The sequence below is a fragment of the Prosthecochloris marina genome (assembly GCF_003182595.1).
In the GTDB taxonomy this organism is placed as follows: domain Bacteria; phylum Bacteroidota; class Chlorobiia; order Chlorobiales; family Chlorobiaceae; genus Prosthecochloris; species Prosthecochloris marina.
This window is the reverse complement of the sequence record NZ_PDNZ01000003.1, coordinates 56,891-287,576: the sequence shown is the minus strand read 5'-3', so window position 1 is coordinate 287,576 and position 230,686 is coordinate 56,891. Positions and strand designations below refer to the sequence as shown.

Genomic DNA, 230,686 nt, shown 5'->3' with positions numbered 1-230,686 from the left:
TGTTTCCAAGAAATTAGAGAAATAATGACTGATAAGCAAAGCTTTTATTTTGCCTTTCCATGAAATCCGTCGGTAGCTGTAAACAGTCTCACGGCTTTGTCGACAGTCCATGTTGCAGTGATGTTAACCGTTGCAGAAAACATGATGTACCAGGTCCACGCAACTCCCATGTATTCCATTATGACAACAGCCAAAATGCCGGTAAGAAAGCCGAGGGTAAGGCTGAGAGGATGAAAATGTCTATTGCTGCCGGAGAGGAGAAACAAGCCGATCAGTCCTCCATAGGTGTACGAGGCAATTTTGAGTCCCAGCACTATAATGGCATTGTCGCTTTCATCAAAAACCAGTGCGATGCCGATAAGCACTGTTGCCCATCCAAGGCTTATCAGCCTCGAACGGTTCAGTGAAGCGTTACCGCCAAGCAGGTCGGTGACTGTCGATGAGGCGAGGGAGTTGATCGAGGAGCTGAGCGTGGACATCGCGGCTGAAAGAACCCCCGCCAGCAACAGGCCTTTAAGCCCGACAGGAAGGTGGTTGACAATGAAGAACGCAAACTCCCGGTCTTTTTCAACCTGCATATCTCCGATGAAGAGATAGATCAGTGAACCGGCGAGGAGGAATACCGTGAATTGCAGGAAAACGAAAATACCGCTTCCGATCATGGCTTTTCTTGCAGCGTTCAGGTTTTTGCAACCAAGAACGCGCTGTACCAGCATGTAATCCACTCCGTGTGAACCGAGTGACAGCAGAATACCGCCGGTAAAAGCACTGAAAAATGCCCAGGGTTCCGAAAAAATGTGCCAGTCGAAGTTGATGATTTGTAGCTTTTGCTCATTGGCAAGATGTACCAATGCTTCCGGAAACCCGACAGAGAGGTTTGCCGTGATGAATACGATCGTCATGATACCCCCGAAAAGATAGAGGATAAACTGGATGCTGTCGATCCATACGATTGTTCGTATACCGCCGGCAAGCGTATAGACCAGTGTGACGATACCGATAATCAGCACCGAGACACTGAGAGGCCATCCGGTAATCACTTCTACTACGACCGCTGTAGCAAGAAACCTCACACCATCGGCGAGGATTCTGGTTACAAGGAAAACCACTGATGCGAGTTTCTGCATATTTTGGCCGAAACGTTTGCCGATTACCTCGTAAATGGAGTCCACCCCTTCACGGAAATAGACGGGTAGAAGAACGGCACTGACCAGCATTCGGCCGAAAATATAGCCAAGTGCAAGCTGTAGAAAGGCCCAGTCACCACGGAAGGCTATACCGGGGACACTTACAAACGTGAGTACCGATGTTTCGGTAGCTACGATGGAGAACATTGCAACTATCCATGGCAAGTTACGCCCTCCGAGAAAGTAGTCATCTTTTGTTTGGTTGCTTTGACCCTGCCATATGCCGTAGCCTGCCATGGCCAGAAGGAAGCAAATAATAATAGTCAGGTCAAGAGTGTGCACGGTTATTCATTTAGCTCGGTGGAAGGAATACATAAGGGCACCTCTATTAATTTGCTACGCATCATGATTACTTCGTCGATCGGTGCTCGAAATCCTCATGTACCCTATGTACATTCCGGTATCTGTGCTCCGTTCGCCTCGTACTCATGCTGCTCGCGACAATTTATAGAGGTGCCCATGATTCAGCGGTTTATTCATAAAGGTGATAGGCCTGTTTGTGGGTGATAAACTTCCTTTCGTCCTCTTGCCACGATGTTTTGATTTTTTCGATGGATTGACCGTCTTCGATCATTGTTCTGATGCTGCTGCTGCCGCATAGCAGGTCGAATGCCGGGTGAAGGTCGTTGAATTCGTAAACCTCCCGGATAAAACGAAGTTTTTCAGCATACAGGTCGTGGATCACTTTTGTGAGGGCTACTCCTGTCAGAAATGGTCGGAAGAGTTCTTTGTCGGTCACATGGAGGAACAATCCTCCTACAATACCGTTTTGGTACTTGTGAAATGATGGCTTGAAGTAGGTTGGGCGGAAAAGTACTCCTTCAAGTTCGAGGTTCATGATATTTTCCGCAACGGCTTCAGGTTCGATGAAAGGTGCGCCGAAATGGAGGAATGGTGTTGTCGTGCCTCGTCCTTCCGAGACGTTCAGGCCTTCGAACAGACACATTCCAGGGTAAACCAGAGCGGTTTCCCATGTTGGCATGTTCGGTGAAGGGACTATCCATGGGTATCCGGTTTGCGAGAAATGCGATGAGCGTTTCCAGCCATGGATCGGGATGACGTCAAGGTTCAAGTCGAGTTTTTTGTGATCGAAATACAGCCTGGCGAGTTCTCCTGCTGTCATCCCGTGACGGGGGGGAACCGGTAGTATGCCGACGAATGAACGATAATCGCCGGATGGCAGTGGGCCTTCGATGTTTTGTCCTCCCAGAGGATTCGGCCGGTCGAGAACGAGAATTTCAATGTCACGGCCGTTTACGCTTTCCATGAAAAGTGCGAGAGTATTGATGTAGGTGTAATAACGCGAACCGATATCCTGAATATCGAAAATAACCAGATCGATATTCTGCAAAACACTTTCATCCGGTAAAAGTGTCTCTGCGGAATCACCGTAGAGACTGATTATCTCAGAGCCGGTATCAGGCTGCGTGGTGACGGCTATCTGATCCTGTTCCGTCGAGAAGAGACCGTGTTCGGGAGAAAAGATTTTTTTCGGGGGGAAGCCCTTTTTTTGCAACTCATGCCATGAGTAGTGCAGATCATGGGTAACCGATGTCTGGTTTGTGATCAGGCCGATGTTGCGGTTTTTCAGACGGCTGGTGTCCTGGAGGAGTATGTCGAGACCTGTTTGTATCATCTAAGGAACGGCATAGTGTTTTGTTGAACTGTCAGGCCATATGTTCATGATTGTCGGATAATCGGAATGCAAGAATAGCTGAAGAACAAGAAGTCCAGTATGTATCCTGTCCAGTCGGTAGTATAGGTAAAATTACTCACTCCAGAGAAAGCATACCTTGTGGAAAAGCTATTACCCGATCAAGCTTGGCATTTTTCGGGATGGTTGTCCCTGGGAGGATTACGGAATCTTTTACCGTCGCGCCGTCTTCAATATGGCAATTTCTGCCGATTATCGATTCATGAACCGTTGCATTATCTGCAATGACAGCCTGTGAAGAGAGCATATGCGGTTCGATACCAATTTGCCGGCCTATTCGTTGAGCGATCCCAAGAATGTTGCTCCGGTTTTTGATATTGGCCTGCCAGAAGCTTTGCGGTGTTCCTATGTCCTGCCAAAATCCTTCATGGCGAAAGTAGCCGAGGCTTTCGCGTTCGATAAGGCCGGTGAAACCCGTATCGACGATACTTGAAAATTCCATGGTAAGGTGGTGGAATATCGACGGATCGAGAATGGCCGCTCCTGCGTAGATGCAATCGGAGCGTAGGCCGGTTTTTCGCATGTTTCTGAAATCCCTGATTTGTTCTTCATTTATGCCGACGTCACCGATTGTTTTTGCTTCGGTGGTTTCGAACAGCATGAGCGTTCCTGCGTTGCCCGAAGATGCATGGGCGTCGATTAACGAGCGCAGGCTGAAATCAGCAATGATGTCGCTGTTGATTAAAACAAAGGGTTCATCATCAAGCAGCGTTTCACATCGTTTTAGCCCCCCTCCGGTTCCGAGAATGGTAGTTTCCTCCGAAATATGCATGTCTATCCCGAAATTATTGTTATCGGAAAAGAAGCGGCGGATATGTTCTGCATGATGATGGACGTTACAGATTACCGTTTCGATTTCGGCTTCTTTCAAAAGGGTGAGAGTATAACAAATGGCGGGAAGGTTAAGAATCGGGATGAGGGGCTTGGGGATGGAGTTTGTAATGGGGTGGAGGCGTGAGCCGAACCCTGCAGCCAGTATAAACGCTTTCATGGTTACGGTTGCATCAGTGTATTTAAAATTATCTCACCGGCCGTTGCTAATTCGGGTTGTCTGCTGATATAACCGGGGAGGTAAGCGAGCGTAGGGGTTATGTACTGCTCGAATTCTTTTTTTTCGAGAACGTATGCCTGATGGAAAAATGTGCCGAGCGCTTTTACGTTTCTTTGAAATGCCATCAGATCGAATAAATAAAGATATTCATCGTAATCCATGGCAGTAAGCCTGTTTGCCCGGAGTAGTCGATAGTGGTAGTGCTGCATATCGGAAACAAATTGTTCGTCAAGCGTAACATAAGAATCTTTTAACAGCGATACTGCATCGTATTGTGGCAGGCCCATTCTTGCATCCTGAAAATCGATAAGCACAAGATTGTCTTTTGAGACAAGGATGTTTCTGCTGTGGTAGTCCCGGTGGTTGAGCACGAAATGTTCTTTCCTGAACAGTGTTTCAGAGATTTTCCTGAATTCCTTTCGCAGCGTTGAGAGCTCCAGGGTTTGAAGTCTGGTGAAACGAGGTTTTTCGATAGCATATGTGATGAAAAAATCAAATTCGAACATCAGTTTTTCCGGATCGAACGACCGATTGAAGGGCAGCTTGTCCTGCTTTCCCTTGATTGACTGCAGGCGAGTCATGCAATCGATGCTTTTTGTGTAAAGCTGAGCGTTTCGGAACGGGTCTGCAGATATCATGTCCTGGAGCAGGATATTGCCGCAATCTTCGATCAGGATTGATGAGTCTGATTTACGGCTTCCGATAACCTTCGGTACGGGCACGGAATTTCTTGTGAGCAAGCGCTGTATTTCCAGAAACGGATAGTGAGCCGAGGGAAAAGAACCGAAGTCGGGGTCAATACAGAGTATCCAGGTTTTCTCGGGGGAGAAAACCCTGAAATACTCCCGGCTTGATGCGTCACCGGCAACTTGCTCAATCCGGAGTTTCCTGAGCTCCAGGTCAGAAAAATATAGTTCAAGGTGATGTTTTTCAGGAGGCATGATCGCTCTGCCGTTGCTATAAAAAAAAGCACCTTATACAAAATTGCATAAGGTGCTGGACAAAAAGTAATGGAAAAAAGCTCTTACTTCGATCCGCCACCGATGGTTGAAGAGACATTCTGCAATACCTGATTAAGGGTACTGGCCATGTTGCCTACCATATCTGTCATGGTCTTGCCAAGAGGGCCTACCATATCAGATACGCTCTTGAGTCCGTTGTTGAGGACTTCAATCTGCTGCTGGCCGAGTTTTGCTACAGTGTCTACAAGACCGGAAATTGCACCTGCTAAATCATTGCTTGATCCGTTTGACATAATGTGTGATGTTTTGAGTTGAATAAGAAGAAACGCGAAAAAATTGTTTGCCTTCATTCTCTTGCCAGTAACCTGCAAGAAGAACGACAGGATGACCGGCAACGGATTATTTTTTTGAAAATTAAAACATTTTCAAGAGCTACGCAAATACAAAATCACAGCTTTTTTCCTGTTTCAATTATTGCTGTCCTGCGTTTTTTGTTTTCCGATGAACTTGTTGAGAAGCATGACAATAAAGATGCCACCAACGAAGAATATTGCGGGTGCAATAATCGTGGTATATTCGGTAATGAATTCCATTGTAGAGAGTTTCTTTAGTAAAGATTTAGTTTGTTAGAACGTTTGAGTCCATGTTCGCTTTCAAAAGTTTCCAAGAGTTCATGAAGGTTTTTTCTGAACGCAAAACTGGTGACAAAACCCATGAGTGGGTGAGGGTTGTGTGTAATTCTGTTGATGATGTTTTTCCACGAATAGGCTTTATAATAGGTCTGCATAAACCGGTACTGAAATTCAACCGAGTTGTAATGAGGTGAGCGGATCACGACGTTTATTGCATTGTATTTTTCCCAGTCTTCATCGGTAATCAGTCCCTTTTCTTTGTATTCTTTATACATGCTTGTGCCAGGATATGGCGTGATGATCTGCATGATCGGCATGAATATATTGTTCCTGCTGATAAAGTCTACAAGATCGTTCATGTCATCATAATTGTCGAGGCTAGGATTGATGAGGAAATTACCCTGCACGTTAAGTCCTGCTTTCCGGCATTGATCGATGATTTCGATAATTTTCTCAGGTGTGTTGACATGAGACTTGTTGTAAGCTTCGAGATTGCTCTGTTTGATCGATTCTATCCCCACCAGTGCCATGAAACAACCTGCATCGACAAGTTTTTTTACTGTTTCTTCATCTTCGAGAAAGTTCATGCTTAAGAAAACACTGAACATGATATTGCATTCCTTGATCATGTCAAGGGCCTGCCAGAGTCGTTTTTTATTGATACCCAGGTTTTCATCGCACAACATGAACCAGGGTTTCGATGAAGTTCCGTTTTTCTTGAAAAAAGCTTCTTTGGCATCTTCTATCTGCGCTTTGAGGTCTTCGGGCTTCTGTCTTCGGTAGAGTTTTCCCGTAAAATTCGGAGTAACACAGAATGAACAGTTATAGGGGCATCCTCTGGTGATGTAGATAGGAATGGATTTTGTCGTATCGACTTTTTCCCGGAGTGATGCTTTGGCTATTCTTTTGTAGTCGAGAGGAACGATTTCTTTGACAGGTGGAAAATCCTTTGCGTTGTAGTAAGGTTTCAAGCGATGATGTTCGAGATCGTTCAGTATAGTGCCCCACATGTTCTCGGCTTCGCCGCAGACAATGGTATCTGCGTGCTGGCTGGCCTCATCAGGATTGAATGAAGTATGAATACCGCCCAGGATTACTGTCTTGCCTTTCTTTCTGAAGTTGTCGGCTATTTCATATGCTCTGGTAGCATCTATTGTACGTGCTGTAATGCCAACAAGATCATAGTCAGCATCATAGTCGACTGTATCACCAAAATGCTCATCGATGATGTCGATTTCATGTTTTGGTGGCGTGATGCTGACGAGGACCCCGAGGGCCATATGAAAAAGTGGTTTCTGATTTGACTTGGAGTCCTTTTTGCCTTTTGGCGCCACCAACAGGATTTTGAAGGATTTTACTGATGTATCCGAAGAACCTGTTGAAATAAACATTCGCTTGAAAAAACAGAATTTTGGTCTGGTGTAGTTCCTCTGTATAAGTGCTTGCCGGTTGCACTTGGACGCATGCTGAATAGAAGCCTGCTCGGTCGAATACAGACTTGCTTAATCTTTATATAGCAAAAATGAAAGGATAAAAACAATGTTCGAGGGGCGATTTGCGGGAGAAAATGAGCAGAATAAAAGTATGGAGAACCCTAAAGGCGCAGGTAATTTGAAACAATCGATTTAGGTTAATATATTCATGGCTCATAGATGGAACTGATTTTTGCGATGTTTTCCCAAGCTTCTTAACGGCCTTCAAGATTTACCTACTATGCCTCGTTACACTCCGGAACAACTTGAAAAGCGCAATGCTTCCGTATGGACGGATATACAGCTCATTTTAGCGCCGATCCAGTTTTTTGTGTTTTTGATCGGTGTGATTTTGACTTTTCTTTATGCACAGAATGATCAGATTTTCAGTTTTTACTGGGTAAGCATCGCGATTCTTTTCAAGACGCTCCTTTTCGGGCTTTTGCTCGTCACCGGTGCGTATTTTGAAAAAGAAATTTTTGATACCTGGATTTATGGTAAGGAATTTTTGTGGGAAGACGTTGGCAGTACTGTAGCTGCATTTTTCCATCTCTTGTATTTTGTTATGGCTTATATGGGATATTCGGAAAACGTTCTCATCTGGGAAGCATTTCTTGCTTATTTCACCTATGTGGTCAATGCTTTACAGTATCTTGTCAGAATTATTCTTGAAAAGCTCAACGAAAGGCGTTTAAAGGCGGGCGGTATGATTTAGCCGTTGGCCGGGACCTTGTGTTTGTGCGCGTATAACCTGTTTAAAACCTGTGATCATCATGTTGAATGGTAGTTTTAAGGGCTTGTGGAACAAAGCCATGTTTTTAATGGGGGGATTGTGGGCAGTTCTGGTTTTTCTGATATGGAATTCCAATCAGCTGCCAACGACGATTGATCGTCAGATATTTCTTGTGGTTATTGTCTGCGGTTATTTTTTGGTTTATTTCTCTGGATTTTTTATCGAGGCTCGCCACAGAAAAAAGCTATCTTGACCTTCCTTCTGCAGCAATAGCTGCATCGATACAGCAAATATCGGATTGCACCCTGCATAGCATGCTTTCCGTTGCTTGTTGCATGATTTGCGACATGACGGTCTCGGTCAGAAACTTGAGCACTACTTCAGGCATCATGTTTAACGGGAACGGTACTTTGAAGTCCAAAGTGATACTGGTGTCATAATGAACAGATGTTTTGTGATCTGTATGGTGCAGTAAGCATATTTCAGCGCCGGCGGTTCCGATGAACGTATTGCTTTCGGCAATGTTTACTTCGGGAATATCTTCAGCGGCGCTCCATCGGATGAGCTTTCCGCCCCTTTCTTTATCTATCACCACGTTTGCGGAATTGACGTATTGCTCCAAGAGCTTGCTTTCAGGAGTAAGGTGTTCTAAGTCTTGCTTGACAAAAAAAAGAGCTGTAATTGGATGGTTTCGGGGATCATTTGCCGTGAATGTCCATTGATATATGTCTCTTTCGGGGAGGTATTCGATGTTTTTACAGTAGGGATTGCATTTGAGAATCCGTATGTGGTCCGAGAAATAGGCGGCAGACTCTGGTAGGCAGGAATCCAGCATAACGTGCGCCTTACTTTTTCCGATAACTTCCATGGTGGTACAAAAATCTAATCTGTGAACTTGTATTACTGTTGCGGCTTGGTACAGTTGTCGACGGTACAAGCCTCAAAAAGCTGCTCGTAGTTGTTTTGCAAACAAGCTGCTCGTGTCGGGCAAGCAGCTGAACTCGGGCAGATCCATGTGAACTGTGCGTTCTTTATAGTTTAAAAAACTGATTAACGTTCTGACTTCTTCAACAGTTCCGCGATGGTGTCAACCATTTGACAGGTTCTTCCTGCTTTCCGGCAATGCCGCTGATTTTTCTGTTTGTGAAAGAGAGAAAAAATATGCACTATATACCCATACCCCGTATAGGTATATGGCGCACTCATGAAAAATTAAGGTTGGAGCAGATGGACAATATAATCTTGAGGTTGAAAAAGGTCGATGGGCAGATTCAGGGGCTTGTCAGGATGATAGAGCAACGGGAACAGTGTGAAAAGGTTATCGTGCAGTTTCAGGCTGCAAAGGCTGCGTTGGATAAAACCTACTCTCTCATGTTGAATAGCAGCTTGAAAGAATGCTTGAACGAGCATGATTCAGAGAATATGGAGAGAATACTGAAACTTATATCCAAGAAATGACATGATAAATCAAAGACGGTAAGTAAAGGCATGACTATGAGAAAAAATCTCGGGGCGGAGTACTCTCCTTTGTATTTTCTCGCTTCTCTCGGAAGCGGTGGGATCGCAGTGAGCTTTTTCATGTTCCTGATGTTCATGGTCAACCATGAAGGCCGTCCGATTCCGGTATTCGAAGATATTCAGGCTGCTTTGGTTGCGGGCGGTCCTGCGGTTGTTACACTTATTGCTGTAAGTTGTGCGGGTATCCTTTGGTATGCTTTTCAACACTATCGTCTTTTGTTGTGGAATATCAAGGAGTACAACATGTTCAGGGGAAACGAAGCTTTTGATAGACTCAAAAGCTCGGATGCCGAGGTACAGCTTATGGCTATTCCCTTGACATACGCTATGGCGATTAACGTCATGTTCATTCTCGGCGCAGTGTTTGTCCCCGGGCTTTGGAGTGTGGTCGAGTATCTTTTTCCGTTTGCCATGTTGGGGTTTTTACTGGTCGGGGGGTATGCCGGAGTGATTTTTCTTGTATTTTTCTCGAGGGTCATCGCTTATGGTAATTTTGATTGCGAACGAAACAACAGCTTGAGCCAGATGTTGTCGGTATTTGCTTTCTCGATGGTAGGAGTGGGGATGTCAGCTGCTGCGGCAATGAGCCATAATGTGATCTCTTCCGGACTCGGAATCATTCTTGCATCGTTTTTTGCTGCGATAGCCGTTACTTTCGGTGTGATAAAGATTGTGCTGGGGTTTCGTTCCATGCTTTCCAATGGAGTCAACTACGAGGCTTCGGTATCTCTCTGGATTGTCATACCTATTCTGACTATTCTCGGTATTACTGTGAACAGAGTTTCCATGGGGCTGGTTCATAACTTCGGTATGGAGATTCATCCATGGTTTCATGTTATTGTTTTCAGTGTGCTTATCGCTGTTCAGGTCTTGTTCGGCATGCTCGGTTACACCGTTATGAAGCAACTGGGGTATTTCAAGGAGTTTATCGGTGGTGGAGGTAAAAGCGTTGTGACCTATGCGGCCATATGTCCGGGGGTCGCTTTTTTCGTGTTAGGCAATTTCCTCATCAATAAGGGTTTGGTTGCCGCTGATTTCATCGACAAGTTTTCTATCGGTTACTTTCTCCTTTATATACCTTTGCTTGTCATACAGGTTCAGACTATCAGGGTGCTGCTGAAACTCAACAGGAAGTTGCTGAGCGTCTGAAACCTGCATGGTAACTGTAAGAAGATTTTAAATCAACGATCATGAAAGGCTTGAAAGTTGTGGGGTACATTGCGGTGGTTCTTCTTGCGCTGCCGGGAGCTGCTATTGCGGCTGAAACCGTGAAGTTGTCGCTTGATCAATCTCTGAAGCTTGCCAGAGAGAGCAACTATGCATTAAAAGCGGCGAAAGCAAGGGTTGACCAGGCTGAGGCGAGATATGTGCAGAGCAGGAAAGCCTTTCTGCCGAAAGTTACGCTGTCCGAAACGTTTATCGCAACGGATGATCCTGCATCGGTCTTTACCTACAAACTTCGGCAGGGAATCATCAACCCTGAAACGGATTTCAGTGCAGGTGCACTGAACGACCCCGACGATATCTCGAATTTTCATCTAGGGGTCGAAGTCAGACAGCCTCTTTTCAACCGCGATGCCACTATCGGAAGGTCGGCAGCTTCAATGTCGAAAAAGTCGCAGGAACACATGCTCAGGAGAGCGGAGGAGACTATAGTCCTGGAAGTGAAAAAGGCCTATTACGGGCTTGTGCTTGCAAGGAAAAACCTCGATGCGGTCAAGAGTTCCATCCGGGCAATGCAGCTTCATGACCGTGAAGCTGCCAAAGCTTACAGTGAAGGACTGATTACGAAATCCGACAAGTTGTCGACCGCAGTACGCCTTGCGGAACTGGCGGAGCAAAAGATGATGATCGAGGATGAGATCCGGTCGGCAAAGGATGGATTGCGGTTTCTTCTTCGCCTCGATAGCGATATGGATATAGTGCCGGTAAACGGACTTGAAACCGATGATATCGTTATTCCTGCAAATGAGCCTCTTATGTCAGAGAGCAGGGCTGATCTCAAGGCTCTTGAAGCTTATGCTGATGCTGCAGGATACCAGTACGATATGGCAAAAGCCAAGGGGTTGCCACGTTTGAACGCCTTTTTTCAGAAAAACTGGAATGACGATGATTTTCCGGGTTTTGAGCAAAACAGCTGGACCCTGGGGGTTGCCATGGAATGGACTGTTTTTGACGGATACTCCAACATCGGTAAGGCTAAGGAGGCTCGGGCTGGCGAAATGGAGGCTCGTTATAGTTATGAAGAAGCAAAAGACAAGGGCCTCTATGAAATTCGTAAGGCGTATCGACTGTTGCGGACGGCAAAATCAAGGATACGGGTTGCGGAGCAATCGCTGAAAGAGGCTAAAGTCAGTCTTGATTTTATCGGCAAGCGGTATCGTTCCGGGCTTGCTATGACTTTTGAGCTGTTGGGTAGGGAACAGGCATATACCTATGCTCGTATGCGTCTGAACCAGGCAAAATACGATCTTATCATTGCGAAGAGTGAGCTGGATTATTATACCGGTGGTTAACAGAACGACCAAAAAGCATATCGAATCATGAAGCATACAATATTTTTCGCATGTATCGGACTTTTTGTCTTGTTTACCGGTTGCGGAGGTAAGAAGACCGAGTCATCGAACGTCGGCGGAGAGAGCCGTACAGTAGTGGTGGAAAGTATCGCAACGGTTCAATTGGGAACGGCGGGCGACGGGCGACCGATGCTTCTCGTTCCTTCAGGCGCTCTCTTCATGCGGGGGCAGCTCGAGGGCGTTCAGGTTGTTGGTGATGATGATATCGTTTCAATCAGATGGATAAGAGCCGGAAAGGCTTTTGGTGATTATACCGAGGTGCTCAGCGGGCTTGGAACGGGTGAAGCCGTGGTTGTGCCGTATGTCAAGGGTGTTCGGGAAGGGGATAACGTAACCGTCAAGCCGTAACGAAGGAGGGATGTGCCGATGAGAGAGGGTATTGCTGGGGTTCTTGCGAAGCTGTTCATCAACTCCAAGCTGACACCGTTGCTGATGATCACGGCTTTGCTTGTGGGCATTCTGGCAACATTTATGACTCCCCGTGAGGAGGAACCCCAGATTTCCGTACCGCTGGTGGATCTGTATTTCAGTTATCCGGGAGGGAGCGCCAAGGAGGTCGAGGAACGGGTTGCAAAACCCGTGGAAAAGTACCTGACGGAAATCGAAGGTGTCGACTACGTGTACTCGACTTCGCGGAAAGATTTCGCTCTGGTTACCGTTCGATACAATGTCGGGGATGATACCGAAGAGAGCATGGTGAAGCTCTGGGCAACCATTATGAAAAATATGGATAGTATGCCCGCCGGCATGCAGATGCCTCTTGTCAAGAAGGTGACGATCGATGATGTGCCGGTCTTGGCCCTGACCTTCTGGAGTGACAGCTATGGTCCCTACCAGCTTAGAAAAGTGGCCGGTCAAGTTGCCGATGAACTCAAGAAAATCGAGAATATCGGTGATGTCAACCTCAATGGGGGCTTGAAGCGTCAGCTTAGAATCCTTCTCGACAAGAACAAACTTGCCCGATATCGGATTACCCCGCTGCAGATAGCCCGGCAGATCGAGGCTTCCAACAGTCAGGTGACTGCCGGAACGTTCCAGCAGATGAACAGGGAGTTCACGGTTAAGACCGGTGAGTTTCTCAAGACGGCCGAGGATGTAAGAAATGTCGTTGTAGGCATATACAATTCAGAAGCAGTATATCTCAAGGATGTAGCCGAGGTTATCGACGGGCCGGAAGAGGTTGAGAATTACTCGTTTTTCGGTTATGGTGCTGCATCGCATGATACTGTTATGCAGGGTGAATATCCGGCTGTAACGCTCACGGTTGCAAAGCGGAAAGGTACTGACGCAACGGCTCTTGCAAGCAAGGTTCTGGAAAAGGTCGAATCACTGAAAGGGTCGATCATCACTTCAGGGATCGATGTGACTGAAACCAGGAATTACGGTGAAACAGCTTCAGAAAAGGTGTTTACTCTTCTCGAACATCTTATTGGTGCGGTCGTTGCGGTTACTATTGTTGTCGGGCTTTTCCTCGGCTGGCGGGGTGGCTTGGTGGTGTTTGCGTCCGTGCCTATAACGTTTGCGCTTACATTGCTTGTCTACTACCTTTTTGATTATACGCTGAACAGGGTGACTCTTTTCGCCCTGATTTTTGTGACCGGTATCGTTGTCGATGACTCGATTATCATTGCGGAAAACATTCACCGGCATTTTTCAATGCGGAGAATGCCCAAGCTCCAGGCGGCTATCGCTGCGATAAACGAGGTAGGAAACCCCACTATTCTTGCCACGTTTACGGTAATAGCATCAGTGTTGCCGATGGTGTTTGTTTCAGGTTTGATGGGCCCGTATATGAGCCCTATGCCGATCGGTGCGTCTCTTGCGATGATTTTTTCTCTTTTCGTGGCGCTTATCGGGACCCCATGGCTTGCGTTTCGTCTGCTCAAGGCCGAGGAGGGGCATTCAGAGCAATATGATATCAGAAAATCGATCTATTACAAAGTGTACGACAAGACTCTTGCCCCGCTGCTTACCAGTTGGTGGAAGGCAACCATCGCCTTTGTCTTTGTCGGATTACTGCTGCTGGGTTCAATCAGCATGATTCCGCTGAAAATGGTTCAGCTTAAAATGCTGCCTTTCGATAACAAGAGTGAGTTTCAGGTCATTATCGATATGCCGGAAGGCACGACCCTCGAGCAAACAGCAAGGGTTGGCAAAGACATCGTGTCATATCTCAGGACTGTACCGGAAGTTGAAAACTACCAATATTATGTCGGTACACATGCGCCGATCAATTTCAATGGTCTTGTGCGGCATTACTATCTTCGTCAGGGCCACAATATGGCTGACATACAGGTAAACCTCGTGCACAAAGGTGAACGGAATGATCAGAGTCATGCCATTGCGAAACGGGTGAGACCGAAGGTACAGGAAATCGCCGCGAAATACGGCGCAAACGCAAAGGTTGTGGAAGTGCCGCCAGGGCCTCCGGTGCTTTCGACAATTGTTGCCGAAATTTATGGTCCGGACATGCAACAGCAGATTGCTCTTGCCCGCCAGATCAAAGCGGTCATGGAAGATACGCCAGGAGTTGTGGATGTTGACTGGGTGGTCGAGGATGATGAGAAGGTTTATACGATGGTGATCGACAAGCAAAAAGCGGCATTCAGAGGTATAACCACGGAACAGATCACCCATACGCTTCGTATGGCACTCGATGGGGTTGATGTCGGACTGTTGCATACCGAAACCGAACTTGAACCTGTAGGCCTCGAACTGCGTCTTCCGATTTCCGAAAGGGCATCGATACTCGATCTGTCCGGAATTTTCGTGAAATCTCAAGGGATGAATTCGTTGACAACACGACTGCCGGCTGGTGAAATGATTTCTTTGGCAGAGCTTGTTTCCATTGAAGAGGCCATAGAGGATAAAAGCATCCATCGCAAGGACCTTAAAAATGTGGTTTATGTGACTGCCGATGTTGCCGGAGTCACTGAAAGTCCGGTCTATGCCATGCTGGAGATGGATGACCGGATAAAGCAGCTTTCGACACCGGGAGGATACTCGATATCTCCTCTCTATACAGCTCCTCCGTTCAATGAAGAAAAACTTGCGATGAAGTGGGACGGTGAGTGGCAGATCACCTTCGAGGTGTTCAGAGATCTTGGGGCGGCGTTTGCGGTCGTGCTTGTGATCATCTATCTTCTGATTGTAGGCTGGTTCCAGTCGTTTCGAACCCCTTTGGTGATGATGGTTGCCATTCCGCTCAGCCTGGTGGGGATCATACCCGGTCACTTCATTCATGGAGCATTCTTCACGGCAACAAGCATGATCGGCATGATCGCTCTGGCGGGTATCATGGTCAGAAATTCCGTGCTGATTATCGATTTTATCCAGTTGCGCGTTCAGGAGGGGATAGAGCTGAAAGAAGCCGTTATAGAGTCAGCAGCCGTTCGTACACGACCGATTTTGCTGACGGCGGGTACGGTGGTTATCGGTGCGATTGTGATTCTGTTCGACCCGATTTTCCAGGGTCTTGCAATATCGTTGATGTGGGGTGCTCTGCTTTCGACCATATTGACGCTAGGCGTGGTTCCGCTTACGTATTATCTCGTCGAAAAAAAGTGACTCTGGTGGTGAACACTGCAAAAAGAACGCTGAATGTGAGTAAAGATGTATTCACTAAAACTATTCTGAGAGACAATGAAATTTCTTGCGATAATGGGTCATGAGGAAACCCGTCCCCAGATACGTGATCTTTTCAAGAGGTTTGAAGTGTTGATGTTCAGCAACATGTCGATCAAAGGCTGCTATTGCGACAAGGGCATCTCCGATCAGGTATGGTGGCCGGCCGATAAAGGGGTTGGTTCTTATTCCTCACTTTGTTTTGCTATTCTCGAGGATGAAAAGGCTGTGCAGATCATCGAGGAACTTGAAAGCAAACCCATAGCCATCGAACCGGACTTTCCGGCGAGAGCGTTTTTAATGAATGTAGAAAAAATGGTTTGACCATGTACCTCAAACAGTTCCGAACAGGAGGAGACCGGAATTTCGGGTATCTGGTCGCCGATGAAATGTGTATGCAGGCATTCGTTGTCGATCCATCGAACAATCCTGCGATGATTGTCGATGATGCGCACGAGCAGGGATTCACTATCCTGTATATCTTTTGTACGCACGGTCATTATGATCATGTCAACGGTAATGAGGAAATCTCCCGGCTGACAGGTCTTACCCCTTTGCTCTATGGCTCGGTTTGTCCAAAAACAGGTCTGAAGGTTGAAGATGGCGCTTTGTTTCCTCTCGGGGATCTGAAGGTTCGAGTTATCCATACTCCGGGTCACACTGAGGACTCCATGTGTCTCTGTGCCGGTGACGCCCTGTTTACCGGTGATACCTTGTTTGTCGGCAAAGTGGGTGGTACCGGTTTCGGGGCGGATGCCGAAGAGGAGTATCGCTCTCTCCATGAAAAACTCATGGCTCTCCCCGATCATACAAGGGTGTTTCCAGGCCATGATTACGGAAGCGCTCCACACTCGACCATAGGCAACGAAAAAAAGACAAATCCGTTTCTCATTCAGCCCGATATCGATGCGTTTATCGATTTGAAAAAGAACTGGGCTGCCTACAAGAAGGCGCATGGGATAGCATGAGGGGAAAATCAGCCCGATAACTGGTTTGCTGGCTATCAGGCCGACAAATCATCTTGCCTCTTTTCTTTCACCAGATTGTGATGAGTTAGATTTTTTTTGTAACTTAATAACTCGTGCCCGTTAGCGGGAAGAGGATTTTCTGTCTTTTTATAGTATTCATGTATAAGTATATGCTTATACATTCTGACCGATAATTTGAGGGTCATATATCCTTATTAACCAGAGACTTATCGATATGGATCAGCTTGTAAAATTACGCACACAGCCTGTTTCTGCACTGATGCAGAAGGACTTTCATACTATTAAAGGCAGTTGCACTGTTGCTGAAGCGATTCAGTTAATGAAAAAGGACAACCAGAGCGGACTTATTGTCGAGCCCAGAAATGAAGATGACTGTTACGGTGTCGTGACCGAGAAAGACATTCTGGAGAAAGTTATCGATCCGGGAGAAGATGTTCATCGTGATCCGTGGAACACGCCTGTTTTCCAGATTATGAGCAAACCTGTCATCAGCATCAACCCCAGTCTGAGGATCAAGTATGCTCTGCGCCTTATGAAACGGACAAATGTTCGCCGTTTGACTGTCATGGATCATGACAAAGTGGTTGGTGTACTCAACATGAGTGATGTCCTCCATGCTGTAGAGGAGTTGCCGGCCCATGACAACAACGTTGCTTTATAGCCTACCGTCGTTACTGGATTTCGCTTCTTTTTAACGTATTTGTGATTCATAGAAAACGGGCCTGGCCGATGCCGGCCCGCATAACCACTGAAGCTGCGGGTGCAGTTCACAGAAGGAGATTTTAACTGTATGAAGCCATTCGATATAGTTGTGGTGGGTGGCGGTGGAGCCGGGTTGTATGCAGCCATGGAAGCCATGAAGGTCAACCCTTCGCTCAATATAGCCGTGCTGTCCAAAGTCTATCCTAACCGTTCGCATACATCAGCTGCACAAGGAGGCGCAAATGCGGCTCTGGCTAACAAGGCAAAGGATGACACTGTTGACATGCACATTTTCGATACTATCAAAGGCAGTGACTACCTTGCTGACCAAGATGCCGTCGAGGTGCTTTGTTCGGAAGCCCCAAAGATTATCAGGGAGCTTGACAATATCGGCACGCCCTGGTCGAGAATGGACGATAAAACCATTGCACAGAGGCCTTTCGGCGGTGCTGGCAGACCTCGTTGCTGTTACTGTGCCGATAAAACGGGGCACACTATTCTACAAAGCCTCTATGAGCAGTGCCTCAAAAAAGGGGTTTTCTTTTTCAATGAATACTTTGTCTTGAGCATTGCGACCAACGGTAGCAAATCGAAAGGATTGATTGCGATGAACATGCGTACCGGTAAGGTCGAGGCTTTTCGGGCAAGGACGGTGATTCTCGCTACCGGTGGTTATGCGAAAATGTACTGGAACCGCTCCAGCAATGCAGCGGGCAATACCGGGGATGGTCAGGCAATCGCCTATCGCGCTGGGATTCCTCTCAAGGATATGGAGTTTGTCCAGTTTCATCCGACAGGATTGAGAAAAAGTGGTTTGTTGGTAACGGAAGGGGCCCGAGGTGAAGGCGGTTACCTGGTCAACAACAACGGTGATCGTTTCATGAGCAATTATGCTCCCGAGAAGATGGAGCTTGGTCCGCGTGACCTTGTTTCACGTTCCATTGAAACCGAAATCCTGGAAGGAAGAGGGTTCGACAGTCCTGCAGGACCCTACATGCATCTTGACCTGAGGCATCTCGGTGCCGATCTTATCAAGTCAAGGCTTCCCCAGATTCGGGAAATGTCCATGTATTTTGAAGGGGTCGATCCGATCGATGAACCGATTCCTATCAGACCTACTGCGCATTATTCCATGGGAGGGATCGACACCGATATTGCAGGACGAACAGTGATGGAGGGTGTCTATGCAGCCGGTGAGGCTGCCTGTGTGTCGGTACATGGGGCAAATCGCCTTGGAGGTAACTCTTTGCTGGATATCCTTGTTTTTGGAAGAATTACCGGTCGTACGGTGGCCGAAGAAGCTAAACAGTTCGATCCGGCCGAGATTTCCCAGTCAGAGCTGCAATCGACAGAGGATGAGCTCAGGGAGTATATGAAACCGTCAGGTCACTATGAACGTTACGGGGCTCTTCGCGAAGAACTCGGTTACACGCTTGGACAAAATGTCGGTATTTTCCGTGAAGCACCCAAAATACAGAAAGGTATCGCTGATGTGGAAGAGTTGAAAGAGCGCTTCAAGCATGTGAGGGTTTTTGATACCAGCGAGGTGTTCAATACAAACCTGCTGCAGGTGCTTGAGCTGAAAAACATGCTTGACCTTGCAGAAACTGTTGCGGCCGGAGCCTATGCTCGCGAAGAGAGCCGTGGTTCTCATACCAGAACCGATTTCCCGAAACGCGATGATGAGATATGGCATAAGCATACAACGTATACAAGGGTAAACGGTAAACCGCAGATCGGTGAAAAACCGGTAACCATGGGTAAGCATGAGTTGCAGGAAAGAACTTATTAAAATCTTCGAGGAATGGGCGACGGCTTCGCAAGAAGGGCTGCTCAACCTGGATAACATTCAGCAGGACGGAAGTTATGGCAGAGCATAAAGAAGAAATGAGGGATATAACCTTCAGGATCAACAGGTTCAACCCTCACGTGGACAACAAGCCCTACTTTGATGATTATACCATTCCGGTTGAAAAAGGGATTACCGTTCTCAGGGCTTTGAATTATATCAAGGAACATGTTGATGCGACCGTGAGTTTCCGGGCGTTCTGCCAAGCTGGCATTTGCGGTTCCTGTGGCATGAGGATCAATGGTATCTCGAAACTCGCCTGTACCACTCAGGTGTGGGATGAGCTTGCAAGGTGCAAAGTTGACAATGTTGTCAAGGTAGAGCCGTTGCGTAACATGCCGTTGATCAAAGACCTCATTGTCGACATGGACCCGCTGGTTGATAAAATGAAGAAGTACTCCAACTGGGTCGATTCGATCATGCCGGAAGAACGGATGGGGGAAAAAGAGTTTCTGATTGCCGAAGAGGAGTTCCAGGAGTATGATAAGGCTACTGACTGTATTCTTTGTGCGTCGTGTATGTCCGAGTGCTCAATTTTACGGGCAAATAAAGAGTATGTTGGACCTGCCGTGTTGTTGAAGTCCCACAGAATGAATGTTGACAGCCGGGATGGAGCGCATGATCTGCGGATTACCGAGCTTGTCAAGGATCATGGTGTCTGGGATTGTACCCATTGCTACCGATGTCAGGAAACCTGTGTGAAAAGCATTCCTATAATGGATGGTATTCACGGTGTGCGTGAAGATGCACTCGCTTCCCGCGGAGTCAAGGATACAAGTGGAGCTAAGCATGCCGAGGCCTTTATGGAAGATATTCAGAAAAAAGGAAAGCTTGTCGAGGCAACCTTGCCGATCAGGACCAACGGTATGGGATGGACATTGAAAAATCTGCTGCCGATGGCTTTTAAAATGATCTTGAAGCGCAGAACCCCTCCGCCGCCACCTCTTGTCAAACCAGCTAAAGGAATCAAGAAATTCCGTGAGGAGTTCCAGGAAATGTCGGATCATATCGAGCGGGACCAGAAAGATCATAAAAAATAAACAGGGGGAACAGCGGTATGAAGCGCTATGCATATTATCTCAGCTGCATCAATGAGTCCATGACCAAAGAGCTGGATAAATCTATCGATCTCTGGCAGAAAGACCTTGATATTGATTTTGTAAAGCTGCATGAAAGCACTTGCTGTGGGGGAAGTAACCTTGATTATGTCAGCCCGAAGCATTTTGCGCTGGTAAACGGGAGAAATATTGCGTTGGCTGAGAAGCTTGGTCTTGACCTGGTGACCTCCTGCAACACCTGCCTTCTGACAATCAGGAGCGCAAAGCAGAAGCTTGATGAGTCGGAAGCGCTTCGCGACGAGGTAAACGGTATCCTGAAAAAAGAAGGACTCGAGTACAAGGGGACGGCTGAAGTACGGCATCTGCTCTGGGTACTCAACGAGGATGTCGGTCTCGACACGATCAGTAAAAAGGTCAAGGTTCCCTTGACCAACTATAAAGTTGCTCCTTTTTACGGATGTCATATTCTTCGTCCTTCAACGATACTCGGTAAGGATAACCCGCTTGAACCGTCTTCTTTGGACATGCTTATCGAGGCTCTTGGCGGAAAGGTTGTCCCTTATGAGCACAAGAACAAGTGTTGTGGTTTTCACACGCTGCTTGTTGCCGAGGAAGAATCATTGAGCCTTGCAGCCGAAGCTCTCGGTGAAGCAATTGAATCGAAAGCAGATTTTATCGTAACTCCTTGTCCGCTTTGTCATACCGTGCTTGACAGCTATCAGGGAAAAGCCCTGAAACAGTCGAATATCAAGAAGTCCATTCCGGTTTTTCATCTTTCTGAAATGGTTGGGCTTGCGCTGGGGTATACGTCACGTCAGTTGGGGATAAAGCGTCATATCGTGACATGAAAAGGCTTGATAGCCGGATCGCTCGATGGCTGGATAGCAGGATAATCCGTTTGGCCGCCCGGCTATTTTAAAAACGTGCAAAAAAGCTTAGCTTAGCACTTTCTTTGATTGCTCTCACCCTGGGGAAAGATTATGGTAGGTGAGCAGCGTTTTTCATAACTTTTTTAAATTTTGCATTGCAGCATGCTCAAAAATGATCTTTTTCTGCGGGCACTAAAGCGGCAGCCGGTACCAAGAACGCCAATCTGGGTGATGCGTCAGGCTGGTCGTTATTTGCCGGAATACCGTGCAGTCAGGGAAAAAACCGATTTCCTGACCCTTTGTAAAACCCCTGAACTTGCAACGGAAGTTACGATCCAGCCCGTTGATATCATCGGTGTAGATGCAGCCATTATCTTTTCGGATATTCTTGTCGTCAACGAGGCTATGGGCATGAATGTTGAAATCATTGAGTCCAAAGGTATCCGGCTTACCCCTCCTATTCGCTCCCAGGTAGATATCGATAGGCTTATCATACCGGATATCAATGAGAAACTTGGTTATGTAATGGATGCTATCCGCCTGACCAAGAAAGAACTTGACAATCGGGTGCCTCTGATCGGGTTTTCCGGTGCGGCGTGGACTCTGTTTACCTATGCTGTCGAAGGCGGCGGCTCGAAAAACTATGCGTTTGCCAAGAAAATGATGTATCGTGAGCCGAAGATGGCGCACATGCTGCTCAGTAAGATTTCTCGTGTTATTACCGAATATCTGTTGATGCAGATCGATGCAGGGGCGGACGCCGTTCAGATTTTCGATTCCTGGGCAAGTGCTCTTTCCGAGGACGATTATCGTGAGTTCGCTTTGCCTTATATCAAGGAAAGCGTCCAGGCGGTAAAGACCAAGTATCCTGATACTCCGGTCATTGTGTTTTCAAAGGACTGCAACACCATTCTTTCCGATATTGCCGACACCGGCTGTGACGCCATGGGGCTTGGGTGGAACATGGACATTGCCAAAGCTCGCGCAGAGCTAAATGACAGAGTGACGATTCAGGGCAACATGGATCCGACCGTGCTTTATGGTACTCATGATAAAATCAGAGCGGAAGCCGCAAAAATCCTCGAGCGTTTCGGCAAGCATACCGATACATCGGGTCATGTGTTCAATCTCGGCCACGGTATTCTTCCTGATGTTGATCCGGAAAACCTCAAATGTCTCGTTGATTTTGTCAAGGAAGAAAGTACCAAGTACCACTGAACGTATCATTTTTCTTTCTCTCTCGACTCCGCTTTACTTTTCGGTAAAGCGGAGTTTTTTTTGTAATCCTCATACAAGTTGCCCGTTTAGTATATTTGTAAGTGATCTGTAGAGAATCACAGCCCGATTGCTATGAACGTCAAAAGCTAATCGCTATGGTCCCATCGAAAACGTTCAAAGAAAAGCTTGCACATATCATTTTCGAGTATGACACCATTCCGGCACGATTATTCGATCTTTTCCTGATAGCGGCGATCATTGTGAGCGTGTTTGTTGTCATGCTGGACAGTGTATCGGGCATTCACGCTGTTTACGGAGGTTTTTTTTATGCTCTTGAATGGTTTTTTACCATCCTTTTCACCGTTGAGTACGGCATGCGCCTGTATGTCGCAAGCAACAGGCCCCGTTATATCAGAAGTTTTTTCGGGATTATCGACCTTCTTTCTATCCTGCCAACCTATTTCAGTATTTTTTTTCCGGGCACACAATATCTGCTTGTTATCAGGTTTTTCAGGGTACTGAGAATTTTCAGGCTGCTCAAGCTTGTGAAGTTTGTCAAAGAGGGGGAGTATGTCAAGACCGCAATGGTTGCCTCGAGCCGCAAAATTCTGTTTTTTCTTTTTTTTGTACTCGTCACGGTCAGCATCATTGGAGCGCTCATGTATCTGATCGAGGGTGAGGAGCATGGTTTCCACAGCATTCCGGAAGGCGTTTACTGGGCGATTGTAACCATAACGACCGTGGGGTATGGTGACATATCACCCCAGACCGTTCCAGGAAGAGCCCTTGCGGCGATGTTGATGATTATCGGGTACAGCATCATCGCTGTTCCGACGGGGATCGTATCGGCTGAAATGGCATCCATGAACGAGCAGATACATGCCGATCTTTCAAAGATGGATAAATGCTGTAAAACTGTTGGCCATGACGATGATGCCAAATTCTGCAAAGTGTGTGGCAAACCTCTCGATTGAATAATTGTGTTTCAAGGGTTACCCAACGCATAGCCTATCACGTCGCGGAAGAGGTTATTGGAGAGGGTTCTGTTTATTTTCGGAAAGGACCAATGACACCGAATTTGATTTTCGGCGGTTTGATTTTATAGGTTAAAACCGGACGGTAGGCATGTTCTGAAACGCTTTCAGCGATACTGCCACTGATAAGATGAGCAAGGCCTGTTTTGCCATGTGTCGGAATGCAGATCAGATCGGCTTGCATATCCCTTGCAAAATGCAGAATCCCTTCTTCCTCGCTGTCATCGTTGTAAATGTTGATGGTGTAGTTGCTGAGTTTCTGCTCTTCGGCAAAGGTTTCCATGAGTTGCCTGCTATACCTCGAAGTCTCAAAATGTGATCTTGTATTGATCTTGAGCAGATGCAGCGTAGCGTCATAAAGTGCTGCAAAATCCTGCAAAGTGCCGAATCCTTCAGCGATTTCTCCGTAGAAATTCGAGCCGAACACAATGTTTGAAGGGGAAAACCAGGAAACAGGTTCTTTGATCGTAAGGACAAGGCAGTTGGCATGCTGGATAACTTTTTCTGTCGTCGAACCGATAAGAAACCTGTTGATGCCTTGTCTGCCATGAGAGCCGATAACGATAAGATCAAATTGCCCATTGGTCGCTTTGCGTGAGATTTTTTCATACGGTGTGTCGAAATCCACTGAATAGGTTACCTCGATATCTTTACACAGTTCGGATTCGGCGGTTTGCTCGAGCTTTTTCTCGATTTCTTCAAGAACGTTTGTGCTGCCAAGGGTCCGATATGCAATGATGTCCGTGATTTCCGGGTAGTCGGGCACTTCTATGACATGGAAAAGGTGCACTTGCGCACTTCCGCTTTTACGTGCTATGCTGATGGCTGCCTCGAAAGCATAGGAGGCCTGGTCGGAAAAGTCCGTCGGAACAAGGATCTTTTTCATGGCATGCAATACTTGGTTGATGCGCTTGCACTTTTTTAAAGGTAAGAAAAAGTGACGTGTATATAGTAGTGACAAGTGACAAGTGACAAGTGACAAGTGACAAGTGACAAGTGACAAGTGACAAGTGACAAGTGACAAGTGACAAGTGACAAGTGACAAGTGACAAGTGACAAGTGACAAGTGAGGCAACTTTGCCAACAGGATGGAAGGTTGAAATTCCTGTTTGCAGGGGTTTTACTATATTATTGCTCGGTAAGTATCTATTATCGGAATAGACGGTATTGTACATGAAGGGAAAATCCCAGGAGTTCGGCGGTTGTTGTGTTTCGGATAAATCAATGGAGGATCTTGCACGTTCATCCCTGTTAGTCAGTGCAAGTCTCAAGCAAAAGGTTGCCGAAACGCAGAGTTCAGCGATTGTGGCCATGTCTCGTGTTATTTCCGATTCTTTCAAAAATGGCGGCAAGCTCTTGCTTTGCGGAAATGGAGGAAGTGCTGCCGATGCGCAACATCTCGCAACCGAGCTGACCATCCGTTACAGAAGCAGTGTTTCCAGAAAGGCTTTGCCGGCAATCGCCCTTTCAACGGATACATCAGCCCTTACCGCAGGAGCGAACGACCTTGGTTACGATCAGGTTTTTGCACGCCTGGTTGAGGCATACGGTGAGGAAGGGGATGTAATCATCGGAATTTCTACCAGTGGCAACAGCAGGAATGTGTACAATGCACTTGAGCGAGGACGTTCATATGGACTTCATACTCTAGCCTTGCTCGGCGGAAATGGGGGATGCATCAAAAATATTGCCGACCTTGCAGTTATTGTGCCTTATGCAGAAGCGGCAGACCGGATACAGGAATGCCATATTGCTATCGGGCACGTTATTGTCGACTGTATTGAACGAATCATGGGGTATTGTGGATAAAATGGCTTTTTAATTCCTAAACATTCAAGTAGATGACCATTAAAACAATAGAGGGAACGCTCGATGCAAAAAATACCAGCTTCGCGTTGGTGGTTTCCCGCTTTAACGACTTTATCGGCCAGAAACTTGTAGAAGGTGCGGTCGACTGCATTCTCCGCCATGGAGGTGCTGAAGAAAATATTGAGATATACAAATGCCCCGGAGCCTTCGAGCTGCCAGCAGCAGCTAAAAAAGCAGCTGTGTCTGGCCGATACGATGCCGTTATAACCCTTGGTGCGATTATCAGGGGAGCAACTTCTCATTATGATGTGATTGCGGCCGAGGCAACGAAAGGTATTGCTCAGGCAGGTCTTGAAACCATGATTCCTATCACATTCGGTGTTTTAACTACCGACAATCTTGAACAGGCGATCGAACGGGCAGGAACCAAGGCAGGTAACAAGGGGTTTGATGCTGCGCTTGCGGCAATTGAAATGGTGAACCTCTACCGGCAGGTGTAACTGTTTGTTTCGGCGTGCCTGCGGTGTGTGTAAATCGTTGAAAAATGTTCTCGATCATAGATCATACCGAACCGGATTTCAGCCGTGCAGCTTTATTGACCATAGACGTTCAGCGTGATTTTGTTTTGCCTGGTGCTCAAGCTGAGATTGTCGGGTCGGAGGATGTTGTGCCAGGTATCATGAAACTTCTCGGAGCGTTCCGTGAGGCTGGCAAGCCTGTTATCCATATCGTTCGACTGTACCAGCCCGACGGTTCCAATGTCGATCTCTGCCGTCGGGAGCTGGTCAGGAGTGGGAAGAGCATTGTGTTGCCCGGATCGGAAGGAGCTGAACTTCTCACTGAATTGCTTCCCGAGCCTGATGTGAAGCTCGACTGTTCATTATTGCTGGCTGGCGGAATTCAAGAGATTGGCAGCGATGAAGTGGTTATCTATAAGCCACGATGGGGAGCTTTTTTTCAGACGTCTCTGGAACAACATCTTGCAGGTTTGGAAGTGAATACGGTAGTTATCAGTGGCTGCAACTTTCCTAACTGTCCTTGAACGACAATATATGAGGCGAGTGAGCGGGATTTCAAGGTGGTTCTTGCCGATGATGCGGTCTCCGGTTTTTATCGACAAGCTGGACAGGAGCTTCTGGACATCGGTGTTCAGCTCTATTCGACCCGTACACTGGTCAGGATGCTCAATGAATGACGGTCCGCGCAAGGCTTGAGAGATACATGTGTGTTCACTTTTCTTTTGAGGCCTTTTTCGACAGCCAACGCTGTAATGGAGCGGAAAGGGTTTCGGACGAGAGGGGTTTGCTTATAAAGTCGTTCATACCGGCTTTGAAACACATATCTCGATCTTCTTGGAGGGTATGAGCGGTCATGGCTACGATCGGGATACATGGATCCACACGATCGAGCGATGAGGATCTGATGATTCGGGTGGCCTCAAGTCCGTCCATTTCAGGCATCTGGATATCCATGAAGATCAGATTATAGTCTTTCAGCTCCAGGGCTTTTATGGCTTCGGCACCGTTGTTTGCAATATCCGCCGAATATCCCATTTTTTTTAGCAGTTCGATGACTACTCGCTGGTTGATGAGATTATCTTCTACAACGAGTATCACTGGTTCTGTTTCGGCACTTGACTCGTGAGCAATTGACTGTTCTGTTTTTTCGGAAAAGAACGATAAACCAGAGTGAAATTTTGCCGTCGATGATAAGGGGTGGCTTTCATTGTCGGAAAACGGGATGGTAAACCAGAATTCGGATCCTTTTTCCGGCATACTTCTAAGGCCTATTTCTCCACCCATAAGGTCTACCAGCCGTTTTGATATTGTCAGGCCAAGGCCTATACCCCCATATTTCCGGGTGAAGGATGAGTCGGCCTGAGTGAATTCTTTGAAGATCGAGTCCTGCATCTCTTCGGTAATACCTATGCCGGTGTCCTGAAAAGAAAAATAAAGCAAGGGGTTTCTGTTTGTTCTTCCCGAAACTTTAGCTGCTGTGAAATAGATGCTGCCTTTCGGTGTGAACTTCACTGCGTTGTTACCAAGATTGACAAGGATTTGTTTGAGATATTCCGGGTCACCGGTGATACGCTCGGGGACGTCGTGGCTGATGCGTTTGCTGAAATGCAGTTTTTTGTCTTGTGCCTTGAGTTTAATGATTTCGGTAATTCTCAGGAGAAGATCTTTAAGATTAAATACCACAGTGCTTGCTTTTACCCGGCTTGTTTCAAGGCTTGTGTACTCGAGTACTTTGTTGATGATGTCAAGCAGTATATCGGAGCTTTGCTGGAGTGTATCGGCATATTCTTGCTGTTTGGAGGTCAAGCCGGTGTCGAGCAGCAGGCTGACCATACCGGTTATGCCATTGAGAGGGGTGCGGATTTCGTGACTCATATTGGCGAGGAACTCTGATTTTGCGATGTTCGCGGTTTCTGCTTCTATTGCCATTCTGTTGGCAAAAGCAATTTCTTCCTCGAGGTTGGTGTTGAGTTTTTTCAGCTTGGAATACATCCTTTTCAGTTGAGTCTGCTGCCGTTTTTGCTCTGAAATATCGACAAAACTTTCAAGCAGGTACTCTTGGCCTTCGATTGTGATGTACTTTACCGTTTTGAGGATGGTTAACTTTTTGCCTCCTGCTTGAATGAGTTGTTGTTCTGAATCGGTCATTAATTCTTCATTGTCGGCAGGTGGAATCATATCTATAAAAGGGCAGCTGTCATGTTCGTAGGAGCAGATGAACTTGCAACAGGTTTTTCCTGCTATCTCTTCATGTGAAAGACCGATGATCTTGCATGCGGCTGGATTGACATCGAGTATCCGGTGTGATTTTGCATCAACAAGCACGATACCGGATTGAACTGCCTTGAAAATGGCTTCGATGCGCTCTTTGTGCTCACGAAGCTTTTCACGACTCTGTTTTTGTTCGCTTATATCGATACTCAACAACCCGAATAACTCATCTTTTTCTGCGGAAAGGGGGATAGAAAACAGAATCAGTCGGTAATAGCGTTTTTTCCCTGTAGAAGGAGTGTATTCCTCGATAGTGATGTTTTTCTTGTTTTTGGAAACACTTTCGAAACCCTTTTTCAGCAGTAGTGCTTCTCTTCGGGGCATTATCTCCCACACTGTTTTTCCGACAAGCATTTTTCTGGGAATCGACAAAAGGTCAGCGAATGCATTGTTTGCTGATAGTAAGCGGCCCTCACTGTCAAAAGTGCTTAATGGCAAGGGCATATGCTCTACGAGTCTGTGCATCGGACAACTTGTTTTCAGTTATGGCTCACAATAGGGTATAAACGTCATTGCCAACTTCTTCGCTTCCGTGCTGACTTGCGGGGTGTGGCAGCGATGTGAGAGGGGAAAAACTGCCGTTACAGTGAAATTTTACAAAAATTTACTTCAAAAATGAAACGAAAAGTATTCTTTATAGCTATATGCTTGAGGAGGAGATTTCGGGCTGTATAGGGGGAAAAAAGAGGGCTGAATGCTATGCTGCAGTTTTGTGGCGTTTCATGGCGCTGGTAATGGTTGTATAGGTTATGTCTTGTAGTTCCTGAGCGTTTTTTTCTTTGGTTTCAATAGGCTTACCGATAATGAGCTGTATTTTGGCTTTGCTTATTCTGAGGCTTTTTTTCGGTGTAATACGGTTACTGCCGATAATCGTTACCGGAAGAATGGGGGCATTGGCTTTTTGGGCGATCATGAAGGCACCTCGCTTGAAAGGCTTGATTTCTCCTGTTTCCGATCTGGTGCCCTCAGGGAAGATATGCACAGAGCGTCCGCTTTTCAGAACTTCTGAAGCCTTCAACAGGCTTTTCAAGGCTTCCTTGTTTTGTCCTCGCTTGATCAGGACGTAGCCTGCCTGTTTAAGTACCCAGCCGAACACCGGAATTTTGCCCAGTTCCTCCTTGGCTACAAACCGCATGTTGAGATGTATGGAGCCAAGTATGAGAGGGATGTCGGCCATACCTGCATGATTGCTTACGATCAAATAGTTTGCGTTTGGGTCATAATGCTTCTCTCCGGTTATCTCGATACTGATTCCCATGAGCCGGGCACAGAAGCGGCCCCACCATGCAGCCATCCGGTGGAACCGGTCGCCGGACGGGTCGATCAGGTTGACGGCAAGCGCGATCAATAATCCGAAAAACATTACCGGTATAACGACCAGGAAAAAAAGCAGTGTCTGGAGAGTCATGAATGAATACTGTTGAGTTGTTTATTTGTTGAGCTGTTTAGGTGTTTCTTTTCTTGTTTCGTGCAAAATTCAACGATTCAACAAATCAACAGTTCAACAATTGCCTCTTCACTGTTTCAAAGCTTCATAAGAAATGCAGCGAGGTCTCTGTAGTTCGTGCTCATAGGAATTGAAACTTTCCGCCTGTCGAGAACCTCCTGAAGCCGGTCGGGAATGGTGATCTCCATATCTAGGGCTTTTTTTATCGCTTCGATGAATTTTGCCGGATGTGCGGTTGACATGACAGCAGCGGGATCATCGAAAATCTCGTTGGTGGCCCTGAACTTTTCCAGTGCCCTGAACCCGACGGCCGTGTGCGGATCCATGATATAGCCGAAACGGTCATAGACTGCACCGATCGTTTCAATCGTTTCATTATCGGTGACAGCGTAACCGGAAATGTCGGCAGCCATTGCCCGGTAGTCATCCCCGTAAAAATGCCTCAGCCGGGCGAAATTGCTCGGATTACCTACATCCATTGCCGATGAAAGAGTTGCTACGGTCGGATTTGGTTCATACCGTCCCTCTTCAAGATAGCGGGTTACGCTATCGTTGGCATTGGAGCCCGCGATAAAATGGTTTATAGGGAAACCCATCATTTTTGCGAGAACCCCACCGGTAAGGTTACCGTAATTGCCGCTCGGAACGGAAAAAACGGCTTTTTTACCCGGATGCCTGGCTGCAAGCTGTAACGATCCCCAGGCATAGTAAAATGTCTGAGGGATAAGGCGGGAAATATTGATGGAATTGGCTGATGTCAATGCAAGGCGTTGTTTCAGTTCAGCGTCCATGAACGCTTGTTTGACGAGCCGCTGGCAATCGTCGAAATCACCACTTACTTCGAGTGCCGTTACATTGCCCCCAACGGTTGTGAGCTGCTGTTCCTGTAGTCTGCTGACTTTGCCCGACGGATAAAGCAGCACCACCCGGGTATTCGGTACCCCTTTGAATCCGTATGCTACGGCGCTGCCGGTATCACCCGATGTGGCAACCAGGACAGTGATGAGCGTATGGTCTTCCTTTGCGAAATAGCCGGTGAGATGGGCGAGGAAGCGTGCGCCGTAATCCTTGAATGCTAATGTGGGGCCGTGAAAAAGTTCTTCGACGTAGGTGCTTTTTTCCAGTCCTACGAGTGGAGTTTTAAACGTAAAGCAGTTCTCGACCACTTCCCACAGACTGTCATCGGAAATTTCTCCTTCGTTGAACTTTTTCGCTATGGCGAATGCAATGTGATTGAACGGTGCTTCTTTGAGCAACTCAATTTCATCTGTTGAAAACCGGGGGATATCCGAGGGGACATAGAGCCCGCCGTCGGTTGCAAGACCCTCGAGAGTAGCTTTTTTAAGGGATGCGGGCGTTGATTTTTTATTTGTACTATAGAAAATCATGAGAGTGTGCTTAAATGATTTTTGCGCCTTCTTTGCAGACAGGTGAAACCCATATATCGGATTGCAGTTTTTCGCGTATGTTCGAAAATGCTTGCTTCATTGCTTCACCTACTTCGCAAGCTGCTTCGTATGAGGAGGAGAATGCAAAGATTGACGGGCCGGAACCGGCAATACTGCATCCAAGTGCACCGGCTTCGAGAGCTGCATTTTTGACGCTGTAAAAACCAGGAATCAATGGCGCTCTTTTGGGCTCGGCTATAGCATCGACAAGCGACCGTCCTATCAGTTCGTAATCGGACGTTAGCAAACCGGAAATGAGAGCTCCTACATTACCCCACTGCTCAGTCGCGGTTTTAAGGGAAATCGTGCGGGGCAGAACAGAACGTGCATACGCTGTCCTCAGCTCGATGTGCGGGTGAGCGAGTGTGCAAAAAAGATTGTCGGGTGGCGGAATCGTAATCAGGTCGATCGGGTTATAGCTGCGTATCAGTACGAAATTGCCAAGCATGGCAGGCGCAGCATTATCTGCATGTGCGGACCCGCAGGCCACGCGTTCCCCTTCAATGGCAAAGTGTACAAGCTCCATTTTGCTGCAAGGGTTTCCCATCAGCTCATTTGCAGCAACCAGCGCTGCTGCTGCACTGGCCGCGCTGCTGCCCATGCCGCTGCTGAGGGGGAGGTTTTTTTTAAGCTGAAGCTCGATATGGCCCTCGAAATCGATTCCTTTATTGGTTCTGATGTATTCAAGGAATTTGAGAACGACAAAGCTGGAGGTGTTTTTCTTTGGATCTCTCGGCAAGGCTCCGCCGTCTCCGGTGATCGATGTTATCGATACTGGGAGGAGATCTGTCCTTTTTTCCCGTTGGGTCAGAATTACCTCGTCACCCGGCTCCGTAATGGCAAACCCGAGGACATCAAAACCACAGGCGACATTTCCGATGGTTGCCGAAGCAAATCCAGTGACAGTTTTCATATGAGTTTACAGTTGCAGTATTCCCTTGCTAATATATAATGATGAGTTAATTCGAAGGTGCTCCAGGTTGTCGACGGCAATACATTGTACCCAATCCGGTTTGATTTTGCCCGAATTGCCTCGAGTCTGTTGGATTGAGCCAATAATAGCTCAAGTTGGATTTGAATTACTAACAGCTTTTCCTTAAATTCACAATTCAAGGTTTTTGGAAAGGAATTGATGACGGAGTCTGATTTCTAAAAGAAAGTATAATAAATAAACTTTCTTCATTCTTAACAAATAACAAAGCTAATTACGATATGTCTACAACAGTCAGGCCTGATGAGGTTTCAGCCATACTCCGCAAGCACCTGGCGGGGTTTGAGTCGGAAGCGGATGTCTATGATGTTGGAACCGTGCTCCAGGTGGGTGATGGTATTGCGCGTATTTATGGGTTATCAAAAGTGGCTGCCGGTGAATTGCTTGAGTTTCCAGGCGATGTCATGGGTATGGCGTTGAACCTTGAAGAAGATAATGTCGGCGCCGTTTTGTTTGGCGAGTCAGACTCCGTAAAAGAAGGGGATACCGTAAAACGTACCGGTATTCTCGCTTCGATTCCTGTTGGTGAGGCTATGCTCGGCAGAGTTATCAATCCTCTCGGAGAGCCGGTTGACGGCAAAGGGCCGATCGAGACTAAGATACGTCTTCCTCTCGAGCGCAAGGCTCCAGGAGTGATTTTCCGTAAATCGGTACACGAACCGCTTCAGACCGGTCTGAAGGCGATCGATTCCATGATCCCGATTGGGCGCGGTCAGCGCGAGTTGATTATCGGTGACCGTCAGACAGGTAAAACGGCTGTTGCGATCGATACCATTATCAACCAGAAAGGCAAGGACGTTTACTGTATTTATGTTGCTGTCGGTCAGAAAGGTTCGACGATTGCCCAGGTTGTCAATACGCTCGAGAAATTCGGTGCTATGGAATACACGACGGTGATTGCATCCTCGGCCTCCGATCCGGCTCCGATGCAGTTTATCGCTCCCTACGCCGGGGCAGCTATCGGTGAGTTTTTCCGTGATACCGGCCGTCATGCTCTGGTTGTGTATGATGATCTTTCCAAACAGGCTGTTGCTTATCGTCAGCTTTCCCTGCTTCTCCGCCGTCCACCAGGACGTGAAGCATATCCTGGTGATGTGTTTTATCTGCATTCTCGTCTTCTCGAGCGTGCTGCGAAGATAACCGATGATCAGGAAGTTGTTAAAAACATGAATGACCTGCCTGAACCGTTAATGCCAATGGTAAAAGGCGGGGGGAGTCTCACTGCTCTGCCGGTTATCGAAACGCAGGCGGGTGACGTATCGGCATACATCCCGACAAACGTTATTTCGATTACCGATGGTCAGATATTCCTCGAGCCGAACCTCTTCAACGCGGGTCAGAGACCGGCGATCAATGTCGGTATCTCGGTTTCCCGCGTCGGTGGCAGCGCCCAGATCAAGGCTATGAAGAAAATTGCCGGAACGCTCCGCCTCGACCTTGCTCAGTTCCGTGAGCTTGAAGCGTTCTCGAAGTTCGGTTCCGATCTTGACAAGGCAACAAAGGCCCAGCTTGACCGCGGTGCGCGTTTGGTTGAAATACTCAAACAAGGGCAGTATGTTCCAATGGCGGTTGAAAAACAGGTTGCCATTATCTATCTCGGTACTCAGGGGCTTCTCGATCAGCTCGACGTTCAGTACATTCGGAAGTTTGAAGAGGAATTTCTCAGTCTTCTCGAGCACAAACATGATGATCTGCTGAAGTCGATTTCGGAGACAGGTCAAATGGATGCAGATGTTGCGAGCAGGTTGAAAGAGGTTGCCGAGCAGTTTCTTGGTTCGTTCAAGGCAAAGGTAAAAGCGTAGAACGCTTGATGATTTTCAGCAATTCAACAACCAAAGAATATTCATGGCAACCTTAAAGGATATACGAACACGAATCTCGAGTATCAAGTCGACGCAGCAGGTCACCAAGGCAATGAAGATGGTGTCCGCAGCTAAACTTCGCAGGGCACAGGATGCTGCTATCCAGGCTCGACCTTATGCTGCAAAGCTGAAAGAAATGCTCGGTTCGCTTTCAACCAGGGTTGATACTTCGCTCAATCCGCTTCTTTCCGCCCGTGACGATGTGAGAAATGTCCTGGTTGTGCTCATTACATCCGACAGGGGATTGTGCGGAGCGTTTAATGCCAATATCATCAAACTGGCGAATAAAGTCATTACGGAAGAGTACGGTGATCTGCATCGTGATGGAAGGGTGGAGTTACTTTGTGCAGGAACGAAAGGATATGATTATTTCCGCAAGCGTGGTTTTGCTGTTGAGAAGTCGTATCCTGGCGTGTTTCAGAATCTACACTTCGGTGTTGCGAAAGAGATAGTCGAATATGCTTCGGAAAAGTATCTCAATGGCGAGGTGGACAGGGTGATTGTTGTGTACAACGAATTCAAGTCGGTTCTTGCTCCAACACTCAAAAAAGAAGTTCTTTTGCCAATTTCGCCTGAACAGGATGAGGGGCAGGAAAAGAGCAGCGGGAGTTCGAGCGATTATATTTACGAGCCGTCACCGTCATCCATCATCGATGTTCTCGTTCCCAAAAATCTCAATACTCAGCTTTGGGGGATGATGCTTGAATCCAACGCTGCAGATCACGCAGCAAGGATGACTGCAATGGATTCGGCAACGGAAAACGCAAAGGAATTGCTTCGAGTGCTGAACATCAGCTACAACCGCGCGCGTCAGGCTGCTATTACAACAGAACTCAGCGAGATTGTCGCGGGTGCCGAAGCGTTGCAGGCTGAATAAAACGCTTTGCGTTCGATATCATCGAGGCGCCCCGACTTTTCGGGGCGCTTTTTTTTTGCTGCGGTATTATGGTTGGACCCTCAAGTTTGACCGTTTGTATAAATGATTTGTATCTTTGACTCTGCTTTTATCACAGTGTCAAGAGTTTACACCACATAAATAGCGCGATGAGCATGAAGGTTTTGAAATTTGGCGGTACGTCTATACAGGATGGTGACAGGATCAGGAACGTTCTCGGGATAATTCGCAGAACTATGCAGGATACGCCTGTGATCGTTGTGGTTTCCGCTATCAGGAAAGTGACAGATTTGCTTCTGGAGGCCGCGGTTATGGCCAGTGACGGGGATGTCGGTTACAGCAAAAAGCTTGGAGAGATAGAAACTCTTCACAGGGAGCTTGTTGAAGATCTTATTGAAACAGCCGGGAGAAAAGATGTGGAGGAGTATCTGCAGGCTGAACTGTCCGAGCTTGGTGATGTGTTGCACGGCGTATGCCTGCTTCATGAGTTGTCCGATAAGAGCAGTGCGCTGATCATGAGTTTCGGCGAAAGGTTTTCGGCCTGGATTATAAGCAGTTTTCTCCGTCAGGAAGGGATTGAAGCATCATATGTCGATGCAAGAAATATGATAGTGACCGATAGCAACCATTGCGATGCGAGGGTTGACATGAAAGCCTCGAGAAAGCTTATCAGGGCCTGGTTCAAGGGAGCCAGCGGTGTTCCTGTGGTCACCGGCTATATCGGTGCTGCGCCGGACGGGACTGCAACAACACTCGGGCGCGGAGGATCGGATTATACTGCCACGATTATCGGGGCGTCGGTAGGTGTGGATAAAATAGAGATATGGACCGATGTCGACGGTTTTTTCAGTGCTGATCCAAAACGGGTCAGAGATGCATATGCACTGCCGTTTATCAGTTACAGCGAAGCAATGGAGCTTTCACATTCGGGGGCCAAGGTTTTGCATCCCTACTCGGTACATCCTGCCATGAAGGCAGGGATTCCCATAAGTATCAGGAACTCGTATAACCCGGATGCCGAAGGAACACGGATCGGGATGCCGGAAAAAAGTGAAACCGTTCCTGAAAGGCCGGTGACAGGTCTCAGTTCGATTAACAATGTTGTACTGCTCAATCTTTCCGGTAGCGGGATGGTCGGTGTGCCGGGGATTGCTTCGAGGCTTTTCAGCTGTCTGGCAGGCCATATGATAAATATTATTTTTATATCACAGGCATCGTCCGAGCAGTCCATCAGTCTGGTTATCAATCTTGCCCAGGCGGAAAAAGCTCGCCGGATTCTCGAAGAAGAGTTTGCTGTGGAGATTGCCGCCCGCCAGATAGAGTCTCTGACACTCAGAAGGCATATTGCCATTATTGCGGTTGTCGGTAACGATATGTCAGGGCACCCCGGGGTGTCGGCACATCTTTTCGAAACCCTCGGCAAAAACGGTATCAATGTCATTGCTGTTGCACAGGGGGCTAATGAGATGAATATCTCGTTTGTTGTTGACAGCCGTGATGAAGACAAGGCTTTGAACTGTGTGCACGAATCATTCCTGCTCTCTCGTCGTACCGTACATGTTTTTATTGCCGGAACCGGGACAATAGCGAAAAGTTTGATCGGGCAACTTCGCGATCACACGTATACGCTAAGAAAAGAGATGGAACTTGACGTTGTCGTCAGCGGTATGGCGAATACACGGATGATGGTTGTCAAAGATGGTGGAATCGATCTCCGGAACTGGGAAAAAGCACTCAAGCCAAGGGAAGACGGTAAAACAATAAAGAACTATATCGAACGGATCAAGGCAAGGAACCTGCATAATTCCATTTTCGTGGATTGTACGGCAAGTAGTGACGTTGCAGAGAGTTATCCTGATCTTCTGGCATCGAATATTTCCATTGTCACGGCAAACAAGCTGGGTATGGCCGGTTCATGGGCTTTGTATGAAACCATTCGTGATGCTCAGCATTCATCGAATGCGCGTTTTCTCTACGAAACCAACGTGGGAGCGGGTCTTCCGATTATCAATACCCTCAATGATTTGCGAAACAGCGGTGACAAGATCATTAAAATAGAGGGTGTGCTCTCTGGAACATTAAGCTATATTTTCAATGAACTCCGAAAAGGAGAGAAGTTCAGCGATATTGTCAGGCAGGCCAAAGAGGCGGGTTACACCGAGCCGGACCCACGTGAAGACCTTTCAGGAGCGGATTTCGCAAGGAAATTTCTCATACTTGGCAGGGAACTCGGTTACCGACTGGATTATGAAGATATCGAGTGCGAGAGCCTTGTGCCTGAACACTTGAGAACCGACATGAGTGTCGATACATTTATGGAAAAACTGCGTTCTGCCGATGCGGGGTATGATGAGAAGATCAGGAAAGCTGCTGAAAACGACATGACCATCGCTTATGCGGGTGAGATCAGTGAAGGCAAAGCACGCATCAGCGTGAAAATGCTACCGCTTTCGAACCCTGTTGCGGGTTTGAACGGTACGGAAAACATGGTAGTGTTCACTACTGACCGTTATCTCGACACGCCACTTGTGGTCAAGGGACCAGGAGCAGGAGGTGAGGTGACTGCCGGTGGAGTGTTTGCCGATATTCTGCGAATCGCAAGCTATTTGATTTAAAAGAAGATGATTGCCGAGATCATATCTATCGGTGATGAACTGCTTACAGGGCAAAAGGTCAATACCAATGCCGGGTTTATCTGTTCTGCTCTTGTCGGTGCCGGGATCGGTGTAAAAAGGATCATAGCCTGTGCCGACAGCGAGGATGCCATTGTCGATCAGTTTACGGATTCGTTGCGGCGTTCAGACATAGCCATTGTTACTGGCGGGCTTGGACCAACCCGGGACGACAGGACGAAGCAGTCGGCACAACGCTTTTTAAAAAGGTCGCTTGTGCTCGACGAGGAAGTCTATACCCGAACGGTCGAGCACTATCGCAGTCGCGGACGGGAGCCCTCAGCATATCTGAAGCACAATGCAATGATAATCGATGGGGCCACGGTGATTCCGAATGAAAAGGGGCTCGCACCAGGCATGATCATTTCGTGTGAAGAAGGGGGCCAGGAACGCTACATTGTTTTAATGCCAGGTGTTCCGCAAGAAATGAAGGCTATGATGCGGAGCACGGTTGTGCCCTTCTTTTCAGGCAAATCGAGTGATCATATTGTTCATTCGCATATCAAAACGACAGGTGTCGGTGAAACAGCTCTTGCGGAGATCATTCGTGAAATCGAGGATGATCTTCCGGATGGAACATCGCTGGCCTATCTTCCTCATACAGCCGGTGTTGATCTTCGGGTTAGCTCGATAGGGAGTGATAAAGAGGTTGTTGAAAGCGATAACCGGATAACCGTCGATGCCATCGCTCGTAGAGCTAAAGCATTTGTCTATGCCACGACCGATATCTCTCTGGAAGAGTGTATCGGTAGGTTATTGGTGTCGGCCGGGATGAGGATTACAACCGCTGAATCTTGTACCGGAGGCCTTATTGCAACGAGATTGACCGATGTTTCCGGTTCTTCACAGTATTTTGAACAGGGTTATGTTGTCTACAGCAATAATGCCAAGGAGGAGACTCTTGGCGTAAGAACTCAAACCCTTGTACTCCATGGTGCAGTAAGCGAAGAGGTTGCCGCTGAAATGGCCAAAAGTTCTCTTTTGAAAACCGGTGCGGATATAGCGGTTTCTGCTACAGGGATTGCTGGCCCGGGAGGGGGAACAGAGAAAAAACCAGTCGGAATGGTGTGTCTGGGCTTGGCAAGCCGGAAAAAGAACGGTGACATAGAGGTCGAAACAACGACCTTTTATACACACGGTGACCGTTTGCGCAATAAAATCCGGTTCAGCGAAGCCGCTTTGCGTATAGTGTGGAAAAAGCTCAGAAATTTACCAGCGCAAGATTGAAGGTGTATCGTATGCCATCCTGATACTTGAAGGCTTCGACATGAAGAGTATCGCGATCAGCAATGCGGTAACTCCCGGTTATGGTGCTGCCTTTCTTGTCCTTTTTTTTCTTTTTTTCATTGACGATGATGGTTCCTTCGCCTATGGTCAGGGTGAGTATTTTATCCTGTATTTCAATATCTCCCTTACCAAGATAACCGTAATTACTGCCGAAAAAGGAACCGTTAGCCTCGATTGTGTATGTATGTTCACTGGTTACGGCCCCGACAGCTTCAAACGTGTTTATTGGAATCGGCACATTGAGAAATTCCGGAGTGACAGAAGCTTTGACAAGTTTCCATGTTCCGACGAGTTTTTCCTGACCGGTAGCAGTATTCATTTCGGTTGTAGTGGCATCATCGGATTGAGCCGGGCCGGAGCCGGTTTGATATTGGAAAGAGGCTATACCGACAGCTCCGGACAGTGCTAAAAGCAACAGTATAATCCAGATTGTTCTTTTCCTGGTCATAATGGCGGTTCTCCGTAGAAAGGGCGTAATTGAGTACTCATAAGGGTCAAAAAAATAATTTAGAGGTTTTTTCACAAAAAGGGGGTTTTGGGTTGAAGTTTTTTTATCTATTTGAAATGTCTTGTTTCCTCAGGAAGGGTGGCGGGTTTTAAACGCAAGAGGGTGAAATTTCAATACGATAAACGAGAAAAGCTTCATGCCGAGAATTAACAGGTTACCTGATATCGTTGCGAACAAAATATCAGCCGGTGAGGTTGTCCAGCGTCCGGCTTCAGTAGTGAAGGAGCTACTGGAAAATGCAGTAGATGCCGGTGCGACAAGGATTACCGTTTCTGTTAAAGAGGCTGGTAAACAGCTTGTTCAGGTCATCGATAACGGTGAGGGAATGGATGAGGAGGATGCGGCGAGGTGTGTCGAACGTTTTGCGACAAGCAAAATTTCCTCTGCCGAAGAACTCGATGCCCTCGGGACTCTCGGGTTCAGGGGAGAAGCTCTGGCCAGCATATCGGCAGTTTCACATTTCGAAATCAGAACCCGGCGTGAGAGTGACAGCGTTGGGATTCAACTGCGCTATGAAGGAGGGGAACCTGTTGAAAAAGGCATGGCGGCATGTGATCCAGGTACGATGGTAAGTGTCAGAAACCTCTTTTATAACGTTCCTGCCCGTCGGAAATTTCTTAAAACAAACGCTACGGAATTCAAGCACATTTTTGAAAGTGTGAAAGCACAGGTGCTTGCATACCCTGAGATCCAGTGGCAGATGTTCAATGATGAGCAGGAACTGTTCGATTTTAAAAGCACCGATATTTTCGAGCGTATCAACTTTTTTTTCGGTGAAGACTTTGCCGAAAGCCTGATAGAGGTACATGAGGATAACGACTTTCTTTCTCTTCACGGTTATGTCGGGAAACCGGCGATGCAGAAACGCCAGAAAAGCGAGCAGTTTATTTATGTAAACCGGCGCGTGATACAAAACAGGATGCTTTCTCAGGCATTGCAGCAGGCTTACGGAGAACTCCTTATAGAGCGCCACACTCCTTTCGCGCTTCTTTTTCTCCGACTCGATACACAACAGATCGATGTTAACGTTCATCCGTCGAAACTTGAAGTCAAATTCGAAGATGAACGAAGTGTCCGTACGATGTTTTATACGATTATAAAGAAAGCCGTTCGGTCGCAGGACTTTTCACCTGACGTCGGCGGTGTATGTTTTCAGGAAGGAAATCAGGATTTTTCCCGCAGACGTTCAGAAGTTAATGAAGCAAGGCTTGAATATCACAAGATTCCTTCGGCGACATCGACAACAGGGGCACTCTACAGCGAGTACAGGGATGGTGATCGATATGAAGAGGCTCCTGGTAAAACTATTGTCAGTGAGCAAAAGGAAATGTTTGCACAAGAGGAGATGTTTGTAGCAGAACGTGACCACTTCGTCGAACCCCAAAGAGAGCTGCGCAGAAGTGATTTCGTGCAAGCTTCCGGAGGAATTGCGGATGAGGATCTTCAGGGAGAACAGGTGTCCGATCCCAAAATCTGGCAGTTGCATAACAAGTACATTGTCTGCCAGATTAAAACCGGACTGATGGTCATCGATCAGCATGTTGCCCATGAAAGGGTTTTGTATGAGCGGGCTGTGGATATTATGGATAATAATGTGCCGAACTCACAGCAACTGTTGTTTCCTCAGAAAGTGGATTTGAAATCGTGGGAGTTTGAAATTTTCGAGGAAATATGTGGTGATCTTGAGAGACTTGGTTTCAATCTCAGTACACTTGGAGCAAGGACTGTCATGATAGAAGGTGTTCCCCAGGATGTGCGTAGCGGTTCGGAGGCCTATATCCTCCAGGATATGATTCAGGAGTATCAGCACAACGCTGAAAAGCTCAAGCTTGAGAAACGTGAAAATCTTGCGAAGTCATACTCCTGCCGTAATGCAATAATGACCGGTCAAAAATTGAGTATCGATGATATGCGCTCGTTGATCGACAGACTTTTTGCAACGAAAATGCCCTATGTCTGTCCTCATGGTCGTCCTGTTATTATCAGGATATCCCTCGAGCAGCTCGACAGAATGTTCGGGCGCAAGTAGATTTGGGGTGGATAGGGAAAAGTATTACATTGAATCCCATACCCTTGTAGCTCAGTGGATAGAGCAACAGTTTCCTAAACTGTGGGTCGGCAGTTCGAGTCTGCCCAAGGGTACATACTTCTTTTCTCTCCCGCCTGGAACATCTGTGTTTACTTCTATTTTTTCTCAGTAAAGGTGCTTGCCATTAACGGTAATAACCCCTTTGTTTGTCGTAAGTGGGGTCGTACTGGTCCCAGAGCCAGCCGGCGACTTTTTCCAATTCTTCATCCGGCAAGGACATCGCCGGCATCAAACCGAAACGTTCTATGACTCGAGGCATGAGAACGGATTTGCTTGCATCGGGAGTCTTCATGAATGAAACCATTGCGTTTACGGCATCTTCCTTGTTACCATACAGCATTCTGTAGCGCGAGGCAAGTCTGACAATGGGAGGTGCTGTTTTTGCAGGAGGATGCATGGAATGGCATACTTCGCAGTTTCTCTGATAAAGCTGCTCGCCGCTCAATTGATCAGCTACCGTGTTTTCAGCAGCAGTTGCGGATCGGAGAAAAGCGTTGTGAAAGAAAGAAGGCACGGTTGAAAAAACTGCTGTAGCGGCAATGACAAGTGAAAAAAAGCGTTTCATGTTCATGGATATCTGGTTCTTTGAAAACTACCAACAAAAGGAACGCATAAATACAAGATATTCGGTTCGGGTGTCATTATAAAACAGCACAAAAAAGAGGCTGATTCATTGGTCCTGCAATTTTTCTTCATGTAGTCATCCTCGGGCTTGACCCGAGGATCCATTTTGCAAAGAAAGTCAGTATGGATGCCGCATCAAGTGCGGCATGACTCTCTGCCTGAAACGTATGCATGGTGACCGATTGTCGTGGATCAGCCTCTTTTTTCATGCGCGGTATACATACGGTTTTCTACTGGCAGTCGCCGCCACCTTGAAAATTAGGATCGTATTGGTCCCAGAGCCAGCCGGCGACTTTTTCCAGTTCTTCATCCGGCAAGGATATCGCCGGCATCAAACCGAAGCGTTCAAACGTTGAAGAGCCAAGGATGGATTTGCCTACCGATGGCTCTTTCATGAACGATACCATATCGGCGACCGCTCCAGCTTTTTTGCTGTAGCGGGCTCGGTACTGCCCGGCAAGAGCGACGATCGGGGGGGCGCTTATTGCCGGTGGTGTCATCGAGTGACACGATTGACAGTTGTTTTGATAGATTGTTTCCGCTTCTTGCCGGGCAGCTTCGGCTGCTTCTTTTTGTGCAATGATTTCAGGGTTACTTTCTGGAACGGACCCGGTGTTTGTTTCGGCAGGAATTTTCGGTGCTTCAGCTGCTTCAGGCTGTTTTTCGGCAACAGGATCGGTTTGCTGCTGACATGCGGAGAAAGTTGTTGTTGAAACGATCAATAATGCTCCGAGCACAAGAGGTGAAAAAAAGCGTTTCATGTTTATCTTTGATTGGTTCAGTGATACATAGTAATGGCATATAAGTAATCTGGATCGAAAAGCCATTGTGGAAATATAGTTTCCGTTTGCCACGAGGAATGACCGGCAAAAAAAGTCACGTAAAAGATTATGATAAAAAACTCATGACCGGGATGCAATGCCGGACTGTTTTTTTGCAAAATCCCCAACTCCGATGAAACTGATTACGCAAATAATAGGGCTTTTTCTGCTCCTGGTGCTCTTCGATATAGGCAGATACTGGTTTGTTCCGGATGTTAAAGAGCTTCAGGAGAACAACCCTGAAAAAACCGCCTTTATGCAGTATCGAGAACGGCAGTGGGAAATTGAAGGGGATGAAAAAACAATCAGTAAGGATTGGGTGCCGCTTACACGCATTTCCCGTTATGTGCAAGATGCTGTGCTGATATCGGAAGATGACAAGTTCTGGGAGCATGACGGTTTTGATTATGGGGCAATTGAGCTTGCGATTGAAAAAAACATCGAAAAGAGGCGATTTGCTTTCGGTGCCAGTACAATTACCCAGCAGCTTGCCAAGAATCTTTATCTTTCACCTTCAAAAAACCCGGTTCGAAAGATCAAAGAAGCGATACTTACATGGCGCCTCGAACGTAGCTTGTCCAAAAAGAGAATCCTGGAGCTTTACCTCAACGTTGTCGAATGGGGCGATGGAATTTTCGGTATCGAAAAAGCAGCGTTGTATTACTACGGGAAAAGAGCCCGGTCGCTTACTGCACGGCAAGCGGCGAGGCTTGCTGCGGTGCTACCCAATCCACGCAAGTACACGCCTGAGAGTGCTTCGCCATATGTTCGGCGAAAGGCGGAACGTATTTACAGGATTATGCGCAAGAGGGGAGTTGTTTCTTTCGTTAAGCCCGGGTCATGAAGTTTATAACGGTATGGTAAGAGTTTCCTTAAATCTCCCTTGCGACAGCGTGTGCCTGGAAGTGCAAGGAATTGCGTAATTTTTGCTTCTGAATGGTTTGCCAACAAATGACGCTCCAGGAGGTAACAATGAACTTCGAGGACAAATTACACGAGGAGATTTTGCAAACGCTCGAAAGGCGTTCAAGGATCGATATGACAAAGCTAACGTTTCTGACAACACTTTTTGGTATCGGAACGATTGGAAAAATTGATATCATCGGTTCACAGGGGGTTTCGGATATCACTTTGTTCGGAACGGTCTATATAGCGCCGTTTGTCGCGCTGGTCTGCGACTGTTTCATCCTTCGTGAACTTTGGTCGGTGCGCAGGATCGGTCATTTTCTCAGTCGACACGGTTGTCATGATGAACAAACGTTCGAATGCTTTGTCAAAAGCATGCGTAATCCTTTCTACCAGTATGGTTTTAAAGGATTAAGCATCTTGACCATTATCATTGCCGCCTGGATGCTTGTTGTCCAGAAAGGTGGGATAGCACTCTTGAATATCAGTGATTACGCATGGGTTACATTGTCATTGCTGGGGTGGTTTTTTGTCGATCATCGGGGATATGACATACTGAAAAAACAGTTCGATCAGGATACAGGTGTGCGCAAATGGTTTTGGAAGCCACTGAGGAGATCGGAGCTCGATGTACTTTGAATCTGCCCTGTGTCGATGGGGCGTTGCTATGAACTTCTTCTGGGAAGCCTGGTATCATGGTGACTTTCTGAGCCAGTGAGGGAGGTGGGTAACCTATTATTAATAAAGGCGATGTCGAAAACGCGCATAAAAGTTTCAGGACTCAGGAAATCATTCGGAGATGTGGTGGCCGTTGACGGGATATCCTTCGACGTCATGGATGGTGAGCTTTTCGGATTTCTCGGGCCCAATGGGGCAGGAAAAACCACTACAATCAACATGTTGACAGGATTGGCGCGTCCCGATGCCGGAACGATTACGGTCGGGGGTATCGATTGTGCAAAAAAACCGAAATCGGCACAACACCTTATCGGTGTGGTACCTGATGAAAGCAATCTTTATCCCGAGCTCAGCGGGTATGACAATCTCTGTTTCTGCGGAGGGCTGTATGGCATGCGGTTGACAGAGCGGAAGGCAAGGGCAGGCGAACTGCTGGAACTGTTTGGCCTTGCCGGGGTGGCGGAAAGACGGTTTTCAGGGTATTCAAGAGGTATGAAACGGCGGTTGACCATCGCTGCCGGGATAATGCACTCTCCTCCGATACTTTTCCTTGATGAGCCTACAACAGGGATCGATGTGCAGAGTGCCCGTCTGACCCGGGAAGTTCTGCAAGAACTGCATCGTTCAGGTACCACCATTTTTTTGACGACACATTATATCGAAGAAGCTGAAAGAATGTGTGATCGTATCGCCTTTATGGTGAATGGATTGATTGTCAGGGTTGATTCCGTGAATAATCTTTTAAAGCCTGTGGAGGATCGGGAAGTGGTGCAGGTTTCGGTTTTGGGGCCGGAGGTTCCGAATCTGAAGGTGCTTGGCAATCTTTTTCCTGACTACAGCATTGATCGAGCGGCCAATGGAGGGATTCGCATCGAATCAACCGGAAAGATCAATGTAGGAGCAGTTGTGCGGTTGTTTGAGGATCAAGGATTTGAAGTCGCAGAGGTCAAAAGGACGGCGTTGTCGCTCGAGGATGTTTTTGTGAGGGTTACCGGTCTCAAGGCGGGGGTAATGGATAAATAGAGTAATGGTCGTTCGCGGAGAAAATGATAGGAAAGGAAAGCTGCTTACAGCGTTCATGAGTATCCTTATGAAGGATATGCGGGCATATTACCTCAAGCCGCCGAATATCAGCTGGGGGTTGCTTTTTCCCCTCGTATGGACAGGGATGTTTTTCGTGAAATCGGGCATGGGTTCGGAGAATATTCTCTCTTTACTTCCGGGTATGGTTTCGATTTCCATTTTGTTCGGAACAACTTCCATGTTGGCTGTAACAGTAACATTTGAACGCAAGGCAAAAGCTTTTGAGCGTTTGCTGCTTGCTCCGATTCCTCTTGGACTTTTGATGCTCTCCAAGACAAGCGGAGCGATACTTTTCGGAATCCTCAATGCTTTTGTTCCTTTTATTATCGGTTTTGTTCTTGTAACGGATTTTTCCGCATTTGTTTGGGGGGCGATTGTCCCTGCAGTAATTCTGATTGCCGTGGTCTCGACATTTCTGGCCATGTTCATTGCTGTATCGGTCAGTGAGGTTTTCGAGGCACAGACATTTTCCAATTTTTTTCGATTTCCAATGATGTTTCTCTGTGGGCTGTTTTTTCCAATCAGTGAACTGCCCGATTTTCTGCAACCTCTTTCATTTCTGCTTCCTCTGACATATGGTGCGGACATTTTGCACGGGGCTATTGCCGGAAACAATATGATGCCGCTTTCATTCGATTTTCTGATGATGTTCCTTTTTATACTGCTTCTTTTCGTTTTGGCACTCAGGAACATTCATCGAAGATGGGTCATGTAAACACATCGAAAAAAGCTACCGAACCATAGCCAACGACAGTTTCCCTGTCGCCAAAAGACTTGTTGCCACTGTTTGCATAGCAAAGCACCTCTGTTGTCCAGCCGAAACGTTTGGCGAGCTGCAGAAGGGTTTTAATAGTATCCGGTCCGCAGAAAAGCGTTTCTTCCCGGGGAATGTTTTGCATCAACGTTCTTTGAACGTGTTTCTCGAGGCCATTGATATCCTTTCTTGCAATGTATTCAAGGGTTCTACTGTCAACGACGTTGGCGTTGTGAAAGGACGGGTAATGAGAAAGGTCCGTGCTTGCTATGACAAGGTCGCCGGTTTGTAGAACTGATGAAAGGATTGTCGCGCAGGTATCATAGATTTCCGGTGGATTGTTGCCGAAAAGCAACGGAACAATGCTAAAACCAGGTTCCAGGGAATGCTGAAGAAAAGGAAGCTGCACTTCAAGAATATGATCCGACTGGTGTGCTCTCTTTGAAAGCTGAACAAATTCAGGATAACGTTCATGTAATTTTCTCACGAGAGCTGTGTTTACCGGAACGTTTCCCAAAGGAGAGGTCCAGGTCTCGTTTTCATCGAGTGCGATTCCTTCGAACAGTGCGCTATGGGCGTTTCCGATCAGAAAAATCGTTTGAACGGTGCAGTTCGATAGTGCATTGTAGGCTACGGCAGCGACATCACCGCTGTAGCTGTAGCCGGCATGGGGAACCATGATTGCCCTGATTTTTCTTTTTTCGGGCTTTTTTTCAGGCCGGCTCTCCAGGAGAGCTGCAATGAGAGCCGTGAGTTCATTTGGATCGGAAGGGTAGAATGAGCCTGAAAAAGCAGGATGTCGAGTCGATGGTGCCATGTCTTTTTCCATCAGCGTTGTGTGACGATGGGATAACCGCATCCAGGGCAACTGCCTGCTTTGTCATGACGTATCGTTGTATAGCGGTGCCGTTCCACAATGGTTGTCCCACATTTTGGGCAGAGAGTGCTCGTGTGATGGTGCTGGTCGTAAACATAGGCGAGTCCCGCTTTTTTGCCAATCGCATGAGCCGTTTCGGTGCCCTCTGCTGTCGTAGCCGGAATGTCATGTGATTTCCATGAAATCCAGGGAACGAAAGATGAAAGATGCCATGGCGTTTCAGGCCCGAGTTCCACTGCAATGAAATCGGCAAGGCGCCGGAGCATTTCGGGAGAGTCGGATAAACCGGGAAGTAACAGGGTTGTTATCTCCAGGTGTATGTCCGAGCGGGCAAGGCGTTTAAGGTTTTGCAAAACGGGGCGCTGGAGAGCGCTGCATGTTCGCCTGTAAAACGCATCATCCATTGACTTCAGATCAATGTTTACCGCGTCAAGCAATGGTGCCACCGTATCCAGACAGTAATCCGACATATAGCCGTTACTCACCCAGATATTTTTCAGACCGGCTGATCGGGCGGGCTTCATGATGTCCAGTGCGTATTCTGCGAATATCGTCGGTTCGTTATAGGTGAAGGAAATGGATGGGCATCCTCTTGCAAGAGCAGCCTGGACAACAGAGACTGCGGTTCGGAACGGTGGTTGTCTATCGTGACCCGACTTTTGGCTGATTTCCCAGTTTTGACAGTTGTCGCACCTGAAGTTGCAGCCATAGGTTCCAAGGGAAAAAGTCAGGCTGCCCGGTAGAAAATGATAAAGAGGCTTTTTTTCAACAGGATCTGTTCCTATCGCAGCAGGGTGCCCGTAATTCAGGGTGAAAAGTTTTCCTCCCCGGTTTACCCGGGTTCGGCAAAAGCCGTAACGGCCATCGCGTATCTTGCAAAAATGATGACACAGATCACATTGTGCTACATGAGCCTGGAGTGCATGATAAAATTTCGCTTTTTCCGGCATCACAATGTCAAGGGTAATATTCTGTCAAACCATCAAACGTTCACGGTGCCCGTATAGACTACTTTCGCAGGTCCGGAAAGAAAAACCTCTTTCATATCGTCTGAAAAATCGACGTGTAAAGTATCGCCGCTTCTTACAGTTACTCTGATGCTGGTCGATGATACTTTTTCCAGTTTGTAGCTCATTAACGCAGCGGCGACAGCTCCGGTTCCGCATGCAAGTGTTTCGGCTTCCACACCGCGTTCGAATGTTCTGACGGAAAGCGTATCGGGTCCGGTAACTTCAAGAAAATTCACATTGGTGCCTTCCGGGAACAGTGTACTGTTGTTGCGGATAGCACTCCCTGCATTTTCGACATTGAAGGTATCGAGTTCCTCGGTATAAATAATTGTATGAGGTGATCCGGTGTTGACGAAATGGCAGGAGAAGCCGTTAGCATAAAAATTACTTCTGAAATCGTCGGGTACCGTCATTTTCAGTTTCACACATTCAATATCGGTTATCCATGCGTTATAGTGGTCTCCATTTGCCTGGAAAGAGGCGGTTTTGCCGGAGATCCCTGTTGTATAAGCAAAATAAGCTGCACATCTACCGCCATTGCCGCACATTGAACCCGGCTTTCCATCTGCGTTGTAATATCGCATGCTGAAATCGAGTGTTTCGGAAGATTCTACGAGAATAAGTCCATCGGCTCCTATGCCTGTTCTTCTTGTGCAGAGAGAGAGAATTTGAGGTTCCGTCAAGTTGACCGGTTGCTGCATGGTATCTATGACGATGAAATCGTTGCCGGCGCCCGACATTTTCGCAAAATTGATTTGCATGATAGACTGTTTTGGTTGTATGATGATTTCGGCCGGGCTCCGCAGGAGGGAATGTTTGGGCAGAGCCGGTATCTTCAGTTATTATAACAGATCCGGTTGCCATACCTTCTGGAGAACCACCCCAAAAAAATTTATTATTAAATAAATTTTCTTATCTTAATCGCTACAATAGCTGGGATTTTTTTTAGTAAATTAATTGTCGATATCGCTTCATTGAAGGTTTTTCCCGATCTGTTTAGAACTGCAGCACATGGTAATGATCCGGTCAGTAACACCCCGATACAAAGCTGAGCTTAGCGAAATGGTTGCGCACATGAACTCTCTGATTTGCATGCAGTTATAAGACGAGCTTCATATTTCTTTACGGTTTTTTCAACCAGTTAATATGTCCAAATAAAGGAGAGAATACAATGGCTGATCAAGCGAATCCAACTGGAGTCAAGCCAAAGGGGAAGGTGCCCCCTCCTAAAGGGAAGGTTCCGCCTCCAAAGGGGAATGGAGCGCCTGCCGGGGCATCCGTGATCAAGGAGAAGGATGCTGCGCAAATGAGGCGTTTCCTGTTTCAGCGAACAGAAACCCGGTCAACAAAGTGGTATCAGGTGTTTGATACCGAAAAGCTTGACGATGAACAGGTGGTTGGCGGCCATCTGGCATTGCTTGGTGTGCTCGGGTTTGTTATGGGGATATACTATTTGTCGGGGATGCAGGTTTTGCCGTGGAATGGAGCGCCTGCATTTCATGACAACTGGTTTTATCTGACAATCAAGCCTCGAATGGTTTCGTTGGGTATCGATACCTATAGTGCAAAGACCGAAGACTTGATGGCGGCTTCCTGGAAGCTCGTTGGATGGGCGGTGTTGCATTTTATTTCGGGTTCCATTCTTATTTTTGGTGGCTGGCGTCACTGGACGCACAATCTCACCAACCCTTTTACAGGGCGTGCCGGTAATTTCCGCGAGTTCAGATTCCTGGGTAAATTCGGTGATCTTGTTTTTCAAGGTACCAGTGCCAAGACCTATAAAGATGCTCTTGGACCTCACGCCGTTTACATGTCACTGCTCTTTCTCGGTTGGGGATTGCTCATGTGGTTTGTGCTTGGTTTTGCGCCGATCCCTGATTTCCAGACAATAAACTCCGAAACCTTCATGTCGTTCATTTGGTTTATTGTCTTTTTTGCACTTGGCCTATACTGGTGGAAGAATCCGCCAAATGCAGCAATTCATCTCAATGATGACATGAAAGCTGCATTTTCAGTGCATCTCACCGCTATCGGCTATATCAACATCGCTCTTGGTGTCATTGCTTTTGTGGCTTTCCAACAGGACTCGTTCGCTCCTTTCTATGCCGAGCTGGACAAGTTGGTTTTCTATATTTACGGTGAACCCTTCAACCGTGTCAGTTTTGATTTTGTACAGGAAGGTGGACAGATTATTTCCGGGTCCAAAGAGTTTGAAGAGTTTCCTGCCTTTGCGATTCTGCCCAAAAACGGTGAATCGTTCGGTATGGCCAGGACTGTCATCAACCTGATTGTTTTCAACCATATCATCTGCGGCGTTCTCTATGTGTTTGCAGGTGTTTATCATGGCGGGCAGTACCTGCTCAAAGTTCAAATCAATGGCCTGTACAGCCAGATCAAGTCCATCTGGGTTGCCAAAGGTCGCGACCAGGAAGCACAGGTCAAGATTCTCGGTACCATCATGGCGCTTTGTTTCGCTACGATGCTTTCGGTCTATGCGGTTATTGTGTGGAACACTATCTGTGAGCTGAACTTTTTCGGCACCAATATCATGATGTCGTTTTACTGGCTCAAACCTTTGCCGTTTTTGCACTGGATGTTCGAGGATCCAAGTATTAACGACTGGGTCATGGCTCATGTGATCGTAGCCGGTTCACTTTTCTCGCTTATCGCTCTTGCTCGTATTGCATTTTTCTCACATACTTCACCGTTGTGGGATGACCTCGGTCTCAAGAAAAACTCTTATTCCTTCCCGTGCCTCGGTCCTGTATATGGTGGTACCTGCGGTGTATCCATTCAGGATCAGCTCTGGTTTGCGATGTTGTGGGGTGTTAAGGGTCTTTCCGCCGTTTGCTGGTATATCGATGGCGCATGGATTGCTTCCATGATGTATGGTGTGCCTGCAGGAGACGCGAAAGCATGGGACGCTGTCGCCGGATTGTCACATCACTATTCCGCCGGTATTTTCTATTACTTCTGGACGGAAACCGTGACGATCTTCTCGAGCTCTCATCTGTCGGTCATTCTGATGATCGGTCACCTTGTCTGGTTCATAAGTTTTGCTGTCTGGTTTGAAGATAGAGGGTCTCGTCTCGAGGGTGCTGACATTCAGACCCGTACAGTCAGATGGCTTGGCAAGAAGTTCCTTAATCGTGACGTGAATTTCAGGTTCCCTGTACTGACGATTTCGGATTCGAAGCTTGCCGGTACATTCCTGTATTTTGGCGGTACATTTATGCTGGTCTTCCTGTTCATTGCCAACGGTTTTTATCAAACCGATACTCCGGCTTTGCCACCTGTTGGTGATGCTGCGGGTGCAGGACAGCAACTGTTGACTCAGGTGGTCGACTTTTTTATGAAGCTGATTGCCTGATGATGATGTAAAGGAGCCGTTATTCGGCTCCTTTAATTCTCGTTCGTCCTTGGTAAAAAGAAAAATTGTTATTTAACAAAGATAGGAGGGTTTATGGCCGATCCTGTAAAACAACAGGGTACAGCGCCTGCTAAGGAAGCGGTAAAGCCGAAGCCGTCGGCACCTAAAGCCCCGGCTCCCAAAGCGAAAGCGGTTGCTCCTGAGGTGAAGCCGACGCCAGAAGCGGCTGCGAAACAGGCTGCCGTACCGAAAGGAGCCGGGGCTTCGCCGGTATCCAAAAAACGTATGGTAACTCTTGATGTTAATCTAGGGCGTACAGGCCGCAGAATGGAATCGGCACTCCCGATTGTCAAGCCAAAACCAAAACCTGTTGCAAAGCCTAAACCAGCAGCACCTAAAGCAAAAGGGGGACCTCCATCAGCGAAAGGTGGGGTTCCTGCTCCGAAAGGAGCGGCTCCAGCAGCCAAGGGTGTTCCGAAACCCGGGGCAAAACCTGTTGCCAAGAAGAAAGCTCCTCGCCCGAAGAAACATTATTTTATTCTTGAAAACCTTTGTGTCGGTTGTGGACTCTGTCTCGACAAATGCCCGCCCAAGGTAAACGCAATAGGCTACAAGTTCTACGGTGATGTACAGGAAAACGGTTTTCGCTGTTATATCGATCAGGATGCCTGTATATCTTGCTCAGCATGTTTCTCATCGGACGAATGTCCTACAGGAGCTCTCATCGAAATTCTTCCTGATGGCGAGATTCTGGATTTTACATATACACCGCCAGAGCGTTTGGATTTCGACTTGCGCTTTTTGCACCGTTTCCACAAGGAGAACAGGTAGGAGCTGTTTTGCGTAAAAAAGTCGTTGATAAAGCATTGTCCGTGTCCTTGGGCAATGCTTTTTTTATTGTGTTAACCTACTGATATGTGATGATAGAGAGCAGAGTGCCTACCGAAAAAACACTGGTAATTATTCCTACCTATAACGAGTCTGAAAATATAGGAGAGCTGCTGGATGATATTTTCTCACGTTATCCGGAAATGCTCGATATTTTGATTATAGACGATAGTTCTCCAGATGGGACTGCAGGCTTGGTCAAAGAGAAGCAGTTGCGGAACAAGCGCCTGTACTTGAAGGAGAGGCCAGAGAAAATGGGGCTTGGGACGGCTTACATCGATGGTTTCCGATATGCGTTGGAGCATGACTATTGCCGAGTTATAGAAATGGATGCGGATTATTCCCATGACCCTGAGGTTATCGGGGTCATGCTTGAAAAATCATTGACGACGGATCTTGTTATCGGTTCGCGATATATCAACAACACGGTAAATGTCATTAACTGGCCACTCGGCCGGCTGGTGCTGTCGAAAATGGCGAGTATCTATACAAGGCTTATTACCGGTATGCCGGTATCAGATCCAACAAGTGGATACAAATGTTTCCAGGTCCGTGTTCTAAAAGAGATCGACCTCGACAGGGTGAAATCACAGGGGTACTCTTTTCAGATAGAAATGAATTTCAAGGTATGGAAGAAAGGATTTACAATTGATGAGGTTCCGATCATTTTTATCGACCGTGCTGTCGGAAAATCGAAAATGACTAAAAGAAATATTGTCGAGGCCGTCTGGGTTGTTTGGTGGTTGCCGATATTATCATTCTTTCGCCGGTTGTAAGTCGGCAGACTGCCGACAATGGGCGGCACTTTTCCTACTGCCGCCCATTTCAGTTGAACGATTATGCACTTTCCTTTTCTTCTTTTGACGTTACTATCTGGTTCGCAACGTCCTGCGGCATTTCTTCATAGTGACTGAATGAGCAGCTATAACGTGCTCTTCCCTGTGTCAGGCGAACAAGCTGCATATGAAAATCTCGCAATGAAGATTGGGGTATATGAGCTTTAACGATCTGAAAACGGGAATCTGCATCCATACCGATGATTTTCCCTCTCTTGCTGGATATTTCCCCTACAATTTCTCCAGTGTACTGCTCCGGGCTCTGAACGCTGAGCGTATAGTAAGGCTCAAGCAAAAGGGGTTTGGCTTTGTCGAATGCAGCCTTGAAAGCCATGCTGGCCGCGATTTTAAATGCAAACTCTGAGCTATCTACAGGGTGGTGGGAACCATCGTACACTACAGTTTTCAGGTCAACAACCGGATAGCCGCAAAGAACGCCTGTAGCTACTGTTTCTCGAAGACCTTTTTCTACAGCTGGAAGATAGCGGGTAGGTACCACGCCGCCGACAACCTCGCTCGAAAAAGAAAAACCTGAATTTCTCTCGGTCGGCTCGATGCGTACCCAGACATCGCCATATTGACCTCTGCCGCCGGATTGTTTTTTGTACTTACCCTGTGCGTTTGCGGTTATCCGGATTGTTTCGCGGTATGGGATCTTTACCGGTGAGGTTTTAACCGAAACACTGAATTTTTTTTCAAGGCGATTGAGAATCGCATCGAGGTGTGTTTCGCCAAGTGTTTTGAGGATTGTCTGGTTGAATTCTGTATCGTGTTCGATGCTGAAACTCGGGTCTTCTTCGTGCAGGTGAAAAAGACCTGAAGATATCTTTTCCTCATCACCCTGTGCAACGGGCTCTATTGCCGTTGCCAAGAGAGGTTCCGGAAAAATGATCGGACTTATTCTGCAATCGGTTCCCTTGTCGGCAAGAGTATCGTTTGTATGGGAGTCTTTAAGTTTGACAACCATGCCGATATCACCCGCAAGCAGCTTTTCGACCGGGATCTTTTTTTGACCTTCCATGGTATAGACCTGCCCGATCTTTTCAAGCTGTCCTGTCTGGGCATCGATCAGTTCGTGGCCCGTTTCAATATGTCCTGAATAAACCCGAAGATAGGAAACTTCACCTACTCTTGGCTCTGACATTGTTTTGAAGATAAATGCGATTGTCGGGCCTTCTGGGTTGGGGTCGAGAAGCTTTTCATTGTTTTGGTTGCTGCAGTAAGCATGTTCGGGTCCACGTTCTATGGGTGACGGGCAGAGATTGACTATAGCGTTCAGGAGGCGTTCCGAACCGATAAGGTGAAGTGGCGAGGTACAGAAAACAGGGAAGAATGTCCTGGTGAGGAGAGCTGATTTTATGCCGGCACGAAGTTCGTCTTCCGTTAGGTTGCCGACTTCGAAATACCGGTTCATGAGTTCTTCATCAGTTTCGGCAACGGCTTCAACAAGTTTGAAATGCAGGTCCTCAGCGCGTTTTTTATACAGGTCGGGTATTTCGGAAACAGTCATACTGCCCGGCTTGTCAGGACTGAATACAAGCTGTTTCATCAGTAGTACATCGATAATGATATGATGTCCCAAACCCTCTTCTGCAGGGAACTGTATAGGGGTCACTACTTGTCCGAAATGATCTTGAAGTTCCTCAACGGTTTTCGTGTAGTTTGTCCTGTCCGCATCCAGTTTCGTCAGTACGAATACGGTTGGTTTATAGTATTCCCTGGTGTAGTCCCAGATAAGGTCCGTGCCGACTTCTACACCGATGGAGGTGTTGACTGTCAGGAAAACGGTATCGGCTACGCGCATGGATGACTTGACATCTCCATGAAAATCCGGAAGACCAGGTGTGTCTATGAAATTTATCTTGTGTCCTTTCCATGTGCCGTGAACGAGGCTTGAGTTGAGGCTGTGCTGCCTTGTTATTTCATCCTCGGCATAATCGGAGATTGTTGTGCCGTCTTCGATAGTGCCGAGGCGGTTGGTGACATTCATGGAAAGCGCGAGTGATTCGGTAAGGATTGTTTTGCCGGAACCGGCATGGCCTGCGATAACGATGTTGCGAAGTTGATCAGATTGGACTGCGTGCATGAGTAGGACTCCTTGTTATTGAATTGCTGGTGCCCGGGAGTACCGGACGAACAATTTGCGGAGCTGTTTGTTGTCGAGAGGAAACAGCCGATAAAAAAGAAAAGTAAAAAAAAGTTTCTTAAGCTCAGGGGGCATTGATGAAAAGCTGGCGAATAGGTGATAAATTCTTATGTTTAGCGGAGGAATTGTACCCATTGCGTCTCGTATTTTTTTACCGGCTTTTTGAACATAAAAACCAATCGTTATCATGCCATTAATCACCAATGTAGTCGCCCGGCAGATTCTTGATTCTCGTGGAAATCCAACCGTTGAGGTAGATGTCCTGACCGAAACTTCCTATGGCCGTGCGGCAGTGCCCAGCGGAGCATCGACAGGTATTCATGAGGCTGTTGAATTACGTGATGGGGATGGGGATGTTTACCTGGGAAAAAGTGTGATGAAGGCCGTGGACAATGTCAATACGGTTATCAATGATCGTTTGAGGGGTATGCATGTTACCGAGCAGACCGAAATAGACAACACTTTGATAGCCCTCGACGGAACACCGAACAAATCCAATCTTGGAGCCAATGCTATTCTGGGTGTTTCTCTTGCATGCGCCAAGGCTGCTGCTGAATACTCAGGTCTGGCTCTTTTCCGTTATATAGGGGGAACCCTCGCCAATACACTGCCTGTTCCGATGATGAATGTGTTGAACGGCGGTGCCCATGCTGACAATACGGTTGATTTCCAGGAATTCATGATCATGCCCATCGGCTTTACGGCCTATTCGGATGCACTGCGTTGCGGAGTGGAGGTTTTCCACGCGCTCAAGGCTCTGCTCAAAAGCAAGGGACTCAGTACGGCAGTTGGCGACGAAGGTGGTTTTGCACCTAATCTCGGTTCAAACGAAGAAGCGATAGAGGTCGTTATCGAAGCTGTCGGAAAAGCAGGCTATAAGGTCGGTTCCCCGACAAATGCGGGTGGTCTGGGTGAAGCTCAGGTGATGATAGCTCTTGATCCGGCAAGCTCTGAGTTTTATGATGTCGAGCGAAAAAAATACGTTTTCAAAAAATCGTCCGGTAAAGAGCTTGAGTCCGGGGAGATGGCTGAATATTGGGAGAAATGGTGTGGAGACTATCCCATCATTTCCATAGAAGACGGGATGGCTGAGGATGACTGGGATGGCTGGAAAGTTCTCACCGAGAAGATAGGGGCACGTGTTCAGCTTGTGGGGGACGATCTTTTCGTTACCAACACCAGCAGGCTCTCTGACGGCATCGGCAGGCGGGTTGGGAATTCGATTCTTATCAAGGTCAACCAGATCGGAACTCTCACGGAGACACTACAGGCTATAGATTTAGCGAAACGTAACGGTTATACTTCGGTGATCAGTCACAGAAGCGGGGAAACTGAAGATACGACAATAGCGCAAATTGCCGTTGCGACCAATGCCGGACAGATTAAAACAGGCAGTTTATCCCGTTCTGATCGCATGGCAAAATATAACGAGTTGCTGAGGATCGAGGAGGAGCTTGGAGTCGAAGCATACTATCCGGGTGCGAGGGCATTCAGAGTATAGGTGTTCTGATTGGATAGAGTGAACGGTGATCCTCTTAAGAGGGATGGCCGTTGGCTTTTGACGAGAAAAAAAGTTGAGCATCGGGGTCGTTGTCAGGTCTTGGGGTCGAAATGAGATTACGTTGATTATAATTTCGGTGCCGAGGTCTATAACGGCCCCGAACCCCGTAGGAGAAGGGATGTTGCAGGTGGTAAAAATGACAGACAAACGGATGCGAGGTTGAAACAGGTCTTATCTGACATATGGGCTTATGTTCTGTCCCACCCGAAGAAAATATTTTTGCTTGCGCTTGCAGGCGTTCTGGTGCTATGGGTGATTTTTGGGAATTACGGGGTGGTCGCGAGGTTTCGTATGGAAGCGGAGAATCGTATGCTCAGAGAGCTTCAGGAGCAAGAAGAATTGAAGATCATTGAAAACACCCGAAAGATCCGCAGTGCAGACAATCCGGAGACGATAGAGAAGATAGCCAGGGAGAAATATAATTTTTCAAAAGATGATGAGACTCTGTTTATTATCGAGGATAAAAAAAAATAACGCATGGTACCGATATAACCTGTTTGACGACGGTATCTTCCCGATATCAAGCTAAAATAATATAAATAAGTAGTATGCAGCATTTTCCGATAGCAATGTACCATTACAGCAGAAGACTGACACACGAGGTTGGTTTTGGCCCCCTATCGCTTGGAGGTTACCAACCCATACGAGTCGAGTCGATGACAACAACGCATACGATGGATACAACTGCATCTGTAGAGCAGTGCAGGCGGCTCTATGAGGCGGGTTGCGAGATTATCCGCCTGACGGTGCCGACTGAAAAAGACGCCAATAACCTTAAAGTTATTCGGGACCAACTTCGTCGGGATGGTATAACGACGCCACTGGTGGCTGATATTCACTTTTCGAGGAAAGCGGCCTTGAAGGCGGTGGAGTTTGTCGAAAATGTCCGCATAAATCCTGGGAATTTCGCCAATACGAAGAAGTTTTCCAACGAGGAGTATTCCGATGAAGCTTTCAGGGCTGAATACGAAAATGTAAGGAATGAGTTTCTGCCTTTAATTGCGAAAGCGAAAGAGTTCGGGGTGTCGATGAGGATCGGGACCAATCATGGATCGCTTTCGGATCGCATTGTCAGTCGTTACGGAAATACCCCCGACGGGATGGTCGAGGCGGCGCTTGAATTTGCAAGGATTTGTGAAGATGAAGGGTATTATGATATTCTCTTCTCGATGAAGTCATCCAATGTTCGAGTGATGATACAGGCTTACAGGTTGCTGGTGATGAAGGCCGATGACGAGTTGCGTTATGCATATCCGTTGCATCTGGGAGTTACCGAGGCCGGTGATGGTGATGAAGGGAGAGTAAAATCAGCAATGGGTATCGGAGCGCTTCTCGAGGAAGGGCTTGGTGATACCATACGGGTTTCATTGACCGAGGATCCTGTTAACGAGGTGCCTGTGGGATTCGCGCTGGTTAAAAAGTATAACGATTACCAGAAAGTGATGGGTGACAAGGGGCATATGCCGGTCAAGCAGCTTATCGAGTCTCAGGTTGCAACGCCGGTCTTTGACGTGCCGCCCTTCGATCCTGTCGGCTATAGCAGACGGAAAGCAATGGTAATCGATACTGGTGCCGGGGGTCTCGGGGGAGAGAATGTCCCGATGGTTGAAACCTCTGCCACGCAGGTGCCTGCGAACGCGGATCTGCTGCTTGCGGAACTCAAAAGCCGGCTTGCCGTTGAGAGGCAGGATTCGGTATTGCGCTCGGAGTTTGTCACTGTTCCGGTCTCATCGCTGGAGGACGTGGCTCTGCTGGATACGGTACTCGGCAAACTTGGTGCATACCGGGATCGTGTCGGTGTTTCTGTAAAGGATATAGCGCTTGCCCCGGCGTTTATGAATATTGCCGCCAAGGTGCGTATCGGGATTGTCGAGGGACAGATGATCGATAAGGAAGTGCTCGATGGTCTCGACGACAGGGGTGCTGTAATAGAGTTTTGTTTCATACATGAAAACTCCTCAGCCAGGGTTTCAGCTGATATTCTCAAAAGAATTGCGTTGAGAGTGAACGCTATGGGGTTGCGGCGTGTGTTGTTTTCTATTGATTCTCCTGATGCTGTCTATGCGTACCGCTACCTTGTTCGGAGTTTCAATCAGGATGGGATCGATTATCCGCTTGCAGTTCGGTATAGCAAGGGGAAGAAAGATCGTCTTGAAACGCTTATTGATTGTGCGATTCAAGTCGGAACCCTCTTTTGTGATGGCATAGGGGACCTGTTTGCTCTGGAAAGCGGGCTTCCTGAAGATGAGGAGATAGGGCTTGCTTTCAACATTCTGCAGGCGGCGAGGGTGCGTATGTCGAAAACGGAGTTTATCTCCTGCCCTGGTTGTGGGAGAACCTATTTTGATCTTGAAAAAACTGCTGGCATTATCAAGACCAGAATGTCACATCTGAAAGGCTTGAAAATCGGCATCATGGGGTGTATCGTCAATGGGCCAGGTGAAATGGCTGACGCCGATTTCGGTTATGTGGGCTCCGGTAAGAACGGGGTAAGCTTGTATGTCGGTAAAGAATGTGTCAGGTCGAACATTCCTGAAGAGGATGCTGTTGAAAAACTGGTCGAACTGATCAAATCGCATGGGCGATGGGTTGACCCTGTGGAATAGCGGGGAAAGAGAGTTTGCGAGTATTTGCTGGAAACGGTGATCGGCACCAAAAAGCGGTGCTGAAAAAGAGTACCGATGCCGATGTCTCTGAGGTATTGTGGGGAATCCGGAGTAAGCTGTGTGCCCTGGCAGTGTAGCGTGAAAAAAACGGGTGACTATGTTTTATACGTTGATAACCGGCGCTTCAACCGGGATTGGTCAGGAGTTTGTGCATGAGTTTGCACGACGGAAGTGTGATATGGTTCTTGTTGCCCGTTCTGAAAGGCGATTACAGGAACTCAGTGAGGAGGTGAATCCTTCAGGCAATCTTGATATTCACATATGTGCTGAAGATTTGGGAGATCCGGACAGCCCAAGGAGAATTTATGAATATTGTGCTCGAAAAGAGCTAAGAGTAGGGTTGATTGTCAACTGTGCGGGTTTCGGTTTTGCGGGTGATTACGCATCTATGCCTTTGACGGAGCTACAGGAAATGGTGCAGGTGAACGTGGCGGCTATGGCATTGCTTGTGCGGCTTTTCATTCCCGATATGATAGCGGAAAAGAAAGGGGGAATTATAAATATATCGTCGGTGGGTGGATTTCAGGGCGTTCCTTTTTTAGGGCTTTATTCGGCAACAAAGTCATTTATCATAACGCTGAGTGAATCACTCCACAAGGAATTAGGGGACAAGGGAATAAAGGTTGTCGTTGTCTGTCCTGGATACATTGATACGGGTTTTCACGCCAGAGCGCATCAATATCCCGAGCACAGCATACTGCCTGTCTCGGAGCCTTCCGTGGTTGTCAAAGCTGCGATCAAAGGGCTTTATAAAAACAGGTTACATGTTTTTCCAACGTTTCTTGACTTTTTACTGGTTTTTCTTCAGCGTTTTCTGCCGAGGCGCACAGTATTGAGGACGGCATCTTTTTTGGCTCCTCTCAAGTTATAACGGTGGCTCATAGACATTCAAAAATGTTTTTTTAATACCAGCCAGGTAAGAATAGCGTTTTTTTTTGGATTTTGATTTAATAGGATTATATTACCTGCCCTGTTTTTTTGAAGCTGTGCTGGTGTAGCTCAATTGGTAGAGCAGCTGATTTGTAATCAGCAGGTTGCGGGTTCGAGTCCCATCACCAGCTCGGAGTAAGACAGTAAAGCGGGTAGGTAGCGAAGCGGTCAAACGCAACAGACTGTAAATCTGTCGACATATGTCTTCGGAGGTTCGAATCCTTCCCTACCCACTGTGGTTTTCTGGTAGCCAGGCTGATGTAGCTCAGTCGGTAGAGCACTTCCTTGGTAAGGAAGAGGTCACCGGTTCAAGTCCGGTCATCAGCTCTCATACTCGTGTGGTTATGCAGACGTCAGTAGCTTAATTGGTAGAGCAGCGGTCTCCAAAACCGCAGGTTGGGGGTTCGAGTCCCTCCTGACGTGCCGGTATAGGGGGTAAAGCACAAAAAAGATATTCTATTGTGAAAGGCGGCATATGAAGAAATATCTCGATAAGGTAGTCCGGTACTACCATGATGTTGTCAATGAGATGAAGAAGGTTGCCTGGCCAAGTCCTGAGGATACCCGCGATTTGACTATTGTTGTCTTGACCGTTTCCGGGTTGCTTGCTTTGTTTACGTTTGTGGTGGACTGGGTTATAAACTCGTTTATCGGAAAATTGTTGTAAGAAAAGAAAGGTTAAGGTAGGATGAGCGAAACGACAAGGGAGAAAGAGGCTCAGGGACTTCCTAAACCTCGCTGGTATGCTTTGAGGATCTATTCCGGCCATGAGCGAAAGGTAAAGGAAGGTATTGAGCTTGAAGTGGAGCGCCAGGCCTTGGGGGATAAAATCCTGCAGGTTTATGTTCCTTATGAAAAGTTTGTCGAAGTCAAAAACGGCAAGAAGAGGAGTCTCACCAAAAATGCATTTCCTGGTTATGTCCTTATCGAAGCTGTGCTTGATAAGCAGACCAAGAATCTGATTATGGATATTCCTTCGGTTATGGGGTTTCTGGGTGTTAATGACATCCCGACACCCCTGAGACCCGATGAGGTGGAAAAAATTCTTGAGCCCGGAGGTACTGTCGAGCAGCGCTCTGTTGTTGAGGCTCCCTTCCGTGTCGGTGATTCCGTCAAGGTAATAGATGGTCCTTTCAGTTCGTTGATCGGGGTGGTTCATGAAGTGTGCACCGAAAGAATGAAAGTCAAGGTGATGATTAACTTTTTCGGACGAAGCACTCCTACAGAGCTTGATTTTTCACAGGTTAAGTCAATTTCTCAATAACACGGCTTGAGTATTATTCAGCTGTTGAAACAGTGATTTTGTATGGCAAAAAAGGTAGTTGGGTTTATTAAGCTGCAGATTCCGGCAGGCGGTGCCAATCCTGCGCCACCCGTTGGACCGGCCCTCGGTCAGAAGGGTGTGAATATCATGGAGTTCTGTAAGCAATTCAATGCGAAAACCCAGTCGCAGGCAGGAACCATTATTCCGGTTGTTATTACGGTGTTTTCCGATAAATCGTTCACGTTTATCACCAAGACACCTCCTGCCGCTGTGCTGTTGCTCAAGGAGGCCAAGTTGCAGAAAGGTTCGGGAGAGCCGAACAAGAACAAGGTTGGAACGGTCACGGAAGAGCAGGTTCGCAAAATCGCGGAACTGAAAATGCCGGACCTGAATGCCTTTGATGTTGAAGGCGCTATGCAGATGGTTCGGGGTACGGCAAGAAGTATGGGAATCGTTGTGGAGGGCTGAGTTTATTCAGTGTTGATGTGTGATTGTGGGAGACCGTCAGGTCGTTTTTTTAACCACTTGCAAGAAAGAAACAATGTCAGGAAAAAAATACAAGAACGCTTTAGAAAAAGTTGCTGCACAGGGTGAGTGCGATTTGCAGCAGGCGGTAGAGCTTCTCAAGGAGATTAGTGACGTCAAGTTCGATGCATCGGTTGATGTTGCAATGAGGTTGGGGGTTGACCCGCGTCATGCGGACCAGGTTGTTCGTGGTACCGTTATGCTACCTCACGGGACAGGTAAAACCGTGTCGGTTCTCGTGATTTGCAACGAAGCAAAAGCGGCCGAAGCTCAGGAAGCCGGTGCCGATATGGTTGGGTTTGAGGACTATATCGAGAAAATCCAGAACGGCTGGACAGATGTCGATGTCATCATCGCAACTCCGGATGTTATGGGTAAGCTGGGCCGGGTTGGTAAAATTCTTGGTCCTCGCGGGCTCATGCCCAACCCGAAATCTGGTACGGTTACGATGGATATTGCAAAAGCGGTAAAAGAAGTTAAAGCAGGTAAAATTGAGTTCAGGGTCGATAAGGCTGGTAATGTTCATGCTCCTGTGGGTAAAATATCGTTTGGAGCCGAGCAGCTTGTCGATAATGCTGCCAGCTTTATCAAAGAGGTTATCAGACTCAAACCTTCCGCTGCAAAAGGACAGTATGTCAGGAACATTTCCGTTTCCAGTACGATGTCCCCTGGGGTAAGGGTGAAAAAAGAGAAGTATGTCGCCTAACATAAACGGTTTATACGATGAAACGCGAGAAAAAAGAGCAGATTGTTAAAGAGGTTTCTGAGAAACTTCAGAGGGCTCAGGGAATTTATCTGACTGAATTTCAAGGGCTTGATGTCGCAAAAATGGCTGAATTGAGAAATCAGTTCCGTCAGGCGGGTGTCGAGTACAAAGTGGCGAAAAACACACTGGTGAAAAAGGCTCTTGAAAGTGTTGAAGGCGGGGACCGCCTGGCTGATGGTCTGGTAAACACTACCGGTGTGGCTCTCGGGTATGATGATCCTGTCGTTCCGGCGAAAATCATAGAGAAGTTCGGTAAGGATAATGAGCAGTTGAAGTTCAAGATGGCAGCCATCGACGGTTCCGTGTTCGAGGCTGATAAGCTGAAAGAGCTCTCCAAGATGCTCAGTAAAACCGAAAATATCGGCCGTATGGCCGGTCTGGTGAATAACGTCATCAGTTCCGTGCCCATGGTGATCAATGCAGTCATGCGCGATCTTGTTTCCGTTATCGATCAGGTAGCGAAACAAAAGCAGGATGCATGATTGAATGAAAGTCTATTACGCACTCAAAAGAATTGTATACATAAAATAAAAACAAGAGAGGAAGATAATGGCATCTATTGACACACTTGTAGAGGAAATTGGTAAGCTGTCGCTTACCGAAGCTTCCGAGCTGGTCAAAGCCCTGGAAGAGAAGTTCGGTGTGAGTGCTGCTCCGGCTGTTGTTGCTGGCGGTGTAGCGGCAGCTCCCGCAGGTGAAGCGGCAGCTCAGGAAGAAAAAACCGAGTTTGACGTCGAACTCAAAGCGATCGGCGGTAACAAAATCAACGTTATCAAGGTTGTTCGTTCCATTACCGGTCTTGGCCTCAAAGAGGCAAAAGAAATGGTTGACGGTGCACCGAAAGTCGTTAAAGAGGCTGTGAGTAAGGAAGAAGCCGAAAAAATCGCTAAAGAACTCAAGGACGCAGGCGCGGAAGTTGAGCTCAAGTGACATTTTTTCGGGCGTCGATTATGATCATAAGCTCCGTTTCAGCATGAGGCGGAGCTTTGCCTGTTTGTAAGAGTTTAGATGTTTCGTTCCGCAAATACGGTGTTCATTACCATTAAAGCGTATCTGCTGGGAACGGCTGTTGTGTTTTGATTCAATGAAGAGAAAGAGAAGTACTTCCTGCAATCGATAAAAGTGAGGTGCAAGTGAAAGTGGCTGATAAAACACAGAAAGAGTGTATTGCCTTTTCAAAGATCCAGAGTATAGTTAATCCTCCTGATTTATTACAAGTTCAGTTAGATTCATTCAAGAGGTTTATTCAGGACAGTGTTCCCCTTGCCAAACGTAAAGATCAAGGTCTTGAGAAGGTCCTTCGCAGCGCTTTTCCGATCACGGATACCCGTGGCCTGTATTTACTTGAATATATATCATATACATTTGACAAACCGAAATATACAGTAGAGGAGTGTATTGAAAGAGGGTTGACCTATGATGTTTCGCTCAAGGTCAAGCTCAAGCTCTCGTATAAAGACGAGCCTGATGAATCGGACTGGAAAGAAACTATCCAGCAGGAGGTGTATCTTGGTCGAATACCTTATATGACCGACCGAGGTACATTTATTGTCAACGGTGCGGAGCGTGTTGTCGTCGCCCAGTTGCACCGCTCTCCTGGTGTTGTGTTCAGCGAAGCTGTACATCCGAACGGCAAAAAGATGTACTCGGCCAAAATTGTGCCGACCAGAGGGTCGTGGATAGAGTTTCAGACCGATATCAATAATCAGATATACGTCTATATAGACCAGAAAAAGAATTTCCTGGTCAGTGCTTTGCTCAGGGCGATAGGATTTACGAAAGATGAGGATATCCTAAGCCTCTTCGATCTCGTTGAGGAGGTTCCGGTCAAGGCAAGCAAGAAGGATTATCTCATCGGTAAAAACCTTGCATCGGATATTATCGATATGCAGACTGGTGAAGTGGTCAGTGCACGGACAGCCATCACCGAGGATATTCTTGATCAGATCACCGCGGCTGGATACAAGACCGTCAGGATCATGAAAGCCGGTGCTGGTGAAAAAGGACTGGATAAATCGGTAGTCACCAACACCATTCTCAACGACAGTTCAGCAACCGAAGAAGAAGCTCTTGAAATTGTTTATGAAGAGCTGCGGGCAAACGAAGCACCGGATATCGATGCGGCCAGGAGCTTTCTCGAAAGAACATTTTTCAATCAGAAAAAATATGATCTGGGAGATGTCGGGCGTTACAGGATCGATAAAAAGCTCGGCAAAGAACATGATGCGTTCAAGACATTTCTTGATGAGAATTCTGAGCTGAAAGCTCTTTCGGATGGTATCTACGAAAAAATCCTCCAGACGATCCAGTCATATTCGGATGAGCCGATAGGTGATGAGATCATGGTGTTGACACATTATGACATTATTGCGGTTATCAACTATCTGATCAAGCTTGTCAATGGCCAGGCCGAGGTTGACGATGTCGACCATCTCGCAAACAGAAGGGTTCGGACCGTTGGTGAACAGCTTGCCGCCCAGTTTGTTGTCGGACTCGCCAGGATGGGAAAAAACGTCCGTGAAAAACTCAACTCGAGGGATACCGACAAGATTGCGCCGGCGGATTTGATCAATGCCCGTACAGTATCGAGCGTGGTTTCGAGCTTTTTTGCTACAAGCCAGCTTTCTCAGTTTATGGATCAGACAAATCCGCTGGCTGAGATGACCAACAAGAGAAGGGTGTCCGCTCTCGGCCCTGGTGGTCTTACAAGAGAGCGTGCAGGTTTTGAGGTTCGTGACGTACACTATACGCACTATGGCCGCCTCTGTCCGATCGAAACCCCTGAAGGTCCGAACATCGGCTTGATCTCCTCGTTGTCGGTCTATGCCGAGATCAATGATAAAGGGTTCATCCAGACGCCTTACCGTGTTGTGAAGGATGGGGTCGTTACTGATGAGGTGTTGATGCTTTCAGCCGAGGATGAAGAGAACAAGATTACCGTTCCGGTGAATGTTCCGCTGGATGAAAAAAGAAAAATAGAATCTGAAACCGTTCAGGCACGGACAAAAGGTGACTATCCGGTCGTTACAGCCGAAGAGGTTGATTACATGGATGTCTCTCCGATTCAGATCGTCAGTGCGGCAGCGGCTCTTATTCCGTTCCTTGAGCACGATGATGGTAACCGCGCTCTCATGGGGGCCAACATGCAGCGCCAGGCTGTTCCCCTTCTCGTGGCAGATGCCCCTGTGGTTGGAACCGGCATGGAGGCAAAAGTTGCTCGTGATTCCCGCGCCGTTGTTCTTGCCGAAGGCGCCGGTGTTGTCGAGTCGGTTACTTCGGAAAGTATCCGTGTGCGCTACGAGATGGATGGTGATGATGAAAATCGAATGATCATGCTTGACCCTGACGAAGGTGTCAAAACCTATGAGTTGATCAAATTCAAGCGGTCGAACCAGGATACTTGTATTACCCAAAAGCCTGTTGTGAAGAATGGTCAGGCTGTCGAAAAAGGGGATGTTTTGGCCGACGGGCCTTCCACTGAAAATGGTGAACTGGCGTTGGGTAAAAACGTGCTTGTCGCGTTTATGCCTTGGAGAGGGTATAACTTTGAGGATGCTATTGTTCTAAGCGAGCGGTTGGTCTATGATGATGTCTTTACTTCGATTCACATTCATGAGTTCGAAGCGAACGTTCGGGATACGAAGCGCGGCGAGGAGCAGTTTACCCGCGACATCTACAATGTCAGCGAAGAGGCGCTGCGTAATCTCGATGAGAACGGCATCATTCGTATCGGTGCCGAGGTCAAGGAACGTGATATTCTTGTCGGAAAAATAACACCGAAAGGAGAAAGCGATCCGACACCCGAGGAAAAACTTCTTCGTGCGATTTTTGGTGACAAGTCCAGCGATGTAAAGGATGCGTCGATGCATGTCCCGGCGGGGATGAAGGGCATTGTGATCAAAACAAAGCTGTTCAGCCGCAAGAAAAAGGTCGGGTTGGATATCAGGGAGCAGCAGGAAGCGATCGATGCCCTGTATGATCGTAAGGAATCCGATCTTCGAAGCCGTTTCAAAAAGTGGATGAAAGAGCTTTTCGAGGGTAAGAAAAGCACCGGTGTATACAATGAAAAAGGCAAAGAGTTGGTTGCTGCCGGGACCGTTCTTGATGAAGAATTGCTCGGTAAGTTTGCCGGTCTCGGCTTCCTGGAGTCTCTGGACCTTTCAAAAGGTGTTGTAAAAGAGGCAAAAGCAAACGAAAGTTTACTTCGATTGTGCAGGGAGTATCGCCTCATGCTCAAGGATCTGTCGGATGAACGCGAGAACGAGAAGTACAAGCTCAATATCGGAGACGAGCTTCCTCCGGGTATCGAGGAGCTTGCCAAAGTGTATATCGCTCAGAAAAGAAAGATTCAGGTGGGCGATAAAATGGCAGGACGACATGGTAACAAGGGTGTTGTCGGGAAAATATTGCCGATCGAGGACATGCCGTTCATGGCCGACGGAACGCCGGTTGATATTGTGTTGAACCCTCTAGGTGTTCCCAGCCGTATGAATATCGGGCAGCTCTATGAAACGTCACTCGGATGGGCTGGAAAGCAGCTTGGTGTGCAGTTCAAAACCCCTATTTTCGATGGCGCAACCTACGAAGAGGTTGAGCAGCAGCTTGAAAGGGCAGGACTGCCGAAGCATGGAAAAGTCAGGTTGTATGATGGCAGGACAGGTGAGCCTTTCGACGATGAAGTGACGGTTGGTTACATCTATATGCTGAAACTCAGCCATCTTGTCGATGATAAGATCCATGCACGTTCCACGGGTCCATACTCGCTTATAACACAGCAGCCTCTTGGCGGTAAAGCTCAGTTTGGCGGTCAGCGGTTTGGTGAGATGGAGGTCTGGGCACTTGAAGCATATGGGGCGGCCAACATTCTCAGAGAGATGCTTACGGTCAAATCGGATGATGTTGTAGGACGAAATAAAACGTATGAATCGATTGTGAAGGGCCAGAACCTGCCCGATCCCGGAACGCCGGAATCGTTCAATGTGCTGGTTCGGGAGTTACAGGGTCTTGGACTTGAGATACGTATTGACAACAAGGTGCCTTAGGGCGAGAGTTGTGTGACGTGGTACTTTCCGAGATTTCTAAACGGTTGTTTTAACAGGGACATTTACTATGATTTTTTCACAGGGAGCTTCACCGATAAAGGGTGATTTTTCAAAGATAAAATTCAGCATCGCATCTCCTGAAAGCATTCTCGCACATTCAAGAGGTGAGGTACTCAAACCCGAAACAATAAACTATCGCACGTTCAAGCCGGAAAGAGACGGACTGATGTGTGAGAAAATTTTCGGTCCGACAAAAGACTGGGAATGCTATTGCGGTAAGTATAAACGTGTCAGGTACAAAGGTATTATCTGTGACCGTTGCGGTGTGGAAGTAACCATGAAAAGCGTTCGTCGCGAACGCATGGGGCATATTTCTCTGGCGGTTCCAGTTGTGCACACCTGGTTTTTCCGTTCTGTCCCCAGCAAGATAGGTGCATTGCTCGACCTTTCCACCAAGGAGCTCGAGCGTATTATTTACTATGAAGTTTATGTTGTTATCAACCCTGGGGAGCCGGGAGAAAAGCAAGGGATCAAAAAGCTCGATCGTCTGACGGAAGAGCAGTATTTCCAGATTATAACCGAATACGAGGATAATCAGGATCTTGACGATAATGATCCTGCAAAGTTCGTCGCCAAGATGGGCGGTGAAGCGATTCACACGCTGCTCAAAGGGCTCGACCTGGATTCTCAGGCTGTCGAGCTGCGCAAAATTCTCCGGGAAAGTGGTTCGGAGCAGAAAAAAGCCGATGCGCTCAAACGTTTAAAGGTTGTCGAGGCGTTCAGGAAAAGTTATGAGCCGGTTAAGAAATCGAGGAAAAAGTCTACAGGGTTGTTTCCCGAAGATGAGGCGCCGGAACCATATGTTTATGAGGGTAACAAACCCGAGTACATGGTTATGGAGGTTATTCCGGTCATTCCACCTGAGCTGCGTCCTCTTGTGCCGCTGGAAGGCGGACGGTTTGCCACATCCGATCTCAACGATCTTTACCGCAGGGTCATCATCCGCAACAACCGTCTGAAGAAATTGATCGACATTCGTGCTCCGGAAGTCATTCTGCGTAACGAGAAAAGAATGTTGCAGGAAGCCGTTGATGCGCTGTTCGATAACTCGCGCAAGGCCAACGCTGTTAAAACCGGTGAATCCAACCGGCCGCTGAAATCCCTTTCCGATGCCTTGAAAGGAAAGCAAGGGCGTTTTCGTCAAAACCTGCTCGGTAAGCGTGTCGACTACTCCGGCAGGTCGGTTATCGTTGTAGGGCCTGAGCTGAAACTACATGAGTGCGGATTACCGAAAAGCATGGCGATCGAACTGTTCCAGCCGTTTGTCATCAGGCGTCTGGTCGAGCGGGGTATTGCAAAGTCGGTAAAATCGGCCAAGAAGTTGATCGATAAAAAAGATCCGGTTGTCTGGGACGTTCTGGAAAAAGTCATCGACGGTCGGCCAGTGCTCCTTAACCGTGCACCGACACTGCATCGCCTTGGTATTCAGGCTTTTCAGCCGGTCCTGATCGAGGGCAAGGCAATACAGATACATCCTTTGGTTTGTACTGCGTTCAACGCTGACTTCGACGGTGACCAGATGGCGGTACACGTACCCCTGTCACAGGAAGCACAGCTCGAGGCGACTCTTTTGATGCTTTCGTCGCATAACCTCATCCTTCCGCAGTCGGGTAAGCCGGTTACCGTTCCTTCACAGGATATGGTTCTTGGCATGTACTACCTCACGAAATCCAGGCTTGGAGAGAAAGGTCAGGGACAACTGTTTTACGGTACCGAGGAGGTCATGATTGCCTATAATGAGCAACGTATCGGTCTTCATGCACTTGTCTTTGTTAAATACAGCGGTAAAATAGAGCAGAAGTTCGATCCTTTACGAATGCTCGATATCATTCCGGAAGAGAACGTTGAGCAGAAAGAATGGCTGAAAAAGGAAATCGAAGAAAGCAGAATCCTTGTAACGACCGTTGGCCGTGTGATCTTCAACCAGTATGTTCCGGAAAAGATCGGCTTCATCAACAAGGTTATCGATAAAAAAGGCGCAAAGGAGCTTATCTCCAAACTTTCAGGAGAAGTGGGCAATGTTGCGGCAGCAGAGTTTCTCGATAACATCAAGGAGGTTGGTTTCCATTACGCCATGAAAGGCGGTCTTTCTATCGGCCTTGCCGATGCAATCATTCCCGAAGCCAAGATCCAGCATATCAAGAAAGCTACAAGGGAAAGTAACAAGATTGTCAGAGAGTATAACCGAGGTACGCTGACGGAAAACGAACGGTATAACCAGATTGTCGATGTTTGGCAGAAAGTGACGAACCTTGTCGCCGAGGAGTCATATCAAAAGCTTCGTAAAGACCGTGCAGGCTTCAATCCGTTGTTCATGATGCTTGATTCCGGTGCTCGCGGCTCGAGAGAGCAGGTTCGGCAGCTAACCGGTATGAGAGGGCTTATTGCCCGCCCGCAGAAGTCCATGTCAGGGCAGCCCGGCGAGATTATCGAGAATCCTATTATTTCGAACCTTAAAGAAGGGTTGACCGTTCTCGAATATTTTGTCTCGACGCATGGTGCCCGTAAAGGTTTGTCCGATACATCGCTTAAAACTGCTGATGCCGGTTACTTGACGAGGCGACTGCACGATGTTGCGCAGGATGTCATCGTTACCGAGGAGGATTGCGGTACGACAAGGGGGATTCATGTTGAGCGTGGCATTGAAGAAGAAACAGGTGGCCAAATCAAGTTCAGTGAAAAAATTCGGGGCCGTGTTGCTTCCCGAGACATTATCGACACGCTTGCCGATGAAATCATTGTTCCGGCAGGAGGAATCATCACGGATGAAATTGCCGATGCCATTCAGAAAAATGTAGGTGTTATAGAGGCTGATATCCGGTCGGTGTTGACCTGTGAAGCCAAACAGGGGATATGCTCCAAATGTTACGGTACCAACCTCGCGGTACACAAGCTTGTCGAAATCGGTGAGGCTGTCGGTGTCATTGCCGCACAATCCATTGGCGAACCGGGTACCCAGCTCACCCTTCGTACTTTCCATCAGGGGGGAACGGCACAGGGTGGTATTGCAGAAACGGAAACCAAGTCTTCCTGCGAAGGCCAGGTAGAGTTTGAGAGCATCAGAAGCGTTGAGCAGGAAGCCATCAATGAAGATGGTGTGCCAGAAATCCAGATCTTGGTTATTCAGAAAAACGGAAAAATCAACATTGTCGATCCTGATTCAGGAAAAATACTGAAACGTTATGAGGTGCCTCACGGTGCACATCTCGCATCCAAAAACGGCGACCTTGTCAAAAAGGACGATGTTCTTTTCAGCAGCGAGCCTAACAGTACGCAGATTATCGCCGAAATCGAGGGGCAGGTAAAGTTCGTCGATATTGAAAAAGGGGTTACCTACAAGGAAGAGGTTGATCCTCAGACCGGTTATGTACAGCATGTGATTATCAACTGGCGTACCAAGTTACGGGCTTCTGAAACAAGAGAGCCAAGGATTTTGATTGTAAGCGACGCAGGAGAGATTCTCAAAACCTATCCTGTTCCAATCAAGTCGAACCTCTTTGTCGAGGACGGCAGAAGGGTTAAGGTTGGTGATGTCATGGCTAAAGTACCGAGAAACCTTGACCGGGTCGGCGGTGATATTACCGCGGGTCTTCCGAAAGTTACCGAACTTTTCGAGGCTCGTATTCCTTCGGATCCGGCGATTGTATCCGAGATTGACGGTTACGTCGGTTTTGGCCCACAACGCAGGAGTAGTAAGGAGATCAAGGTTAAAAACGAATTTGGAGAGGAAAAGAATTATTATGTACAGGTTGGTAAACATGTTCTTGCCAATGAAGGCGACGAAGTCAACGCGGGAGAACCCCTTACCGATGGTGCTGTATCTCCGCAGGATATTCTGAGAATTCAGGGACCGAATGCTGTACAGCAGTATTTGGTGAATGAAATTCAGAAGGTATACCAGATCAACGCCGGTGTTGAAATCAATGACAAACATCTTGAAGTGATCGTTCGCCAGATGTTGCAGAAGGTGAGGGTTGAAGAACCGGGAGATACCGAACTGTTGTCGGGTGATCTCATCGATAGAACCGTGTTCATCGAAGCTAACAGGGATGTCGCCGAAAAGGTACGGGTGACAGAGCGGGGAGATGCTCCGCCGAGAATTCAGGAAGGTCAGTTGTACAAAATGCGGGATATAACCAAACTCAACAGGGAGCTTCGCAGAAACAGCAAAAAATTGATTGCTATCGAGCCCGCGCTGCAAGCGACATCTCATCCGGTTCTGCTTGGTATCACAAGTGCTGCCCTGCAGACTGAAAGCGTTATTTCCGCTGCATCCTTCCAGGAAACCACAAAGGTTCTTACCGATGCGGCAGTAGCCGGTAAAATCGACAATCTGGCCGGGTTGAAAGAAAACGTCATTGTCGGTAAGCTCATTCCTGCCGGTACCGGATTGAAAAAGTATCGTAAGCTGAACCTTGCGTTTCCTGAAAACGGTGAAGGCAGTACCGCTGCTTTTGAGAGTGAAGACGCTGATCTGGATGGATCGGTTATTGAAGAAGAGACTGAATAGTTCTATGCCAGTGTATGAGTAATAGAACGGGAAGTGCTCTCCAAAATCTACAATAAAAGAGGCTGCCTTTAAAGGGCAGCCTTTTTTATTTTTAGCTGGTGATATTCAGTCAGTAGTTCAGATACATGGACCGGTACGACTACGAAACCGTAAATCCGGAGTTTTCGAGAAATCCGGTATCGAATTCGCCGCTCTTGAATGCGCTTGTCATGAGGAGTTGCTTGTGAAATGGAATCGTTGTCTTGATGCCGGTAACGATAAATTCATCGAGTGCACGCTGCATTCTTTCAATGGCTTCTTCTCTTGTGTCTGCATGGACTACGAGCTTGGCGATCAGCGAGTCATAGTGCGGTGGGACTTTGTAACTTGCATAACCATGAGTATCGACGCGTACGCCGTGACCGCCAGGGGTATGGAATACCTGTAGTTCTCCGGGAGAGGGACGAAAGCCGTGTTTAGGATCTTCGGCGTTGATACGGCATTCAATGGAATGTCCTTTAGGGGTGTACGAGCGGTTTGCGATGTTTTCACCTGAAGCAATGAGAATCTGCTGCCTTACCAGATCGACATCGTATCGCTCTTCAGTGACGGGATGCTCGACCTGAATGCGGGTATTCATTTCCATGAAGTAGAAATTCCGGTCACTGTCCAGGAGAAACTCAATGGTGCCGGCCCCTTCGTAGTTGATTGCAGCTGCAGCTGCAACGGCGGCATTACCCATTTTTGTCCGAAGCTCGTCATCGACAACCGGTGAGGGTGTTTCTTCGATAAGTTTCTGATGGCGACGTTGTATGGTACAGTCACGTTCACCGAGGTGTATGGTGTTGCCATACTGATCGGCAAGCACCTGTATCTCTACGTGGCGGGGATTTTCAACGAACTTTTCGATGTAGACACCGCTGTTTCCGAAAGCCTGTTGTGCTTCGTTCTGGGCAGTGGCAAGTGCATTTTCAAGCTGTGAGGTTTCACTCACGACTCTCATCCCTTTCCCTCCACCTCCGGCAGTAGGTTTGATGATAACCGGATATCCTATTTTTTCTGCAATGTCCACTGCTTCCTTGACGTTGGATATCAACCCGTCGCTGCCCGGAACAACAGGCACACCGGCAGCAACAACAGTTTCTCTGGCCGTGTTCTTGTCGCCCATTTTACGGATCATTTCAGCATGCGGACCGATGAATTTGAAGCCGGAGGAGCTGCATACTTCAGCAAAGTCTGCATTTTCTGCCAAAAAACCGTACCCTGGATGTATCGCATCGGCATTGGTTATTTCAGCTGCCGCTAAAATACGAGAGATATTCAAATAACTGTCTTTCCCAAGAGGTGGGCCTATGCAAACGGCTTCATCGGCATATCTGACGTGAAGTGAGTCCTTATCGGCTGTAGAATATACTCCGACGGTGCTGATTCCCAATTCGCGGCAGGTTTGCATGACCCGTAACGCGATTTCTCCACGATTAGCAATAAGTATTTTTTTAAACAATGCTCTGTTTTATTTGTACTTGATAATGATCGATCGTTCGGTTATTCTTGACAGTGGCGAGTGACGGGAGCCACTGTCAGCAACCTTGTTGACTTTGCTTTTCTCTCTTGTTGTATGGGTCTGAAACAATGTGATTGATTATCCGGTAAAGTTTTTTCAAGGCTTGATGAGGAAAAGCACTTGGTCGTATTCTACGGGCTGGCCATTTTCTACCAGAATTTCAACAATGGCTCCTGAAAAATCGGACTCGATTTCGTTCATGAGTTTCATTGCCTCGATGATACAAAGCACCTGGCCATTTTCAATACGGTCATTGACGTTGACAAAAGCATCGGCTTCCGGAGATGGTGCTCTGTAAAAGGTTCCGACGATAGGTGAACGAATTTCAACCAAACCTTCATTCATCGGTTTTGATGGCTCGGAATCTTTTACCTGAGGCTGTATGACTGGCTGGGGTGCGGAAACTGCTTGAGGAACAGCATGCGTCGAAGCTGGCTGGCTGTTGTTGGTAACAGGGTTCGCAGAAGATCTTTTGAGGGTGATCTTAAAATCACCTTCTTCGATAGTAGCCTCATCGAGATCCGAGTTATTGATCATATCGATAAGCTGCTGAATTTCTTTCAGGTTCATAATTTCATGCTTTAAGTTTGGTGCAGATCGTATAGGGGAGGGGTTATTTTTTTACCCTTTCCATGTATTCTCCGCTACGAGTATCGACACGGATAACACTGCCGGTCTGGATGAACATGGGGACGTTGACTTCCGTTCCGGTTTCAAGAATTGCAGGCTTTGTTCCGCTCGTGGCCCGGTCATCTTTTGTTGCAGGACTTGTTTCGGTTACTTCGAGCTCAACAAATATGGGCAGTTCTGCTTCGATGATTGAGTTGTCGTCCGCAAAGACGATGTCGACAAGCATTCCTTCCGTGAGAAAACTTGCCGGGGTACCGATGATTTCCTTCGCAATGTTTATCTGGTCAAAGGTTTCGGTATCCATCATCACAAAATCTTCCCCGTCCCGATAAAGGTACTGATACTGTTTCCGTTCAGTCTGAACAACATCGACTGATTCACTTGCGCTGAAGCGGTATTCGACATTGCGTCCGGTATTGAGGTTTTTCATCCCGGCCTGGTAAAATGCTCTCAAATTACCAGGTGTCCGGTGTACCAGGCTTTCGATACGATGTGGTTCACCCCGAAAACGGATGATCGAGCCTTTCGATACGTTACTGATTGATGTCATATGAAGCGAAAATAAACAAATGTTCTGTGCCTTACGGCTTGCTGTTCGGCGAAGAGTTTAATATAATACAGCGCAATGTGATTAACAATCTCCTAAGTTGAGCGTTTTTAATTGCCACAGTCGATATTCGAGCAATTGTTCACGGCAGGGAGCTGTGAAAACGGTGCTCTGATGCCGGCGGAAAAACCGATTGCAAGTTTGTAACAGACTGGTTACATTAATTTTAATGCAGTTTACAGTTAATTTGGTGGTTATTGACTCCAACAACAAAAAAATTATCCTATGTCTAAAGCTGAGTTAGTTGAAAAGATCGCATCCCAGGCAGGGTTAACCAAAGCCGACGCGGAAAGGGCTGTGAACGCCTTTGTGAATGTTGTGACAGCTGGTCTTAAAGCAGGTGATGATATCACGCTTGTTGGTTTCGGGACTTTTTCCACAGGTGAAAGAGCCGAACGGCAGGGACGAAACCCTCAGACAGGCGAGACAATTACCATCGCAGCGAAAAAAGTTGTGAAGTTCAAGCCTGGCAAGGCATTGAAAGAAGAGGTGGCCTGAACGGTCCTTTTTTCTATGTATCCTTTCTTTTTTTCTGTTTCTTCAAGTCCATCCGGCGAGTGCTCGATGGGCTTTTTTTATAAAAAAGGTGTCTGATTTTATGGCAACAAAAGTAGTTCTTGATTTTGAGAAGCCGCTGTTCGAGCTCGAAGAGAAGCTTCACGAGATGCGAGTGTGTTTGAAAAAAAGTTCAGGTGAGCATAATCTTGTTGAGACGGAAGGGCTGAATCGTGAGATAGAGATTCTTGAATCGAAAGTTGATGCCCTCAGGCTTTCGATCTACCAGAATCTTACAAGGTGGCAGAAGGTGCAGCTGGCGCGTCATCCGGAACGGCCATACACCTTGGATTACATCTATATGATGACACAGGACTTTGTAGAGCTCGCCGGTGACAGGCATTACCGCGATGACAAAGCGATTGTCGGAGGTTTTGCCAGGATAGAAGAGGAAGAGTCAGGCTTCAAGCAGACGGTTATGGTTATCGGGCATCAGAAGGGCCGGGATACAAAGTCAAATCTGTTCAGGAATTTCGGCATGGCTCAGCCAGAAGGGTATCGTAAAGCTCTCCGTCTCATGAAGCTCGCGGAAAAGTTCGGTAAACCGGTCGTTACCCTGATCGATACTCCCGGGGCATATCCTGGTATCGAAGCTGAAGAAATGGGGCAGGCGGAGGCGATTGCCCGCAATTTGTTTGAGATGGCCGGACTGCGTGTCCCAATTATCTGCGTTGTCATAGGTGAAGGGGCGAGCGGTGGTGCAATAGGCATTGGTGTGGGAGATCGTATACTGATGGCTGAAAACGCATGGTATTCGGTTATTTCACCTGAAAGCTGTTCATCTATTCTGTGGAGGAGCTGGAAGTTCAAAGAGCAGGCTGCTGAAGCACTGAAGCTGACAGCCGACGACCTTCTCGAACAAAAGATCATTGACAGAATTATACCCGAGCCGCTTGGGGGAGCGCATCATAATCCGGAAAAAATGGCGGAAACAGTGAAGTCGGTGCTTATTGATGAATTACGGCTTCTGAAAGGGAGAAAACCTGAAGATCTTGTCGATGAAAGAATCGACAAGTTTGCCGGGATGGGGGTATGGAATGAAGAGGGGTGATTGTTGTTGAACTGTTGAATTGTTGAATCGTCTAGGGAAGGAGCTTGAGTTTGCAGTTTCATTGACCTATGTATTTGTCGGGCAGACAATAGAGTGGTAACGACGTTCGCGAGATAAAAGCAGAAGAGGCTGTCTCAAAAGGGCAAACCAAAGCAAAATCGGGCTATCTGTAAAGGTAGCCCATTGCGTTTGTGGGTTTAGCTAAGATATTATTGTAAAAACACTAAAAGGATTTAAGCCATAATACACAGGATCTCCGTAAAAACAAGAAAGCTGCCTCATAATTGACTTATGAGACAGCCTCTTCTTTTTTTCTGTGCTTCCCTGAGGAGCATTAGTTGATCGTCCAGGTGCTTGGGCCTGAGAGAAGTTCTTCGAGAGTGCCTTCTCCAGCTGATTGCAGCTGGGCTATCTGATCGTCGAGAGCATCTTCGTAAGTGAAACGGTCCTCAACATAAAAGATGCCGATAGGCCTGGGAAGATAATCTTCCTTGGTATCAGGATCATCAAAGAAGTCAGCGAGAATATTTGCTTTCAGCTTGTCATTCTCGTCGTGAACCCATAAATCGTCTTTGGAAACCGAGGAGTCGCCGAGGTCAACGACAAGCGGTGTAAAACCATCGAGCATGATTCCCTTGTTACTCTCTTTGCCGAAAACAAGCGGCTTACCCTGTTCAAGATAGACTATCGTATCAGCTTTCCTTTCCCTGTCGGTAAATACCGAGAACGCACCATCGTTATATATCGGACAGTTCTGGTAGATCTCGACAACAGATGTTCCTCTGTGCTGTGCTGAACGCTTGAACACTTCGCGCATGAATTTGCCGTCACGATCAAGGACTCTTGCCACAAAGGTTCCACCGGAGCCAAGCGTCAGGGCAAGGGTGTTCATCGGGTAGTCAACTACTCCGTTGGGAGAGGTGACGGTCTTCAGTCCAACTTTTGATGTTGGAGAATACTGTCCTTTTGTAAGACCATAGATCTCATTGTTGAACAGTATAATATTCATGTCGAGGTTTCTTCTAATGGTATGGATATAGTGATTGCCGCCGATTGACAGTGCATCACCGTCACCGGTGGCGACCCACACGCTGAGATCGGGTCGGGCAGCTTTTAACCCGGAACCCATGGCCATTGCCCTTCCATGAATGCCGTGAACGCCATAGGTTGCGACATAGTACGGCAGTCGTGAAGAACAGCCGATACCTGAGACAAAAACAACCTCTTCAGTTTTGAGATTGAGATCTGCCATGGCGTTTTTCAGCTGTTGAAGCACAGCATGATCACCGCAGCCCGGACACCATTTCGGTTCCTGGCTCGACGTAAAATCTTTAGCTGTCAATTGAGTATTTGTATCGCTCATAGTTTAAAGCTCCTTTAAAGTGTCTGTGATTTTTGCTTCAATTTCCATCTCGTTGAATGGAAGACCCTGTACCTTGCTGTAGCCAACAGGCTCAATCTGGTACTTGTCCCTTATAATGCGTATAAGCTGGCCATAGTTGTTTTCCGGTATCAGCACTTTCTTGTAGTTACTGAGAATCTCTCCGAGATTTTTCGGGAACGGATTCAGATAGCGGAGATGGGCGTGAGCAACATTGCAGCCACCTGCAAGCGCTTGTTCGACAGCGATTTTAATTGCTCCGTAGGTTGAACCCCAGCCGAGGACAAGAAGGTCGCCTTGTTCAGGACCATTGTCAATGGTTTGATCCGGCACAAGATCGATGACACGTTCGATCTTTTCCGCACGAAGTTTTGTCATAAGAGCATGGTTTTCAGGATCGTGTGACACATGACCGGTTTCGTGCTGTTTTTCAAGACCACCGATGCGGTGTTCGAGACCTTTTGTACCAGGGATGGCCCATTCTCTTACACCTTTCTCATCACGTTTGTACGGGAGATAGGGCGGATCTTCGGGTTTTCTTTCCTTGACGTATTTTGGGGTGATATCAGCAAGATCATCAGGAGCAGGAATCAGCATTGGCTCCGAACTCAGGCCAAGGTAACCGTCGGTAAGACAAATAACCGGAGTCATGTATTCCACGGCTATTTTTGCTGCTTCGTATGCGGTGTAGAAACAGTCAACAGGAGATGTTGCGGCGATAATCGGTACCGGTGCGTCACCATGACGTCCGAACATGGATATAAACAGGTCTGACTGTTCAGGTTTCGTCGGAAGACCGGTCGAAGGACCGCCACGCTGAACATTCACGACAACAAGTGGAATCTCAAGCATTACAGCCAAGCCAAGGCCTTCTGCTTTTAGCGCGAGCCCCGGACCGGAGGTGTTGGTTGCAGCAAGAGCTCCTCCATAGGATGCGCCGATGCTGGTCAGAACACCCGCTATTTCATCTTCTGCTTGGAATGTTTTAACTCCCCATTTTTTCAGCCCGGAAAGCGTCTGCAGGATTTCTGACGCAGGCGTGATCGGGTATGAGCCGAGAAAGAGCTCCAGACCGGCTTTTTTCGCAGCAGCAGTCAAACCGATAGCTGAAGCTTCGTTGCCGGTGACACGGCGGTAGACACCTGGCTTTTTATTGGCCGGATCGACTGAAAAACGGCCATGCTGAGAAAACATTTCCGTTTCATCACCGAAATTGTAGCCTGCTTTGACCGCCTTGATGTTCGCTTCGGCAACATCGGCTTTTTTCTTGAACTTTGTTTTAAGCGTTTCAATCGTGGTATCGATAGGAAGGCTGTAGAGCCAGTAAAGGGTGCCCAGCACAAACATGTTTTTACAGCGGTCGATGTTTTTTGTGCTGAGTCCTGTGTCGACAAGCGCTTTTCGGGTGAGGGTTACGACCGGTATCTCGAATACGGTATAGTCGTTGAGCGTGCCATCTTCAAGCGGATTGTTTTCTTCACCGTACCCTGCAAGCTTGAGGTTTTTTGCATCAAATCCGTCGGTGTTCGCAAGAATGATGCCTCCATGGTGAAGGTTTTTCAGGTTTGCTTTCAAAGCTGCTGCATTCATCGCAACCATGACATCAAACTTTGCGCCGGGTGTATACACCGCTTTGCTTCCAAACTGAAGCTGGAAACCTGAAACACCTGAAATTGTTCCGGCAGGAGCGCGTATTTCAGACGGAAAGTTCGGGAACGTATTGAGGTCAGAACCGTAAACAGCTACTGTATTTGCGAACTGGGTACCAGTGAGCTGCATGCCGTCACCGGAGTCTCCGGCAAAAAGAACCGACACACTAGTTTTAGATGTTACCATATTTTCATTGTTTAGGATTATTTGGTCACTCATTGTTGGTGTTCTTGCTTGTAAAAAATAAAAATACGATTCACCCCCTGCCAATGAAGTAGTCATTTCATTTCAGAGCTTGATATCGGCGAGTGGTGAAAAAAACTAACGGAGGGTTGAAAACCTGCTCTTCAGGTTTTCAGCAAAGCTAAAAATATAGCCCTAAAAAAAAGATCAAACAAGTTTTTCAGTGATTGTTATCACTGTTTTTCTCAATGATAATGTTGTTTGCTTCGCAATACTCCTGCCATAATTTTTCGAGTTTACCAGGGCAGTCATTGTCGAGATCGCAAATATCGCATCGCTGAATACCGTACATCTGATCCATCCAGCAGCCGTTGGAGCTTTTTTTTACCTCATTGACATAGTTGGGGTTTTCCATCATTTTCTTTGTGGATAACTCCATCAGGTAGAGGATGTCCTCTCTTTTTTTCGGGTCTTCCATTCCCCAGCTCATAACAGTGCTCCCTTTGCATTGAACGAATTTGAAAAAATCACTCACCCTGCGGTAAGAATCAATATACATCTTTTCATTAAAGAACATACATGTTCCTGCTTCAATGGTGACTTCAATTGCTAAACTACCTGTCGGTAGAGCCTTGCTTTGACGAGAAATATCAATCTTTGGCGAGGTAGCTCTAAGGCCATGATTGTCACAGCCGCTGAGGGAATAAGAAAGAAGGGATGCTATTGTTTGAGGGTATAAAAAAAGTTTATAATGATTTTTTATATATTTTTTTGTTGATTTTCTAACTATTTATTTGCTGTTGTGTTGATTGATTTTCTGGCGACAATAACATATTCTCTATGTTCTTTACAATCTTTTGTTATATTATTTCCATAAGCACTCCATTCGACTTCAATATAGTGATTGTTTGCACTTTTGAATCTGCTCGATAGTTCACATTTTGAATTTTCTTCTTTTTCAATAAAAACATAGTTGTGTACATATGCTCTTTCATTGGGGTGAATTAAATCTAAAAAGTATATTCCTTGTAAGGCATTGTTGTTATAGCCAAGAAACTTTTCAAATGAGCGTGTGAATTCATCAAGAATAAGATTGCAGTTTATGACAGCATATGCATCAAATTGAGTGGAATGTGTTTCATCAAGTTGTTGATACAAAAGTTGTAGTCTTCTCATAATCCGTTCCATTTCAAGTTTATAGCTTGAAGTCATAAGGTGTGCACCCAGACCACTAATCAGTGTATTCCTTTTGCCATGCATAATCCAGTCTATATCCGCTCCGTCTTTTTCCAGCTTTGCCAGTAATTTTTTCCCGGGAATACTTTTGCCCTTCAAATACGGACCCATTTGTGCCGGATACTTGATTCCTGTTGCCCTACAAAATGCGCTGATTGAACCATGCTTTTTCAGGATATATTCCCGAAGCCTGTAATTAAAGTCTTTGTAAATTTTCATGATGTATCACCTTCTTTTATAAGTGCAGTTTCCTTTTTCGGTCTTTTTGTGATGACCTTGACTCAACAAGTAAAGGGTTCGTTCATGCTATATAAACTGTATATGTGTTGAATAGGATTTTTTGTTTTTGAGGTGTTTCATTTCTCTTATAGGTTTTCCCTGTCCTTTGTTAAGAGCCGTCGTTGAGCCAGCGAAAAGTTACTTGGTCTGTTCATGCAGAAGCTTATCGGACAAGTGCCACTTGTGGTGTTCTAAGTGTTCTGTTGCTTTTTTGAAGATCTAAAAGTCAAAAAATTAATGACGAAACCAGGGTGAAATATTTGTGGATTTATCGAGTGTTAAATACGTAAAAAAATATATAATTCAATTCTCTTTATAGTGAGAATTATTGTTTTGAATCACTTTTAACTTCATTCTTGACGATAGTTTTTTGCATTGTATTATGCAAACACGGTTTTCAGAAAATAGGGCGGCGCTGTCTTTTTGGCGTATCTTTGAGCAGAATAAGTGTATTTTTTGAAGTAGCTTTCCTATGTTTCTTATAGAAAATAAGGATAAATTTTTGAGATATGTTACAGGTTTTAAGTTTTTGCTTGTATGTCAAAGTGTTTTTTGCTGTTGTTTGTTATGGGTGTATATGTTCTGTATATCAAAAAAAATACAAATGTTGTTTGTTGTAAGTATTTTTCGCTGATTAGCAGGTGGGTAATGTTTGAAAATGAAAATTGTTGGGAAGAGCGTAAAAGATTTTTTATAAGGATCTTAGCTGTTTGTTAAAGCTCTAGGGTGGTCAACTGTGTGGTTGTTGGAGTTCAATGTGTGGGAATGGCTTTACTTTATTACGAAATTGTACTGTTTTTTATATAAGTGAATCGTATTATTGGGATGTCAAGGGATAGATGATTTGTCCAGTGATATCTGTTTTGTACAGTAAGTATGTTGATTTATTGTTAAGTTTTTTTGTTCAAGGTAAGAGCAGTTTGGATCGATTTCATTTACAGATTGGGTATATAAGAAGTGTTATCAATTGTGAATGCGAAATTAGATGGAATGAGTGTGCTCTTGGGCGATATGCCTGGGGGCTTTTTTGAAAAACAATAATAACCTTAAAAAGGAGATATAATTATGGCCGTTGAAAAAACCATGGGGTCATCAAGTCTCGTTGAAGTAGTCGACCGTATTCTCGACAAGGGTATTGTTATCGATGCATGGGCAAGGGTATCACTCGTTGGTATCGAGCTGCTTGCAGTTGAAGCAAGAGTCGTTGTTGCTTCTGTAGAAACATACCTGAAATATGCTGAAGCTATCGGGCTGACAGCTCGTGCTGCTTAATGCATTGTAAAGACCCGAGTTCGGGTTGAGATTTTGTTGCAAACGTATCCTTGTGGTTGAAAGAGCCGGTATAAGTTTCCAGTGAAATCTCGATTGTTGGCTTTTTTAGTAGGGTGTTGTCATTACAGCTAAGCTGTATAATAATTATTTGTGATGGATATCAAGGTTTTTCAAAAAGAGGTTGGAGGAGCTGTTGATGAGGTTTTGTCCGTCTATGAAGAAAGCGTTGGAACTGTTGAGCAAATTATTGCTGCACCATGCCAATTTATCGAGTTAGGAGAGGAAATCTCGACTACTCGAAAAGAGAGGGAGCAAATTGTTATAACGTTAAAGTCTTTGTTAGCAAGCAACGACTCTCTCCGAAAAAAAGATTTTGATTATATGATGAGCCGTATTTTCGATGCCCAGGAAAAAAGAGAGGCCGAGGTACGGAGTATGTTGCGATCATATTTTGATGAGCAAAGGGAGACGGCTTCGGCTTTACGAGAGGAGTTGCGGGTGTTCCGTGACAATCTTGGAGGAAAAAATGATGAGCTTATCGGGCAATTTCGGCGTTTTATCGAAGAGTTGTTTCAAGAAAGGGAACAGCGGAAGAGAGATGTTGAGGAAAAGTTGAGTGAATACAATGAGTCACAACAGCATATAGCGAATGCTTTAAGAAAACTGTTGAAAAAAGGACGAGAAGTAAGAGTTCGTGATTTAAAAAATTTGCTTGCAGAGTTTGACAATTCCCGAATAAAAAGAAAGAAGGAACAGGGCGAACGTGAAAAACAGGTTGCTGATATGTTAAAAGGGTTCAAGGCGGAACGCTTAGGGGAGCAAAACGTCGATCAGCTGAGTTAAGGAGATGGATTTTTAGAGGATATAGCGGCTTAAGTATGAGAGTTTCGATTTTCAATCCGGTATCATACCAATATTAAAAATTTAAGATATCATGGAAATTTCTTCAGACATGGTCAAGCTTGCAGAAAGCATCTCTGCGGGTTACGAAGAGCGCAAAAAAGATGCAGAATGTCGTCTTCAGGAACTTGAAGATCTTAGAAAGGAAGTAAGTGATAAGCTTGATTCATTTCAAAAGCAGAAACAAAAAATGAGTGAAGAGTTACAACAAAGTTGCAAGGACCTACTCGATAAGCTCCATATGGCGGATAAAGACCTGAAAAGTTCGGTTAAAGAGCTTATGGATACTTTTGGAACGCAACGCAGTGAAAGAAGTGCCGAGCAAGCAAAAATGCTTCAGGATTTTCGCAGTGCGTTGGGGGATTCGGTTGGAAAGCTGATGAACGATTTTGAGTCGGAGCGCGGTGAAAAAAGTGCTGAACAGGCAAAAATGCTTCAGGAGTTTCGTTCAGCGTTGAGTGATTCAGTGAAGGGAATGTTGAATGCTTTTGAGGCAGATCATCAAAGCATGAAGAAAATGCAGGGTGAATTTTTGTCGTCAATGAGAAATGAGTTGCAGCAAGGTAGGGAGGCTTTGAGAAATGCTCGGAAAGGTGATGGCGGAAATACGGCTACTGCGATGGAAAAAACCGATAAAAAAAAAGTTGATGCTGTAAAATCTCCTGAGGTTGCTGTTCAGGAAGCAGCAAGTGTTGCCAAGACTGAAAATCCTGTTCAGGCTGTTGAAGAAAAAAAAGATGCAGTTTCTGAAAATCTCGAAGAACAGGTTTTAGGATTTATATCGAGTCATCCCGAAGGTGTTCGCGTAAAGGACATGGAGGGGCCTTTAGGTGCAAACCGCATGCGTTTGGGGGTTATTGCCAAGAAACTTTATGAAGGTAACAAGGTAAAAAAAGAAGACAATTTCTATTTCCCGCTTTAAATGGTGTTTTTCCTGTTAATCCTTTAAAATGTTGTAACGATACATGCCGAATAGCGATGAATTATCTGTTGTGCTTGAGCCGACAGCACAAGCAGGCTTTGTGGAGACTGACTATGTGAAGGGGATGGTTGAAAGAGCTCATGCTTATACCAAGGCAGGGTTCCCTGTACATTTTCGGGGTCCTTCTGGGACCGGCAAAACGACTTTGGCGCTTCATCTCGCTCATAAAATAGGGCGGCCGGTTATCCTTATCCACGGGGATGCTGAATTTACCACTGCTGATCTTATTGGAGGCGAGCATGGGCATCGTTTTCAAAAGGTTGTCGATAATTTCATTCATACCGTTCACAAGTATGAAGAAAACATGGTTAAGCGTTGGGTTGATAACCGGCTGACCATCGCTTGCAAGCATGGGTTCACGCTGGTGTACGATGAGTTTTCACGTTCTCGTCCGGAGGCAAACAATGTGCTGCTTTCCATTTTGCAGGAAAAGATAATGGATATGCCGGCGGGTAGAGGAAAGGATCCGTACCTGAAGGTTCACCCCGATTTTACTGCTATTTTTACCTCTAACCCTGAAGAGTATGCCGGAGTGAACCGAACTCAGGATGCGTTAAGGGATAGAATGATAACCATGGACGTCGATCATTTCGATTATGAGACCGAGGTTCGGATCGCGCGATCAAAGTCTGGGTTGTCCCGTAAGGATACCGAGCGGGTGGTTAAAATTGTACGGGGGTTGAGGGAGTCCGAAAAAAGCGAGTTCGAACCCACGGTAAGGGCAAGCATCATGATTGCAAGGACGTTGAAACAGCTTGCCCTAAAGCCTGACAGTAATAAAGCGCTGTTTGAAGAGATTTGTCAGGATATCCTTTCATCCGCAACAAGCAGGGTCGGTTCTAAAACCAATCAAAAACGTGTGAGAAAAATGGTGGCGGATTTGATCGATGAGGGTTTGGCTTCAAAAGTGCAAGAAAAAGAGGAGATCTGCAATGGGACATTCTAGTGCAGTCCGGGGGATGAAAGGGCTCAAGACCATCGGTGGTTTGAAGCGTCGAGCTTCGAACAGCGATCGAACACAGGCTCATCTTGATATTTATGTTTTGGTGCAAGAGAGAGATCGGCTTGAGAAAGAAAAGTCACAAGTGTTGTCGAGACTTGAATCGATCGATGAGCGATTGTCAACCATCAATGATCGAATCAACGAGTTGAAAGCTATGATCGATTGGAGTCGTGCTGGAACCAATCGCCAGAAAGGTGCTTCAGCGAAACAAAACAAAAAAACACAGGGCGATAAGGAAGACGGCGGAAAGACATGGCAGGTGAAGAACCTGCAGTATTAATTATTATAAAGTTACTCTCATGAGTCAATTAACCCATGCGACACAGGCGTCGACGCTTGCAGATATTTTAGAACGGGTTCTGGATAAAGGTGTTGTCATTGCTGGTGATATAAAGGTACAGATTGCTGATATCGACCTGATAACATTGAAAATACGTCTGGTTGTCGCTTCTATTGATAAGGCCAAAGAGATCGGGATCAATTGGTGGGAGGAAGATAAAGATCTTTCTCTCAACACCAGGTTCAACGAGCTTCAGGAAGAAAATAATCTCTTGAAAGAAAGGCTTGTCAAGTTGGAAAGTGCACGGGATTCGGTGTGATGGGAATTGATTCTTTACGATAATCTAAAAGCGGAGGGGGATCAGGTCATGAGTCAAAAGAAGAAGAAAGAAGACTTTGACGTTGATTTCGGGTTTGGCAGTCTCAAGCTTGGTGGTTTGTTCGATGGACTTGATAAACTGGTCGATGCCGCAGCCAAACTGAAAGAGATGGGTGGAGAGTATTCGAAGGAGGGTGAAATTGATTTAAGTCACTTGAAAAAAGGGATGAAAGGGGTTTTTGGAGTGACGGTCAAAACGGGAATCGGCGGTCAGGGGCCTGTAGTCGAGTCTTTTGGCAACATAAGAAAGACAAAGGAGGGACCGAAGGTCGAGGAAGAGAGAGAGCCGTTATCGGATATTTTCGATGAGGATGACGGTGTCATCGTCATGCTTGAAATGCCTGGAGTCGCAAAAGAAGACATTACCGTTACTCTTGAAGGAGACATTCTCGAGGTTATCGCACAAAGCCAGTCCCGAAAGTATCGAAAAGAGCTTCTACTGCCTTCTGCCGTACAGGCTGAAACAATAGCATGGACATATCAGAATGGAGTCTTGGAAGTAACAGTGAAGAAAGGCTGATATGCCGTTGAGAAATATTCTCGATCCAGCGTTAAAAATAATTCTTTTTGGTGGCAAGGGTGGAGTTGGTAAAACAACATCTGCATCGGCTACAGCTCTTTACCTCGCCCGGAGCTATAAAACGCTTTTGATTTCAACAGATCCTGCCCATTCCCTTTCAGACAGTTTTGAGCAGTCAATCGGCGACAGCATTACACAAATTGAGGGCGTAGAAAGGCTCTATGCTCTCGAGATCGATGCTGAAAAGGCATATGCCAAATTTCAGCTTGAGCATGAGCCGGAACTCAGGAAATTGATCGATACCTCTACCAACCTCGACGAGGAGGATATCAAATCGTTTATGAGTATGCCGATTCCAGGCGTCGATGAGGTCATGGGTTTCAAGACTATTGTCGACATCATCGATCAAGCAAACTTCGAAAAGTATGTTATCGACACAGCGCCGACAGGTCATGCTTTGCGCCTGATGACTTCTCCCGAACTTTTCGACGACTGGATAAAAATTATGGCTCAGCTGCGGTGGAAGTACCGCTATATGGTGACCCGGTTCGCAGGGGATTACAAGCCGGACGAAGGGGATGACTTTCTGTTTTCGATGAAGAAAACCGTTAGGAAAGTCCAAAAGCTTTTACAGGATACGTCGCAATCCGAGTTCATTGTTGTAACGATTCCCGAAGCAATGGCTCTCGAAGAAACGAAGCGGTTTTTGCTTCAATTGCAAAAACTCAATGTTGTAGTAAAGCAACTGATAATCAACAATGTTATGGTATCTGAAGGGTGTGATTTTTGCCGTCAAAGAAAACAGAGTCAGAGCCGTTACCTTGAAACGTTATATGACATGTTTGGCAAACTTGAAATAACCATGGTGCAGCAGCGCCCTACGGAAGTCAGGGGTATTTCAGGGCTCGAGGTTATCATGCATCATCTTTTTTAGTTCATGAAAAAAGTAGTGGCGGCAACTTTTCAAGTCAAGGAAGCCCTTGCGAAAGATGTCGGGCGCGCAGTATGCCGGCTCGACCCCGGGGAAATGCAAAACCTTGGATTTGCCCCTGGTCAAATTGTTCTCATTCACGGGCCGAGAAAAACACCCGCAAGGATTATGCCCTCGTATCCTGAGGACCGTGGTAAAAAGATTGTCCAAATCGATGGTATAACGCGGGAAAATGCAGAGGTTGGGCTTGATGAGAAAGTGCAGATAGAAAGCGTTCAGGCCGGTCAGGCCAGTAAAATTGTGCTTTTGCCGCTTACCGGAACAGGTCTTTCACAGAAGGAGGACAGCCGTTATCTGGGGTCGCTGATCGATGGTTTGCCCGTAACGGCAGGGGATAGAATAAGAGCTAATCTGTTCGGTACCGGAACGGCTGAATTCAAGGTGGTTGAAACTGTGCCCCGTGGGGTCGTGCTCGTCAATACCGGGGCAACGATACGGGTCGAGACAAATGAGCAGGGAGGGAAAAAAGCAGCGCGTATAGCCTATGAAGATATAGGCGGTTTAGGCTTGCAGGTGGAACGAATTCGTGAAATGATCGAGTTACCGCTGCGGTTTCCCCAGATTTTCGAACGTTTGGGGATAGAAGCTCCAAAGGGTGTGCTTCTGCATGGTCCTCCCGGCACGGGAAAGACTCTTACTGCGCGTGCTGTCGCCAATGAAACCGATGTGTATTTTACCCACATTTCCGGTCCTGAGGTCATCGGGAAATTTTACGGGGAAAGTGAGGGAAGGTTAAGAAGGGTGTTTGAAGAGGCTGAGGCCAATGCCCCTGCTATCATCTTTATTGATGAAATCGATGCCATCGCCCCTAAAAGGGAAGATATGGGCGGAGAAAAACAGGTGGAGCGCCGGGTAGTAGCTCAGTTGCTTGCATTGTTGGATGGGCTGAAATCAAGAGGGCAAGTCATTGTTATCGGTGCAACGAATCTGCCAAATACGCTTGATCCTGCGTTGAGAAGGCCAGGAAGGTTTGATCGTGAAATTCTAATTCCGATACCCGATAAGAACGCTCGCTACGATATTTTGCAGATTCATACGAGAGGAATGCCTCTGGCTGATAATGTGGACCTGAAAAAGCTGGCTGAAATAACTCACGGTTTTGTCGGCGCCGACCTTCAGGCATTTGCTCGTGAGGCGGCAATGCTGGCTTTACGGAGAATTCTGCCCGATATAGATTTCAGTCGACCTGAAATTTCGTATGACCTGGCAATGGGGCTCACTATTTCCATGGCTGATTTTTTGTCGGCCATGAAAGATGTGGAGCCTTCAGCTATTCGAGAAGTGTTCGTTGAAGTTCCCAATGTAGCGTGGCATCATGTCGGTGGTTTGGAGGCCGTAAAGGAGGAGTTGGAAGAAGCTGTTGTATGGCCATTGAAGTTTGCCGAGGTTTTTCGGGAAACAAAAACGCGTCCGCCAAAAGGTGTTTTGCTCTATGGCGTTCCGGGTACGGGAAAAACATTGCTTGCAAAGGCTCTTGCAACCGAAAGCGAGGTGAACTTCATTGCTGTAAAAGGTCCGGAGCTTATCAGCCAATATATTGGTGAGTCTGAACGTGCTGTAAGAGAGGTCTTTAAGAAGGCAAGACAGGCGGCACCGACGATTCTGTTCCTCGATGAAATAGACAGCCTTGTACCGAAAAGAAGTGGCGAGTTGTCCGGAGAGAGGGTTGTTGAACGGGTTATCAGTCAGTTGCTTAACGAAATGGATGGTATAGAAGAGCTGCAGGGGGTATTGGTGCTTGCGGCAACCAATCGTCTGGATCTTATTGAACCGGCCCTGCTCAGAAGCGGCAGGTTCGATCTTCTCCTTGAAATACCGGTGCCCGATCAAAATGCCAGGGAAAGTATTTTCGCCATTCATACGGAGCAGATGCCTCTTGGAGAAAGCATCAGTCTATCAGAGCTCGCTGAAAAAACTGCAGGAATGAGTGGGGCAGACATTGCCTTCATTTGCAGAAGAGCCTCGATACTGGCGATACGGGGATATATCAAAAAGTTATCTCTGAAAAAGGAGCGGGAGTTTTTTGCCGATAATGCATTGAAGACTTCCATTTCGGTTACCACAGAACATTTTAATGCGGCTATTGCATTGCTTGCAGATATGCTCGCAGAACGCAAACACATGGTAAGATAGAGTAGTATGTCTGAAACCGGAAAGTATATCTATTGTATAGTGGCATCGTCACAAGAAAGAAATTTTGGGCCGATTGGTATTGGTGGAGAAGAAAACGAGGTGATGACCATAAGCTACGAAAACCTCAGCATGGTTGTCAGTGATCATCCTCTTTCCAAGTTTGTGCTCAAACCGGAGACCATTCTGGCGCATGAAAAGGTTATTGAAGCGGTAATGGAAGAGTATAACAGCGTTCTGCCTGTGAAATTCGGGACAGTTGCGAAAAATGCAGATGAAATAAGAGATCTTCTCGATAGAAGATATCGTGAGTTTATGGACTTGTTGAAGTACTTTGAAAACAAGATTGAGCTGAATGTCAAATGTGAATGGGAGAGTATGAATGAGGTTCTTCATGAGATAGGGGGAGAGCATGAAGACTTGAAAAAAAGGCTTCGGACAAATGAGGACGGAGTGGATAAAGAAACGATGATACAGGTTGGGAAAATTGTCGAAGAAGAGTTGATGAAAAAAAGGGAAGATGTATCTGAGACTGTGCTGAATGCTTTAAGGAAAATTGCTGTAGACTATAAAGTGAACAGGAATTCAAATGAAAAAATATTTCTTAATGCAGCTTTTCTTGTAGATTCAGGTCGTGAAAAAGAGTTTGATGGTGTTGTTGATGATTTATATGAAGAGAATGGAGGGAAAGTACGTTTTTCCTATGCTGGTCCTTTTCCACCATACAATTTTGTCGATATCGTTATTTATCCGGAAAACTGGGAAGTATAAATAAAAAAAATCTGAATATGAGTCAGCAAGAAGGATTGTACCTGTATTGTATCATTAGATCGTCAAGTCCTGTTACATTCGGTCACTTCGGTATCGGCGGGAGAGGAGATGAAGTGACTACGGTTGGATATGATGGTATATGCGCTGTTGTTAGTCGTGCTCCTCTTATGAAGTATGACGCATCAAGAGAAAATATGATAGCTCATGAGATGGTTATTGAAACGGTTATGAAAGAATATTCGGTTCTGCCGCTTCGGTTCGCCACTGTTGTTGAGAATGAGTCGGATGTTATAGGGCTGTTGAAAGAAAAATATGATAGATTTGTCGATGGCCTTGATTTTGTTAAGGGAAAAGTAGAATTAGGAATTAAAGCGATTGCAAAAAAAGATATTGTTTTTGATGATATTCTGCAAAATTATGAAGAGGTTAGAAGACTGAAGAAGAAGATTGAGGGAATGTCTCATGATCAAGCGTATTATGAACATATAGAAATAGGTAAAAAAGTTGAGGAAGCTTTGGAATTGGAAAAAGAAAAGTATCGGAAAGCTATTCTTGATGCACTTGGTCCCGTTGCTTTAGAGATAAAAGAAAATAATTGTTTTGGTGACAGGATGATCGTAAATGCAGCTTTTTTCGTTGATGCAAAAAGGGAACCTGAATTTGATTCCCGGGTCAATGAGCTGGCAGATCAGTATGGGGATAAGGTTATTTTTAAATATGTCGGTGGATTGCCACCGTATAGTTTTGTGAATTTATCTTTATGAAGTTTTTTGATTTATGCTTCTTGTTGATGACATATTTTTTGCTCCGATTAACAGTATAATATGGATCGCAAAAAAGATTGACGATATCTCACAAAAAGAATTGTCAGATAAAGATAAAGTCAAGGAAAAGCTCATGGAGTTGCAATTACGTTATGAGCTCGATGAAATAGGCGAAGAAGAGTACTATGAAAAAGAGAAAGAGTTGTTAGAATATTTGAAAAAAGAAACTGAGTGAAGCAATGAGTGATACAATAAAGCATGGCAGTGAAAACCTGAAACAGCCATCTATTCTTGATGTTCGTAAAAAGGTTTCCTCTTTCTTGAAGGAAGCACTGAACGTAAGGGATGTTAAAATCATTAAAACGCTTAAAGATGAAAATGGTTGGGAAACTCTTACCGAGGTGTATGAAGACAGTGCTTTTATACAGGAGCTGGGATTGAACACCCGTGTCAAAGACAGAAACCTCTATGAGATCAAACTTGCCGAGGATTTAGAGGTCATTGCTTTTGAAAAAGTACGTTCAATAGAATAAGCGTTGAGGCTGAAGAGCATGGGCGAGTGTATTTATGTTTACTGTGTGACTCAAGAACCCTGTCATCTCATAGAGCAATGTAAGCTTAACGTTGACCTCTATTCCCTTGAGCATCATGGGTTGAGAGCTGTCGCCAGAACTGTTTCCACTGATGATTTTGCGGAAACGAAGTTTCAGGAAAATGTCAAGAATACCGTGTGGCTTAAGACTTGGGCTCTCGAGCATCACGAGGTTTTAGCTTCTTTCGTGGGTGTTGTTACTTTTTTGCCATTCAAGTTCGCTACGGTGTTTCACTCCGAAAAGAATGTATTGGCCATGCTCGACAAGCATGAGATGGCAATGAAGGGACGGTTGCGAAAATTGACTGGAATGCTTGAATATGGCGTGAAAGCGCGGGTTGATGATGATGCGGTGAAAGGTCATGTGGCTACTATAAGTCCTGAGGTGAGGGCCTTTGATCAGGAACTTGCAGAAAGTTCTCCGGGAAAGGCATTTTTCCTGAAAAAGAAAAAAGAAATCATTCTCGAGCATGAAGTACAGTCGTTTTTTGAAAGGCATATGCGTGAAAGTATGCTTTATCTGGCATCGCACGCACAGGAAAACACTCTTCCTGCATGTGAAATGGCCGATAGCGATGGAAATAATGGATTGAAAGCGGAGTTTCTGGTCAAGCAGGCTGAAAAAGAGGTTTTTCTGCATGAGTTCGAGGCAAGGAAAAGAGTTTTGGGGGTATGCGGTATTCATTTGGAATGCACCGGGCCCTGGCCCCCATACAATTTTGCTGATTTTTCTGTACAGTAAGCAAAGCGGGAGCTTTTATGAAAGATATCGACGCGTCACAAAATGTCACAGTCCTTGAATTACTTGACAGAGTTCTCAATAAGGGTGTTGTCATTGCCGGAGATATTACCATTTCCGTGGCGGATATCGATTTGCTCTATATCGGTGCCAAGCTGCTGCTTTCTTCGGTAGATACGATGGAGCAGCATAAAAAAAAATACCTGGAAGTGTCGGAGATCGAGCATGAAGCATGAAGAAAAGGCGCTTACGTGCTTGTATGCAATTACAGGGCATGATGTTCCTGAAAAGGTGATTTCGGAAATGCCGGGAATAGCAGGTGAACCATTATACCCTGTAAGGCATAAAGAGATTGCCGCTATTGCGGGTACTGCTAAAAAGAATCGCTTCGCGTTTGATAAATCGGCAGCTCTTGCTTATGGGATGATTCTCGATACGCTTTGTGAGAGCTTTACCGTACTTCCTTGCAGGTTTGGAGCGCTGTTGAATGATGACGGGGCCGTTACCGAGGTGCTGCAAAAGCGTTATGCTTTTTACGAAAGGAAACTTGTTGAGTTGGAAGGCAAGAAAGAATTCGGTCTGAAAATATTCTCCGGAGCAAAAGACTCTGCTATGTGCAGTATTCAATGCGATAAGAAGCCGAATGACGGCAAAGAATATATACTGCAGAAGTTTCAACAATTCAAGGCGGATAATGAGTTGAAAAAGGGGACAGAGAGAGCAATTGATGTCATTCGGCTGGAGTTGCAGGAGATCAGCAGTAAATTCAAAGAAAGTTCTCAAACTGATGGGCAGGTGGCTTTTAGCGGCAACTATCTGGTAGAAAAAAAAGATGCGGATTTTTTTTGTTCAAAAGTGAAGGTTTTACAGGGGCAGTACTCCGAGCTGAAATTTCTGTTGACAGGTCCGTGGCCGCCATACAATTTTGTTTTTTGATCTCAAACGAAATTCTCCATCCATGGAAGAAAAAAACAATAAGGTTCTTGTGGGTTCAGACGATGTTGAAACGTTTGCAGAAGAGTTGGCGAATACAACCCAGGTGCTACCTCGTCACATTGATGTAAACCCTGAAAACGTTGAGCATGGCCTGGCTAAACTGGTGCTTACTCTTGTTGAGCTTATTCGAAAGTTGATGGAAAAGCAGGCTATGAGAAGAATGGATGGTGGATCTCTGAGTGAAGAAGAAATCGAAAAGCTTGGTGAATCTATGTTGCTTCTCGAAAATAAGATGGATGAACTCAAGAATTATTTTGGGCTGAAAAATGAGGATTTGAACCTGGACTTAGGGCCTTTGGGTAAGTTGATGTGATGGAGCGGTTTTCGAGGTTAGATCCATGTTCACGAAATATCAATGGGGGAAAAGCTCATTGTAATCCTGAAAAGATGTTGAGCTAAGTGTCTTTTTCGTCTAAAGATGGTGCAGGGTATTGAGCAGTTCTCTATCCCCGAAAGGTTTTTTCAAGGTGGCATTAGCTCCGGCGGCATAGGCTAACTGGAGGTAACTTTCAGAGCTCATTTTCCCGCCACCGGAAATGGCGACTATTTTTATATGAGGGTGTTTGGATTTGATTTTTCTGATAATTTCAATGCCTTCTTGTTCCGGCATGATGATGTCCGTGATTACAATTGTTACATCCTGATTTTTGGAAAGCAGCTCGAAAGCTTTATGGCCGTTGTCCGCTGTAAGGACATTGAAGCCATTATGTTTCAGGATTGCCCTGAGGTACTTCAGAACAGCAATATCATCATCGATAACGAGTATTTTCATGAATCAGGAATTAAATTGCTGTTCAAATAATTTTTCCGACGGTTTGTAAGGCAGAAACAATTGGCGGCTCGGATGCCGGCTATCCTGGATTTATGGTCTATGCCGATTACTATGAATATATATCGAAAACAATTAGCCGTCTTTTTTAAACCGAAGAGAAACGCACCTGTTTTTTTCGCCTGAAATCCTCATTGTGACGTTGTACATGATTTCTGTAATAAAGGGTTTCATGGGTGAAGACAAGAGATAAAAAGCGAAAAAAAGAGTTGTTTGAAATACAATATGTTTATTTGTGTTTCAAGTTGTTATGTGTCATGTATTGTTTTTTCCTGCGACTTGTTTCGAGGTGCTATTTTTTAATATAATCAAAGACCTAAAAGGGGTTTTATCCCTGTTGAATAGGTGATTCTTCCTTTTTTCGTAGGACTGCTGTTTCTCTCGACAGAGAGAATGTGCGTGGATGGTAAGGGGGCATCTACGTATAAGCCGTTTCATGTCAGCTCATGAAACGGCTTTTTTTGTTGGATAATGACGAACGTACTTGCCAATCCTTTTTCAAGAAAATTCTGATTTGAAACTCTTCCCAGAGGTTTTGCGACTGTTTGACGGGTTGACCGAAAAGAGAAACTGTTCACAGGAGGAGAACATGAAAGTGGATTAAAGATTTTGCAAGGTGTTCAGCAATTCTTTATGTCCGAACGGTTTTCTCAGGGTTGCATCGGCTCCAACGGCATAGGCGAGCTGGAGGTAGCTTTGCGGGCTCATTTTTCCTCCACCGGAGATGGCGACAATTTTAATGTGGGGGTGTTCGGACTTGATTTTTTTAATGATTTCAATGCCTTCTTCCTCCGGCATGATGATATCGGTGATAACAGCAGTTACGTCACAGTTTCTGGCGAGCTTTTCAAAGGCTGTGGAGCCATTGTCTGTTGTGAGGACGTTAAACCCATCATGTCTCAGGATTTCCCTGATGTAATTCAGAACAGCATCATCATCATCGATGACCAGGATTTTCATATACTAAATGAGTTGTAATGTTACTCCATGATTTCCTGAATTTCTCTCTGTAATATAGAAAAATTTATGGGTTTACGGAGAAGTGTCTTGACCCCGTAATTTTTCATTGTTCGTTGAAGCTCCTGGTCAATTTCCCGACTGGTCATGAGAAAAATCGGTAGATCGGGCCTGATATGATGTGTTTTGCGGGCCAGAGCAATTCCTGTCATTTCCGGCATAGTCACGTTGGTGATAAGCAGATCGAAAAGGTCGGGCTTATGACAGAGTATTTCAAATGCTTCGGGTGCTGAGTTTGTCGTTTTTACTCTATGGCCGTTGTTTTCCAGAAAAACTTCCATCATTTTTACTGTCGAAGATTCATCGTCAACTAAAAGGATGGAACTTTCTCCCCTGGTTTTGGTTTCACCTGAAGGGTTGGAGGAGTGTAGTGATTCCTCTTTGTGGATAAGCGGTAGATAGATGCAAAAAGTGGTGCCTTTACCGGGTTTACTCGATGCGGTAATGACTCCTTTATGTTGTGTAATGATTCCGTGCGCGACGGAAAGCCCGAGACCGGTTCCTTTGTTGACGGGTTTTGTTGTAAAGAAAGGCTCGAAAATTCTTTCCATTGTTTTGCTGTCCATGCCTGAGCCTGTATCTGTTACAGTCAGTAAAACGTATGGTTTGTCTTGCAGCTTTGGCTGTGATTTGAGGTGTGCTGGGTCGGGCTGCAGTGAACGTAACCGGATGGTCAGTTTGCCTCCTGTTTTTTCCATGGCATGGTAAGCATTGGTACAAAGATTGACGATTAACTGATGCATTTGAGATGCATCGGCCAAAATGTTGCCCACGTTGTTATCGATGTCGGTTTCAATAGTGATAGTCGAGGGTATAGAGGGGCGGGCCAGTTTGAGGGCTTCAGTAATTATTGTGGCAGGGTTTAACGGTGTCTGATGAGACTCCTCCAACCGGCTGAATGCAAGAATTCGCTCCACAAGGTTTTTTGCCCTTTTTGAGGCTTTCTGGATTTCATCGAGGTAGTTTGTTGTGGTTTCCCCTAAGGGGATCAGTTGTTTCAACATTTCTGCATAGCCCATGATGGGGGTCAGGATATTGTTGAAATCATGGGCTATCCCACCAGCAAGCGTCCCGATGGTTTCAAGTCGTTGAGCCTGCTGTAACTTCAGCTCTATCTCATGTTTTTCTGATTCTGCAACCGCCTGTTTTGTTATGTCGAACATGATACCGTCGGCACCGGTAAAGCTACCATCACTGCAGAGAAGGGGGGCTTTTCTATCTTCTATCCATTTTTCATGGCCGGTTTTGGTTCGGATTCTGTAGCTCTGAATAATTGGCTCGAGATTGTAACGGGCAGTTCTGCATGCATTCAGATACTCTTTTCGGTCATCGGGATGAATGATAGACACCCAGCCTTTCGGCAGCGCATGAATTTCTTTTGCGCTGTAACCGGTGATTGACAGTACTTTCGGTGAGAAAAGAAAATCGATTTCCCCCTTTTGGTCTGTGGTATAGATGATACCCGGAATATTGTGCAGGAGATTCTGGTATTTCTGCAGCATGCGTTTTTTTAATTCGCTTTCTCGCAGAGCATCCTCTATTTCTTTGTGTTTGGTAAGGTTGAGTACGACACTTCTGAAGCCGGTAATACTTTCATCAACAACAATAGTCGTTACGTACAGAATGGCCGGGAAAGTTTTGCCTTTTCGGGTGAGTGCCGTGAACTCCAGCGTTTCAAGATGACTTCCCTCAAACAATTTTTTTCTGCAATTATGTAGGAGAGAATGATCCTCAGGAATGGCAAGGTCAAATGTTGTAAGATGCTGCTCCAGATCTTCGTATGTATAGTCAAACAGCTGAAGTGTCGAGTTGTTTGCATAGGTGACCCTGGTTTCAAGGTCACATTCAAAAACAGGTTGAGGCAGTTGTTCTGTAAGTTCGCGAAACCGTTGTTCACTTTTCCGTAATGCTTTTTCTGCCCTCAGACGATCAGTGATGTCTCGGCTGATGCCGAACAGGACAGGTTTGTTGTTCCATATTCCCCGGCTGACTTTTGTTTCAACAGGAATGAGGTCGCCCTCTTTGGTTTGTAGTGGGAGCATGCACAAATCGGTTTTTCCTGCAAACAAGCTTTTCAGGTTTTTTATGGCTTGCTCCCGCTCATGAATGGGATGGAAATCAAGGATATGGCTCCGGGCTATCTCCTCTGGAGTGTAGTTCAGGTCGTAGAGGACGGTATCGTTCGTATGAATAATTCTTCCTTCTGTATCGATAATAAAGAGGAAGTCATCGATGGTGTTGAAAAGTGTTTCGAGGTTTTTTTTTGTTTCTGCAGTTTCAGCCTCGTGCCGGGCCTGCATGATTGCCGCTCCAATATGGGAAGCAATGGTTTCCAACGCTTTTTTTGCAAAATTCGGTACATGTTCCAATCGATGAGACGCGACATTCAAGCAGGCTATTACATCGTTCTTATAGTGTACCGGCAGAATTGCTATGGCATTGAGCCCTTCTTTCCCGGCTTGTTTGAAATAGGGGGTTCCAGTACCGCTGATCCTGCTGTATAAAGGGTTGCCTTTCATAACACCAGGAAAATATGACTCGGAATGTTTGAGAAAGTTTTTAGGTAATCCTTTATGGGCAGAAAGAGAAAAGCTTTTATCAGCAGGTTCGACAAGATAGATGCTACCACAGTCCATATCTGAAATTGAAATGGCGGTTGCGAGGCAGAGATTGAGCGTTTCCTCAAGAGACTTTGAACCGCTGAGTTTCACGGCGAGGTCGAGCTCGGTTTCAAGAAGCTGTTCTGCTTGTTTACGAATCAGGGTATTGGCGATAATTGCTCCGACAAGCTGCAAAACGGTAATAGTTTCCGGCTGCCAATATCGAGGCTTTCTGACGGCGTCCAAACCGATGTAGCCGAACAGGTTGGTGTTTGAGGTCAGAGGAATGACAATAAGTGATTTGATATTCTGTCGTTCAAGGGTTTTCTTTTCAGCTGCAGCTTCAGGTGGAAGCTTTGAGACATCGGGAATAAGAATGGTTTCATTGTTCCTGACTTTTTCCATCCACCAAGGAAAACTTTTGGTTGACAGTCCTTTGAGTGTATCTATTTCCGGCCTGATCCCTTCTACACACCATTCGTGGGTATTGTCCATCAGGTTGTTGTTGTCGTAAAACTGAAAGGTATAGCTTCGATCAGCTTGCATGTATTCGCCGATAATCTTGAGGATATCGTCAATAACGGGATCGATCTGTTCGATGGTGAGGTTGATGAGTTTACTCGAAATGTCGATAATTAGATGCTCGAATTCCAGTTGTTTTTTGAGCTTTTTTTCCGATTCTTGTTTTGCCGAGTAATCAGTAAGATTTTCTGCAGATTTTTTTCCACCCTTGATCTTTTGAAGTGAGCCTACCATATGCACTGGTTTGCCTGCTTTATCCCATTCAATTACCTTGCCCCGGTTGGCCACCCAAACCCAATGGCCTTTTTTATGGCGTATTCGGGCTTCAACTTCATAGCATTCGTTTGCACCGGCAAAATGTTTTTCCAGCAGGTATTTTGATGTAGCAAGATCGTCAGGATGGCAAAGCTTTTTCCATAAGTCGATGTTGATGGGCTGGAGGCTGGCCATGGTATGGCCTGTGATTGCTGCCCAGCGTTCATTGACTGTGAGTTCTCCGGTTTGAATGTTCCAGCTCCAGTAACCGGTATCAGTACTTTCAAGCACTATGTTGAGCTGTCGGTTTTTTTGCTCGAGTGATGCGCTTGCTTTTCTCAGGCACTCAAGTTCTCTTTTTGTGCTTTCCAGTTCAGAGTAAAGAGTCTGTAATTCTCTATTATCTGGCACCATTATGGAAGTTTCTTAAATATCTTAAATAATTAAGGACCCTGGGTATGGGCGGTGAGCCGGGTGATGTTGGGTCATGGTTACTTTTTACAATAGTACGATATTGAGGTTACTCCATTCTATGGCAGGATAGGGTGGGAAAGGGAAGAAAATGAATAAGGGGAAGCCAAAAGGAAACGGCCATTTCGTGATTGCTACTGTATTTCCCTCAGCCTTTCTATAACCTCTTTGTGTGGATGATTGACAAGGTCGTCACTGTGTTCCGGTAAAGTGACACGTTTAGCTACGACTTCGAGCATTCGTTCATCCAAATGTTCGGCAATATCAAGCATATGCAGAAGATGGTGTTGTAATTCGTAATGAATGAATTTTTCCGCCCGGTGTTTTTTCATCTTACTGAGAATTTGAGCCATAAGCTGGTTGTCGATATGGCGGGAAACCTGGCTGAAATATTCCAGCGGCAAGTCGTTGGCATAGCCTGTTGCCTGGTCGGTGCTCATTTTTTTACATACCCCGGCGGCAATCTGAGGCCTGATATGCTCGACCATCAGGGGGACAACCACGAAATGAGGGATGTATTTAACGATCATACTGATCGCATGGTACAACTCGTCCAGCCCGTCGGTTTTGGAGCTGACCAGGTTTTCAATGTAAGTGATGGCTTTTTTCTGCTGTGTCGGGTGAAGTTCCCGCAGGAACTCCGGTACGGGCTGTTTCGTCCATTCCAATGCGTTCTCGAGCTCATTCATAATCATAACCGCGTTTACTGAGAAGTAACTCACAGTTTATCAAAAAAAAATGAAAACATGAATTATTGCTTCCGCAGCACTCTGAATGGCAAGGGTTTGGCCGGGCGAAAATCCCGGGCTTTTTTGTTACATTAAGCTTTGAAATTCCGACGGGGTCGACCTGTGTATACCCCTGATAACAAGCTAAAAGCAAGATATAAGATAGCATATGAAGTCCAGTGATATACGGCAGTCTTTTCTCGATTTTTTCGGACAAAAAGAGCACACCGTTGTTCGGTCAGCTCCGGTGATTCCTGCTGAGGATCCAACGCTGTTGTTCACCAATGCCGGGATGAACCAGTTCAAGGACGTTTTTCTGGATAAGGGTTCCAGACCTTACAGTAGAGCTGTCGATACCCAGAAGTGCATTCGGGCCTCGGGCAAGCATAACGATCTCGAAGATGTCGGGCGTGACACCTATCACCACACTTTTTTTGAAATGCTCGGCAACTGGTCTTTCGGGGACTATTACAAGAAAGAGGCGATTGTCTGGGCATGGGAGTTGCTTACAGAAGTATGGAAACTGCCCAAAGAAAGACTGTATGCGACGGTGTATACTGATGACGACGAAAGTCTGGGAATCTGGGAAAAGGAGACCGATATCGATTCCGGTCACATCATGAGGTTCGATGAAAAAGACAATTTCTGGGAGATGGGGGAAACCGGGCCATGTGGGCCGTGTTCTGAAATTCATATCGATCTGACTGAGGACCTGTCAGGCAAGGAATTGGTTAATGCAGGAGACCATCGTGTTATAGAGCTGTGGAACCTTGTTTTTATACAGTACAACCGAAAAGTGGATCGATCGCTCGAGCCGTTACCGAAAAAACATGTCGATACCGGTATGGGGTTTGAAAGGATTACCGCAGTGCTGCAAGGCAAAGGTTCGAATTACGATACGGATGTTTTCAGGCCCCTCTTCGATGCAATAACCGGTCTTACCGGGATAGGCTACAACGCAACGCTTGACGGTGAACAGGATATCGCCATGCGGGTTATTGCCGATCATGCAAGAACGCTGACCTTTGCCATCACGGATGGGGCTGTTCCGAGCAATGAGGGTCGTGGTTACGTGCTGCGCAGAATCCTGCGTCGAGCGGTGCGTTATGCGAAAAAGCTCGACTGCAATCAACCGGTACTCTACAGGCTGGTCGGTGTTATCGCGGATACCATGGGAGATGTCTTCCCTGAACTGAGAAAACAACAGAAAACTGTTGAGAAAATTGTCAGGTCCGAGGAAGAGAGTTTTTTGGTGACTCTTGACCGGGGAATTGAGATTTTTGGAGAAATAATCGCTGCACTCAGGGGTTCGAAACAAACAAGAATTAGCGGTGAAGACGCGTTTCGGCTCTACGATACCTATGGGTTTCCGCTTGATCTGACCAGGCTGATGGCTCTGGAGGAGGGGTTGACGATCGATGAAGAGGGTTTTGACACATGCATGCAGGAACAGAAGGAAAGGGCTCGCAAGGACCGTAAACAGAAGCAGCAGATTGCCGATGAACAGGGTGAATGGAACTGGTTCGGCAAGAGAGCGCGTACGATTTTTCTCGGCTATGAAACACTCGATACCGAGGCGAAGGTTGTCGGGGTAAAAATTGCCGGTGGTCAGTTGCAGCTTGTTCTCGACCGTACTCCTTTCTATGCTGAAAGCGGCGGGCAAACAGGTGACAAGGGCCGTATCGAAGGGCAACAGTATAGTGTTGACGTTGTCGATACACAGAAAGACGGGGATGTGATTGTCCATGTTGCAAGTAAAGTGTATGATCGCGGTACCGGGCTCGAGGTCGATCCGGCAGAAATTGAATTCAATGGTGCCGATCCTGTATATGTGCGAGTTGACAAAGAGGCAAGGGAGGCTACGGAACGTAATCATACAGCAACCCATCTTCTGCATGCTGCCCTGAGAAAAGTTCTTGGTGAACATGTACAACAGAAAGGGTCGATGGTTGGGCCGGATCGCTTGCGTTTTGATTTCAGCCATTTCGAAAAAGTTTCTCAACATGAGCTCGAGGCGGTCGAAGCTGAAGTCAACGAGCGCATTCGAGAAGCAGGTGAGCTTGTCAAACATGAGGACGTACCCTATGAAGAGGCCCTTGAAAAAGGAGCTCTTGCGTTTTTCGGTGACAAGTATGCCGATCGTGTTCGGGTTGTGGAAGTTCCTGGTGTGTCTATGGAATTGTGCGGTGGTACCCATGTGAGCAATGTCGGCAAGATCGGTCTCTTCAAGATTATCAATGAATCCTCGATTGCGTCCGGTATCCGCCGTATCGAGGCGATTAGCGGCAAAGCGGCCGAAGAGCTGCTCTGGGGTGAGTATCAGGAGTTGCAGCAGGTTCGTCTGCTGCTTAAAACCGGTGGGGATGAAAGTGTCGTGGGTCGTGTTCAGGAGCTTCTGGAAGAAAGAAAGAATCTCGATAAGCAGGTGCAGGACATGAGGCTTTCATTGCTTCTTGATCGGGCACTCGAACAGCTTGAACAGGCTGATACGGTGAATGGTTGCAGGATATTCGTCATGAAACCTGAAAATTCGGGAGCAGATACATTACGTAATCTTGGTCATTTTCTACAGAAAAAGATCGGACGCGGGGTCGGTCTGCTTGCCGGTGAAGAGAACGGAAAGGTTACACTGGTTGGTTTCGCCGGCGATGAAGCAATCAGCGAATGCGGCATGAACGCCGGTGAACTGGTTAAAAAAGCCGCATCGAAGGTGCAGGGTGGCGGCGGCGGAAAACCGGGACTCGCTACCGCAGGAGGGAAGAATCCGGCTGGTATCCCCGATGCTATCAAAATGTTTGAGGAAGTTGTGAGGGAGAAACTGCAATGACGGGAGATGCGTTAAGTTATGTTGCTTTTTGATTGTTTTTTCGGTCGCTGTTCGAGGCCTTCGTGTGACGGTTGTATGTTCAGGATTGTCCGTTCACTGCGGCTTATGCTCAAGTCGCGGGCTATGGACAAATGTGAGGACGAGTCGGTTGATACCACCGGTGTATGGAAGAAGGAGGATGTGGTGCAACCGTCAATACAAGCTCCGGCATCCTCACCGGTACCGGTGGCGAAACAAACGGGAAAGAAGCGGAAAAAGCGGCTTCTTGTTCCAAGAGAGGATATTCCATGGTATCCCACCATAAACCCCGATCTTTGTAACGGTTGCGGTGACTGCAAGGTGCTCTGCAAGCCCGGTGTATTCGAGCCGGGCCCACCTGATCCGGCAGGAATCCAACGTCCCAAGTTCGTTGTGGCACACCCTTACAAATGCCTTGTACTCTGCGACCGTTGCGTGGCTGTTTGTACTTCCGGAGGCATCAAGCTGCCGCCGAAAGAGGATTTCGAAAAGTACGTTGAGTATGTCGATTAATGCAGTTAACCCCTCCATCCTTTTTTCCGTGAGCCATCGTGAGAAATGAAACAACGAATCCATGAATGAAAAAAGTTTATAGCGAATGGTGTGACTTCGCTGTTATTTCCTACCTTGTCCCCCGACTGGTTTTACTCTTGAACAACATCTTTCGTATTTATTTACCATTTAAGCACTGATTATGAAGAAAGAAATCGATGTATTGGTTATAGGAGGTAGTGCGGCAGGTATCGTTGCGGCAACGACAGGCAAGGCTTTTTACCCGGACAAACAGGTTCTTATCGTCAGAAAGGAGGCCGAAGCGGTTGTGCCCTGTGGGATTCCCTATATTTATGGAACACTCAAAGGCGTCGAGCAGAATGTCATTCCCGTCAGCCATATCGAGCAGGCTGGGGTAGAACTCATGATCGACGAGGTTGTTTCGATAGATGAAGTGGCAAAAACGGCCAGAACCAAAGGAGGGGCTGAAATTTGTTACGACAAGCTGGTTATAGCGACCGGATCGGTACCGAAAGTGCCAGGTTGGCTTAAAGGCACCGAGCTTGACAATGTGTTCACCATCCCGAAAGATCGTGAATATCTCGCAGCGTTGAAGAGTCGTCTCGAAACCTGCAGCAAGGTTGTTATTATCGGAGCAGGTTTCATCGGTGTCGAAATTGCTGATGAACTCGGCAAGAAGGCTAAGGATATCACTCTCGTCGAGGTGCTGCCGCATGTACTGCAGATGGCTTTCGATGAAGAACTATCCGTCCGTGCAGAGGAAATTCTTACTGCCGGGGGTGTCAAATTGAGGCTTGAAGAGAAGGTCGAGGAAATAGAAGGCAACGGTCAGGTTGCCGGGGTTTGCTTGAGCGGAGGAGAACTGCTGGAAGCTGACGCCGTGATTCTGGCTACCGGTTATCTTCCAAACACCACACTGGCCCGTGACGCGGGTATAAAACTCAATGAGTTTGGTGCAATCAGGGTGGACGAGTATATGCGCACCGAGAACAAGGATGTTTTTGCCGTCGGTGACTGCGCGGAAAAGTTTTCTTTTTTTACTCGTATTGCCAAGGGGTTGATGCTCGCTTCGACGGCCTGTTCTGAAGCACGTATCGCCGGTATGAATCTTTACAAGCTCTCGCGTTTGAGAACCTTCGGAGGCACCATGTCCATTTTTTCCACGGCAATCGGGGGGACGACATTCGCAGCTGCGGGGGTGACGGAGCATGTGGCGATCGAGAGAGGTTTCGACGTCGTTACCGGATCGGCGGAAGGGATAGACAAGCATCCTGGAACGCTACCCGGAGTGAGCAAGCAGTATGTGAAGCTTATCGTGAACCGTGAGTCAGGCCTTGTTCTGGGAGGATCCGTCATCGGCGGAGCAAGCGCCGGCGAACTGATCAACGTGATAGGCGTAATCATCGAAAACATGATGACCATTCATTCGGTGTTGACCTTGCAATTCGGTACTCATCCGCTTCTGACCGGTTCTCCGACCGGATACCCTTTGATCAAGGCGGCTGAAGCGGTCGCGAAAAAGTTGAGGTATTGAGCATATTGGGATATACAATAGTGTCTCGGAGTGTTGTATAGAGACACAAGATTGTTGCATTGTGGAGAGGTGGGTCCAATCACGAATTGGCAGTGAGTTGAATCGTTCAGGAAACCTTGATTAACGTTCGATGAACCTTTCCAATGCCTGAAAAAGGTAAAATTGATAAAAGATGAGGTGACATTATGAACGAAGAAAACAAGTCGATTCATGAATTCGATCTGGAATTGATCTGTGAATATTTTGCAAACCTGAAACGACAGGGGCCAGGCAGCCCTGAAGTAACGATCAAAGCGTTGAGTTTTATCGATAATCTTGACGATAAATCACGTATTGCAGACATTGGCTGCGGATCAGGTGGGCAGACAATGGTGTTAGCGCAGCACGCCCCGGGGAATATTACAGGTGTCGACATTTTTCCGACTTTTATCGACCTGTTCAACCGAAATGCCGAGAAACTGGGTCTTCAGGATAGAGTGAAAGGCATTGTTGAATCGATGGATAATCTTCCTTTCCAGGATGAAGAATTGGATCTTATCTGGTCGGAAGGAGCGATCTACAATATTGGTTTTGAACGGGGGCTTCATGAATGGCGGAAATTCCTGAAAACCGGGGGTTATATTGCTGTTTCTGAAGGAACATGGTTTACGGAGGAACGCCCTGCTGAGATAGAGGAGTTCTGGATGAGTGTTTATCCGGAAATAGATACTATCTCCAATAAGGTAGCACAAATGCAAAAAGCCGGGTACATTCCGGTCTCCACTTTCATTTTGCCCGAAAACTGCTGGACGGAAATTTACTTTGCTCCAAAAGTAGAGGCAGATAAACGTTTCCTGGAGAAAAATGCGGGTAATAAAGCTGCCGAGGAATTTATCGCAAACCAACAACATGAGGCTCGGCTGTATAATACGTACAAAGAGTATTATGGCTACGCATTCTACATAGGGAAAAAAATCTAAGCCGTTTCGTCTATTTTCGATGCGATAGAGGACAGCGAATCAGCCAATCACCGGGGCTGGCTAAAGCCGCCGGTGATTGGCTATCAAGTGCCCAGCTATGACAAAACAATTGGAGACCGAAAACTGCCGGCTGATTTCCTGTTTTCAGGATTCTGGCTCCTTGATTTTTCTCTACGCCTTTGCCAAAAACGAGCGCGTCAATATCTTGGATAAAGGCAAAACGGCGCTTCGTCTTGTTGCGGAATCATTTGTCTCATCCACCGAATCCGGGCTGAAAACCACGTTAGCCAGACCGTATTTGCCGCAATGCTTGGTATCGGAAAAACAACTGTCCAACAGTGGGAACGGGGAGAAAAAAAGCCAAGTGGCGCCGCCCAGCGGTTGCTTGATATTGTCGATCGAAAAGGACTTGAGGTGTTGAGTTGAGAGCAGAGTCCGGCAGCAAAAACGAATGTTATCCACTCAGTGCCAGCATGTTAAGCAGCATAGTATTGCTATGGAGCAAGAAAATCTGTAATACGGGACTAATGTTAGCCACTTGAAATAAGGAGTAGACACTTTTGATCGAAATTCGTCAAGAAGAATCCAAAGACCGTGATGCCGTTCACCATCTGAATGTAATCGCATTCGATAACGGTCCGGAAGCAGTTCTTGTTGATAAACTCCGTGCATCCTGTAAGGAGTATTTATCGCTTGTCGCTGTTGAAGATGGTTCTGTTATCGGCCATATATTGTTCACTCCGGCTACTGTGGATGAGTGCTCCGCAGTCGGGATGGGATTGGCACCAATGTCGGTATTGCCGTCGCAACAGAGAAAGGGGATTGGATCTCGACTTGTCCGATACGGGCTTGAGTTTTTGCGCAATGCCGGTTGTCCATTCGTTATTGTTTTAGGGCATCCTGAGTATTACCCGCGTTTTGGTTTCGAACTCGCGTCAAAATATCAACTGCGCAGTCAATGGGAAGGTGTGCCGGATGATGCGTTCATGATTGTGGTGTTCGACAGCGGAGTTTTGCCGAAGACCGGTGGCATAGCACGATACAGGGATGAATTTGATGATGCAATGTAGGCTGCTAACAAATCGATTCGAAAGAAGTTATCTGTCAAGTACCGAGCTATGGCAAAATGGTTGCCTCCCGACAAACCAGGCTTGGTGACAACCAAAATCTTGAACTGGTGTGTCTTGGTTCACATATTGAGTTGGGATTATAGGGGCCTTTCAGAATCTTCATTGAACGTGATGAGGCTGTCTCAAAAGCACTGCTTTACGGCTATCGGGCCCATGTATACGTTTCCGGTAGAAAGTCATGCCGCGCTTGTTGCGGCATCCATACTGACTGACTACAGAAAGACTCATTGTAGGACTAATGAGACAACCTCTTTGTTTTCCTCTCAATTTTGTTCCATACACCCATTTGCTTTTCATCCTTTCATCGAGCCGATGAAAACAGAGGCTTTCGGGAATGGTGACTCTGCAGGTTCTGGAAAGATTGAGGAATAATGCTGATCGAGCGTTATGCGGTATATTGTTGGTGCAAAGCTATTATATTTGTAGTACAGATAATGAAGTAACGTTGTGTGATGGGGGTAAGATTAATGGAAGCGAGAATTGTCAAGGACAGTCTCCAAAAGCTGTCTGAAGTTATACCGTTTAAATATCCCGCAACAGGTTGGTATTTTTCTGCGGAAAACTTGGAGAATTCGTTCATCTACAAAAAGGATCGATGGGTTTGTATGTTTATGTATTGGGCAGTTGTCATAAAGAAGGGAAAGAGAATTCAGTTCTCAGCAGACTGTGGGAAAGCCTGCCCTGGGATACAGGAATTTGGTGGTTTCACACCACCGGTGGACGATAAAGGAAAATTTATTGCTGAAATCGAACGCTTTAAAAAAACGCGTGCCCTTGCCCGAGCTTATTATCGAGATTGGGTAGCAGAGATTCACACTCCGCCAGAAAAATTCTTGTACTTTGAACAAATCGAAAAAATCGATGATAACAGGGAAATCGAAGTCGTCAATCTGTTTCCGGATATTACGGGGCTGGCAAATTTGACTGCCTTGGCTACTTATGACCGGGAAGAAAGCGGTACACTGATACCTGACGCTTCGGGATGTCAATCGGCTTTCTCCATTCCCTATGACCAAAAGTTCAAAGATAGGCCAATGTGTATTGTCGGGTCGATGGATGTCCTGATCCGGCGTTTTATACCAGATGATATGATCATGTTTTCAGCCCCCGCCAATCGGTTTGTTGAAATGGTGAATAATATTGAGGGTAGCTTTCTTGACAAAAAGTTTGAAAACCCGACAAGCTTTTGACGACAAATTATTGAGCCTTTGAATGGCACGGATTTTCACCACTGAAGCTCACCGGTGAACCTAACGTTCTATCTATCAAACCCCTAGCTATGGCAAAAGGCTGTCACCTGACAGGTCAGGCTTGGTGACAACCAAAATTTTGAACTGGTTCGTCTTGGTTCACATAGCGAGTTAGGGCAATAGGAGCACTTCCCGGAATCTTCATAGAACATGATAAGGGGGGGGGGGGCACAGCCCCCTTCTGTTTTTCTCTCAATTTTTCATTGTTTCTTTAAGCCTTTGAAAACAGGGGCTTTCGGGAATGGTGACTTTGCTGGCTCTGTAAAGGTTGATGAATAAAGCTGATCGAGAGTTATGCGGTTGCCAAGGGGGATAAATGGTATTAAATCATGTCTTTATATTGGCTGATAGCAGATGTTTGAATGCGAAAAAAGTATTTGTGCTGTATATTGTTTGCTGAGAGCAAGAAAATATGCAGTACAGATAACAAAGAATGTTGGGCATAAGGAGAAGCAATGAGCCTCGGAATAATGGAGCAGCTCACTCACAGTACTGTGAGAATAGAAACAACTCTTCATGATGGGGGGATAGCTACAGGCACGGGTTTTTACATGAATTTTCTGCAAAAAGAAGATTCAGCTGTTCCTGTAATCATTACAAATAAACATGTTGTCGCTAAAGCAAATCTCAGCAGGTTTCATGTAACTCTCGCTACCGGAGAAGGCTTGCCTGATACTGGTAAACATCAGCAATTCCAGTTTGCCGACTTTGAAAACCAATGCATCAAACACCCAGATCCCAATGTTGATCTTGCAGCTTTCCCCATAGGTCCATTGCTGAATCAAGTACAAAAAACCGGAGGTAAGCTTTTCTATATCCCTTTGAAAACTGAGCTTATCCCAAAAGATGAAGAGCGTGAGTCTTATTCGTCTATGGAAGATATTGTCATGATCGGTTATCCCAATGGAATTTGGGATGCCAAAAATAATCTTCCAGTTATAAGAAAAGGCATTACTGCTACACATGCCAATGTTCCTTGGAACGGCAAATCCGAATTTCTTACTGATATAGCAAGCTTTCCCGGCTCTAGTGGTTCACCTGTTTTTTTGGCGAACATTGGCGGTTATATGGACAATCAAGGAAATACTTACATGGGCAGCCATCGTATTCGTCTTCTTGGTGTTCACTGTGCAGGGGCAATGCACACTGCGTTAGGCGAAATAAAAATCGTTACAGCACCAACATCAAACGTACCAGTGCCTATAACGCGAATTCCGAATAATATTGGAGTGGCAATTAACTCTAAAGAAATTTTTGGTTTAGAAAAGGAAGTCGAGCGCTTAATTGGGACAAATGCATAACAACTCAATCAACTACACGCTTTCGGCGTCGGTTATTGAGGCGTCTGGCGAACAGCTGGAGAAGATTATTAGCGAACTCAACATGACAGTATGAGCGATTATTCGGTCCTTCAGCTTCAAGAAGCTCCTGAAAGATGGGGTGGTCAATGGACGGAGCAGAAGCTTGATACTTTCACGAAGTATGTCGAGGCTTATCTCACGATTCTCGGGAAACATGATTATTGGAAAACCATTTATTTCGATGGATTTGCAGGTTCTGGAACAAGAAAAGACAAAGTGCAAACGGTTCTTTATGAACAGTTGGAACTCACTCCATACGAGGAGCATATATACAAGGGGGCTGCAGAACGGGTTGTATGTCTTGACAAGTCTTTTGACTATTACTATTTCGTTGACAAACAACAAAGCCTCGAAAAACTGAAAAACAAACTGGAGCTTTTACCCAAGGCTGAAGGGAAAAAAATGCTATTCAAAGAAGGCGATTGTAATATTCAGCTCAGGAAGCTTGCTGATTCAATGCTAACCCGAAAAGACCTTGCTGCTTTAGTTTTTCTTGATCCGTTCGGAATGGATATTGAGTGGAAGTCTATCGCGAGTCTTCAAAAAACCAGGACAGATATTTGGATTTTGCTTCCAACAGGGATCGTTAATCGTTTACTTGACAGAGCAGGGAAAATACAACATATTGACCGCCTTGTATCGTTTTTTGGATTATCCGAAGAGGCTATCAGAGCCGAGTTTTACAAAAAAACCGGTCAAATTGGCTTATTTGGTGAAGATTCTCCTTCGAAAAAGATTGAAGATGCGATTCATCATGCTGCTGATTTGTACATCAGACAATTGAAAAGTATCTGGACTTATGTGACCAAGATACCCCTGATTTTACGTAATAGTCGGAATTCACCAATCTTTTATTTTATTTTTGCCTCCAATAATAAAACGGCTAAAAAGATCGCTGGTCAAATAATTAAAAATGTATGAGTTATGGCACAATCGCATATCGAGTGGACCGAAATGACCTGGAACCCAGTGACGGGATGCGACAAGGTATCCGACGGTTGCCGATACTGTTATGCAGAGTCGTTCGCAAGGCGATTGCAGGCGATGGGAAATGACAAGTACCGCGATGGTTTCAAATTGACTCTGCACCCTGGCGTATTGCAGGAGCCCTTCAGGTGGAAAAAACCTCGTGTAGTGTTTGTCAACTCAATGAGCGATCTCTTCCATAAGGATGTTCCGGTGGACTACATTCGTGATGTCTTTGAAGTTATGCGGCAAAACCCCCAGCATGTCTTCCAGGTGCTCACCAAACGAGCAGATGTCCTCAGGTATTATGATAGTGAAGACCAGCTTTTCTGGCCGCATAACGTATGGATGGGCGTATCGGTTGAAAATGCCCGAAATATTGACCGCATCGATCTATTGCGTCAGACGAGAGCAAAGGTCAAGTTTCTTTCATGTGAACCTCTTCTTGGACCTTTGTCATCCATGAATCTTGATGGTATCGATTGGGTTATTGTTGGTGGAGAAAGTGGTCGCAGAGCCCGCACCATAGATCCTGAGTGGGTGCAGGAAATTCGTGAACAATGCCTTGCTGCAAATGTTCCATTCTTTTTCAAACAATGGGGAGGAACGAACAAGAAGAAATCAGGGCGCATACTTGACGGTCGTGTATGGGATCAAACCCCTGTGTTTCCTTAGATTTTTTGTGGTAGATTAAGAAAATTGGTAGTACAGATAATGATTAATGTTAGGTTGCTATAATCGACAATGCAGATGTACTGCTTGACGCTCAGAGTTGAGCCAACGCCTTGCAATCCACATAACAGTGAAGTTGAGGGAGCCTTGGCTACGTGCTGGGTGCTTGAAGATGATCCACAATCAGCTTATGCCAAAGCCGCATTCAATATCCGAAAGTACTACTGGAAAATACTCAAGGTTGAACATGAACCCAGAGTGGTCACCCTTGCGGATTTTGCGGACAGAGATATAGGAACTGAGCACTTCCTCATTGCTCAGAAGCATGGGATTTCCACAGCTTTCGCTGCGTGGTCTAGGGATGGGGGGAAGCCTTCCGGTCCAATACAGCATTCATACCCAGGTTTGAACGATCTTGAGGAACATCTGTCCAAAATCAGAAAGTCCAAAAGGAAAGGGCGCTGCTTGCACTTCGACGCTGGCAGCAGATGCACGCATATCGTTGATGCGCATTCGATCCAGAAGAACGGTGCTCTTTCCCTGATCGCAGAAAACGGGAAAGTGATTGCGCCGTCAAGGAACTACACTGATTTCAGACAAAATCAAGGAACAATAGCACTGTCACTGCAAGGCATAGGCAAAGTTTCGACTTTTCGAGGATTCTGCGCCGCACATGACAACGACGTGTTTGCTCCAATTGATAAGGGACCTGTAGTGCCAACACGCGAGCAGGTTCTCCTTTATGCTTACAGATCCATATGCAGAGAGTTGTTCATCAAAGAATACTCCGCCGTGCTCTACGCCGAGCAAGCGAAGCAGCTGCCACCTGATTCTGTGGTTCATGAATTGCTCGATGGCATGCGAATGGGCACCGAGATAGGTCTGAAAAGTCTGCAATACCATAAACAGGTCTTCGACGAGTGTATCAACGAACGGTTGTTCTCCAAGATGTGCTATGTTCTCTTTTGCACAGGTCAGAAGCCTAACGTCGTTTTCTCAGGAGTGATCTATCCCGATTTCGACTTTTTGGGTCGCCAACTTCAAAATCTTGCAGACTACACGAAACCTTGGGGCTTGCTTGCCTTTTCGTTTGTGCCGCTGGAAGAAGGCTGGGGGCTTCTTCTTTCTTGGCACTCGACGAGTTCTGGAGCATGTATTCCATTCATGCAGTCTTTGGCCACGAGGATCCATGAGAAGGGAGATGGTGGAGAGTTCTTGTTTCGTTTTGTAATCGCAGGCTGTGAAAACATGGCAGTCAATCCGACGTGGTGGAGTTCCCTGTCGGACGACCAGAGAACTGCTATCGAGCATACTGTGTTCCATGGTGCGGATGTACTCAAGATGCCGAGGGCAGACTATCTGGCCGCAGGCTTGGAAAACGTGGCCGCCTGGAACTTTGAGAAGGTGATCTCGCAAATGGAGCCAGAAACCTAACACATGCATCAACCTGCTTCCCTCGTACCTTGGGAACTAGTTGTGTTGGTGGTATTACTCAAGCATCGAGCTTTTACAAAACGCTTGCCGACTGCAAACTGAAGACTGCCCACTGACCTGCCTTTCTTCTCGTCACTCGTCGTCACTAAGCCCGGCAAGCCGGGTGTCGTCACTACCCCTTTCTCTTCCTCAGCGACTCTCTATCCCTGAAACCCATCAGGTAGAGGATGGCGTCGAGGCCGAGGGTGGAGATGGCCTGCCGTGCGCTTTCCTTGACGATTGGTTTGGCGCGGAAGGCTATGCCGAGGCCGGCTTTGCCGAGCATGGGCAGGTCGTTGGCTCCGTCTCCAACTGCGATGGTTTGTTCGAGGCTGATGTTTTCTTTCCGGGCAATATGCTGAAGTAGTTCGGCTTTTTTCCGGCCGTCGACAATTTCGCCGAGAACCTTACCGGTTAGTTTTCCATCCGATATTTCCAGCGTGTTGGCGTATACGTAGTCGATATTCAGCTTCTTTTGCAGGTAGTGCCCGAAATAGGTGAAACCGCCCGAGATGATGGCGGTCTTGAAGCCGAGGTTATGGAGGTTGAAAAAGAGGCTTTCAGTTCCTTCTGTAAGCTGCAGGCGTTTGGCCACTTTTTGCAGAACGGATTCGTCCAGTCCTTTGAGCGTATCGACTCGCCGCTGCAGGCTGACGGTGAAATCTATTTCGCCCCGCATCGCCTGTTCGGTAATGGCGGCGACTTCTTCACCGACTCCCGCTTCATGTGCCAGTTCGTCAATGACTTCGGTAGTGATGAGGGTGGAATCCATATCGAATACTACCAATCTCCGGTTGCGGCGATAGATGTTGTCTTCCTGGAACGCTATATCGATGCCGAGATCATCGGTGATGGCGAGCATCTCTTCACGAAAACGTTTCTCGTTCTTCAGTATACCGCGTACCGAAAACTCGACACATGCCTTTGTTTTTCCTGCATGACGGTTTTGAAGTGGAAGCCGTCCCGACAATCTGGTGACTGTATCGATATTCATGTTGTGTCTTGCGATGGACGTGCTGACCCTGGCAATTTGTTCGGCCTTTATTTCTCTTGCAAGAAGGGTTAAAAGGTAACGTGGCTTTCCCTGTTCCTTCACCCATTTTTCGTACTCATTGTCCGAGATAGGGGTGAAGGAGATTTGCAGGCCGAGCGTATGAACCATAAAGAGAAGATCTTTCAACACCGGTGCCGATTTGAACTCGTTGGGAACTTCAACCAGCATGCCGAGCGACAGATGATTGTGAATGACTTCCTGACCGATATCGAGAATCCTGGTGTTGTATCGTGCCAGTATCGATGAAAGCTCCGCCGTCAATCCTGTTTTGTCAGGTCCGGATATTTCAAGCAGTAACAGTTCTCTCACGAGTTTTTACTCCCATTCTATGGTTGCTGGTGGCTTGGATGAGATGTCGTAGGCCACTCTATTGATACCTCTTACTTCATTGATAATACGATTGGAGACACGGGATAGAAAATCGTGTGGAAGATGAGCCCAGTCTGCGGTCATGCCGTCCGAAGATTCGACAGCCCGAAGGGCAAGAACATTTTCATAGGTTCGTTTGTCTCCCATGACACCGACTGACTGAACAGGCAGCAGGACGGAAAATGCCTGCCAGACATGGCGATAAAGGTTGCTGGATTTGAGTTCCTCCAGATAAATTTCATCGGCGTCCCTTAAAATGTCGAGACGGTTTTTGTTGACCGAGCCGAGAACACGGACAGCCAGGCCGGGTCCGGGGAACGGGTGACGCATGAGGATATCTTCGGCAATTCCTAACTCCCTGCCTACGGCGCGAACTTCATCCTTGAAAAGTTCTCGCAGGGGCTCGATGAGTTTGAGTTTCATTCGTTTCGGCAGACCGCCGACGTTATGGTGGGACTTGATGGTTTCCGAAGGCCCCTTGACGCTGACACTTTCGATGACATCGGGGTAGAGGGTTCCCTGAACAAGGAACTTCTCTTCATGAATCTGCTCTTCGAAAATATGAATGAACGTTCTGCCGATGATCTTTCGTTTTTTTTCAGGCGAGGCAACGTTTTTCAGGCGTTTGAGAAAGATGTCTTCGGCATCGACCAGATTGACGCTCAATCCCAACGGCTTGAGCACCCGCATAACTTTTTTTGCCTCGTTTTTTCGTAAAAGACCGTTATCGACAAAGACACAGTGAAGTTGTTTTCCGATGGCCTTGCTTACCAGAACGGCGGCAACGGTAGAGTCAACTCCGCCACTGATACCGCATATTACCGTTTCTTTGCCGGCGGTTTTCCGGATTTCCTCGATCTGGTGTTCGATAAACCCTTTGGGTGACCAGTCAGGTTTCAAACCGGCAATATCTATCAGAAAATTAGTCAGTAACTGCTTGCCATAGAGCGTGTGTTGAACTTCCGGATGAAACTGCAGGCCGTAAACCTTGAGGGCCGCCTTGCTGCCGGTCGTTTCAATAGCGCACATTTCCGAATTACCGCTGCTTGCCGTTACCGAAAAGCCTTCGGGCATTCGCACCACTTTGTCGCCATGGCTCATCCAGACGTCAGAGTTCGGTATGTCCTTGAAAAGCATGCTCTTGGCAGCGCCGTTTTGCTCTTCAACCTGTATTTTCGCTCTGCCGAACTCCTGTTTTGCCGAAGCATCGACTGCCCCGCCGAAATGCGTCGCTATGACCTGGAGCCCGTAACAGATACCCAGAATTGGTACCCCCAGCGTAAAGATTCCCTCATCAGGATGAAATGCCGATTCTCCGTAAACACTGCTGGGTCCCCCGGACAGAATTACGGCACCGGGTTTGTGTTCTCTGATTTTTTCGAGCGGTGTATTATAGGGTATAATTTCTGAATAAATCCCTATTTCACGTATACGCCGTGCGATAAGCTGTGTGTATTGTGAACCAAAATCGAGAACCAGAACTGAATGCATAAGAGTAAGAATGTTTGATGGTTTAATCGTCGTCTTCAAAAGATGAAAACTCGGATGGTTCCCTAACAGGTAGTGGTTGTGAGGGGGTTGCAACACCGCTGTCTATTTGTGCTGCTGCCTCTTCCTCAGCCGACTTCAGCAAGCCCGACTGGTATTTTTTAAACCCCCGGGGAGTAAAGTACTCTACATAAACATCGTCGGTAAAGAGTTCAGCAGGTCGATTGCTGCTACGGGAAACCGGAACGGCGATAACGGTTTCCGGCATGTGGAAGTACCTGTTTTCCATGCCGAGCGAGCTGTCTGCCAGGCACTTTTTCATGAAATTCGCCCATATCGGCAGTGCTGCCCTTGCTCCCTGACCGTAACTCATCGAGGTGAAATTGATTCTTTCGTCATCGAAACCCGCCCATACGGCTGCAGTGATTTGAGGGGTAAAACCAACGTACCAGGCGTCCTTGAGGTTTTGGCCCGTTCCGGTTTTTCCCGCTGCTTCGATGTTCAAACCGTATCGATAGGGTATGGCGACACCGGTTCCCCGCTTTACCACATCCTGAAGCATGGAAACCATGACATAGTTGGTCGTGGAGTCAATGGCGGTTCTTGTAATCGGCTTGTATTCGGTTACGGTATGGTTGAATTTATCTTCTATCCGGGCGATGCTGGTTGGCTCGACCCATACTCCGTTGTTCGCAAAAGTACCGAAAGCAGATGCAAGTTCGAGGGGTGTTATTTCAGATGTGCCGAGTGAAATGGACATGTTGGGATCGAGCTTTGAACGGATGCCCATTTTTTTTGCATAGCCGATGACCTCCGAAGGGCTCAGAAACTCATGCATCAAGCGGACGGTAACCTGGTTGAGGGATTTGCTGAGAGCATGGCGAAGGGTTGTGAGCCCGCCCGAAGAATGATCCGAATTTTTTGCGATCCAGACCTCGTTGCCGGTTTTGATGGCTAACGGCTGGTTCAGAATTCTGTGATTGGCTGGAATGCCTTTGTCAATCGCTGCCGTATACAGGAACGGTTTGAAGGTCGAGCCTGGCTGTCGTTTCGCTTGCCATACATGATCGAACTGGTACTCATATTTATCGGGGCTGAACTCACTTCCGCCGACCCACGCCTTGATATTTCCATTCGATGGGTCGAGTGCAACAAAGGCAATCTGCACACGGGTTTTATCGTGCAATAGTTTTTCCAGCCATTTCGTGTCATTTTGCAGTTCACTGAGCGCTTGTTCGGCAGAACTGCCGTTTTTAAGCAGTTCACGGTAACGCGGCGTTTCCCTGATTATCTGGTCTTTGAGTTTCTCTGGCCATTTCCACGATTTGTCGAAACGTTTCTGTATCCATGCTACATGATCCTTCACGGCTTCCTGCGCGTAACGCTGCATTCTGCTGTCGAGAGTTGTGTAGATGTTCAGGCCGTCGCTGTATACGTTGATATCGTGCTGGCGTGATATGGGCTTCAGGGTCTGACGGATATACTCGGTGAAGTAAGGGGCCTTGCCGTGATTTGTCACCGGAGTATAATCGAGCACAAGCTTGCTCTTGCGCGCGCTGTTCAGCTCGTTTTCGGAAATAAAGCCGGCTTTTGTCATCAGTGCAAGAATGAGATTGCGCCGGTTAACCGAATTTTCCGGGTTTCTCGAGGGATCATATGCCCTCGGGCTTTTCAGGATTCCCACAAGCATAGCACTTTCTGGAAGCGTCAATGAGCTGGCAGGTTTATTGAAATATGTCCATGCGGCAGCCTCGACTCCATAAGCCCCGGAACCGAAATACACTGTGTTGAGATAAAGAGCGAGAATTTCATCTTTGGTGTAGGTTCGCTCGAGTTCAACGGAGGTGAAGAATTCCTTGATCTTACGGGTTATGGTTCTTTCCTGGGTAAGGTAGAGGTTTTTCGCAAGCTGTTGCGTGATTGTACTTGCGCCATGCCACCGTTCTCTTCCCTTGAGAAGGTTTTCCCCGATGACAAGCACGAACCTGCGGACATCAAAGCCCCAGTGATCGTAAAAAGCAAGGTCTTCGGTTGCGATCAGGGCTTGGGGGACATAGGCCGAAATAGAAGAAAGTGGAACGTAGGTACGGTTTTTCAGAAAATACTTGTGCAGCAGTTTTCCGTCGGACGAATATACCAGCGAAGCCAGTTCAGGATTGGGGTTTTCGAGCTCTTCAAGACTTGGAAGTGTTCTGAAGAGGCTGAATACGTAAAAGAACATCGCAACAAACGCGATTACAACTGCCGCGACAACAACTCTGAATATGATCGTTGTTGTTTGTGCCTTTTTGTTTTTTTTATTGTTGACCTTATTTTTTTTCATGCTCTTCCTATTCGCCATAAAATTCAATTTCTCATACCATTACTTTCGTCCCTCGATTCGGCAGATCTGACGGGCCTGTTACATGCTGTTCCTGTCAACGGATCCCATTTTGCAGCCTACACTATCTGAAGAGTATCATCGTTATTGTCCGGGCACGAATTGTTTTTATAAAAATCATCTGCAAATTCAAAATGTTTTTTCAGCTGTTCGGCAAACCGTTCCGGGTCCTCGAGCATCGGCAGGTGGCCCAGATTCATGAACTGTACGAGCCTTGTAGGTGATGTGGATTTCTGTTTGCGGGTATGGAAGAGGGTAACCGTGCCATCAGGTGGAATGGTATGATCCTTCATACCGACGCAGCAGAGCACTGGCGAGGGAATCTCTATGACATGCTCTGTGTAGGCTCTGAGAACTTCACGGTCAATGGAAAAATGACCCACGGCATTCGTTGCATCTTTATCGGATGTGGTGAAATCCTCGACAATAATGTCGCCGTATTCCTGCCCTATATCGGCGGTTGCGGCCCGTTTGATGAACATTGTTCTCAGAGGTTCTACCCGGAAGGCATTTCGGAAACCCATTGAAAAATCGATCAATCCACCGAGAAACATCAGGCCAAACGAGGTCAATGCATTTTCCTCGAATATCCCGCAGGCAAGAATGGTTGTGGAAGTGACGATGTCCTGATACCTGAGAGAAAGTTCGGTGGCGACCATTCCTCCCATCGAGTGCCCGATAATGTGAAGGTTCCTTTCCTTGTTCAACCCCAGATGTTCAATCAGTGCAGCAGCTTCATCAGCAAACCCTTCAATGGTAAACGATGGTTTATGGTCGTTTTCGATAACCGTTTTTCCGGTTCCACTCTGGTCGTAGGTGATACACCGGTAATCGGGAGTAAGCTTTTCAATGAGAGGTTTCCAGTACCGCGACGAAATGGCCCATCCGTTGACAAAAAGCACTGCGGGCTTGTTTTTCAAATCTGCGTTGCTTGCTGCCGCATCGTTATAAAAAATCGTGCAGCGTTCGCTGGAAAAGTAGCTCATCGATCTCCGGGATTGGAATGACAAAGCAATAATATAACAACTTTTGATTCTTCAGGAATGCAAGGTATTGTTAAAACAGTCCCTTGGTTTGGGACGAAGAAGGGGAAAGAAAAAGCTAAAATAATTTATATTTAGTGAAGATTTTTTTATCATTACATCCCGTCTGGATCAATTATTAATCGGCGTATGGCGCAGCCTGGTAGCGCACTTCCTTGGGGTGGAAGGGGTCGTGGGTTCAAATCCCGCTACGCCGACTCCGTGTTACTTCCCAATACCGGCCTGATGTGAACATTGCAGAATATTCTTTTCTGCATCATTGAGTGAAGTATGAGTTCAGTCTGTACTCATACTCTCATCAACATTTCAACGGAGATTGCGTGATGAACTTTGAATGTGCTTTTCAATGCGAGTTGGAAGACCTCGAACCGCGCCCCGCGCTTACTATCAGGTTGAAAACAAAAGCCGGTGATATTGCTGAGATGTTCGACCAGGGGTTCAGCGCGATTGCGAGTTATCTCGAGGAAAAAGGCAAAAAACCACAGGGGCCTCCTTTTGCGATCTATTACAACATGGATATGGATCACCTCGAAGTGGAGTTCGGGTTTCCTGTTGAAGAAGGGATTGACGGGAATGCTTCCATACAGGCCTCGATGACCCCTTCAGGCAAAGCTGTGACCAGCCTGTATATCGGCCCATACGAAGAGGCTGAACCGGTCTATGATGCGCTTATGAAATGGATCAGCGACAATGAGTTGGAAGCAACCGGTGTAGCCTATGAAATCTACATGAACGACCCTGCTCTGACCCCGCCTGAACAACTCAAGACACAGGTATATCTGTTGCTTGTTCGTTAATGTTTTTTTAGTTCAGTTTTTTCCCGATACTGCGGCGATGATTTTTTGGTCAATCCCTGTCGCTCCTTGTTTGTAAAAGGTGAAAGACGGGGGATTTTTCGAGAGGAGTTGTGTGTTAGTGAAAAGATTACAAGAATGGCTGTTTTGCTGAGCATGTATCGTTACAATAATTGAAGAGGAAAGGAATAAAGGTTGTCGTTATCGGTGCCGGTGTTGGCGGGTTGACTGTCGGAGCTCTGCTTGCCCAAAAAGGATTTGACGTTTGTGTCTTTGAGTCGCAGGCGTATCCCGGTGGGTGTGCCGCAACGTTCGGTTATGACAGTTACCGCTTTGATGCAGGCGCTACGGTAGGGTGCGGTTTTCACAAAAAAGGACCGCTTGATTTGCTTGGGGAAGAGCTTGGTATTACATGGCCAATAATGTCTTGTGCGGCAGCATGGGACTTTATACATGGTGACAGGCAGATTCACCTCTCACAGTCGAAACAGGAGATTGTCAGGGTTTTTCCTGATTCGTTGCCCTTCTGGGAGGCTCAGGAACGCCTTGCTTCACTTCTCTGGTCGCTTTCCAGCGAGATTCTCATATGGCCGCCCAGTGGTTTTGGGGATGCAACCGTCCTGTTCAGGAAACTGCTTCGCAAAGCGCCAGTTCTTTCGCCTATGCTTCCCCTGGTGAATAAAACCGCTTTGCAGTGGCTTGCATCATATGGGCTTGATACCGACGTTGATTTTGTACGTTTTATCGATGCGCAGCTGCTTATCTCTGTTCAGACTACCGCGGCGTATGCAAATGCGGTCAATGCCGCCATTGCACTCGACCTTCCTGCAAAAGGGACGCACCGTTTGACCGGAGGAATCGGAAGTGTGGCAGAAAAGCTTGTTGCATCACTGGAGAATAACGGCGGCAGCATACGTTATGGTATGACTGTGGAAAGTATAGAGAGGAAACGGCGGCATGTTGTTGCAGTGAACACTTCGAATGGTACCGGTTATCCTGCAGATGTTATCGTTGCTAATCTCACTCCCGAATCACTCGCTGATTTGCTTGGAGGAAGTTCTTTTTCGATGAAACAAAAGGGAGGAACTCCCAAATGGAGTGCTTTTGTTCTTTACCTCGGTGTCGAGGAGTCAGCATTCGACGGGCGGCAGGCCAGCCATGTGCAGGTTATTCGGAAAGACTGCGAGCTGGGCGAAGGAAACAGCATTTTTGTTTCCGTTTCACCATCTGACGATAGCCTCAGGGCTCCAGAAGGGTACAGGGCTGTTACCGTTTCAACCCATAGCCGCCCTGAACCGTGGATAGAGGCTAAAGCGGCTGGAAAAGAGGTATACGAGGAGTTGAAAGAAGCCTACACGAAAAACATCATCTCATTGCTTTCAGAACATTTTGCCTGTATAGAGCAGAAAATTCATACGATTTTCGCGGCAACACCTCTTACCTGGGAACGCTATACCGGGCGTAAACATGGCTATGTCGGTGGTTACCCCCAGACTTCTCTTTTCAACGTCAGGGGGCCGGGTACGTCATTCAAGAACCTTTTTCTAACAGGCGATTCGGTTTTTCCTGGACAGTCGCTTCCAGGGGTTGTCACCGGGGCCCGCAGGGTGGTGGAGCTTGTGGAGAGAAAGTTTGGAACTCGGAATAAGAAGTAGTTCACTTCGTTCGCAGGAGTTAGTAGTAAGAAGAGAAATGCAGCTGAATAGGTGATGGTGCGTTAGATAGACCCCAGGGGCAATCCAGAGGGTGACTCGGCTAGGAAACTACTACAACTGAAGGTCAAGGGCGTTGGTGACCCGGAGTAATCCGGGCACCAACGCCCTTATTTCTTTTTCTTCATAATTCGAGAAAATTCGTGTCGATTCGTGGACCAAAACAACACATCGACAATTCATCTCCCAGTCATATATTGAAACTATGGATACTTTGGACAAGCTGAAGATACTTACCGGCTCGGCTCGTTACGATGCTTCGTGTGCGTCGAGTGGCAGCAGCAGAAGCGGTGGGGAAGGTTCTCTCGGAAACGCTTCGAGCGGGGGCATTTGCCATTCATGGTCGGATGACGGTCGTTGTATTTCGCTTCTGAAAGTATTGTTGTCCAACGACTGTCGATACGATTGTGCCTATTGTGTCAACCGGTCTTCGAATCCTGTCGAGCGTACATCCTTCACCGTCGAGGAACTTGTTGGATTAACCATCAGGTTTTATCGCCGAAACTACATCGAGGGACTTTTTCTCAGTTCAGCGGTTGAAAAAAGTCCTGATTACACGATGGAGAAAATGGTTGCGGTAGTGAGGCGGCTTCGTCAGGAAGAAAAATTTTTCGGCTACATTCATATGAAGATTATTCCGGGATGCAGCCGGGAACTGGTCAAAGAAGCGGGTCTCTATGCCGATCGGCTCAGCGTCAATATCGAGCTTCCCTCCGGTGACTCGTTGAGTCGGCTTGCTCCACAGAAACGCAAAGAGTCGATTCTCAAGCCTATGGCTCTTCTCGGTGAAACGATCAGCGCCAACCGGCTTGAGAGAAAGAAAAGCCGCAGCGTTCCGCGCTTTTCTCCAGCGGGGCAGAGTACGCAGATGATTATCGGGGCAAGCCCTGAGTCGGATCACAGGATTCTTCTGCTTTCACAGGGGCTGTATAAAAAAGTGAACCTGAAAAGGGTTTATTACTCTGCTTACGTTCCGGTTAACCATGATAATCGCCTGCCCGTACTTGCGAAACCTCCGCTAAAAAGAGAGCACCGCCTTTACCAGGCGGACTGGCTTCTACGCAATTACGGGTTCAGTGCGGATGAAATCCTTTCACGAGAGCATCCGTTCCTCGATGAGCATCTCGATCCAAAAGCTGCATGGGCACTTCGTCACCCGGAGTTTTTTCCGGTTGATATCAACAGGGCCGATTACGCGGCGCTGTTGAGGGTGCCGGGAATCGGGGTGACATCGGCAAAGCGAATCGTAGCGGCACGGCGTTACGCGGTTTTCACTCCTGATGGGTTGAAGAAGATTGGAGTGGTTATGAAACGGGCCAGATACTTCATTACCTGTTCCGGAAAACCGGTCGAACGGTTGTTCGACCGTCCGGCGCTGATCCGCAGGAAACTCCTCGCTGCTGAAACCGACACATCTCAGCCGCCATTGAAACAGCGTCAGATAAGTTTGTTTCAGTGACAAGTGACAGGAGATATGTCTCTGGAAAAAATAAAACCGGTTTGCTGTGAACTCTCATAAAGACCTGATTGTATGGCAGAAAGCCATGTCCTTTGTTGAAGACATTTACGGTCTTACGAAAAAATTTCCTGAAGAAGAAAAGTATGGACTTACAGCACAGTTGAGAAGAGCATCAGTTTCAATACCGTCCAATATTTCAGAAGGAGCGGCACGGAATAGCAAGAAAGAATTCGAACATTTTCTTTATATCGGATTGGGATCAATTGCTGAAGCTGAAACACAGTTGGAGCTTGCCCGTCGTCTTAATTATGTCACCTATTCAACAGTTGAAACTCAACTACAAAACATCACCGAAATAAGACGAATGATACAAGGGCTGATAGGTCACCTGATTTCTAATAAAGACTGAATCTCCTAACACATCTTTAGACTTGTTACTCGTTACTTGTCACTATCGACAAATGAACCGCTACCGCTACGACGGAACAACCGAGGGACTGTTAACCGCGATAGATCATGTTCTCCGGTGTGAAACCGATCCGCAAAAAGTCGAGCTGAAGCCTCAGCAGCAGAACCTTTTCGATGAAGGAATATATATCGCTGCAAATCCGGAAAGGGCGGATATCCTCATCCGAAGGTTTTCAGCTGCATATCCTGAGAATGCGCGGCAGGTGATATACGTTATACTTTCGGAAAAGGAAGAGATGGAAACGTCTATTCTGCAATACATGCATGTGGTCTCTCTCCATGGAAGCCGAATAGATGCACACCTCACTCATCCGGCGGTGCATGCCGTGCACTTTTTGGCCCGCAAAGTTGGACGCGAGGTGCATCGTCTCAAAGGCCTTCTTCGTTTTGCGATGCTTGAAGATGGCTGTTACTTTGCCAGAATGGAGCCGGATTTCAATATCATTCAGCCGTTGTCAACGTTCTTTACCCGAAGACTTCGAACCCAGGAATGGTTTATCTACGATGTCAAACGTTCGCTTGTGTCACACTGGGATGGCAGGAAGATTGATTTCGGTACTCTTGAATCGTTCCGTTCCCCTGAGCTTGCAGAGGAAGAGCTCCAGGTGCAGCGGCTTTGGAAAACCTTCTTTACCCATATTGCCATTCCCGAAAGAAAAAACCCTCAACTGCAGCGTTCGTTCATGCCGATGAAGTACTGGAAATATCTGGTTGAGAAAGAGTAGTGGTGCCATACAGGCCGTAACGATAGCTGTTGGGAACAAAAACCAAACTACCATAACAGTGCTTTGCAACCTACTGGTAAATATTTCGGTGTTAGTAAAGACCAAGGGCCTCTTGACCCTTCGGAGGTTGCTCGAACAGATTCTGCTGTTCAAAGAGTCTTAGATTCTTCATGCGCGATGCTACAGTCTTCTTTTTCCGTTATAATTCGCTGGTCAAAAGGTTTGTTACCATAAAACGAATATTATGATCACAAGCTCGTATATTTATTTGGTTATGCAATTCTCATACAATTTGAATCAATCATTTTAAGATTACCATGTTTCGAACTCTTCTTCTTGCATTCATGCTGATGCTTTTTACTCTTCCTCTCTATGCGGCTCATCCGCTGATTACCGATGACACCGGTACGCAGGGGGCTGGGAGGTTTCAGCTCGAGATAAACAGCGAATTCACCGATGATGAAGAGGATGCAGTTGACGAAACAGGGGGAGAAGTCGCTACGATCCTTTCATATGGCATCACCGATGACATCGATGTGGTCCTCGGCCTGCCTTATGTCTGGTACAGGGTCAAAGAGGATGGGTTTACCGTTGCCGATGCAGATGGCGTGGGTGACCTGACTCTGGAGGTAAAATGGAGATTTTTTGAATATGAAGACCGGGGTCTGAGCGTTGCCCTGAAGCCGGCTATTTCGTTTCCGACGGGAGACGATGAAAAGGGGTTGGGTAACGGAAAGGTATCCGGAGGGGGAGCGCTGCTTGTATCCAAAGAAGGGGTACTTGGCAAATTGCATCTCAATCTGGCATATATGTATAATGAATACGGTCTTGATGAAGACGACATGTTGTTGCGCAATGACATATGGCATGCCTCGTTTGCGGGAGAAATCAATGTTACCGCCGATATGGTCGGGGTTTGCAATATCGGGGTGGAAACAAACCCTGAAAAGGGAATGGATGATCATCCTGCCTTTCTTCTCGGCGGTTTGATCTATTCGGTTACCCAAAACTTTGATATCGATGCGGGTGTCAAGTGGGGATTGAACGACGTTGAAACCGATACAACATGGCTTGCAGGAGTTGCCTTGCGACTTTGATGTTTACCGGGTTATCAGGAAGGTAGGTATGCAAACGGTACGGTATATCATAACAGGAGGTCCCGGAAGCGGAAAAAGTACATTGCTCGATGCACTTGGTAAGCGGGGTTACCGCTGTTTTGAAGAGGTATCACGGCGGCTTATAAAGGAGCAGGCTCGACTTGCAAACGGTATTATGCCGTGGAACGATCTACCTGCTTTTGCAGGGCTTGCCGTTGACGCGATGGTCGAACAATATCACATTTCATGTGAGGCTGGAGGTGTCTGTTTTTTTGACCGCGCAATCCCGGATGTGTTCGGCTATCTCAAAAACAGCGATATAGCCGTTCCGGTGAAATACAGGAAGCTGCTCATGGGATGTTGTTTTCAGCAAGATGTGTTCATACTCCCTCCCTGGTCCGACATTTTCGAGCAAGACAGTGAGCGGCCTCAAACCTATGAAGAGTCGGTTTCTCTGTATCGTGCCTTATGCGATGCCTATCTGGAGTGCGGTTTCAGGTTACATCATGTACCAAAGGGTTCAGTGGAAAAGCGGGTGGAGTGTATCGTATCGCTTGTTGCCGGGTGACAGAAAGTCATAAAATGAACTCAAGATCATAATCTTTCTCGATGGTTTCTGAAACGAACGTTTTGAGTTTGTTGAGAAAGGTTAGAAACTCTTTGGGATCGATCGTTCTCCAGTATGCGGCTGCTATGGGAGTATCATGCCAGCCCAGGAGTGTCTTTTCCTTTTTTTGGGAGTCTATCTTCTGTTCGGCTTTTGCAAGGATAGAAAGCATTTTTTCGAGTTGACTGTGATGCAGGAACGCCTCGTCCCAGCTGTCCAGACCATGGCCTGTTTCTGAAACAAACGGCAGTTCGTTCAGGGACTCGACGATGTCGAAATGAAACAGGGCGGTATGGTTATGTGCGGATATTTCCAGCGTACCATAAGTGCGGTACTCACTGTCGTTGAGGCATACCCGGTTTATCGCTCCGGTTCTGTAAATGGACAGTTCCCGGTGTTCGGGGTTTGCGTCGTCGATGAAAAGATGTGTTATTTCCATTTCTGAAAGCAGGTCAAAATTCAAAACTGAAAAGACAAAAAAATTACCCTGTTTGCCGGGATATGTTACTGTGAACAGCTCTTACCAACGGCATGCCGATTCCTTTTATTATCACTTGTTTTTCGTCATTCCTCACGGTAAGAGGGATAGAAACCTTTAGCATGGCATTTCTGTTTTCCTTAAAGTTAATTGGTTTTAACCGGCTATCTTTATATAATATTAATTCAGTGCTGAATCAGGTTTACAATTCCCCATGTTATTCCGGATTTTTCCGGTAAGTGCTTGATTCAGAAGAGGATGAACAGGTCGTGAGCTAATGGGTTATGTGTTGGAACAGATTCTTATTCAAAACATTTACTAAAGCAGGAGAATGGACGGAAATTTTTCAAATAGAGTACAGGATGTCATTCGTCACAGCAGGGAGGAAGCTCTCAGGCTGGGTCATGACTATATAGGCACAGAACATTTGCTTTTGGGTTTGATCAAGGAGGGAGAAGGCATTGCTGCAAGGATTCTTAAAAACCTCAATATAGATCTTTACAAACTCAAGCAGAAAATCGAGGAAAGTACCCATCAGAAAGTGGCTGCGGCACAGATGGGAAATGTTCCTTTGACAAAGCAGGCGGAGAAGGTGCTTAAAATAACCTATCTCGAAGCGAAAATCTGCAAGTCGAACATTATCGGCACCGAGCATCTTCTTCTTTCCATCCTGAAAGGAGAGGACAATGTCGCTGCTCAGATTCTGGAGCAGTTCGGAGTATCCTATGATGCGGTCAGGGACGAGCTGATGACGATAACGAGCGGTAAAAGTGAATCAGGAGAGTCTTCTATGGAGGGAGCATTTTCATCCGGTTCGGAAAAGTATGCGAAAAAAGCTGAATCGAAAAGAGGTGAACGCACCAAGACTCCCGTCCTTGACAATTTCGGCAGGGACATTACAAGGCTGGCTGTGGAAGACAAGCTCGATCCGATCATAGGCCGAGAAAAGGAGATCGAGCGTGTGGCACAGGTTCTGAGCAGGAGGAAGAAAAACAACCCCGTTCTGATCGGTGAGCCAGGTGTTGGTAAAACAGCTATTGCCGAAGGTCTTGCCTTGAAGATTGTCCAGAGGAAGGTGTCCAGGATTCTTTACGATAAAAGGGTTGTCGCTCTCGATCTTGCTGCGCTGGTTGCAGGTACGAAATACCGCGGGCAGTTCGAGGAACGGATGAAGGCCTTGATGAACGAGCTTGAACGTTCCCGTGATGTTATTCTTTTCATCGACGAGCTTCATACCATTATCGGTGCTGGTGGCGCTTCGGGCTCTCTGGATGCAAGCAATATTTTCAAGCCGGCTCTTGCCCGGGGAGAGCTCCAGTGTATCGGTGCGACGACGCTCGATGAGTACCGTCAGTACATCGAAAAAGACGGGGCGCTCGACAGGCGTTTCCAGAAAATCATGGTCGAGCCGACCACCGTTGACGAGACTGTTCAGATTTTGCACAACATCAAGAGCAAATACGAAGCTCATCACCATGTGCGCTACGATGACGATGCCATTGAAAAATCGGTTAAGCTGTCGGAACGTTATATCACCGACAGGTATCTGCCCGACAAGGCTATCGATGTGATGGATGAAGCGGGTGCAAGAGTGCATTTAAGCAACATTCATGTTCCCAAGAACATTCTCGACCTCGAGCAGGCTGTCGAGGAGATCAAGTCCGAGAAGAACCGTGTTGTAAGAATGCAGAACTTCGAAGAAGCAGCGAAGCTCCGTGATAAGGAGAAGACCCTTCTCGAGTCTCTCGAACAGGCCAAGATCGAATGGGAGGAGCGGGCTGCAGATACGGTCTATGACGTTACCGAAGCCGATATTTCTTCTGTTGTCGCCATGATGACGGGCATACCGGTGATCAAGGTTGCTCAATCCGAGTCGAAGAGGCTGCTCAACATGGCAAGTGAGCTGAAAAAGGAGGTTATCGGGCAGGACGAGGCTATTGACAAAATCACCAAAGCGATACAGCGCACGAGGGCCGGGCTGAAGGATCCTGCCAGGCCGATCGGTTCTTTCATATTTCTCGGACCGACAGGTGTCGGCAAGACTGAACTTGCCAAGGCTCTGACCCGTTACATTTTCGATAGTGAAGATGCTCTTATCAGGGCCGATATGAGCGAGTATATGGAGAAGTTTTCCGTCAGCAGGCTTGTCGGTGCCCCTCCCGGATATGTCGGATATGAAGAAGGGGGACAGCTCACAGAGAAGGTTCGCAGAAAACCGTATTCGGTTGTGCTGATCGACGAGATCGAAAAAGCGCATCCGGATGTGTTCAATATTCTGCTGCAGGTACTCGATGAGGGTGTCCTGACCGACGGACTCGGACGAAAGGTGGATTTCCGGAACACGATCATTATCATGACATCCAATATCGGGGCTAAAGATATCAAGAGTATTGGCAGCGGTATGGGATTCATCTCTGGAGATGCGGCTGAAGACAGCAGCTATAAATCGATGAAGTCGACGGTTGAGGATGCCCTGAAGCGGGTATTCAATCCTGAATTTCTCAACCGGATTGACGATACCATCGTTTTCCACCAGCTCGAGAAGAAGCATATCTTCGAGATTATCGATATCATCTCAGGTAAGCTTTTCAAACGGTTGCATGAAATGGGTATCGAAGTCAGCATCGACGACAAGGCTAAAGGGTTTCTTGTCGAGAAAGGCTATGATCAAAAGTTCGGTGCAAGGCCGCTGAAGAGAGCGATGCAGAGAAATGTCGAGGATTCCCTTGCCGAAGAGATGTTGAAAGGGAAGTTTCCCGAGGGAAGTACCATCAGGATTTCTTACGATGAGAAAAACGACAAACTGCAGTTTACAAAGGTGCCGGACTCTTCAAAGAAAAGCAAGCAGAAAACGCCGATCGATGAAGAGCTGACAAACGGTAAGGATCAGTAAAACATAGAGGTTGTCTCGTTAGTCCTACAATTAATCTTCATGTCGTCATCCCCGGGCTTGACCCGGGGATCCATCTTCCAAAGAAAGTCGGTATGGATGCCGCATCAAGTGATGCATGAATCTCTACCGGAAACGTATGCATGGTAACTGATAGTCGTGAGGCTGTTCTTTTGAGACAGCCTCGTTGTTTTGTGACAAGTACTAAGGTTTCGGATGATCCTTGACGGCTGCGAGCGACTGCTGGAGCAGTTCGTCCGGCAACGGATAGTCTTCGAGTTTTCCGGACATGAACGCATCGTATCCCTGAAGATCCATAAGGCCATGGCCCGACCAGTTCATCAGGATGACTTTTTCTTTTCCTTCTTCACGCGCCAGGTTTGCTTCGCGAATTGTCTGGGCTATTGCATGTGAGGTTTCCGGAGCGGGAATGAAGCCTTCGGTATGTGCAAAGAGCAGCGCGGCGTTATAACACTCTGTCTGCGGTAAGGAATTCGCTTCGATGAGGCCATGCTGCAGAACGTGGCTTACCAGCGGAGCCATTCCGTGATAGCGCAGGCCGCCGGCGTGAATTGCCGGAGGAATGAACCCGTGCCCCAAACTGTGCATCGCCAAAAGAGGTGTCATTTTCGCGACATCGCCGGAGTCGTATATATAGGGACCTCTCGTCAGGGTCGGGCAGGCTTCGGGTTCGGTGGCGACGATACGAAGGTCTTTTCCGTTGATTTTGTCATGAATGAATGGAAAACTGATGCCTGCGAAGTTAGAGCCGCCGCCGGCACACCCTATGACGATGTCGGGATAGGTGTTTATTTTTTCGAACTGCTTTTTCGCTTCGAGACCGATTACTGTCTGGTGCAACATTACGTGATTCAGTACACTTCCTAACGAATAACGGGTATCATCGCGCTGGACAGCTTCTTCAATCGCTTCACTGATGGCTATACCGAGGCTTCCTGGTGTGTCGGGCTGTTCAGAAAGTATTTTTCGACCGATTTCGGTTGTGTCACTTGGGCTCGGGATACAGTCTGCGCCCCAGGTTTTCATCATGATTTTTCTGAAAGGCTTGTGGTCAAAACTGATCCGGACCATATATACCTTACACTCGATACCGATAAGTTTGCAGCTCATGGCCAAGGCGCTACCCCATTGCCCGGCACCGGTTTCGGTTGTCAGGTACTTGATACCGAATTCCCGGTTATAATATGCCTGCGCAACAGCGGTATTCGGTTTATGGCTACCTGCGGGTGAGACGCCTTCGTTTTTATAATAGATTTTGGCAGGGGTTCCAAGTGCTTTTTCAAGCCTCTTTGCCCGGTAAAGCGGAGATGGTCGCCAGAGTGAGAGGATCTCCCGTACCTCCTCGGGGATGGTGATCCAGCGTTCGGTGCTCAGTTCCTGTTCTATGATGTTCATGGGAAAGACCGGTGAAAGGTCTTCGGGTTTGATCGGCTTACCGTCCATTCCAAGAGGAAGTGGCAAGGGGGTTGGAAGGTCTGCCTGGATGTTGTACCACTGCCGAGGCATTTCATCCTCATGCAGGAGGATCTTGGTTGTCTCTGAACTCATGGGATATTGGAGTTGGTGACTGAGAAAAAGAAGGGGAGAAAAGAAGTGTGTGTGAACTGAAACTTCATGTCTGTCGAATTTATGGTGCCGAAGGCGGGAATCGAACCCGCACGTCCATTGCTGAACACAGGATTTTAAGTCCTGGGCGTCTACCAGTTCCGCCACTTCGGCAACACTCAGCTGCATTAATGGACGAGCAATTTAATATCTTCAGGGGAATTCGCAAAAAGATGCAGGATGTCTGTGTAGAAAGTCATGCCCCTTGATATCGAAAAGATACTTCGATTGGTCAGCCCTGTGCTTTTTTCCGAAAATGGTTGAATCCTCCAATGGTTTTGAGGTCGATGTTCATACCGTAGATGTCGGAAAGCAGCAGCCCTTTTTCTGCAGGGGTGATTTTACCGATAACGGTGATATCCGGATGTGATGCGATTGCGGAAAAGTGTTCTTCTTTCAAAGTGAAGAGAAGCTCGTAGTCTTCTCCTCCGCTCAATGCGTAGTTAACGGCATCGTCCTGGAACTCGTCGGCAATGTGCCGGGCCTGGGAAAGAATGGGAATACGGCCTTCTTCGATGTGCGCTCCGACTCCCGAGCGTTTGCAGATATGGGCAAGGTCGGAAGCTAAACCGTCCGATATGTCTATCATCGAGGTTGGCGTGATGTCGTGCCGGTGGAAGAACTCTACGATGTCGATTCGTGCCGAGGGGAGCAACTGTTGGCGTATTGCATCATTGTACTCTTCGAGATTGCTCATGACATCCTTATCGTATTTTTCCCCATGCTTGATATGTTCCAGCATGATGTTTTTTTCACGCATGAGTACTTTAAGGCCGGCAGCGGCACCTCCAAGAGAGCCTGTTACACAGATGAGGTTTCCTGGTTCGGCGCCTTTTCGGTAGGATATTCTTTCTTTTTCCGCTTCTCCTGCAACCATGACGGATATGACAATACCTCCTGAAGAGGCTGACGTATCTCCACCTGCCAGGGCTGTGTTGTAGCGTGTAGCGGTTTCGCTCATGCCGCTGTAAACGGTCTCGACAAATTCAACCGATGCTTTCGACGGAAGAGCGATCGAAACCAGAGCATAGCTGGGCTTTGCATTCATTGCGCAGATGTCCGAAACGTTGACGCTGATCGCTTTGCTGCCAAGATGCTGAAGAGGGGTTGTCAAAAGATCGAAATGAACCTGTTCGAGCAACAGATCCGTGGTTGCAACCTGGACAGTCGAAGAAGACAACTCGTAGACGGCACAATCGTCTCCAATGCCTTCAAGAAGTCTTGGTTTGGTTTCACAGGTTGGAGCAACGATCGAGGATATGCGTTCAATAAGGCCAAATTCACCGATATCGGAAATAGGTTTAAAAGACATTTTCAGTAAATTCAAGTTCTTGGTGGAAAAATAGCAACAGCGTTCTTGTAGATAACATAGACAATTTGTTTTTCATATGGGTTTCTTTGACAAGCTAAAATTATCACGGCTCAAGGAAGGATTGACAAAAACTCGTGAATCCATTCGTGAGAATATATCCAGGATCACCCAGGGAAGGACCGATATTGACGAGGAGTTTCTCGAAGAGCTTGAAAATATACTCATTGCAGCGGATGTAGGGGTCGAAACGACGCTCAGCATAGTTGATCGCATTACCGAAAAAGCGGAGAAGGAAACCTATCATTCTGAAGATGAGCTTAACGGGATGTTGATGCGGGTGATGGAGGAGATGCTGCTGGATACGTCTGAATCGCATCCTGTGGATTTTGATGCAGCCTTACCGGCAAAACCCTATGTAATTCTCATTGTCGGAGTCAACGGTGTAGGTAAAACAACCAGTATTGCAAAACTTGCTCATAACTATAATAAGGCAGGAAAAAGAGTTATCATCGCAGCAGCGGATACGTTTCGTGCGGCAGCGGTACAGCAGCTGCAGATATGGGCTGACAGGGCAGGGGTTCCGATGGTAAGCCAGGGACAAAATGCTGATCCGGCATCTGTTGTTTTTGATGCTGTCAGCTCTGCTGCTGCGAAGGGTGCCGATGTTGTGCTTGTTGATACGGCGGGCCGATTGCATAACAAGGCCCATCTCATGGAGGAACTCGCTAAAATCATGAGAGTGGCAAAAAAGAAAGTTCCGGATGCTCCTCATGAAGTGTTGCTGGTGCTTGACGGTACGACCGGTCAGAATGCTGTTTCGCAAGCCAAAGAATTTACAAAATGTGTCAATGTCACCGGTTTGATCGTTACCAAGCTCGATGGAACGGCAAAAGGCGGGATTGTGCTCTCGATATCCAGGGAGCTTGGGTTACCGGTAAAATATATCGGCGTTGGGGAAAAGATCGATGACCTTCAGATATTCGATCGAGGAAAATTTGTGGGAGCGTTGCTTGGGAAGTGAAGAATAATGCTGATGTTTATTGAAGTAGTGTTTTATAAGGTTCGAACCGGTGATTCAATGGTGTCGCAGGATTACATGGATGCCCCATCGGGTGGGGCGTGGCTTTACTCGATGACGGATGAGTGTTCTTTCAGCTCTTGCAAGTATGACGTTACTTTCTGCTCGAAAGCGCAGATACAGGTCTCGGGGTTTCTGACTCCGAGAAGGTGAGTGCCTCTTGTGGTGTCTCCCGCACCAAGCTTTGGTGCGATGATGAACGTTTCGTCAAGTGACTCTGCAAAATCGGAGACAGTGCTTTCCAGTCTGAGAGGAGAACGGATGATAGAGATGTTGATGATCTGGGCGTATCTGTTGTCGAGCAGGTAGTCGATGTGCCAATGAAGTTTTTTACCGGTAGGTGGTTGTAAATTAGATGTGGCAAGGTTGTTGTTCTTGAAAAAACGGATCATCTGACTCCTTATTTTATGAGGAGGTTTGCCGCTGGAACGGGAAGCGTGACGGACAAGGCGCCTTGCCAGTGGCATGGATGCCGGGTCGTTGCCAAGAGCGGAACCTACGTAGAGATAGAAGCCTGGGTCGAGAGGGATCTTTCTGCCTCCAAGAAATCTGCCGAAGCTGAGGTTCAGTTTCTTTGAAAGGAGTATGAAAAGTGCATAAGTCCCCTGTCGGGGACTGTCCCCGAAACATGTTATCGGCATGGTTGAAAAGATGAGGTTCATGATATTCGGGAAACTACATGTTTTTGAACTACCGGAAAAGAACTCATGGCTGAAGAACAGGATGCTCGTACCTATAAAAAGCGCCGTTGCGAGATGGTCGAGCAGTTGAGGCGCTATGGAATAAACAACTCCCGGGTTCTGGATGCTTTTCTCTCAGTCGAACGACATCTTTTTTTCGATCTGAAAGATCGGGATTATGCATACGACGACTGTGCCTTTCCAATCGGTTGCGGTCAGACCATTTCACAGCCTTTTACCGTGGCATATATGACTTCGATGCTGGTAGAGCGCTGTTCGGGGGGGAAAGTGCTTGAGATTGGTACAGGATCGGGGTACCAGGCAGCGATTCTCGATTGTATAGGATATTCCGTATATACTGTCGAGCGGATACCGGAGCTTTTCGAGCGGTCATCCGGGATATTCAGTCTGCTCGGTCTGAATATTCGACAACGCCTTGGCGATGGTACTCTTGGCTGGAGTGATCATGCTCCGTACAATGGGATCATTGTAACCGCCGGTGCTCCTGAACCACCGCATACGCTTCTGGCGCAGCTTGCTGGTGGAGGAGTTATGGTCATTCCCGTCGGAAACAGTGCAGGGCAAAGAATGACGGTGATGACTTGCAGAGGAGGCACATTCGGCCGTGAGGAGTTTCACACATTTGTCTTTGTTCCTCTGGTTGGTAAAGAGGGTTGGAGAGATGGATAGTTCGTCAGCCGGCAGTGGAGAGCTGCCGGGATTTCACTTGAATGCTTTGCGTATAGTTGGCAAAACAAAATAAAACTGAATAACCAGAAAATCGTTGTGACATGGGAGTTATAACAGGGATAAGGGAGAAGCTGCATTTTGTTCTTTACGCGTTAGTGGCAGCATTTATTGCCCTTATTGTGTTTGAATGGGGGATGAATTTTAACGGTTTTTCCGGAGGAGGAGCTCTGGCGGGCAAGGTTAATGGAAAACCGATCGAATATCGGCATTATGAAAGAGTGTATGAGAGTCTTGTTGATAATTTCAGGAGTCAGGCATTGCAGGCAGAGCTTACCGATGCTGTCGAAAGAGAGCTGCGCCAAAGGGCCTGGGATATTGTTGTCAACCAGATCATTCTCGAAGAGCAATTGGAGAAATACAATATTCGTGTCAGCGATGAAGAAGTCGTTGCAGCAGTCGAGAGTGACAACCCTCCGATGGTTATCGTTCAGAATTTTTTCGATCAGGAAACCGGTTCAATCGATCGCGAAAAACTTGAAAAAGCAAGGATGGCACCGGAAAACAAAGAGATCTGGATAAGGATCGAAGATATTATCAGGGGAGAGTTGGTGGAAAAGAAACTCCAGCAAACCCTCAATAGAATGGTGCGGGTTTCCGATGCAGAACTCGAGGCTGTTGTTGATCGGGAGTTGGGCTCATTTTCGGCATCTTTCATCCCAGTTCCCTATAGCATGGCCGGTAATGACACGCTTTTTACGGTTACCGATAAGGAGGTTGAAGACTATTACAATGAAAATCGGGAAATGTTTCGCCAGGAACCAACAAGAGCCCTGGATTATGCTGTTTTTTCAGCAGTTCCCTCGAGTCGTGACAGTATGTCAGTCAAAAACGAACTCGAATCGCTTGCTGTGAATTTTGCTGAAGCCGATGACGACAGTGCATTTGTGAATCTTCAAAGTGACCGATCCGATGCGTTTGACAAAAGGTATTCCCGAGCGGATTTTTCGGTAGAAGCTGGGGATTATGTCTTTGATGAAAGCCGTCTCGAAGCAGGTGGGATAATCGGTCCGGTTGCAGATCGTAACGCTTACCGACTGATAAAGGTTAAGGATGTTTCCAATGGTGAGCCTGTTGCCAGAGCCTCGCATATTCTGATTCCTTTCGAGGAGGGAGATGCTACGGGTGAAGCTGCAGCTCGCGAAACCGCTGCCGTGATACTGCAGGATATACGTGCAGGGAAAAGATTTGCCGATCTTGCCGAACAGTATTCACAAGATGAAGGTTCGTCATCTCAGGGCGGGGATCTCGGTTGGTTTGCCAGAAATACCATGGTGCCCGAGTTTGATGAAGCAGTTTTTGGTGCAACTACGGGCTCTCTTATCGGACCTGTTGAAACCAGGTATGGCCTCCACATTATCAGTGTTACCGGTAGAGATACGAAAACAATTACCTGTTCTGAAATTGTCAGGAACATCAGGCCTTCGGACGCTACTCTTGAAAATGCACGGCGCAAGGCTGCGGAATTCCAGATAGAGGCGGAAGAGAACGGTTTTGATCGGGCTGCCGAGACGCTCGGGATTGACCAGCATACAACCGGCTATGTTACAAAAACAGATATGATTCCGGAGATAGGTTATAATAACACCATTACAAGATTTGCATTCACTTCTTCAAAGGGGGCTGTTTCGGATGTCATTCAGACTGATTCCGGCTTTCTGGTTATGCAGGTTTCAGGAAACAATGATTCAGGATATAGAAAACTGGATGAGGAACTGCAGGGCGTCATTCGTTCCGAGCTATTGACAAGAAAAAAAGGTGAAGCTCTCGATCAAAAGCTTTCCGCTTTACTCGAAGAAAAAAACGGTAACCTCGATGCTGTTGCCGGAGCTCTTGATGGTGTATCGGTTGTCACAGCTGAGAATATTCGTTTCAATGAACAAGAGATTCCCGGTTATGGCAGGGATATCCGGTTGATGGAAGCCATAATCGGTATGGAACCAGGAAGTGTGTCGAAACCTGTAGCGATTTCCGACGGGAGAGCATTGATTCTGCTTCATAAAAAGACCTATGAAAAGAATGATCTGGAGTCCAGGAAAAACATGCTGCGCGCCATGCTCGAGCAGGTAAAGGAAGAGCGGTTTGTACAAGATTATTTTGCTGCTGAACGCCGTGCTGCAACCATCGAAGATCTGCGAGGGTTTTAGTGGAGCAGTGTTTATTTGTCACCTGTTTCTTCTGCCTGCGTAACCGTAAGGTTAGCCTGGAATTTTTTCAGTCTGTCTTTTATTTTCGATGCTGTTGGCAAGCTGAGGCAATCTTTGACGAGTTCTCTCGTTTCATCGACGGTAAAACGACGGGCCAATGCTTTTAACTGAGGAATATCGGCACTTACGACGCTGAACTCTTTCAAGCCGCACCCAACCAGGAACGGCAGTGCAAGGGGGTCCGAGCCCATGTCGCCGCAGAGTGATACACGACAGTTATTGCTGCATGCGGTAGTGATAATCCTGTGCAACTGCCGAAGTATTGCCGGATGAAATTTATCGAAAAGATCCTGAACGATTTCGTTGTTTCTGTCTACGGCTAGTGTGTATTGTGTCAGGTCGTTTGTGCCTATGCTGATAAAATCGACGGCTTTGGTGATTTCATCGATGATTTCTACCGCTGCAGGTATTTCAATCATGGCACCGAGTTCGGGTTTCGTGAAACGGATCTCGGATTTATCAAGCTCTGTGACATGTTTTTCGAGTGTGTCCCGTATAGCCATGATTTCGTCAAGTGAAGAGATCATGGGTAGTAGAATCTGTATGTTTTCCGATCCGTTGGCTTTTAAAATGGCTCGGAGCTGAGCGTCAAGGATTTCCGGTACGTCTATCAATATTCGTATGCCTCTCCAGCCAAGGTTCGGGTTGGGTTCGCTGATCGGGGAGTAGATCAGTTTATCCCCCCCAATGTCAAACAGGCGTATGACAAGCGGTTCAGGGTTAAGGGCTTCGGCCATTTCCCTGTAGTATTCGGTTTGTTCTGTTTCCCTTGGCGGTTTGGTGTTATCGATAAAGAGGTTTTCGCTTCTGAAAAGTCCCACCCCTTCAGCACCGGCAGAACGTATGGATGGGATTTCCTCCTTGACGTCGATATTTGAATAAAAATGTAACCTTATGCCACATTTCGTTACAGCAGGAGCGTTTGCAAGTTTGCTGGCAACAGCTTCTATTTTCGATTCTTCTGTCATTTTATCCATATAATTTCTGACAGTGCCCTCATCAGGGTAAGCGATCGCTGTTCCATCACCACCATTGATAACAAGAGGGGTTCCCATAGATATCTTTTGGGTGAAATTGCTGAGTCCGACGATGATCGGGATATTCAGTGATTTACAGATAAGAGAAATGTGGGATGTTATGCCTCCTGTTTCGGTGACGAATCCTTTGACGTTGTTTCTGCTGAACAAAATGATATCGGCAGGAGAAAGGCAAGTAGAGACTATGATCATGCCTTCGGGTATCTTCGATTGCAGTTTTTGGTTGTGAAGGTTTCTGATAATCCGGTTTTTAATGTCGACAAGATCCTGGGCCCTTTCCTGAAACAGCAATTCAGATGATTTTTTGAAATGCTCAAGGTAATTATCAAACTCTTCGTCAATGACCAATTGTGCCGGTTTCTTCTCATCACGGATTCGCCTGATAATACTTTCTATCAATACCTGATCGTGAAGCAACATGATCTGTGCCCGAAAAAGATCTGAATATGCCTGCCCAAGTTTTTGTGTTGTGACCCGTTCGATTTTTTCCAGTTCTTTTTCTGATCGCTGCAGCGCCTCAAGAAACTTTTCTATTTCATGTTCTAATTTTTCCGGTTCCAGTTTGTCATAAGAGTTCTCAATCTCTTTGTGAACAAAAAGATAGGCAGGTCCGATAGCAATGCCTTTCGAGGCTCCGATACCGTGAAATACATGTTCTTGCGACTGATTGTCCGGGAGGTGTTGTTGGTCGTTCATAACACAATGACTTTACTATAGCCCGTTTTTTATTCTTGCCAAAGCCCACCGAAATGCAGGCTTACTGGCTTTGGCTTGTTGATGTTCAATGTACTCAGAACGGTGCATCGTCAGGTGCAATAAATGTGTCTGGCGACGAGCCTTCTGAGCCTGGTGGAGATGGCGGTTCCGGCAACGGAGGCTGTAGTTGTGGAGGCGGCGGTTTCGTCGTGTTCTCCGGCCCATTGGAGGTCGCTTCTCCATAATTGTCCATGCTGTAAACGTTTGCTGTGGAAAGAAAGCGGCCGTAGTTTTTCAGGAACCGGAGTCGAATGTCTCCAATCGGACCATTTCTCTGCTTGCCAATGATAATTTCGATGATATCTTTCGTTGATGTACCATCGTCGAAGGTGCTTTTGCCATACATTTCCGGTCGGGATAAAAACATGACCACATCTGCATCCTGTTCTATGGAGCCCGATTCTCTGAGGTCACTTAACTGAGGGCGTCTGTCCCCTGAACGCTGTTCAACCGAGCGGTTAAGCTGGGCAAGTGAGATGATCGGAATGTTAAGCTCCTTGGCAAGAGCTTTAAGAGATCGTGAAATCTGGGCTATTTCCTGTTCACGATTTGATTTACCATCCCGGACAGGAGTAACCAGCTGAAGATAATCGACGACAACCATACCGATGTTGTGTTCCTGCTTCATCCTTCTGGCTTTTGCCATAAGCTCCATGATCGAGATGCCAGGTGTATCGTCGATAAAGAGTTTGGAGTCGGCAAGGGCGTCCATACTGTTGATGATCTTGCCCATCATTTCAGGGGTTATTCTACCTGTTCTGACTGCCTGCGATTCAACATAGGCTTCAGCGCACATGAGCCTTACGGCAAGCTGAATTTCAGCCATTTCAAGGCTGAAGAACAATACTGGGGTGTCGAAATCAACTGCAGCATTTCTGGCAAGGGCCAGGGAAAATGCTGTTTTGCCAGCAGAGGGGCGTGCGGCTATGATGATAAGATCCGATGGCTGGAAGCCTGCGGTCAGATCATCGAGTTCTGAAAAACCAGATGACGTTCCGGTTACCGAAGTCTGTGATGAACTTAGGGACTCGAGCATCCTTGTTGCGTTTTTCAGCAATTCCTTGATATTCGAGGCTTTTTTCTTTATGCCGGCCTGGGATATGCTGAAGAACTGCTGTGATGCAAGTTCAACGAGATCGAAAACATCTATGGTGGAGCTGTACGATGCACTGGATATATGAGATGAAATAGAGATAAGTTTCCGGTAAAGGTATTTTTCCTTGGCAAGTTTGGCGTAATACTCGATGTTTGCGGAACTGACAACCTTGTTGGTGAGCTCTGCGAGGTATTGTCGGCCACCGACGTTTGCAAGTTCGTTCATGCGGGATAGTTCCTCGCTGACGGTAATGATGTCTATGGCCTGTCGTTTCTGATAGAGTGAAAGCATCGCCTTGTAAATAAGTTGATGACGCTGCTCGTAAAACACCTTTTCTCCACTTTCACCGAAAATCTGAATGACCTGTTCGATAGGTTCTCCTTCAAGCAGAATACAGGCCAATACTTCCTGCTCTATTTCTGTAGAGTAAGGGGGGATCCTGCTTTCCTGCGAAAAATCGATATCCTTGCTCAGGTCAAGCCGAGGTTTGTTATGTTTTCTGGCCGTTGCTTGCTTCATGGTACTACGTGATAACCTTGTCAACAATCGTCAGTAAGTATCAGTAATCTTCTCTATATTCGATCAATAAACTGTTCTGCTCGCCAATTTCCTTCTGCAAGCAGCCAAACAAGGAACATCGGCACTACATGTTCAATTTTTCAATTTAACTTTTAATATAACATCGAACCTGTTCAACACATGTTATCATAATGACTCCGAAGCATCTTTACGTCTTCCCAGCAGTGGCGTTTCCAGTTCGGATTGCGTAAAAGAGCGGCCGGATGATATGTTACGATGACATCGTAACCGTTCCATCGAAGAATCCTGCCCCTGAGGTTTGCCATAGACTGTTTGTTATCCAGTACCGTGTTTGCCGCTACCCTTCCCAAGAGCAATAGAACTTTTGGTTTAATCAACTGCAACTGAATTTTCAGCCAAGGCATGCAACTCTGGATTTCATCAAGGTTCGGGTTGCGATTTTCTGGAGGACGACACTTGATGATATTGCAAATAAACACATCTTCTCTCGAAAAACCGATCGCTTCGAGTATTTTGTCCAGAAGTTTTCCAGAGCGTCCTACGAAAGGCCGTCCCTGTGCATCTTCTTCGGCTCCGGGGGCTTCTCCTATGACTACAATTTGAGCCTTAGGGTTTCCTTCTCCAAATACAAAATTGTTGCGGGTTTCGGCAAGGCGGCATTTGGTACAGTCTTTTGACTGTTCGTAAAGGTCGTTTAAGTCCCGGAATCGAGCTGCAGATTCCTTTTGTGCGTTAATGGAGCTATCATCTTCAAAGAGAGATCCCTGCATGATTGGCGTATAGAAAAGGTTTCTGTTTATGGTCAATGCTTGATAGCTGGATAGCCAGCAAACTTAACCGGCGTTTTTGTTACTTGTCGCTGTTTATGAGTTCTTCGACGATATCGAGCATTCGTTCAGCAGCTTCGTGTTTACCGAGTAACGGCAGTTCGTAGACGTTCATATGCTTGTCTATCAGTGTCAAAATATTGGTGTCGACTTCGAAACCTGATGTTTTGCCGTCAAACGTGTTGTAAGCAACCAGGTCCAGTTGCTTCTGCTCCAATTTTTCCTTAGCGTTATCGAGGTTTCCTGCGGTTTCAAGAGAAAAGCCGATTGCGATTTGGTGCTTTTTTTTCTGTTTTGAGAAACCAGCAAGAATATCAGGGTTTCTGACAAGATTAATTTCCATGGTTTTGCTGTTTTTTTTGAGCTTGCCGGTAACATAATTTGCGGGCCTGTAGTCTGCTACTGCAGCAGCTCCTATAAAAATATCACAGGACTGATAGTGTTCTTTTACAGCAAGGTCCATTTCTTCGGTGCTTTCTATATCCAGCCGGTCAACACCTTCTGGGGTCGGCAAGTGAACCGGGCCGGTGACCAACGTTACCTTCGCTCCTCTCTTTGCTGCAGATGTGGCAAGAGCAAATCCCATTTTTCCCGAGGAATAGTTGGAGATAAAACGTACATCATCGATTTTTTCTCTTGTTGGTCCCGCAGTTATGACAATGGATTTTTCCTGAAGTTTCGAGAGACGGGGTGTTGCTTCAACAGTTGTTTCAGTTGTTTCAATAATTTTTACGATTGCTTCGGGTTCAGGCATTCTTCCTGTTCCGCATTGGCCTGATGCAAGTTCACCGCTCTCAGGGTTGATGACTGTGCAGCCATTCCTCGAGAGCCAGGCAAGGTTTCTCTGAACCGATGCTGATGTGAACATTTCGCCATCCATTGCGGGAAAAATAAGTTTCGGTTTGTTCGGACGAAGTGTGATAAAAGAAGCTGATAGCATATCATCACATATGCCTGCACTGAGTTTTGCAATAGTGTTTGCAGTAGCAGGTGCAATGACATACATGTCAGCCCACTCTCCCATTGAAATGTGTTTTGTCCAGTCTTCTTCTGTTGAAAAACTATCAGGGAAAATATCGGTGTATACCGGTTCCTGTGACAAGGTTGACAGAGTAAGTTCAGTTACGAATCTGGTGGCTGCCTGTGTAGCCAGAACCCGAACGTTTGCTCCCTGTTTTTTCAGGAGCCGGATAAGTGCTGGTATTTTGTAGGCGGCAATGCCGGCGCAGATTCCCAGTAGAATGTTTTTGTTTTTTAGGTTCATGTATGTTTTATCATCATATATTAAACCGTTAACAGGGCATATGGCACATTGTTACAGACAATGTACACGAATCATCGTAAAATGCTTGTATCGTTCGGTTAAACCGAATATTATTTTTCCTTTCCGGTGCCAAGTACCCTGTCCCAAAACTGTTCCCAGTTATAGAACCGTTCTCTGTACGAAAGACTCACCCCATAGGTTTCCTGGGGTTCAAGGAGATTCGTTGTTGTAACATCGTTACCAAAAAGGCCGTATGAGCGGTAGGCCTCAAAGAAAAGTTTGGGAGTGACACGGTATTCAAGTTGCTGGCTGTTGCCATAATAGTCGAAAAGAGCGGTTTTGCCTATGTCGGGACTGCTTCCGGTTCCTATGAACCGTACTTTTCCTCCGGTTCCCGGAACAAGGAACGCCAATGAAAATTCAAGACCGCTGAGAGATCCCTGATCGTCGAGACCGACATTCACACTAAAGCTCTCGAAACCTGCGAAATCTTCGACAAACCGGGAGATCTGTGATGAAAGCAAACCGGTTCCGGCAGAAAGCCCCACACTAGAGAACGGTACGCTGCCGAGGCTACCCTGACTGCCAGGGCGGGCATACCACTGTTTGGTTAGCAGAAGTGAAACTACATTGAGTTCAGCGTTCGGATCGATTTTGCTGCTTTGGTTGCCAATCATGTTTTCAGAAGAATATGGCTGTGAATCATCGTTAAGATAGTAGCCCATTTGGACATCAGGATTATTCAGCGTTCCCTGAATTGCCAGCAGAAGACGAACGTTATCGCTTTCGCCTGTTTGTGCGTTCGATGCGTTGACGAATTTTCTTCCAAAAAGATTTTCCATGACGCCATCTCTTATATCGACGTTGTTCCAGGCAATTCTGCCGCCATCTTCAAGGTCGAAATTGCTGTTGGAAAATCTGTACTTACCCGAAGAGATGTTGACAGAGCCAAATAAACGATAGCTTTGCTGGTTTTTGTTGACGATAAGCGAAAAGTTCTGCAACGTGGTCTCAAGCTGTTCGCTTCGTGTTCTGTCAAATATCATGTTGTATTTCAGCGGAGCGCCACTTTGCAGCTTGAGGTTTTGAATCTGAATGATATCGATGAGAGTGTAATAAAATTCAGGAGTTTCCAGCTCTGACGGGTCTTCGGCATCTGCAGGGTCGACAGACTCGGGGTGACGAGGAACGAATGTTACGAAACGTTCTACTCCGATGTATTTTGCGCTTTCATTGGAACCTGTTCTGTACAGTGTGAAATTGGCGTCGGTAATCAGCAGGTTGCCGGTAAGAATCGGTTGGGAAACCTCGCCATAGAAGCGAACCTTGTCGGATGTGCCGGTAATGGTGCCGAAAGAGGTTTCATCTTTTTTGTCCTGCTTGTTAAACAGTAAAAGATTTTCAAACGATGCGACAAAGTCGATCGTTGTTGCTTCAAGGTTTTCAATGCCGACCGATCCGCTGATTCTCCCGGTTCCCCCAACGGCATCTTGGATGGTGATTTTCCTGAAATCGGCTTTCTGAGGGGTAATGACGATTGATCCGGACAGGCGGTAGACCGTTTCAGTCGGGGTTACGGTTATTTCCGTATCCATGAGTTCCGCGCTGAAATAAATGTCCGGCTTGGGTGTTGCGCCTTTTACCGTGAGTTTAGCCGGAATGGTGCCTTCTGCAGTATCGAAGAACGGTAATAGCAGTTCAAGAATTTCTGCGGATAAGTGATCGGAAGAACACGATGCAGAAACAGGTTGGTTTTCTGGAATGGAATATTCCAGAGGGAACCAGTTGATTCTAAGGGGGATCGACGCGTTGCCCTCGAGATCGTTGAGCGGTTCGGGTGACATGCGCCCGGTTGTAAATTCAGCGTTCAGTCGTTGACCTTTGTGAGATGCCTGGAGGTTGATGCTGCCTATGATCACATCATCATAGGCGAGGTTTTGTCCGGTAAGTTTCAGCGTGGCTGTTTTTGCATTAGAGCTGCCACTGATACGCAGTGAGGATGATATCGAGCCCTGGAGTGTGGCTTCAGGAAAGAAAATCTGAAGTTCCTCCAAGTCAAGGTTTTCAATACTGCATTCGAAGAGGCCGGTTAACTCATTACTGAGCAAACCGTTGCAGGTGATTGCCTGTTCTCTGTTGCGTGCCTTCAGCTCATAAAGACGGGAGTAGTTGCGTCCGATATCGAGCTTTGCTCCCTTGTTGGCGGTCCACCCATTTCCACCAGGGTCTGTTACTGAGAAATCGTTAAGTGTCACATTGTAAAGGTTGCCGTTACGGGTAGCCGCTATATCTGCTGACAATAAGCGCTGGATGTCAGGAACTCCCAGTTCAAGACGGGTTCTTACTCCAGAGTTGCCGTAATCAGCTTTCAATGAAAGCTGTTCGATGTTGTGCCAACCTGTTTGCAGGATGGACGCTTTTGCCTCGACGGATGTGCGGATAAAGCCGGTATCGTTGTACTCCGCAGCTATCGTTATCGTCGTGTTGTCTACCGAGAAAGCAGTTTCGTGGCCTAACTTTTCAATATTGATCGAAGATGTGAAATGGAGGTTGTCGTTGCTTCTGTATGATTTTCCCGAGGCCTTGCCTGAAAGTTCATACTTTTCGAGAGGGAAAAAAACAGCCAGCGGAGAAATGTCTCGAACCGTAAGCGTATAGTCGGCTGAAAAATCTTTTTCAATGCTCTCAGCGGCGGGATCCGGGAGAGTTGTGCTCCAAATGTTGTTTTTCGCGATTTCCCGAGTTGCCGAAAGAGTTGTAAGGTTTATACCGGCAAGGAACTCTCTGAACGTATATTGGCCTTCAGCGCTGAAGTCGAGAAAGTCGCTTTTGAGGTTAACTCTTGATATGGGCGATTTCTGTGTGATTTGGAACGTTAGTTCTGAACCATTCCGAAATTTGTAATCGTTAACTGTCGACTCGTTGAAGAGGATCGAGATGTTTCCGTTGAGTTTTTCAGGATCAAAATGTTCCCCTCGGAGACGAGCTGAAAAGGTGAGATTCGAGCGCACCTTTTCAGAACTGAGAATTTTTGAGAGATCAATATTAGCGGCGGATCCATTGCCTTCATAAAAGGGGACCTCGCTGCTCCAGTCGATTTTTCCATTCAGCGAAACATTTGTATTGCCTTCGCTAATGCTGCATCCGGTTGTTAGAACATTATTCTTATAGGTCAGGACAATGTTTCCCTCGGTTAGCTCCTGCTGTTGCCAATACGAATCCTGAAAGTCGATCGAAACTGCTGCCTCGAGGGGTTGTGGAGAGAGGCCGCTTCCGGAAAAAGTTCCTGTACAGGTTATACCGCTCGCGGTGGTTGTATCCTCGACCAGGAATCTATGAAAATCGAAATTCTGAAAAGCGAACTCTCCATTGTAGCTTGCGGGAGTGTTTTCAGTGATTTCTGTTTGCAAAGAAACGCGAGCATCGCCGGCCTCTGTGCCGATGGAAAGTTCGGTATACAATTCATTCATGTTACCCTGGCCGTAACCGGACACTTCAAGATCACCTGCCGGTTTGACAAGGGATTTCAGTGTGGTATCAGTGATAGCTGCTTGCAGGAAACCTCTGGAAATTCTCGAACTGTCAGTCTCGAGTCTGAACCCGAGAAACTCCGGTTGATTGAGATTGAGTAATTCTCCTTTCAGCTTTAGGGTCGAGTTTTTATGCGACAAAACTGCGTTATCGATATCTATTTTTCTGAGCCGGCCTTCCGCATTACCGGAAATTCTGTAAAGCCCTGAAGGAAGAGGATTTTCCGGTAGAAACAGTTCAAGGTCATCGGTATGTACCGCAGCGGAGACTACTGAAAGCATCGCTAGACTGTTTGCGTGTTGCTCGGCGTGCTCGGAAGAAAAAATATCGAACTCATAGAGTCCCATTGACAGCACTGCATCGCTTTTGGAGGTTTTAGCCTTCAGATCCAGAATTTCAACACGTTTGTTGGTAAAGGAAAGTTTTGCAGAACCCTCTCGCAGCTGGAAGTTGGACTGAGGAACGTAAAACTGGATTTCGCGCACGATTCCACTGATGTTTTGATGGGAGTAGCGGAATCTTTTACCTCGAAAATTGATGTTTTCTATATCCAGACGATCCGGTTCTTTGCCTTTATTCTTGAAATCGAGGTATTCAGCCGAACAGTTGTAAATTTCAAGGTTATCGCATTGAAAGCGTTCAAGTGTCGGGGTTTCGGTTACTGCCGCTTTTCTGGGAGCAAAAATATCCTCGATATTCGTTTTCCCGTCGGAATAACGTTCCAGATGAAAAAAAAGTGAATCTGCTTTCAATGAGTGTAGCGTGATCGATGAAGTGCTTGACAGTAATCGGAGAACATTCAGATTTACTATGAGCTTTTCAGCCGAAATATCCGGTTTGTCAACGTTTTTGCGGTATAGTTCCGGTTTATGCAGAGTGATTTTTGATGGAAACAGCAGGTCGATTTTTTCTATCCTGAGTTTTCCTTGAAATTCGCCATTGAAATAATCAATGACTCTTTGCTTTACGAGTTGATCCAGTGAGCCGCTGTTAAGTACAACGGCAAGAATGATCGCAAGGGCTAGAACCAGTGCAGATACACCGATGGCAAAGCCGAGAATATATTGTTTAACCTTGTCCAAATGTTTACAGTCTCTACTTTTTCATTATTGTCATTTTCCAAGAGAGCAGTTCGTCAGCATACAATCCAATCGTAAGGTTTCCTTACAGTTTTGCCGTACTCGAAGCAGTGCCTGTCCTGATATATCACGAACATTGGTCTTCGCTGTCAGGTTGTCAAAGTACTCGATTGATTTCAGGAGAGAATAGCCTCGAGTGGCTTCCTGGTAGTTCGGCTTTTCAACAGCTTGAAAAACCCTGCTGAGGTCACTTTTTCCCGCAATAGATCTCAATGATACGTTCGATAATCGAGGTTGTTGATCTGCCCTCCAGAAATTCAATTGTTTTTACCTCTCCACCATGTTCGAGTACGGTTTTTGCTCCGACAATCTTGTCAATCGGCCAGTCGGCTCCTTTTATCAAAATATCCGGCAAGAGTCTTTCTATAATCCGGGCTGGCGTATCCTCGTCAAAAACTACCGTGGCATCAACGGCTTCAAGTCCTGCCAGAACCGTGCATCGGTCTGTTTCGGACGCTATTGGACGGTTCTCGCCTTTCAGTCGTTTTACCGATGCATCACTGTTAACCCCTACAATAAGAATATCTCCTGTAGCCTTTGCTTTTTCAAGGTACTGTACATGACCTGCATGCAGAATGTCGAAACAGCCGTTGGTGAAGACAACCTTTTTTCCTTGCTGTTTCCATTCCCTGACGAGCCGCTCGGCATTGCAGGGTGCAAGGAGCTTTACTTTTGATGACATGATTTTGCGAAGAAATGATTACAATCCGTATGTAATAGATATGAATTATTCAGATTTTTTTAATAGAGGTTTGAATTATTCCTCCTTTTGGCTACAGACGAACAGTTGTTTTTTTATGGTTTCCTTGCAAAAAAAGTGGAGGCGCTTTGGGCAACAAGTTATTTACCGGCTCTTTCTTTTGCTCGGCTTTCTGGTCAGGCGCATAAACCGTTACCAGTTTGAGCGTTTGGCTTGGGCTATGGGGGATTTTGTCTACTATGTTCTCAGATCACGGAGAAGGCTGGTTACAACGAATCTCACCATTGCTTTTCCGGAAAAAGACGGTCGTGAGGTTGATGGTATCGCCCGTCGGGTTTATCGTAATCAGGCGGTTAATCTCCTGGAGGTTTTACGGTTGCCTTTGATTAAAGGGCGTGAAGATGCTGATGAGCTTATCGATCTTTATCTCGATGATTTTCTTGCCAAAACGAGAAATGAGGGAAAAGGGGGAATACTGGTTTCGGGACATTTCGGCAATTGGGAACTTGCCGGAGTATGTATCGGTTTGCTTGTGACTCCGATTGCCGTTGTGGCAAAAAAACTGAGAAACCGTTTAGTGAACAGCGAGATAGAGCGTTTGCGGTGTCTCTACGGCAATAGCGTTATTTATAAAAAGCAGGCTCTCAGAGATGGCTTGAAACTTCTCAGAGAAGGGGGGGTTTTGACTGTTCTGGGAGATCAGTCCGATCCGAAAGGGGGGTTTTTTATGGATTTTCTCGAAAGGGAAACCTCGGTATATCTCGGTCCGGCTTTTCTCGCTCTCAGGGCAAATGTTCCTATGTTCGCTCTCATGTGCCGTCGGCAAGAAAATGGAAAATATGTGCTCGAAGCCGAAGAGATCGATACTTCGGATCTTTCATTTTCCAGAGATGGCATAGAAGAGCTTACCAGAAGGTATACAAGGGCTCTTGAAAAGTACATTTACCGTTACCCCGAAGAGTGGTTTTGGGTACATAACCGATGGAAGAGAAGTTACATTGACAAAAAATAGTTATAGTATTGTACTTTGACCCGTTGCTGGTTGACAGAAACGATAGAGGGTGATTACAAAACATGAATATTTTGATTGTAAGGGTATTACGATACCTGGCGCCTTCCCGATGGAAGATTGTGCTTGTTGTTTTCATGAGTATGCTGACATCTCTTTTCGGGGTGGTATCCATATATTCGGTTCTTCCATTGCTCAATGCCATTTTTACAGCTGATAAAACAGTTGTAACACCGGCTGTTTCGGGAGAAACCGCAGTTATGGACAATACTGCCGACAATGGGGCTCAGCTTCACGGTCAAAAAACAGAAGACGCTTCTCTTATCGATACAGAGAAGTTTCAGGAGCAGTTGACCAATACCTTTCAGCGGATTTTTCATGCCGAAACGAAACAGCGAACGCTACTGAACATATGTCTTTTTCTGATGGCGGCATTTGCCCTTAAAAACTTGTTTCTCTACATCAACAAACAGATCATTTATCGTGTTCAAACCAAGGCGACGAAAGATTTAAGAGACGATGTATTCCACTCGATCATCGAAATGCATCTGGATTATTTTAACAATCAGCGGGTTGGAGGGTTGATGAACCATGTTTACAACGATGTCCAGAGCGTGCAGGGATCTATCAGCTCGACCTTTATCAACTTCATTCAGAATCCATTTTCAATATTTGTATACGTTGGGGTATTGTTCGTCTTGAGCTGGAAACTGACCCTGTTTGCGTTTGCTGTTTCCATTGTCATTTTTTTCGTTATCAGAATCATCGGGCGCAGGATTAAAAAGCTGTCCAAGGTTTTAAGGCAGAGAATGGGGGATATGAACTCCGTCCTGCAGGAAAAATTCAGCGGCATCAAAGTCATTAAATCAAGTGGCTTCGAAGATGTCGAAATAGGCAGGTTCAAGAGCTTCACCAGCGACTTCCGGCGTTTGAACCTCAGAATATTTCGGCTGAAAAACATCATCGGCCCTCTCAATGAAACGTTGCTGGTAATGGCTGTTGCAATGGTGCTCTGGTTTGGAGGCTTACAGGTGTTCGAGGGGGCTATGACGGCAAATGAGTTGATTGTCTTTGCTTTCAGTCTGTATTCGGCTATGGGGCCTATAAAAATGCTGGGGGAGGCCAATACGAAAATCCAAAGCGGTATGGCTTCGGCCGAGAGGTTGTTCGAGGTTATTGACGCGATGCCGGAAGTTAAAAACGGAACACGTGATATTGCTGGTTTTTCAAAAAGTATCGAGTTCGAAGATGTTTCTTTCAGGTATCGAAAAGACCCAGGTGCTCCGAATGTGCTCGACCATGTGTCTTTTGAGATCAAGAAAGGGGAGATGGTTGCGTTAGTCGGTCAGTCCGGTTCGGGAAAATCTACGGCTGTAGACCTTTTACTGAGGTTTTATGACGTCGATTCTGGTCGTATAACAATCGACGGTATCGATATACGTGAATTTGATTACAAACAGCTACGTAGAATGATTGGGGTGGTCAGTCAGGAAGTCATCCTGTTCAACGACACCATCGAACAGAACATTGCCTACGGCATACGTGGGGAAGCTGTCTGTGAACAGGTAAAATCCGCTGCAGTACGTGCCAACGCAAACGAGTTCATCGAGGAGAAACCGTTAGGGTATGAGACGATTATTGGCGACAGGGGTGTGCAGCTTTCAGGGGGGCAGCGGCAACGGCTTGCTATTGCCCGTGCGATGGTTAAAAATCCGGGGCTTCTTGTTTTCGATGAGGCGACAAGCGCTCTGGATAACGAATCGGAGAAGGTTGTTCAGGACGCTATTGATAATGCCCTTGAGAATCGTACCGCCCTTGTCGTTGCACACAGGTTGTCTACCGTGAAAAACGCCGACCGGATCATCGTGTTGGATAAAGGCCGGATTGCGGAATCAGGTAGCCATGAAGAGCTCTTGAGCAGAAACGGTCTTTACAAGATGTATTACGATATACAGTTTGCAGATCCAGCATTGAAGTCGTGACAATATCTTTTGAGTCGTTGGTGTTGAAATACCAATAGTGATATCCATGGCATTCATTGTGTGGTAAGCGGTTCAAAAAAACGAGTGATGTTTTTTTGAACAAGAGGGCCGCTGCGATACTTTTTATGCTTGTAGTCAAAACCTAATTCTGCGCGTACACGCCTGAAAAAATACTTAAGGTAGGATTTATCAGCGTGGGCCGACCTCAGCTTGAGAATTTCCGATGGATTCAACCTGCTTGGGTGTTTCGGGTTTATATCCAGGCTGCTTCGCTGCATGAATGCTGCGTGAAGGCAGCGAAAATATGATTGTTCCCATTCCAGCGTTTCATATAAACGGTGCCGGGGAGGGTTATCACTTACCTGGTTATTGAACCGCAAAGTTCCCCAGTGTAAACGTTGTGGACAGTCAGTCCAGCTTTCAACCATTGAAAAGTTATAGAGCTTTGTCATCGATCTTGAGGGAGGGGCAAGATACCCTTCAGCAATACCCTTTGTTATGTCGATCGATTTGCAGTTCAGCACGTTGCCGTAGATGCACCAGTATTCACTGAATGAGCCGTCATGAAGAAGTTTTCTCATTTTACTGAGGCCAGCAGGGTCGTAGATTTCATCACCGTCCACACCGAAAACCCAGGTATTCGTCCCTGCGAATTCCTCTATGAACTCGTGTGATTCTTTAGGGTGTGAAACTCTCGCAAGCCTTATTTTATTGTATTTTTCCGCAAGTTCAGAGAGTATCGTAAACGTTCTGTCATGGGAATAATTTTCTGCGATGAAGACTTCATCACAGAACTCAAGAATATTGAGCACGACACTCTCGATGAAAATATCTTCGTCTTTGACGAGGAGAATGCCGATGATTTTTGGATCGGTCATAGAGGCGGTCTTGCGGTGTTACTGTTGACTAAGACTTGCAATACAAGTGTTGTCAAGCTTTTCAGACATTTCGGAACAACTGCTTTTTTACCTGTGATTATGATGAGTTCCAGGATAATTACCGAGTGCTATTCCTGCAATACAATCACTGTGCATGAAGCTGTAGAATTTTTTCTCTCATAATGTCGGCAGTATACGTTTTTTCAATAAACATCCTGCCTGCCTTACCCATTTTTTCGGTGATTGATTTGTCCGTTAACAAAGATATAAGACGTTTGGCGAGGAGCTCCTCCTCGCCTGATGGAACGACATAGCCGGTTTTGCCGTCAATAATTGTCTCCGGCTGGCCGCCGGTATCACTCACGACGACAGGTAATCCGCAAGCCGCCGCTTCTATTGCGGTTCTACCAAATCCTTCTTCCTGGTACATGGGTTCATATACGGCTTTTGACCATAGAACAAAGACGTCGGCAGCCTGATACAAGAGTGGTAATTTATTGTGTTCGACATGGTTTTTGATAATTACATTTTTTTCGAGCCCACTCGATCTAATGGCGTCGAGAACCTTGCTGTATTCCGGTTCACGGGGAGCGGAGACCATGAGAAAGATGAATTCCGGTATTTCTTCTGCAATGGGTTTCAGGGCTCTGATAAGGTCAGGAAATCCTTTGAATGTAACCATGCGTCCAACGGTAAGAAGCACGGGGGTGTTTTCGGGGATTCCTATTTTTGTTCGCAGCTCATTTTTTTGTTTCATGCTCTCTACAGGGCTAAAGAGGTGATGGTCGACATCATTGCCGATAACAACGCTTTTGATAGGAAATTCAGGGAAGTTTTCCCTTACCAGCTTGTCGAGAAAGCTGCTGATCGGGATGAGGATGTCGATGTTTTTCAGAACACGTTTAAACTCTGAGCGTGTTTTGCTCTTCGCTGGATATACAGTTTTTGTTATTTCAGAGCCTCTGGCGGAACAATAAAGAGTGAATGGAAAGATTTTTTTCAAGTAGTGGATCATTGTCGCGTTCCGCCATGTTGCCGCAATGATAGTTATGTTTTGACCGGTGATAAGAAGTGGGAGCAGATGGGGGAGAAGGTACAGCCAACTCATTTTTGTCCAGTTCCGACCGGAAATGTATTTGATCGTTTCAGTGGACTTCAGGTTTAATTGTTTGTGAATTTTTGTCTTACGAGTCATAACGATAGCCCTGCTGCCATTGGCGTTGAGAGCGGTGTGGACATTTTTCGCCCAGTAGCCGATTCCGCCATGAAGCCCGGGTGGAAATTCTGAAACAAGAATAATGAAAAGAGTGCTCGGTGCTTTCATGTGTCAGTACCTAAAGGATTTTTCTCTATTTTGCTCAGGCTTTGACGGTGATGAAGGCAGATGCCATCCTGAGCCGTATATTTTTAAAATATGATGCCTGTCTTCATATGCAACTGATGTAACGGTACCTGCTGAGTTTTTTTTGTGGCGTTTTTCTGCATCAAGCATGATCGGATAGCATGAAATTATTCGAAGCTGTGTAAGATATTTTATGATTTATTGTTATGGGATTTGTCGATGGATTGGCACATAGGATCAAAATGCCGGTTGTGTAAGCTTGAATTTGTAAACCGATGAAAAATGGAGTTTGAAAGTAAAGCGGTGCCTCTTTTTTGGACCGGCGGATGGGATTCTACATTTCGATTATGTGATCTGGTGCTGGTTGAAAAGCGGGCAGTCAAGCCCATTTATGTGCTGGATCCTGGTCGTAAATCATATAAGGAGGAGATAAATGCTATCGTAGCGATCAGGGCTATGATACGCGAGCGAATAAAAGAGCGGGCTGATTTGCTACAGCCTGTCGATATGGTCCTTAAGGAAGATATACCACCAAATCAGGAGATAACGGATTGCTATAAGGTACTATTGAAAAAGTATAAAAAGTTAGGGGTTCAGTACGAATGGCTTGCAAGATATCTTTCATGGAAAGAATTGAAGGGCGTAGAACTTTCTATTGAAGCGAACCTTTGTTCACCTCTGAGTCCGATTTTTTCAGCGATAATGGAAAAGCTTGAAGGTAAAGAGGGTTGTATGGAACTGCCTGATGACCTGAATGAGCCATTAACGACTGTTTTTGGGTTTTATCGTTTTGCTTTACTGAGAACGACAAAGCATGACATGGTACGCCATGCCTTCCGCAATTCCTTTTACGATATTATGATAAGGACGTGGTTCTGTCATAAACCGAGAAATGGGAAGCCTTGCGGAACCTGTAACCCTTGTGAGTTAGTGATGAAAGAGGGAATGGGTTTCAGGATGCCGCTTCAAGCGAAACTTCGCAATGGGTGGAAAAAGTTAATGGTCGGTAAGAATTGAAGGAATGACTGTTCGATGGAAACTGATTCAGGGGTATGAAAAGAGATCAAAATTTCCGGTAAAAATACTCTTTTCAGGGAGTGATTCGGACTTCGTATATGTAACAAAAATGATTTTCGACGATGGGTTCAAAATTTTGTTACAAGGAAAATTCACTTTGTGGTTTTTTATGCTGGTGGCTCGTTCAAATATTTTTGGATGCGATTTGATGCTGTTTCAGTATAAAAGAGATAAATCTGTTTCGATTAAAAAAAATGAATTTCAACTTCCGCTCTGGATAGGTCAAACTGTATCACTTCCACTATCTTTAGGTAATGAGTCGGTTAAAAGCGATGTCCGGACTATAATAAAAAATAATCTTAGCTATCGGGTAACCAGTTCAAAAAAGCATATAGAGAAGTTTTTGGATGATTTCTGGGTGCCGACTGTGAAAAAAAGGTATCCTGAAAAAAATATCGATGAAGAGATCTGGCAGTGGAAGGATTATGAATGTGAACTGCTTCTTGTTAATGACGGAGCTGATGACATTTCAGGAGCTCTTTTGCGCTACGATCAAGGGGGGCCATACTTATGGCGGAACGGGTTGAAAAATGGAGATTTGTCTTTGTGGAAAACAGGTGGTATTGCAGCAACATATTATTTTTCTGCTGAATATCTGTTTTCTAAAGGTTATCAATCCTTATATCTTGGGCTTGCAAGGGCTTTTTTACGGGATGGGCTTTTTCAGTATAAAAAAAAATGGGGCGGAGTACTGAGCTGCTCCAATAATTATGCTTTCATCCTTAAAATTTTTCGTGATTCAAACGGTATACGACATTTTTTGATGAACAATCCTTTTTTTTCATATTCCAAAGGTAAAATTTGTTCTTCTGTGTTTTATAATGAGTCTCGTGACTGTGATGAAAAAACTTATCACTTCAATGGGGTTGATGGGGTCAAATGTATAAATATTGATGAATTTTTACTGAATTTATAATTCTTTTATGATTTGTCGAGTAAGATGGTTTTTCTTTTTCCAGTAATTGCGTTCCAGTTTCCATAATTTTCCAAGACTTATATCGAATTCTCTTGGTTGCATTTCCATATGTCCAGATGCGGGGTAATGAGTTAATTCACTGAAGTATATGCTGTCTTCGAAAGAATAGAGGTCTACACGAACAAAGTCAAACGGTGATGACAGTGTTTCAGCTATTTCTATCATTTCTGCAAGATTATCAGGCTTTTCAACTTTTGGCCCAACAGAGTTTTTCCATGTGATAGACTGTTTTTGCCAGGCGGTGTCAAAGATGCTGCAGGATATTTTTTCTTTTCTGTTTGTATAAACAAAGATGTAATGGCATTTACCGTGAAAAATGAAAAACTTGAAATCGATAGGAAGTTTGTTTGCATTGTCGGTGAGTAGTTTTTCTATAATGATCATAGGTTTTATATCGATATATGACCATTCATGATTAAAGAGGCCGTAAGGTTTTTTAAGCCATTTTTTTAATCGGTCTTTTATGTCAGTTACATCGACTGAACCATTCTTTTGAACGAATATATTTGTCTGCGAAGCGTGATTGGTTTTTATGATATAACTTTCTGGAAGTGCCCTGAAGTCAATTGTGTCTGGATTGGTGCTAGTTGCATAGAGTGGAATGAGAATATTTGCAGCTTGTTTTTTCCCAAGAACATGACGGATGTACTCTCTGACTCTGTACTTGTCAGCCGTTATCGGTAGAAGCGGGTTTCTGTCATATACTTTTTTCCATATGATCTTTTCGTTGAATGTTTTTGGGTGACGAAGGTCTAGGGGATAGTGAAGTCTTTTGAGAAAAATTCGTTTTTCTTTTTTAAAGCCGTTCAAGTGTTCTTTTGTGCAATGTGTCAGCCATTCTATTTTTTTTGAACTGAGCATGTGAGGTATTCTGAGAGTAAATGCTTTTATGCAAATAGGTTAATGACAGTTTTAATTAGGCATTTCAAACAGAATCTTGCAAACCCTGCCTAAGAAAGGGTGGCATTCAAATCTTTTTGTTTTTGTGTTTTCGGATAAGCACGCTGATTTCATTGTCAGCGGACTTCCGTTCTCCGATGCTCTATGACGAACCTTCGTCTACGTGCTGGCGTCGATCTTCCCAATCATCAACATCGGCGCGGAGGCGTTCATTTTTAACTCGCAAGATGGCTTGAATGAATCCCTGGTTGAAGGGATTTGCTGAGGTTTTAAAAGGAGTGATCAGTCTTCAGACAAAATCTCCTGCAACAATTGGTGTTCTCTCTCAAAAATGTTTTCAATCGAATAATTTGCAGTGACAAATTTTCTTGAGTTTTGACTGAGGGTATTGCGAAGTGGTTCAGAGGCAGCCAGCTTTTTTATAGCTCTTCGTATGCTTTCAGGTTCCGTTCCACAAAGACAAGCCGTTTCTCCATCACTTATGATTTCTCTGATTCCTGGACTATCTGCACCGATGATTGGAACCCCGCATGCCATTGCCTCGATAAGCGTTTTTGGGTGACCTTCATATAAGGAAGGGAGAATGAATATTTTTGATCTGTTGAGATAGTCCGGAAGATCGTGATTCGGAACGTTGCTTTTCCAGGTAACGTCGATCCCGAGATCATTGGCTTTCACTTTGAGCTTTTGCTCCAAAGGCCCACTCCCTATGATGACCGTTCGAAAATCAAGTCCCTCGAGGGCTTCAAGCAAGGCAAAGATGTTTTTCTGCAATATGAGTCTGCCTATGAACAGCAGGTCGATATCGCATTGAGTTTTTCTTGGGGTAAAGATCTTGGTGTCGACATAATTCGGGATGACAGTGGTCTTGTGTTCAGCATCGGGCAGTCGTGATACGATGCTTTGCCGCATTGCTGGGGTTGTTATCTCTATTCGAGAGGCCAATGTATAAAGCCGGGTTTCCTCATTCAGTGCTTTGATGGCTTGTCGTGAATTTTTTCCGTATCGGTTGGCGGTGAATTCGGAATGCAAGTATCCGCTTCGGGCAAGCAGCGGTTTTTTGAAAAGACTCGCTGACCGTAATGCGACTAAACCGCCAGGTGTTTGGTTCGTTTTTATAATATCTGTGTCGCGGAGTTTGCGGGCATGCAGGAGAGGTATTAGTGCGGTATACAGTTTCGTTGAAAGTCTTTTTTCGTTGCAGAGGATATCTATGCCAGGAAGTCGGTCCTTGAAAAGGAGATGATCGTTTTTGCCATAGGTAACGAAACTTACATCAATGCCTTTTGCCTGGTAGTTTTTATAGAGTGCGACTTCACGCTCGAGCATTCCGATATTCTGCCATCGTTCAAGCGAGGCCTTGTAAGTGAAGAAGAGGGTGAGATGCATGGTTCATTGACTTTTCTTTCCTTTGAGTATGTTCTTGCGGAAACTGCGAAATTGTTTCCTGAGCATTGCCATTTTGAATAATGCGGTTTCTGACAGGCTGGGCTTAGGTTGTTTTTTGCGTGCGGCAAGGATTTCCTTTTTTCTCGCCATCATGTCGAGGAAAAGGTCATAGTACGCTGTGCACATTTTATCGGCTGTGTGCGGATAGCGGGACATTTCCCTGAACCAGTATTCGTAGGTTTCCATCATCTTTTCCAGAGCGGAACTGAACGTTTCCGGGATGAAGGAAATACCGAATCCCCGACAGTATTCCGGAAGCGCTCCGCTTTCGATATAGAGTAGTGGCATACCGCACATTGCGCCTTCGATATGATGCATGCCTGCCGGTTCGTTTCTTGATGCTGTGACATAGAGGTGATGGTTGCGCAGTTCGGATGCAAGCGCTGTTCCGCTCAGGGGTTTAATGTGTTGCGTGTTTCTGAACGAGAAATCCTCCGGGGTTCGCCCTATGTAGGTAAAGTTGATACGCTCTTTCCATTCAGGCCGTTCGAGCATGTCGTCGAGCTGACGGTAGATGTCGAACCCTTTTAACCAGTTGTCTCCCCAGTGATGGGTCACGATTTTCAGTGATTCGTGGCGGTTCCAAGGGGAAAACCCTTCGGCGTTGAAGATTTTTTTGTCTCCCCCGTTCAGTATCACGGAGGAACGTTCAGTGGTTATTCCCCGGACGGAGAAATTATCCTTTAGCCAGCTGCTGATGAATATGGTATGGTCAGCGCAGTTGTTAGCGTCGACAAGGAGGTTATTGACACTATCTGTTCCCTTGCGCTCATCGCATTCGTTGATCCTGTGCGCAACCAGCGCTTCAGGATGCACATACCGAAGATAATCCAGGATTTCGCTATCCGTGAAGGTGGACGAGCGAGAGGTTTTTCTGGGTTCAGCCAGCAGAATTATATCGATATCCCGTTCCGAAAGATCGTGTACAACCTTTATGCCCTTCTTGCTGAGGTAATTCGTCAGGGAGGTTGCAAACTGGTTGCCTCCGCCCCACGGGCCCTGCCGGAGTTTGAGCCCTATGCTGATTTTCATGGTTTCCTGTTTGCGTTGAAAAAAGAGTTTGTTTTTCGACCAAGGGTTTTTTACAGTACTTTTTGTGTCTTCAGTCAGAGTCCAGCCAGTGATGAAGATGCATGATTAAAATTTAGATATTTTGATCCGAGCACTTTCCTGGACCGCTAATGTGGATTGATGACTTCAAGTATCAGGGCGGAAGTTTTGGAGATGAATGATTCCCAGGTATTATGTTCGAGCACGGTTCTTCTTCCGTTTATACCAGTCTGCTCAAGAAGCTCATCGTTTGATAAGGCTGAAAGTATAGATGCTTCCAAGTCTGTGTAATTGCCCGGTTCGACCAATATACAGTTCTCATTACTGACTAGGTTGTAACCCTTTTTTATTGGGCCGACATTGCTGACGATGACGCATTTTTGCATGCACATTGCCTGAAGTAGCGTCGTGGTTGCCCCTGTATAGGTGTTTTCCTTTACAGGCAGGACAATAAGCTTACCGGCACTGAATCTCTTGATGGCTTCATCTAAACTAATATTAAATTCGCAATCAAGGTTTCCTGGTTTGTTATGTTTGATATATGAGTGATTAGCCGATGTGACGATAAGAATTTTTAATTTTTTATGCTTAACTGCGAATTGTGCCAGCAAAGCATAATCCCTCATGGGATCGGCCCCGATACTTACGATATCCCATTGCTTGTTCACTTCCAGCAATGGGTTGAAGAACGAAGTCATAATTCCAAGAGGGATGAACGAAACTTTTTCATCTCCTGTATGCAAAAGACTTTTCAAACGCTCTTTTTCAACTATGCTGTAGCAAATGAAATGTTTAGTATTGCGTAGCGAATTTAAGTAAAATTTTCTGAGCACTCTCGTTTTGATTTTGTCTATCTGTTCCGGCAATCCTACACTGACATAGATGATCGGGGTTTTTATCAATCCGATCCGTTTCAAAATGACAGCAGGAATGCCGACATTGTCGACGGTTGAGAGCATTACGTCCGATTTATTGATCGATTTGTGATTTTTTAGAATGGTCAGCCAATCTCCACCAGGAACTCCGAGAATTTTCAAGAATTTATTGATTGTTTTGTTGATTCGGGTTTCCAATGTAGTTTCCTGCCGATCCAGATTGTGTTTTACAGTAAAGCCTTTTGAGGCATAGCTTTCAAGTCCCCATAACAGGTAGTTTTCCGGTCTGTTTGATGGGTTTGCTATGAGTTCTTTTCGTATCAGTTTTTTTTTATAGGCAATGAATAGTTCCGAAGTCGGTATTCTACGTCGCATGTGATGTTTTGGAGAGATGATGAAGTTAGTTTTTCAGGAGGAAATGCGGTTTTCCAGATAATTGTAAAAACACTTTCCAGCGGTCGGTTCTTCAAGGCCAGTAAATTGCAACATGAAGCGTTTTCTGCTTTCTGTTTTCATGGAATAGTATGAAAGCTTCTGAGACGGCATTTTGCTGATAAGCTCCGGGATCTGAGTGTTCCAAACGGCTCCATTGAAAGAGAAGAGTGAGTCGTCAGTTACAGGACACCAGAAATGCTGGTGTGGATCGTGAAACAGCATATCAGGACAGTGAAGGTTTACGAAGGGAACATTGCAGAATACAGATTCGATGACAGTGGTGGAAAAATAGCCCATGCAAAGTGATGCTACCGTAAAAAGTTCCTGGAGTTTTGAAGGGTATTGCTGCGATTCGTCATCGTCTATAATAATGTCGGCTTTTTTGTATACCTCCTCGCTGAAATCAAACTTCCTGCGCGGTTTGACGACCAAGTAAAGATCATTTCTTTCACAGAATGCTTTTGCTGCCTTTATTACCTCAGGTTCATTCCAGCTTTTCAGAAGCCATTCTCTGGCCTCTTTATCCGGCAAGATTCTTCGTAAATAGGAAAACTGTCTTGACAGCTTGCGCCCGAACGGGTCGCGGTTGAAAGAATTGTTGTCGAATTCTTTGCTGATTCTACGTTCGATGTGAAGCCCTGCAAATGCCGCCTGCCAGGCGAAGCTTCTCTTGTGCTTTTTAGCGCCACTGAAAGTATATGGCAGATAGAGCAGGATGTTTTTTCTTTCTGGGATCCCGAATTTCCGCCGGACCTTGTTTTGGTCTATTTTTTTTAACACCGATCCGAACATGTTGCAGCCTATTGGATGAACTTCAGTGTTTGGAGGAGAAAAATAGGTTTTACCGATTTCGATAAACTTCTCATAAAACTGCATGCCCATATCGAACATGTACTTGGTGTAAGGAAAGAAATATCTTTTGAAGGAAGAGCGGATATCCGTTTTTTCGATGTTTTTTATTTCTTTGAAGCTATCCGGACCATGCATAATGATGCACCAAGAACCCCTAAACTTGTTTAGAGATTCCGAGTCAAGGATGAACTCTGGGGGACTTAATGATACAAAATACGTGACATCATTTGCTGATAGGATGCGATCGTTGAGTGCTTTTTGTGAGAAGATCGGAATTTGTCTTAGGAATGGGTGATCCTTTTCATGGAAAGGTGCGTTGTTGATTTCCGGGAATAAGTAACCTTTTGCACTATCTTTACGAAATGAATAATCATGCCAGCATTCAATACTGTGGTTTCTCTTCAGCCCTTCGTCGATTAACGATGCGAAATGCCTATAATTATTTATTCTGTTTACGAGAAAAACAGCTTTCATTGTTTTTTAGTTTTTATAAAATGCTGTTGTCGAATTTCTGTAAAGATATATGAAAAAAGAATGTTGTAGCAGTACTCTTCGGTCATCTCAAGAGAGGTTTTCTGCAGTTTTATCGATAGTTCTTCTGTATAAGAGGAACATTTCAGGATGTTGTAATTCAGCAGCAGTTTCGATGTCTTGATTGCATGCTCTTCCATTTCGGATGCAAGCTGCACTTTTCGTGAGAGAAGGCAAGGTGTACCGCATGCCATACTTTCATAGAACGTTCGAGGGTTCCAGTCTCCTCTCGACAGTATGAGTGTCAGAAGGGATTTTCTGTAAAGTTCTCCCAGCGTTTTTTTTGGAATTTTCCCGAGGTACTCGAAATCGACCTTTTTTTTTCTGAGCAGACTGAAACATTTTTCTGCGTATTGCTCGGATTTGATAGTTCCACAGAAGAGCACTTTTTTTCCCCTCAGGGCCCCGGCTTTGATGGATTGTGCGAACTCGATCTGGCCTTTTCGCCGGTGAATCGCTGAAGGGTAGAGAAGCAAGTTTTCCTTTTTTGAAGGTTTATAGTAAAAAAATGCCCTCTCGTGTTCAGGCAACGGTTTGATGAACCTGCTATCATGGATTATTATTGGATGATGTCGAAGAATCGTTTCCGGAATGATGTCGCTGATCGGGTAGAGGATTTTCAGTTTCGCTGAAAAAAGCAGCCTATGATCTACCGGAAAACTGTTCAATGTCCTTGCAAAAAAGATGTCGATTTTTTTGACCGTTTGTTCTTCGACCTCACATAGAGTTTCGTTCCTTTTCAGAAAGAACAGTTTTTGCTCGTTCGAGAGGAAATAGACTTGTAGCGAAGTATTTCTGAGGATATACCGTGGCAGCCAGTATACCCATCCGTCACCTGAATGTTCCTGAAGGTAGTGGAAGCCGGAAAACACGATGGAGCTGTAAAGGCTGTCGATATGTCGTATCGCTATATGGGGCATCACCAGACTTGGTTTTACTAAATGGTCAGTATTTGATAAAACCGGACATGAATGCGTTCCACTTCGGTAGCTGGTTGTCATAATCATTGGCTTTTGCAGTAATGAAACCTTGCTGTATGATGTCTGGGCGTAGCTGACTATCTTCAAGAACTTGCAATGTAAAATGGGCAAGTGCCTCAGCATTCTCTATATCAGTGAGAAAACCATTTTCACTATGCCGGATCAGGTCGGTTGCTTGGCCTACTTTTGTGCTGATGAGTGGTATCCCACAAACCATTGATTCAAGAACGGCTTTGGGGCCGCCTTCGTCTCGGGAAGAGATTATATAGGCATCGAGTGCATGGTAGTACTGGCTTATGTTTCTATAGTCATTGATGTAGCGATGGACATAAGGGACCTTCATTTTTTCCAGTCCTTGGCGAACGTAGCCTCTTGCGGGCCCGGTGAGCAGAACGAAGAGCTCGGGTACCGAATTGTTGAGGATCTCTATGGCTCTGAGAAAAATATCAGGACCCTTGACCATTTTCGGTATCAGTCCTTCTTTCCAACCGCTTCCGTCTTTTTGAAAGGAGCCGATGACCATGGCATTCATTGGAATTCCCAGCTCTTTTCTGGCTGAAGTTTTTTTCTCTTTTGTTACGGGAGAAAAATAGTTCATGTTGATCCCGATGGGAATCCGAAATACTTTATCGGAAGCAACACCTGTATCGAGAATCACATTTTCCATAAACTTACAGCTTACTTGGATTCGATCAATCTCGGTATGATGACGCTTTATAGTCTGCAACATATTCCGGGAGCCTTCGTCTGTTGAGGGGTTGCCATGATAGTAAGGGAAGGCTAACCGGTGTTTTGGTTTTCGCCAGTTTTGCAGGAGTTCGTAACGGCTCATGTTGAAAAAACACTGTTTTTTCATAAGTCCTTTTGGTTTGCCTTCTATGACATTGATGCCAAGTTTTCTGCAAAGTCTCCCCAGTTCGATGGCATCCCAGGTAAGACTCCAGTTGACATGATCACCTTTGATGAACAGCCGTGTATAGGAGGGCCAGAAAACAGACTGAATTCTTGTGCTAAGCTTTTTTTGCTGTTTCTTTTCTTGCAACTTCCGGATGTTTTTAGTTAATCGGATTTTTTATTGCGATGACGTACGAGGCTTCTGCTATAGAATTTCAGATATTTGAGTTTTTCCGGTCGGTAATGAAGATGTAAGTATGAGGAACGGTAAATGTCCAAGGTTTCTTTACCGTACTGTGTGTTTTTTTTGCAGCAATGCCACCATTTTCTACTCATTTCTTTTAGAAAAACTTCTGGTGAAAAGACTCGTTTCTGTCTATTGATGTCTACGAGGTGTTCAAGCCACTTTTTTGTTTTTTCAAGATCCAATCCTGTACGAGTTTCCGCTATCTGATGATGGATTTCCAGTTCTTCGTCATTGAAGTCATCGACGATGGACTGGAGATAGAGTTTCCGAATCAAGCGGGCATTGCTTTTTTGTAGAACTGCTTTTCTATGGCTGATTTGTGCCGGGTGTTCTCGAAAATATAGAAGTGATTGTCTTAAATTTGCAAAATCTGTCTTTACGGCAAGATGAGTCCAGAGGTTGTAATCCTGTGTGTAGATAAGGTTGTCGGGATAGAGGGCGCCGTTTAAAACGGTTTTTTTCATAATGACTGTCGGATGAAAAAAGCAAGTGTTGAAAAGCAAGGTGATTTTCAACTCTTGATCGGATGTTGGTTGATACCTGAAATTTCTCAGTTTATCACCTTTTATATGGCGCATTCCGCTTCCGCAAACTCCAATATGTGGGTGGGCATCCATAAAACGTACCTGCTGTTCAAGGCGGTGTGGGAGGCTGATGTCGTCGCAGTCCATCCTTGCGATATACTCACCTTTGGCTAGTTCGAGTCCTGTATTGAGGGCATGAACAGTCCCCCGGTTTGAGCCGTTTGCGTGAAGGCGTATGCGTGGATCCTCATACGAAGCTATGATTTCCAGGCTCTTATCGGTTGAACCGTCATCGACTATCAAAAATTCGTAATCGCTAAATGTCTGGCCCAGAATACTTTCGATAGCTCCTCGAAGGTAAGTTTCCCCGTTGAAGACGGGCATAAGGACAGTGACTTTTGGCATAGGAAAAGCCTCGAAAAAGTAATTGCTCTAAAGGGAATTTCTAAAGCTGCGCATTTGCTATGGAAAATATTTTTTCGGTCATGGAATGGTCCGAAAAGTTTTTGATGACATGCTCTCGACCTTTCCTACCCATTTCAGATGCAAGATTTTCATCGTTCAAAAGAGTGATCATCCTTTTTTTCAGTGTTTCCTGATCCCCGTGCCGAACTATAAAGCCGGTCTCTTTATCGATTACGGCTTCTCTTAGGCCACCGGTTGTGCTGACGATAACCGGCAGGCCGCATGCACTGGCTTCCGGTATAACTCTTGGGAGACCTTCTTCCTGATAATGAGGGTAGTATACCGGTTCAGATGTCAGTGCGAAAACATCGGCCATCTGTAGGAGCTTTGGCAGTTCGTCATTACTGACTGGATTTTGAATGACGACATGGTCTTCGAGGCCCAGTTCTTTGACCAGATATTGAATCCGTTGCTGTTCAGGAGCCTGTGGTTTGGCAACTATCATGTAAAGGACATTAGGGATGGTTTTCCTTATCTCATGCAATGCCATGATAACCTGCCGGAAACCTTTTACCGCCATCATTCTGCCCACGGTTATAATCAATGAACAGGAAGGGTCGATATTGAATTGTTTTCTGAGAGCTGATTTTTTCGATGTATCCATTTCAGGATGGAAACGTTCGGTATTGACATTACAGCCAAGTACGATGCTTTTGCATAAGATATTTGGATACATCGATCTGGCAAGACGATCAAGGGATTGGCTCACTGGCATGAACAGGTCAATGGACCCGAAAATGGTATTGATTTTTCTCAGTGTTTTTTCTTTCCTTGGAAAAACATGTTTTGTGATATCTGTACCATGTGAAGAGCAGTAGATCTTAAAGCCAAAAAAGGGTTTGAGCTTGTGAAGAATTTGTAGCTCATCCCAAGTTGCCGCAATAAGTGTGACGTTTTTGTGGGTCAACAAAAATTTCAAAAGGTAAGGTATGCGGTACAGCCAGTGAAATTTTTGCCAGTCATGCCCCTTGATGTATCGTACGTTATCGGTGGATGTAACTTTTAACTTACTGTGTTTTCTATTGCGATGTGTAAGGACTATGACTTGGTGGTTCGAGTGTATCAGTGTATCGAAGAGGTTTTTTGCCCAATGAGCGATACCGCCGTACATTTCCGGAGGGTACTCTGACGTTAACAAAATGTAGAGCATTTTTTTCCATTTACATCGTTAATCGGATAATATTGGCTGTTTGTCCAGTTGTAACTTTGGCAAGGGTTTATTGCAGTTTCCGAAGGTTCAAGCAGTGGAAGACTCAGACATGCTTTTTCAAAATTGTGAACATCTCCCGATTTTTTAATCCGTTCTTTGGGACGGTACATTGATATGTACGTAAAAATGATGGTTGTTGAAAGTGCCGCGATTTAACGCCGCAGAAGTTCATTGATTGCACTGATGACGGCTTCAGATGTAATATCTTTTACGAATTCCGTGTTTGAAATTACTTGTTGATGATCGATCAGGAACGGTTTGAAGCGCGTCTGGTGCTGCAAAGCTTTAACGTAAAGACCTACCACCGGAGTTTTTTGACATGATGCTACATGCACAAGAGATGTGTCAGGAGTGACGAGCAAACGAAGCTTATCGATAATCATTCCGGTTTCGTAAAGGTTCAGCGTCGGGGGAGAGGCAAGAATTGCCGGACATGCACTTTCGAGTCTTCTTTTTGTCTCAAGATCGGCTGGGGAGCTGAGAACAACGAACTTTTGTTCTGTAAAGGTATCGATGACCGTTTTCCACTTATCCTCGGTCCAGTACCGGGTAGGCCATCCTGCACTTATGTTGATTCCTATAGTTCCGTCGAGACCGGATGTTTCAAGAAACTGTGTGATCTTTTCTGAAACCGGTTTTGGCGGTATATACGGACGGCATGATTCCGCAGAAACCGGTTTGTCGAGAATAGTCATTAAACCGCAGTTTTTCAGAGGGATGGGACTGTGGTAATCAACAGTTATGAGGTAGTCGTAAAAGCCTTTGTGAAAATCATTGTCTATGCCTGCTTTGCGATGTGCTTTGATAAGCAGGGAGTGGATGAGAAATGTGGTCGAGGGGTGATCCTTGGTGTTGAAGAGCATATCGAACTTTTGACTGAAAACCCCCTTGAAATATGAAATCAGGTTCCCTTTTGCACAATGAATTGCTGTGACGTTGGAGTCGGTGCTGAAAAATTCGGTGATTGTTTTATTGAATGTAACCAGATGGATTTCTGTATCGGGGAACTCTTTTTTAAGGTGTTTCAAAAGAGGGGTGAGCAATATAGCGTCACCGTACTTTTCCTGCGTAAGAATGGCAATGGTTTTGAGTGTTCCTGTGTACGGTTCAGATAAAAGTGGACGTTTGACAATTTTCTGAAGGATTCTTGCGAGAACCTGGCGGAAAAGACGTTTCTTTTTCCATTTTTTTTTCTGGTTCATCGTTTCGAAGCCTCCAGTTTTGACCACAGATGAGCTTCGAGAGTATCGGTCATATGTTGCATGGTAAAGTGTTGCGTTATACGTTCTTTGCCTGCATTTCCGAACGCGCCGAGCTTTTCGGGATTGTCGATGAGCGAGTCGATGGCATTTGCCAGTGCGGGTGGATCGGCCGGGGGGACAATAAAGCCTGTATTGCCATCTTGCATGAGCTCTCTTGCACCGTTGACATCGGTGGCAACAACTGGCTTCGCCATAGCCATGGCTTCCATGACTACATTTGGCATTCCTTCAAAAAGTGATGCCAGGACGAAAAGATCACACCCTTTCAGGTATGGGAAAATATCATCTGTAAAGCCCTCAAAAACAAAAGATTCATGCAGATCGGCGTCGTCAACCTGCTTCTGGAGTATGGACGCAAGCTTTCCTTCGCCGGAAACAAAAAATACGAGATCGTTGCGCTTTTTCCGGAGAATTTGTGCGGTTTCGATCAGATAGTTGAACCCTTTTTGTTCTGAAAGTCTGCCGGCGCTGTAAATGATTTTCTTGCCCGGAAAACGGGCCTGGAAATCAACCTGTTCAACATGTTCCGGAATGACGATGCCGTTGTAGATGACCTTGACGAAATCTGTTGGAAACCATCCATATCCGGCATAGGTTTCCAGAATGGTTTGGCTGTTTGTAATAATGCCGTCAGTGAGTTTGGTCAGTGTTAGTTTGTGTTTCCATTTTTTACTACACAAGAGCATACCATGTCGGGCAAGAACCACCGGTGTTCCGGCGATTCTTGCGGCTAAACCAGCGACCCTGACATCTTTATTGAGGTTGCAGATGAGAATGTCGATCTGTTGTTCTTTGAGCCAGCGAGCGATCAGAAAGGTTTTAATGGGACTGATATCTGAATGGATTTCGATAACGTGTGTTTTCACCCCTTGCTTTTCAGCGTATCGGAGAATGCGAGAGTCCTGTTTGCTTGCCAGAACTACATTATGACCTTTTGTCGTCAGACCTTTGGCAGCATTGATCATCCACTTCTCACCGCCACCGAACTTATTTTTTCCAATCGAATTAATGAAGAGGATATTCATGCCGGATGTTGCCGTTTTTGCAGTTCCTTGCAGAATACCAAGATTTCTCGTGACATGCGTTCCATCGAAAACATCTGTTTTACCGTTTTTGTGCCTCTGCCAGCTATTTGTTTGGTCAACTCCGGATTGGTATAAAGTTCATTGAACAGTGTAGCCAGCTTGTCTTCATCACCGTATTCCAGAAGAAATCCATTTTCCCTTTCCTTGATGACCGACCGTATCCCGCCACCTGACGTTGTGGTTATGATTGCATTGCCCAGTAATGCGGCTTCGAGCAATGCGTTTGAAATTCCTTCGTTTCGGGAGGTCATAGCGAACACATGGCTCGATGCCAGACATGGGTAGGGATTTTGCAAAAAGCCTTTGAAAAGAATGTAACGGTCTACATTCAGTGATTTCGCAAGTTTTTGCAGCTCGTTTTTCAGCGAGCCCTCACCGATGATAATCAGCCCCGCATCCCGGATTTTTTTCTGGTTGATAAACCGGGCAAACCCTCTAATGAGAATATCGAAACTTTTTCTTGAACTTAGTTCGCCCATTGATGTAACGGTAAAGGTAAACGGTTGTTCAATGTGTTGTTCCTTGGCACAGGCAATGATTTTATCTTTATCCAGACCGTTATAGATTACCCGTACTTTTTCAGGGTCACTGAATCCGGATTCGAGAAGCTTATCTTTGATTGGTTCTGCGTTGACGATAACGCCGTCTGCAAGTTTGTTAAAAATAAAGGATTGTATAGGGCTGTTTTTCAGGTCTCTGACTATACCCAGACGCAGAACATTGAGGCATCTACAAAAGCGGCTTACAATTCCTGCTATAACATAGTCTTTGCGTTTGGAAGGAATAAGAACATCGATATTTTTTTTCGCACGAACGAGACCAGTTTTGCAATGGTTTGAAGGTCTGCTTCATGACGGAACGGCAGATGTATTTTGGGTACGGAAAAACGTTCGCCGACCTTAGTATGGCTGTATGCAAGGTATGTGTTGTTTTCCTTGTTCAAAGCATCGGATGCCAGGTATACCCATTTTTCGTTTCCTCCCCATTTGCGGGCTGAGTTCAGAAAAAGAAAATTCATAGGCTTTGCTTGCATTGCAAAAAGTTGCTGATTTTTCTGAATACTGGATATATGGTTTTAGCCTGTTTTGAAAGAAAAGACTTTTTTGTTTTTTTGTTACAATTTGGTTAAGGGTGAAGTAAGGTAATACGGCAACAAAAAAACAATATACTGGTTTTTATGGGTAGCGAAGCTTTGGTAGTCGATGAATCATTGTTTCTTGGCAAGGGTTCGAAACGCATTTGTTACCGTCATCCCGAGGATGCAAGCAAATGTATCAAAATCGATCTGAACGAGAAACGAAAAATTACACCTAAGGAGTTGAAGTATTACCAGCGATATGCCCGAAAAGGGGTACGTTTTGATTTGATCGCACCATACTTCGGTGAAGTGATTACGAATGAAGGAAAAGGTTACGTGTTTAGCCTTGCCAGAGATTATAATGGCGAAATTTCGAAAGATGTCAGGTATTATTTGAAAACTTGTCGAAATGACGAGGTTTTAGATGATGTTTTTAAGGGAATGTTGAAGCTGAAAAGATTTATGGTTTCCCATGGTATCATGACAACGCTGGTTGAACATCACAACATGATTTATCAACGGATCACCCCACATAACGGCAAGGTAATATTTATCGACGGTATCGGGAATAATCAGTTTTTCCCTTCGGCAAACTATTTACAAATGCATGCTAAAAGGGTGATACGAAGAAAATGGTTTAAGTTTGAGCAGCGCTTGATGAAGTGGAACAGGGATAAGCCTCATATTTATGAACGGTTTAAAGCGTTGAATGAAGCTCGTACGTGACGCCTTGAAACAAGCCTCTTATTCTGCTGAATCTGTGCATTTTTCCACACAGAACCTAGAGAGATAATTCTCCAGTTCTTTTCTCATCTTTGTGATTGAAAACTTGGCGGTGGTACTTTTCTTTGCATTTTGGGCTATGCTTTGCAAAACTGTTCTATCGAGGTATAGTTTCCCTAAGACTTCCGCGAGCATCGTCTCATCTCCATAATCTATCAAAAGGCCGTTTTTGCCGTCAATGATCACCTCTTCCGAGCCTCCTGCACAGGTACTGATAGGAGCGTTTTCAAGGTACATTGCTTCCAATAAAGCATTGGAAATGCCTTCATTGGTTGAGGTCATGGCAAAAACATCGCTTGCAGAAAGATAAGGATAAGGATTTTGAAGAAAGCCGGTGAATATGACTTTCTCTTTGATGTTAAGATCTTCGGCAAGTGCCGTGAACTCTTCTTCGTTTGGGCCATCGCCTATGATAACGAGGCCAGCACCTGCATCAGGAAAGCTTTTTAAAAACAGACTAAAGCTCCGTATTAAAAAATCAAACCCTTTACGATGTGTCAATGTGCCAATCGCAGTGATAGTGAAAGGATATTGTTTTTCGGCTGCGGGGATGCTCTCTTGATCGATTCTATCCGTGTCCAGTCCATTATAGATAACCTTGATATTTGCTTGCTGCATGAACCTTGATTTCAAAAGAGACTGCTTTATTTTCTCTGCATTGACGATAATGCCGTCTGCCATTGTGCTATAGATGAGTTTGTGAACAATCGGTATTTTCAGTTCGCGGACAATGCCGAGGCGGAGTATGTTGGTGATTCCGCAGATTCTGGCAGCAAGCCCTGCAAGGACGTAATCCTTGCGTTTGGTTGGGATCAAGATGTCAATTTTGTCCTTTTTTATAATCTCGACGAGTTTGGCAAGCGAGTAAAGATCGAAATGGCTGATGCACGGAAGGCGATATTTATGAACGGCGATTTTATCTCCGACAACGGCTCTTCGGTAAACAAGGCTGACCTTGTGCGAGACGGAAAGGGACTCTGCCGCCATGCGTACCCATTTTTCGGTGCCGCCCCAGGTTCTTGCTGAATTAATGAATAAAATATTCATAATGATTTGGTGGATAAAAGGCGTTGAGGAATTCCAATTTGCTCGATTTTCATATTTTCACCCTGAATGGTACCGAGGAGGGAATTTGATCGTAAAACAAATAAGATGCAATGAATGATATATATCATTCCCTGAAAAAGAAAAACCTTGTTTTTTACTGGACCAGTCTTGTTTTGCTGGTTGTTCTTGTTCTGTATCCTCTCCTGGGGGGGATTTTGATGTCCTTTGTGCTGTCTGCTACAGGTGCCGAAGTGGATTGGTCGAGGTTTGAACGGCAAGATCTTGCCAGCATTCGAATGGTACAGGTTGTTGGCCAGATCTTGTTGCTTGGCCTGCCTGTTTTGTTTCTTGTGGGGCTGCAGACCGGAGAGAAAAAGCTGTTTTCAAAAAAAAACCTCGAGTTTCTCGGTTATGGACATCGGGTATCAGGGGCAGCAGTTCTGCTTGCCGTGACAGGGGTCTTGCTGCTTCAACCTTTCATTTTCATCCTGATCGAGAGCACAGGGTATTTTCTCTCTTATATGGGTGAATTCGGCGAAAGTATCCTTGACAATCAGGAGCGGCTCCAGTGGTTTTTGATGTTTCTTGCCGGTGCTGATTCGTTCAGTGAATTTCTTACGGTTGTTTTTGTTGTCGCGGTGATTCCGGCTTTATGTGAGGAAATGTTTTTTAGGGGATACATTCAGAAAAACTACATGTATTCACTTTCTCCGGCAGGGGGCATTTTGCTGACAGGTCTCGTGTTTGGTTTGTTTCATATGAGCCCTGCCAATCTGCTTCCTTTGACGGTTATGGGCTGGTTCATTGGCTATGTATATTATAAAACACAAAGTCTCGTTGTTCCGATTGTGGTTCATTTCTGCAACAATTTTTTATCGCTTGTCATATTGCAGTTGCAGCAAGAAAATCCTGATGTTTCAGGTGAATCGTTTATCATGGATGAAACGATAGGGTGGGTTATTCTTTTCGTAACACTTTCCTTGTTGCTGTTTACTCTTGTCATGCGGAGCTTCAACCGGCTTTTTACTGTGGTGCGTTACTGATGTTGGGTTTCCACTGTTGATTGTGGGGGTTTTTTTGTAGTTTCATGGCCCGTTATCGAGACAGGGCCGGTTGTAAAGATTGTTGAGAAACAAGTGGCCGGAAGGTACATCGAGATCAGCTTTTTGTCGGCCAACTGTTATTGTGAAAGATCAATGCCGATAGTGATCATGGTAGTGAACCCTGAAAAAGGAGAGTCGGGAATCGGGGACGGGTTCATGAAAGTGTAGCAAGGGTTTTACAAGGGAGCCTCAGGGTTTGAAGAGAGGCAAAGGTGATCTCTGAAATTGTATCGTGAACGATTGCTTTTGCAAAAAAAGTTGATGGTTATGGCTGAAACAGGTACTTCAAATTTGCTGAAAAGAGTTGCGGTCGCTCTGATCGGTATTCCGGTGATTGTATGGTTGACCTGGATGGGTGGGGTATTTTTCTTTTCCTTGATTCTTTTGCTGGCTCTGCTTGCATCGTATGAGTTTTACCGTCTTCTCTCTGTAAGAGCTTTTCCGCCTGCACTGCCGTGGTTCTTGTTTTTTTCGCTCGTCCTGCAATTGAATTTTTTTGTACAGGTTACTGAACCGTGGTTGCTTTTTCTGGTCATCCTGATGGTATTTCTTGTGATGGAGCTGTTCAGAACAGCAGGGTCGCGAATAGTCAATATCGGTTCGTCAATGACGGCATTACTCTATGTGAACACAGCATTTGGGTCGTTAATGCTGATCAGAAATTTCGAGCCGACAGGCTTTTCCTATGTTCTCCTGCTGTTTGTCTGCATCTGGTCTGCAGATATAATGGCATACTTTGGAGGAAGCCGTTTGGGAGGAAAATTTTTCAAACAAAAATTTTTTGAACGGTTGAGTCCGCACAAAACCTGGGAGGGTTTCTTTGCCGGGTGTGCAGGTAGTGTTTTGGGTTCGGCTGTGGTGGCTTATTTTGACTCGGCTCTTCATACGGTTTTTGCACTTTTTTCCGGTCTTTTTATTGGCTTGCTAAGCCCGCTCGGAGATCTGATCGAGTCGATGTTCAAACGTGATGCGGAAGTCAAGGACTCTTCTTCGTTAATTCCGGGGCATGGGGGGATTCTTGATCGTTTTGATACTGTCATGTTTATTTCACCCTTGCTGTATCTCTATTTGTTTTTCGCAAGGTCTCTGAGTGGACTGTAAGGAATGTTTTTTATATTAAAAATTCTTTTTGTTTTGCTGATGTCTGGAGCATCATCCGGCTTTGAATGGGAAAAACGTCAAGTAGGTTGTCATAATGAAGATTGAAAGTCTGCTTTCCGAAAAATACATAGAGTTACATATCGAGGTGGCAACTAAAGAGGAGGTCATAGATAGAATGCTTTCGATAGCAAGTACACATTCCGGTGTGAAAAATCAGGGAAAGCTACGTGAAGATGTGTTGAAACGTGAAATGGAGATGTCAACCGGGATAGGGCAGCAAATTGCCTTGCCCCATACGAAAACTGAAGCGGTATCAAGTCCGGTTCTTGTTTTTGCAACGCTTAAAAACGGCATAAATTTCGATTCTATCGACGATGAGCCTGTACAGGTTGTTTTCCTGCTCGCCACTCCCGAGGAAATGCTCGCCGAACATTTGAAGCTTCTTGGCCGTATCACCCGCCTTGCCGGAAGGGCCGATGTCAGGGAAAAGCTCATGGCGGCATCGAGTTCTTCTGAAGTTCTTGAGCTGTTCAGGGAAGAAGAGAAAGATTTTCCGCAGATATGACTAATTGTTAAGAACGGTTTGGATATGTCGCAATACCGCGCGGTAAAAGGTACAAGAGATATTTTTCCTGGCGAAATTTCTTCATGGAATCATATTGAGAAAGTGATTCACAGGGTTGCTGGCCTGTACGGGTTTCACGAGATTCGTACACCTGTTTTTGAGTATACCGAACTCTTTCAGCGAAGTATTGGGGCAACAACCGACATCGTGGGTAAGGAAATGTTTACGTTCAGGCCCGAAGAAAAAGGGCGCTCGATAACCTTGCGGCCTGAAATGACAGCAGGGGTGATGCGTGCTTTTATTCAAGGCAACCTTGCTGCAACTTCACCGGTTCACAAGCTTTATTACATCGCCGAGTTGTTCCGTAAGGAACGCCCTCAGGCAGGACGCCAGCGCCAGTTTTCTCAGTTCGGCGCTGAATTGATAGGTGTGTCATCTCCGGAAGCCGTGGCAGAGGTGATAGGGATGATGATGCAGGTGTTTGCCGATCTGGGAGTGACCGGACTCAGGCTGAGGATGAACTCTCTCGGTGACGTCAAAGACCGTATGCATTACATAAAGGCATTGAGAGAATATCTCGAACCGCTTTCCGCTTTGCTTGATGAACACTCGAGGGAGCGGCTTGATAAAAATCCTCTTCGCATTCTGGATTCCAAGAATCCGGAAATACAGGCTATTATCGCAGATGCTCCAAGGCTGCATGATTTTCTCGGTGCCTCTGCAATTGATGACTTTGAAAAAGTGTTGCATTATCTCGATGAAAAAGATTTGAGCTATGTCATTGATCCTTTGCTGGTCAGGGGACTTGACTATTATTGCCATACGGCTTTTGAGGTGACAAGCTCCGAACTGGGTGCACAAGACGCTATAGGAGGGGGAGGGCAGTATGACGGGCTTGCCAAGCAGCTTGGCTGCAAATCAGACATTCCGGCCGTCGGTTTTGCGGTTGGTCTGGAAAGGCTTTTGATTACCATGGAAAAGCAAGGGCTGCTGGCACATGTCACGTCCGAGAGGCCCCAAGTATATGTTGTGCTTCAGAGTCATGAACTCGTTGCTCATGCTGTCGGTATCTGTGATGCGTTGCGAAAATCCGGAATCAGATCGATAATGGATCTTGCCGGTAGAAGTATGAAGGCTCAGATGAGAGAGGCGAACAAGATGAGTGCAGCATACGCCTTGTTTGTCGGACAGGATGAAATACAAAATCAAGTTTTTGGATTGAAAAATCTCGTGACTTCCGAACAGGATTTTCTTTCGATTCAGCAAATTATCGAAAGGCTTGAACCTTTCAGCGAATCGTCGCAAAAAACAAGTGACGAGTGAAGAGGTTTTCCGTTGGCGGACTTGCTCTTGTTACCAGTTTTTTTGAGGAGAGAAGGTGGTTGTGAACCCCGAAAAAGATAACCGGTAGTGACTATGTTGCAGAAAAATGTCTCTTTTTACACAAAACCCGGCTGCTTGTTATGTGATGAAGCACTGCTCCAGGTAAACAAGGTTCGTTCGGAGATACCGTTTCATCTCGAGGTTATCGATATCTCGCATTCTCCCGGTTTGATGCAGAAGCATGGTTTGCATATACCTGTTGTCCTCATCAACGGCGTCGAAGTTTTCAGGTATCATGTCGATGAAGCTGAATTTCGCACTCTGCTTCTCAACGGGAACGAATTGGGGAACAATACTCCCGGATAGTTTGTTTTTGTCGTTGCAAAATGGATGTGTGTTCATGGCAAGGTGGCGCGAGTGGTTTGTATCGTTAAATGAATTTTAAAGATGTTGTTTCTTTTAAGACTTGTTCTGCTCATCATTGTTTTTGTGCTGCTGATTAGAGCATTGATACGCTTTTTTGCGCAGCGTTTTATAAGGCAGCAATGGCCTTTCCAGTCACTGTATCGAAATAGCAGGGATGGAGCCTCCGTTTCCGGAGCTGCGGAGGATGCGGATTTCGAGGTGATCGAGACAACGATGAAAGACAAATGAGCTTCTTTTATAAAGAAAAGAGTATTTCCTGTTTCATTTGAACAATTTTACCCTTTTTTATACATTGCATAACACGCGAGGGAAAGGATAAGATTTTTTTGAAAGTGGGTCGCCCCCACTTTTTTGTTTTTCTGATACAAACGTAAGGTTGTTGATGTGGTAAAAGAGAGATTGGCGTCGTTTATTTGCGGTGCGCTGGTAGCATGCGGGAAGGAGAGTGTTTTTCTTGTTGATGTTCGTGTGAAAGGTACTGCCCGGATAAGCAAGGTTGAAGTGCTTGTTGATACTGATACGGGTATTTCGATAGCCACGTGCTTGTTGGTCAACCGTTGTTTGATAGATGTTTTTGAAGAGAGTGAAGACGTGAAAAGTCTGGTCGGGGATGATTATGAACTGACCGTTTCGTCTCCCGGTATCGGAGAGCCGATAATGAATGTGCGCCAGTACATCCGTCACACAGGGCACCTTTTGCGTTTACAGTACACGGATCAAGACAATGTAATGCATGAAGCTGTCGGAAGGCTTCTCACGGCCGAGGTCCTCGGAGTTGCCGCGCCATTCATCGTTCTTGAGCCGATTATAGAGAGGAAAGGCAAGAAGGGTGTACACTCTGAACCGGTACGCTTGGAGCTCAGTTGTATCAAGAGAGCAGTCGTGGAAGTCGAGTTCTAAAAATGAATGTTAAGAGAATCGTATTTTCTTTAAAATAAAGGAATTACAAAGAAATGGCAAGAAAGCAGATCAAGGCTGAAAAGCAAGATAGGAAAGAGCTTATCGCAAACGCTTTTGGGGAAATCGAGCAGTCGAAGATCTTTCTGGACAAGCGTACTGAAAGTGCCGCTGTAAAGATGGATATCGCGGATCTTCTGAAAGATATTATTCAGAAACAGTTGCGTAAAGACTACGATCCCGAAGTAGAAGCCAATATATTTATCAACCCTGAACGAGGTGATTTTGAGGTTTACATTCTTAAAACAATAGTTGACGAAGTGGATCTGCCTACTATTGAAATCAGCTTGGAAGAGGTGAGTAATATTGATGAGTCTCTCGAACTGGGAGATTACTATGAAGAAGGACCTATAAAGCTCGAGGATTATTTGACTCGTAAGTCGATACAGATTATCAAACAGTCGGTTCAAAAGAAAGTGCGTGATCTGGAACGGCAGGTAGTCTATGAGGAGTGTCTCGAGAAAGTAGGGGAAGTTGTTGCCGGGGAGGTGTACCAGGTGCGACCCAGCGAAGTTGTTTTTACATACAATACGTCCAAAGATCATCGGGTTGAGCTGATTCTGCCAAAATCAGAAATGATGAAGAAGGATAATCCCAGGCGAACCCCGAGGATGAAGTTGTATGTGAAGCGTATAGAGAGGGAAAAAGTGAAGGTCAGGCAGGATGACGGGACGATTGTCGAGAAAGAGAAGCCGGATGGCGCGATGAAGGTCATTGTCTCGAGGATTGACGATCGTTTTCTCTACAAGCTTTTTGAAAGCGAGGTTCCGGAGATTCTGGATGGTCTTATTGTTATCAAGGGAATCGCCAGGGTACCCGGTGAGCGGGCAAAAGTTGCTGTTGAGTCGACAAGTTCACGAATCGATCCTGTTGGGGCAAGTGTAGGGTACAGGGGGAAGCGCATTCAGAGTATCGTCAAGGAGCTGAACAATGAAAATATCGATGTTATTTATTATACCGATGATCCTCAGATATTTATTGCACGAGCGCTTCAGCCGGCAAAAATAGATCCTATGACGGTGCATGCCGATATGAAAACCCGAAAAGCCCGGGTGATGCTCAAGCCTGAACAGATAAAATACGCCATTGGAAAGAATGGTAACAATATTCATTTGGCTGAACGGCTTACAGGTTACGAGATCGATGTATACAGGGATGTCATCGACAAATCGATGGAGGATCCCAACGATATCGATATCATCGAGTTTCGTGAGGAATTCGGTGATGACATGATTTACCAGCTTCTCGATAGTGGGCTTGATACGGCAAAAAAAGTTCTTCAGGTTGATATCGATGTCATTGAGGAGGCTCTGATCGGTCCGTCGAAAAGCGAGGAGTCGGCTATATTCAGCAGGGGCAGGAGGGCGTCAGTCAAGCAAAAAGAAAGAAAGATCAGCGAAGATGAACGGCGTTACTGGAAAAAGATAGCGGAAAACATTTACAAAACGGTAAAAGATCAGTTTAATGAGGCGGACCTGCAGGATATTGTTGATGAGGACGATAGACGAGAACAAGATGATGATGTGGCAGGTGTCGGCGATGATGATCAGAACAACTGATACACAAATAGGGTAATCGGTTACTAAATCCAGAGGAGGTTGTATGTCCCCTGAGGGAAAGGAGATGAAATATCGGATAAGTGACATTGCAAGAGAGCTACAAGTTAGCCCACAGGAGGTGCTGCATTTTGTTAAGGAGGCTGGGGGAAAGGTCGCCTCAACATCTTCCATGGTTAAAGAGCCGATGCGAGACTTGATCCTGAACCAGTTCAGTGATGAGAAAAAACTTGTCGATGAAACACGCAAAATTCGAGAGGAGAAGCAGCTGCGACTCTCTCGTCTTGAAGAGCAGTCGAGAAAAACCTATGAGAAGGAACAGCAACTGAAAGATATTATCAGTGGTCGCCCTGAAAGGGTTGGAACATCACCGAAAACAGAGGCTCAACCCGAAACTCCTGAGAAAGAGCAGGTTCTGGAAAAAGAGGTGGTCGAAGAATTGACGGTTCCGGAGGCGGTGCTTAAAGCTGAAGAAAAGACTGTGCCTGTAGTAGAAGAGGAACCTGTCGAGGTCTTGGACAAAGCCTCTCCGGTTGATGAGGAAAAAGAGGCAGAGGGGCAAATCACCTTTGAAAGTCCTCAGAATATCGGAGGACTCACTGTTTTTGGCACGATCGATGTTCAGAATGGGCCTGGGATAGGTGGTGATGCGGATAAAAAAGGAAAGAAAAAACGTAAAAAGAGATTTAAAGAGCAGGCCGATGAGCTGAAAGATGAGTTTGATATTTCTGCCAAAGGTGAAGAGGTTACCGAGAAAGCTGCTGCTTCTGACAAGAAAGTAGTGAAGAAGGATTCCGAGGGAAGTGAGAAAACAACAGAGGGTGTGACTCCGTCGAAGCGAAAAAAGGGTAAGAAGAAAAAGAAACCCGAGGTCGACGAAAAGACAATCGAAAAGAACATTCGCAGTACCATCTCCGGTATGGATGAGAGCGGTGGTGGTGGGGCTTCAAGGCAAAAGTTCCGCAAGATGCGGAAGATTGAGCGTGAAAAGGAACAGGAAGCGGCCGACGCGATCAAAGAGGCTCAGCGTAGCATTATAAGAGTCACGGAGTTTGCCACTGCCCATGAGCTTGCTGACCTTATGGGGGTTACTCCGAAGGAGATTATTCAGCATTGCTTTACGATGGGAAAATTCGTGACCATCAACCAGCGGCTTGATAAGGAGACCATTGAGCTTGTTTCTCTCGAATTCGGGTTTGAAGCCGAGTTTGTTTCAGAGGTTGAAGCAACCGAGGTCGTCGAGTTGGAAGACAATGAAGAGGATCTTGTCATAAGGCCTCCGGTCGTTACGATCATGGGTCATGTGGATCACGGCAAGACTTCTCTCCTGGATTATATTCGAAGCAGCAATGTCGTCGCGGGAGAGTCGGGTGGTATTACGCAGCATATCGGCGCATATGAAGTGTCTCTTGATGGGGATCGTAAAATAACCTTTCTTGATACACCGGGTCACGAAGCGTTTACAGCGATGCGTGCCAGGGGGGCGCAGGTGACGGATATCGTTATTCTTGTTGTCTCGGCGGATGACAGCGTGATGCCGCAAACAATAGAAGCGATTAATCACTCGAAAGCTGCAGAAGTACCGATTGTCGTTGCCATAAACAAGATTGACAAGCCGGAAGCGAATCCCGAAAAAATAAAAACACAACTTTCAGAAGCCGGAGTATTGGTGGAGGACTGGGGTGGCGAATATCAGTGCCAGGAAATCTCGGCCAAACAGGGTACCGGTATTGATGAACTCATGGAAAAAGTGCTGACAGAGGCCGAAATCAGGGAGCTGAAAGCAAACTTTTCAAGGGAGGTTCCTGCCAGGGGAATCATCGTTGAAGCTGAACTCGACAAGGGAAAAGGGGTCGTTTCGACAGTTCTGGTGCAGCGTGGCTTTTTGAAAGTCGGGGATCCGTTTGTTGCTGGTCATACAATGGGGCGAGTACGTGCGCTTATGGACGAACGGGGCAAAAGGATCAGGGAGGCCGGACCTTCTCAGCCTGTAAGTGTGCTGGGTTTTGAAGACCTTCCTCAGTCCGGAGATGAATTTACCGTTATGCTTTCCGACAAAGAGGCGAGGGAGATTGCGCAGAAACGCCAGATCATCCGGCGTGAGCACGAGTTCCGGCGCAGTACCCGTGTTAAGCTCGATAGCATTGCCAGGCAGATAAAAGAAGGGCTCATGAAGGAGCTGAGTGTCATTATAAAGGCTGATACGGATGGTTCCATACAGGCTCTTGCTGACGGCCTGATGAAAATTCAGAATGAAGAGGTAAAGGTTCAGATTATTCACCAGGGAGTCGGTCAAATAACCGAAACTGATGTACTGCTTGCCGCCGCATCCGATGCTATTATTATAGGCTTCAGGGTCAGGCCCAATGTCAATGCCAAAAAGCTGGCTGAAAAAGAGGATCTGGATGTACGTTTTTACAGTGTCATTTATCATGTTATAGAAGATATCGAACAGGCTCTCGAAGGTATGCTTTCACCCGAGCTTCACGAAGAGAGTATCGGCTCGCTTGAGATACGACAGGTGTTCAAAGTGCCGAAAATCGGTAATGTCGGAGGTTGTTACGTTCTTGAAGGAAAAGTGTTCCGCGATTCCAAGGTTCGCCTGCTTCGCGAAGGGGTTCAGATCTATGATGGTGAACTGGATTCGCTTAAACGCTTTAAGGATGATGTCAAAGAGGTGGACGCAGGGTATGAGTGTGGATTGAATCTCAAGGGATACAGCGATATTAAAGTGGGCGATATTATTGAAGCCTATCGGATTGTTGAGAAGAAAAGAAAACTTTGAAGATCCCGTAACATGTCGATTCGTACCGATAAAGTCGCCTCTTTATTGCAGAAAGAACTGAGTGCAATTTTCGAAAAAGAGCTACCTCGAAACGGGCCTTTGCTCACTGTTGTGGAAGTGAAGGTGACCAATGATCTTGGTATAGCAAGGGTATATGTTTCTGTTATCGGCGATGAAAAGGAACGGATGGATACTGTCAATCGCCTGCAGAATGAGACAAAATACATTCGTAAACTGCTTTCGGCCAGAATACGCCACCAGTTTCGCAGAATCCCTGAGCTGGAATTTTATGAAGACCGTACGTTTGAAAAAGCCAGCAGAATTGAGCAATTGCTGAAACAGGCTCTTCATGAAGGGCGAGACGGGTCAGCTACATGATATAAAGAAGTGCATGACTTTTCCGGGAAATGAACAAACGAACGGTGAAAGGAAACAGTGACTATGAACGGTGACACCGGTGATTTTTTGCTTGTGGATAAACCGATGGACTGGACTTCGTTTGATGTCGTGGCGAAAATTCGCAATACCTATAGCGCAGCAGGGTTACGCAGAAAAGTTGGGCATTGCGGAACGCTCGACCCTCGTGCGACCGGGTTGCTTATCCTTGCAACCGGTAAGAAAACAAAACAGATATCGGGCCTTGAAGTACTCGATAAAGTGTATGAAGGGGTTATAAAACTCGGTGCGATGACTGAGAGCCACGATACAGAAACTCCCGAGTATGGAGCGTGTGATGTTCGTCATCTTGGTATAGAAGAAATAAAATCAGCGGCGGCGGCTCTCGAAGGCAGGCATATGCAAAAGCCACCCATGCATTCGGCAGTGTGGCATAAAGGTAAGAGATTGTATGAGCTGGCGAGAAAGGGACAGCATGTTGCTGAGAGAAAAGCTCGTGAAATATGTGTCAACAGCTTTACAGTGCTCTCTGTTGATCTTCCTTTTATCCATTTCCGTATGGATGTATCAAAAGGAGCGTATGTAAGGGTACTGGCTCATGATTTTGGGCAGAGTTTGGGAGTTGGAGGATATCTTGTTTCTCTGAGAAGGATGGCAATAGGTGAATTCAGCGTCTTCGATGCGAAAAGTATTCCCGATACTGTCGAGATTATTCTTCGCGGAGCAAAAGATTCAGTAAGGTAGGCGGTTTATGCGAATTGTTATCTTTCAGGAATCGAAAGTGATGGATTACCATACCGGTGAAGAGGTTGCGTTTCCGCAAGAACCGTCTGCAGTTACAGTTGGGTCGTATGACGGGGTGCATGCAGGTCATCGCAAGATTATCGGTCAAATGGTAAAAACGGCTTCGACTCTTAAGCTTCGAAGTGTTGTTGTGACTTTTGAGCCTCATCCGAGGCAAGTAGTCAACCGTGACCCATCTGGACGTCTCAAGCTTTTGACTCTCTTGGAGGAAAAAGCCATGTTGATTGAGCGGCTTGGGGTGGAGTGGCTTTTTGTTGTCAGGTTTGACAATGTTTTTGCTGCGCGAAGTTCTGAATCATTCATTCAGGAGGTTCTGGTTGATCGGATAGGAGCGAAAAGCATTGTGATAGGCTATGATCATGGGTTCGGGCGAGATCGAAAAGGTGGTGTGAACACGTTATGCAGTATGGCCGAGCAAAACCATTTCGAAGTCAACGTCGTCGATGAAGTTCGGTTGGGCTCTGAACACTTTTCGAGTACAAGAATACGTACCCTTCTTCGGGAGGGGGATATCAAAGAAGCGAACCTGTTTCTCGGTTCCTCGTATCTGATTTCCGGAAAAGTCGTGCATGGTAATAAAAAGGGGCGAAAGATCGGATTTCCTACAGTGAACATCGAGATAGAGAGTTCCGACAAGCTACTGCCGAAACTCGGGGTCTATATTGCGACAACAGTTATAGATGGTTGTGAGTTCAAAGCTATGATGAATATCGGGGTGAGGCCAACTGTTGCTGCCGATTCGGCTCCAGTGGTAGAAGCATATATTCTTGGTCATTCGGGAGATCTGTACGGAAAGGTATTGACCTTTCAGCTTCTTGAGCGATTGCGAGATGAAATGAGGTTTTCGTCGTTCGAGGCACTTCGGGAACAGCTGAGGAAAGATAAAAAATCGGTGGAGCAATATCAGAAATAATACTATATTATAGATCTTGCGATTCTAAAAAATAAATGACAAGTCATGAGTGTCACAAAGGAAATTAAGACAGGTATTATCAAAAAGTTTGGCGGTACAGAGCAGAATACCGGGCAGACAGAAGTTCAAATTGCGCTTTTCAGCAAACGTATAAGCGATCTTACCGAGCATCTGAAGAGTCACCCGAAAGACAAACATTCCCGTCACGGTTTACTCAAGCTTGTAGGAAAAAGAAAAAGTTTATTGGCTTATCTGAAGAAGACCGATATCGAGCGCTATCGTAAAGTTCTCGCTGATCTGGAGCTTCGTAAATAAAAAGTTTTTGTGTAGAGCATAGGTTTTTAACCCTTTTTCTATGCAGAAACTACATCCTTCACGAATTTAACGGCGCAGAACTATGTTGGAAAGCATGACAGGTTTCGGAAGTGCAGAAAGTGTGAAGGATGGTGTTCATGTTGTCGCGGAAGTTCGTTCGGTCAATAACCGGTTCGCCGAGATAAGCGTCAAGCTTCCGCGTCAGTTTTCCTCATATGAACTTGATGTTCGTGAACAGATCCGTTCTTGTCTGCAAAGAGGCAAAGTATCGGCGTTTGTTCAGGTGAAACTGGATGAAGAAAAGCAGATTCCAATCACGGTCAATCGTGAAAAAACAAGGGCATTAAGGGAGCTTCTCGATATTGTCCGAAAAGAGGCGGGTATTGAAAGTCCTTTGACCCTTGATCATCTCTTACGCTTTTCTGAAATATTTGATTCCGATAGTACGCTCCTTGAAAAAACAGATGAGATTTGGCCTTTTGTTAGGGAAGTGCTCCATGAGGCAATTGACGGGATGAAAAAAATGCGATTTCAGGAAGGTGAGGAGCTGGCTAAGGATTTTATGGGGCGTATAGCGTCGATTAACGATACATTAGAAGAAATTCAGGTTTTATCCCGTAACAATGTGTCTGCAGTTCATCAGCGGCTTTCGGAAAAAATAGCCGTTATAGCAGGCGATCAAGTCGCATACAGCAGGGAGCGCCTTGAGATGGAGCTTGTACTGATGTCCGATAAGCTGGACATTACTGAAGAGTGTACCCGTTTTGCCAGCCATAACAAATTCTTCATTGATGAGATGATGAACAGCGAGAGTGGTTCCGGAAGAAAGTTGAACTTTCTGTTGCAAGAGCAGTTAAGAGAAGCAAACACAATCGCCTCAAAATCACAGAATGCCGATATTTCTCAGAAAGTTGTGCATATCAAGGAAGAGCTTGAAAAGATTCGTGAACAGCTCCAGAATATTGAGTGACGAACTTGGTTCCGGGGGCTGAGCGTTCTCTTGCCATGATAATGGGTTGGCCTTGGCGCTTGATATTCGAACCGGTCACTGTAAGTTTAAGTTCAGCAGGATTTCAAAAAAAAGCAGAAAGAGCTTGAAGAATAGATGAGTGTCAAACCGGGAAAGTTGGTCGTATTTTCAGCCCCTTCCGGAACCGGGAAGTCAACAGTGGCGAAACTGGTGCTGGAACGCATAAAAAGTCTTGATTTTTCTGTATCTGCCACTACACGCAAAAGACGCAAAGGGGAAGTTGAGGGTAAGAATTACTATTATCTGACAAAGGAAGCGTTTGAAAAAAAAATAAAAAGTGGTGGTTTTATCGAGTATGAGCATTTCTTTGGCAACTTTTATGGGACATTGCTGGATAAAACAGGCGAAGCTGTCGTGGCCGGCAAGAATTTGCTGTTTGATCTGGATGTCAAGGGAGCATTGAACCTCAAAAAACGTTTTCCTGACAGTTCTCTCTTGATTTTTCTCAAACCTCCCTCTTTTGATGAATTGAAGAAACGGCTTCTGAAAAGAGACAGTGAAAATGATAAAACCCTTGAAGAGCGCCTCGAGAGAGCGGAATTTGAGCTTTCATTGGCACATCAGTTTGATCGGGAAGTTGTAAACGATGATCTCAACCGAACGGTCGATGAAATAACAACGGTTATTACTGAATTTCTTTCAAAACAATAAATGCATGCAAACGTATGTCCGTGAAACCAGTAGATTTGAACAGTTTGAGAGCCAGGCACGAAAATCTTTATGAGACGGTAGTGGCAATATCGAAAAGAGCTAAAGAAATTCATGAAGAAGAACGTGCAGAGCTTGAAGAGAAATTGCTTCCATACAAGGAGATGATTCGTAATCCGGCGAGTGAGTCCGAGTCTGACAAGGTTTTTCCTGAGCAGGTTGCAATCAGTCTTGAATTTGAAGCTCGTCAGAAAACAGCTCAACGGGCAATCAATCAGTTTCTTCAGAACAAGTTTGATTATACTCTCGAAGAGAAAAGCGATAAGGCAAAGGTACAGAACGGAGAAGAAAATGAAGTTGACAGGGATTAACCAGATTACTCTCAGAGTCAATGACGTAAGGGTTGCTGAAGATTTCTATGTTGGGGTGCTCGGGATGAAAATCGAGTATCGAGCAGGAGCCAATATCTCGTATCTGAGAGTCAAGTCGGATATGATTGTTCTTGTTAAAGCAGAGACGCCGGGGGTGCCTGAGGCTCGGGATATTCGGGTTGATCATTTCGGTTTCAGGCTTCCCACCGATACCGAAGTCGATGAAGCTGCGGATTACCTCGAAGAACAAGGCGTACATCTCGTCACCCGGCCTGCTCAGCGTAGAGAGGGAAGAGCTTTCTTCGTGATGGATCCGGATGGGAATCTCATTGAATTTTACTCAATGAAGTCCAGAGAACTCGAGGCTTCCGAGGAGATGATCGATAACAGTCTACCCGATGAGCTTGCTGCACAATCCAGAAAAAAAATGGCTGAAAAAGGGGTTGGGAAAAAAACCAGAAGAAGCAGAAAGTAAAAGTCTAAAGCATTATGGATGTTAAGACTGTAACAGATGTCGAGCAGGAAATAAACAGGCTCCGCAGGGGAATAGAGAGCTGCATGAGCCGTGCCATGACATGTGCCGATCAATGTGAGTCGGCTGAAAAACCAGTGACTTTCAATGCAATAAAAAAAGAGCTTGAAGGATACCGTTTACAACTCGGGGTCGTTACGGTGATGCTGGACTCTTTACAGAAGAAGGCCATCGATACCGAGGGCCTTTGTTCGGAAACAACAGCTTTTCTGGAAAAAATTCTCTCGCAGGGTCTTTCTTCGGAGGATGAAGGCTTTTCCGCATCATCCATCAGCCCACTCGCCTGATGGGTCACGAGCCATGCAATAACAGTTTTTCAGCTTCTCTTAGTTGTTCCACTGTGTTGATGCCTTTGATTTCATCAGCATTTTCTGTCCGAAGTGCGCAAACCTTCTCTCCTTTTCCGAAACACACAGAAAAAACATCAGTGAGATAATATTCCTGCTGAGCATTATCATTTGTGATTTGATGCAAAGAACGGAAAAGAATATCCTCTTTGAAGACATAAATGCCTGAATTTATTTCCTTTACAAGCAATTCTTCAGGTGTGGCGTCTTTATGCTCAACAATCTTGGATACCGTATTACTGTCCTTGTAACGAATGATTCTTCCGTATCCTGATGGATTCTCTAAATGAGCTGTCAGTACGGTTGCCGCAGCATTTTCGATACGGTGATTGTCAATGAGATCTTTGAGGGTAGAATTGCTTACAAGGGGAGCATCTCCTGAAAGGATTAGGATGTCTCCTGGAAATGAACGCAGGTGTTCTTCTGCCTGCATAACGGCATGACCTGTCCCAAGCTGAGGTTCTTGAAGGGCCCACTCGACCGGAAAATTTGCGGTTGCCTCTTTTACCTTATCTGCCTGATGTCCTACAATCAACACAATTTTATCGGGCGCAAGAGCAGTCGATTTTTCAAGGACATATTCTATAACAGGTCTTCCATTTACCTTGTGCAGCACTTTTGCCAGATCTGACTTCATTCTGGTGCCTTTTCCGGCAGCCATGATAATGATAGCTAATGACATAGTAAAAGGGGAAAGTTAAAAGTTCAGCTCATCGACATTCTTTCTACAATGGATTGTCTTCTTCGCCGACAAGGTGGCGGCGTTTGGGATTGTTGTGCTTGTCCACGATGAGAATCATGGGCTTGAAGGATTTTGCTTCTTCTGCTTCTATCTCTGCAAACGCCATGATTATTATCTCATCGCCAGGTAAAGCGCATCGTGCTGCGGCACCGTTCAACTGAATTTCCTTTGAACCCGGTTTTCCTTCTATGATATATGTTTCGAAGCGTACCCCGTTGTTATTGTTGACGCACAGAACCTTTTCATTGGGTAGCATATTTGCAAGTTCGAGCAGTTCGCTGTCTATAGTGATGCTGCCTTCGTATTCGAGGTCTCCGCTGGTTACGACTGCATTATGAATTTTTGATTTTAAAAGATGTAATCTCATTGAGTGGAAAAAATTAAAAATTGGACTCACCGCTTGCTTTGAAAATCGTATAATTTTTCAGGGATTCATCGCTTTCAAATCCGTATCCCCTGATGGTTTCATTCTGTTTCTGAATGACGACATATTTGTCAGACCATAGTTTTTTTTCGTCCGCAAGTCTTTTTATGTAATCTGTTCGTATGACAGTGCTTTCGGAAGTTATGACAACATTGTCGAAAGCTTCCATGTCATTGTTGTTATATACGGTCCCTTTGTCGGCAGTGAGAGTAGAGGACGACGTCCCGCTGCTATCAAAAAAAGTAATCTTTAGACCTTTATCGAGCTGACGGGTGATTATATCGTTTTTTTTATACTCTGCAAAATGACCTGCAGTTATAACTGCATGTATCCTGTCTTCTTTGAATATTGTCATGTTGACGTTCCAGCTTTCCTGGAGTGGTTGCTCTTCGCCAAGAAAACTGGTATCAGCTGCACGCTTTTCTGGTTGTGGTTCGGTGCAGCTGATACAGCATAATAAGAGGGTTAACCAAAAAGTTACCAGGATATAACGTAAAGAGAGCATTCCAATACGATCCTGAAATGAGCCTGCCAATTTCAAGCACTCGGTTCAGAATTATTTAAGCTGATCGATGACCTTGAACGTAATATCTGCAGACTTATCTCCGTAAACTACGGCCTGTTTGTCGATTATTACCGAAAAACCCTCTTTTTTAGCAACAGCCTGTACGGCATTGAGAAATTTCTGGCGGATTGGGGCAAAAAGTTCATTTTGCTTTTTTTCCATTGCTCCACCCGGACCAAACTTTTCCAATTGATACTTCTGTATGCTCTGGTATTTAAGGTTGAGGTCTTTTTCTTTTTGTTCTATAGCTGTTTTTGAAAGGGATTTTTTCTGTTTTTCATAGTCCGTTGCGGCGGTCTGGAAATCTTTTTTAAGCTTATCAAGGCCTTTTTGCCATTGCGTGCCTGTTGCTGTGAGTATGTTTTCAGCTTTCTTTTTTTCGGGCATCTGGTCCAAAACTTTTTGCGTATCGACGAGACCTGTCTTCTCGGTACCTGTCGCAGCAAGTGCTGAAGGTGCAACGGCAAGTACACTCAGAATCAAAATCATGATCATAGTTCGGGGTAGAGACGTAATTCTTGAATTTCTGGGCATCATTTTCATGGTTGAATTTCTTGTTTTGGTTGAATGGTTTCGTGCAGCATCTCCTTGTCACGGTTTTTCAAAGGTAACAATTCCCCTATAAAAAACTACGCCTGAATGCCATGACAGGTGGTAAAACCGACTGAGCCGCCTGTTGGCGCTGCTGCTTAAGGTTATGACGTCAAATCAAGCAAGAACATGTGCCGGTATTGAAACGTAAGGTTTTATTATCGAAAACTGCTTTTCGAAGTTGTTCGGTTTGCTTTTCCTCATGTGTGGCCCGAAGCTTTGGTTCTTGCTTCAGATGCTTTTTCTGAACATCTGTCCGGGTTGCTGTTCGGCCAGTTGCTTCAGCTCGAGCTCGAAGAGAAGTACAAGAAGCATCGAGGGATCCATGGCTGTTTTTTCTGCAAGTACATCTATGTGTACGGGGTTATCATCCAAATGATCGAAAATGGCTTTTTCTTCCGGTGTTATGGGGGGCTCCTTTGTTTCAACGAAGTTTCGGGCACGACTTCCTTGAGGGCCGGGACAGAGTTCTGCAATAATGTCGTCTGCTGTAGTGACAAGTTTTGCTTGACCGTTTTCAATCAGAGCGTTTGTTCCAGCCGAGGTCTTTGAGAAGATACTGCCCGGAACGGCAAAAACATCCCTGTTCTGGTCCAAGGCATACGATGCTGTGATCAATGAGCCGCCTTTTTTGTCCGATTCAACGATCAATGTTCCCTTTGAGAGTCCTGCTATAAGACGGTTTCTTTTAGGGAATTTCGCAGGTGTAATGGTGCTTTCAAGCCATTCTTCCGAAACTATGGCACCTTGCTCGATCATGCGTGGCCAGATGTTGCCTGTAGGGTCCGTATGAGGGTTGTCCACTCCTCCTGCCAGAACGGCAATTGTTTTACCCTGATGTTCCAGTGCAGCTTTATGGGCAGCAGTATCAATCCCGTAGGCAAATCCGCTGACGATGGTGAACCCTTCGGCTACAAGGCCGCTGCATATGTGTTCGACAACTTTTCTGCCATATTGGGTTGCCTTTCTTGTACCGACTATTGAAATACAGGGGGCGTGTGCGGCTTCTATATTTCCACGTATAAAAAGGTACGGTGGTGGATCGTAGATTTCTCTGAGAAATGGCGGATACGATGGATCTTCGAGGGTGATGAGGTTTGCTTGATAGCGGTCGAGCAGAGAAAGTTGTTGTTCCGCTGACTTTTTTGCTTGGTCGAGAGCATGAGAATTATGAAAAAATCCGACGATGGTTTCTGCGATTTTTGTTCCTATGCCCGGAACATGGGCTAAATCTTCAATCTTTGCATCAAAGATTGAAGAGCCGCCAATATGCTTTTGGAGTATGTTTATTCTTGCCGGGCCAAGACCAGGGATTTGCGATAGGACAAGAAGAATGGTTGGGTCAGAAATCACGCTTCATGAGTTTGAGAGCAAAACCTTTGAGATATTCCCTGCCTTCATCATAAGGCAGGGTTTCGACGGCAGAGAGCGCAGCTTCCGTGTCGGCATTGATCAGTTCCCTTGCTTCGTCAAGCACTCCGCATCGTTCATAAATTCCCCTGATTTCCGGGACTCTTTCGGGTGAAATGCCATTATTGTTGATAACGGACTGTAAGAGATTCTTTTCTGAGTCGGTTGCCAAATCGAGGGAACGGAGGAGCAGATATGTTTTTTTACCGTTGATCACATCTCCACCTGGCACTTTTCCTGATTTACCATCCTCGGCCATAATATCGAGATAGTCATCCTGTACCTGAAAGGCTCGCCCGATTTTGTTTCCGAAAATCACCAGCTTTTCAAGTTGCTCAGAGGTACCATCGCCGACAATACCGCCTGCCTCGAGTGATGCGGATATAAGCCGTCCTGTTTTTTTTGATATCATATCGAGGTAATCGGTGATAGTGGCATCTTTACGTTGCTCCAGTTCCATGTCGATTGCCTGTCCCTCACAAATGGTGATGTTCGCATCATTGAGAATATGAACAAGTTCGTTATGCCGCGACGTTTTTGTCTGTAAAGCATATTCATAAGCAATTGCGATCATCATGTCGCCCGATAAGATTGCTGCGGTAGAATCCCATTTGGTATGAACTGTCGGCCTTCCGTGACGGAGGTCGGCCTGATCCATGATGTCGTCATGTACAAGGGTAAAATTGTGGAGAATCTCGATTGCAAGTGCAGTGTGTATCGCATTTACGCTCGATCCGCATACCGCTTCAGAGGCGAGAAGTGTAAGGAAGGGGCGAATTCTTTTTCCTTTGCCTGCCAGAATATATTTGGCGGGTGCATAAAGGCTTTCAGGAGTGTTGTTGGTAAAGCAGTTGTCCAGTGCGTCGTTGATACGTTTATGATACTGCTGGTATTTTTGTTCAACCTGTTCTGATGTTACACTGATATTCATTACGGCACTATCCTTTTTTTAACGAAATGAGGGTTTTTTGCAGTTGTGTTATGTTTTTTGCTCCCGTGAGAAACATCACGGCCCTGAGGTCGTTCATCCATGTGAGAATGGTTTTTTCAAGCCTGGAATCATGAAGTGCTTTGAGCATCATACCTGCAGATGCACAAATCTCAGCGCCAAGAGCAATTGCCTTCGCAATATCGAGACCATTGGAAATACCGCCCGATGCAATAACTTTGATGTGTTGGTACTGCTTTTTATCCTCTTTAAGTGCGGCGATATCGGTAAGGCACTGTGCAGTTGGTATGCCCCAGTTGAGCAGCTCCCGGAGGACCGAGGGGCTGAAACGGTTTTCATGCTGAAATTGCTCCAGATAACGTTCTTCTTCAACCTTCTGCCAACTGATTCCCCCTGCTCCGGCAACGTCGATAGTCTGAACTCCGGCATCGGCAAGTGCGGCTGCAGTTGCCGATGAAATGCCACAGCCGACTTCTTTAGCTATAACCGGGGCATCGATCGCGCATGTCAGTTGCTGTAGTTTCTTCAGGAAGTTTTTGAAATTGGTATTTCCTTCCGGCTGAAAAAGTTCCTGGGCAGGGTTGAGATGGACAATCAGGCCATCTGCATCGATAATGTCGATAAGAAGGTTGATTTCTTGGTTCGTAAGGCCTTTTGCAACCTCGGGTGCACCGATGTTGGCCAGTATGGGGATGGATGGAGCAAACTGACGAACGACACTGAAGCTTTGCCTGTATGAAGCGTTTTCGAGTGCCTGGCGCATGCTGCCTATTGCGAGTGGGATATTCAGCTTTTCCGCTGTTTGTGCAAATGAACGGTTGAGATGCTTGGCTTTACCGTATCCACCTGTCATGGAGGAGATCATAAAGGGGTATGATATCCGGTGACCGAACATGTTTGTAGACAGGTCTATTTCGTTGTGATTTATTTCAGGAGCAGCATTGTGCGTAAACTCATAGTGCTCGAAACCGGTTGTTTTACTGTCGAAATAAACCATTTTATTGAGGCAGGTTTCGACATGGCTTTGCTTGCGATCTACCGTTATGGTTTTAGATTCATTCATCGTCTTTTCTGGTAATGAAGACGGTTTGTTTGTATTCGCACCGTGCAAAATGTATAACTTACAATGTAATAATATATCCCTAAATCAAGCGTTTCAGCTGGTGCTTAAATAACGATACTTTTTAAAAACTCAAGTTACTTGCTGGCCGTATTTGCTGCGAGTATTTTCTGCCTGTATTTTTATCTTAACCCATGGTCAGGACCCTTTTTTCCATAGCACTACGCCATCTTTTTGGACGGAAAAGACAGTCCTTGACAACCATTGCGGGTGTTGCAGTCAGTACAATGGTTCTGATTACAACAATTTCATTGACAAGAGGGCTCCTGGATTCTTTTGTTGTAACTATTGTCGATGTTGCACCGCATATAATAATCGAAGGCAAGCCCATCGAGTCTCTACCGGTTGATCTTCTGAGCGATGCAGAGGTGCAACGCCATGCTTTTGTCGATGAAAATATACAAAAAGAAGAACGCGATGAAGTGCGTAATTATCGACAGGTTCTGGAGGTTCTCGATTCAAAACAGTATGCCGGAGAGGTGGTGGCCGTATCACCCTTTATCGAGTCCAGGGTGATTGTGATAAAAGGCAACAAGAGTCAGCCGATATCCATGAAAGGAGTTGTGATAGAGCGGGAAAATGCGATCAGTGGTATCGAGGACAAACTGACGGCTGGAGATCTTGCGTTTTTTGAAACGACACCCAATGCTCTTCTCGTAGGAAGAACTGTGGCTATGGATATGGGGCTGGAGCTGCATGATGAAGTGTCTGTTGTGCCGGTTTCAGGCCCTGTCCGGCAGTGTAAGGTAGCCGGTATTTTTTTCTCAGGTGTAAATGCTATCGACAATACGGTTTTTGTATCGCTCAAGTTCGGTCAAATCCTTGAAAATCTTCCGGCAGACAAGGTTTCCGGGATAGGGGTCAAGGTTGTTGATCCTCTTGCCAATGAGCCGCTTGCAGGAGTTCTTGAGCGAGTTACGGGTTATAATTGTGTTACATGGCAGGAAGATAATGCCAGTGTTCTTTCTCTCTTCAATCGTATAGGTTTCATTGTTTTTTCCCTTGTCGCTTTTGTCGGAGTGGTTTCCGGTTTCGGAGTGGCGAATATTCTGGTGACGACGGTTTTTGAAAAAAGCCGCGACATTGCGATCATGAAATCTTACGGATTTTCAGCAGGATCGCTTGTTGGTATGTTTATTCTCGAAGGTTTTTTGGTCGGTTTTGCCGGAACTCTTGCGGGAGGTGTGCTGGCAACGGGTTCGATCAATCTTCTTGCACATATTCCGGTTGAGACATCTCAGGGGCCGCTTACCAAAACCGGTTTCAGCATGTCATGGAACCCGCTGTACTTCTTGTTCGTGATGTTGTTGACGGTTTTCATAAGCACCATCGCCGCAACTATTCCTTCCACACGAGCGGCAAAACTCGAGCCGGTTGAGGTGCTGCGCGACAGCAGCCTCTAGAAAGCCTCTATTAATCTGTTGCGCAACCTGATTACTTCGTTAGGCGGTGCTCGAAATCCTCGTGTACTTTGTGTACACGGTGGTTTCTGCGCTCCGTCGGCCTCGTACTCAGGTTGCTCACAACAATTTATAGAGGCGTTCATCGTTTGTTTACTGTTTTCGTGGCTACTGTACACTATACACGCAGTCACCTTTCAACAGCTCAACAAAAAACAACACTCCACTGATTATTACCCTGTCTGCAGGTGTATCTTTTCGGGGTGCTGCAGGAGGTAGAGCTTGTAATAGAGGCCTTTTTTAGCAAGCAGTTGCTGATGTGAACCGCTTTCCTTGATGGTGCCTTTGTGCATGACGATAATCCTGTCGGCATGCTGTACTGTCGAAAGGCGGTGTGCAATGATGATCGATGTGCGGTTTTTCATGAGGTTTTCGGTCGCGGCTTCGATGAGCTGTTCCGTTTCAGTATCAACTGAACTGGTTGCCTCGTCGAGGACAAGTATCTCCGGATTGTAAAGCAGGGCGCGTACAAAAGCGATAAGCTGTTTCTGGCCTGCAGAAAGTCCCGATCCGTTTTCATTGACCCGATACTCGTAACCTCCTGGCAGTTTTCCAATGAAACGATCGGCACCGACAGTTTTAGCGGCGTTGTGGATTTCTTCATCGGAAGCACGAGGGTTGCCGAACGAGAGATTTTCCCGGATGGTACCCGAAAAAAGAAAAACATCCTGCATAACGACGCCGACTATCTTTCGAAGTGATTGTTCCGGTATTTGTGACAGCTCGATGCCGTCGATTGTAATCGAACCTTTACGCTGATAGTACAGTTTCGAAAGAACATTGATGATGGTGGTTTTACCGCTTCCTGTCGAACCCACAATGGCGATCTTTTCTCCGCGTTTTACTTTGAAAGAAATGTCTTTGAGTATCCAGTTATCGTTGTTGTAGGCGAACCAGACGTTCGTAAAGACGATTTCATTCCGAAAAGACTCGATTGCCCGGGGGTTTTCGGGTTCTGCAGCCATATCCTTTTCTTCAAGGAGTCTGAAGATGCGGTCTGAGCTCGCGAGTGCCGTCTGAAGAATATTGAATCGGTCGGAAAGATGTTGAAGAGGGCGAAAAAAAAGCCAGATGTATTGCACAAAAGAGATAACGATGCCAAGCGTGATATCTCCTTTCAACATGCGTACCCCGCTATACCAGATCACAAGTCCTGCGGCTATGGAACTGAGCAGTTCGATGAGTGGGTAGTATACCGAAAAGTAGAAAACGGTTTTGATATTGGCATTCCGGTATTCCTTGTTGATTGAAACATGTTTTTTGTATTCGCTCTCTCCCCGGTCGAAGAGCTGGACGATGTTGATACCTGAAACATGTTCCTGAAAAAAAGAATTGAGCCTGGCCAGGTGTCCTCTCACATCCTGAAAAGCCTTTCGAACTTTGCTTTTGAAGGTAAGCGTCGCATAGATCATCAAGGGAAGAATGCTTAAAACAATGAGTGTCAGCTCCCAATCGATGAAAAACATGAGTAGAACGATAAACAAGAGCTGCATAACATCGCCGATGATCGTCACGACACCGCTCGAAAGCATCTCGTTGAGTGCTTCGACGTCATTGGTGGCTCTTGTGATGAGCCTGCCTGCCGGATTTCGGTCGTAGAATCTGATAGAAAGTTTCTGCAGATGCCGAAAAATATCCAGTCTGAGAGTAAGAACGGCTTTCTGACCGATAAGCTGTGTGAGATAGGTCGCTACATATTGTTTCAGGCCATCCAAGAGTATTATCCCCAGTAATATGAGGCTTATCAGCGCGAGTCCGTTGATGTTGCCCTGCGCAATGTAGTCGTCAATGGCCAGTTTGGTAATATATGGCCTCAGGGGACCGAGAACCGAACCAGCAAGGGTTATGACGATTGCCCAGGAAAGCAGTCCCTTGTATGGCTTGACGTATGAAAGGAGTCGTGAGATGATGTAACGGTCATTGGATTTCTTGCCACCGCTCGAAAGCAGTTCGTCTTTTTGTTGCTGAAATCCCTTTTTCGTGCCTTTCTCGTCGTTCATATAATCTATTCTTGTGCTGTCACAATGTATCGATTCTCGAACTGATTTCCCGGAGGAATGTTTCGGCCAGCTTTTCCGCCCGTTCCATACTTTTTGCTTCAGTATATATTCTAAGAATCGGTTCAGTGTTTGACGGTCTTATATGTACCCACTCTTCAGGAAAATCAAGTTTTATACCGTCCTCTGTATTGATTGAAGCTTCAGGGTATGCTGATGCAATCGTCAATAACTGGTCCTGTAGGTTTTCCGGTTTGTCGGCGAGCCGGACCTTTTGTTTTGCCATAAAATAATCCGGGTATTGTTTTCTGAAACCGGAAAGTGTGCTGTTTACGGGATCTTTTTCTCGCCACTCGGCAAATGCCTGGAGCATGAGGGCTATACCCGCGAGCGCATCTCTCCCGTAATGTAGTTCGGGAAGAATGATTCCTCCATTGCCCTCTCCTCCGATTACAGCGTTTCGTTCTTTCATCACTGTAACCACGTTCGCTTCACCCACCTTGGCACTGAAGCAGGTCTGTCCGTGATTTTTCGCTACATCCCGAAGCGCCCTGGTGCTTGAAAGGTTGTTCACTACGGTTCCCGGTTTGTACCGCAGATAAAAATCAGCACAGACTACCAGTGAGTATTCTTCACCGAAAAGGGTCCCGTCTTTACATATCAGCGCCAGCCGGTCGACATCGGGATCGACAACTATTGCAAAATCGCACTGTTTTTTCTTCAGGCTGTCGACGGTCTCGACGAGATTCTCTGCAAGGGGTTCGGGGTTTCTGGGAAAAATGCCGGTTCCGTTACAAGAGATGGTTTCGATCTCTTCGACTCCCAGCTGTCGGCATAGTTCAGGTACGATCGATGAGCCGGCTCCTTCAACTGCATCTATGAGAACTCTGAAACGCTGTTCCGCAATTTGTTCCCTGTCGATACAGGGGAGCGACAGGATTCTCCTGATATGCTCTCCGTCATAATCGTGTTTTTGCTCCAATGAGCCAACATGCTTCCAGTCGGCAACCGTGAACTGTTTTTTCCTGAAAATATCAAGTAACTGCTGAACGGCGTTTTCATCGAGAAACTCTCCTTTTCTGTCGAGCAGTTTCAACGCATTCCACTCAACCGGATTATGCGAAGCTGTGACTATAATACCGCCATCAGCCTTTTCCGCAGCTGTGGCAATTTCAACGGTTGGGGTAGTTGCCATACCGACATCGATGACATCGCAGCCGCAGAGAGTCATTGCGCTGCTGACAAGGGTTGCAATAGCGTGCCCGGTTGGGCGGGTATCTCTTCCGATAACGATTTTCGGAGTGAAATTTTCGTCCTTACCCTGTTTATGCAGCAGCGTTGCAAAAGCTTGTGAAAAAGCTACAAGGTTCGCAGGTGAAAGGCTTTCTCCAACGATGCCTCGGATGCCCGATACGCTTATCATTAAGCTCATGAGGGTTGTAATATTTGTTTAGATTGGATGTGTTTGTCTTTTGCTTTTCATTCCGGATTCTGTTGAACCTGACAGAGTGATGGCTGAAATAGTTGTTGATGTGCTGAATGCGCATGAAGTGTTTGACAGCGGACTGAGGCAATATAGTGAAAAGTCCTTGAACGTGGCCACTATGAATTTGCTTTACATGCCGGTCGCTTTGTCGGGCGGATCAGGTAGAAAGGGGTTCACGACAAAATTTGTAGAGGTACTTGTAACGTGCGCTTGGGTTCCCGGTTTGAAAATACTGAAATCGAGATTTGGGTTTTGGAATAAGAAAACGCTTTTATATATTTAAGGCCTTTTATCCAGGTTTTGATACAAGGGTTCCGGAGAACGGGAAACACAGTCTTACCACTAAGAGATTTTCGGTCAGGCAACATACTGTTCGATGCTGCCCGATATCGCAATATTAGCTATTACTTATAAAAGTTACGTTTTATGCCATTACACAAGTCAGCTGAAAAAAGGCTCCGTCAGTCTGCACGGCGCAACGAAAGAAACAGGGCAAGAAAAAAAGAGCTGAAAGTGCTTTTGAAGAATGTCCAAAAGCTGATAGACACCAATGCTGAGAAAAGTGAAGTTGAGGCTGCGTATCGTTCGGCTATTCAGAAACTTGACAGGCTGGGGGTGAAGCGCTATATTCATCCTAACAAAGCCTCGAGAAAAAAATCGCAGCTTTCGAGGATGCTCAACAAATACTTGACGGCGGAGTAGTATTTTTTGCCCCCTCTTTTTTTTGTGCGTTGTCATTCTTCTTTTATGATATTCGGTAACGTTCTTTGCCTACGAGGCAGTTGGAGTAGCGGCCGGATCCATAGATATTCTAATGTTTGCATATTTTCGTGGAGAGTTGGTTGAAGCTTTTCCGGATGAGGTAGTTGTTGACGTTGCCGGTGTGGGCTATCGCTTGCTTATTTCTTCAGCCACGTATCATCAGCTTCCTGAACCGGGGGGATCTGTGCGGGTCTTGGCGCATCTGCATGTCAAAGAAGACCTGATGCAGCTTTATGGCTTTTTTGATGAGGAAGAGCGTCAGCTTTTCAGGTTACTGCTCTCTATTTCTGGAGTTGGGCCAAAGCTTGCACTTGCTATTCTTTCCGGATTGCAGGTCCAGGAAATACAGGAAGCAATCGTGTCTAACATGCCGGAAAGGCTTTTTGAGATTTCTGGCGTCGGGAAAAAAACAGCAGCGAGAATTGTTCTTGAATTGCGGGACAGAATACTCAAGCTTCGGCCGTCGGGGGGGGCGAAACCATCATCAACCCTATCGAAAAATTCCTTGCGAGATGATGCTCTGAACGCTTTGTTGACGCTCGGTTTTTCAAGATCCGTCGCTATGAAGGCGGTCATCGAATCGCAGGCGCATCTTGAAAATCCGCAGGTCGAGGATCTGGTTAGAGAGTCATTGCTTGCCATTCGGACTTCTTAATCGGCTTTACAAGGAATCATATGAGGTTAGAGTGAGTGATGTATCAGGATGCAATTGATTTTCTTTTTCCTCTTCATCGGTTCGGTATGAAGCCTGGACTGGAAAGAGTGCTTAAGCTTTTGCATGCGGCCGGTGAACCGCAGAAGCGCCTGGGACGGGTTGTTCATATAGCAGGTACTAACGGAAAAGGTGCCGTAGCCAGTTCGTTAGCAGCAATATGCTGTGCGGGTGGATATAGTACCGGGTTGTACACTTCACCTCACCTTCTATCATATACCGAACGTATCCGCGTCAATGGTGACATGATCTCTGAATCGCAGATCGCAGAATATTGTTCGGTACTCAAGGACGATATTACCGAGGGAAATGCGACGTTTTTTGAGGCTACGACAGCAATCGCGTTTATGTATTTCTGCGCCATGCAGGTGGATGTGTCGGTTATTGAAACCGGTATGGGCGGCAGACTGGATGCGACGAATGTGGTTGAGCCCGATCATGTTATCATACCGAGTATAAGTGAAGATCATACCAGCTGGCTTGGTGAAACGATTGGCGAAATAGCAACTGAAAAAGCCGCTATTATCAAAAAAGGAGCAAGTGTTTACACGGCTGTAGAGGACCCTGAGGCACTTAAGGTAATTCTTGATCGTGCCGATGTTGTTGGCGCAAAAGTAAGACTACTTAAGGAATCGGCTGAGTGCGTTGTTCATGGTGCCGGAGTAGGAAGGCTTGAATTTTCACTCAAGGCTCCCGGGTTGAATATGAGAAACCTCGTGGCTCCCGTGACCGGTGATTTTCATGCGTCCAACCTTTCGCTTGCTGTTTTGGCGGCCAGCGAGGCTGGAATAGATGAACCTGCAATCAGGCAGGGATTGTTGTCGATGCGGCGGTTCGGTTACAGGGCAAGGCTTGAACGTTTATCCAAACAGCCTGACGTACTGCTCGATGTTTCGCATAATCCTGCCGGGATTGAAAAAAGTGTTCAAACCCTGTGCGCCATGCGAGGTGTTTACCGTAATATCATCGTTCTGTTGGGACTGGTCCACGATAAGGAGGCGGGAAAAATTGTCCGGTACTTGAAAAGGTTGACATCAGATGTAATAACCGTTGATCTTCTTACTGAAAGGGGGATGACCGCTATCGAGCTTGGAGATCTGTGCAGGGATGAAGGATTGCAGGTGACCGTTACGGCATCAGTTCGTGAAGCGCTGGGTGCTGTCGATTGTAAGGCAGAAAAAGAGGATCTTGTCCTGATTACCGGCTCATTTTATCTGGCAGGAGAGGTTTTGGGCGTTTTGGGTTATTGAATATGCTGGTATTGTAACGTATTTACAGGTATTGCATGGACACCTTGAAATATCTTATTAACAACAGGTTTGCTATGGTTCGGCGTGAGAGCTTTTGGCAGATCAATCCCAAGGAAGACTGTCATGAGGTTGCCGCTTGTTGTCTTGAACGGCATACTGACCGCTTTTTTTCAGGATTCAGGAAAAGTTGTATATTTAAATGATATTTTCATGCTCCAGCTATCACGCTTCCGTGTTTCAGGGTTGCGGCCATCACATGAGTCAGAAATTCACCAAGGCCTATTTTCAACGTTACAACTTCCGTTTATAGCTTCTTTTCAGGCTGTTATAGCACATCGCAGCGCTTTTTATTCCATGAGTACCGCTTTTATTTTAATGCATGGTTTACATGGTTTAACACCCGGATGTTATCCCGATACCTCTATCCGCTTCAGACAAGCCTTGTGTTTTTGTAACCATAATAAGAGATGAATAAATCATAATGTCGAACAATTCAGTTACTAAAGGTCTGGACATCAACATGCTCCAGAAAAAGAAGGTTCATGAGTTGAATGCTTTAGCCAAAGAGATAGGTGTTGTTACAGCAGGATTACGAAAGGAGGAATTGATATACAAAATAATCGAGGCGCAGTCCCAGAAAGGAAGTAATGCGGAAAACGGTCGGGTGATGGTCAATACCGGAGTGCTTCAGGTTATTCCGGAAGGGTATGGGTTTCTTCGTTCTGCCAATTACAACTATTTGTCATCTCCCGATGACATTTATGTTTCACCTTCCCAGATCAAGCGTTTCAATATGAGGACCGGTGATACCGTGTCCGGGCAGGTTCGTGCCCCGAAAGAAGGCGAAAGGTTCTTTGCGCTGTTGAAAATCAATACGATTGACGGCAAGGATCCCGAGATTACAAGGGAACGGCCGTTTTTCGATAATCTTACTCCGCTGTTTCCGCGCGAGCGCCTGAGGCTCGAGACTACGCAGAACGAATATTGCGGAAGGATTATGGATATTTTTACTCCTATCGGGAAAGGGCAGAGAGGGTTGATCGTTGCACAGCCCAAGACCGGTAAGACGATGTTGCTACAGACGGTTGCGAATGCGATTATCAAAAACCATCCCGAGGTTTATCTTATCGTTCTGCTTATTGACGAGCGCCCTGAAGAGGTTACCGATATGGAAAGAAGCGTTCCGGCAGAAGTGGTGAGTTCCACCTTTGACGAAGACCCTGAACGCCATGTACAGGTTGCCGATATGGTGCTCGAAAAGGCAAAGCGTCTTGTTGAAGTCGGGACTGATGTTGTTATACTGCTTGACTCGATAACCCGCCTTGCAAGGGCACATAATACCATTATACCCCATTCAGGTAAAATCCTTTCGGGTGGAATCGATGCAAATGCGCTGACTAAGCCGAAGAGATTTTTCGGTGCGGCAAGAAATATTGAAGAGGGGGGAAGTCTCACCATCATCGCGACGGCGCTTGTCGATACCGGTTCGAGAATGGACGATGTTATTTTCGAGGAATTCAAGGGAACGGGTAACATGGAGCTTGTTCTTGACAGACGCCTTTCGGAGCGTCGTATTTTCCCGGCTATTGATATTTTACGTTCAGGCACCAGGAAAGAGGAGCTGCTTTTTTCTCAGGAAGAGCTTTCGAGGACATGGCTTTTGCGAAAATATCTTGCTGATAAGAATCCGATTGAGTGCATGGAGTTCATGCGTGAAAAGATCGTTGAGACAAGGGACAACAAGGAGTTTTTCAAGTATATGAATGCTTGATTCCAGATGTTTTTACGGCCTTTTTCAACAAGAGGTTTGCTTTTTATGAATGGGGGCCGTATATTAATGGCCTTTAAAACAAGAGTAAAGTCATTTAATATATGCCTTGCGGAAAGAAAAGAAAACGTCATAAAATGGCGGTACACAAGCGCAAAAAGATGCGTCGCAAAAATCGTCATAAGAAGCGCTTGAGATACCAGAACAAGTAGTAAGCTGGTAAGATTCTGTTTTAAGGATGTTCGGTTGAGAATATAGCTCAGTTGGTAGAGCAACTGCCTTTTAAGCAGTGGGTCGAAGGTTCGAGTCCTTCTATTCTCACAAAATCGGTACTATGTAGTGAAAGTGGTGCCGGTTTTTTTTAAGGCCCGAGTGGTGGAATTGGTAGACACACTATCTTGAGGGGGTAGCGCCGAAAGGTGTAGGAGTTCGAATCTCCTCTCGGGCACGAGGTATTTTTAGGGGCCGCTTTATGCGGCTTTTTTTATGTACCCTTTAAACCCAGCATCAATCAGTGCGGTTTTTGAGAGCATATATCCGTGCAATCGATGTCCTGACAGAACGTACAGGTCATGCAGTCAGTTGGTTGGCGCTGCTTCTGGTCTTGGTCGTTGTCTACGATGTCTTTACCCGTTACGTGCTTTCATTGAGCAGTGTTGCCGTTCAGGAGCTTGAATGGCATATTTTTTCGCTGTTGTTTCTTCTCTCCGCTGCCTACACGTTGAAACATAACAAGCACGTCAGGGTCGATGTGCTCTATGTTCGGTTGACCGAAAAACAGCGTGCGATTGTCAACATTGTCGGCGGGGTACTGTTTCTTCTCCCTTTCACATGCATTGTCGTGTTTGCTTCATGGTCGTTTGTAAGCAATTCTTTTTTTATTCTCGAGTCGTCACCGGATCCTGGAGGGCTTCCTTACCGTTTTCTGCTGAAAGCAGCTATCCCTCTTGGTTTCGTGCTTTTTATGATTCAGGGGGTTGCGGAAGTTTTTCGTTCCATTCTTGTAATAGCCGATAAGACGGATAAAACAGGTGGAGAGTAATTAGTGATGGAGATTCTTCCATTCATCATGTTTGCCGCAGTATTTCTTCTTCTGCTGCTTGGGTATCCGGTTGCCTTGACGCTCGGGGGCGTTTCAGTCATTTTCGGGGTTTTGACTTTCGGGTTTGATTTTTTTGCCCTGCTGCCGCTCAGGATATGGGGGACGATGACGAACTATGTGCTTCTGGCGGTTCCTCTGTTTGTTTTTATGGGGGTCATGCTCGAGAAATCCGGAATTGCCGAAAAACTTCTGGAAACGATGGGAATGCTTTTCGGTCGTTTTCGAGGTGGGTTGGCGATTGCGGTCGTTATCGTCGGAACGCTTCTTGCTGCGTCGACAGGCATTGTTGGAGCAACCGTTGTGACCATGGGGCTGATGAGCCTGCCAGCAATGCTCAAAAGAGGATACGATCCCGAGCTTGCTACCGGGACGATTGCCGCGTCGGGTACACTTGGCCAGATCATTCCGCCAAGTATCGTGCTGGTTCTCCTTGGCAGCATACTCAATGTTTCGGTAGGGGACATGTTTGTCGGTGCAATGGTGCCTGGCTTGCTTCTCGTCTTTTTGTACTTGCTTTACATTACTTTGCTTGGTGCTATTCGTCCGGGGCTGATGCCGGCGATTCCGGTTGCAGAGATTCGGGCGTTCAAGGGGGGAACTCCCTGGAGAACCGTTATCGAGGCTTTTGTAATTCCTTTTACGCTGGTTATCGCGGTACTCGGCTCTATTTTTGCTGGGATCGCGTCGCCGACAGAAGCTGCCGCCATAGGGGCTTTTGGTGCTCTCTTGTTGACGTTTTTTCAGCGTAAATTATCTTTCGATGTCTTGAAATCCGTGATGCAGGAGACGACGTGGCTGACTTCGATGGTGTTTATCATTCTTGCCGGAGCGAGTGCGTTCAGCCTCGTGTTCAGAGGTATGCACGGGGATCGTTACCTCTCCGAAATGATTGTCCAGGCAAATTTTCAGCCAGAACTGTTTCTGGCAATCGTCATGATCGGGGTGTTTATTGCAGGCTTTTTCATCGATTTTATCGAGATCATTTTTATCGTTGTTCCTGTTGTGGCTCCGATATTCACGGCTTTCGGTGTGGACCTTTTGTGGGTGGGTGTGCTGCTTGCCATGAACCTTCAAGCTTCTTTTCTGACCCCTCCTTTCGGGTTTTCCCTGTTCTATCTCAAAGGTGTCACTCCGAAAGAAGTGACTACCGGTCATATCTACCGTGGGATCATACCGTTCATTATCATTCAGCTGTTTATGCTGGTACTGATCATTTTGTTTCCCGAACTGGTTACCTGGTTGCCCGATCTCTTGTCAGGAAGATAGCCTTGGAAAACCTGTTTCGGTCATTTACGGGCCTGCCCTGTGAAAAGAGGTGCTTCATTATTTCACAGGGCGACATGACGTTTTGATTATGCTGAGCCGAGCAGCAATTGTGCTTACAAGTTTTGCGTGTAGTATATTTTTTCCGAAATGTTCGCCCATGGCGTAATCTGGTTCCGGAAAGAGGAATAGGCGTCGTAAACCTTTTTGCTTTGGGGGTCGCTGCCGACAATTTCGTCGATAACCTCTTTTGAAAAGGTACGTAACTGTTCGAGCACTTCGGAAGGGAGTGGTCTCAGATCCACTTTTTCCTCATTGACGAGTTTCTGAAGGTAAATATTGTTTTTGGACTCGAACTCGCAGAGTATCCAATGATGTACCCGTGCTGCCGCGTTGCGAACAATGTGCTGCAAATCGGAAGGGAGTTTCGAAAAAGCTCCTTTATTGATAAAAAACTCGAAGTTCGTTCCAGGTTCTTGCCAGCCGGGGTAATAGTAGTAGCGGGCTACTTTGTAGAAGCCCATCATATAATCGTGATATGGCCCTATCCACTCGGTAGCATCGATGACTCCCCTTTCAAGATTGGTGTAGATTTCTCCACCGGCTGACAGGATTGCCGAGCCTCCGGCTTTGGATATTACCTTACCGCCAAGGCCGGGGATCCTCATTTTCAGTCCTTTGAGGTCATCGACCGAGTTGATCTCCTTGTTGAACCATCCGCACATCTGTATTCCTGTATTGCCTCCTGGAAAAGGGTACAGATTGAACGGGGCATAGACTTCCTCCCACAGTTCGAGTCCGTCACCGCCTATGAGCCAGGCATTCATTTGCTGCGGGTTCATGCCGAATGGAACAGCCGCGAAAAACTGTGCTGCAGGGGCTTTGCCCGCCCAGTAATATGAGGCGCCATGGCCTACTTCAGCGGTGCCCTGGCTGACAGCATCGAAGGCTTCCAGTGCCGGGACCAGTTCGCCTCCGCCGTAAACCTGAATATCAAGGCGTCCTTCGGACATTTCCCGTACCCACTGAGCGAACAGTTTCGAACCATCCTGGAGTACGGGAAATGTCGGCGACCAAGTAGTCAGCATTTTCCACCGGAATTTCTTGCCGGTATGTACGGCAGGTGCATCTGCAGACTCGGATGCAGGTTTGCTGCACCCTGTATTGAAAAAAGGAGCACTCAAGGCGAGCGATGCTGCTCCCGCTTGTAACGAGCGTTTCAAAAAATCTCGTCTGGAATTGTCTTTCATTGGCCACGATGGTTTAACGAGTTGTTTGGATTATCAGCAATAACGTTATACAATAATGTAAAATACTTTTTCTGTTCAAGGAAAATGGACAATCTGAATCATGACGCTCATGAATATTGCTGTTTGCATCAATCAGGTTCCCGATACGGCTTCAGGCATAGAGGTGGTGGATAGTGCGCCGGACATAGGATACCTCAACAAGGTGCTCAATCCATATGACGAGTATGCCATAGAGGAAGCTATCAGGTTGAAAGAGCTGCATGGTGATGTCATGGTGACGGCTTTTTCAGTCGGGGATAAAAAGCATTATGATGTTTTGCGAAAGGCTCTTTCGATGGGTGCTGATCGAGCCTGCCTTATAGAAGGTGGATGTCATGACGATTCCCGTTCCGTTGCAGCAAGTCTCGGCAAAGCGATCCGTTTGCAATACGAAGGGCTTCCCGATCTTGTTGTCTGTGGTAGGGAGTCTTCGGATTGTAACCGGGCTCAGGTTCCGCTTATGCTTGCTGAAATGCTTGGTGCTGCAGCTGTCACTGCCGTGACGAAACTGTTGTATGAAGATGGTGTATTGCGGGTGTGGCGAGAAATAGAGGGAGGTATAGAGGAGTATGCGCTTTACCCTCCAGCGGTCATAAGTGCCGAAAAAGGACTGAATATTCCGCGGAAAACAAATATCAAGGCGGTCATGAAGGCCCGCAAAGAGCCTGTTTTGCATATTGACGGTACAGTTGAGGCATCACAGGGAGTACTTTATCGGGACTTTTCTGCCATACGTCGCCAAAAAAACTGCCGATTTTTAGAAACAGCTGAAGACCTTGTTCGTATACTGCATGAAGAAAGGAGGATACTGTAACGATGAGTTTCTTGGTAATACTTGAGCAGAGGCAAGGGGCTGTCAAGAAGGCCTCGGTTGATGTATGGCACACTGTACAGCATATGGTGGAGGTTTTGGGAAAAACGGATGTTTACGGTCTGGTTATGGGTGATGTCGATAAAAACGTCATCAGAAGCCGGTGTGGCGGAAAGGGCAGGATTTACATGTTGAATGATGCGGCTTTTCATGATTATTGCCCAGAATGCTATGCAGGGGCAATTGTTGAGATGGCCGGTCATACTAACGCCGAAAATATTTTTTTCGCAAATACGGCGATGGGCAAGGATCTCGCCCCTCGCATCGCCATGCGCCTCGATGCAGCTCTTGCATCGGATTGTGTTATCGGATTGGATGGAAACGGTTTGCTGAAGGCAGTGACAACAATGTATGCAGGTACTGTTAGCGCTGTGGTAGAGAATTTGAAAAAAAGAGCGGTGTACACCGTTGCTCCACGATCGTACTCTTTTGAAGGGCTTGGTGAAAACGACGTTGAAATTCTTGAGGGCAAAGGAGAATGTCTTTCCAAGAGTAATTCGGTACTGAAGGGGGTTATCTACAACAAGGGAAGAAAAGATATAACCGAGTCGGATATTCTCGTTGCAGGTGGCAGGGGGGTTGGCAGCAGTGAAAACTTTGCTCTGCTCGAATCGTTGGCAACGTCACTTGGCGGTGTTGTTGGCGCCAGTCGTTCGGCTGTCGATGAGGGGTGGCGGCCTCATTCCGATCAGATAGGTCAGACCGGCAGGAGTGTCGCACCAAGGCTTTACATTGCCTGTGGTATTTCAGGAGCTCCACAGCATCTTGCAGGTATTGCCGGTGCCGAAACCGTTATTGCTATAAATCGTGACAGGGAAGCTCCCATATTCAAGGTTGCCGATTACGGGATTGTCGGTGACATTACGGAGGTCGTGCCGCTACTGGAAAGGGCAGTTTGTGATTTTCAGCGCATGAAATGATTTGTGTGGTTTTATTGTTAGTTGATTTTATTCGCGAGAGCTACGGCCTTTTGGAATTGAGATAACTTTTGCAGAAAAAAAGTCGTTGAGATGGATAAACTTCAGGTTGATATACTTGGGCTGTCAACCAGTCCGCATACAAACGGGGCGTATGCGCTTATTCTTTATGAAGTCGATGGCAAAAGGAAGTTGCCGATCATAATCGGTGGTTTCGAGGCACAGGCTATAGCTCTAAAACTTGAAAACATAAAGCCTCCACGACCCTTTACTCATGATCTGTTCAAGACGATTGCCGATACATTCAACCTCAATGTCAAAGAGGTGTTCATCGATGAACTGCATAATGAAACTTTCTATGCCAAAGTAATCTGTGAAATGCATGGTGAAACCCAGGAGATCGATGCGAGACCAAGCGATGCAATAGCTATAGCGGTTCGGTTCGGGGCTCCTATATATGTTTCAGAAGAGATTATGAATGAGGCTGGAATCAGGGAAGAGCAACAGGAGGAAGCTGAAGTTGCCGAAACCGACAGCGGGCAAGAAACGCCGAAAGAAATTACAGGTAAAACAGAATCATCGCTCGGTGAGCTGCAGAAAATGCTCGAGGACGCTGTCAAACGTGAAGATTATGAAGAAGCGGCTCGTCTGCGTGATGAAATCGACAGGATCAAGGGTAGTTCATGAATGGTTTTTGTTTTGCTTACAGAGTGTATAAACAAAAAAAGGAGGCTTCACGGCCCCCTTTTTTCGTTGACAGCAATGCTGTTTTATATGCCTACACGAAGGCCAAGCAGAGCGCTGTGGCTTGAGAGATCTCCATTGGCTGCGGGTTTATCCATGGAAAACCCTTCGGCGACGAAGTAGCGATACCGTGCATCGAGCTGGATGTTTTCGCTGACTGGAATGGCGATACCGGCACCGACCTGGTATGCCAGTGAAAAAACATCCTTGTTTCTGAAAGAGCTGCCTTCAAAACAGAGCGGTGCATCCTCGAATGTGATGTGAGCGACACCTACACCAGCGTATGGGTATACTTCCACATCGTTACCCAGGTCGATATCGTAAGCGCCGTTGAGCATGAGAGAGAGTACCGAGACATTGCCGTCTTCGTCAAGGTCTTCACTTTCATCGTTATATTTTTCGTTCGAAGAGACTTCGGCCCATGATGCAATATCATTTGTCTGGTAGCCGAGTTCCGCTTCCAGGCGGTAGTCGCCGTAATCGCAACCATAGGCACCCAAAAGGGTGATTCCTGAATCGGTGCCGAGCTCGAAGCCTTCATCGGAATCATCGGTATCGTGATCTTCAAATTCGATATCGTCCACCCAGACGATGCCCATGCTGCCGCTGACATATTTGTCTGCGCTGAAACCAGGTGCGGACCACATGACCGCCACCATCAATGCCATTGATAGTAATAATGCTTTTTTCATTGCTGTGTTACTGCTGTTAAACATTTTTGAATACATGTTGACTTTTCAGTCGGGGACAAAGGTATGAAATTCAATGAAAAAAGCACAGCAATGAATGACTTGAAATGAAAAAGGGGGGCATCAAGCCTCCCTTTTTCAGGAAAAATCCGGCAATGAATCAGAACATGACTCTAAAACCAAGCAGGCCACTGTGACTGTCGAGATTGGTGTTCGCTGCAAGCATGGTAAAATCGGTCGTTGCAAAGTAGCGGTAGCGTGCATCGAGCATGATATTGTCTGCAACAGGAATACCGAGGCCGATACCTGCTTGGTAGGCAAAGGTAACTTCATTGATATCGAGACTGCCGTCTTCGAGGTCACCTAAGTCAACAGGAGAACAGTCACCGTCTGGGCATGTCTGCGTTGCGCTATTGACCCTGACGTCATCCATGGAAACCTGAGCCACGCCGACACCGACGGTCGGTGAAAGTTCAACGCCGCCACCAAGATGGATATCGTAATAACCGTTCATGAGAAGAGAGAGAATGGTGACATCGCCGTCGAGCTCGACGTCAAGATCGACTTCACCTTGTCTATTATTACAATAAGCGTTTGCAGTCAATTCATCGACATCATTGGTCTGATAGCCAAGCTCACCTTCAACTCTGTAGTCACCATAATCACAGCCGAGAGCTCCAAGAAGGGTAAGGCCTGAGCCGAAACCGAGTTCAGCGTCGTCAATTTCTTGAAACTCTTCAAAAGGGCTGTCGATATTATCTATCTCGGTGTCACTCATCCAGGAAATACCGATACTACCGCTGACATACTTGTCGGCGCTGAAACCGGAGGCTGACCACATGACTGCAACCAAGAAAACAGCCAATAGTGAAATTGCTTTTTTCATAGTTTTTTTGTCAAGTTAGGTTAGTAAAAAGCATGAAGCACTCACGCATCCTACATGCAGAGAAAAGTATCTTGCCGCTTAACAGAAGTTTACGTGTTTTTCGCAGTTTTATCAACTGTTTTTTAAGAGAAGGTTCCTATAGGGCAAAAAAAAGGAGGCTCGAAAGCCTCCTTTAATGATCGAACAATCGGATTACAAGTTGACACGCAAGCCGAGCAGAGCGCTGTGGCTTTCCATGTTCGTGTTAAACTGGTACTCGCTAAATTCGACGGTAAAATCAGTTGTCCCAAAATAGCGATAACGAGCATCGAGCATAATGCCGTCGGAAACTGGAATACCCAGCCCGATACCAGCCTGGTAGGCAAAGGTTACCTCGCTGACTGACCAGTCAGGTGCATTGTCATACAATTCGACATCATCAGCTTTGACTTGAGCTACGCCTACACCGACAGTTGGAGACAACTCAAAACCGCCGCCGAGATCGATGTCGTAGTAGCCGTTTACGAGGAGCGAGAGAATAGTGACGTCACCTGAAATGTCATCATACTCACCGTCTTCTCCTGAAAACTCAAGCGAGTCGACATCTCCACTCTGGTATCCGAGTTCGCCTTCAAGCCTGTAATCGCCGTAATCGCAGCCAAATGCACCAAGAAGTGTTATGCCTGAGTCGAAGCCGGCTTCAAGGTCATAATCATCATAATCATAATCAAAATCAGGCTCCAGATCAGCATCGCTCATCCAGTTGATACCGATACTACCGCTGACATACTTGTCTGCGCTGAAACCAGGAGCAGACCACATGACTGCTACCAGGAATACCATTAAAAGTGATAGTGCTTTTTTCATTGTTTCCTCCATGTTTTGTTCGTAGGAACAGGTTAAGTACTGCTACCGAATAATAAGAAGCTTCATCAGAAACTTACTCTTACTTTTAGAAGATAATTGTTTTCAATGATGAATCATAATAAAAACCGCTAAAAACCGTCCGGTTATTGGGCGAATTGACCGAAGCTGAAAATGAATTTCCATCCCTGGTTATCGGCTCCCGGGTTGCTTGCGACAGGGTCGAACCCGTAACCGTAATCGAGCCCGACGAGACCGATGATCGGCAGGTACAGTCTCAGGCCTAATCCGGCAGATCTTTTCAGGTCGCTGTAGTCCATATCTTCCACCGAGCCCCACAGGTTGCCGGCCTCGACAAACGCAAGGGCATACACGCTTGCTGTCGGTGAAAGTGTCAGAGGGTAGCGCAGTTCAGTGGTGAACTTCGAGTAAACCCGGCCGGTATAAAGACCGGTATCATCATTGAGCTCACCCAGCGCCCGGTCGTCGTAGCCGCGTAATGGAACGGTTGAGAGCGAAGAGAGGCCGCTGCCTCCCATGTAGAACGAGTCGGTATACGGGATGTAATCGCCTTCACTGAACGTGTCGAGATAACCGTGTTGCGTCGAAAGGTTCAGGACAAAATCACCTCCGAGCGGCACGTACCAGCTCGAGCTGGCGATAAACTTGTAGAAATCTACGGTGCCCGGCAGTAGACCGCCTGCAAGCTGTGTCGATAGAGAGTTATTGCTTCCTCTGCGTGGATAGATGGGGTTGTCGATACTGTTTCTTGAAATGGTTTGTGTTATCGAGACCTCGTCGGCCGTATCGGGCTGATTTTCGGAATCGACAAAGCTCAGAAGCTCACCTTCACTGTGCAGGTATTTCAGTTTCCAGTTGATCGAGAAATAATCGTCTGGCCAGCTAAGGCGTCTGCCGATATTGAGCGACGCTCCTGTTTGTTTGAGCAGGTTATCGTCATCGCCGTCATCGGTGTAGTTTCTTTTTGTTTTGAAGACAGAAAAACCCAAGGCGGTCGGGGTGCCGAATGCCCAGGGCTCGGTAAATGACAGAGAGAGTGTCCGGTAGTCTTCGTTGCCGAACTGCCATTGGAAAGAGAGCTTCTGGCCGTCACCATGCGGCAGCGGATCCCATGCTTCACCATTGAAAAGGTCCTGCAACGAAAAGTTGTTGAACGTCACGCCCAACGCACCGGTAAAGCCGATATTGCCGCTGTAACCGACCGAGGCGTTGAATGTATCGGTCTGTTTCTCGGTGACATTGTAGGTGATGTCGACGGTCTTGCTCGCCTCATCCGGTTGAATGTCGGGCCTCGTGCTTTCAGGATCGAAGTAGTTCAACATCGAGATTTCCCTGACACTTCTGACAACATTTTTCCGGCTGAACATGTCTCCAGGAACGGTACGCAGTTCGCGGCGGATAACATGATCCTTGGTTTTCGTATTACCCTCGATATTGATTTTTCCAAGTCTGAACTGATCCCCTTCGAACAGTGATATGTTCAGGTCAACCGAGTCGGGCGGGACGACCTGTTCCTGCAGGGATGAACGAAAGGCAAGATATCCCCGGTCAAGGTAGAGTGAGGCGACGTCTCGGTTGTCTTTTGAAAAGTTCAGCTGTTCCTGGATTTTTTTCGCATTGTAGCGGTCGCCTTTTCTTATATCGAAAACTGTGGTGAGGATGTCGGTTGTTGCAAAATCTTTGGTGTTGCCGTTCCATGTGATATCTCTGATGTAATAGACAGGACCTTCCTCGAGAAAGATATCGATGTTCAATCCTTTCTGGTCTTTCGTATACGAGATGGAGTCCCGCACGATTGTCATGTCCCGGTAGCCGTTTTCACGGTAAAAATCAACAAGCAGTTTTTTATCCTGGTTGTATTTTTCTGTATCGAGTTTGGGTTGTCCGAAAATAGTTTTCCACCATGCGTTCTGGCTGGTTTCCTCGAACACGCCCCGGAGTTTTCCGTCTTTGAATGCGTCGTTGCCGTGGAACCGGATTTTTTCGATGATCACCTTCGACTTTTCATCAATTGAAAAAAGTGCCGTTACTCTTCCATTCTCGAGTTGTTTCAGCGAGTACTCGATCTTCGCCCGCAAATAACCTTTTTCTTTATAGGTTTCCTGGATCTTGCTTGCTGCAGTCAGGAGGCTCTGTTCATCGATATGCCTTCCCGGGTAGAGAGCAGCGATTTTCTCCAGCTCTTTGTCTTTGAGTTTGTCGTTGCCTTCGAAAACAACGCCATCGAGCAAGGGAAGTTCATTGACGACAAAACGGAGATCGATCATGTTTCCGGCTATATCCTGCTCTGCCTGGATATCGCTGAACTTTTTTTGCGCCCAAAGATATTCTATGGCACCAGGGATTTCAGTGCCCGGTATGCTGACGGTATCTCCTTTTTTTAGCGGGAGGCTGTTGAGGAGTTGATTCTCGCTGATTGTCCTCAGGCCGCTGAATGATATGTTGGAAACGGTGTAACGTGCAGCTTTTGGTTGTCGGTTTGTTTGTGCCGAAGCAGGGGGAGCATGAACTGTTGTTATGAAAAGAAGTAATAAAACTACGGCAACGGTATGCCAGGATAACTGTAGTTGTTTCATGGAATTGTACATCGTTGTTATAACCTGCTTGGTAAAGCTTTTTTGCTTTTGAGTTGTTCGCTTGTCAGGCCGAAACGGCGTTCACGTTTCTGAAAATCCCTTATTGCATCGTACAGCTGACTTCGGCGAAAATCAGGCCAGTAGGTGTTGGTGAAATATATTTCCGAATAGGCACTTTGCCATAAAAGAAAATTGCTTATCCGGAATTCACCGCTTGTTCGTATCAGCAGTTCGGGTTCCGGTATGCCCTTTGTTGAAAGAAACGATTCAAGAAGGCGTTCATCGATCTCATCCGAAGTGAGACGTCCACTCTCGATTTCGTGACAGATTGTTTTACAAGCCTGCAAGATATCCCATTTTCCACTGTAACTCAACGCTATACAAAGTGTAAGCCCGGTATTGTCTTTTGTGAGTTCTACCGTTTCCTCGAGTGTGTCACGGACTTTTCCGGGAAGTTGCTGGATGTCGCCGATGACATGAAGTCTGACGTTGTTGCGGTACAATTCTTTTGCTTCTTTCTGCAGGACTTTAATTAAAAGCTGCATTAACGAGGAAATCTCTTTTTCTGGTCTTTTCCAGTTTTCGGTTGAAAAGGTGAAAAGAGTGAGGTACTGCATATCCAACTGGGCAGCAGCTTCAACGACATCACGGACAGCGTCGACACCGGCGGCATGTCCTTCTATGCGAGTTTTCCCTTTTTGTCGTGCCCACCTGCCGTTACCATCCATAATAATGGCGACATGTTCGGGAAGTTCACAGGTTGCTTTCAGATCACGCCTGATTTGTTCGTCCTGGGGGTCGGTTGCAGACTTGAACCAGCGAGATGTAAATGCTGCCGAAAAATCCATAGTTGACATTCGAGGCATTAAATCGTCATTTCATCATTGCCCTTGTCTTTCGGCTGAAAAGCAAAGGCATGCGCTCAACGGAAATCAAAATACATGAAATTGAATTATATGCAGTTATTTGTTATTATACAAGCCAAACATTGAGCGGCGCTGGGGATACTGCAGCGTCGACATGCGGGAATATCGGATTACAACAATTTTCATTGAAACAAGAGCGGTGCAATTTTCCTCATACCTAAGTCTGCGCAAAAAGCTTCTCGCTCGCGAAATCAACTGTGAAACGGTGGTACGCGGGTATATCGAGCGGATTCAAAAGAACCGCGACAACAATGTCTATATAACGGTATTTGATAAAGGTGCCATCGAGCGTGCAAGAGTGCTCGACAAAAAGCTGGAAGAGGGTCATGTGCCCGGAAAGCTTTTCGGGCTCCCGATGGCGATCAAGGATAATCTTTCTGTCAAAGATGCTCCCCTTACGTGTGCTTCTGGTATTCTTTCACAGTACAGTGCGGTATACAATGCAACCGCTGTTGAGCGGCTGCTTGCCGAAGATGCGATTTTTCTGGGTAAAGTCAATATGGATGAGTTTGCAATGGGCAGTTCCAATGAGAATTCCTCGTTTGGACCGGTCCCGAATCCCTATGATCAAACCCGTGTGCCAGGTGGAAGTTCAGGAGGTTCTGCGGCAGCTGTAGCCGGGGATCTTGCAATGGTTGCTCTTGGTTCCGATACAGGCGGTTCAGTCAGGCAGCCGGCTGGTTTCTGCAACGTTGTTGGTTTGAAACCTACCTATGGCAGGATCTCGCGCTACGGTCTGGTTGCGTTTGGTTCTTCGTTTGATCAGATAGGGGTACTGTCAAAAAATTCTGATGATGCGGCACTTGTTCTCGGTGTGATTGCCGGGAAAGACGAGGCGGATACGACGTCATCTCATCATCCTGTCTCGGATTATGCTGAGGAGATGGATAACGTATCGGTCAAGGGACTGAAAATCGGTGTCCCTAACGAATTTTTTCCAAAAACCCTTGATAAAGGAGTTGCTTCGGTTGTCAATGCACGCCTTGAAGAGCTTCGCGAAGCAGGGGCGGAGCTTGTACAAATCACGTTGCCCGAAAGCGACTATGCGATTGCCGCCTACTATATTCTGACAACTGCGGAAGCTTCATCCAACCTTGCTCGTTTTGACGGTGCAAGATACGGCTACCGTTCAAAGGATGCGGAAGATCTTGCAGGAATGTATGTAAACTCGAGGACGGAAGGTTTCGGAAGCGAAGTGAAGCGAAGGATTATGCTTGGTACGTACGTGCTTTCCGCCGGCTACTACGATACCTATTATAAAAAAGCTCAACAAGTCAGAAGGGTTTTTCTGAACAGGTACAAAGAAGCGTTGAGTAAGGTGGATGTTATAGCAGGCCCTACATCCCCTTTTCCTCCGTTCGGAATAGGTGATAAAATAGATGATCCGTTAGAAATGTATCTTGCCGATGTTTTCACGGTACCTGCAAGCATAGCCGGAATGCCGGCACTCAGTGTTCCTGCCGGCTTTGATGGTTCAGGATTGCCTGTAGGTCTTCAACTTATCGGTGATTTTTTCACAGAAGGCAAGCTTCTCGGAGTTGCACGTGAGATTCAGAACGCACAGAAGCGGTGACCAGGTAGCCAGTGTGGCATTCGTCACCTTTTAATCGTCACTTCAAAGGTTGTATCCGGCGGCATGCAAATGCATTTATACCAGAGGCAGTGACTACGCTGAATTTCGGAAGAACATAGGATAGTTAAAGTTCACAGTATTTTCCATATCAACGTAGAAAAGAGAGATAAAATATGAGTGTTTTGGTCAATAAAAATACCCGATTACTTGTTCAGGGTATTACAGGTGGTGAAGGAACTTTCCATACATCGCAGATTCTCGAGTATGGAACAAATGTCGTTGCCGGTGTCACCCCAGGGAAGGGAGGGCTGCAATATACGGGAAACGACCGTGATACCTTCACCAGCTCGGTTCCGGTTTATAATACGGTAAAAGATGCCGTTGAAGCGACAGAGGCTAATGCTTCGGTGATTTTTGTGCCTGCACCTTTTGCCGCCGATGCGATTATGGAGGCTGCCGATGCCGGTCTGAAAGTGATAATCTGCATTACCGAAGGCATTCCTGTCAATGACATGATGAAAGCATACGATTATGTGCAGGAAAAAGGAGCTGTTCTAATCGGCCCCAATTGTCCCGGTGTGATCACCCCGGATGAAGCGAAAGTAGGTATCATGCCAGGTTTCATTCATAAAAAAGGATCCATCGGTGTGGTATCGCGGAGTGGAACCCTTACCTATGAAGCTGTACACCAGTTGACTCGTGTCGGGCTTGGACAGTCGACATGTATCGGCATTGGTGGTGACCCTATTATCGGCACTCGTTTTATCGATGCAATCAAGCTGTTTGCGAAAGATGATGAAACTGAAGGGCTTGTGATGATCGGTGAGATTGGCGGGAGTGCTGAAGAAGAGGCTGCCGAATATATCAAAAAGCATTTCAAAAAACCGGTTGTTGGTTTTATTGCAGGCAGAACAGCTCCTCCCGGGCGACGGATGGGGCATGCAGGGGCGATTGTCTCTGGAGGAAAGGGGACTGCCGAGGACAAAATCAAGGCTATGGAGAAAGCGGGCATCAAGGTCGTTGAAAACCCTGCGGATATTGGCGAGGCAATGCTTGCGGCTCTTGGCGGCTCGTGAGCTACTATCGTTTTATAAAGCGAAAAACTAAAAGGCCGTTTCATGATTTAACGTATGAAACGGCCTTTTTCGTTTGTAAGCAACGTATTGACCTGCCTTAAAAATTGTATCGTAATCCAATGAGTGCAGAATGGCTTTCGAGGTCAAGGTTGAACGATTCGTCGTCAAAGCCGGCATAATCGTCTTCCGTTGTGAATTCGGCAGCATTGAGATAACGGTAACGCGCATCGACAGTCATGTTTTTTCCGACTGGAATTGCGATACCTGCGCCAAGCTGGTATGCCCAGGTGCTGCCGTTTATCGAACCTCTGTAGTCTTCATCATCGCTGTCACCGACATTATCGAAGTCATAGAAAACACCACCGATACCGGCTGTCAGGAAAAGTTCGACATCGGAGTCGGTCATCGGCTTGATGTCGTAATATCCATTGAACATGAAGGTTGTGAGAGAGATATCTCCGCTCCACTCCCATTTTTCGTCGATATCGCCATCGTCATACAGGGTGAGAGAGGCAGCATCATTTGACTGATAACCAAGCTCGGCTTCTGCCCTGATGCTTCCCATGTCATAACCGATAGCTCCTGTTAGGGTAATACCGGAATCGCATCCGATAGTGAGGGTATCGTCCCGATCTGCCGCATCGATTTCGGTGCCGTCTATATCACTGAACCATGTAAGGCCGATGTTTGCGGAGGCGTAAGGATTTCCGGCGATAGAGATGGTGGACCAGCCCATGGCGAGGATGGCTACAACCAGCAAGGAGAGTGCTTTTTTCATAAGTTATAAATACTTTAGTTAGGAATTACAGTGTTGCTGACTAAGAACAGCAGCCCCGAATCTACGAAAATTTATGCCTATGCAAAACAAGTAAATACGAGGCGTTTTCCGCCTGTTGACGACTGTGATATTACAATATTTTTATATAGCTTGACCCTCAGGGTCGATTGTTATTTCCAGAACTCTGGTTACATGGGCAGATACTCTGGTAATGGTTGATTCAGAAAGATGTCTCTTTTCCATTTTACATCGTGGCAGCTTTTTGGGCAGCGGTTTTCGTTTTCGCTCGAAACACGCATGAAAAATGAATTGGGGCGCTGATAATGGGTAAGGGTTTTACAATGATAAGAATATAAAGGAGGATTTCATGCCAGAGGCCAAACAAGGCGATACCGTAAAAGTACATTATACCGGAAAGCTGGATGATGGGAGTGTATTCGACACCTCTGCTGAGCGTGAACCGCTTGAGTTTACGGTGGGGGCGGGTGCAGTGATTCCCGGTTTCGAGCAGGCTGTGGTAGGGCTGCAGCCGGGCGAGTCAACGGAAACGACTATCGATCCCGACAATGCGTATGGCCCGAGAAGCGCTGAGCTTGTAACCGAGGTAAAACGCGAGCAGCTCCCGCCTGACCTTGAGGTAGCTGTCGGTCAGCAGCTTCAGGTAAGTATGGCCGACGGTCAGACGGCGGTTGTTTTGGTTACCGATGTTAACGACGCTGCCATAACCATCGACGCTAATCATCCGCTGGCTGGCCAGGCTCTTACCTTTTCGATAGAGCTTGTCGAGATCGTGTGAGCGGTAAGAGCCTTTTCAGGGTATAACTGTCATTTATTATGAAACGTATGTTCAGGTTGCTGTTTCCCGTGTGTCTCATTTTTTTTATTACGGCTTGTGCCGGGGATGGAAATGTTGCTTCAACGGGTGAAGGGCGAGGAGGGGCTTTGACGGAGTATTATGGGGTTGCCGACGAAATGCCGATGCCGAAAAGAGCGCTACAGGCTCCTGTGGCTGATGTTGAGCAGAGCGGAGAGGCAATCAACAACCTTGATGTGGTAGATCCGAAAATTATCCGTGAGGGTGGAGTTACTTTTCAAACCCCCGACCTGAAACAAACCAGGATATTTCTTGACAGTCTTATTCAGCGCTACAAGGCTTATGTGGTAAATGACGACCAGTACAAGTTCGACGACAGGATCGAACAGCGGCTTGTGATTCGTGTGCCGGCCGATGGTTTCGATGCTCTGGTTGGGGAGCTGGAACGCAACGTCGAGCGCTTTGACAGCAGAACGATTTCGGCAAGAGATGTAACCGAAGAGTTTCTGGATGTTTCGTTGCGGATTCAGATAAAAAAGGAAACAGAAAAACGTTATCGTGATATCCTTGCCAGGGCGAAAACGGTGAAGGATATTCTTGAAGTGGAGCGCTACCTCGGCCGGATCCGAACTGAAATCGAGTCACTCGAAGGACGGCTCAAATATCTTGAAAACAGAATATCGTTCAGCACTCTCACCGTTACTTTCTACGAGCTCAAGCCAGAAGCGGTCGGGTTTTCTTCCCAGTTCAGCGTTGCCCTGAAAAACGGCTGGAATAACTTTATGCTTTTTATTCTCTGGGGTGTTTCTCTTTGGCCCTTTATTATCGCCGGACTGGTTCTGCTCCTTATCCTCTTCGTTATTGCCGGAAGAAGGAAGAGGGCGGGGTAAGGCAGAAGGCAAAATTCAAAAGAGCTATGAGCCTCCATATCCGTCAAGAGCGTTTCGCACACAAGGTGCGCTCCTCTTCTCACAACAACGTGTTACTTGTTTCTCGTCACTACTTAATGTACCGAGCATGAGATACAGGGATCGTAACTTCTGACGATCATTTCACAAAGCTGCTGTATTTCTTTATCGGTTTTTTCTTCTTCCAAAGCCTGATGGACAAGGGCACTGAGATCCAGATGTATGTTGGCGTTATTCTGGGTGGTCGGGATGATGCAATCGCCTTTAAGAACCTTGCCTGTGTCATCGACTTCCATATGATGGTAAAGAATACCCCGTGGTGCTTCTACGGCACCGGTTGCTTTTCCGGCTTTAGGTGTCCATGCTGCTTTCAGTTTCTCGAGTGGGTCGTCGAGCAGCGCGTCGATCAACGCAATGGCATCATGCACGATATGGTAACATTCGACCAGTTGGGCGATGTTGTTCATGAAAGGATTGTGATTGACCGGTACAAGGCCGAAAGCAGACGCTGTTTCTTTGGCTTCCGGATGCAGGAATACATGGTTGTTGTTGAACCGGGCAAGTGCTCCTGCAGCAAAGGACTCTCTGCTGAGTTTCGTGAATTTGCTCGTTGTGAACTCTTCCTTGTATTCATTGGTCATATCAAGGTAGTCGTTCTCATCTTTTCTGATGCCGTCTGTGGAGTACAGGTCTCCGCCGATAAAAGGATAGGTGCTGCCGTTGTAAAGGGACACAAACTCGGTTTCCCTCTCGAAATCGGGGATGGACAGTGTGGCACAAAAGTCACGAGCGGCATCGAGATCCGGCAAAACTCCCTCGAGCTGTTGCCGGAGAGCAGAGAGTTCTCTTTTTTCAGGTGCTTTGCTGACCCCACCGAGGACAAGACTGACTGGATGGGTGCATCTACCTGTTGTCAAGGCGCTGATTGCATTTCCTGCTTCTTTGAGCCGCAATCCGGACTGAACGATATCAGGATGTGATTTGATGAGGGGCAGCACGTTGGGAGTATTGACGAAGTCGGGAATAGCGAGAAAGAAGAGATGCAAAGCATGGCTTTGCAGGGTTTCACCGTGCATTGCAAGCAGGCGTATTTTTTCCGCTGAAGGAGGGGCAGTGATTTCCATTGCTCGTTCCAGAGACCGTATACTCGCAAGAGAGTGACTGATCGAACAGATCCCGCAGATTCGGGAGGTAAGGAAAGGAACTCTTTCTGCGCTCATTCCTCTGACCATCATTTCAAAAAACCTCGGGGTTTCTACAACCGCCCAGGTAGCGTCAACCAGTTTTCCTTCTTGTATCGTTATGTGGATATTACCGTGCCCTTCAACCCGTGTCAGATGGTGGACATCGATATTGCAGTCAACTTTTGTCATGACGGAATTCCTCAAAACAGTTATAAAATCCAAGCTTTTCATCGAGCTCTTCAAGGCTCATTTTCCGGTCGGTTACAAGTTGCATGAACGATTCGAAGTTGATATCATCAGCAGGACCACGGCAGCCAAGGCATGCTGTTTTTCCGGTAGTACAGACTGCGTTGCAACCCGCTCTCGTTATAGGGCCGAGACAAATTTCCCCCAGATCGAACAAGCAGGTGTTGAGTTGCTGCTTGCACTCGACGCATACCGGATATTTCGGCAGTTCGATCATCGAGCCAGTAGCAACACTGGTGATAATTCGTTCAACTTCCTCTTTTGAGACCGGACAGCCGGGGATCGAGAAGTCCACTGTAACGACATCACTGATCTTGCGAACCGGCAAAGTGTCGACAGAATGGTTGCCGTAAACCTCACGAACCGTTTCGTCGATCGGAAAGTTGTTTTTCAAACTGTTGACCCCGCCGAAACAGGCACAGGTGCCGTAGGCGATCAAGATTCTTGCGTTTTTCCGTATGGTTTTCAGGCGTTCAACCTCATCCTCTCTGGTGATACTGCCTTCAACCAGGGCGATGTCATAGTCGTCGTGCTTTTCTGACGATATTTCCCGGAAATTTCGAATATCAAGCAGTTCAAGGAAGGCAGGAAGTGTTGATTCATGGTTGGCGAGCTGCAGTTGACAGCCTTCACAGCAGGTGAAATCAAATGAACCTATTTTTATTTTTTTGTGAGAAAACCCGAGATGTTGCACAGCAAACTCCTTAAATCGCTTCTTTAAGATTCATGACCGACCAATAATCGAATACCGGCCCGTCCACGCAAGTAAATGTCGAGCCAACCATACAGCGGCAGCATTTACCCATACCGCAGTGCATACGTCGCTCAAGAGAAACAAACATGCGGTTCATGGGAATCCCCTGTTTGTCGAGATAATTGCAGACAAACTTGAACATGACAGGAGGCCCGCAGACAATGGCATAGGTGTTTTCCGGGTCGATGTCGATTTCGCTGAAAAGCTCGGTGATCATCCCTGTTCTGCCACTCCAATCCGGTGTTCCATGTTCAACAATGGTGTGCAGGTTGATATGGTTGATTTTTTCCCATTCCTCGAACTGGTAGGTAAACAGCAGCTGGGATGGCTCTCTGGTTCCATAAAGCATATGAACATCCTTGTAACGATCCCTGTGATCGTTGATCCAGAAGAGCGGAGCACGAAGCGGGGCGATACCGAGTCCGCCGGCTACAAGAATTACGTTACGGTCCATCATTTCCTCCATGGGGAACGATGAACCAAACGGTCCGCGAATGGCAACGTGGGCACCTTTTTGCGCATCAAAGAGAACGCTGGTGACATGTCCGGCTTTTCTGATGCATAACTCCACCTGTTCGTTATTACTCGTCGAGCTTGAAATCGAGATGGGAACTTCACCGTAACCCGGCACCTGTAACATGAGAAACTGTCCTGGTCGAAATCTGAAAAGGTTTCTTTCATCAGGATCGAGAATCCTCAGCTGAAAAAGCTTTTCCTGCTCTGTCAGCGAAACAATATTGGTGATCCGGCATTTATATCCTCTATCGGTCTGCATAAGTGAAGACTGATAGTGGAAATCCGGAACGTTATCAGCGAAAGGTTCCCTGTTTATGTCTTGTCCGGGGACTCTGAAACGCATATCATGCATGATTCTTTCTCCATTCTGAGGTCATTGATGACATCTTTGGGATTAATGCCGGCCAGGCAGGCGCGTCCGCACCTGTTGCAGCCTACACAAATCGGTTGATTTGCATTTTCAGCAAACCCGAGATAATGGTGATAGTATCGGTATTTCAATCTATCACCGTTTTTCGGCCTGAAATTATGTCCGCCGGCAACTTCCGCGAAATCAACGAGGTTGCAGGAGTACAACTGTTTTTGCCGTGACGATCCCTGCAGATCGACATCAGGCCGGTCTTCCATATTATAACAGTAACAGGTCGGGCAAACCATCGCACAGGTGCCACAGTTGAGGCACTTGTCTCCCCATTTGGTCCAGATAGGAGAGTCGAACTCGATGTCGAGAAAACTTGGCAGTCCTGTTACTTCGACATCGGTTTTAAAACTCTGTTTGATCAGTTTGCGGCGTTCGATAAGTTTGCAGTCATCATCATATGTTGGGTCCGTTACCTCAAACTCCTTCAGATAGTTATAGGCTTTGGACGAGTTGATAGAGATATAGTAACTCTCACCGATGTCCGAGCAGAAAAGGTTAAAACCGCTGGTCACCGTGTGATGGTTCAAGGACTTGCAAAAACAATCCGGAAGTGGAAGATGGTCCATGCCGATAATAAACGTGTTTTTGCGTCTTGCCAGATAGTACGGCGATGGAAAATGCCCGTTAAGCAGAACACTGTCGAGAATGTTGATCGCGCTTATATCACAAGGTCTGAGGCCTATCAAAACAAGCGGTTTGACATCGTAGGTGATCTCCTGTTCCCAATCACCATCGGTATAGCTGAAGTGCGACAGGTTTTCACGGAAAGGTATCAGAAAGTGTTTTGCCGAGGAGTAGGTTGTTGTATAATCAAACGCAATGTCGGTCACGGAATTAACCTCTTTGAACTGATAGATCGGTTGTCCGTTTGGATCGGTGTCAACCTGTCTGGGTCCGAATGAAAGGTTTTCCTTTACAAGAGCATCGATAAACTTCTTGAACTCCGGCTTGGCTATAACTTTGTAGATCATCAGTAAGACTCCTGTTCAAAGTTGTTGTCAGCAGTGAGCAATGTACATCAAAAATGTTCACTACGAAAGCTAACAATGTACTGTAACAGAAAGTTGACACAGTCGCTATTGAATTTGTGTTGTCGTCGTTTGATAACTGGCTGGCTTGAAGTAGTGTATTTTTTGCATTGTCGAGCAGGTTACGCTGCACTTGAGGCGGCATCCATGTGAACAATGGATTTCCGGGTCTTTCTCCGTTCGCCCGAAAATGACCGAAGAGTCGAAAGCCATTACCTGATGCCTGAATCGCTATCCCGATGAGCCAAAAAGCTTTCGAACACGTATACCTTGTCGCTTTTGCGGACTTTTGCTGCACAGGCAATGGTGACGATTTCGCCTTTCAGGGCCGAGTCTGCCGGCTGATCATTCACCCGCAACGATTCGGCAATCAGGGTAACGAGTCCTGTTTTCGGGCCTTGTATGGTGAGCTTGTTTTTTTTGTCTATGCCCTTTGTATGAACCAGTATTTCAGCAACACCTGCTTTTGGGTAGTATTTCTGAACAGTGCCAACGTAAACTTTTTTTTCAGTTGCAAGTGATCCATACTGTTTTGTCCAGGCATCGACGGGTTTTCCAAAGTAAAAGCCTTTTGAAAAGCCTCGATTGTAGACCGTTTCAAGCTCCTTCATGAGTTCTTTTGTCAAGGCGTCGAATGTTTGGCTGAAATCTTTTTCATGACCATGCTCGAGAGTGTAATCAATGGCTTTGCGATAGCATGTGGTGGTGGTGTGAACATATTCGGGGCTTCTGTTTCTCCCTTCAATTTTAAACCCTGTAACGCCTGCTTTGATAAGTTTGTCGATAAAAGTGATGGTGCAGAGGTCTTTCGGGCTCATTACGGTATCGGTCCCGAGTTCCAGTTCATGGCCGTCTTCAGCATCGATAATGGTGTAACTTCGTCTGCAGGGCTGCATACAGGCGCCGCGATTTGCAGAACGGCCGAAAATGTCCTGAGAAAGAAAACATCTTCCGGAGACAGCCATGCACATGGCTCCGTGTATGAAACATTCGATGGTGACGTTGAGGCGATCGTTACGGATGCTGCTGATGATGTTCTGAACCTGCTCGAGCGTGAGTTCACGAGCAGGTACGATCATTCGTGCTCCCAGAGAAGCGTAAAACTGTACAGCACTGTAATTGCTGACCGATGCCTGTGTAGAAATATGAAACGGAATGTCCGCTTTACGACAGGCTTCAATGACTGAAAGATCCCAGCAGATAACCGCATCAAGACCGGCATCTTTTGCTGCCATTACCGTTTCCTCGACAGTTTGGATTTCGTCGTCGTATACTACCGTGTTGAGTGCCAGATATGCTTTTGCGCGATATTTTCCGCACAAACCGGCGATATCGGTAAAATCACCTTTTGTGAAATTTCGGCTTGCAGCGCGCATGTTGTATCCTTCTGCACCGAAGTAAACAGCGTCGGCACCAGCTTGAAGGGCTGCAAGGAGTGACGTACGGTCACCTGCCGGGGAAATGAGTTCGAGTCTGTGAGGTAAGGTCATTGTCGGTATCGGTCGGTTATTCCATATGACAATAGTGTATAAAATTTATCAGGAATTGTGTAGACTATTATGATAAGGCCAAAAGCTGTTGCAGGTATTTGAAATCATAATTGAGAGAAAGCTGTCATATGAGTGAACGTCTTGTTGCAAGGATTATCATAGGCTTGTCGGTCCTGCTAATTGTGTCGGAGATCGTAGTAATTGCTTTGTATGGTATTCGTTTTGAGGTTGTTTTTTTGCCGTTTGTCGTTTTTCTCGCGTTTCTTGGAGTTCTGTTCGGTGCTGTTCTTCTGAAGGGCAAGCGCTCTGAAATCGAATCGGTTTCCACCAGACGCGCCCGTGCGATGAAAGATGAAAAAGTGAGGAAGCTGCTGGAAGGTTATGAAGTAGACGAGGAGTTTCTGCCGGGCGGCGGGAAGAAGAAAAATAAACGGCAACAAAAACAACGGACTGCAGCTCCTGAAACTTCGGAATCATATTCCAGATCTCCGGTTTCGGAACCCCGTCGAGATCCTTTCGAAGGAATAGACTCCAAATTATACAACCTTGCAGAAGGTTTCGGCGGGTTTGAACAGATGGTGCAAAAAGTGGAGGCTATGGATACGGTGGCATTCAAACGGCTGCAATACGCTCTGGATATGCAGGGCATCGATAAAAGCCAACTGCTTCAACCTGTCAAGAAGGCACTTGACAAAGTTTCCGGAGGAAGTTCTGGATTGAGGCAGTTGCTCGATCATGAAGAGATGGATGCGTATATGGAGCAGACCCTGACCGGCAGAAAGCCGGACGGTGATAAGGCTGGACAAACCTATTCTCTCGATATCAATATGGACGATGCAGGAGGAAAAATGCCCCCTCCCCCTGATGAATTTTCCCATAATCCAAGGGATGTTATCGATCGTTTTAAAAAGTCCCTCAACAAGAAATGACCAGCAGTTTTTTCAGGCAGGCAAGTAAAAGCCAGATAAGGCGTTTTGCAAAACTTCAACTGAAAAAATACCGTGATAAAGAGAGCCTTTTTCTTGCCGAAGGGCTTCGGACCGTCACTGAATTGCTGAACCATGTGCCGGATGAGAGTTATCTTACAACCTTGTTTATCGAGCCTGAACAACTCTGCAGGATACCGTATAAAGACCGGTTTCGTGAAAAAATATTCCTGATCGATCATGAACAGGGCTATCGTCTTTCCGGAACGTCGACAGCTCAGGGGGTAGTAGGGATTTTCAGTCAGCAGAGGATCCCTGAAACCCGGAACACCTCTTTCGGGAAAGCAGGGAAATCACTGGCTGTTGCGCTTGATGATGTTCAGGATCCAGGCAATGTAGGCACTATTGTAAGAACTGCTGCATGGTTTGGGATTTCTGGCCTGATTTGCGGACCCGGAACGGCAGACCGTTACAATCCGAAAGCGGTAAGGGCTGGTGCGGGGAGCATTTTCTGCTTGCGTCATTATGGAGTCGATGATCTTCGGGAGGAGCTTGAAAGGATGAGGCGTGGAGGATATGAAATCTGTTGCTCATCACTGCAGGGAACAGATTTTCGGGATTACGATTCATGGCCTGAAAAGATGGTGCTTGTTATCGGTAACGAGGCGAACGGTATCGGTCAAGAGATTCTGAAAATTGCCGACCGTCGTGTGACCATTCCTCACGGCAAGACCGGGCCGGAAGTCGAATCTCTGAATGCAGCAGTTTCCGCATCGATATTGATGGCAATGCTGACGTTGTAGCTTTTTCGTTACCTTGTGATATGTGGTGGTTTTGTACGATAAAGATACGAGGATGTCGGTATGGGAAAATCGGTGAAACTTCTGTTGTTCATTGCAAGTATCGTTGCGGTGTTTCCCCTTCAGTCGTGTGTTGTGAGCCGTCCGGCAGAGCCTGGATCTGATTTTGTATGGGTCGCTCCTTATACGCTTCCCCGAGGTGTTTTGATCCCCGGTCATTGGAAATATGTCGGCCCGCCAAGGCATAGGATGGTATGGATTCCCGGTCATTATAACCACCGTGGGGATTGGGTGACCGGCAGGTGGAAGAAGCTCAAGCCGCCCAAAGACGGAGCTTACTGGGTGCCGGGGCACCGGTCACCGACTGGCAGATGGACTCCGGGTTACTGGCGTTACCGTTAAGCTTTTTCCCATCGGATAATCAATTAGGTATCCCTGCGATGACGGGATGCTTCAAGTTCGGCTCGATAATAACGTTGTGTAATGTTGAAAACCGCTGCTGTTGCTTTTCGGGATCAACATGGTTTTTGGTCAGCAGACCGGTAGTTCGAGATCAACCAATGAAGCGATGCAAAAACCCGATATCGCAGTGTTTCCCCTTGCAATCCCTCTGATTACCGGTCCCGCATCGATGGGGGCGGCGGTCTTGTTGACGGCACTTGCCGTGCAGTTTGTCCTTGACGGTGTCCTTTCCGTTTTTCCCTGAGCGGGTTTACATCGGGCTTTTCACCAGTAGAACAGGATAATCGATTGTATCGATCAAGCTGTAAACTGTTTCGGTACTGATAGTGTCGGATGTATCGCTCAGGACCAACAGGCCCGGTTCTATCATGTGTATACACTGCGCAATCGTGCGGCTGTCTGTCCAGGGAATGACGTGAAACTCTTTTTTCGCAATTCTCTTGCCCAGAATCATTTCAACTTCATCTTTCAGGAAAGCATGTCTCCGGACGTTGTTTCCCAGAAGGAACACGTGCAGTGAAGCTTCTTCGCGCACAAATCCAAGGGCTGTTTCAAGTGCAGCTTTTGCGCCGGTCGAACCGTCATAGATGACAAGCAGTGGACTGTCAGTTCCAAGGCCTGGCCTTGTGAGCAGTATATTGGTTTTTGCTTCCCTGATCGCCTTTTTAGCAGTTGAGCCGAGTCCTCTGCAGCATACAGGAGTTCTGCCTGATCTGCCCATTGCCAGGAGATCGGTGCCAAGAGCTGCCTCCAGCACTTCAGTTGGGACCATGCCTCGAAGCTTTCTGAACCGGTAAGGAATGCCGAAACGTTCGGCGGTTTGTATGAATAGCTCGTGCGCTTCCTTTGCTTGGAGTTTCAGCAAACGTTCGAGTTTTGACGAGTCAAGAGGTTCACTGCGGGCGGTGTGAAGGTGTATTTCCTGTGAAAACGGCAGTTCTGCCATTCGGATCAGGTTAATGTCTTCTACAAAGACGCCAAGGAGTTCGGCTTGCAGCATTCCTGCTATTTCGGCAGCTGCAAATAGCGATGCACGGCTATGCGGGGAACAGTCGATTGCAACGGTAATTCTTTTTATAGTAATTCTCTTCGCTACCCCGGTCATGATTCATTCGGGTTTTTATTGTTTGTGCCTTCGGTATATTTTTTCTGTTTTTCCGCCATGGATGTAAGCCTTTCAACAGCAAGACCATTGATCGTCTCTTTGGGATAATTGCCATCTTCAAGCTGTTTTCCTGCGGGGATGCCGGTCAGGATCTCTATGCCTTCATCGATATGAGTTACAGGATAAATGACGAAGTTACGTTGTTTGACGGCGTCTACGACATCGTCACGCAACATCAGGTTTCTTACGTTTGAAGCTGGTATAAGGACGCCCTGATTTCCTGAAAGTCCTCTTTCGAGACAGAGGTCGAAAAAACCCTCGATTTTTTCGTTTACTCCTCCGATGGCCTGTATTTCTCCATACTGATTGACCGAACCGGTGACAGCAAAACATTGCTTGATCGGTTTTCCGGAAATGGCGGAAAGCAGCGCGTACAATTCAGCTGAAGAGGCGCTGTCGCCTTCAATGCCTCCATAGGATTGCTCAAATACAAGGGTAGCCGAGAGGGAGAGCGGTTGCTCCCCACCAAACCTGCCGCCGAGAAAACCGGAGAGAATCATCACTCCTTTTGAATGGATCGGCCCGCCCATTTCGACCTCACGCTCAATATCGATGACTTCACCCTTTCCCATCTTGATTCTGGTGGTAATACGGCTGGGTTTGCCAAAACTTTGGTTGCCGAGCATGTAAACCGAGAGGCCGTTGATCTGGCCGACTTTTTCCGATTCAGTGTCGATGAGGATGGTATTCTGGAGAATCGCATCCTGTATTTTTCCTGGAATGCGTCCCGCCCGGTATCTTCTGGCATCGATTGCCTGTTGGACATCGTCTCGGGTGATGAGGTCATGATTGTTTTCCGTCGCGTAATAATCCGATTCATTGACAAGGTCGGTGATGCTCTGGATGTGCGTGGAAAGCTTGTCGGAGTCACCGGAAAGTCTCGAGCCGTACTCGATCATCCGGGCAACGGCATGCCTGTCGAGATGTTTCAGCTTTTCGCGATTGACAATTGAACTGATGAACCCGGCGTATGAGAGATGGTTGTCCTGGTTTCTTTCCATTTCGTCATCAAAATCGGCGGCGACTTTGAAGAGTTCGTTGAAATCAGGATCTCTTGCGCTGAGGAGATAGTAGAGCCATCGTTCTCCAAGAAGAATTATCTTCGTTTGAAGTGGAATCGGCTGAGGATCGAGTGAAACCGTGCTCGCCATTCCATAGAGCTGGGCAAGAGACTCGATACGGATCTGGCGGGTCCGGATTGCTTTTTTAAGCGCTTCGTATGCAAGTGGTTCGAGCAAAAGGCGTCTCGCATCCAATATCAGATAACCTCCATTTGCCCGGTGAAGAGCACCGGGTTTGATCAAGGTAAAGTCGGTGACAAGGGTTCCCATCTGAGCCAGATGCTCTATATCTCCCACAAGATTCTGGATAGAGGGCTTGTCTTCATAGATCACTGGAGCTCCTTTGGTCCTCTTGTTGTTGACAACGACATTGACCCTGTATTGGTTGAAACTTTTGCTCCCGGTGTTTTTTCCCTGACCGGGTGGAAGGAGCATTTGGGGGACAGGAGATTCTTTTTCGAGAAACTGACTGAAGTTTTCGATGACATCTTTCTCTACAGCATCGAAATATTTCTTGATTGCCTTGTGGTCTTCATATTTTGCTTTCAGTTCCGCAAAAAGGGGTTTGACGGCAAATGAGGTTATCTGCTGATTGAGATCCTTGATTTTTTCCTGAGTTTCCCGCTGCCATTTTGGAACTAGCAGCATGATGGATTGCATGGACTCCTTGAGTAAACCGATCTCCTTTTCGATAATTTCTTTTTCTTCGTCTTTCAGGCGCATGAATTCTTCTGCATTCAGGACCTCTCCTTTTTTAACGGGTGCAAAGGCAAACCCGGAAGGCGTCCTGATGAGGGCGATATTTTTTTCGGCAGCTTTTTTTTCAAGAGTTTCGATTTCCGATGCCTGGCGTTCATTGAGCTGTTCCTTGATATTTTTTTCCTGTTCCTGATACTCTTCGCTGCTGAAAGCGCCGGGAATAACCGTCAGCAATCCTTCAATGAGGTTTTCCATGTCGCGGCGGAAAGTGCAGGCTTTGCCGGCAGGCATGCTGATAGCGAGCGGTTGGCGCATATTATCAAAATCATAGACATAACACCAGTCATCGGGAACCGTTTTACGGGAAGCCGTATCTCTGAGATACTGTTCTAGGGTAGTTTGTTTGCCTGTACCTGTTGGACCAAGCGCGAAAATGTTGAAGCCGTTATGCTTCATGCCGACACCGAAACGGATTGCCTCTCGAGCTCGTTCCTGACCGGATATTTTGATTTTTCCATCGAGGTCTTGAGTGCTTGCAAAAGAAAAGCTGCTCGGATCACATTGCCTGTAGAGTTTCTCAGGGCTGAGCGGTGAGGGTATTGGCATGATCTGCTCTCCTTGGTTCTCTTGTTGGAACTCTTGCTTATGGAATAAAAAACATCTTGGCTGTATTGTCGGTTCCTCGGTCGATGCGAAGGATTTTCTTCTACTCTTCTGCAGATTCAAGAGTTGCGGATCTATGCAGATGAACAGGTTCGGCCTGTTTTTTCCGCAGACGAAGGTTGAGCATTTCTACACTGACAGAGAAAGCCATTGCAAAATAGATATACCCTTTGGGGAATTCAACCCCGGCTCCTTCCGCAACCAGTGTTACCCCGACAAGGATCAGAAAACTCAATGCAAGCATTTTGATCGTAGGATGGCGATCGACAAAATCATTGATGGATTTTGCTGCAAGCATCATGATGATAATTGAGATGACGATGGCGGTGATCATCACGGCAACTTCCTCAGCCAGGCCGACGGCGGTAATGACCGAGTCGAGAGAAAAAACAATATCGATGAGTGTGATTTGCACAAGTGCCGAGGTAAGACTTGTTGTGACGGACTGTTGTTTTGTATGGCCGCTGCCTTCGAGGCTGTGGTGGATTTCATGAGTGCTCTTGGCTAACAGAAAAAGTCCTCCGCCGAGAAGTATCAGGTCACGTCCTGAGATTTCATGCTGCAGAACGGTGAGCAAGCCCGTTGTCAGACTCATGACCCATGTGATGGAAAGTAACAGGGCAATACGGGCGATCATTGCAAGTCCGAGGCCCAGGATCCTGCCTTTGCTTCTTTGCGATTCCGGCAGGCGT

The 230,686-nt window shown here is 46.3% G+C and carries 208 protein-coding genes and 9 tRNA genes (1 of these 217 only partly in view); 132 read left to right on the top strand and 85 right to left on the bottom strand.

What is annotated here, in order from left to right; all coding sequences use genetic code 11:
- Positions 1–44: 44 nt before the first annotated feature.
- The 6 genes from CR164_RS05635 to CR164_RS05610 all read right to left on the bottom strand — a co-directional run bounded on the left by CR164_RS05635 (position 45) and on the right by CR164_RS05610 (position 6,937).
- Entirely contained in the window at positions 45–1,469 is a 1,425-nt protein-coding gene (locus CR164_RS05635; RefSeq protein WP_110022946.1) for a sodium:solute symporter, read from the bottom strand.
- 190 nt (positions 1,470–1,659) lie between these two features.
- Positions 1,660–2,823, bottom strand: a complete 1,164-nt coding sequence (locus CR164_RS05630; protein ID WP_110022945.1) for an exo-beta-N-acetylmuramidase NamZ family protein — start codon at positions 2,821–2,823, stop codon at positions 1,660–1,662.
- 136 nt (positions 2,824–2,959) lie between these two features.
- On the bottom strand, positions 2,960–3,892 hold the full coding sequence (locus CR164_RS05625) for a nucleotidyltransferase family protein (RefSeq protein ID WP_110022944.1): 933 nt from the start codon (positions 3,890–3,892) through the stop codon (positions 2,960–2,962).
- 2 nt (positions 3,893–3,894) lie between these two features.
- A complete protein-coding gene (locus tag CR164_RS05620; protein ID WP_110022943.1) occupies positions 3,895–4,893 on the bottom strand; it encodes an aminoglycoside phosphotransferase family protein in 999 nt (332 codons plus the stop codon).
- 83 nt (positions 4,894–4,976) lie between these two features.
- The gene (locus tag CR164_RS05615; RefSeq protein ID WP_110023059.1) at positions 4,977–5,207 is read right to left on the bottom strand and encodes a chlorosome envelope protein B; all 231 of its coding nucleotides are present in this window, start codon (positions 5,205–5,207) and stop codon (positions 4,977–4,979) included.
- Between the two features lie 314 nt (positions 5,208–5,521).
- Positions 5,522–6,937, bottom strand: a complete 1,416-nt coding sequence (locus tag CR164_RS05610) for a B12-binding domain-containing radical SAM protein (RefSeq protein ID WP_110022942.1) — start codon at positions 6,935–6,937, stop codon at positions 5,522–5,524.
- A 322-nt stretch (positions 6,938–7,259) separates the two neighbouring features.
- Here CR164_RS05610 and bchF point away from each other — a divergent pair, with 322 nt between their 5' ends.
- A complete protein-coding gene (bchF, locus tag CR164_RS05605; protein WP_110022941.1) occupies positions 7,260–7,733 on the top strand; it encodes a 2-vinyl bacteriochlorophyllide hydratase in 474 nt (157 codons plus the stop codon).
- A gap of 262 nt (positions 7,734–7,995) precedes the next feature.
- Here bchF and CR164_RS05595 read toward each other — a convergent pair whose 3' ends face one another.
- Complete coding sequence (locus CR164_RS05595) at positions 7,996–8,586, bottom strand: DUF1997 domain-containing protein (RefSeq protein WP_322113409.1); 591 nt, start codon at positions 8,584–8,586, stop codon at positions 7,996–7,998.
- Between the two features lie 392 nt (positions 8,587–8,978).
- On the opposite strand from CR164_RS05595, the gene CR164_RS05590 reads away from it, so the two are divergent.
- The 13 genes from CR164_RS05590 (at position 8,979) to CR164_RS05530 (ending at position 23,128) form a co-directional block, all read left to right on the top strand.
- The gene (locus CR164_RS05590; RefSeq protein ID WP_110023058.1) at positions 8,979–9,209 is read left to right on the top strand and encodes a metal-sensitive transcriptional regulator; all 231 of its coding nucleotides are present in this window, start codon (positions 8,979–8,981) and stop codon (positions 9,207–9,209) included.
- A 36-nt stretch (positions 9,210–9,245) separates the two neighbouring features.
- A complete protein-coding gene (locus CR164_RS05585) occupies positions 9,246–10,418 on the top strand; it encodes a TsoY family (seleno)protein (RefSeq protein WP_110022938.1) in 1,173 nt (390 codons plus the stop codon).
- Between the two features lie 41 nt (positions 10,419–10,459).
- Entirely contained in the window at positions 10,460–11,785 is a 1,326-nt protein-coding gene (locus CR164_RS05580; RefSeq protein WP_110022937.1) for a TolC family protein, read from the top strand.
- A gap of 27 nt (positions 11,786–11,812) precedes the next feature.
- Entirely contained in the window at positions 11,813–12,193 is a 381-nt protein-coding gene (locus CR164_RS05575) for a permuted SH3 domain-containing protein (protein ID WP_110022936.1), read from the top strand.
- Positions 12,194–12,211: 18 nt separating this feature from the next.
- Positions 12,212–15,412: an efflux RND transporter permease subunit gene (locus CR164_RS05570; protein WP_110022935.1), complete on the top strand. Its 3,201-nt coding sequence runs from the start codon at positions 12,212–12,214 to the stop codon at positions 15,410–15,412.
- Positions 15,413–15,487: 75 nt separating this feature from the next.
- Positions 15,488–15,793 carry a hypothetical protein gene (locus CR164_RS05565; RefSeq protein ID WP_110022934.1) on the top strand — a complete coding sequence of 102 codons (306 nt, stop codon included), beginning with the start codon at positions 15,488–15,490 and terminating at the stop codon, positions 15,791–15,793.
- Between the two features lie 2 nt (positions 15,794–15,795).
- On the top strand, positions 15,796–16,437 hold the full coding sequence (locus tag CR164_RS05560; RefSeq protein ID WP_110022933.1) for a hydroxyacylglutathione hydrolase family protein: 642 nt from the start codon (positions 15,796–15,798) through the stop codon (positions 16,435–16,437).
- Between the two features lie 235 nt (positions 16,438–16,672).
- Complete coding sequence (locus CR164_RS05555) at positions 16,673–17,119, top strand: CBS domain-containing protein (protein WP_110022932.1); 447 nt, start codon at positions 16,673–16,675, stop codon at positions 17,117–17,119.
- Between the two features lie 129 nt (positions 17,120–17,248).
- Positions 17,249–18,952, top strand: a complete 1,704-nt coding sequence (locus CR164_RS05550; protein ID WP_110023057.1) for an FAD-dependent oxidoreductase — start codon at positions 17,249–17,251, stop codon at positions 18,950–18,952.
- Between the two features lie 74 nt (positions 18,953–19,026).
- Positions 19,027–20,049: a succinate dehydrogenase/fumarate reductase iron-sulfur subunit gene (locus tag CR164_RS05545; RefSeq protein ID WP_110022931.1), complete on the top strand. Its 1,023-nt coding sequence runs from the start codon at positions 19,027–19,029 to the stop codon at positions 20,047–20,049.
- A 17-nt stretch (positions 20,050–20,066) separates the two neighbouring features.
- Positions 20,067–20,915, top strand: a complete 849-nt coding sequence (locus CR164_RS05540) for a CoB--CoM heterodisulfide reductase iron-sulfur subunit B family protein (RefSeq protein WP_110022930.1) — start codon at positions 20,067–20,069, stop codon at positions 20,913–20,915.
- Between the two features lie 183 nt (positions 20,916–21,098).
- Positions 21,099–22,154 (top strand): uroporphyrinogen decarboxylase, encoded by a 1,056-nt coding sequence (hemE, locus tag CR164_RS05535; protein ID WP_110022929.1) that lies wholly within the window; start codon positions 21,099–21,101, stop codon positions 22,152–22,154.
- A 155-nt stretch (positions 22,155–22,309) separates the two neighbouring features.
- A complete protein-coding gene (locus CR164_RS05530; RefSeq protein WP_110022928.1) occupies positions 22,310–23,128 on the top strand; it encodes an ion transporter in 819 nt (272 codons plus the stop codon).
- A gap of 73 nt (positions 23,129–23,201) precedes the next feature.
- Here the strand turns inward: CR164_RS05530 and CR164_RS05525 are convergent, their stop codons facing one another.
- Positions 23,202–24,074, bottom strand: a complete 873-nt coding sequence (locus CR164_RS05525) for a universal stress protein (RefSeq protein WP_110022927.1) — start codon at positions 24,072–24,074, stop codon at positions 23,202–23,204.
- Between the two features lie 287 nt (positions 24,075–24,361).
- On the opposite strand from CR164_RS05525, the gene CR164_RS05520 reads away from it, so the two are divergent.
- The 3 genes from CR164_RS05520 to CR164_RS05510 are packed head-to-tail and all read left to right on the top strand — an operon-like array spanning position 24,362 to position 26,039.
- Positions 24,362–24,997, top strand: a complete 636-nt coding sequence (locus CR164_RS05520; protein ID WP_110022926.1) for a D-sedoheptulose-7-phosphate isomerase — start codon at positions 24,362–24,364, stop codon at positions 24,995–24,997.
- A 32-nt stretch (positions 24,998–25,029) separates the two neighbouring features.
- Entirely contained in the window at positions 25,030–25,497 is a 468-nt protein-coding gene (gene ribH, locus CR164_RS05515; RefSeq protein ID WP_110022925.1) for a 6,7-dimethyl-8-ribityllumazine synthase, read from the top strand.
- 44 nt (positions 25,498–25,541) lie between these two features.
- Entirely contained in the window at positions 25,542–26,039 is a 498-nt protein-coding gene (locus CR164_RS05510) for a cysteine hydrolase family protein (RefSeq protein ID WP_204901791.1), read from the top strand.
- Positions 26,040–26,226: 187 nt separating this feature from the next.
- Here CR164_RS05510 and CR164_RS05505 read toward each other — a convergent pair whose 3' ends face one another.
- The 4 genes from CR164_RS05505 to CR164_RS05490 all read right to left on the bottom strand — a co-directional run bounded on the left by CR164_RS05505 (position 26,227) and on the right by CR164_RS05490 (position 31,594).
- Positions 26,227–28,251, bottom strand: coding sequence for a PAS domain-containing hybrid sensor histidine kinase/response regulator (locus tag CR164_RS05505; protein ID WP_110022924.1), 2,025 nt, complete (start codon positions 28,249–28,251; stop codon positions 26,227–26,229).
- A gap of 232 nt (positions 28,252–28,483) precedes the next feature.
- Positions 28,484–29,194, bottom strand: a complete 711-nt coding sequence (locus CR164_RS05500) for a lysophospholipid acyltransferase family protein (RefSeq protein ID WP_110022923.1) — start codon at positions 29,192–29,194, stop codon at positions 28,484–28,486.
- Between the two features lie 116 nt (positions 29,195–29,310).
- On the bottom strand, positions 29,311–30,621 hold the full coding sequence (gene thrC / locus CR164_RS05495; RefSeq protein WP_110022922.1) for a threonine synthase: 1,311 nt from the start codon (positions 30,619–30,621) through the stop codon (positions 29,311–29,313).
- Positions 30,622–30,631: 10 nt separating this feature from the next.
- Positions 30,632–31,594 carry a homoserine kinase gene (locus CR164_RS05490; RefSeq protein ID WP_110022921.1) on the bottom strand — a complete coding sequence of 321 codons (963 nt, stop codon included), beginning with the start codon at positions 31,592–31,594 and terminating at the stop codon, positions 30,632–30,634.
- Positions 31,595–31,893: 299 nt separating this feature from the next.
- On the opposite strand from CR164_RS05490, the gene atpA reads away from it, so the two are divergent.
- From atpA to CR164_RS05470, 4 genes are all read left to right on the top strand, one after another.
- A complete protein-coding gene (gene atpA, locus CR164_RS05485) occupies positions 31,894–33,474 on the top strand; it encodes a F0F1 ATP synthase subunit alpha (protein ID WP_110022920.1) in 1,581 nt (526 codons plus the stop codon).
- A 43-nt stretch (positions 33,475–33,517) separates the two neighbouring features.
- Complete coding sequence (locus CR164_RS05480) at positions 33,518–34,411, top strand: F0F1 ATP synthase subunit gamma (protein WP_110022919.1); 894 nt, start codon at positions 33,518–33,520, stop codon at positions 34,409–34,411.
- Positions 34,412–34,578: 167 nt separating this feature from the next.
- Positions 34,579–37,044 (top strand): bifunctional aspartate kinase/homoserine dehydrogenase I, encoded by a 2,466-nt coding sequence (gene thrA / locus CR164_RS05475; protein WP_265354351.1) that lies wholly within the window; start codon positions 34,579–34,581, stop codon positions 37,042–37,044.
- 6 nt (positions 37,045–37,050) lie between these two features.
- The gene (locus CR164_RS05470; RefSeq protein ID WP_110022918.1) at positions 37,051–38,328 is read left to right on the top strand and encodes a CinA family nicotinamide mononucleotide deamidase-related protein; all 1,278 of its coding nucleotides are present in this window, start codon (positions 37,051–37,053) and stop codon (positions 38,326–38,328) included.
- Here the strand turns inward: CR164_RS05470 and CR164_RS05465 are convergent.
- Positions 38,303–38,836 (bottom strand): hypothetical protein, encoded by a 534-nt coding sequence (locus CR164_RS05465; RefSeq protein WP_110022917.1) that lies wholly within the window; start codon positions 38,834–38,836, stop codon positions 38,303–38,305. The two genes, CR164_RS05470 and CR164_RS05465, sit on opposite strands and share 26 nt — an antisense overlap.
- Before the next feature lie 196 nt (positions 38,837–39,032).
- On the opposite strand from CR164_RS05465, the gene mutL reads away from it, so the two are divergent.
- Positions 39,033–40,925, top strand: coding sequence for a DNA mismatch repair endonuclease MutL (gene mutL / locus CR164_RS05460; RefSeq protein ID WP_110022916.1), 1,893 nt, complete (start codon positions 39,033–39,035; stop codon positions 40,923–40,925).
- Positions 40,926–40,965: 40 nt separating this feature from the next.
- Positions 40,966–41,038 (top strand) — tRNA-Arg (locus CR164_RS05455).
- A gap of 71 nt (positions 41,039–41,109) precedes the next feature.
- Here the strand turns inward: CR164_RS05455 and CR164_RS05450 are convergent.
- The 3 genes from CR164_RS05450 to CR164_RS05445 all read right to left on the bottom strand — a co-directional run bounded on the left by CR164_RS05450 (position 41,110) and on the right by CR164_RS05445 (position 42,370).
- The gene (locus tag CR164_RS05450) at positions 41,110–41,556 is read right to left on the bottom strand and encodes a c-type cytochrome (RefSeq protein WP_239994467.1); all 447 of its coding nucleotides are present in this window, start codon (positions 41,554–41,556) and stop codon (positions 41,110–41,112) included.
- 121 nt (positions 41,557–41,677) lie between these two features.
- Entirely contained in the window at positions 41,678–41,818 is a 141-nt protein-coding gene (locus tag CR164_RS12990; protein WP_153303685.1) for a hypothetical protein, read from the bottom strand.
- A gap of 21 nt (positions 41,819–41,839) precedes the next feature.
- A complete protein-coding gene (locus CR164_RS05445) occupies positions 41,840–42,370 on the bottom strand; it encodes a c-type cytochrome (RefSeq protein ID WP_161953486.1) in 531 nt (176 codons plus the stop codon).
- Between the two features lie 193 nt (positions 42,371–42,563).
- Here CR164_RS05445 and mtgA point away from each other — a divergent pair, with 193 nt between their 5' ends.
- The 4 genes from mtgA (at position 42,564) to CR164_RS05425 (ending at position 45,812) form a co-directional block, all read left to right on the top strand.
- The gene (gene mtgA, locus CR164_RS05440) at positions 42,564–43,274 is read left to right on the top strand and encodes a monofunctional biosynthetic peptidoglycan transglycosylase (protein WP_110023054.1); all 711 of its coding nucleotides are present in this window, start codon (positions 42,564–42,566) and stop codon (positions 43,272–43,274) included.
- A 128-nt stretch (positions 43,275–43,402) separates the two neighbouring features.
- On the top strand, positions 43,403–43,975 hold the full coding sequence (locus tag CR164_RS05435; RefSeq protein ID WP_146204140.1) for a hypothetical protein: 573 nt from the start codon (positions 43,403–43,405) through the stop codon (positions 43,973–43,975).
- A 111-nt stretch (positions 43,976–44,086) separates the two neighbouring features.
- Positions 44,087–45,037, top strand: a complete 951-nt coding sequence (locus CR164_RS05430; protein ID WP_110022913.1) for an ABC transporter ATP-binding protein — start codon at positions 44,087–44,089, stop codon at positions 45,035–45,037.
- Between the two features lie 4 nt (positions 45,038–45,041).
- Positions 45,042–45,812: an ABC transporter permease gene (locus CR164_RS05425; RefSeq protein ID WP_110022912.1), complete on the top strand. Its 771-nt coding sequence runs from the start codon at positions 45,042–45,044 to the stop codon at positions 45,810–45,812.
- Here the strand turns inward: CR164_RS05425 and amrB are convergent.
- Genes amrB through dapF form a run of 3 tightly spaced genes read right to left on the bottom strand, consistent with a single transcriptional unit; the run spans position 45,805 to position 48,499 of the window.
- Positions 45,805–46,668 carry an AmmeMemoRadiSam system protein B gene (gene amrB, locus CR164_RS05420; protein WP_110023053.1) on the bottom strand — a complete coding sequence of 288 codons (864 nt, stop codon included), beginning with the start codon at positions 46,666–46,668 and terminating at the stop codon, positions 45,805–45,807. The two genes, CR164_RS05425 and amrB, sit on opposite strands and share 8 nt — an antisense overlap.
- Positions 46,669–46,679: 11 nt before the next feature.
- The gene (gene amrS, locus CR164_RS05415) at positions 46,680–47,678 is read right to left on the bottom strand and encodes an AmmeMemoRadiSam system radical SAM enzyme (RefSeq protein WP_110022911.1); all 999 of its coding nucleotides are present in this window, start codon (positions 47,676–47,678) and stop codon (positions 46,680–46,682) included.
- Between the two features lie 32 nt (positions 47,679–47,710).
- The gene (dapF, locus tag CR164_RS05410) at positions 47,711–48,499 is read right to left on the bottom strand and encodes a diaminopimelate epimerase (RefSeq protein ID WP_110022910.1); all 789 of its coding nucleotides are present in this window, start codon (positions 48,497–48,499) and stop codon (positions 47,711–47,713) included.
- A 410-nt stretch (positions 48,500–48,909) separates the two neighbouring features.
- On the opposite strand from dapF, the gene CR164_RS05405 reads away from it, so the two are divergent.
- From CR164_RS05405 to CR164_RS05395, 3 genes are all read left to right on the top strand, one after another.
- The gene (locus tag CR164_RS05405) at positions 48,910–51,108 is read left to right on the top strand and encodes a photosystem I psaA/psaB family protein (protein ID WP_110022909.1); all 2,199 of its coding nucleotides are present in this window, start codon (positions 48,910–48,912) and stop codon (positions 51,106–51,108) included.
- 93 nt (positions 51,109–51,201) lie between these two features.
- Positions 51,202–51,939: a 4Fe-4S dicluster domain-containing protein gene (locus CR164_RS05400; RefSeq protein WP_110022908.1), complete on the top strand. Its 738-nt coding sequence runs from the start codon at positions 51,202–51,204 to the stop codon at positions 51,937–51,939.
- 89 nt (positions 51,940–52,028) lie between these two features.
- Entirely contained in the window at positions 52,029–52,772 is a 744-nt protein-coding gene (locus CR164_RS05395; protein ID WP_110022907.1) for a polyprenol monophosphomannose synthase, read from the top strand.
- A 61-nt stretch (positions 52,773–52,833) separates the two neighbouring features.
- Here the strand turns inward: CR164_RS05395 and fusA are convergent, their stop codons facing one another.
- Positions 52,834–54,918 (bottom strand): elongation factor G, encoded by a 2,085-nt coding sequence (gene fusA / locus CR164_RS05390; protein ID WP_110022906.1) that lies wholly within the window; start codon positions 54,916–54,918, stop codon positions 52,834–52,836.
- Positions 54,919–55,165: 247 nt separating this feature from the next.
- Here fusA and eno point away from each other — a divergent pair, with 247 nt between their 5' ends.
- The 16 genes from eno (at position 55,166) to rpoC (ending at position 72,302) form a co-directional block, all read left to right on the top strand.
- Entirely contained in the window at positions 55,166–56,479 is a 1,314-nt protein-coding gene (eno, locus tag CR164_RS05380) for a phosphopyruvate hydratase (protein ID WP_110022904.1), read from the top strand.
- A gap of 219 nt (positions 56,480–56,698) precedes the next feature.
- Positions 56,699–57,013 carry an FtsB family cell division protein gene (locus CR164_RS05375; RefSeq protein ID WP_110022903.1) on the top strand — a complete coding sequence of 105 codons (315 nt, stop codon included), beginning with the start codon at positions 56,699–56,701 and terminating at the stop codon, positions 57,011–57,013.
- A 95-nt stretch (positions 57,014–57,108) separates the two neighbouring features.
- Entirely contained in the window at positions 57,109–59,145 is a 2,037-nt protein-coding gene (ispG, locus tag CR164_RS05370; protein ID WP_110023052.1) for a (E)-4-hydroxy-3-methylbut-2-enyl-diphosphate synthase, read from the top strand.
- Between the two features lie 157 nt (positions 59,146–59,302).
- Positions 59,303–60,076: an SDR family NAD(P)-dependent oxidoreductase gene (locus tag CR164_RS05365; RefSeq protein WP_110022902.1), complete on the top strand. Its 774-nt coding sequence runs from the start codon at positions 59,303–59,305 to the stop codon at positions 60,074–60,076.
- A 117-nt stretch (positions 60,077–60,193) separates the two neighbouring features.
- Positions 60,194–60,266, top strand: a tRNA-Thr gene (locus CR164_RS05360).
- 19 nt (positions 60,267–60,285) lie between these two features.
- Positions 60,286–60,368, top strand: a tRNA-Tyr gene (locus CR164_RS05355).
- Positions 60,369–60,389: 21 nt separating this feature from the next.
- A tRNA-Thr gene (locus CR164_RS05350) sits at positions 60,390–60,462 on the top strand.
- 23 nt (positions 60,463–60,485) lie between these two features.
- A tRNA-Trp gene (locus CR164_RS05345) sits at positions 60,486–60,558 on the top strand.
- 52 nt (positions 60,559–60,610) lie between these two features.
- The gene (secE, locus tag CR164_RS05340; protein WP_110022901.1) at positions 60,611–60,802 is read left to right on the top strand and encodes a preprotein translocase subunit SecE; all 192 of its coding nucleotides are present in this window, start codon (positions 60,611–60,613) and stop codon (positions 60,800–60,802) included.
- A 21-nt stretch (positions 60,803–60,823) separates the two neighbouring features.
- Complete coding sequence (nusG, locus tag CR164_RS05335) at positions 60,824–61,399, top strand: transcription termination/antitermination protein NusG (RefSeq protein WP_110022900.1); 576 nt, start codon at positions 60,824–60,826, stop codon at positions 61,397–61,399.
- A gap of 42 nt (positions 61,400–61,441) precedes the next feature.
- Entirely contained in the window at positions 61,442–61,867 is a 426-nt protein-coding gene (gene rplK, locus CR164_RS05330) for a 50S ribosomal protein L11 (protein ID WP_110022899.1), read from the top strand.
- Positions 61,868–61,940: 73 nt separating this feature from the next.
- Positions 61,941–62,630, top strand: a complete 690-nt coding sequence (gene rplA / locus CR164_RS05325) for a 50S ribosomal protein L1 (protein WP_110022898.1) — start codon at positions 61,941–61,943, stop codon at positions 62,628–62,630.
- A gap of 17 nt (positions 62,631–62,647) precedes the next feature.
- Positions 62,648–63,172: a 50S ribosomal protein L10 gene (gene rplJ, locus CR164_RS05320; protein ID WP_110022897.1), complete on the top strand. Its 525-nt coding sequence runs from the start codon at positions 62,648–62,650 to the stop codon at positions 63,170–63,172.
- Between the two features lie 67 nt (positions 63,173–63,239).
- Positions 63,240–63,620: a 50S ribosomal protein L7/L12 gene (gene rplL, locus CR164_RS05315; RefSeq protein ID WP_110022896.1), complete on the top strand. Its 381-nt coding sequence runs from the start codon at positions 63,240–63,242 to the stop codon at positions 63,618–63,620.
- 203 nt (positions 63,621–63,823) lie between these two features.
- Complete coding sequence (gene rpoB / locus CR164_RS05310; protein WP_110022895.1) at positions 63,824–67,732, top strand: DNA-directed RNA polymerase subunit beta; 3,909 nt, start codon at positions 63,824–63,826, stop codon at positions 67,730–67,732.
- Positions 67,733–67,799: 67 nt separating this feature from the next.
- Complete coding sequence (rpoC, locus tag CR164_RS05305; RefSeq protein WP_110022894.1) at positions 67,800–72,302, top strand: DNA-directed RNA polymerase subunit beta'; 4,503 nt, start codon at positions 67,800–67,802, stop codon at positions 72,300–72,302.
- Between the two features lie 139 nt (positions 72,303–72,441).
- On the opposite strand, the gene accC is transcribed toward rpoC, so the two are convergent.
- From accC to efp, 3 genes are all read right to left on the bottom strand, one after another.
- Positions 72,442–73,785: an acetyl-CoA carboxylase biotin carboxylase subunit gene (gene accC / locus CR164_RS05300; RefSeq protein WP_110022893.1), complete on the bottom strand. Its 1,344-nt coding sequence runs from the start codon at positions 73,783–73,785 to the stop codon at positions 72,442–72,444.
- A 156-nt stretch (positions 73,786–73,941) separates the two neighbouring features.
- The gene (gene accB / locus CR164_RS05295) at positions 73,942–74,415 is read right to left on the bottom strand and encodes an acetyl-CoA carboxylase biotin carboxyl carrier protein (protein ID WP_110022892.1); all 474 of its coding nucleotides are present in this window, start codon (positions 74,413–74,415) and stop codon (positions 73,942–73,944) included.
- 43 nt (positions 74,416–74,458) lie between these two features.
- Positions 74,459–75,025: an elongation factor P gene (gene efp, locus CR164_RS05290; protein ID WP_110022891.1), complete on the bottom strand. Its 567-nt coding sequence runs from the start codon at positions 75,023–75,025 to the stop codon at positions 74,459–74,461.
- 282 nt (positions 75,026–75,307) lie between these two features.
- On the opposite strand from efp, the gene CR164_RS05285 reads away from it, so the two are divergent.
- Both CR164_RS05285 and CR164_RS05280 read left to right on the top strand, forming a co-directional pair.
- Positions 75,308–75,580, top strand: a complete 273-nt coding sequence (locus tag CR164_RS05285; protein ID WP_110022890.1) for an HU family DNA-binding protein — start codon at positions 75,308–75,310, stop codon at positions 75,578–75,580.
- Between the two features lie 100 nt (positions 75,581–75,680).
- Complete coding sequence (locus CR164_RS05280; protein WP_110022889.1) at positions 75,681–76,688, top strand: acetyl-CoA carboxylase carboxyltransferase subunit alpha; 1,008 nt, start codon at positions 75,681–75,683, stop codon at positions 76,686–76,688.
- Between the two features lie 334 nt (positions 76,689–77,022).
- Here the strand turns inward: CR164_RS05280 and CR164_RS05275 are convergent, their stop codons facing one another.
- The 4 genes from CR164_RS05275 to CR164_RS05260 form a co-directional block, all read right to left on the bottom strand.
- Positions 77,023–78,051 carry a 2-oxoacid:ferredoxin oxidoreductase subunit beta gene (locus CR164_RS05275; RefSeq protein WP_110022888.1) on the bottom strand — a complete coding sequence of 343 codons (1,029 nt, stop codon included), beginning with the start codon at positions 78,049–78,051 and terminating at the stop codon, positions 77,023–77,025.
- A 3-nt stretch (positions 78,052–78,054) separates the two neighbouring features.
- Positions 78,055–79,938 carry a 2-oxoacid:acceptor oxidoreductase subunit alpha gene (locus tag CR164_RS05270; protein WP_110022887.1) on the bottom strand — a complete coding sequence of 628 codons (1,884 nt, stop codon included), beginning with the start codon at positions 79,936–79,938 and terminating at the stop codon, positions 78,055–78,057.
- Positions 79,939–80,122: 184 nt separating this feature from the next.
- Complete coding sequence (locus tag CR164_RS05265) at positions 80,123–80,392, bottom strand: hypothetical protein (RefSeq protein WP_110023051.1); 270 nt, start codon at positions 80,390–80,392, stop codon at positions 80,123–80,125.
- 296 nt (positions 80,393–80,688) lie between these two features.
- Positions 80,689–81,357, bottom strand: a complete 669-nt coding sequence (locus CR164_RS05260; RefSeq protein WP_110022886.1) for a PAS domain-containing protein — start codon at positions 81,355–81,357, stop codon at positions 80,689–80,691.
- 1,125 nt (positions 81,358–82,482) lie between these two features.
- Here CR164_RS05260 and gvpA point away from each other — a divergent pair.
- The 17 genes from gvpA (at position 82,483) to CR164_RS05175 (ending at position 94,048) form a co-directional block, all read left to right on the top strand.
- On the top strand, positions 82,483–82,689 hold the full coding sequence (gene gvpA / locus CR164_RS05255; RefSeq protein ID WP_110022885.1) for a gas vesicle structural protein GvpA: 207 nt from the start codon (positions 82,483–82,485) through the stop codon (positions 82,687–82,689).
- 153 nt (positions 82,690–82,842) lie between these two features.
- The gene (locus CR164_RS05250; RefSeq protein ID WP_110022884.1) at positions 82,843–83,532 is read left to right on the top strand and encodes a hypothetical protein; all 690 of its coding nucleotides are present in this window, start codon (positions 82,843–82,845) and stop codon (positions 83,530–83,532) included.
- A 91-nt stretch (positions 83,533–83,623) separates the two neighbouring features.
- Positions 83,624–84,511, top strand: coding sequence for a hypothetical protein (locus CR164_RS05245; protein WP_110022883.1), 888 nt, complete (start codon positions 83,624–83,626; stop codon positions 84,509–84,511).
- A 43-nt stretch (positions 84,512–84,554) separates the two neighbouring features.
- Positions 84,555–85,517: a gas vesicle protein GvpN gene (gene gvpN, locus CR164_RS05240; RefSeq protein ID WP_110022882.1), complete on the top strand. Its 963-nt coding sequence runs from the start codon at positions 84,555–84,557 to the stop codon at positions 85,515–85,517.
- A complete protein-coding gene (locus CR164_RS05235) occupies positions 85,504–85,854 on the top strand; it encodes a hypothetical protein (RefSeq protein WP_110022881.1) in 351 nt (116 codons plus the stop codon). Before gvpN ends, CR164_RS05235 begins: the two co-directional genes overlap by 14 nt.
- A 19-nt stretch (positions 85,855–85,873) precedes the next feature.
- The gene (locus tag CR164_RS05230; protein WP_110022880.1) at positions 85,874–86,173 is read left to right on the top strand and encodes a gas vesicle protein; all 300 of its coding nucleotides are present in this window, start codon (positions 85,874–85,876) and stop codon (positions 86,171–86,173) included.
- A 48-nt stretch (positions 86,174–86,221) separates the two neighbouring features.
- The gene (locus tag CR164_RS05225) at positions 86,222–86,752 is read left to right on the top strand and encodes an Hsp20 family protein (RefSeq protein WP_110022879.1); all 531 of its coding nucleotides are present in this window, start codon (positions 86,222–86,224) and stop codon (positions 86,750–86,752) included.
- A gap of 1 nt (position 86,753) precedes the next feature.
- The gene (locus CR164_RS05220) at positions 86,754–87,686 is read left to right on the top strand and encodes an ArsA family ATPase (protein ID WP_110022878.1); all 933 of its coding nucleotides are present in this window, start codon (positions 86,754–86,756) and stop codon (positions 87,684–87,686) included.
- Between the two features lie 3 nt (positions 87,687–87,689).
- The gene (locus tag CR164_RS05215; RefSeq protein ID WP_110022877.1) at positions 87,690–89,876 is read left to right on the top strand and encodes a CDC48 family AAA ATPase; all 2,187 of its coding nucleotides are present in this window, start codon (positions 87,690–87,692) and stop codon (positions 89,874–89,876) included.
- Positions 89,877–89,882: 6 nt separating this feature from the next.
- Positions 89,883–90,644 carry a GvpL/GvpF family gas vesicle protein gene (locus CR164_RS05210; protein WP_110022876.1) on the top strand — a complete coding sequence of 254 codons (762 nt, stop codon included), beginning with the start codon at positions 89,883–89,885 and terminating at the stop codon, positions 90,642–90,644.
- Between the two features lie 17 nt (positions 90,645–90,661).
- Positions 90,662–91,408 carry a GvpL/GvpF family gas vesicle protein gene (locus tag CR164_RS05205; protein WP_110022875.1) on the top strand — a complete coding sequence of 249 codons (747 nt, stop codon included), beginning with the start codon at positions 90,662–90,664 and terminating at the stop codon, positions 91,406–91,408.
- A 13-nt stretch (positions 91,409–91,421) separates the two neighbouring features.
- Positions 91,422–91,643 (top strand): gas vesicle protein GvpG, encoded by a 222-nt coding sequence (locus tag CR164_RS05200; protein WP_110022874.1) that lies wholly within the window; start codon positions 91,422–91,424, stop codon positions 91,641–91,643.
- 4 nt (positions 91,644–91,647) lie between these two features.
- Positions 91,648–91,941 (top strand): hypothetical protein, encoded by a 294-nt coding sequence (locus CR164_RS05195; RefSeq protein WP_110022873.1) that lies wholly within the window; start codon positions 91,648–91,650, stop codon positions 91,939–91,941.
- Between the two features lie 18 nt (positions 91,942–91,959).
- Complete coding sequence (locus CR164_RS05190; RefSeq protein WP_110022872.1) at positions 91,960–92,742, top strand: GvpL/GvpF family gas vesicle protein; 783 nt, start codon at positions 91,960–91,962, stop codon at positions 92,740–92,742.
- Between the two features lie 17 nt (positions 92,743–92,759).
- Positions 92,760–92,975, top strand: a complete 216-nt coding sequence (locus CR164_RS05185; RefSeq protein WP_110022871.1) for a gas vesicle protein — start codon at positions 92,760–92,762, stop codon at positions 92,973–92,975.
- The gene (locus CR164_RS05180) at positions 92,965–93,675 is read left to right on the top strand and encodes a GvpL/GvpF family gas vesicle protein (protein WP_110022870.1); all 711 of its coding nucleotides are present in this window, start codon (positions 92,965–92,967) and stop codon (positions 93,673–93,675) included. Before CR164_RS05185 ends, CR164_RS05180 begins: the two co-directional genes overlap by 11 nt.
- Before the next feature lie 22 nt (positions 93,676–93,697).
- A complete protein-coding gene (locus CR164_RS05175; RefSeq protein WP_110022869.1) occupies positions 93,698–94,048 on the top strand; it encodes a gas vesicle protein K in 351 nt (116 codons plus the stop codon).
- A gap of 99 nt (positions 94,049–94,147) precedes the next feature.
- Here CR164_RS05175 and CR164_RS05170 read toward each other — a convergent pair whose 3' ends face one another.
- The 4 genes from CR164_RS05170 to CR164_RS05155 form a co-directional block, all read right to left on the bottom strand.
- Entirely contained in the window at positions 94,148–94,507 is a 360-nt protein-coding gene (locus CR164_RS05170; RefSeq protein WP_110022868.1) for a response regulator, read from the bottom strand.
- Between the two features lie 657 nt (positions 94,508–95,164).
- Positions 95,165–95,524 (bottom strand): response regulator, encoded by a 360-nt coding sequence (locus CR164_RS05165; protein WP_110022867.1) that lies wholly within the window; start codon positions 95,522–95,524, stop codon positions 95,165–95,167.
- Between the two features lie 20 nt (positions 95,525–95,544).
- Positions 95,545–99,372: a PAS domain S-box protein gene (locus CR164_RS05160; RefSeq protein WP_110022866.1), complete on the bottom strand. Its 3,828-nt coding sequence runs from the start codon at positions 99,370–99,372 to the stop codon at positions 95,545–95,547.
- A gap of 191 nt (positions 99,373–99,563) precedes the next feature.
- Entirely contained in the window at positions 99,564–100,118 is a 555-nt protein-coding gene (locus CR164_RS05155) for a hypothetical protein (protein ID WP_110022865.1), read from the bottom strand.
- Between the two features lie 208 nt (positions 100,119–100,326).
- Here CR164_RS05155 and alaS point away from each other — a divergent pair, with 208 nt between their 5' ends.
- The 11 genes from alaS (at position 100,327) to CR164_RS05090 (ending at position 112,821) form a co-directional block, all read left to right on the top strand.
- Positions 100,327–102,984, top strand: coding sequence for an alanine--tRNA ligase (alaS, locus tag CR164_RS05145; protein ID WP_110022863.1), 2,658 nt, complete (start codon positions 100,327–100,329; stop codon positions 102,982–102,984).
- Between the two features lie 18 nt (positions 102,985–103,002).
- A complete protein-coding gene (locus tag CR164_RS05140) occupies positions 103,003–103,515 on the top strand; it encodes a 4Fe-4S dicluster domain-containing protein (protein WP_110022862.1) in 513 nt (170 codons plus the stop codon).
- Positions 103,516–103,696: 181 nt separating this feature from the next.
- Complete coding sequence (locus CR164_RS05135) at positions 103,697–105,049, top strand: FAD-dependent oxidoreductase (protein ID WP_110022861.1); 1,353 nt, start codon at positions 103,697–103,699, stop codon at positions 105,047–105,049.
- A 185-nt stretch (positions 105,050–105,234) separates the two neighbouring features.
- Entirely contained in the window at positions 105,235–106,008 is a 774-nt protein-coding gene (locus tag CR164_RS05130; protein WP_110022860.1) for a class I SAM-dependent methyltransferase, read from the top strand.
- Positions 106,009–106,314: 306 nt separating this feature from the next.
- Positions 106,315–106,434, top strand: a complete 120-nt coding sequence (locus CR164_RS13065; protein ID WP_239994466.1) for a helix-turn-helix domain-containing protein — start codon at positions 106,315–106,317, stop codon at positions 106,432–106,434.
- Positions 106,435–106,568: 134 nt separating this feature from the next.
- Positions 106,569–107,078, top strand: a complete 510-nt coding sequence (locus tag CR164_RS05120; protein WP_110022858.1) for a GNAT family N-acetyltransferase — start codon at positions 106,569–106,571, stop codon at positions 107,076–107,078.
- A 527-nt stretch (positions 107,079–107,605) separates the two neighbouring features.
- Positions 107,606–108,328, top strand: coding sequence for a DUF169 domain-containing protein (locus CR164_RS05110; RefSeq protein ID WP_161953485.1), 723 nt, complete (start codon positions 107,606–107,608; stop codon positions 108,326–108,328).
- Positions 108,329–108,858: 530 nt separating this feature from the next.
- Positions 108,859–109,689: a S1 family peptidase gene (locus CR164_RS05105; protein WP_161953484.1), complete on the top strand. Its 831-nt coding sequence runs from the start codon at positions 108,859–108,861 to the stop codon at positions 109,687–109,689.
- 90 nt (positions 109,690–109,779) lie between these two features.
- A complete protein-coding gene (gene tcmP, locus CR164_RS05100; protein ID WP_110022854.1) occupies positions 109,780–110,670 on the top strand; it encodes a three-Cys-motif partner protein TcmP in 891 nt (296 codons plus the stop codon).
- A 3-nt stretch (positions 110,671–110,673) separates the two neighbouring features.
- A complete protein-coding gene (locus CR164_RS05095) occupies positions 110,674–111,390 on the top strand; it encodes a DUF5131 family protein (protein WP_110022853.1) in 717 nt (238 codons plus the stop codon).
- A 69-nt stretch (positions 111,391–111,459) separates the two neighbouring features.
- Positions 111,460–112,821, top strand: a complete 1,362-nt coding sequence (locus CR164_RS05090; RefSeq protein WP_204901790.1) for a hypothetical protein — start codon at positions 111,460–111,462, stop codon at positions 112,819–112,821.
- A 172-nt stretch (positions 112,822–112,993) separates the two neighbouring features.
- On the opposite strand, the gene serB is transcribed toward CR164_RS05090, so the two are convergent.
- The 4 genes from serB to CR164_RS05070 form a co-directional block, all read right to left on the bottom strand.
- Positions 112,994–114,223, bottom strand: a complete 1,230-nt coding sequence (serB, locus tag CR164_RS05085) for a phosphoserine phosphatase SerB (protein ID WP_110022851.1) — start codon at positions 114,221–114,223, stop codon at positions 112,994–112,996.
- Between the two features lie 6 nt (positions 114,224–114,229).
- Positions 114,230–115,774, bottom strand: a complete 1,545-nt coding sequence (guaA, locus tag CR164_RS05080; RefSeq protein WP_110022850.1) for a glutamine-hydrolyzing GMP synthase — start codon at positions 115,772–115,774, stop codon at positions 114,230–114,232.
- Between the two features lie 22 nt (positions 115,775–115,796).
- The gene (locus CR164_RS05075; protein ID WP_167392935.1) at positions 115,797–118,094 is read right to left on the bottom strand and encodes a PBP1A family penicillin-binding protein; all 2,298 of its coding nucleotides are present in this window, start codon (positions 118,092–118,094) and stop codon (positions 115,797–115,799) included.
- 116 nt (positions 118,095–118,210) lie between these two features.
- Positions 118,211–119,137, bottom strand: coding sequence for an alpha/beta fold hydrolase (locus tag CR164_RS05070; protein WP_110022848.1), 927 nt, complete (start codon positions 119,135–119,137; stop codon positions 118,211–118,213).
- Between the two features lie 180 nt (positions 119,138–119,317).
- Between CR164_RS05070 and CR164_RS05065 the strand changes: the two genes are divergently transcribed.
- The 8 genes from CR164_RS05065 to CR164_RS05030 all read left to right on the top strand — a co-directional run bounded on the left by CR164_RS05065 (position 119,318) and on the right by CR164_RS05030 (position 126,017).
- Positions 119,318–119,391: transfer RNA gene (locus CR164_RS05065), tRNA-Pro, on the top strand.
- Positions 119,392–119,517: 126 nt separating this feature from the next.
- Positions 119,518–119,991, top strand: coding sequence for a GyrI-like domain-containing protein (locus tag CR164_RS05060; RefSeq protein ID WP_110022847.1), 474 nt, complete (start codon positions 119,518–119,520; stop codon positions 119,989–119,991).
- A 170-nt stretch (positions 119,992–120,161) separates the two neighbouring features.
- Positions 120,162–121,643, top strand: a complete 1,482-nt coding sequence (locus CR164_RS05055) for a phytoene desaturase family protein (RefSeq protein ID WP_110022846.1) — start codon at positions 120,162–120,164, stop codon at positions 121,641–121,643.
- Between the two features lie 262 nt (positions 121,644–121,905).
- Positions 121,906–123,159, top strand: coding sequence for a putative DNA modification/repair radical SAM protein (locus CR164_RS05050; RefSeq protein WP_110022845.1), 1,254 nt, complete (start codon positions 121,906–121,908; stop codon positions 123,157–123,159).
- A gap of 46 nt (positions 123,160–123,205) precedes the next feature.
- Positions 123,206–123,568 (top strand): four helix bundle protein, encoded by a 363-nt coding sequence (locus CR164_RS05045; RefSeq protein WP_110022844.1) that lies wholly within the window; start codon positions 123,206–123,208, stop codon positions 123,566–123,568.
- A 52-nt stretch (positions 123,569–123,620) separates the two neighbouring features.
- A complete protein-coding gene (locus tag CR164_RS05040) occupies positions 123,621–124,352 on the top strand; it encodes a TIGR03915 family putative DNA repair protein (RefSeq protein WP_110022843.1) in 732 nt (243 codons plus the stop codon).
- A gap of 317 nt (positions 124,353–124,669) precedes the next feature.
- Complete coding sequence (locus CR164_RS05035) at positions 124,670–125,449, top strand: transporter (protein WP_239994465.1); 780 nt, start codon at positions 124,670–124,672, stop codon at positions 125,447–125,449.
- A 28-nt stretch (positions 125,450–125,477) separates the two neighbouring features.
- Positions 125,478–126,017, top strand: a complete 540-nt coding sequence (locus CR164_RS05030; protein ID WP_110023049.1) for an AAA family ATPase — start codon at positions 125,478–125,480, stop codon at positions 126,015–126,017.
- Positions 126,018–126,024: 7 nt separating this feature from the next.
- On the opposite strand, the gene CR164_RS05025 is transcribed toward CR164_RS05030, so the two are convergent.
- A complete protein-coding gene (locus tag CR164_RS05025; RefSeq protein WP_110023048.1) occupies positions 126,025–126,495 on the bottom strand; it encodes a hypothetical protein in 471 nt (156 codons plus the stop codon).
- Positions 126,496–126,865: 370 nt separating this feature from the next.
- Here CR164_RS05025 and CR164_RS05020 point away from each other — a divergent pair, with 370 nt between their 5' ends.
- On the top strand, positions 126,866–129,427 hold the full coding sequence (locus CR164_RS05020; RefSeq protein WP_110022842.1) for an ATP-dependent Clp protease ATP-binding subunit: 2,562 nt from the start codon (positions 126,866–126,868) through the stop codon (positions 129,425–129,427).
- Between the two features lie 201 nt (positions 129,428–129,628).
- Here CR164_RS05020 and CR164_RS05015 read toward each other — a convergent pair whose 3' ends face one another.
- The 3 genes from CR164_RS05015 to thiL form a co-directional block, all read right to left on the bottom strand.
- Positions 129,629–130,993 (bottom strand): TrpB-like pyridoxal phosphate-dependent enzyme, encoded by a 1,365-nt coding sequence (locus tag CR164_RS05015; protein WP_110022841.1) that lies wholly within the window; start codon positions 130,991–130,993, stop codon positions 129,629–129,631.
- Between the two features lie 82 nt (positions 130,994–131,075).
- Positions 131,076–131,164 (bottom strand) — tRNA-Leu (locus tag CR164_RS05010).
- 118 nt (positions 131,165–131,282) lie between these two features.
- Entirely contained in the window at positions 131,283–132,362 is a 1,080-nt protein-coding gene (gene thiL, locus CR164_RS05005; protein WP_110022840.1) for a thiamine-phosphate kinase, read from the bottom strand.
- A 76-nt stretch (positions 132,363–132,438) separates the two neighbouring features.
- Between thiL and ftsY the strand changes: the two genes are divergently transcribed.
- Positions 132,439–133,383, top strand: a complete 945-nt coding sequence (gene ftsY / locus CR164_RS05000) for a signal recognition particle-docking protein FtsY (RefSeq protein WP_110022839.1) — start codon at positions 132,439–132,441, stop codon at positions 133,381–133,383.
- Positions 133,384–133,487: 104 nt separating this feature from the next.
- On the opposite strand, the gene CR164_RS04995 is transcribed toward ftsY, so the two are convergent.
- Complete coding sequence (locus CR164_RS04995; RefSeq protein WP_239994464.1) at positions 133,488–134,102, bottom strand: GIY-YIG nuclease family protein; 615 nt, start codon at positions 134,100–134,102, stop codon at positions 133,488–133,490.
- Between the two features lie 45 nt (positions 134,103–134,147).
- Between CR164_RS04995 and CR164_RS04990 the strand changes: the two genes are divergently transcribed.
- Both CR164_RS04990 and CR164_RS04985 read left to right on the top strand, forming a co-directional pair.
- Entirely contained in the window at positions 134,148–134,810 is a 663-nt protein-coding gene (locus CR164_RS04990; protein WP_110022838.1) for a protein-L-isoaspartate(D-aspartate) O-methyltransferase, read from the top strand.
- 101 nt (positions 134,811–134,911) lie between these two features.
- Positions 134,912–137,014, top strand: coding sequence for a peptidylprolyl isomerase (locus CR164_RS04985; RefSeq protein ID WP_110022837.1), 2,103 nt, complete (start codon positions 134,912–134,914; stop codon positions 137,012–137,014).
- An 11-nt stretch (positions 137,015–137,025) separates the two neighbouring features.
- Here CR164_RS04985 and ptsP read toward each other — a convergent pair whose 3' ends face one another.
- The 6 genes from ptsP to rfaE2 all read right to left on the bottom strand — a co-directional run bounded on the left by ptsP (position 137,026) and on the right by rfaE2 (position 147,946).
- Positions 137,026–138,807 (bottom strand): phosphoenolpyruvate--protein phosphotransferase, encoded by a 1,782-nt coding sequence (gene ptsP / locus CR164_RS04980; RefSeq protein ID WP_110022836.1) that lies wholly within the window; start codon positions 138,805–138,807, stop codon positions 137,026–137,028.
- Between the two features lie 94 nt (positions 138,808–138,901).
- Entirely contained in the window at positions 138,902–140,482 is a 1,581-nt protein-coding gene (gene dnaB / locus CR164_RS04975; protein WP_110022835.1) for a replicative DNA helicase, read from the bottom strand.
- A gap of 173 nt (positions 140,483–140,655) precedes the next feature.
- Positions 140,656–141,273, bottom strand: a complete 618-nt coding sequence (locus tag CR164_RS04970; protein WP_110022834.1) for a uracil-DNA glycosylase — start codon at positions 141,271–141,273, stop codon at positions 140,656–140,658.
- 79 nt (positions 141,274–141,352) lie between these two features.
- On the bottom strand, positions 141,353–142,594 hold the full coding sequence (coaBC, locus tag CR164_RS04965; protein WP_110022833.1) for a bifunctional phosphopantothenoylcysteine decarboxylase/phosphopantothenate--cysteine ligase CoaBC: 1,242 nt from the start codon (positions 142,592–142,594) through the stop codon (positions 141,353–141,355).
- A 110-nt stretch (positions 142,595–142,704) separates the two neighbouring features.
- Positions 142,705–147,207, bottom strand: a complete 4,503-nt coding sequence (locus tag CR164_RS04960) for a translocation/assembly module TamB domain-containing protein (RefSeq protein ID WP_110022832.1) — start codon at positions 147,205–147,207, stop codon at positions 142,705–142,707.
- Between the two features lie 244 nt (positions 147,208–147,451).
- A complete protein-coding gene (gene rfaE2 / locus CR164_RS04950; protein WP_110022830.1) occupies positions 147,452–147,946 on the bottom strand; it encodes a D-glycero-beta-D-manno-heptose 1-phosphate adenylyltransferase in 495 nt (164 codons plus the stop codon).
- A gap of 115 nt (positions 147,947–148,061) precedes the next feature.
- On the opposite strand from rfaE2, the gene CR164_RS04945 reads away from it, so the two are divergent.
- Positions 148,062–148,976, top strand: a complete 915-nt coding sequence (locus tag CR164_RS04945) for a lysophospholipid acyltransferase family protein (RefSeq protein ID WP_110022829.1) — start codon at positions 148,062–148,064, stop codon at positions 148,974–148,976.
- A 62-nt stretch (positions 148,977–149,038) separates the two neighbouring features.
- Positions 149,039–150,955, top strand: coding sequence for an ABC transporter ATP-binding protein (locus CR164_RS04940; protein WP_110022828.1), 1,917 nt, complete (start codon positions 149,039–149,041; stop codon positions 150,953–150,955).
- A 53-nt stretch (positions 150,956–151,008) separates the two neighbouring features.
- Here the strand turns inward: CR164_RS04940 and CR164_RS04935 are convergent, their stop codons facing one another.
- Both CR164_RS04935 and CR164_RS04930 read right to left on the bottom strand, forming a co-directional pair.
- On the bottom strand, positions 151,009–151,833 hold the full coding sequence (locus tag CR164_RS04935) for a glycosyltransferase family protein (RefSeq protein WP_110022827.1): 825 nt from the start codon (positions 151,831–151,833) through the stop codon (positions 151,009–151,011).
- 145 nt (positions 151,834–151,978) lie between these two features.
- Complete coding sequence (locus CR164_RS04930) at positions 151,979–153,157, bottom strand: glycosyltransferase family 4 protein (RefSeq protein WP_110022826.1); 1,179 nt, start codon at positions 153,155–153,157, stop codon at positions 151,979–151,981.
- A gap of 300 nt (positions 153,158–153,457) precedes the next feature.
- Here CR164_RS04930 and CR164_RS04925 point away from each other — a divergent pair, with 300 nt between their 5' ends.
- Positions 153,458–154,192 (top strand): hypothetical protein, encoded by a 735-nt coding sequence (locus CR164_RS04925; RefSeq protein ID WP_110022825.1) that lies wholly within the window; start codon positions 153,458–153,460, stop codon positions 154,190–154,192.
- Positions 154,193–154,196: 4 nt separating this feature from the next.
- Positions 154,197–155,168 carry a hypothetical protein gene (locus CR164_RS04920; protein WP_110022824.1) on the top strand — a complete coding sequence of 324 codons (972 nt, stop codon included), beginning with the start codon at positions 154,197–154,199 and terminating at the stop codon, positions 155,166–155,168.
- Here CR164_RS04920 and CR164_RS04915 read toward each other — a convergent pair.
- The 12 genes from CR164_RS04915 to CR164_RS04855 all read right to left on the bottom strand — a co-directional run bounded on the left by CR164_RS04915 (position 155,163) and on the right by CR164_RS04855 (position 168,499).
- Positions 155,163–156,089 carry an ATP-grasp fold amidoligase family protein gene (locus CR164_RS04915; RefSeq protein ID WP_110022823.1) on the bottom strand — a complete coding sequence of 309 codons (927 nt, stop codon included), beginning with the start codon at positions 156,087–156,089 and terminating at the stop codon, positions 155,163–155,165. The genes CR164_RS04920 and CR164_RS04915 overlap by 6 nt on opposite strands.
- Before the next feature lie 321 nt (positions 156,090–156,410).
- Positions 156,411–157,517: a glycosyltransferase family 4 protein gene (locus tag CR164_RS04910; RefSeq protein WP_110022822.1), complete on the bottom strand. Its 1,107-nt coding sequence runs from the start codon at positions 157,515–157,517 to the stop codon at positions 156,411–156,413.
- Between the two features lie 3 nt (positions 157,518–157,520).
- Entirely contained in the window at positions 157,521–158,609 is a 1,089-nt protein-coding gene (locus CR164_RS04905) for a glycosyltransferase family protein (RefSeq protein ID WP_110022821.1), read from the bottom strand.
- 146 nt (positions 158,610–158,755) lie between these two features.
- Complete coding sequence (locus tag CR164_RS04900; RefSeq protein ID WP_161953482.1) at positions 158,756–159,664, bottom strand: glycosyltransferase; 909 nt, start codon at positions 159,662–159,664, stop codon at positions 158,756–158,758.
- 246 nt (positions 159,665–159,910) lie between these two features.
- Positions 159,911–160,924 carry a hypothetical protein gene (locus tag CR164_RS04895; protein ID WP_146204137.1) on the bottom strand — a complete coding sequence of 338 codons (1,014 nt, stop codon included), beginning with the start codon at positions 160,922–160,924 and terminating at the stop codon, positions 159,911–159,913.
- Positions 160,925–161,259: 335 nt separating this feature from the next.
- Positions 161,260–162,240: a glycosyltransferase gene (locus CR164_RS04890; protein WP_161953481.1), complete on the bottom strand. Its 981-nt coding sequence runs from the start codon at positions 162,238–162,240 to the stop codon at positions 161,260–161,262.
- A gap of 25 nt (positions 162,241–162,265) precedes the next feature.
- Complete coding sequence (locus CR164_RS04885; protein ID WP_239994463.1) at positions 162,266–163,342, bottom strand: glycosyltransferase family 4 protein; 1,077 nt, start codon at positions 163,340–163,342, stop codon at positions 162,266–162,268.
- Positions 163,343–163,359: 17 nt separating this feature from the next.
- Positions 163,360–164,370 carry a glycosyltransferase family 2 protein gene (locus CR164_RS04880; RefSeq protein WP_110022817.1) on the bottom strand — a complete coding sequence of 337 codons (1,011 nt, stop codon included), beginning with the start codon at positions 164,368–164,370 and terminating at the stop codon, positions 163,360–163,362.
- A 40-nt stretch (positions 164,371–164,410) separates the two neighbouring features.
- Positions 164,411–165,580 carry a glycosyltransferase family 4 protein gene (locus CR164_RS04875; protein ID WP_110022816.1) on the bottom strand — a complete coding sequence of 390 codons (1,170 nt, stop codon included), beginning with the start codon at positions 165,578–165,580 and terminating at the stop codon, positions 164,411–164,413.
- 212 nt (positions 165,581–165,792) lie between these two features.
- Positions 165,793–166,842, bottom strand: a complete 1,050-nt coding sequence (locus CR164_RS04865) for a glycosyltransferase family 9 protein (protein WP_110022814.1) — start codon at positions 166,840–166,842, stop codon at positions 165,793–165,795.
- Positions 166,839–167,927, bottom strand: coding sequence for a glycosyltransferase (locus tag CR164_RS04860; RefSeq protein WP_110022813.1), 1,089 nt, complete (start codon positions 167,925–167,927; stop codon positions 166,839–166,841). The genes CR164_RS04865 and CR164_RS04860 overlap by 4 nt, the downstream gene beginning before the upstream one ends.
- Positions 167,924–168,499: a glycosyltransferase gene (locus tag CR164_RS04855; RefSeq protein WP_338053117.1), complete on the bottom strand. Its 576-nt coding sequence runs from the start codon at positions 168,497–168,499 to the stop codon at positions 167,924–167,926. The genes CR164_RS04860 and CR164_RS04855 overlap by 4 nt, the downstream gene beginning before the upstream one ends.
- Before the next feature lie 665 nt (positions 168,500–169,164).
- On the opposite strand from CR164_RS04855, the gene CR164_RS04845 reads away from it, so the two are divergent.
- The gene (locus tag CR164_RS04845; RefSeq protein WP_110022810.1) at positions 169,165–169,791 is read left to right on the top strand and encodes a YrbL family protein; all 627 of its coding nucleotides are present in this window, start codon (positions 169,165–169,167) and stop codon (positions 169,789–169,791) included.
- An 18-nt stretch (positions 169,792–169,809) separates the two neighbouring features.
- Here the strand turns inward: CR164_RS04845 and CR164_RS04840 are convergent, their stop codons facing one another.
- The gene (locus CR164_RS04840; RefSeq protein WP_110022809.1) at positions 169,810–170,895 is read right to left on the bottom strand and encodes a glycosyltransferase; all 1,086 of its coding nucleotides are present in this window, start codon (positions 170,893–170,895) and stop codon (positions 169,810–169,812) included.
- A 110-nt stretch (positions 170,896–171,005) separates the two neighbouring features.
- On the opposite strand from CR164_RS04840, the gene CR164_RS04835 reads away from it, so the two are divergent.
- The 18 genes from CR164_RS04835 to CR164_RS04750 all read left to right on the top strand — a co-directional run bounded on the left by CR164_RS04835 (position 171,006) and on the right by CR164_RS04750 (position 186,007).
- Positions 171,006–171,938 carry a CPBP family intramembrane glutamic endopeptidase gene (locus CR164_RS04835; RefSeq protein ID WP_110022808.1) on the top strand — a complete coding sequence of 311 codons (933 nt, stop codon included), beginning with the start codon at positions 171,006–171,008 and terminating at the stop codon, positions 171,936–171,938.
- Between the two features lie 327 nt (positions 171,939–172,265).
- On the top strand, positions 172,266–173,099 hold the full coding sequence (locus CR164_RS04830) for a phosphatidate cytidylyltransferase (RefSeq protein WP_110023045.1): 834 nt from the start codon (positions 172,266–172,268) through the stop codon (positions 173,097–173,099).
- A gap of 94 nt (positions 173,100–173,193) precedes the next feature.
- Positions 173,194–173,664 carry a PTS sugar transporter subunit IIA gene (locus tag CR164_RS04825; RefSeq protein ID WP_110022807.1) on the top strand — a complete coding sequence of 157 codons (471 nt, stop codon included), beginning with the start codon at positions 173,194–173,196 and terminating at the stop codon, positions 173,662–173,664.
- Between the two features lie 24 nt (positions 173,665–173,688).
- Positions 173,689–174,987 carry a histidine--tRNA ligase gene (gene hisS / locus CR164_RS04820; RefSeq protein ID WP_110022806.1) on the top strand — a complete coding sequence of 433 codons (1,299 nt, stop codon included), beginning with the start codon at positions 173,689–173,691 and terminating at the stop codon, positions 174,985–174,987.
- Between the two features lie 93 nt (positions 174,988–175,080).
- Positions 175,081–175,353, top strand: coding sequence for a glutaredoxin family protein (locus tag CR164_RS04815; RefSeq protein ID WP_110022805.1), 273 nt, complete (start codon positions 175,081–175,083; stop codon positions 175,351–175,353).
- Between the two features lie 81 nt (positions 175,354–175,434).
- Positions 175,435–175,641, top strand: coding sequence for a hypothetical protein (locus CR164_RS04810; protein ID WP_110022804.1), 207 nt, complete (start codon positions 175,435–175,437; stop codon positions 175,639–175,641).
- Positions 175,642–175,812: 171 nt separating this feature from the next.
- Positions 175,813–176,313: an LSm family protein gene (locus CR164_RS04805; RefSeq protein WP_204901789.1), complete on the top strand. Its 501-nt coding sequence runs from the start codon at positions 175,813–175,815 to the stop codon at positions 176,311–176,313.
- Positions 176,314–176,366: 53 nt separating this feature from the next.
- Positions 176,367–177,929: a transcription termination factor NusA gene (gene nusA / locus CR164_RS04800; protein ID WP_110022802.1), complete on the top strand. Its 1,563-nt coding sequence runs from the start codon at positions 176,367–176,369 to the stop codon at positions 177,927–177,929.
- A 43-nt stretch (positions 177,930–177,972) separates the two neighbouring features.
- Positions 177,973–180,711, top strand: coding sequence for a translation initiation factor IF-2 (gene infB, locus CR164_RS04795; RefSeq protein ID WP_110022801.1), 2,739 nt, complete (start codon positions 177,973–177,975; stop codon positions 180,709–180,711).
- 12 nt (positions 180,712–180,723) lie between these two features.
- The gene (gene rbfA, locus CR164_RS04790; RefSeq protein ID WP_110022800.1) at positions 180,724–181,089 is read left to right on the top strand and encodes a 30S ribosome-binding factor RbfA; all 366 of its coding nucleotides are present in this window, start codon (positions 180,724–180,726) and stop codon (positions 181,087–181,089) included.
- 63 nt (positions 181,090–181,152) lie between these two features.
- Entirely contained in the window at positions 181,153–181,851 is a 699-nt protein-coding gene (truB, locus tag CR164_RS04785; RefSeq protein WP_110022799.1) for a tRNA pseudouridine(55) synthase TruB, read from the top strand.
- A 7-nt stretch (positions 181,852–181,858) separates the two neighbouring features.
- On the top strand, positions 181,859–182,824 hold the full coding sequence (locus CR164_RS04780; protein WP_110022798.1) for a bifunctional riboflavin kinase/FAD synthetase: 966 nt from the start codon (positions 181,859–181,861) through the stop codon (positions 182,822–182,824).
- A 45-nt stretch (positions 182,825–182,869) separates the two neighbouring features.
- Positions 182,870–183,139 (top strand): 30S ribosomal protein S15, encoded by a 270-nt coding sequence (rpsO, locus tag CR164_RS04775; RefSeq protein ID WP_110022797.1) that lies wholly within the window; start codon positions 182,870–182,872, stop codon positions 183,137–183,139.
- A gap of 82 nt (positions 183,140–183,221) precedes the next feature.
- Positions 183,222–184,109: a YicC/YloC family endoribonuclease gene (locus CR164_RS04770; RefSeq protein WP_110022796.1), complete on the top strand. Its 888-nt coding sequence runs from the start codon at positions 183,222–183,224 to the stop codon at positions 184,107–184,109.
- A 135-nt stretch (positions 184,110–184,244) separates the two neighbouring features.
- A complete protein-coding gene (gene gmk, locus CR164_RS04765) occupies positions 184,245–184,820 on the top strand; it encodes a guanylate kinase (protein WP_110022795.1) in 576 nt (191 codons plus the stop codon).
- Between the two features lie 14 nt (positions 184,821–184,834).
- The gene (locus CR164_RS04760; RefSeq protein ID WP_110022794.1) at positions 184,835–185,188 is read left to right on the top strand and encodes a DNA-directed RNA polymerase subunit omega; all 354 of its coding nucleotides are present in this window, start codon (positions 184,835–184,837) and stop codon (positions 185,186–185,188) included.
- Positions 185,169–185,663, top strand: a complete 495-nt coding sequence (locus tag CR164_RS04755) for a VOC family protein (protein WP_110022793.1) — start codon at positions 185,169–185,171, stop codon at positions 185,661–185,663. Before CR164_RS04760 ends, CR164_RS04755 begins: the two co-directional genes overlap by 20 nt.
- Before the next feature lie 14 nt (positions 185,664–185,677).
- Positions 185,678–186,007 (top strand): hypothetical protein, encoded by a 330-nt coding sequence (locus CR164_RS04750; RefSeq protein WP_110022792.1) that lies wholly within the window; start codon positions 185,678–185,680, stop codon positions 186,005–186,007.
- A gap of 4 nt (positions 186,008–186,011) precedes the next feature.
- On the opposite strand, the gene CR164_RS04745 is transcribed toward CR164_RS04750, so the two are convergent.
- From CR164_RS04745 to fni, 7 genes are all read right to left on the bottom strand, one after another.
- Entirely contained in the window at positions 186,012–186,749 is a 738-nt protein-coding gene (locus CR164_RS04745) for a sugar phosphate nucleotidyltransferase (RefSeq protein ID WP_110022791.1), read from the bottom strand.
- 43 nt (positions 186,750–186,792) lie between these two features.
- Positions 186,793–187,176 carry an aspartate 1-decarboxylase gene (gene panD, locus CR164_RS04740; RefSeq protein ID WP_110022790.1) on the bottom strand — a complete coding sequence of 128 codons (384 nt, stop codon included), beginning with the start codon at positions 187,174–187,176 and terminating at the stop codon, positions 186,793–186,795.
- A 13-nt stretch (positions 187,177–187,189) separates the two neighbouring features.
- A complete protein-coding gene (gene lptC / locus CR164_RS04735) occupies positions 187,190–187,738 on the bottom strand; it encodes an LPS export ABC transporter periplasmic protein LptC (protein WP_110023044.1) in 549 nt (182 codons plus the stop codon).
- 51 nt (positions 187,739–187,789) lie between these two features.
- Complete coding sequence (locus tag CR164_RS04730) at positions 187,790–188,287, bottom strand: OmpH/Skp family outer membrane protein (RefSeq protein WP_239994462.1); 498 nt, start codon at positions 188,285–188,287, stop codon at positions 187,790–187,792.
- Positions 188,288–188,620: 333 nt separating this feature from the next.
- Entirely contained in the window at positions 188,621–189,742 is a 1,122-nt protein-coding gene (gene dprA / locus CR164_RS04725) for a DNA-processing protein DprA (protein WP_110022788.1), read from the bottom strand.
- The gene (locus CR164_RS04720) at positions 189,732–190,730 is read right to left on the bottom strand and encodes a polyprenyl synthetase family protein (protein ID WP_110022787.1); all 999 of its coding nucleotides are present in this window, start codon (positions 190,728–190,730) and stop codon (positions 189,732–189,734) included. The genes dprA and CR164_RS04720 overlap by 11 nt, the downstream gene beginning before the upstream one ends.
- A gap of 7 nt (positions 190,731–190,737) precedes the next feature.
- On the bottom strand, positions 190,738–191,811 hold the full coding sequence (gene fni / locus CR164_RS04715) for a type 2 isopentenyl-diphosphate Delta-isomerase (RefSeq protein WP_110022786.1): 1,074 nt from the start codon (positions 191,809–191,811) through the stop codon (positions 190,738–190,740).
- Positions 191,812–192,002: 191 nt separating this feature from the next.
- On the opposite strand from fni, the gene CR164_RS04710 reads away from it, so the two are divergent.
- Positions 192,003–193,271 carry an ABC transporter permease gene (locus CR164_RS04710; RefSeq protein ID WP_110022785.1) on the top strand — a complete coding sequence of 423 codons (1,269 nt, stop codon included), beginning with the start codon at positions 192,003–192,005 and terminating at the stop codon, positions 193,269–193,271.
- A gap of 230 nt (positions 193,272–193,501) precedes the next feature.
- Here the strand turns inward: CR164_RS04710 and CR164_RS04705 are convergent, their stop codons facing one another.
- A complete protein-coding gene (locus CR164_RS04705) occupies positions 193,502–195,328 on the bottom strand; it encodes an ABC transporter ATP-binding protein (protein ID WP_110022784.1) in 1,827 nt (608 codons plus the stop codon).
- A gap of 19 nt (positions 195,329–195,347) precedes the next feature.
- On the bottom strand, positions 195,348–196,757 hold the full coding sequence (gene glmM / locus CR164_RS04700; RefSeq protein ID WP_110022783.1) for a phosphoglucosamine mutase: 1,410 nt from the start codon (positions 196,755–196,757) through the stop codon (positions 195,348–195,350).
- A 480-nt stretch (positions 196,758–197,237) separates the two neighbouring features.
- On the opposite strand from glmM, the gene rpsT reads away from it, so the two are divergent.
- The 9 genes from rpsT to CR164_RS04655 all read left to right on the top strand — a co-directional run bounded on the left by rpsT (position 197,238) and on the right by CR164_RS04655 (position 203,671).
- The gene (rpsT, locus tag CR164_RS04690) at positions 197,238–197,513 is read left to right on the top strand and encodes a 30S ribosomal protein S20 (protein WP_110022781.1); all 276 of its coding nucleotides are present in this window, start codon (positions 197,238–197,240) and stop codon (positions 197,511–197,513) included.
- Between the two features lie 112 nt (positions 197,514–197,625).
- A complete protein-coding gene (gene ruvA, locus CR164_RS04685; RefSeq protein ID WP_110022780.1) occupies positions 197,626–198,228 on the top strand; it encodes a Holliday junction branch migration protein RuvA in 603 nt (200 codons plus the stop codon).
- A 38-nt stretch (positions 198,229–198,266) separates the two neighbouring features.
- Positions 198,267–199,535: a bifunctional folylpolyglutamate synthase/dihydrofolate synthase gene (locus tag CR164_RS04680; protein ID WP_338053116.1), complete on the top strand. Its 1,269-nt coding sequence runs from the start codon at positions 198,267–198,269 to the stop codon at positions 199,533–199,535.
- 123 nt (positions 199,536–199,658) lie between these two features.
- The gene (locus CR164_RS13055) at positions 199,659–200,006 is read left to right on the top strand and encodes a hypothetical protein (RefSeq protein ID WP_161953480.1); all 348 of its coding nucleotides are present in this window, start codon (positions 199,659–199,661) and stop codon (positions 200,004–200,006) included.
- Between the two features lie 10 nt (positions 200,007–200,016).
- Positions 200,017–201,306, top strand: coding sequence for a transcription termination factor Rho (gene rho, locus CR164_RS04675; RefSeq protein ID WP_110022779.1), 1,290 nt, complete (start codon positions 200,017–200,019; stop codon positions 201,304–201,306).
- A 245-nt stretch (positions 201,307–201,551) separates the two neighbouring features.
- Positions 201,552–201,624, top strand: a tRNA-Lys gene (locus tag CR164_RS04670).
- A gap of 45 nt (positions 201,625–201,669) precedes the next feature.
- Positions 201,670–201,751 (top strand) — tRNA-Leu (locus tag CR164_RS04665).
- A gap of 66 nt (positions 201,752–201,817) precedes the next feature.
- A complete protein-coding gene (locus CR164_RS04660) occupies positions 201,818–202,345 on the top strand; it encodes a TRAP transporter small permease subunit (RefSeq protein ID WP_110022778.1) in 528 nt (175 codons plus the stop codon).
- A gap of 6 nt (positions 202,346–202,351) precedes the next feature.
- Positions 202,352–203,671, top strand: coding sequence for a TRAP transporter large permease (locus CR164_RS04655; protein WP_110022777.1), 1,320 nt, complete (start codon positions 202,352–202,354; stop codon positions 203,669–203,671).
- A gap of 113 nt (positions 203,672–203,784) precedes the next feature.
- Here CR164_RS04655 and CR164_RS04650 read toward each other — a convergent pair whose 3' ends face one another.
- Positions 203,785–204,918, bottom strand: coding sequence for a TRAP transporter substrate-binding protein (locus CR164_RS04650; protein WP_110022776.1), 1,134 nt, complete (start codon positions 204,916–204,918; stop codon positions 203,785–203,787).
- Between the two features lie 109 nt (positions 204,919–205,027).
- Here CR164_RS04650 and CR164_RS04645 point away from each other — a divergent pair, with 109 nt between their 5' ends.
- From CR164_RS04645 to CR164_RS04635, 3 genes are all read left to right on the top strand, one after another.
- A complete protein-coding gene (locus CR164_RS04645) occupies positions 205,028–205,771 on the top strand; it encodes an electron transfer flavoprotein subunit beta/FixA family protein (RefSeq protein WP_161953479.1) in 744 nt (247 codons plus the stop codon).
- A gap of 2 nt (positions 205,772–205,773) precedes the next feature.
- A complete protein-coding gene (locus CR164_RS04640; protein WP_110022774.1) occupies positions 205,774–206,748 on the top strand; it encodes an electron transfer flavoprotein subunit alpha/FixB family protein in 975 nt (324 codons plus the stop codon).
- Between the two features lie 90 nt (positions 206,749–206,838).
- Positions 206,839–207,432 (top strand): bifunctional nuclease family protein, encoded by a 594-nt coding sequence (locus CR164_RS04635; RefSeq protein WP_110022773.1) that lies wholly within the window; start codon positions 206,839–206,841, stop codon positions 207,430–207,432.
- Between the two features lie 83 nt (positions 207,433–207,515).
- Here CR164_RS04635 and CR164_RS04630 read toward each other — a convergent pair whose 3' ends face one another.
- The 5 genes from CR164_RS04630 to CR164_RS04610 form a co-directional block, all read right to left on the bottom strand.
- Entirely contained in the window at positions 207,516–208,181 is a 666-nt protein-coding gene (locus CR164_RS04630; RefSeq protein WP_110023042.1) for an outer membrane protein, read from the bottom strand.
- A 157-nt stretch (positions 208,182–208,338) separates the two neighbouring features.
- Entirely contained in the window at positions 208,339–209,064 is a 726-nt protein-coding gene (locus CR164_RS04625) for an outer membrane protein (RefSeq protein WP_110022772.1), read from the bottom strand.
- Positions 209,065–209,256: 192 nt separating this feature from the next.
- On the bottom strand, positions 209,257–209,910 hold the full coding sequence (locus tag CR164_RS04620; protein ID WP_110023041.1) for an outer membrane protein: 654 nt from the start codon (positions 209,908–209,910) through the stop codon (positions 209,257–209,259).
- Between the two features lie 143 nt (positions 209,911–210,053).
- Positions 210,054–212,504, bottom strand: a complete 2,451-nt coding sequence (bamA, locus tag CR164_RS04615) for an outer membrane protein assembly factor BamA (protein WP_239994461.1) — start codon at positions 212,502–212,504, stop codon at positions 210,054–210,056.
- Positions 212,505–212,521: 17 nt separating this feature from the next.
- A complete protein-coding gene (locus tag CR164_RS04610; protein ID WP_110022770.1) occupies positions 212,522–213,352 on the bottom strand; it encodes an isoprenyl transferase in 831 nt (276 codons plus the stop codon).
- A gap of 217 nt (positions 213,353–213,569) precedes the next feature.
- On the opposite strand from CR164_RS04610, the gene gatA reads away from it, so the two are divergent.
- Positions 213,570–215,003 carry an Asp-tRNA(Asn)/Glu-tRNA(Gln) amidotransferase subunit GatA gene (gene gatA, locus CR164_RS04605; protein ID WP_110023040.1) on the top strand — a complete coding sequence of 478 codons (1,434 nt, stop codon included), beginning with the start codon at positions 213,570–213,572 and terminating at the stop codon, positions 215,001–215,003.
- A gap of 173 nt (positions 215,004–215,176) precedes the next feature.
- The gene (gene sucD, locus CR164_RS04600) at positions 215,177–216,079 is read left to right on the top strand and encodes a succinate--CoA ligase subunit alpha (protein WP_110022769.1); all 903 of its coding nucleotides are present in this window, start codon (positions 215,177–215,179) and stop codon (positions 216,077–216,079) included.
- A gap of 97 nt (positions 216,080–216,176) precedes the next feature.
- On the opposite strand, the gene CR164_RS04595 is transcribed toward sucD, so the two are convergent.
- Positions 216,177–216,857 (bottom strand): outer membrane protein, encoded by a 681-nt coding sequence (locus tag CR164_RS04595; RefSeq protein WP_110022768.1) that lies wholly within the window; start codon positions 216,855–216,857, stop codon positions 216,177–216,179.
- A 367-nt stretch (positions 216,858–217,224) separates the two neighbouring features.
- Here CR164_RS04595 and CR164_RS04590 point away from each other — a divergent pair, with 367 nt between their 5' ends.
- Positions 217,225–217,653, top strand: coding sequence for an FKBP-type peptidyl-prolyl cis-trans isomerase (locus CR164_RS04590; RefSeq protein ID WP_110022767.1), 429 nt, complete (start codon positions 217,225–217,227; stop codon positions 217,651–217,653).
- Between the two features lie 38 nt (positions 217,654–217,691).
- The gene (locus tag CR164_RS04585; protein WP_110022766.1) at positions 217,692–218,561 is read left to right on the top strand and encodes a DUF4349 domain-containing protein; all 870 of its coding nucleotides are present in this window, start codon (positions 217,692–217,694) and stop codon (positions 218,559–218,561) included.
- Positions 218,562–218,674: 113 nt separating this feature from the next.
- Here the strand turns inward: CR164_RS04585 and CR164_RS04580 are convergent, their stop codons facing one another.
- From CR164_RS04580 to CR164_RS04560, 5 genes are all read right to left on the bottom strand, one after another.
- Positions 218,675–219,952: a Ni/Fe hydrogenase subunit alpha gene (locus CR164_RS04580; RefSeq protein WP_110022765.1), complete on the bottom strand. Its 1,278-nt coding sequence runs from the start codon at positions 219,950–219,952 to the stop codon at positions 218,675–218,677.
- A complete protein-coding gene (locus CR164_RS04575) occupies positions 219,939–220,703 on the bottom strand; it encodes an NADH-quinone oxidoreductase subunit B family protein (protein WP_110022764.1) in 765 nt (254 codons plus the stop codon). Before CR164_RS04575 ends, CR164_RS04580 begins: the two co-directional genes overlap by 14 nt.
- A 10-nt stretch (positions 220,704–220,713) precedes the next feature.
- Positions 220,714–221,538, bottom strand: a complete 825-nt coding sequence (locus CR164_RS04570; protein WP_110023039.1) for an FAD/NAD(P)-binding protein — start codon at positions 221,536–221,538, stop codon at positions 220,714–220,716.
- Positions 221,539–221,591: 53 nt separating this feature from the next.
- On the bottom strand, positions 221,592–222,671 hold the full coding sequence (locus tag CR164_RS04565; protein ID WP_110022763.1) for a 4Fe-4S dicluster domain-containing protein: 1,080 nt from the start codon (positions 222,669–222,671) through the stop codon (positions 221,592–221,594).
- A gap of 269 nt (positions 222,672–222,940) precedes the next feature.
- Entirely contained in the window at positions 222,941–224,218 is a 1,278-nt protein-coding gene (locus CR164_RS04560; RefSeq protein WP_110022762.1) for a peptidase U32 family protein, read from the bottom strand.
- 128 nt (positions 224,219–224,346) lie between these two features.
- On the opposite strand from CR164_RS04560, the gene CR164_RS04555 reads away from it, so the two are divergent.
- The 4 genes from CR164_RS04555 to CR164_RS04540 all read left to right on the top strand — a co-directional run bounded on the left by CR164_RS04555 (position 224,347) and on the right by CR164_RS04540 (position 226,650).
- Positions 224,347–225,147, top strand: a complete 801-nt coding sequence (locus CR164_RS04555) for a hypothetical protein (RefSeq protein ID WP_110022761.1) — start codon at positions 224,347–224,349, stop codon at positions 225,145–225,147.
- On the top strand, positions 225,144–225,947 hold the full coding sequence (locus CR164_RS04550) for a TrmH family RNA methyltransferase (protein ID WP_110022760.1): 804 nt from the start codon (positions 225,144–225,146) through the stop codon (positions 225,945–225,947). Before CR164_RS04555 ends, CR164_RS04550 begins: the two co-directional genes overlap by 4 nt.
- A gap of 60 nt (positions 225,948–226,007) precedes the next feature.
- On the top strand, positions 226,008–226,346 hold the full coding sequence (locus CR164_RS04545) for a hypothetical protein (protein WP_110022759.1): 339 nt from the start codon (positions 226,008–226,010) through the stop codon (positions 226,344–226,346).
- Positions 226,347–226,446: 100 nt separating this feature from the next.
- The gene (locus tag CR164_RS04540; RefSeq protein ID WP_265376829.1) at positions 226,447–226,650 is read left to right on the top strand and encodes a MarC family protein; all 204 of its coding nucleotides are present in this window, start codon (positions 226,447–226,449) and stop codon (positions 226,648–226,650) included.
- Between the two features lie 6 nt (positions 226,651–226,656).
- Here CR164_RS04540 and CR164_RS04535 read toward each other — a convergent pair whose 3' ends face one another.
- The 3 genes from CR164_RS04535 to CR164_RS04525 form a co-directional block, all read right to left on the bottom strand.
- Positions 226,657–227,511 (bottom strand): universal stress protein, encoded by an 855-nt coding sequence (locus tag CR164_RS04535; RefSeq protein ID WP_110022758.1) that lies wholly within the window; start codon positions 227,509–227,511, stop codon positions 226,657–226,659.
- Positions 227,508–229,937, bottom strand: a complete 2,430-nt coding sequence (locus CR164_RS04530) for a Lon protease family protein (RefSeq protein WP_110022757.1) — start codon at positions 229,935–229,937, stop codon at positions 227,508–227,510. Before CR164_RS04530 ends, CR164_RS04535 begins: the two co-directional genes overlap by 4 nt.
- A gap of 100 nt (positions 229,938–230,037) precedes the next feature.
- Positions 230,038–230,686: the 3' portion of a TerC family protein gene (locus tag CR164_RS04525; protein ID WP_110022756.1), read on the bottom strand. 107 nt of this gene lie beyond the right edge of the window; 649 of the gene's 756 nt are visible here — the last part of the coding sequence; its start codon lies beyond the right edge, outside the window — the gene reads right to left on this strand; the stop codon is at positions 230,038–230,040.

Bases quoted from the DNA above. Each gene is read 5' to 3' on its own strand.
- CR164_RS05630 (WP_110022945.1), bottom strand. From the start codon at position 2,823: ATGATACAAACAGGTCTCGACATACTCCTCCAGGACACCAGCCGTCTG.
- CR164_RS05625 (WP_110022944.1), bottom strand. From the start codon at position 3,892: ATGAAAGCGTTTATACTGGCTGCAGGGTTCGGCTCACGCCTCCACCCC.
- CR164_RS05620 (WP_110022943.1), bottom strand. From the start codon at position 4,893: ATGCCTCCTGAAAAACATCACCTTGAACTATATTTTTCTGACCTGGAG.
- CR164_RS05615 (WP_110023059.1), bottom strand. From the start codon at position 5,207: ATGTCAAACGGATCAAGCAATGATTTAGCAGGTGCAATTTCCGGTCTT.
- CR164_RS05610 (WP_110022942.1), bottom strand. From the start codon at position 6,937: ATGTTTATTTCAACAGGTTCTTCGGATACATCAGTAAAATCCTTCAAA.
- bchF (WP_110022941.1), top strand. From the start codon at position 7,260: ATGCCTCGTTACACTCCGGAACAACTTGAAAAGCGCAATGCTTCCGTA.
- CR164_RS05595 (WP_322113409.1), bottom strand. From the start codon at position 8,586: ATGCTGGATTCCTGCCTACCAGAGTCTGCCGCCTATTTCTCGGACCAC.
- CR164_RS05590 (WP_110023058.1), top strand. From the start codon at position 8,979: ATGGACAATATAATCTTGAGGTTGAAAAAGGTCGATGGGCAGATTCAG.
- CR164_RS05585 (WP_110022938.1), top strand. From the start codon at position 9,246: ATGAGAAAAAATCTCGGGGCGGAGTACTCTCCTTTGTATTTTCTCGCT.
- CR164_RS05580 (WP_110022937.1), top strand. From the start codon at position 10,460: ATGAAAGGCTTGAAAGTTGTGGGGTACATTGCGGTGGTTCTTCTTGCG.
- CR164_RS05575 (WP_110022936.1), top strand. From the start codon at position 11,813: ATGAAGCATACAATATTTTTCGCATGTATCGGACTTTTTGTCTTGTTT.
- CR164_RS05570 (WP_110022935.1), top strand. From the start codon at position 12,212: ATGAGAGAGGGTATTGCTGGGGTTCTTGCGAAGCTGTTCATCAACTCC.
- CR164_RS05565 (WP_110022934.1), top strand. From the start codon at position 15,488: ATGAAATTTCTTGCGATAATGGGTCATGAGGAAACCCGTCCCCAGATA.
- CR164_RS05560 (WP_110022933.1), top strand. From the start codon at position 15,796: ATGTACCTCAAACAGTTCCGAACAGGAGGAGACCGGAATTTCGGGTAT.
- CR164_RS05555 (WP_110022932.1), top strand. From the start codon at position 16,673: ATGGATCAGCTTGTAAAATTACGCACACAGCCTGTTTCTGCACTGATG.
- CR164_RS05550 (WP_110023057.1), top strand. From the start codon at position 17,249: ATGAAGCCATTCGATATAGTTGTGGTGGGTGGCGGTGGAGCCGGGTTG.
- CR164_RS05545 (WP_110022931.1), top strand. From the start codon at position 19,027: ATGGCAGAGCATAAAGAAGAAATGAGGGATATAACCTTCAGGATCAAC.
- CR164_RS05540 (WP_110022930.1), top strand. From the start codon at position 20,067: ATGAAGCGCTATGCATATTATCTCAGCTGCATCAATGAGTCCATGACC.
- hemE (WP_110022929.1), top strand. From the start codon at position 21,099: ATGCTCAAAAATGATCTTTTTCTGCGGGCACTAAAGCGGCAGCCGGTA.
- CR164_RS05530 (WP_110022928.1), top strand. From the start codon at position 22,310: ATGGTCCCATCGAAAACGTTCAAAGAAAAGCTTGCACATATCATTTTC.
- CR164_RS05525 (WP_110022927.1), bottom strand. From the start codon at position 24,074: ATGAAAAAGATCCTTGTTCCGACGGACTTTTCCGACCAGGCCTCCTAT.
- CR164_RS05520 (WP_110022926.1), top strand. From the start codon at position 24,362: ATGAAGGGAAAATCCCAGGAGTTCGGCGGTTGTTGTGTTTCGGATAAA.
- ribH (WP_110022925.1), top strand. From the start codon at position 25,030: ATGACCATTAAAACAATAGAGGGAACGCTCGATGCAAAAAATACCAGC.
- CR164_RS05510 (WP_204901791.1), top strand. From the start codon at position 25,542: ATGTTCTCGATCATAGATCATACCGAACCGGATTTCAGCCGTGCAGCT.
- CR164_RS05505 (WP_110022924.1), bottom strand. From the start codon at position 28,251: ATGCACAGACTCGTAGAGCATATGCCCTTGCCATTAAGCACTTTTGAC.
- CR164_RS05500 (WP_110022923.1), bottom strand. From the start codon at position 29,194: ATGACTCTCCAGACACTGCTTTTTTTCCTGGTCGTTATACCGGTAATG.
- thrC (WP_110022922.1), bottom strand. From the start codon at position 30,621: ATGATTTTCTATAGTACAAATAAAAAATCAACGCCCGCATCCCTTAAA.
- CR164_RS05490 (WP_110022921.1), bottom strand. From the start codon at position 31,594: ATGAAAACTGTCACTGGATTTGCTTCGGCAACCATCGGAAATGTCGCC.
- atpA (WP_110022920.1), top strand. From the start codon at position 31,894: ATGTCTACAACAGTCAGGCCTGATGAGGTTTCAGCCATACTCCGCAAG.
- CR164_RS05480 (WP_110022919.1), top strand. From the start codon at position 33,518: ATGGCAACCTTAAAGGATATACGAACACGAATCTCGAGTATCAAGTCG.
- thrA (WP_265354351.1), top strand. From the start codon at position 34,579: ATGAGCATGAAGGTTTTGAAATTTGGCGGTACGTCTATACAGGATGGT.
- CR164_RS05470 (WP_110022918.1), top strand. From the start codon at position 37,051: ATGATTGCCGAGATCATATCTATCGGTGATGAACTGCTTACAGGGCAA.
- CR164_RS05465 (WP_110022917.1), bottom strand. From the start codon at position 38,836: ATGACCAGGAAAAGAACAATCTGGATTATACTGTTGCTTTTAGCACTG.
- mutL (WP_110022916.1), top strand. From the start codon at position 39,033: ATGCCGAGAATTAACAGGTTACCTGATATCGTTGCGAACAAAATATCA.
- CR164_RS05450 (WP_239994467.1), bottom strand. From the start codon at position 41,556: ATGAACATGAAACGCTTTTTTTCACTTGTCATTGCCGCTACAGCAGTT.
- CR164_RS12990 (WP_153303685.1), bottom strand. From the start codon at position 41,818: ATGAAAAAAGAGGCTGATCCACGACAATCGGTCACCATGCATACGTTT.
- CR164_RS05445 (WP_161953486.1), bottom strand. From the start codon at position 42,370: ATGAAACGCTTTTTTTCACCTCTTGTGCTCGGAGCATTATTGATCGTT.
- mtgA (WP_110023054.1), top strand. From the start codon at position 42,564: ATGAAACTGATTACGCAAATAATAGGGCTTTTTCTGCTCCTGGTGCTC.
- CR164_RS05435 (WP_146204140.1), top strand. From the start codon at position 43,403: ATGAACTTCGAGGACAAATTACACGAGGAGATTTTGCAAACGCTCGAA.
- CR164_RS05430 (WP_110022913.1), top strand. From the start codon at position 44,087: ATGTCGAAAACGCGCATAAAAGTTTCAGGACTCAGGAAATCATTCGGA.
- CR164_RS05425 (WP_110022912.1), top strand. From the start codon at position 45,042: ATGGTCGTTCGCGGAGAAAATGATAGGAAAGGAAAGCTGCTTACAGCG.
- amrB (WP_110023053.1), bottom strand. From the start codon at position 46,668: ATGGCACCATCGACTCGACATCCTGCTTTTTCAGGCTCATTCTACCCT.
- amrS (WP_110022911.1), bottom strand. From the start codon at position 47,678: ATGCCGGAAAAAGCGAAATTTTATCATGCACTCCAGGCTCATGTAGCA.
- dapF (WP_110022910.1), bottom strand. From the start codon at position 48,499: ATGCAAATCAATTTTGCGAAAATGTCGGGCGCCGGCAACGATTTCATC.
- CR164_RS05405 (WP_110022909.1), top strand. From the start codon at position 48,910: ATGGCTGATCAAGCGAATCCAACTGGAGTCAAGCCAAAGGGGAAGGTG.
- CR164_RS05400 (WP_110022908.1), top strand. From the start codon at position 51,202: ATGGCCGATCCTGTAAAACAACAGGGTACAGCGCCTGCTAAGGAAGCG.
- CR164_RS05395 (WP_110022907.1), top strand. From the start codon at position 52,029: ATGATAGAGAGCAGAGTGCCTACCGAAAAAACACTGGTAATTATTCCT.
- fusA (WP_110022906.1), bottom strand. From the start codon at position 54,918: ATGCACGCAGTCCAATCTGATCAACTTCGCAACATCGTTATCGCAGGC.
- eno (WP_110022904.1), top strand. From the start codon at position 55,166: ATGCCATTAATCACCAATGTAGTCGCCCGGCAGATTCTTGATTCTCGT.
- ispG (WP_110023052.1), top strand. From the start codon at position 57,109: ATGTACCATTACAGCAGAAGACTGACACACGAGGTTGGTTTTGGCCCC.
- CR164_RS05365 (WP_110022902.1), top strand. From the start codon at position 59,303: ATGTTTTATACGTTGATAACCGGCGCTTCAACCGGGATTGGTCAGGAG.
- secE (WP_110022901.1), top strand. From the start codon at position 60,611: ATGAAGAAATATCTCGATAAGGTAGTCCGGTACTACCATGATGTTGTC.
- nusG (WP_110022900.1), top strand. From the start codon at position 60,824: ATGAGCGAAACGACAAGGGAGAAAGAGGCTCAGGGACTTCCTAAACCT.
- rplK (WP_110022899.1), top strand. From the start codon at position 61,442: ATGGCAAAAAAGGTAGTTGGGTTTATTAAGCTGCAGATTCCGGCAGGC.
- rplA (WP_110022898.1), top strand. From the start codon at position 61,941: ATGTCAGGAAAAAAATACAAGAACGCTTTAGAAAAAGTTGCTGCACAG.
- rplJ (WP_110022897.1), top strand. From the start codon at position 62,648: ATGAAACGCGAGAAAAAAGAGCAGATTGTTAAAGAGGTTTCTGAGAAA.
- rplL (WP_110022896.1), top strand. From the start codon at position 63,240: ATGGCATCTATTGACACACTTGTAGAGGAAATTGGTAAGCTGTCGCTT.
- rpoC (WP_110022894.1), top strand. From the start codon at position 67,800: ATGATTTTTTCACAGGGAGCTTCACCGATAAAGGGTGATTTTTCAAAG.
- accB (WP_110022892.1), bottom strand. From the start codon at position 74,415: ATGAACCTGAAAGAAATTCAGCAGCTTATCGATATGATCAATAACTCG.
- efp (WP_110022891.1), bottom strand. From the start codon at position 75,025: ATGACATCAATCAGTAACGTATCGAAAGGCTCGATCATCCGTTTTCGG.
- CR164_RS05285 (WP_110022890.1), top strand. From the start codon at position 75,308: ATGTCTAAAGCTGAGTTAGTTGAAAAGATCGCATCCCAGGCAGGGTTA.
- CR164_RS05280 (WP_110022889.1), top strand. From the start codon at position 75,681: ATGGCAACAAAAGTAGTTCTTGATTTTGAGAAGCCGCTGTTCGAGCTC.
- CR164_RS05275 (WP_110022888.1), bottom strand. From the start codon at position 78,051: ATGAGCGATACAAATACTCAATTGACAGCTAAAGATTTTACGTCGAGC.
- CR164_RS05270 (WP_110022887.1), bottom strand. From the start codon at position 79,938: ATGAGTGACCAAATAATCCTAAACAATGAAAATATGGTAACATCTAAA.
- CR164_RS05265 (WP_110023051.1), bottom strand. From the start codon at position 80,392: ATGAGCTGGGGAATGGAAGACCCGAAAAAAAGAGAGGACATCCTCTAC.
- CR164_RS05260 (WP_110022886.1), bottom strand. From the start codon at position 81,357: ATGAAAATTTACAAAGACTTTAATTACAGGCTTCGGGAATATATCCTG.
- gvpA (WP_110022885.1), top strand. From the start codon at position 82,483: ATGGCCGTTGAAAAAACCATGGGGTCATCAAGTCTCGTTGAAGTAGTC.
- CR164_RS05250 (WP_110022884.1), top strand. From the start codon at position 82,843: ATGGATATCAAGGTTTTTCAAAAAGAGGTTGGAGGAGCTGTTGATGAG.
- CR164_RS05245 (WP_110022883.1), top strand. From the start codon at position 83,624: ATGGAAATTTCTTCAGACATGGTCAAGCTTGCAGAAAGCATCTCTGCG.
- gvpN (WP_110022882.1), top strand. From the start codon at position 84,555: ATGCCGAATAGCGATGAATTATCTGTTGTGCTTGAGCCGACAGCACAA.
- CR164_RS05235 (WP_110022881.1), top strand. From the start codon at position 85,504: ATGGGACATTCTAGTGCAGTCCGGGGGATGAAAGGGCTCAAGACCATC.
- CR164_RS05230 (WP_110022880.1), top strand. From the start codon at position 85,874: ATGAGTCAATTAACCCATGCGACACAGGCGTCGACGCTTGCAGATATT.
- CR164_RS05225 (WP_110022879.1), top strand. From the start codon at position 86,222: ATGAGTCAAAAGAAGAAGAAAGAAGACTTTGACGTTGATTTCGGGTTT.
- CR164_RS05220 (WP_110022878.1), top strand. From the start codon at position 86,754: ATGCCGTTGAGAAATATTCTCGATCCAGCGTTAAAAATAATTCTTTTT.
- CR164_RS05215 (WP_110022877.1), top strand. From the start codon at position 87,690: ATGAAAAAAGTAGTGGCGGCAACTTTTCAAGTCAAGGAAGCCCTTGCG.
- CR164_RS05210 (WP_110022876.1), top strand. From the start codon at position 89,883: ATGTCTGAAACCGGAAAGTATATCTATTGTATAGTGGCATCGTCACAA.
- CR164_RS05205 (WP_110022875.1), top strand. From the start codon at position 90,662: ATGAGTCAGCAAGAAGGATTGTACCTGTATTGTATCATTAGATCGTCA.
- CR164_RS05200 (WP_110022874.1), top strand. From the start codon at position 91,422: ATGCTTCTTGTTGATGACATATTTTTTGCTCCGATTAACAGTATAATA.
- CR164_RS05195 (WP_110022873.1), top strand. From the start codon at position 91,648: ATGAGTGATACAATAAAGCATGGCAGTGAAAACCTGAAACAGCCATCT.
- CR164_RS05190 (WP_110022872.1), top strand. From the start codon at position 91,960: ATGGGCGAGTGTATTTATGTTTACTGTGTGACTCAAGAACCCTGTCAT.
- CR164_RS05185 (WP_110022871.1), top strand. From the start codon at position 92,760: ATGAAAGATATCGACGCGTCACAAAATGTCACAGTCCTTGAATTACTT.
- CR164_RS05180 (WP_110022870.1), top strand. From the start codon at position 92,965: ATGAAGCATGAAGAAAAGGCGCTTACGTGCTTGTATGCAATTACAGGG.
- CR164_RS05175 (WP_110022869.1), top strand. From the start codon at position 93,698: ATGGAAGAAAAAAACAATAAGGTTCTTGTGGGTTCAGACGATGTTGAA.
- CR164_RS05170 (WP_110022868.1), bottom strand. From the start codon at position 94,507: ATGAAAATACTCGTTATCGATGATGATATTGCTGTTCTGAAGTACCTC.
- CR164_RS05165 (WP_110022867.1), bottom strand. From the start codon at position 95,524: ATGAAAATCCTGGTCATCGATGATGATGATGCTGTTCTGAATTACATC.
- CR164_RS05160 (WP_110022866.1), bottom strand. From the start codon at position 99,372: ATGGTGCCAGATAATAGAGAATTACAGACTCTTTACTCTGAACTGGAA.
- CR164_RS05155 (WP_110022865.1), bottom strand. From the start codon at position 100,118: ATGAATGAGCTCGAGAACGCATTGGAATGGACGAAACAGCCCGTACCG.
- alaS (WP_110022863.1), top strand. From the start codon at position 100,327: ATGAAGTCCAGTGATATACGGCAGTCTTTTCTCGATTTTTTCGGACAA.
- CR164_RS05140 (WP_110022862.1), top strand. From the start codon at position 103,003: ATGTTGCTTTTTGATTGTTTTTTCGGTCGCTGTTCGAGGCCTTCGTGT.
- CR164_RS05135 (WP_110022861.1), top strand. From the start codon at position 103,697: ATGAAGAAAGAAATCGATGTATTGGTTATAGGAGGTAGTGCGGCAGGT.
- CR164_RS05130 (WP_110022860.1), top strand. From the start codon at position 105,235: ATGAACGAAGAAAACAAGTCGATTCATGAATTCGATCTGGAATTGATC.
- CR164_RS13065 (WP_239994466.1), top strand. From the start codon at position 106,315: ATGCTTGGTATCGGAAAAACAACTGTCCAACAGTGGGAACGGGGAGAA.
- CR164_RS05110 (WP_161953485.1), top strand. From the start codon at position 107,606: ATGGAAGCGAGAATTGTCAAGGACAGTCTCCAAAAGCTGTCTGAAGTT.
- CR164_RS05105 (WP_161953484.1), top strand. From the start codon at position 108,859: ATGGAGCAGCTCACTCACAGTACTGTGAGAATAGAAACAACTCTTCAT.
- tcmP (WP_110022854.1), top strand. From the start codon at position 109,780: ATGAGCGATTATTCGGTCCTTCAGCTTCAAGAAGCTCCTGAAAGATGG.
- CR164_RS05095 (WP_110022853.1), top strand. From the start codon at position 110,674: ATGGCACAATCGCATATCGAGTGGACCGAAATGACCTGGAACCCAGTG.
- CR164_RS05090 (WP_204901790.1), top strand. From the start codon at position 111,460: ATGCAGATGTACTGCTTGACGCTCAGAGTTGAGCCAACGCCTTGCAAT.
- guaA (WP_110022850.1), bottom strand. From the start codon at position 115,774: ATGCATTCAGTTCTGGTTCTCGATTTTGGTTCACAATACACACAGCTT.
- CR164_RS05075 (WP_167392935.1), bottom strand. From the start codon at position 118,094: ATGAAAAAAAATAAGGTCAACAATAAAAAAAACAAAAAGGCACAAACA.
- CR164_RS05070 (WP_110022848.1), bottom strand. From the start codon at position 119,137: ATGAGCTACTTTTCCAGCGAACGCTGCACGATTTTTTATAACGATGCG.
- CR164_RS05060 (WP_110022847.1), top strand. From the start codon at position 119,518: ATGAACTTTGAATGTGCTTTTCAATGCGAGTTGGAAGACCTCGAACCG.
- CR164_RS05050 (WP_110022845.1), top strand. From the start codon at position 121,906: ATGGATACTTTGGACAAGCTGAAGATACTTACCGGCTCGGCTCGTTAC.
- CR164_RS05040 (WP_110022843.1), top strand. From the start codon at position 123,621: ATGAACCGCTACCGCTACGACGGAACAACCGAGGGACTGTTAACCGCG.
- CR164_RS05035 (WP_239994465.1), top strand. From the start codon at position 124,670: ATGTTTCGAACTCTTCTTCTTGCATTCATGCTGATGCTTTTTACTCTT.
- CR164_RS05030 (WP_110023049.1), top strand. From the start codon at position 125,478: ATGCAAACGGTACGGTATATCATAACAGGAGGTCCCGGAAGCGGAAAA.
- CR164_RS05025 (WP_110023048.1), bottom strand. From the start codon at position 126,495: ATGGAAATAACACATCTTTTCATCGACGACGCAAACCCCGAACACCGG.
- CR164_RS05020 (WP_110022842.1), top strand. From the start codon at position 126,866: ATGGACGGAAATTTTTCAAATAGAGTACAGGATGTCATTCGTCACAGC.
- CR164_RS05015 (WP_110022841.1), bottom strand. From the start codon at position 130,993: ATGAGTTCAGAGACAACCAAGATCCTCCTGCATGAGGATGAAATGCCT.
- thiL (WP_110022840.1), bottom strand. From the start codon at position 132,362: ATGTCTTTTAAACCTATTTCCGATATCGGTGAATTTGGCCTTATTGAA.
- ftsY (WP_110022839.1), top strand. From the start codon at position 132,439: ATGGGTTTCTTTGACAAGCTAAAATTATCACGGCTCAAGGAAGGATTG.
- CR164_RS04995 (WP_239994464.1), bottom strand. From the start codon at position 134,102: ATGAACCTCATCTTTTCAACCATGCCGATAACATGTTTCGGGGACAGT.
- CR164_RS04990 (WP_110022838.1), top strand. From the start codon at position 134,148: ATGGCTGAAGAACAGGATGCTCGTACCTATAAAAAGCGCCGTTGCGAG.
- CR164_RS04985 (WP_110022837.1), top strand. From the start codon at position 134,912: ATGGGAGTTATAACAGGGATAAGGGAGAAGCTGCATTTTGTTCTTTAC.
- ptsP (WP_110022836.1), bottom strand. From the start codon at position 138,807: ATGAACGACCAACAACACCTCCCGGACAATCAGTCGCAAGAACATGTA.
- dnaB (WP_110022835.1), bottom strand. From the start codon at position 140,482: ATGAAGCAAGCAACGGCCAGAAAACATAACAAACCTCGGCTTGACCTG.
- CR164_RS04970 (WP_110022834.1), bottom strand. From the start codon at position 141,273: ATGCAGGGATCTCTCTTTGAAGATGATAGCTCCATTAACGCACAAAAG.
- coaBC (WP_110022833.1), bottom strand. From the start codon at position 142,594: ATGAACCTAAAAAACAAAAACATTCTACTGGGAATCTGCGCCGGCATT.
- rfaE2 (WP_110022830.1), bottom strand. From the start codon at position 147,946: ATGTCATCAAAAGTAAAGCTCCTTGCACCCTGCAATGCCGAGCGGCTC.
- CR164_RS04945 (WP_110022829.1), top strand. From the start codon at position 148,062: ATGGTTTCCTTGCAAAAAAAGTGGAGGCGCTTTGGGCAACAAGTTATT.
- CR164_RS04940 (WP_110022828.1), top strand. From the start codon at position 149,039: ATGAATATTTTGATTGTAAGGGTATTACGATACCTGGCGCCTTCCCGA.
- CR164_RS04935 (WP_110022827.1), bottom strand. From the start codon at position 151,833: ATGACCGATCCAAAAATCATCGGCATTCTCCTCGTCAAAGACGAAGAT.
- CR164_RS04930 (WP_110022826.1), bottom strand. From the start codon at position 153,157: ATGAAAGCACCGAGCACTCTTTTCATTATTCTTGTTTCAGAATTTCCA.
- CR164_RS04925 (WP_110022825.1), top strand. From the start codon at position 153,458: ATGGAGTTTGAAAGTAAAGCGGTGCCTCTTTTTTGGACCGGCGGATGG.
- CR164_RS04920 (WP_110022824.1), top strand. From the start codon at position 154,197: ATGACTGTTCGATGGAAACTGATTCAGGGGTATGAAAAGAGATCAAAA.
- CR164_RS04915 (WP_110022823.1), bottom strand. From the start codon at position 156,089: ATGCTCAGTTCAAAAAAAATAGAATGGCTGACACATTGCACAAAAGAA.
- CR164_RS04910 (WP_110022822.1), bottom strand. From the start codon at position 157,517: ATGCATCTCACCCTCTTCTTCACTTACAAGGCCTCGCTTGAACGATGG.
- CR164_RS04905 (WP_110022821.1), bottom strand. From the start codon at position 158,609: ATGAAAATCAGCATAGGGCTCAAACTCCGGCAGGGCCCGTGGGGCGGA.
- CR164_RS04895 (WP_146204137.1), bottom strand. From the start codon at position 160,924: ATGCATGGTCCGGATAGCTTCAAAGAAATAAAAAACATCGAAAAAACG.
- CR164_RS04890 (WP_161953481.1), bottom strand. From the start codon at position 162,240: ATGCCCCATATAGCGATACGACATATCGACAGCCTTTACAGCTCCATC.
- CR164_RS04880 (WP_110022817.1), bottom strand. From the start codon at position 164,370: ATGCCAAAAGTCACTGTCCTTATGCCCGTCTTCAACGGGGAAACTTAC.
- CR164_RS04875 (WP_110022816.1), bottom strand. From the start codon at position 165,580: ATGCTCTACATTTTGTTAACGTCAGAGTACCCTCCGGAAATGTACGGC.
- CR164_RS04865 (WP_110022814.1), bottom strand. From the start codon at position 166,842: ATGAACCAGAAAAAAAAATGGAAAAAGAAACGTCTTTTCCGCCAGGTT.
- CR164_RS04860 (WP_110022813.1), bottom strand. From the start codon at position 167,927: ATGAATATCCTCTTCATTAATTCGATTGGAAAAAATAAGTTCGGTGGC.
- CR164_RS04845 (WP_110022810.1), top strand. From the start codon at position 169,165: ATGGGTAGCGAAGCTTTGGTAGTCGATGAATCATTGTTTCTTGGCAAG.
- CR164_RS04840 (WP_110022809.1), bottom strand. From the start codon at position 170,895: ATGAATATTTTATTCATTAATTCAGCAAGAACCTGGGGCGGCACCGAA.
- CR164_RS04835 (WP_110022808.1), top strand. From the start codon at position 171,006: ATGAATGATATATATCATTCCCTGAAAAAGAAAAACCTTGTTTTTTAC.
- CR164_RS04830 (WP_110023045.1), top strand. From the start codon at position 172,266: ATGGCTGAAACAGGTACTTCAAATTTGCTGAAAAGAGTTGCGGTCGCT.
- CR164_RS04825 (WP_110022807.1), top strand. From the start codon at position 173,194: ATGAAGATTGAAAGTCTGCTTTCCGAAAAATACATAGAGTTACATATC.
- hisS (WP_110022806.1), top strand. From the start codon at position 173,689: ATGTCGCAATACCGCGCGGTAAAAGGTACAAGAGATATTTTTCCTGGC.
- CR164_RS04815 (WP_110022805.1), top strand. From the start codon at position 175,081: ATGTTGCAGAAAAATGTCTCTTTTTACACAAAACCCGGCTGCTTGTTA.
- CR164_RS04810 (WP_110022804.1), top strand. From the start codon at position 175,435: ATGTTGTTTCTTTTAAGACTTGTTCTGCTCATCATTGTTTTTGTGCTG.
- nusA (WP_110022802.1), top strand. From the start codon at position 176,367: ATGGCAAGAAAGCAGATCAAGGCTGAAAAGCAAGATAGGAAAGAGCTT.
- infB (WP_110022801.1), top strand. From the start codon at position 177,973: ATGTCCCCTGAGGGAAAGGAGATGAAATATCGGATAAGTGACATTGCA.
- rbfA (WP_110022800.1), top strand. From the start codon at position 180,724: ATGTCGATTCGTACCGATAAAGTCGCCTCTTTATTGCAGAAAGAACTG.
- truB (WP_110022799.1), top strand. From the start codon at position 181,153: ATGAACGGTGACACCGGTGATTTTTTGCTTGTGGATAAACCGATGGAC.
- CR164_RS04780 (WP_110022798.1), top strand. From the start codon at position 181,859: ATGCGAATTGTTATCTTTCAGGAATCGAAAGTGATGGATTACCATACC.
- rpsO (WP_110022797.1), top strand. From the start codon at position 182,870: ATGAGTGTCACAAAGGAAATTAAGACAGGTATTATCAAAAAGTTTGGC.
- CR164_RS04770 (WP_110022796.1), top strand. From the start codon at position 183,222: ATGTTGGAAAGCATGACAGGTTTCGGAAGTGCAGAAAGTGTGAAGGAT.
- gmk (WP_110022795.1), top strand. From the start codon at position 184,245: ATGAGTGTCAAACCGGGAAAGTTGGTCGTATTTTCAGCCCCTTCCGGA.
- CR164_RS04760 (WP_110022794.1), top strand. From the start codon at position 184,835: ATGTCCGTGAAACCAGTAGATTTGAACAGTTTGAGAGCCAGGCACGAA.
- CR164_RS04755 (WP_110022793.1), top strand. From the start codon at position 185,169: ATGAAGTTGACAGGGATTAACCAGATTACTCTCAGAGTCAATGACGTA.
- CR164_RS04750 (WP_110022792.1), top strand. From the start codon at position 185,678: ATGGATGTTAAGACTGTAACAGATGTCGAGCAGGAAATAAACAGGCTC.
- CR164_RS04745 (WP_110022791.1), bottom strand. From the start codon at position 186,749: ATGTCATTAGCTATCATTATCATGGCTGCCGGAAAAGGCACCAGAATG.
- panD (WP_110022790.1), bottom strand. From the start codon at position 187,176: ATGAGATTACATCTTTTAAAATCAAAAATTCATAATGCAGTCGTAACC.
- lptC (WP_110023044.1), bottom strand. From the start codon at position 187,738: ATGCTCTCTTTACGTTATATCCTGGTAACTTTTTGGTTAACCCTCTTA.
- CR164_RS04730 (WP_239994462.1), bottom strand. From the start codon at position 188,287: ATGATTTTGATTCTGAGTGTACTTGCCGTTGCACCTTCAGCACTTGCT.
- CR164_RS04720 (WP_110022787.1), bottom strand. From the start codon at position 190,730: ATGAATATCAGTGTAACATCAGAACAGGTTGAACAAAAATACCAGCAG.
- fni (WP_110022786.1), bottom strand. From the start codon at position 191,811: ATGAATGAATCTAAAACCATAACGGTAGATCGCAAGCAAAGCCATGTC.
- CR164_RS04710 (WP_110022785.1), top strand. From the start codon at position 192,003: ATGGTCAGGACCCTTTTTTCCATAGCACTACGCCATCTTTTTGGACGG.
- CR164_RS04705 (WP_110022784.1), bottom strand. From the start codon at position 195,328: ATGAACGACGAGAAAGGCACGAAAAAGGGATTTCAGCAACAAAAAGAC.
- glmM (WP_110022783.1), bottom strand. From the start codon at position 196,757: ATGAGCTTAATGATAAGCGTATCGGGCATCCGAGGCATCGTTGGAGAA.
- rpsT (WP_110022781.1), top strand. From the start codon at position 197,238: ATGCCATTACACAAGTCAGCTGAAAAAAGGCTCCGTCAGTCTGCACGG.
- ruvA (WP_110022780.1), top strand. From the start codon at position 197,626: ATGTTTGCATATTTTCGTGGAGAGTTGGTTGAAGCTTTTCCGGATGAG.
- CR164_RS04680 (WP_338053116.1), top strand. From the start codon at position 198,267: ATGTATCAGGATGCAATTGATTTTCTTTTTCCTCTTCATCGGTTCGGT.
- CR164_RS13055 (WP_161953480.1), top strand. From the start codon at position 199,659: ATGAGGTTGCCGCTTGTTGTCTTGAACGGCATACTGACCGCTTTTTTT.
- rho (WP_110022779.1), top strand. From the start codon at position 200,017: ATGTCGAACAATTCAGTTACTAAAGGTCTGGACATCAACATGCTCCAG.
- CR164_RS04655 (WP_110022777.1), top strand. From the start codon at position 202,352: ATGGAGATTCTTCCATTCATCATGTTTGCCGCAGTATTTCTTCTTCTG.
- CR164_RS04650 (WP_110022776.1), bottom strand. From the start codon at position 204,918: ATGAAAGACAATTCCAGACGAGATTTTTTGAAACGCTCGTTACAAGCG.
- CR164_RS04645 (WP_161953479.1), top strand. From the start codon at position 205,028: ATGAATATTGCTGTTTGCATCAATCAGGTTCCCGATACGGCTTCAGGC.
- CR164_RS04640 (WP_110022774.1), top strand. From the start codon at position 205,774: ATGAGTTTCTTGGTAATACTTGAGCAGAGGCAAGGGGCTGTCAAGAAG.
- CR164_RS04635 (WP_110022773.1), top strand. From the start codon at position 206,839: ATGGATAAACTTCAGGTTGATATACTTGGGCTGTCAACCAGTCCGCAT.
- CR164_RS04630 (WP_110023042.1), bottom strand. From the start codon at position 208,181: ATGAAAAAAGCATTATTACTATCAATGGCATTGATGGTGGCGGTCATG.
- CR164_RS04625 (WP_110022772.1), bottom strand. From the start codon at position 209,064: ATGAAAAAAGCAATTTCACTATTGGCTGTTTTCTTGGTTGCAGTCATG.
- CR164_RS04620 (WP_110023041.1), bottom strand. From the start codon at position 209,910: ATGAAAAAAGCACTATCACTTTTAATGGTATTCCTGGTAGCAGTCATG.
- bamA (WP_239994461.1), bottom strand. From the start codon at position 212,504: ATGAAACAACTACAGTTATCCTGGCATACCGTTGCCGTAGTTTTATTA.
- CR164_RS04610 (WP_110022770.1), bottom strand. From the start codon at position 213,352: ATGGATTTTTCGGCAGCATTTACATCTCGCTGGTTCAAGTCTGCAACC.
- sucD (WP_110022769.1), top strand. From the start codon at position 215,177: ATGAGTGTTTTGGTCAATAAAAATACCCGATTACTTGTTCAGGGTATT.
- CR164_RS04595 (WP_110022768.1), bottom strand. From the start codon at position 216,857: ATGAAAAAAGCACTCTCCTTGCTGGTTGTAGCCATCCTCGCCATGGGC.
- CR164_RS04590 (WP_110022767.1), top strand. From the start codon at position 217,225: ATGCCAGAGGCCAAACAAGGCGATACCGTAAAAGTACATTATACCGGA.
- CR164_RS04585 (WP_110022766.1), top strand. From the start codon at position 217,692: ATGAAACGTATGTTCAGGTTGCTGTTTCCCGTGTGTCTCATTTTTTTT.
- CR164_RS04580 (WP_110022765.1), bottom strand. From the start codon at position 219,952: ATGACAAAAGTTGACTGCAATATCGATGTCCACCATCTGACACGGGTT.
- CR164_RS04570 (WP_110023039.1), bottom strand. From the start codon at position 221,538: ATGCAGACCGATAGAGGATATAAATGCCGGATCACCAATATTGTTTCG.
- CR164_RS04565 (WP_110022763.1), bottom strand. From the start codon at position 222,671: ATGATCTACAAAGTTATAGCCAAGCCGGAGTTCAAGAAGTTTATCGAT.
- CR164_RS04560 (WP_110022762.1), bottom strand. From the start codon at position 224,218: ATGACCTTACCTCACAGACTCGAACTCATTTCCCCGGCAGGTGACCGT.
- CR164_RS04555 (WP_110022761.1), top strand. From the start codon at position 224,347: ATGAGTGAACGTCTTGTTGCAAGGATTATCATAGGCTTGTCGGTCCTG.
- CR164_RS04550 (WP_110022760.1), top strand. From the start codon at position 225,144: ATGACCAGCAGTTTTTTCAGGCAGGCAAGTAAAAGCCAGATAAGGCGT.
- CR164_RS04545 (WP_110022759.1), top strand. From the start codon at position 226,008: ATGGGAAAATCGGTGAAACTTCTGTTGTTCATTGCAAGTATCGTTGCG.
- CR164_RS04535 (WP_110022758.1), bottom strand. From the start codon at position 227,511: ATGACCGGGGTAGCGAAGAGAATTACTATAAAAAGAATTACCGTTGCA.
- CR164_RS04530 (WP_110022757.1), bottom strand. From the start codon at position 229,937: ATGCCAATACCCTCACCGCTCAGCCCTGAGAAACTCTACAGGCAATGT.